202 protein-coding genes, 2 rRNA genes, 2 pseudogenes and 1 riboswitch (2 of these 207 running past the window's edge) are annotated in these 222263 nt (G+C 64.5%); of the genes and pseudogenes, 118 read left to right on the top strand and 88 right to left on the bottom strand.

Annotated elements, in window-relative coordinates; all coding sequences use genetic code 11:
• The 3 genes from DAEP_RS0109870 to DAEP_RS0109860 form a co-directional block, all read left to right on the top strand.
• Positions 1-2316: ribosomal RNA gene (locus tag DAEP_RS0109870) — 23S ribosomal RNA — on the top strand; it begins 515 nt to the left of the window's first position.
• 210 nt (positions 2317-2526) lie between these two features.
• Positions 2527-2641 (top strand): 5S ribosomal RNA (gene rrf / locus DAEP_RS0109865).
• Positions 2642-2942: 301 nt separating this feature from the next.
• Positions 2943-4850 (top strand): methyl-accepting chemotaxis protein, encoded by a 1908-nt coding sequence (locus tag DAEP_RS0109860; protein ID WP_008555273.1) that lies wholly within the window; start codon positions 2943-2945, stop codon positions 4848-4850.
• Between the two features lie 80 nt (positions 4851-4930).
• On the opposite strand, the gene DAEP_RS0109855 is transcribed toward DAEP_RS0109860, so the two are convergent.
• The gene (locus DAEP_RS0109855) at positions 4931-7144 is read right to left on the bottom strand and encodes an NADP-dependent isocitrate dehydrogenase (protein WP_027244537.1); all 2214 of its coding nucleotides are present in this window, start codon (positions 7142-7144) and stop codon (positions 4931-4933) included.
• Positions 7145-7438: 294 nt separating this feature from the next.
• On the bottom strand, positions 7439-7936 hold the full coding sequence (locus tag DAEP_RS0109850) for an SH3 domain-containing protein (protein ID WP_008553631.1): 498 nt from the start codon (positions 7934-7936) through the stop codon (positions 7439-7441).
• 217 nt (positions 7937-8153) lie between these two features.
• Between DAEP_RS0109850 and DAEP_RS0109845 the strand changes: the two genes are divergently transcribed.
• The 5 genes from DAEP_RS0109845 to DAEP_RS0109825 all read left to right on the top strand — a co-directional run bounded on the left by DAEP_RS0109845 (position 8154) and on the right by DAEP_RS0109825 (position 16104).
• Positions 8154-9140 (top strand): 2-hydroxyacid dehydrogenase, encoded by a 987-nt coding sequence (locus DAEP_RS0109845; protein WP_027244536.1) that lies wholly within the window; start codon positions 8154-8156, stop codon positions 9138-9140.
• Between the two features lie 41 nt (positions 9141-9181).
• Positions 9182-10972, top strand: coding sequence for a gamma-glutamyltransferase (ggt, locus tag DAEP_RS0109840; RefSeq protein ID WP_027244535.1), 1791 nt, complete (start codon positions 9182-9184; stop codon positions 10970-10972).
• 106 nt (positions 10973-11078) lie between these two features.
• On the top strand, positions 11079-12482 hold the full coding sequence (locus DAEP_RS0109835; protein WP_027244534.1) for an FAD-binding oxidoreductase: 1404 nt from the start codon (positions 11079-11081) through the stop codon (positions 12480-12482).
• 556 nt (positions 12483-13038) lie between these two features.
• On the top strand, positions 13039-13377 hold the full coding sequence (locus DAEP_RS24225) for a hypothetical protein (RefSeq protein WP_008556623.1): 339 nt from the start codon (positions 13039-13041) through the stop codon (positions 13375-13377).
• A gap of 219 nt (positions 13378-13596) precedes the next feature.
• Positions 13597-16104 (top strand): GcvT family protein, encoded by a 2508-nt coding sequence (locus tag DAEP_RS0109825; protein ID WP_027244533.1) that lies wholly within the window; start codon positions 13597-13599, stop codon positions 16102-16104.
• 98 nt (positions 16105-16202) lie between these two features.
• On the opposite strand, the gene DAEP_RS0109820 is transcribed toward DAEP_RS0109825, so the two are convergent.
• Complete coding sequence (locus tag DAEP_RS0109820; RefSeq protein WP_027244532.1) at positions 16203-16826, bottom strand: FMN-dependent NADH-azoreductase; 624 nt, start codon at positions 16824-16826, stop codon at positions 16203-16205.
• A 111-nt stretch (positions 16827-16937) separates the two neighbouring features.
• On the opposite strand from DAEP_RS0109820, the gene DAEP_RS0109815 reads away from it, so the two are divergent.
• Entirely contained in the window at positions 16938-17831 is an 894-nt protein-coding gene (locus DAEP_RS0109815) for a LysR family transcriptional regulator (RefSeq protein ID WP_027244531.1), read from the top strand.
• A 196-nt stretch (positions 17832-18027) separates the two neighbouring features.
• On the opposite strand, the gene DAEP_RS0109810 is transcribed toward DAEP_RS0109815, so the two are convergent.
• Positions 18028-18618: an HD domain-containing protein gene (locus tag DAEP_RS0109810; protein ID WP_027244530.1), complete on the bottom strand. Its 591-nt coding sequence runs from the start codon at positions 18616-18618 to the stop codon at positions 18028-18030.
• A 99-nt stretch (positions 18619-18717) separates the two neighbouring features.
• Here DAEP_RS0109810 and DAEP_RS0109805 point away from each other — a divergent pair, with 99 nt between their 5' ends.
• Positions 18718-19569: a LysR family transcriptional regulator gene (locus tag DAEP_RS0109805; protein WP_245595075.1), complete on the top strand. Its 852-nt coding sequence runs from the start codon at positions 18718-18720 to the stop codon at positions 19567-19569.
• 23 nt (positions 19570-19592) lie between these two features.
• On the opposite strand, the gene DAEP_RS0109800 is transcribed toward DAEP_RS0109805, so the two are convergent.
• From DAEP_RS0109800 to xdhA, 12 genes are all read right to left on the bottom strand, one after another.
• Positions 19593-19928, bottom strand: coding sequence for a carboxymuconolactone decarboxylase family protein (locus DAEP_RS0109800; RefSeq protein WP_027244528.1), 336 nt, complete (start codon positions 19926-19928; stop codon positions 19593-19595).
• Positions 19929-20002: 74 nt separating this feature from the next.
• A complete protein-coding gene (locus DAEP_RS0109795) occupies positions 20003-20659 on the bottom strand; it encodes a DUF938 domain-containing protein (protein ID WP_027244527.1) in 657 nt (218 codons plus the stop codon).
• A complete protein-coding gene (locus DAEP_RS0109790) occupies positions 20659-21729 on the bottom strand; it encodes an NAD(P)/FAD-dependent oxidoreductase (RefSeq protein WP_027244526.1) in 1071 nt (356 codons plus the stop codon). Before DAEP_RS0109790 ends, DAEP_RS0109795 begins: the two co-directional genes overlap by 1 nt.
• A 4-nt stretch (positions 21730-21733) precedes the next feature.
• A complete protein-coding gene (locus DAEP_RS0109785; protein ID WP_027244525.1) occupies positions 21734-22684 on the bottom strand; it encodes an aldo/keto reductase in 951 nt (316 codons plus the stop codon).
• Positions 22685-22849: 165 nt separating this feature from the next.
• Positions 22850-23206, bottom strand: a complete 357-nt coding sequence (locus DAEP_RS0109780; RefSeq protein WP_027244524.1) for a VOC family protein — start codon at positions 23204-23206, stop codon at positions 22850-22852.
• 193 nt (positions 23207-23399) lie between these two features.
• Complete coding sequence (locus tag DAEP_RS0109775) at positions 23400-24476, bottom strand: BMP family ABC transporter substrate-binding protein (protein WP_027244523.1); 1077 nt, start codon at positions 24474-24476, stop codon at positions 23400-23402.
• Between the two features lie 65 nt (positions 24477-24541).
• Positions 24542-25462, bottom strand: a complete 921-nt coding sequence (locus tag DAEP_RS0109770; protein WP_027244522.1) for an ABC transporter permease — start codon at positions 25460-25462, stop codon at positions 24542-24544.
• 1 nt (position 25463) lies between these two features.
• A complete protein-coding gene (locus DAEP_RS0109765) occupies positions 25464-26546 on the bottom strand; it encodes an ABC transporter permease (RefSeq protein WP_027244521.1) in 1083 nt (360 codons plus the stop codon).
• 42 nt (positions 26547-26588) lie between these two features.
• Positions 26589-28106, bottom strand: a complete 1518-nt coding sequence (locus DAEP_RS0109760) for an ABC transporter ATP-binding protein (RefSeq protein WP_027244520.1) — start codon at positions 28104-28106, stop codon at positions 26589-26591.
• On the bottom strand, positions 28103-29038 hold the full coding sequence (gene xdhC, locus DAEP_RS0109755; RefSeq protein ID WP_027244519.1) for a xanthine dehydrogenase accessory protein XdhC: 936 nt from the start codon (positions 29036-29038) through the stop codon (positions 28103-28105). Before xdhC ends, DAEP_RS0109760 begins: the two co-directional genes overlap by 4 nt.
• A complete protein-coding gene (gene xdhB / locus DAEP_RS0109750; RefSeq protein WP_027244518.1) occupies positions 29028-31433 on the bottom strand; it encodes a xanthine dehydrogenase molybdopterin binding subunit in 2406 nt (801 codons plus the stop codon). The genes xdhC and xdhB overlap by 11 nt, the downstream gene beginning before the upstream one ends.
• Positions 31430-32881, bottom strand: coding sequence for a xanthine dehydrogenase small subunit (xdhA, locus tag DAEP_RS0109745; protein ID WP_027244517.1), 1452 nt, complete (start codon positions 32879-32881; stop codon positions 31430-31432). Before xdhA ends, xdhB begins: the two co-directional genes overlap by 4 nt.
• Positions 32882-33241: 360 nt before the next feature.
• Here xdhA and dnaE point away from each other — a divergent pair, with 360 nt between their 5' ends.
• Positions 33242-36754 carry a DNA polymerase III subunit alpha gene (gene dnaE / locus DAEP_RS0109740; protein WP_027244516.1) on the top strand — a complete coding sequence of 1171 codons (3513 nt, stop codon included), beginning with the start codon at positions 33242-33244 and terminating at the stop codon, positions 36752-36754.
• A gap of 159 nt (positions 36755-36913) precedes the next feature.
• A complete protein-coding gene (locus DAEP_RS23325) occupies positions 36914-38101 on the top strand; it encodes a sensor histidine kinase (protein WP_027244515.1) in 1188 nt (395 codons plus the stop codon).
• A gap of 102 nt (positions 38102-38203) precedes the next feature.
• On the opposite strand, the gene DAEP_RS0109730 is transcribed toward DAEP_RS23325, so the two are convergent.
• The gene (locus tag DAEP_RS0109730; protein WP_008557199.1) at positions 38204-38398 is read right to left on the bottom strand and encodes a SlyX family protein; all 195 of its coding nucleotides are present in this window, start codon (positions 38396-38398) and stop codon (positions 38204-38206) included.
• A 253-nt stretch (positions 38399-38651) separates the two neighbouring features.
• On the opposite strand from DAEP_RS0109730, the gene hisS reads away from it, so the two are divergent.
• From hisS to DAEP_RS0109710, 4 genes are all read left to right on the top strand, one after another.
• Complete coding sequence (hisS, locus tag DAEP_RS0109725) at positions 38652-40139, top strand: histidine--tRNA ligase (RefSeq protein ID WP_027244514.1); 1488 nt, start codon at positions 38652-38654, stop codon at positions 40137-40139.
• Positions 40140-40141: 2 nt separating this feature from the next.
• Positions 40142-41230, top strand: coding sequence for an ATP phosphoribosyltransferase regulatory subunit (locus DAEP_RS0109720; RefSeq protein ID WP_027244513.1), 1089 nt, complete (start codon positions 40142-40144; stop codon positions 41228-41230).
• Complete coding sequence (hisG, locus tag DAEP_RS0109715) at positions 41227-41925, top strand: ATP phosphoribosyltransferase (RefSeq protein ID WP_027244512.1); 699 nt, start codon at positions 41227-41229, stop codon at positions 41923-41925. Before DAEP_RS0109720 ends, hisG begins: the two co-directional genes overlap by 4 nt.
• Before the next feature lie 143 nt (positions 41926-42068).
• Positions 42069-42746 (top strand): type 1 glutamine amidotransferase domain-containing protein, encoded by a 678-nt coding sequence (locus DAEP_RS0109710; RefSeq protein WP_008554924.1) that lies wholly within the window; start codon positions 42069-42071, stop codon positions 42744-42746.
• A gap of 60 nt (positions 42747-42806) precedes the next feature.
• Here DAEP_RS0109710 and DAEP_RS0109705 read toward each other — a convergent pair whose 3' ends face one another.
• Entirely contained in the window at positions 42807-43238 is a 432-nt protein-coding gene (locus DAEP_RS0109705; RefSeq protein ID WP_027244511.1) for a DUF1489 family protein, read from the bottom strand.
• Positions 43239-43445: 207 nt separating this feature from the next.
• Between DAEP_RS0109705 and DAEP_RS0109700 the strand changes: the two genes are divergently transcribed.
• Together DAEP_RS0109700 and DAEP_RS0109690 are read left to right on the top strand one after the other, a co-directional pair.
• Complete coding sequence (locus DAEP_RS0109700; RefSeq protein WP_027244510.1) at positions 43446-45743, top strand: adenosylcobalamin-dependent ribonucleoside-diphosphate reductase; 2298 nt, start codon at positions 43446-43448, stop codon at positions 45741-45743.
• Between the two features lie 323 nt (positions 45744-46066).
• Positions 46067-47164 carry an AAA family ATPase gene (locus tag DAEP_RS0109690; protein WP_027244509.1) on the top strand — a complete coding sequence of 366 codons (1098 nt, stop codon included), beginning with the start codon at positions 46067-46069 and terminating at the stop codon, positions 47162-47164.
• Between the two features lie 399 nt (positions 47165-47563).
• Here DAEP_RS0109690 and DAEP_RS23945 read toward each other — a convergent pair whose 3' ends face one another.
• From DAEP_RS23945 to DAEP_RS23940, 3 genes are read right to left on the bottom strand one after another with little or no spacing between them, the layout of a single operon-like run.
• On the bottom strand, positions 47564-49345 hold the full coding sequence (locus tag DAEP_RS23945; protein WP_154665051.1) for a hypothetical protein: 1782 nt from the start codon (positions 49343-49345) through the stop codon (positions 47564-47566).
• Positions 49342-51930 (bottom strand): sensor histidine kinase, encoded by a 2589-nt coding sequence (locus DAEP_RS23560; protein WP_084204419.1) that lies wholly within the window; start codon positions 51928-51930, stop codon positions 49342-49344. The genes DAEP_RS23945 and DAEP_RS23560 overlap by 4 nt, the downstream gene beginning before the upstream one ends.
• A complete protein-coding gene (locus DAEP_RS23940; RefSeq protein ID WP_154665050.1) occupies positions 51927-53231 on the bottom strand; it encodes a TRM11 family methyltransferase in 1305 nt (434 codons plus the stop codon). The genes DAEP_RS23560 and DAEP_RS23940 overlap by 4 nt, the downstream gene beginning before the upstream one ends.
• A gap of 274 nt (positions 53232-53505) precedes the next feature.
• Between DAEP_RS23940 and DAEP_RS0109660 the strand changes: the two are divergent.
• Positions 53506-54072, top strand: a pseudogene (locus DAEP_RS0109660) (Mu transposase domain-containing protein); the annotation flags it as partial.
• Positions 54002-54730 (top strand): IS21-like element ISPkr1 family helper ATPase IstB, encoded by a 729-nt coding sequence (istB, locus tag DAEP_RS0109655; protein WP_027244506.1) that lies wholly within the window; start codon positions 54002-54004, stop codon positions 54728-54730. The pseudogene DAEP_RS0109660 and the gene istB, both read left to right, overlap by 71 nt.
• Before the next feature lie 60 nt (positions 54731-54790).
• Here istB and DAEP_RS22605 read toward each other — a convergent pair whose 3' ends face one another.
• Positions 54791-55168, bottom strand: coding sequence for a helix-turn-helix domain-containing protein (locus DAEP_RS22605; protein ID WP_051337366.1), 378 nt, complete (start codon positions 55166-55168; stop codon positions 54791-54793).
• An 81-nt stretch (positions 55169-55249) separates the two neighbouring features.
• Here DAEP_RS22605 and DAEP_RS0109645 point away from each other — a divergent pair, with 81 nt between their 5' ends.
• Positions 55250-56239: an aldo/keto reductase gene (locus tag DAEP_RS0109645; protein WP_027244505.1), complete on the top strand. Its 990-nt coding sequence runs from the start codon at positions 55250-55252 to the stop codon at positions 56237-56239.
• A gap of 306 nt (positions 56240-56545) precedes the next feature.
• Positions 56546-57010, top strand: coding sequence for a GFA family protein (locus tag DAEP_RS23555; RefSeq protein WP_084204418.1), 465 nt, complete (start codon positions 56546-56548; stop codon positions 57008-57010).
• 83 nt (positions 57011-57093) lie between these two features.
• Here the strand turns inward: DAEP_RS23555 and leuB are convergent, their stop codons facing one another.
• The 10 genes from leuB to DAEP_RS22575 all read right to left on the bottom strand — a co-directional run bounded on the left by leuB (position 57094) and on the right by DAEP_RS22575 (position 70121).
• On the bottom strand, positions 57094-58197 hold the full coding sequence (gene leuB / locus DAEP_RS23550; RefSeq protein WP_084204417.1) for a 3-isopropylmalate dehydrogenase: 1104 nt from the start codon (positions 58195-58197) through the stop codon (positions 57094-57096).
• 161 nt (positions 58198-58358) lie between these two features.
• Entirely contained in the window at positions 58359-59939 is a 1581-nt protein-coding gene (locus tag DAEP_RS22600; protein ID WP_084204416.1) for an amino acid adenylation domain-containing protein, read from the bottom strand.
• The gene (locus tag DAEP_RS23320; protein ID WP_027244504.1) at positions 59929-60180 is read right to left on the bottom strand and encodes an acyl carrier protein; all 252 of its coding nucleotides are present in this window, start codon (positions 60178-60180) and stop codon (positions 59929-59931) included. Before DAEP_RS23320 ends, DAEP_RS22600 begins: the two co-directional genes overlap by 11 nt.
• 13 nt (positions 60181-60193) lie before the next feature.
• A complete protein-coding gene (locus tag DAEP_RS0109630; protein WP_027244503.1) occupies positions 60194-61585 on the bottom strand; it encodes an MFS transporter in 1392 nt (463 codons plus the stop codon).
• Between the two features lie 37 nt (positions 61586-61622).
• A complete protein-coding gene (locus DAEP_RS0109625; RefSeq protein ID WP_027244502.1) occupies positions 61623-63032 on the bottom strand; it encodes a condensation domain-containing protein in 1410 nt (469 codons plus the stop codon).
• Positions 63029-64114 (bottom strand): class I SAM-dependent methyltransferase, encoded by a 1086-nt coding sequence (locus DAEP_RS23315; protein WP_027244501.1) that lies wholly within the window; start codon positions 64112-64114, stop codon positions 63029-63031. Before DAEP_RS23315 ends, DAEP_RS0109625 begins: the two co-directional genes overlap by 4 nt.
• A complete protein-coding gene (locus tag DAEP_RS0109615) occupies positions 64111-65631 on the bottom strand; it encodes an amino acid adenylation domain-containing protein (protein WP_084204415.1) in 1521 nt (506 codons plus the stop codon). Before DAEP_RS0109615 ends, DAEP_RS23315 begins: the two co-directional genes overlap by 4 nt.
• Positions 65621-66853, bottom strand: a complete 1233-nt coding sequence (locus tag DAEP_RS22585) for an aromatic amino acid transaminase (protein ID WP_051337362.1) — start codon at positions 66851-66853, stop codon at positions 65621-65623. Before DAEP_RS22585 ends, DAEP_RS0109615 begins: the two co-directional genes overlap by 11 nt.
• Positions 66850-68838, bottom strand: a complete 1989-nt coding sequence (locus DAEP_RS22580) for a LeuD/DmdB family oxidoreductase small subunit (protein WP_084204414.1) — start codon at positions 68836-68838, stop codon at positions 66850-66852. Before DAEP_RS22580 ends, DAEP_RS22585 begins: the two co-directional genes overlap by 4 nt.
• Positions 68838-70121: a LeuA family protein gene (locus DAEP_RS22575; protein WP_051337360.1), complete on the bottom strand. Its 1284-nt coding sequence runs from the start codon at positions 70119-70121 to the stop codon at positions 68838-68840. Before DAEP_RS22575 ends, DAEP_RS22580 begins: the two co-directional genes overlap by 1 nt.
• A 139-nt stretch (positions 70122-70260) precedes the next feature.
• Here DAEP_RS22575 and DAEP_RS23545 point away from each other — a divergent pair, with 139 nt between their 5' ends.
• Together DAEP_RS23545 and DAEP_RS0109590 are read left to right on the top strand one after the other, a co-directional pair.
• Positions 70261-71175: a LysR substrate-binding domain-containing protein gene (locus DAEP_RS23545; protein ID WP_084204412.1), complete on the top strand. Its 915-nt coding sequence runs from the start codon at positions 70261-70263 to the stop codon at positions 71173-71175.
• A 280-nt stretch (positions 71176-71455) separates the two neighbouring features.
• A complete protein-coding gene (locus DAEP_RS0109590; RefSeq protein WP_027244499.1) occupies positions 71456-71689 on the top strand; it encodes a DUF6429 family protein in 234 nt (77 codons plus the stop codon).
• Here DAEP_RS0109590 and DAEP_RS23540 read toward each other — a convergent pair.
• Positions 71670-72082, bottom strand: a pseudogene (locus DAEP_RS23540) (IS66 family transposase); the annotation flags it as partial. The gene DAEP_RS0109590 and the pseudogene DAEP_RS23540 overlap by 20 nt on opposite strands.
• Before the next feature lie 568 nt (positions 72083-72650).
• On the opposite strand from DAEP_RS23540, the gene DAEP_RS0109575 reads away from it, so the two are divergent.
• From DAEP_RS0109575 to DAEP_RS0109510, 13 genes are all read left to right on the top strand, one after another.
• A complete protein-coding gene (locus tag DAEP_RS0109575) occupies positions 72651-73277 on the top strand; it encodes a hypothetical protein (RefSeq protein ID WP_154665048.1) in 627 nt (208 codons plus the stop codon).
• A gap of 731 nt (positions 73278-74008) precedes the next feature.
• A complete protein-coding gene (locus DAEP_RS22570) occupies positions 74009-74686 on the top strand; it encodes a PDDEXK family nuclease (RefSeq protein ID WP_036760575.1) in 678 nt (225 codons plus the stop codon).
• Positions 74686-75012 carry a hypothetical protein gene (locus tag DAEP_RS0109560; RefSeq protein WP_027244496.1) on the top strand — a complete coding sequence of 109 codons (327 nt, stop codon included), beginning with the start codon at positions 74686-74688 and terminating at the stop codon, positions 75010-75012. Before DAEP_RS22570 ends, DAEP_RS0109560 begins: the two co-directional genes overlap by 1 nt.
• Positions 75012-77171, top strand: a complete 2160-nt coding sequence (locus DAEP_RS0109555; RefSeq protein WP_027244495.1) for a Mu transposase C-terminal domain-containing protein — start codon at positions 75012-75014, stop codon at positions 77169-77171. Before DAEP_RS0109560 ends, DAEP_RS0109555 begins: the two co-directional genes overlap by 1 nt.
• 2 nt (positions 77172-77173) lie before the next feature.
• The gene (locus tag DAEP_RS0109550) at positions 77174-78154 is read left to right on the top strand and encodes a TniB family NTP-binding protein (protein WP_027244494.1); all 981 of its coding nucleotides are present in this window, start codon (positions 77174-77176) and stop codon (positions 78152-78154) included.
• Positions 78151-80001, top strand: coding sequence for a TniQ family protein (locus DAEP_RS22565; RefSeq protein WP_051337358.1), 1851 nt, complete (start codon positions 78151-78153; stop codon positions 79999-80001). The genes DAEP_RS0109550 and DAEP_RS22565 overlap by 4 nt, the downstream gene beginning before the upstream one ends.
• 670 nt (positions 80002-80671) lie before the next feature.
• Positions 80672-81565: an STAS domain-containing protein gene (locus DAEP_RS0109540; RefSeq protein ID WP_027244493.1), complete on the top strand. Its 894-nt coding sequence runs from the start codon at positions 80672-80674 to the stop codon at positions 81563-81565.
• Between the two features lies 1 nt (position 81566).
• Positions 81567-81923, top strand: a complete 357-nt coding sequence (locus tag DAEP_RS0109535; protein WP_008556418.1) for an STAS domain-containing protein — start codon at positions 81567-81569, stop codon at positions 81921-81923.
• Entirely contained in the window at positions 81920-82336 is a 417-nt protein-coding gene (locus DAEP_RS0109530) for an anti-sigma regulatory factor (RefSeq protein WP_008554651.1), read from the top strand. The genes DAEP_RS0109535 and DAEP_RS0109530 overlap by 4 nt, the downstream gene beginning before the upstream one ends.
• Positions 82327-82971 carry a SpoIIE family protein phosphatase gene (locus tag DAEP_RS0109525; RefSeq protein WP_027244491.1) on the top strand — a complete coding sequence of 215 codons (645 nt, stop codon included), beginning with the start codon at positions 82327-82329 and terminating at the stop codon, positions 82969-82971. The genes DAEP_RS0109530 and DAEP_RS0109525 overlap by 10 nt, the downstream gene beginning before the upstream one ends.
• Positions 82968-84146, top strand: coding sequence for a sensor histidine kinase (locus DAEP_RS0109520; RefSeq protein WP_027244490.1), 1179 nt, complete (start codon positions 82968-82970; stop codon positions 84144-84146). The genes DAEP_RS0109525 and DAEP_RS0109520 overlap by 4 nt, the downstream gene beginning before the upstream one ends.
• Complete coding sequence (locus tag DAEP_RS0109515) at positions 84139-84531, top strand: response regulator (RefSeq protein ID WP_008555537.1); 393 nt, start codon at positions 84139-84141, stop codon at positions 84529-84531. The genes DAEP_RS0109520 and DAEP_RS0109515 overlap by 8 nt, the downstream gene beginning before the upstream one ends.
• 152 nt (positions 84532-84683) lie before the next feature.
• Entirely contained in the window at positions 84684-85313 is a 630-nt protein-coding gene (locus DAEP_RS0109510; RefSeq protein ID WP_027244489.1) for a chorismate--pyruvate lyase family protein, read from the top strand.
• A 38-nt stretch (positions 85314-85351) separates the two neighbouring features.
• Here DAEP_RS0109510 and DAEP_RS0109505 read toward each other — a convergent pair whose 3' ends face one another.
• The 4 genes from DAEP_RS0109505 to DAEP_RS0109490 are packed head-to-tail and all read right to left on the bottom strand — an operon-like array spanning position 85352 to position 89211.
• Positions 85352-85909: a PqiC family protein gene (locus tag DAEP_RS0109505; protein ID WP_027244488.1), complete on the bottom strand. Its 558-nt coding sequence runs from the start codon at positions 85907-85909 to the stop codon at positions 85352-85354.
• A 1-nt stretch (position 85910) separates the two neighbouring features.
• Complete coding sequence (locus tag DAEP_RS0109500) at positions 85911-87995, bottom strand: MlaD family protein (RefSeq protein WP_008555422.1); 2085 nt, start codon at positions 87993-87995, stop codon at positions 85911-85913.
• Positions 87992-88627, bottom strand: coding sequence for a paraquat-inducible protein A (locus DAEP_RS0109495; RefSeq protein ID WP_008554792.1), 636 nt, complete (start codon positions 88625-88627; stop codon positions 87992-87994). The genes DAEP_RS0109500 and DAEP_RS0109495 overlap by 4 nt, the downstream gene beginning before the upstream one ends.
• Positions 88594-89211, bottom strand: a complete 618-nt coding sequence (locus DAEP_RS0109490) for a paraquat-inducible protein A (protein WP_027244487.1) — start codon at positions 89209-89211, stop codon at positions 88594-88596. The genes DAEP_RS0109495 and DAEP_RS0109490 overlap by 34 nt, the downstream gene beginning before the upstream one ends.
• A 641-nt stretch (positions 89212-89852) precedes the next feature.
• On the opposite strand from DAEP_RS0109490, the gene rimK reads away from it, so the two are divergent.
• From rimK to DAEP_RS0109465, 5 genes are all read left to right on the top strand, one after another.
• Positions 89853-90758 carry a 30S ribosomal protein S6--L-glutamate ligase gene (gene rimK, locus DAEP_RS0109485; protein WP_008555803.1) on the top strand — a complete coding sequence of 302 codons (906 nt, stop codon included), beginning with the start codon at positions 89853-89855 and terminating at the stop codon, positions 90756-90758.
• Positions 90759-90762: 4 nt separating this feature from the next.
• Positions 90763-91806: a succinylglutamate desuccinylase/aspartoacylase family protein gene (locus DAEP_RS0109480; protein WP_008557188.1), complete on the top strand. Its 1044-nt coding sequence runs from the start codon at positions 90763-90765 to the stop codon at positions 91804-91806.
• A 77-nt stretch (positions 91807-91883) separates the two neighbouring features.
• A riboswitch (cobalamin riboswitch) is annotated at positions 91884-92077 on the top strand.
• 146 nt (positions 92078-92223) lie between these two features.
• Entirely contained in the window at positions 92224-93234 is a 1011-nt protein-coding gene (locus DAEP_RS0109475) for an ABC transporter substrate-binding protein (RefSeq protein ID WP_027244486.1), read from the top strand.
• Positions 93231-94280, top strand: coding sequence for a FecCD family ABC transporter permease (locus DAEP_RS0109470; RefSeq protein ID WP_008554126.1), 1050 nt, complete (start codon positions 93231-93233; stop codon positions 94278-94280). The genes DAEP_RS0109475 and DAEP_RS0109470 overlap by 4 nt, the downstream gene beginning before the upstream one ends.
• On the top strand, positions 94277-95038 hold the full coding sequence (locus DAEP_RS0109465; protein ID WP_008554602.1) for an ABC transporter ATP-binding protein: 762 nt from the start codon (positions 94277-94279) through the stop codon (positions 95036-95038). The genes DAEP_RS0109470 and DAEP_RS0109465 overlap by 4 nt, the downstream gene beginning before the upstream one ends.
• A gap of 24 nt (positions 95039-95062) precedes the next feature.
• On the opposite strand, the gene DAEP_RS0109460 is transcribed toward DAEP_RS0109465, so the two are convergent.
• Positions 95063-95950 (bottom strand): LysR family transcriptional regulator, encoded by an 888-nt coding sequence (locus tag DAEP_RS0109460; RefSeq protein ID WP_027244485.1) that lies wholly within the window; start codon positions 95948-95950, stop codon positions 95063-95065.
• 105 nt (positions 95951-96055) lie between these two features.
• On the opposite strand from DAEP_RS0109460, the gene DAEP_RS0109455 reads away from it, so the two are divergent.
• From DAEP_RS0109455 to DAEP_RS0109405, 11 genes are all read left to right on the top strand, one after another.
• Positions 96056-97501 (top strand): aldehyde dehydrogenase family protein, encoded by a 1446-nt coding sequence (locus DAEP_RS0109455; protein WP_027244484.1) that lies wholly within the window; start codon positions 96056-96058, stop codon positions 97499-97501.
• 112 nt (positions 97502-97613) lie between these two features.
• The gene (locus DAEP_RS0109450; protein WP_027244483.1) at positions 97614-98597 is read left to right on the top strand and encodes a membrane dipeptidase; all 984 of its coding nucleotides are present in this window, start codon (positions 97614-97616) and stop codon (positions 98595-98597) included.
• Positions 98598-98600: 3 nt separating this feature from the next.
• Entirely contained in the window at positions 98601-100289 is a 1689-nt protein-coding gene (locus DAEP_RS0109445; protein WP_027244482.1) for a hypothetical protein, read from the top strand.
• Positions 100286-100915 (top strand): DUF3726 domain-containing protein, encoded by a 630-nt coding sequence (locus DAEP_RS0109440; RefSeq protein ID WP_027244481.1) that lies wholly within the window; start codon positions 100286-100288, stop codon positions 100913-100915. Before DAEP_RS0109445 ends, DAEP_RS0109440 begins: the two co-directional genes overlap by 4 nt.
• Before the next feature lie 12 nt (positions 100916-100927).
• On the top strand, positions 100928-101938 hold the full coding sequence (locus DAEP_RS0109435) for an Ldh family oxidoreductase (protein ID WP_008558064.1): 1011 nt from the start codon (positions 100928-100930) through the stop codon (positions 101936-101938).
• A 77-nt stretch (positions 101939-102015) separates the two neighbouring features.
• A complete protein-coding gene (locus DAEP_RS0109430) occupies positions 102016-103845 on the top strand; it encodes a BCCT family transporter (protein WP_008555031.1) in 1830 nt (609 codons plus the stop codon).
• 283 nt (positions 103846-104128) lie between these two features.
• The gene (locus tag DAEP_RS0109425) at positions 104129-104956 is read left to right on the top strand and encodes a cytochrome c oxidase subunit II (protein WP_008555245.1); all 828 of its coding nucleotides are present in this window, start codon (positions 104129-104131) and stop codon (positions 104954-104956) included.
• 133 nt (positions 104957-105089) lie between these two features.
• A complete protein-coding gene (locus DAEP_RS0109420; protein WP_027244480.1) occupies positions 105090-106865 on the top strand; it encodes a cbb3-type cytochrome c oxidase subunit I in 1776 nt (591 codons plus the stop codon).
• Positions 106862-107560: a cytochrome c oxidase subunit 3 gene (locus tag DAEP_RS0109415; protein WP_027244479.1), complete on the top strand. Its 699-nt coding sequence runs from the start codon at positions 106862-106864 to the stop codon at positions 107558-107560. The genes DAEP_RS0109420 and DAEP_RS0109415 overlap by 4 nt, the downstream gene beginning before the upstream one ends.
• Before the next feature lie 13 nt (positions 107561-107573).
• Positions 107574-108290, top strand: a complete 717-nt coding sequence (locus DAEP_RS0109410) for a heme-copper oxidase subunit III family protein (RefSeq protein ID WP_027244478.1) — start codon at positions 107574-107576, stop codon at positions 108288-108290.
• Between the two features lie 9 nt (positions 108291-108299).
• Positions 108300-108671, top strand: coding sequence for a cytochrome C oxidase subunit IV family protein (locus DAEP_RS0109405; protein ID WP_036760570.1), 372 nt, complete (start codon positions 108300-108302; stop codon positions 108669-108671).
• A 165-nt stretch (positions 108672-108836) separates the two neighbouring features.
• Here DAEP_RS0109405 and katG read toward each other — a convergent pair whose 3' ends face one another.
• Complete coding sequence (katG, locus tag DAEP_RS0109400) at positions 108837-111044, bottom strand: catalase/peroxidase HPI (protein WP_027244476.1); 2208 nt, start codon at positions 111042-111044, stop codon at positions 108837-108839.
• Between the two features lie 221 nt (positions 111045-111265).
• On the opposite strand from katG, the gene DAEP_RS0109395 reads away from it, so the two are divergent.
• The 4 genes from DAEP_RS0109395 to DAEP_RS0109380 all read left to right on the top strand — a co-directional run bounded on the left by DAEP_RS0109395 (position 111266) and on the right by DAEP_RS0109380 (position 115141).
• Positions 111266-112183, top strand: a complete 918-nt coding sequence (locus tag DAEP_RS0109395) for a LysR substrate-binding domain-containing protein (protein WP_027244475.1) — start codon at positions 111266-111268, stop codon at positions 112181-112183.
• A gap of 203 nt (positions 112184-112386) precedes the next feature.
• Positions 112387-113460, top strand: coding sequence for a Hint domain-containing protein (locus DAEP_RS0109390; RefSeq protein ID WP_027244474.1), 1074 nt, complete (start codon positions 112387-112389; stop codon positions 113458-113460).
• Positions 113461-113783: 323 nt separating this feature from the next.
• On the top strand, positions 113784-114404 hold the full coding sequence (gene rpsD / locus DAEP_RS0109385; protein WP_008557031.1) for a 30S ribosomal protein S4: 621 nt from the start codon (positions 113784-113786) through the stop codon (positions 114402-114404).
• Between the two features lie 164 nt (positions 114405-114568).
• Positions 114569-115141: a PA14 domain-containing protein gene (locus DAEP_RS0109380; protein ID WP_027244473.1), complete on the top strand. Its 573-nt coding sequence runs from the start codon at positions 114569-114571 to the stop codon at positions 115139-115141.
• Positions 115142-115185: 44 nt separating this feature from the next.
• On the opposite strand, the gene DAEP_RS0109375 is transcribed toward DAEP_RS0109380, so the two are convergent.
• Positions 115186-115647, bottom strand: a complete 462-nt coding sequence (locus DAEP_RS0109375; RefSeq protein ID WP_027244472.1) for an Lrp/AsnC family transcriptional regulator — start codon at positions 115645-115647, stop codon at positions 115186-115188.
• Positions 115648-115751: 104 nt separating this feature from the next.
• Here DAEP_RS0109375 and DAEP_RS0109370 point away from each other — a divergent pair, with 104 nt between their 5' ends.
• The 5 genes from DAEP_RS0109370 to DAEP_RS0109350 all read left to right on the top strand — a co-directional run bounded on the left by DAEP_RS0109370 (position 115752) and on the right by DAEP_RS0109350 (position 121948).
• Positions 115752-117176: an aminotransferase class V-fold PLP-dependent enzyme gene (locus tag DAEP_RS0109370; protein WP_027244471.1), complete on the top strand. Its 1425-nt coding sequence runs from the start codon at positions 115752-115754 to the stop codon at positions 117174-117176.
• Positions 117177-117346: 170 nt separating this feature from the next.
• A complete protein-coding gene (locus DAEP_RS0109365) occupies positions 117347-118993 on the top strand; it encodes a peptidoglycan-binding protein (protein WP_027244470.1) in 1647 nt (548 codons plus the stop codon).
• Positions 118994-119115: 122 nt separating this feature from the next.
• On the top strand, positions 119116-120216 hold the full coding sequence (hisC, locus tag DAEP_RS0109360; protein ID WP_027244469.1) for a histidinol-phosphate transaminase: 1101 nt from the start codon (positions 119116-119118) through the stop codon (positions 120214-120216).
• Complete coding sequence (locus DAEP_RS0109355) at positions 120213-121133, top strand: prephenate/arogenate dehydrogenase family protein (protein ID WP_027244468.1); 921 nt, start codon at positions 120213-120215, stop codon at positions 121131-121133. Before hisC ends, DAEP_RS0109355 begins: the two co-directional genes overlap by 4 nt.
• Positions 121130-121948 carry an extensin-like domain-containing protein gene (locus DAEP_RS0109350; RefSeq protein WP_027244467.1) on the top strand — a complete coding sequence of 273 codons (819 nt, stop codon included), beginning with the start codon at positions 121130-121132 and terminating at the stop codon, positions 121946-121948. The genes DAEP_RS0109355 and DAEP_RS0109350 overlap by 4 nt, the downstream gene beginning before the upstream one ends.
• A gap of 99 nt (positions 121949-122047) precedes the next feature.
• Here the strand turns inward: DAEP_RS0109350 and DAEP_RS0109345 are convergent, their stop codons facing one another.
• Positions 122048-123046: a DUF2125 domain-containing protein gene (locus DAEP_RS0109345; protein WP_027244466.1), complete on the bottom strand. Its 999-nt coding sequence runs from the start codon at positions 123044-123046 to the stop codon at positions 122048-122050.
• Between the two features lie 67 nt (positions 123047-123113).
• On the opposite strand from DAEP_RS0109345, the gene DAEP_RS0109340 reads away from it, so the two are divergent.
• From DAEP_RS0109340 to DAEP_RS0109330, 3 genes are all read left to right on the top strand, one after another.
• On the top strand, positions 123114-123644 hold the full coding sequence (locus DAEP_RS0109340) for a gamma-glutamylcyclotransferase (RefSeq protein ID WP_027244465.1): 531 nt from the start codon (positions 123114-123116) through the stop codon (positions 123642-123644).
• Positions 123645-123722: 78 nt separating this feature from the next.
• Positions 123723-124913, top strand: a complete 1191-nt coding sequence (locus tag DAEP_RS0109335; protein ID WP_008554739.1) for a MotA/TolQ/ExbB proton channel family — start codon at positions 123723-123725, stop codon at positions 124911-124913.
• Between the two features lie 3 nt (positions 124914-124916).
• Complete coding sequence (locus DAEP_RS0109330; RefSeq protein ID WP_027244464.1) at positions 124917-126758, top strand: peptidoglycan -binding protein; 1842 nt, start codon at positions 124917-124919, stop codon at positions 126756-126758.
• Positions 126759-127113: 355 nt separating this feature from the next.
• Here the strand turns inward: DAEP_RS0109330 and DAEP_RS0109325 are convergent, their stop codons facing one another.
• The 3 genes from DAEP_RS0109325 to gloB all read right to left on the bottom strand — a co-directional run bounded on the left by DAEP_RS0109325 (position 127114) and on the right by gloB (position 131365).
• A complete protein-coding gene (locus tag DAEP_RS0109325) occupies positions 127114-128091 on the bottom strand; it encodes a M23 family metallopeptidase (RefSeq protein ID WP_036760567.1) in 978 nt (325 codons plus the stop codon).
• A complete protein-coding gene (gene clpA, locus DAEP_RS0109320; RefSeq protein ID WP_008557373.1) occupies positions 128091-130415 on the bottom strand; it encodes an ATP-dependent Clp protease ATP-binding subunit ClpA in 2325 nt (774 codons plus the stop codon). The genes DAEP_RS0109325 and clpA overlap by 1 nt, the downstream gene beginning before the upstream one ends.
• A 176-nt stretch (positions 130416-130591) precedes the next feature.
• On the bottom strand, positions 130592-131365 hold the full coding sequence (gloB, locus tag DAEP_RS0109315) for a hydroxyacylglutathione hydrolase (RefSeq protein WP_036760565.1): 774 nt from the start codon (positions 131363-131365) through the stop codon (positions 130592-130594).
• A 55-nt stretch (positions 131366-131420) separates the two neighbouring features.
• Here gloB and DAEP_RS0109310 point away from each other — a divergent pair, with 55 nt between their 5' ends.
• From DAEP_RS0109310 to DAEP_RS0109285, 6 genes are all read left to right on the top strand, one after another.
• Positions 131421-132167, top strand: coding sequence for a class I SAM-dependent methyltransferase (locus tag DAEP_RS0109310; protein WP_008555155.1), 747 nt, complete (start codon positions 131421-131423; stop codon positions 132165-132167).
• Between the two features lie 375 nt (positions 132168-132542).
• On the top strand, positions 132543-133103 hold the full coding sequence (locus tag DAEP_RS0109305) for a F0F1 ATP synthase subunit delta (RefSeq protein ID WP_027244461.1): 561 nt from the start codon (positions 132543-132545) through the stop codon (positions 133101-133103).
• Positions 133104-134642 carry a F0F1 ATP synthase subunit alpha gene (atpA, locus tag DAEP_RS0109300; RefSeq protein WP_008556314.1) on the top strand — a complete coding sequence of 513 codons (1539 nt, stop codon included), beginning with the start codon at positions 133104-133106 and terminating at the stop codon, positions 134640-134642.
• Positions 134643-134657: 15 nt separating this feature from the next.
• Entirely contained in the window at positions 134658-135536 is an 879-nt protein-coding gene (locus DAEP_RS0109295) for a F0F1 ATP synthase subunit gamma (protein WP_027244460.1), read from the top strand.
• Between the two features lie 21 nt (positions 135537-135557).
• On the top strand, positions 135558-136982 hold the full coding sequence (atpD, locus tag DAEP_RS0109290; RefSeq protein WP_008553733.1) for a F0F1 ATP synthase subunit beta: 1425 nt from the start codon (positions 135558-135560) through the stop codon (positions 136980-136982).
• A gap of 56 nt (positions 136983-137038) precedes the next feature.
• Complete coding sequence (locus DAEP_RS0109285; protein ID WP_027244459.1) at positions 137039-137452, top strand: F0F1 ATP synthase subunit epsilon; 414 nt, start codon at positions 137039-137041, stop codon at positions 137450-137452.
• 177 nt (positions 137453-137629) lie between these two features.
• Here the strand turns inward: DAEP_RS0109285 and DAEP_RS22560 are convergent, their stop codons facing one another.
• The gene (locus DAEP_RS22560) at positions 137630-138247 is read right to left on the bottom strand and encodes a tetratricopeptide repeat protein (protein ID WP_154665047.1); all 618 of its coding nucleotides are present in this window, start codon (positions 138245-138247) and stop codon (positions 137630-137632) included.
• A gap of 332 nt (positions 138248-138579) precedes the next feature.
• On the opposite strand from DAEP_RS22560, the gene DAEP_RS0109275 reads away from it, so the two are divergent.
• From DAEP_RS0109275 to DAEP_RS0109265, 3 genes are all read left to right on the top strand, one after another.
• Positions 138580-140163, top strand: a complete 1584-nt coding sequence (locus DAEP_RS0109275) for a class I SAM-dependent methyltransferase (protein ID WP_027244458.1) — start codon at positions 138580-138582, stop codon at positions 140161-140163.
• A 141-nt stretch (positions 140164-140304) separates the two neighbouring features.
• Positions 140305-141522: a PAS domain-containing protein gene (locus tag DAEP_RS0109270; protein ID WP_008555297.1), complete on the top strand. Its 1218-nt coding sequence runs from the start codon at positions 140305-140307 to the stop codon at positions 141520-141522.
• Positions 141523-141634: 112 nt separating this feature from the next.
• Positions 141635-141985, top strand: a complete 351-nt coding sequence (locus tag DAEP_RS0109265) for an H-type lectin domain-containing protein (protein WP_027244457.1) — start codon at positions 141635-141637, stop codon at positions 141983-141985.
• Here the strand turns inward: DAEP_RS0109265 and DAEP_RS0109260 are convergent.
• Entirely contained in the window at positions 141982-142383 is a 402-nt protein-coding gene (locus DAEP_RS0109260) for a helix-turn-helix domain-containing protein (protein WP_027244456.1), read from the bottom strand. The two genes, DAEP_RS0109265 and DAEP_RS0109260, sit on opposite strands and share 4 nt — an antisense overlap.
• A gap of 69 nt (positions 142384-142452) precedes the next feature.
• Here DAEP_RS0109260 and DAEP_RS0109255 point away from each other — a divergent pair, with 69 nt between their 5' ends.
• Positions 142453-143646 carry an MFS transporter gene (locus tag DAEP_RS0109255; protein ID WP_027244455.1) on the top strand — a complete coding sequence of 398 codons (1194 nt, stop codon included), beginning with the start codon at positions 142453-142455 and terminating at the stop codon, positions 143644-143646.
• 57 nt (positions 143647-143703) lie between these two features.
• Here DAEP_RS0109255 and DAEP_RS0109250 read toward each other — a convergent pair whose 3' ends face one another.
• Positions 143704-144726, bottom strand: coding sequence for a ribose-phosphate pyrophosphokinase (locus tag DAEP_RS0109250; protein WP_008556654.1), 1023 nt, complete (start codon positions 144724-144726; stop codon positions 143704-143706).
• A gap of 107 nt (positions 144727-144833) precedes the next feature.
• Here DAEP_RS0109250 and DAEP_RS0109245 point away from each other — a divergent pair, with 107 nt between their 5' ends.
• From DAEP_RS0109245 to DAEP_RS22555, 3 genes are all read left to right on the top strand, one after another.
• On the top strand, positions 144834-145436 hold the full coding sequence (locus DAEP_RS0109245) for a 2-hydroxychromene-2-carboxylate isomerase (protein ID WP_027244454.1): 603 nt from the start codon (positions 144834-144836) through the stop codon (positions 145434-145436).
• A complete protein-coding gene (locus DAEP_RS0109240; protein WP_027244453.1) occupies positions 145433-146233 on the top strand; it encodes an alpha/beta fold hydrolase in 801 nt (266 codons plus the stop codon). Before DAEP_RS0109245 ends, DAEP_RS0109240 begins: the two co-directional genes overlap by 4 nt.
• Before the next feature lie 111 nt (positions 146234-146344).
• Positions 146345-147061: a nuclear transport factor 2 family protein gene (locus DAEP_RS22555; RefSeq protein WP_051337354.1), complete on the top strand. Its 717-nt coding sequence runs from the start codon at positions 146345-146347 to the stop codon at positions 147059-147061.
• 13 nt (positions 147062-147074) lie between these two features.
• Here DAEP_RS22555 and DAEP_RS0109230 read toward each other — a convergent pair whose 3' ends face one another.
• The 8 genes from DAEP_RS0109230 to DAEP_RS0109195 all read right to left on the bottom strand — a co-directional run bounded on the left by DAEP_RS0109230 (position 147075) and on the right by DAEP_RS0109195 (position 153994).
• Complete coding sequence (locus DAEP_RS0109230; RefSeq protein ID WP_027244452.1) at positions 147075-147593, bottom strand: c-type cytochrome; 519 nt, start codon at positions 147591-147593, stop codon at positions 147075-147077.
• Entirely contained in the window at positions 147580-148863 is a 1284-nt protein-coding gene (gene soxC / locus DAEP_RS0109225; protein ID WP_027244451.1) for a sulfite dehydrogenase, read from the bottom strand. The genes DAEP_RS0109230 and soxC overlap by 14 nt, the downstream gene beginning before the upstream one ends.
• A 196-nt stretch (positions 148864-149059) precedes the next feature.
• On the bottom strand, positions 149060-150094 hold the full coding sequence (locus tag DAEP_RS0109220; RefSeq protein ID WP_027244450.1) for a threonine aldolase family protein: 1035 nt from the start codon (positions 150092-150094) through the stop codon (positions 149060-149062).
• Positions 150095-150188: 94 nt separating this feature from the next.
• Positions 150189-150395 (bottom strand): hypothetical protein, encoded by a 207-nt coding sequence (locus DAEP_RS0109215; RefSeq protein ID WP_154665046.1) that lies wholly within the window; start codon positions 150393-150395, stop codon positions 150189-150191.
• 178 nt (positions 150396-150573) lie between these two features.
• On the bottom strand, positions 150574-151056 hold the full coding sequence (locus tag DAEP_RS0109210) for a YcgN family cysteine cluster protein (RefSeq protein ID WP_027244448.1): 483 nt from the start codon (positions 151054-151056) through the stop codon (positions 150574-150576).
• A complete protein-coding gene (locus tag DAEP_RS0109205) occupies positions 151053-151985 on the bottom strand; it encodes a bifunctional riboflavin kinase/FAD synthetase (RefSeq protein WP_008553876.1) in 933 nt (310 codons plus the stop codon). Before DAEP_RS0109205 ends, DAEP_RS0109210 begins: the two co-directional genes overlap by 4 nt.
• A 492-nt stretch (positions 151986-152477) precedes the next feature.
• The gene (locus DAEP_RS0109200) at positions 152478-152921 is read right to left on the bottom strand and encodes a MaoC family dehydratase (RefSeq protein ID WP_008557239.1); all 444 of its coding nucleotides are present in this window, start codon (positions 152919-152921) and stop codon (positions 152478-152480) included.
• Between the two features lie 197 nt (positions 152922-153118).
• A complete protein-coding gene (locus DAEP_RS0109195; protein WP_027244447.1) occupies positions 153119-153994 on the bottom strand; it encodes a TIGR01459 family HAD-type hydrolase in 876 nt (291 codons plus the stop codon).
• Positions 153995-154189: 195 nt separating this feature from the next.
• Here DAEP_RS0109195 and DAEP_RS0109190 point away from each other — a divergent pair, with 195 nt between their 5' ends.
• On the top strand, positions 154190-156106 hold the full coding sequence (locus DAEP_RS0109190; protein WP_027244446.1) for a methyl-accepting chemotaxis protein: 1917 nt from the start codon (positions 154190-154192) through the stop codon (positions 156104-156106).
• 314 nt (positions 156107-156420) lie between these two features.
• Positions 156421-156906, top strand: a complete 486-nt coding sequence (locus DAEP_RS0109185) for a DUF995 domain-containing protein (protein WP_027244445.1) — start codon at positions 156421-156423, stop codon at positions 156904-156906.
• Positions 156907-157008: 102 nt separating this feature from the next.
• On the opposite strand, the gene DAEP_RS0109180 is transcribed toward DAEP_RS0109185, so the two are convergent.
• From DAEP_RS0109180 to DAEP_RS0109170, 3 genes are all read right to left on the bottom strand, one after another.
• The gene (locus tag DAEP_RS0109180; RefSeq protein WP_027244444.1) at positions 157009-157929 is read right to left on the bottom strand and encodes a manganese-dependent inorganic pyrophosphatase; all 921 of its coding nucleotides are present in this window, start codon (positions 157927-157929) and stop codon (positions 157009-157011) included.
• A gap of 106 nt (positions 157930-158035) precedes the next feature.
• Entirely contained in the window at positions 158036-159016 is a 981-nt protein-coding gene (locus DAEP_RS0109175) for a TraB/GumN family protein (RefSeq protein ID WP_008556606.1), read from the bottom strand.
• 47 nt (positions 159017-159063) lie between these two features.
• On the bottom strand, positions 159064-160047 hold the full coding sequence (locus DAEP_RS0109170; RefSeq protein ID WP_027244443.1) for a TraB/GumN family protein: 984 nt from the start codon (positions 160045-160047) through the stop codon (positions 159064-159066).
• Positions 160048-160198: 151 nt separating this feature from the next.
• On the opposite strand from DAEP_RS0109170, the gene DAEP_RS0109165 reads away from it, so the two are divergent.
• From DAEP_RS0109165 to DAEP_RS0109140, 6 genes are all read left to right on the top strand, one after another.
• Complete coding sequence (locus DAEP_RS0109165; protein WP_008554511.1) at positions 160199-160867, top strand: DUF2161 domain-containing phosphodiesterase; 669 nt, start codon at positions 160199-160201, stop codon at positions 160865-160867.
• A gap of 254 nt (positions 160868-161121) precedes the next feature.
• On the top strand, positions 161122-161409 hold the full coding sequence (locus DAEP_RS0109160) for a co-chaperone GroES (RefSeq protein ID WP_008554234.1): 288 nt from the start codon (positions 161122-161124) through the stop codon (positions 161407-161409).
• Positions 161410-161474: 65 nt separating this feature from the next.
• The gene (gene groL / locus DAEP_RS0109155) at positions 161475-163121 is read left to right on the top strand and encodes a chaperonin GroEL (RefSeq protein ID WP_008553267.1); all 1647 of its coding nucleotides are present in this window, start codon (positions 161475-161477) and stop codon (positions 163119-163121) included.
• 267 nt (positions 163122-163388) lie between these two features.
• On the top strand, positions 163389-164258 hold the full coding sequence (locus tag DAEP_RS0109150; protein WP_027244442.1) for a DMT family transporter: 870 nt from the start codon (positions 163389-163391) through the stop codon (positions 164256-164258).
• Between the two features lie 45 nt (positions 164259-164303).
• The gene (locus tag DAEP_RS0109145) at positions 164304-165080 is read left to right on the top strand and encodes a lipase family protein (RefSeq protein ID WP_027244441.1); all 777 of its coding nucleotides are present in this window, start codon (positions 164304-164306) and stop codon (positions 165078-165080) included.
• Positions 165077-166225: an alpha-D-ribose 1-methylphosphonate 5-triphosphate diphosphatase gene (locus DAEP_RS0109140; protein WP_027244440.1), complete on the top strand. Its 1149-nt coding sequence runs from the start codon at positions 165077-165079 to the stop codon at positions 166223-166225. The genes DAEP_RS0109145 and DAEP_RS0109140 overlap by 4 nt, the downstream gene beginning before the upstream one ends.
• A gap of 205 nt (positions 166226-166430) precedes the next feature.
• Here the strand turns inward: DAEP_RS0109140 and DAEP_RS0109135 are convergent, their stop codons facing one another.
• The 4 genes from DAEP_RS0109135 to DAEP_RS0109120 all read right to left on the bottom strand — a co-directional run bounded on the left by DAEP_RS0109135 (position 166431) and on the right by DAEP_RS0109120 (position 170102).
• Positions 166431-167507: a 5-(carboxyamino)imidazole ribonucleotide synthase gene (locus DAEP_RS0109135; RefSeq protein WP_027244439.1), complete on the bottom strand. Its 1077-nt coding sequence runs from the start codon at positions 167505-167507 to the stop codon at positions 166431-166433.
• Complete coding sequence (gene purE, locus DAEP_RS0109130; protein ID WP_008556691.1) at positions 167500-167988, bottom strand: 5-(carboxyamino)imidazole ribonucleotide mutase; 489 nt, start codon at positions 167986-167988, stop codon at positions 167500-167502. Before purE ends, DAEP_RS0109135 begins: the two co-directional genes overlap by 8 nt.
• 248 nt (positions 167989-168236) lie before the next feature.
• Complete coding sequence (locus tag DAEP_RS0109125; protein WP_036760555.1) at positions 168237-169520, bottom strand: uracil-xanthine permease family protein; 1284 nt, start codon at positions 169518-169520, stop codon at positions 168237-168239.
• A gap of 357 nt (positions 169521-169877) precedes the next feature.
• A complete protein-coding gene (locus DAEP_RS0109120; RefSeq protein WP_008557890.1) occupies positions 169878-170102 on the bottom strand; it encodes a YdcH family protein in 225 nt (74 codons plus the stop codon).
• Positions 170103-170283: 181 nt separating this feature from the next.
• On the opposite strand from DAEP_RS0109120, the gene DAEP_RS0109115 reads away from it, so the two are divergent.
• The 3 genes from DAEP_RS0109115 to DAEP_RS0109105 all read left to right on the top strand — a co-directional run bounded on the left by DAEP_RS0109115 (position 170284) and on the right by DAEP_RS0109105 (position 171928).
• A complete protein-coding gene (locus tag DAEP_RS0109115) occupies positions 170284-170697 on the top strand; it encodes an Hsp20 family protein (RefSeq protein WP_027244437.1) in 414 nt (137 codons plus the stop codon).
• Between the two features lie 5 nt (positions 170698-170702).
• The gene (locus DAEP_RS0109110) at positions 170703-170927 is read left to right on the top strand and encodes a DUF1150 family protein (RefSeq protein WP_008556561.1); all 225 of its coding nucleotides are present in this window, start codon (positions 170703-170705) and stop codon (positions 170925-170927) included.
• A gap of 116 nt (positions 170928-171043) precedes the next feature.
• Complete coding sequence (locus DAEP_RS0109105) at positions 171044-171928, top strand: PhzF family phenazine biosynthesis protein (protein ID WP_027244436.1); 885 nt, start codon at positions 171044-171046, stop codon at positions 171926-171928.
• A gap of 15 nt (positions 171929-171943) precedes the next feature.
• Here DAEP_RS0109105 and DAEP_RS22550 read toward each other — a convergent pair whose 3' ends face one another.
• The 5 genes from DAEP_RS22550 to trxB all read right to left on the bottom strand — a co-directional run bounded on the left by DAEP_RS22550 (position 171944) and on the right by trxB (position 178337).
• Positions 171944-172759, bottom strand: a complete 816-nt coding sequence (locus DAEP_RS22550; RefSeq protein ID WP_154665045.1) for a glycosyltransferase family 32 protein — start codon at positions 172757-172759, stop codon at positions 171944-171946.
• A gap of 222 nt (positions 172760-172981) precedes the next feature.
• Complete coding sequence (locus tag DAEP_RS0109095) at positions 172982-175057, bottom strand: bifunctional sulfate adenylyltransferase/adenylylsulfate kinase (RefSeq protein WP_027244435.1); 2076 nt, start codon at positions 175055-175057, stop codon at positions 172982-172984.
• Positions 175058-175290: 233 nt separating this feature from the next.
• Positions 175291-176970, bottom strand: coding sequence for an adenylate/guanylate cyclase domain-containing protein (locus tag DAEP_RS0109090; RefSeq protein ID WP_027244434.1), 1680 nt, complete (start codon positions 176968-176970; stop codon positions 175291-175293).
• 81 nt (positions 176971-177051) lie between these two features.
• Positions 177052-177390, bottom strand: coding sequence for a ribonuclease E inhibitor RraB (locus DAEP_RS0109085; protein WP_008557282.1), 339 nt, complete (start codon positions 177388-177390; stop codon positions 177052-177054).
• A gap of 5 nt (positions 177391-177395) precedes the next feature.
• Positions 177396-178337, bottom strand: coding sequence for a thioredoxin-disulfide reductase (gene trxB / locus DAEP_RS0109080; protein WP_008553312.1), 942 nt, complete (start codon positions 178335-178337; stop codon positions 177396-177398).
• A 238-nt stretch (positions 178338-178575) separates the two neighbouring features.
• Between trxB and DAEP_RS0109075 the strand changes: the two genes are divergently transcribed.
• Together DAEP_RS0109075 and DAEP_RS0109070 are read left to right on the top strand one after the other, a co-directional pair.
• Entirely contained in the window at positions 178576-179076 is a 501-nt protein-coding gene (locus DAEP_RS0109075; protein WP_008555704.1) for an Lrp/AsnC family transcriptional regulator, read from the top strand.
• 167 nt (positions 179077-179243) lie between these two features.
• Positions 179244-179678, top strand: coding sequence for a CBS domain-containing protein (locus DAEP_RS0109070; protein ID WP_008557657.1), 435 nt, complete (start codon positions 179244-179246; stop codon positions 179676-179678).
• 45 nt (positions 179679-179723) lie between these two features.
• Here the strand turns inward: DAEP_RS0109070 and DAEP_RS0109065 are convergent, their stop codons facing one another.
• The 5 genes from DAEP_RS0109065 to lgt form a co-directional block, all read right to left on the bottom strand.
• A complete protein-coding gene (locus tag DAEP_RS0109065; RefSeq protein WP_036760551.1) occupies positions 179724-180509 on the bottom strand; it encodes a Hint domain-containing protein in 786 nt (261 codons plus the stop codon).
• A 280-nt stretch (positions 180510-180789) separates the two neighbouring features.
• Positions 180790-180912: a hypothetical protein gene (locus DAEP_RS24490; RefSeq protein ID WP_008557717.1), complete on the bottom strand. Its 123-nt coding sequence runs from the start codon at positions 180910-180912 to the stop codon at positions 180790-180792.
• Between the two features lie 287 nt (positions 180913-181199).
• Positions 181200-181955: a peptidoglycan editing factor PgeF gene (gene pgeF / locus DAEP_RS0109055; protein ID WP_008554667.1), complete on the bottom strand. Its 756-nt coding sequence runs from the start codon at positions 181953-181955 to the stop codon at positions 181200-181202.
• Positions 181952-183019 carry a class I SAM-dependent methyltransferase gene (locus DAEP_RS0109050; RefSeq protein WP_027244432.1) on the bottom strand — a complete coding sequence of 356 codons (1068 nt, stop codon included), beginning with the start codon at positions 183017-183019 and terminating at the stop codon, positions 181952-181954. The genes pgeF and DAEP_RS0109050 overlap by 4 nt, the downstream gene beginning before the upstream one ends.
• The gene (gene lgt, locus DAEP_RS0109045) at positions 183016-183915 is read right to left on the bottom strand and encodes a prolipoprotein diacylglyceryl transferase (protein WP_027244431.1); all 900 of its coding nucleotides are present in this window, start codon (positions 183913-183915) and stop codon (positions 183016-183018) included. The genes DAEP_RS0109050 and lgt overlap by 4 nt, the downstream gene beginning before the upstream one ends.
• Positions 183916-184012: 97 nt before the next feature.
• Between lgt and DAEP_RS0109040 the strand changes: the two genes are divergently transcribed.
• From DAEP_RS0109040 to DAEP_RS0109010, 7 genes are all read left to right on the top strand, one after another.
• Positions 184013-184261 (top strand): accessory factor UbiK family protein, encoded by a 249-nt coding sequence (locus DAEP_RS0109040; RefSeq protein WP_027244430.1) that lies wholly within the window; start codon positions 184013-184015, stop codon positions 184259-184261.
• A 138-nt stretch (positions 184262-184399) separates the two neighbouring features.
• On the top strand, positions 184400-184753 hold the full coding sequence (locus DAEP_RS0109035; protein ID WP_027244429.1) for a hypothetical protein: 354 nt from the start codon (positions 184400-184402) through the stop codon (positions 184751-184753).
• A gap of 119 nt (positions 184754-184872) precedes the next feature.
• A complete protein-coding gene (locus DAEP_RS0109030) occupies positions 184873-185424 on the top strand; it encodes a 2OG-Fe(II) oxygenase (RefSeq protein WP_008555857.1) in 552 nt (183 codons plus the stop codon).
• A 430-nt stretch (positions 185425-185854) separates the two neighbouring features.
• Positions 185855-186355, top strand: coding sequence for a type III secretion system chaperone family protein (locus tag DAEP_RS0109025; RefSeq protein WP_008554872.1), 501 nt, complete (start codon positions 185855-185857; stop codon positions 186353-186355).
• Between the two features lie 40 nt (positions 186356-186395).
• Positions 186396-187211: a pyrroline-5-carboxylate reductase gene (gene proC / locus DAEP_RS0109020; RefSeq protein ID WP_027244428.1), complete on the top strand. Its 816-nt coding sequence runs from the start codon at positions 186396-186398 to the stop codon at positions 187209-187211.
• On the top strand, positions 187204-187542 hold the full coding sequence (locus DAEP_RS0109015) for a tRNA-binding protein (protein ID WP_008556421.1): 339 nt from the start codon (positions 187204-187206) through the stop codon (positions 187540-187542). Before proC ends, DAEP_RS0109015 begins: the two co-directional genes overlap by 8 nt.
• A gap of 1 nt (position 187543) precedes the next feature.
• On the top strand, positions 187544-188497 hold the full coding sequence (locus DAEP_RS0109010; RefSeq protein ID WP_027244427.1) for a 2-hydroxyacid dehydrogenase: 954 nt from the start codon (positions 187544-187546) through the stop codon (positions 188495-188497).
• Positions 188498-188506: 9 nt separating this feature from the next.
• Here DAEP_RS0109010 and DAEP_RS0109005 read toward each other — a convergent pair whose 3' ends face one another.
• On the bottom strand, positions 188507-188764 hold the full coding sequence (locus tag DAEP_RS0109005) for a hypothetical protein (RefSeq protein WP_051337352.1): 258 nt from the start codon (positions 188762-188764) through the stop codon (positions 188507-188509).
• 76 nt (positions 188765-188840) lie between these two features.
• Positions 188841-189422, bottom strand: a complete 582-nt coding sequence (locus DAEP_RS0109000) for a thymidine kinase (RefSeq protein WP_008556497.1) — start codon at positions 189420-189422, stop codon at positions 188841-188843.
• A 396-nt stretch (positions 189423-189818) separates the two neighbouring features.
• Here DAEP_RS0109000 and DAEP_RS0108995 point away from each other — a divergent pair, with 396 nt between their 5' ends.
• From DAEP_RS0108995 to DAEP_RS0108980, 3 genes are all read left to right on the top strand, one after another.
• Positions 189819-190283 carry a hypothetical protein gene (locus DAEP_RS0108995; RefSeq protein WP_027244425.1) on the top strand — a complete coding sequence of 155 codons (465 nt, stop codon included), beginning with the start codon at positions 189819-189821 and terminating at the stop codon, positions 190281-190283.
• The gene (gene arsH / locus DAEP_RS0108990) at positions 190276-191004 is read left to right on the top strand and encodes an arsenical resistance protein ArsH (protein WP_027244424.1); all 729 of its coding nucleotides are present in this window, start codon (positions 190276-190278) and stop codon (positions 191002-191004) included. Before DAEP_RS0108995 ends, arsH begins: the two co-directional genes overlap by 8 nt.
• 656 nt (positions 191005-191660) lie before the next feature.
• Entirely contained in the window at positions 191661-192374 is a 714-nt protein-coding gene (locus tag DAEP_RS0108980; RefSeq protein WP_008553404.1) for a trypsin-like serine peptidase, read from the top strand.
• A gap of 240 nt (positions 192375-192614) precedes the next feature.
• Here the strand turns inward: DAEP_RS0108980 and carB are convergent, their stop codons facing one another.
• Positions 192615-195971: a carbamoyl-phosphate synthase large subunit gene (carB, locus tag DAEP_RS0108975; RefSeq protein ID WP_027244423.1), complete on the bottom strand. Its 3357-nt coding sequence runs from the start codon at positions 195969-195971 to the stop codon at positions 192615-192617.
• A 199-nt stretch (positions 195972-196170) separates the two neighbouring features.
• Here carB and DAEP_RS0108970 point away from each other — a divergent pair, with 199 nt between their 5' ends.
• The 5 genes from DAEP_RS0108970 (at position 196171) to DAEP_RS0108950 (ending at position 202947) form a co-directional block, all read left to right on the top strand.
• Complete coding sequence (locus DAEP_RS0108970) at positions 196171-197322, top strand: aminodeoxychorismate synthase component I (RefSeq protein WP_027244422.1); 1152 nt, start codon at positions 196171-196173, stop codon at positions 197320-197322.
• A complete protein-coding gene (locus DAEP_RS0108965) occupies positions 197265-197918 on the top strand; it encodes an aminotransferase class IV family protein (protein WP_027244421.1) in 654 nt (217 codons plus the stop codon). Before DAEP_RS0108970 ends, DAEP_RS0108965 begins: the two co-directional genes overlap by 58 nt.
• A 372-nt stretch (positions 197919-198290) precedes the next feature.
• Complete coding sequence (gene aspS, locus DAEP_RS0108960) at positions 198291-200075, top strand: aspartate--tRNA ligase (RefSeq protein WP_027244420.1); 1785 nt, start codon at positions 198291-198293, stop codon at positions 200073-200075.
• Positions 200076-200311: 236 nt separating this feature from the next.
• On the top strand, positions 200312-201697 hold the full coding sequence (locus DAEP_RS0108955; protein ID WP_027244419.1) for a DUF1800 domain-containing protein: 1386 nt from the start codon (positions 200312-200314) through the stop codon (positions 201695-201697).
• 14 nt (positions 201698-201711) lie between these two features.
• On the top strand, positions 201712-202947 hold the full coding sequence (locus tag DAEP_RS0108950) for a DUF1501 domain-containing protein (protein WP_027244418.1): 1236 nt from the start codon (positions 201712-201714) through the stop codon (positions 202945-202947).
• 456 nt (positions 202948-203403) lie between these two features.
• Here DAEP_RS0108950 and DAEP_RS24220 read toward each other — a convergent pair whose 3' ends face one another.
• Together DAEP_RS24220 and DAEP_RS0108940 are read right to left on the bottom strand one after the other, a co-directional pair.
• Positions 203404-203544 (bottom strand): hypothetical protein, encoded by a 141-nt coding sequence (locus DAEP_RS24220; protein WP_167630824.1) that lies wholly within the window; start codon positions 203542-203544, stop codon positions 203404-203406.
• 1 nt (position 203545) lies between these two features.
• A complete protein-coding gene (locus DAEP_RS0108940) occupies positions 203546-204265 on the bottom strand; it encodes a response regulator (RefSeq protein WP_008554988.1) in 720 nt (239 codons plus the stop codon).
• 173 nt (positions 204266-204438) lie between these two features.
• On the opposite strand from DAEP_RS0108940, the gene mce reads away from it, so the two are divergent.
• The gene (gene mce, locus DAEP_RS0108935) at positions 204439-204843 is read left to right on the top strand and encodes a methylmalonyl-CoA epimerase (RefSeq protein WP_008557322.1); all 405 of its coding nucleotides are present in this window, start codon (positions 204439-204441) and stop codon (positions 204841-204843) included.
• A gap of 56 nt (positions 204844-204899) precedes the next feature.
• Complete coding sequence (locus DAEP_RS0108930) at positions 204900-205175, top strand: DUF1467 family protein (protein WP_008553244.1); 276 nt, start codon at positions 204900-204902, stop codon at positions 205173-205175.
• A 235-nt stretch (positions 205176-205410) separates the two neighbouring features.
• Here the strand turns inward: DAEP_RS0108930 and DAEP_RS0108925 are convergent, their stop codons facing one another.
• On the bottom strand, positions 205411-206100 hold the full coding sequence (locus DAEP_RS0108925; RefSeq protein ID WP_027244416.1) for an EI24 domain-containing protein: 690 nt from the start codon (positions 206098-206100) through the stop codon (positions 205411-205413).
• Positions 206097-206675, bottom strand: coding sequence for a nitroreductase family protein (locus tag DAEP_RS0108920; RefSeq protein WP_027244415.1), 579 nt, complete (start codon positions 206673-206675; stop codon positions 206097-206099). Before DAEP_RS0108920 ends, DAEP_RS0108925 begins: the two co-directional genes overlap by 4 nt.
• A gap of 191 nt (positions 206676-206866) precedes the next feature.
• Between DAEP_RS0108920 and DAEP_RS0108915 the strand changes: the two genes are divergently transcribed.
• Positions 206867-207148 carry a DUF167 domain-containing protein gene (locus DAEP_RS0108915; RefSeq protein ID WP_027244414.1) on the top strand — a complete coding sequence of 94 codons (282 nt, stop codon included), beginning with the start codon at positions 206867-206869 and terminating at the stop codon, positions 207146-207148.
• A 3-nt stretch (positions 207149-207151) separates the two neighbouring features.
• Here DAEP_RS0108915 and DAEP_RS0108910 read toward each other — a convergent pair whose 3' ends face one another.
• Positions 207152-207391 (bottom strand): hypothetical protein, encoded by a 240-nt coding sequence (locus tag DAEP_RS0108910; RefSeq protein WP_008553327.1) that lies wholly within the window; start codon positions 207389-207391, stop codon positions 207152-207154.
• A 151-nt stretch (positions 207392-207542) separates the two neighbouring features.
• Between DAEP_RS0108910 and DAEP_RS0108905 the strand changes: the two genes are divergently transcribed.
• From DAEP_RS0108905 to DAEP_RS0108885, 5 genes are all read left to right on the top strand, one after another.
• Positions 207543-208256, top strand: a complete 714-nt coding sequence (locus tag DAEP_RS0108905) for a M48 family metalloprotease (RefSeq protein ID WP_027244413.1) — start codon at positions 207543-207545, stop codon at positions 208254-208256.
• Between the two features lie 2 nt (positions 208257-208258).
• Entirely contained in the window at positions 208259-208651 is a 393-nt protein-coding gene (locus tag DAEP_RS0108900) for a YigZ family protein (RefSeq protein WP_036760548.1), read from the top strand.
• A gap of 86 nt (positions 208652-208737) precedes the next feature.
• Positions 208738-209001: a DUF6455 family protein gene (locus DAEP_RS0108895; protein ID WP_027244411.1), complete on the top strand. Its 264-nt coding sequence runs from the start codon at positions 208738-208740 to the stop codon at positions 208999-209001.
• Between the two features lie 34 nt (positions 209002-209035).
• On the top strand, positions 209036-209293 hold the full coding sequence (locus DAEP_RS0108890) for a DUF6455 family protein (protein ID WP_027244410.1): 258 nt from the start codon (positions 209036-209038) through the stop codon (positions 209291-209293).
• A complete protein-coding gene (locus tag DAEP_RS0108885; protein WP_008553644.1) occupies positions 209293-209568 on the top strand; it encodes a DUF6455 family protein in 276 nt (91 codons plus the stop codon). The genes DAEP_RS0108890 and DAEP_RS0108885 overlap by 1 nt, the downstream gene beginning before the upstream one ends.
• 78 nt (positions 209569-209646) lie before the next feature.
• Here DAEP_RS0108885 and DAEP_RS0108880 read toward each other — a convergent pair whose 3' ends face one another.
• The 3 genes from DAEP_RS0108880 to rimO form a co-directional block, all read right to left on the bottom strand.
• A complete protein-coding gene (locus DAEP_RS0108880) occupies positions 209647-209889 on the bottom strand; it encodes a CDGSH iron-sulfur domain-containing protein (RefSeq protein WP_008554809.1) in 243 nt (80 codons plus the stop codon).
• Positions 209890-210064: 175 nt separating this feature from the next.
• Positions 210065-210607: a hypothetical protein gene (locus DAEP_RS23310; protein ID WP_027244409.1), complete on the bottom strand. Its 543-nt coding sequence runs from the start codon at positions 210605-210607 to the stop codon at positions 210065-210067.
• 229 nt (positions 210608-210836) lie between these two features.
• Positions 210837-212255 carry a 30S ribosomal protein S12 methylthiotransferase RimO gene (gene rimO, locus DAEP_RS0108870; RefSeq protein ID WP_027244408.1) on the bottom strand — a complete coding sequence of 473 codons (1419 nt, stop codon included), beginning with the start codon at positions 212253-212255 and terminating at the stop codon, positions 210837-210839.
• 491 nt (positions 212256-212746) lie between these two features.
• Between rimO and DAEP_RS0108865 the strand changes: the two genes are divergently transcribed.
• Positions 212747-214654, top strand: coding sequence for an AsmA family protein (locus DAEP_RS0108865; RefSeq protein ID WP_027244407.1), 1908 nt, complete (start codon positions 212747-212749; stop codon positions 214652-214654).
• A 279-nt stretch (positions 214655-214933) separates the two neighbouring features.
• Here the strand turns inward: DAEP_RS0108865 and DAEP_RS0108860 are convergent, their stop codons facing one another.
• Genes DAEP_RS0108860 through DAEP_RS0108845 form a run of 4 tightly spaced genes read right to left on the bottom strand, consistent with a single transcriptional unit; the run spans position 214934 to position 219620 of the window.
• Entirely contained in the window at positions 214934-216430 is a 1497-nt protein-coding gene (locus tag DAEP_RS0108860) for a phosphomannomutase/phosphoglucomutase (RefSeq protein WP_027244406.1), read from the bottom strand.
• A 21-nt stretch (positions 216431-216451) separates the two neighbouring features.
• Entirely contained in the window at positions 216452-217285 is an 834-nt protein-coding gene (kdsA, locus tag DAEP_RS0108855; protein WP_008557015.1) for a 3-deoxy-8-phosphooctulonate synthase, read from the bottom strand.
• Between the two features lie 15 nt (positions 217286-217300).
• Positions 217301-218983: a KpsE/RkpR family capsule polysaccharide export protein gene (locus DAEP_RS0108850; protein WP_027244405.1), complete on the bottom strand. Its 1683-nt coding sequence runs from the start codon at positions 218981-218983 to the stop codon at positions 217301-217303.
• Positions 218961-219620, bottom strand: a complete 660-nt coding sequence (locus tag DAEP_RS0108845; RefSeq protein ID WP_008556064.1) for an ABC transporter ATP-binding protein — start codon at positions 219618-219620, stop codon at positions 218961-218963. The genes DAEP_RS0108850 and DAEP_RS0108845 overlap by 23 nt, the downstream gene beginning before the upstream one ends.
• 240 nt (positions 219621-219860) lie before the next feature.
• On the opposite strand from DAEP_RS0108845, the gene DAEP_RS0108840 reads away from it, so the two are divergent.
• The 3 genes from DAEP_RS0108840 to DAEP_RS0108830 all read left to right on the top strand — a co-directional run bounded on the left by DAEP_RS0108840 (position 219861) and on the right by DAEP_RS0108830 (position 221774).
• Positions 219861-220478: a uracil-DNA glycosylase family protein gene (locus DAEP_RS0108840; RefSeq protein ID WP_051337350.1), complete on the top strand. Its 618-nt coding sequence runs from the start codon at positions 219861-219863 to the stop codon at positions 220476-220478.
• Positions 220475-221266 (top strand): SseB family protein, encoded by a 792-nt coding sequence (locus DAEP_RS0108835; protein WP_027244403.1) that lies wholly within the window; start codon positions 220475-220477, stop codon positions 221264-221266. Before DAEP_RS0108840 ends, DAEP_RS0108835 begins: the two co-directional genes overlap by 4 nt.
• Positions 221267-221360: 94 nt before the next feature.
• Positions 221361-221774 carry an ester cyclase gene (locus DAEP_RS0108830; protein WP_027244402.1) on the top strand — a complete coding sequence of 138 codons (414 nt, stop codon included), beginning with the start codon at positions 221361-221363 and terminating at the stop codon, positions 221772-221774.
• A gap of 65 nt (positions 221775-221839) precedes the next feature.
• Here DAEP_RS0108830 and yghU read toward each other — a convergent pair whose 3' ends face one another.
• Positions 221840-222263, bottom strand: the end of a protein-coding gene (yghU, locus tag DAEP_RS0108825; protein ID WP_027244401.1) for a glutathione-dependent disulfide-bond oxidoreductase. The gene runs 452 nt beyond the window's last position; the window shows 424 of its 876 coding nt (coding positions 453-876); the start codon falls outside the window, past its right edge — the gene reads right to left on this strand; the stop codon is at positions 221840-221842.

Below are 222263 nucleotides of genomic sequence, written 5' to 3'. Positions count from 1 at the left end.
GGGAGTGAAACAGTACCTGAAACCGAACGCCTACAATCAGTTGGAGGCCCCTTGAGGGCTGACAGCGTACCTTTTGTATAATGGGTCATCGACTTGGTCTCACGAGCAAGCTTAAACCGCTAGGTGTAGGCGCAGCGAAAGCGAGTCTTAATAGGGCGCATGAGTTCGTGGGATCAGACCCGAAACCGAGTGATCTAGGCATGGCCAGGTTGAAGGTGCGGTAACACGCACTGGAGGACCGAACCCACATCCGTTGAAAAGGATCGGGATGAGCTGTGCCTAGGGGTGAAAGGCCAATCAAACTCGGAGATAGCTGGTTCTCTGCGAAATCTATTTAGGTAGAGCGTCATCCGAATACCCCGGGGGGTAGAGCACTGGATGGGTAATGGGGCCCCACAGGCTTACTGATCCTAACCAAACTCCGAATACCCGGGAGTACTAGATGGCAGACACACGGCGGATGCTAACGTCCGTCGTGGAGAGGGAAACAACCCTGACCTCCGGCTAAGGCCCCCAATTCATGGCTAAGTGGGAAAGCAGGTGAGACGTCCAAAACAACCAGGAGGTTGGCTTAGAAGCAGCCATCCTTTAAAGATAGCGTAACAGCTCACTGGTCTAATTAAGATGTCTTGCGGCGAAGATGTAACGGGGCTCAAGCCATGAGCCGAAGCCGAGGATGCCCATAGGGCATGGTAGCAGAGCGTAGTGTGACATAGTTCCATGCGTCCTTACTTTCCTCCGGGAAAGATTGGACGCAAGGAGCTTTCGATGAAGCCGGGGCGTGAGCCATCCGGTGGAGAGATCACTAGCGAGAATGATGACATGAGTAGCGACAAAGAGTGTGAGAGACACTCTCGCCGAAAGTCCAAGGGTTCCTGCTTAAAGCTAATCTGAGCAGGGTAAGCCGGCCCCTAAGCCGAGGCCGAAAGGCGTAGGCGATGGGAACCACGTTAATATTCGTGGGCCAGGAGGATGTGACGGATCATGAAGGTTGTTCGCCCTTATCGGATTGGGCGGGCCGCTGATTGGTTCCTGGAAATAGCCCTCCATCAGACCGTACCCTAAACCGACACAGGTGGACTGGTAGAGCATACCAAGGCGCTTGAGAGAACGATGTTGAAGGAACTCGGCAAAATACCTCCGTAAGTTCGCGAGAAGGAGGCCCGGGTTCAAGGCAACTTGGATCCGGGGGCACAAACCAGGGGGTGGCGACTGTTTATTAAAAACACAGGGCTCTGCGAAGCCGTAAGGCGACGTATAGGGTCTGACGCCTGCCCGGTGCCTGAAGGTTAAAAGGAGGGGTGAGAGCTCCGAATTGAAGCCCAGGTAAACGGCGGCCGTAACTATAACGGTCCTAAGGTAGCGAAATTCCTTGTCGGGTAAGTTCCGACCTGCACGAATGGCGTAACGACTTCCCCGCTGTCTCCAACATCGACTCAGCGAAATTGAATTGCCTGTCAAGATGCAGGCTTCCCGCGGTTAGACGGAAAGACCCCGTGCACCTTTACTACAGCTTCGCACTGGCATCAGGATTGTGATGTGCAGGATAGGTGGTAGGCATCGAAGCCGGGACGCAAGTCCCGGTGGAGCCTCCCTTGAGATACCACCCTTCGCACTCTTGATGTCTAACCGCGGTCCGTTATCCGGATCCGGGACCCTGCGTGGCGGGTAGTTTGACTGGGGCGGTCGCCTCCTAAAGAGTAACGGAGGCGCGCGAAGGTTGGCTCAGAGCGGTCGGAAATCGCTCGTTGAGTGCAATGGCAGAAGCCAGCCTGACTGCAAGACTGACAAGTCGAGCAGAGACGAAAGTCGGCCATAGTGATCCGGTGGTCCCGCGTGGAAGGGCCATCGCTCAACGGATAAAAGGTACGCCGGGGATAACAGGCTGATACTGCCCAAGAGTCCATATCGACGGCAGTGTTTGGCACCTCGATGTCGGCTCATCTCATCCTGGGGCTGGAGCAGGTCCCAAGGGTACGGCTGTTCGCCGTTTAAAGAGGTACGTGAGCTGGGTTTAGAACGTCGTGAGACAGTTCGGTCCCTATCTGCCGTGGGTGCAGGATACTTGAGAGGAGTTGCCCCTAGTACGAGAGGACCGGGGTGAACGATCCACTGGTGGACCAGTTGTTATGCCAATAGCAGTGCTGGGTAGCTATGATCGGACAGGATAACCGCTGAAGGCATCTAAGCGGGAAGCCCCCCTCAAAACAAGGTATCCCTGAGGGCCGTGGAAGACCACCACGCCGATAGGCCGGAGGTGTAAGCGCAGCAATGCGTTCAGCTGACCGGTACTAATCGCCCGATAGGCTTGATTTGATCCAGTAACAGACAGTGTTACATGGCCAAACAAGCAAACCATCCCAAAAAAACGGACAACGTTGATTGTAACCGACGCAGGCTGCCGTGCCTGCCGCCACAAGGCGGTGACACAGCAGCAGGGCCGGAAAGCGCATCCCATAAACAAATGCGCTGCCTGCCCCTCGAATGCCTTGATACCCAAGGCCGTCGGTATTGGATTTTTCTTGGTTTGGTGGCCACAGCACAAGTGAAACACCCGGTCCCATCCCGAACCCGGAAGTTAAGCACTGTCGCGCCGATGGTACTTGGGCTCAAGCCCTGGGAGAGTAGGTCACCGCCAAACCTAGTAAAATCCAATACCTCTCATAACGATCATTAAACAAAACCCGCCGCTGCGCACCCCGCCAGCGGCGGGTTTTGCGTTCCAAGGCAGGGAACTCCCGCGCCATGCAACAGACCCGCACCGCCAAGACGCACCGCCGCGGACGGCAGGCCGCAGCTTTTCCGGATTCCACTCAAAATGCGGCAAAAATCCCGCGGAAAACGGCGGCAACCTCCCTTCAGGGAGCTTCGGAGTAAACGTTTGTTAGAGACTGGCACCTAAAACAGGTTGGCAATAGACCTGCAACGAAGGCTCTGCAAACATGCCCCGACTTCCCGCTTTTCTCTACCGTCTGCCCGTCCGTATCTACTCGCTGGCCGTGCTCGCGCTTGGATTGACTGCCGTGCTCACGTTCCTGATGCTGAACCAGGCCGTGAACAACGCTTACGAAATGCGTTACAAGGAACTGCACAATGTCACCGATGCGGCGGTCAGCCTGCTGCGCGACCTGGATGAAGGGACCCGCACCGGGCGGTTCACCCCGGAACAGGCCCTCGATATCGGCCGCGAGCGGCTGACCGCGCTGCGCTTTGGCGACTCCGGCTATGTGTTTGTCTTTGACCATGACCTGGTGGTTCAGGCGCATCCCACGGTGCCGGACTGGGTCGGCACCAACCAGGGCGGTTACGAGGATGTGACCGGCATCAAGGTGTTTCAAGAGCTGGAAAAGATCGCTGCCGCCAAAGGGGCGGGGGAGCTGACCTATTACTTCAAGAAGCCCAACTCCGACGTGATCGAGGCCAAGATCGGCTACGTTCAGGCCTTTGAGCCGTTCGGCTGGATTGTCGGTACCGGCGCCTATGTCTCTGATATCGAAGCGGACGTGGCGGCGATGCGCAACAAGTCTCTGGCGGTTCTGGGCGGCGGCTTGCTGCTGCTGGCTGTGGCGGCCTATTTCATCACCCGCAGCGTGACCGCGCCGCTGAATGGCCTGAAGAGCCGGATGACCAGCCTGGCCGATGGCGACACCGAAAGCGGAATACCTTCGGCTGGCGCGCGCAGCGAGCTGGGTGAAATCGCCCGGGCCGTGGATGTGTTCCGCGAGGCACTGATCCGCCAGAAGGACATGGAGCAGGAGCAGCAAGCGCTCGAGGCCACCCGCAGCGGCGTGGTGGAGGCCCTCAGCAGCAAGCTGTCCGACCTGTCGCATGGCGATCTGACCGCTCAGATCACCGAAACCTTCCCCGCCGAATACGAGCAGCTGCGCCGTGACTTCAACAGCACCGCGCAGACCCTCAGCCAGACCGTTGAGCAGGTGATTGCCGCCGCCGACAGCATCCGCAGCGGCGCGGGTGAGATCAGCCAGGCTTCGGATGATCTGTCGCACCGCACCGAGAGCCAGGCCGCGACCCTGGAACAGACCGCGGCGGCGCTGGACGAGCTGACCGCGTCGGTCAAATCCGCCGCCGAGGGCGCCCGCAGCGTCGAGGCGACGATGGAGGAGGCCAAGCGCGAAGCCGAAACCAGCGGCGAGGTGGTGCAGAGCGCGGTGTCGGCCATGACCGAGATCGAGCAGTCCTCCAACCAGATTTCCCAGATCATCGGCGTGATCGACGATATCGCCTTCCAGACCAACCTGCTGGCGCTGAATGCCGGGGTCGAGGCGGCAAGAGCCGGCGAGGCGGGCCGCGGGTTTGCGGTGGTGGCCTCCGAGGTGCGGGCGCTGGCGCAGCGGTCTTCGGACGCCGCAATGGAGATCAAGACCCTGATCAGCAACAGCTCCGGCCAGGTGGCGCGCGGCGTGGAGCTGGTTGGCAAGGCGGGCGAGGCGCTGCAAAGCATCGTGTCGCAGGTCAACCATATCTCGGAACTGGTGTCCGGCATCGCCGAAGGGGCGGCGGAACAGTCGACCGGCCTCAACGAGATCAACACCGGTGTCACCCAGCTCGACCAGGTGACCCAGCAGAACGCCGCCATGGTGGAGCAATCCACCGCTGCCGGCCAGTTGCTGAAGGAAGATGCCACCCGGCTGACCGGGCTGGTTGCCCACTTCAAGATCCACGGCACCCGCGCGGCCGCTCCGGCACGGGCCGCGGCTGTCCCGGCCCGGCCTGCCGCGGCGCCAGCGCCGACCGCGCATGGGCCCAGCGACTGGGATATGGAGGCCACGCCGCAGCCTGCCGCAATTTCCGAAGGCAATGCCGCCAGGGACCTTTGGCAGGACTTCTGACCTCTGCCGGCAGCCGGAACGAAAAAAAAACGCCCGGGGGATGACCCCGGGCGTTTTCTGTTTGGTGCGGTGCTGACGGATCAGCCGATGATCGCGTTCAGCGTCTGCGAGGGGCGCATCACCTTGGCTTTCAGCTCTGCGCTCGGGTTGTAGTAGCCGCCGATGTCGGCGGCGCCGCCCTGGGCTGCCGCCAGTTCGCTGATGATCTGCTCTTCCTTGGCGCCGAGTTCCTCAGCGATGGGGGCGAAATGCGCCGCCAGCTCCGCGTCCTCGGTCTGCGCTGCCAGGGCTTCGGCCCAGTAGCGGGCAAACCAGTAATGGCTGTCGCGGTTGTCCGGCTCACCCGCCTTGCGCGAGGGCGAACGGTTGTGGTCGAGGATACCCTGGGTGGCGTCCTCAGCCGCGGCACCCAGCACGCCGGCCTTCTTGTTGCCCTTGCTGTCGGCGAGGAAGTTCAGCGATTCCCCCAGCGCGCAGAATTCACCCATCGAATCCCAGCGCAGGTGGTTTTCCTCAACGAGCTGCTGCACGTGTTTCGGGGCAGAGCCGCCGGCGCCGGTCTCGAACAGGCCGCCGCCGTTCATCAGCTTGACGATCGACAGCATCTTGGCCGAGGTGCCCAGCTCCAGGATCGGGAACAGGTCGGTCAGATAGTCGCGCAGCACGTTGCCGGTGATGGCGATGCTGTCCTCGCCCTTGGTGATGGTTTCGAGGCTCTGGCGGGTGGCTTCGCGCGGCGCCAGGATCAGGAACTTGTCCGCGACGCCCGCGGCTTCCAGCGCCGGCTGCACGTATTTGATCAGCTCGGCGTCATGGGCGCGGTTAGCGTCCAGCCAGAAGATCGCCTCGGAGCCGGTCAGCCGCTGGCGGTCCAGCGCCAGCTGGATCCAGTTCTCGATCGGCGCTTTCTTGACGGTGCAGGAGCGCCAGATGTCGCCCGCTTCAACCTCATGGCTGTGCAGCGTCTCGCCATTGGCCAGAACCACCCGGATGGTGCCATCGGCGGGCGCCTCGAAGGTGGTGGGGTGGGAGCCGTATTCCTCAGCCTTCTGGGCCATCAGGCCGACGTTGGCGACGGCACCGGCGGTGGCCGGGTTCAGCGCGCCGTTTTCCTTGAAGAACTTGATGCTCTCGTCATAGACCGGCGCATAGCAGTTGTCGGGGATCACGCAGTTGGTGTCGCCCTTGGTGCCGTTCTCGTCCCAGCCCTTGCCGCCGGCGCGGATCACCGCGGGCATCGAGGCGTCGATGATCACGTCGGAGGGCACATGCAGGTTGGTGATGCCCTTGTCGCTGTCGACCATGTACATGGCGGGGCGCTCGGCTCGCACGGCGTCGATGGCGGCCATGATTTCCGGGTTGCCCTTGACGCGGTTCAGAAGGTCGCCAAGGCCGGAGTTCGGGTCGACGCCCAGGGCCTCAAGCTGCGGGCCGAACTGCTCGAACACCGGTGCCAGCCAGGCCTTGACCGCGTGGCCGAAGATGATCGGGTCGGAGACCTTCATCATGGTGGCCTTGAGGTGCAGCGAGAACATGGTGCCGTCCGCCTTGGTGTCCTCGATGGCGTCCTTCAGGAACGCCGACAGCGCCTTGGCCGACATGAAGGTGGCGTCGGCCACGGTGCCCTCTGCCAGCGGCCAGCTGTCCTTCAGCACGGTGACGGTGCCGTCCTTGGCCACAAATTCGATCTTCGCGTCACCCGCCTGCGCGGCGGTGATGGTCGCGGATTTCTCATTTGCATAGAAGTCGTTGCCCGGCATCGACGTCACTTTGGTCTTGCTGTCCGCGGACCATTCGCCCATCGAATGCGGGTTCTTCTGGGCGAAGTTCTTGACCGCCTTGGCGGCGCGGCGGTCGGAGTTGCCTTCGCGCAGGACCGGGTTCACCGCCGAGCCCTTGATGGCGTCGTAGCGGGCGCGGATGGACTTTTCTTCCGCGGTCTTCGGCTCTTCCGGGTAGTTCGGGATGTCATAGCCCTGGCCCTGCAGCTCGGTGACCGCGGCCACCAGCTGCGGCACCGAAGCGGAGATGTTGGGCAGCTTGATCACGTTGGCGTCCGGGGTTTTCACCAGTTCGCCCAGCTCTGCCAGGTCGTCGCTCTGGCGCTGCTCTTCGGTCAGGTTTTCCGGGAAGGCGGCGAGGATGCGGCCGGCCAGCGAAATATCCTTGGTGCCGACAGAGACACCGGCGGCGGCGGCGAACTTGCGGATGATCGGCAGGAAAGATGCCGAGGCCAGTTCGGGCGCTTCGTCTACAATGGTATACAATATGTCCGGGGTTTGATTTTCTGCCATGTTCCACAACCTTTCAGCGATCTCGGAGGCTTTGATGTCTTCAGCGCAGCAGGGCCGCGCCGGTTTGGGTATTCCGGTGCTGCCGAAGCGGGGCCCGGGAAACCGGGCCGGAACCGGCTTTGGCAGCCATAGGTACGGCTCTCATGTAGAACACCATTGCTGCGGGTGCAATGGTTTGGCGCATCAGACGCGCGCGCGGATTGCCGCGGCAGAAGGGAGGGGCGCTGCCCCTTTTGGGCCTTTGGCCCAATTCACCCCGGAGTATTTGGGGAAAAATGAAAACGGCGGGAGGTATTATTCGCGCAGCTCGTCCGGGGCGACGCCCCAAAGCTTTTTCTTGGGCGCCCAGCCGCTGTAGCCGCCGGCCGAGATCTCGCACCACTCGGTTTCGCATTCGCCGAGGCGGGCGACCACGCCCAGTTCAAAGGCAGCCGTCACCGGCGCGCGGGTGTCGGGGCGGGCGTGGACCGTCAGCATGTCTTCCTCCACCAGCACGGTGCGCACGCCAGAGAGCAGCGCGTAATGCACCCAGCCGCCGGCGCCGTCGCGGTCCTGCACCCGGCGCCAATGGCCGTATTCAGCCGTGATCTCCAGCGGCATGCCGCGGCGTTTGAACACCCAGTCGATCTTGTGGGTGAGCGACGGGCCGCGGCGCACATTGCCCGTGGCCGCCTTCATCGAGACATAGCGGGGCAGCGGGAGGTTGGTGACAGGCCCGCGGGATTCGGCGGCACAGGCGGCGCCTGCCAGCGCCAGGGATACCGCTGCTGCCGCCAGATGGCGGATGGCCATTGCCGCTTGTCTCACTGCCTGATCGCCTCTTCTTGCCCGGCCAGGCTGGTCCCAGCCTGCTGTCCCGGTCTTCTGCCCGTTTTCTGTTGCCCCCGGCCGCGGCGGTAAAATACCGGCCTGCGGGCGAGGGAATGCGCTTGGGTTCTTGTGCCTTCCCGCGTCCTGCGCCACGATGCCATGGAGGCGTGCGGATTGAAAAGCCCAAGGGAGAGCACAAGTGCCAAGAGACCGACTGAGTGTTGTCGTTACGCGACGGTTGCCGGAACCTGTGGAGACCCGGCTGAGCGAGCTGTTTGATGTGCGCCTGCGCGAGGATGACACACCGATGACCCGGACCGAGCTGGCGGCGGCGGTGAAGGATGCCGATGTGCTGGTGCCCACGGTCACGGACACCATTGATGCGGGGCTGCTGGGGCAGGCGGGGGACCGGCTGAAACTGATCGCAAATTACGGCGCGGGGGTGGATCACATTGATGTCGCCACAGCCCGCCAGCGCGGCATCCTGGTGTCCAACACGCCCGGGGTGCTGACCGATGACACCGCCGACATGGCGATGGCGCTGATCATGGCGGTGGTGCGCCGGATGCCCGAAGGGCTGACGGTGATGCAGAAGGGCGACTGGCAGGGCTGGGCGCCGACCGCGTTCCTGGGCGGGCGCATTGCCGGGCGCCGTCTGGGCATCCTGGGCATGGGCCGGATCGGCCAGGCGGTGGCCAAACGCGCCGCGGCCTTCGGCATGCAGATCCATTACCACAACCGCCGCCGCCTCCGCCCCGAGGTGGAGGAGAAGCTGGAGGCCACCTATTGGGACAGCCTCGATCAGATGGTGGCACGGATGGATGTGATCTCCGTGAACTGCCCGTCGACGCCCTCGACCTTCCACCTGATGAACGCGCGGCGCTTGAAGCTGATGAAGCCCTCGGCGGTGATCGTGAACACCTCGCGCGGCGAGGTGATCGACGAGATGGCGCTGACCCGGATGCTGCGCGCCGGAGAGATCGCGGGCGCGGGCCTCGACGTCTATGAGCACGGCACCGACATCAACCCGCGGCTGCGCGAGCTGCCCAATGTGGTGCTGCTGCCGCATATGGGGTCGGCCACCATCGAGGGGCGGATCGAGATGGGCGAAAAGGTGCTGCTGAACATCAAGACGTTCGAGGACGGCCACCGGCCGCCGGATCAGGTGGTGCCGTCGATGTTGTAAGCGTCCGGGGCGGCTGGCCGGAAATTTAGGGGAGACCTTTCATGAAGTATCTGATTCTGGCCACTGCCGCGCTTGCCGCCGGATCCGCCGCCGCACAGGACGCAGCCGACGCGGTCGCGCCCGAAGCGGCAACTGCCGGCCCGTTCGAGGCGATTTCCCCGGAAGTGGCCGCCGCGCTGGAGGCCAAGGCCGCAGGCCGCCCGGTGGAGGCGGAGAACTGGATGGTCGCCGCAGCCAACCCGCACGCGGCAGAGGCCGGCGCCAAGGTTCTGCGCGCAGGCGGCACCGCCGCGGATGCGATGGTGGCGGTGCAGACCGTGCTGGGGCTGGTGGAGCCGCAATCCTCGGGCCTTGGCGGCGGCGCGTTTCTGGTCTGGTACGATGCCGCCACCGGCGAGGTGACGACGCTGGACGGGCGCGAGACCGCTCCGCTGGCTGCGGTGCCGACGCTGTTCCAGGACGAAGACGGCGAGCCGTTGGAGTTCTTCGACGCGGTTGTCGGCGGCCGCTCTGTCGGCACCCCGGGCACGCCCGCCCTGCTGGAGGCGGCGCACCGCCGCTGGGGGCGGTCCAACTGGCCGTCGCTGTTTGAACCGGCGATCCGGCTGGCGGAGGAGGGCTTTGCCGTCTCGCCGCGCCTGGCCGGGCTGGTGGAGCGCGATGCCGAGCGGCTGGCGCGGTTCCCGGCCACCGCCGCCTATTTCCTGCCGGAGGGCGTGCCGGTGCAGGACGGGGCCACGCTGCTTAACCCCGAATATGCCGCAACCCTGCGGGCGCTGGCGCAGGAGGGGGCCGGGGCGTTCTATTCCGGATCCATCGCCGCTGAGATCGTCCGCGCCGTCACCACAGCCGAGGGCAACCCGGGGGTGCTGTCGGCCACCGATCTTGCGCTCTACCATGTCAAGGAACGCGCGGCGGTCTGTGTCGCCTACCGCGATTTCGAGGCCTGCGGCATGGGGCCGCCGTCCTCCGGCGCGCTGACCGTGGGGCAGATCCTGGGGATGCTGAACGCCTATGACCTGGCTGCGCTGGGGGCGGACAGCGCCGAGGCCTGGCGGCTGATCGGCGACGCCTCCCGCCTCGCCTTTGCCGACCGCGGCCGTTACATGGCCGACAGCGATTTTGTGCCGGTGCCCACCCACGGGCTGGTGGCGGCGGACTACTTGGCGGGCCGGGCAGAGCTGTTGCAGGGCGATGACGCGCTGCCAGAGGTGTCGCCGGGATCGCCCGAGTTCGACCATGCAGGCCTGGTGCCGGAGCTGGCGGATGACGAGTCGATCGAGCTGCCCTCGACCTCGCATATCTCCATCGTGGACAGCTACGGCAACGTGCTGTCGATGACCACGACGATTGAAAACGCCTTTGGCTCGCGGCTGATGGCGGGCGGTTTCCTGCTGAACAACGAGCTGACGGATTTCTCGTTCCGGACCCATGCCAATGGCGTGCCGATTGCCAACCGGCTGGAGCCGGGCAAGCGGCCGCGCTCCTCCATGGCGCCGGCGATTGTGCTGCGCGAGGGCAAGCCGGTGCTGGCCATCGGCTCCCCCGGCGGCAGCCGCATCATCGGCTATGTGGCGAAATCCATCATCGCCTGGGCCGACTGGGGCCTGAACATCCAGGAGGCGCTGGCGCTGCCGAATCTGGTCAACCGGTTCGGCACTTATGATCTTGAGGCCGGCACCAGCGCGGAGGACCTGTCGGAGGCGCTGACAGAGCTGGGGTATGAGGTGGACGCCCGCGACCTGACCTCCGGCCTGCATGCAATTGAGATCGGCGAGGGGCTGAAAGGCGCCGCCGACCCGCGTCGCGAGGGGATTGCCCTAGGCGGCTGAGGATGTTCCGCCGGGCCTGCGCGCCGGGCCTACGGGGTTCTGGGTATTGCTGAACTCCGGCAGCGGCGCGTAGGTTAACAGGTGAAATTTTCTGGGGAGACCGACCATGGTGCAAGCCACCTCACTGCCGCGCAACGAGGCCGGTATCGAGGCCGCAATCGAAACGCTGAAACAGCGTTTCGGCGGCCGGCTGCAGACCGGACAGGCCATCTGCGAGCAGCACGGCCATACCACCACCTGGATTGTCAATCAGGCGCCCGACGCGGTGGTGTTCCCCACCTCCACCGAAGAAGTGTCGGAGATCGTCGCGGTCTGCGCCGAATACGGCGTGCCGGTCATCCCCTTCGGCACCGGCACCTCGCTGGAGGGCCATGTGAACGCGCCCGCCGGCGGCATCTGCATCGACATGATGCGGATGGACAAGATCCTTGCGGTCCATGCCGAGGATCTGGACGTGGTGGTGCAGCCCGGCGTCACCCGCGAGCAGCTGAACACCTACCTGCGCGATCAGGGCCTGTTCTTCCCGATCGACCCCGGCGCCAACGCCTCGCTTGGCGGCATGGCGGCGACGCGGGCGTCCGGCACCAACGCGGTGCGCTACGGCACCATGAAGGACAACGTGCTCAGCCTGGAGGCGGTGATGGCCGACGGCGGCGTGATCCGCACCGCACAGCGGGCCAAGAAATCCTCCGCCGGCTATGACCTGACCCGGCTCCTGATCGGCAGCGAGGGCACCCTGGGCCTGATCACCGAACTGACCCTGAAGCTGCAAGGCATCCCGGAGGCGATCCGCTCCGCCCGCTGTTCGTTCCGCACCGTGGACGAGGCCTGCCGCGCGGTGATGATGACCATCCAGTACGGCATCCCCGTCGCCCGGATCGAGCTGCTGGACGCGCTCAGCGTGCGCGCCGCCAATGCCTATTCCGGGCTGGACTTGCCGGAAACGCCCCTGCTGCTCTTGGAATTCCACGGCTCGGACGCGGGTGTGGTGGAGCAGTCGGACATGTTTGCCTCCATCGCCGAAGAGTTCGGCGGTTTTGACATTGCCGCCACCTCGACGCCGGAGGAGCGCAACAAGCTGTGGCAGGCGCGCCATGACATGTACTGGGCCAGCCTGCAGCTGCGCCCGGGCGCCAAGGGGATCTCCACCGATGTCTGCGTGCCGATCTCCAAGCTGGCGGAATGCGTCGGCGCTGCGCGGGACAAGGCGGAGGGCATGGGTCTGATGGCGCCGATCGTCGGCCATGTGGGCGACGGCAACTTCCACGCGCTGCTGCTGATCGACATGGACAGCGAGATCGAGCGCCAGAAGGCGGATGAGTTTGTCGGCTGGCTCAACGATCTGGCGATTTCCCTGGACGGCACCTGCACCGGCGAGCACGGCATCGGCCAGGGCAAGCGCCCCTATCTGCGAAAGGAACTGGGCCCGGCAACCCGCTATATGGCGGCGGTCAAGGCGGCGCTGGATCCGGACAACATCATGAACCCGGGCAAGATCCTGGAGATCTGAACCGCAGGCACCCGCCAGCGGCCCGCTCCGGGCCGGCAGTGGGATTTGAGTATTTGGGGAAAGATGAAAACACTGGCCCTGCGCCTTCATCTTTCCAGAAATACTCACTGCGCAGCGGCAGCGGCAAGCGCGCCGCCTTGGGGGTTGCGCCCCCGGCGCACGCCCGTGTCACCGCATTTTAAACCCCGGCTGCCATACTGCCCCCTGATCGCGGTCACTGCCGGGCCTGACACCCCTGGCACCATGGAACAGGGCCCTTTGGCACGGGCACGCAAAAACGACGTTCAGCGTGCGGGAGAATCCCTCCCGTCCCGCCTCCGCCCCCTTGGCGGCGCCGCCATCCTTATCCTTGCGCCCTGCAAGAGCAGCACCGGATGATCAGCACAGGATGATCAGAGCAGGCAGAACGCAGCAGCAGCCGGCAGGGCAGGGGCCCTGGCCGGACTGAAGCGCTTGCATCGCACTCTTCCCCGAAAAGCCGGAAAGCTGCCGCAATTCTGCGCCAGGTCCTGATCTGGGATGGCAGCAAAGCATTCCTGCGGAACCGGAGAGCGGCATGGCATTGAAGAAAGCAATGGGTATCCTGGTGTTCAGCACCCAGGCGGTCATCGGCTATGACTACCATATCCAGACCCGCGACGCGGGCCTCAGCTGGGGCGATCTCAGCGCCACCGATTACGGCACCATCGTGCAGGAGCGTTTTGCCCGCGCCCGGACCCGGGACATCGCCCTTCTGGCCGGGCAACAGGACGGAGAGGTTCCGTCGGTCTGGGGGGAGGCCGCCAGCTATGGCAAGCGCTTGCTTTCAGGCGGCGCACAGGCCGCCGAAGCGCAGGACAGCCAGGAGGCCCCGCCGCCCGTCTGCATCCGCCGCGGCAATGTTGCGGACTGCTGACAGGCGCCAGAACAGTCTGATCGGGAACCATCAGGGGGCGCCAGCCCCCTTTTTGCTGCGCGGTAAGACGCGATTTCCGGCGGTGCTGCGGCCAGAATCCGGTATGCTGTGGCGCGCAAGGTCGGTTTTGGCTGTTTTTGCGTCGGCCTGATTTTGCGCGGATTTCAATGCGCAGGCATAACCGTCGCCAAGAATCTCACAAAGCTGGAGAGCGGGAGAATGAAAACCCAAGTCAAAGCACTTGTTGTTGGCGGCGGCGCCGTCGGCACCTCGATTGCCTATCACCTGGCCAAGGCCGGCTGGGAAGACGTCATGCTGATCGAGCGTGACGAGCTGACCTCCGGCTCGACCTGGCACGCAGCCGGCCTGCTGCCGCTGTTCAACATGTCCTACGCGACCACCCACATCCACAAGTACTCGGTCGATTTCTACAAGACCCTGGAAGAGGAAACCGGCCTGAACGCAGGTTTCGCCGTGGTCGGCAACCTGCGCATGGCGCAGACCCAGGAGCGCATGGACGAATACATGCTCTATGCCTCCACCGCGGAAACCTGCGACGTGAAATACGAGTGGCTGACCCCGGATCAGATCAAGGAGCGCTGGCCGCTGATCGAGACCTCCGACCTGAAGGGCGCGATCTACCATACCGAGGACGGCTACATTAACCCGGCAGACGTGACCCAGGCGATGGCCAAGGGCGCCCGCCAGCGCGGTGTTGAGATCGTCCGCAAGCTGCAGGCCGATGCCTTCCACTGGACCGGCACCCACTGGGAAGTCACCTGCACCAAGATGGTCGAAAAGGGCGGCAACCTGGTTGCGTCCGACGAGCAGGTGGTGATCACTGCGGAGCACGTCGTGACCGCCTCCGGCAACCACGCGCAGCGCACCGCCAAGATGCTGGGCATCAAGATGCCTGCGATCCCGGTCGAGCACACCTTCATCGTCATGGACAAGGACCCCGAGCTGGTCAAATGGCGTGAAGCGGGCAACCCCGAGCACCCCGTCGTGCGCGACGCCGACAACGAATCCTATGCCCGCGAAGAGCGCGGCGGCTGGATCCTGGGCATCTACGAGCGCGGCGCGCCCGCACAGTTCGAGCACGGCGTGCCGGACAGCTTCCGCGCCGACCTGTTCCCGCTGGATCTGGACCGGATCGCCGAGCAGTACATGGCGATGGCAGAGCGCGTGCCGTCCTGCGCCGAAAGCGGCCTCAAGGACGACTTCAACGGCCCGATCTGCTACACCCCCGACGGCAACCCGCTGGTCGGCCCGGCACCGGGCCTGCGCAACATGTGGCTGGCGGAAGGCTTCTCTTTCGGCATCACCGCCGCTGGCGGCACCGGCTACTACCTGGCGCAGATGATGGTCAACGGCGAAGCCGAGATCGACATGGCGTCGCTCGACCCGAAACGCTACTCCTCCAACTGGATGACCACCGAGTTCGCGGCGCGCAAGAACGAAGAGTGCTATGAGCACGTCTACATCCTGCACCACCCGGACGAAGAGCGCGAAGCCTGCCGTCCGCTGCGCACCGCACCGGCCTACGAGCGCCAGAAGGCCCGCGGCGCACAGTTCGGCTGGGTCAACGGCTGGGAACGCCCGAACTACTACGGCCCCGTCGATGCCCCGGCAAACTTCGACCACGACGCCCGCTCCTTCCGCCGCGGCGGCTGGTGGCAGTATGCCGTGGAAGAGGCGAAAGCCGTGCGCAATGGCGTTGGCCTGATCGACGCGACCGCGTTCACCAAGCACGTCGTCAAGGGGCCCGGTGCGACGCAGTTCCTGGACTGGTTCACCTGCAACAAGCTGCCCAAGATCGGCCGCATCAACCTGACCTATGCGCTGACCGCTTTCGGCACCACCCGCACCGAATACACCATCGTCCGCAACGGCGAGAACAACTACTACCTGGTCTCCGCCGGTGCCTGGTCCGAGTATGACGCCGACTTCCTGCGCAAGGCGGCCGAGGACAAGATGGAGGAGTTCGGCTACATCGAAATCCAGGACGTGACCACCCAGTGGGGCGTCTTTGCCATCGCGGGCCCCAAGTCGCGCGATGTGCTGAAAGAGGTGATCGTCGACGCCGATCCGGAAACCGCGCTGTCGAACAAGCGCTTCCCCTGGCTGTCGGCCAAGCAGATCGAACTGGGCATGTGCCCGGTCAATGCGATCCGCGTGGCCTACACCGGTGAACTCGGCTGGGAACTGCATCACCCGATCGAGATGCAGAACTACCTGTTCGACCTGCTGGAGAAAGCTGGCGAGAAGCACGGCATGAAGCTGGTGGGTGCGCGCGCGCAGAACTGGCTGCGCCAGGAGAAATCCTACCGTGCCTTCGGCAACGAGCTGGGCCGCGACGCGACCCCGCTGGAAGCCGACCTGCCGCGCTTTGTCGACCTGGAGAAGGACTTCCACGGCAAGGACAAGCTGGTTGAGACCGGTGTCCGCGTGAAGTGCTGCACCCTGCTGATCGACGGCCCCGCCGATGCCGATCCCTGGGGCCGCGAGGCGCTTTATGCCGAAGACGGCACCCGTGTGGGCCGCCTGACCTCCGGCGGCTACTCGGTGGCCTTCGGGAAATCCATCGGCATGGGCTATGTGAAGCCTGAGCACGCGGTGGAAGGCACCAAGCTGCAGGTCAAGATGCAGGACAAACTGTGGGATGCGGTCGTCACCTGCGACAGCCCCTATGACCCGAAGAACGAGACCATCCGCCAGAACGGCTGAGGCCAGAGCGATGAAACAAGGAAGCCCCGGCGATTGCGCCGGGGCTTTTTTGGGGGGGCGGCGGCCAGCCAAGCGCGGCCTGTCCGCCCCTGCGGTCGTTAGGACGCCAGTTTTTCCGCTTCGGCGACCGCGGCCTGGAAGCCGGCCTCCGGATCTGCTGTCAGCAGCGTGGGCTGGAAACGGATTTCTTCGATATTCTCCACACCGGCCTGGTTTAGCCAGAACTTCAGGTAGGCAGACTGGTAATCCACGCCGAAGGCAGGCGAAGGCATGTTCGGGCCGTAGGCTCCGCTGGTCAGGGCCAGCACGGCCTTTTTGCCTTCCAGCAGGCCGAAGTAGCCTTTTTCCGGGTCAAGACCCCACAGCAGGCCGGGCTGGTGCACCAGGTCGATGTACTGCTTGAACTTGTAGGGGATGCTGCCGTTCCACATCGGAGAGGCGATCAGGTAGATGTCGGCGCTGATGAAGCGATGAGCCATGGTGGTAATCTCGTCCCAGGCAGTCCGCTGGGAGGCATCCTGGTCCTGGCCGGTGATGATGTTCATCTTGGCGGCAACCTTGTTGCCATCAAAGTCCGGCAGGGTTTCGGCGGACAGATCCAGAACGTCCACCTCGAGCTGGGCGTCCTGCGCCTGCAGCTTAGCAAGATAGGCGTTAGCCACCGCGGTGGACTTGGATTCATCGCCGCGGGGCGATGCCTTGATAAACAGCAGTTTGGTCATCTCATGTCTCCTGTCTGAGGGAATGACTGTCTTTGACGAGTGCAATATGAGGGCGGAACCAACCCGCAAAAATGGATTGAATCGCAAAGCACTTGTGCGCAAATTGCACAAATGATTCAGGGCGCCAGCATCTCTCTGTTTGTCTGCGTGGTTGAGGAGGGCAGCTTCTCGGCGGCGGCTCGTGTTCTGGGGATGGCGCCGTCGTCGGTGGCGCGCCAGATCCAGCAGCTTGAGAGCGCCCTGGGCGCACGGCTGTTTCAGCGCACAACCCGGAAGCAGAGCTTGTCTGAGGCTGGTGAACTGTATTACCGCCATGCAAAGCGCGCTGCCGAGGAGATGGACGCCGCCCGCAGCGGGATCGCGCGCATGACCGGCGCACCGGCCGGGGTGCTGACGGTGACGGTTGAGCCGGATCTGGCGGTGGCCCTGATTTCACCGCTTCTGCCCGAGTTTCTGCGCGCGCATCCGGAGGTGAAGGTGAGGCTGCTGTTCTCCTCTCCCATTGCGGATTTGGTGGAAGGCCGGATCGACCTGGCAATCCGCATGGGGCAGCTGAAGGATTCCAGTCTGGTCGCCCGTAAGCTGTTTGATAGCCACTCGCAGCTCTATGCCAGCCCGGCTTATCTCAAGGCGCAGGGCAGGCCGGCGCACCCTTCGGATCTGTCAGGGCATCAGTGCCTGTCGTTCCGCACATCCGCCGGCCCTTCGTTCTGGCGGTTTGACACGCCGGACGGCCCTTGCGATGTTCCGGTCAGCGGTCCGGTTCAAGCCAACGGGCTGGCGTTTCTGAAGGCGCTGGCGGTGTCCGGATGCGGGGTCGTGATGATGCCCGGGTGGGCAGTCCGGGAGCAATTGGACAATGGCAGTCTTGTTCCCTTGCTCACGGAATTTGTTTCTCTTCCCGCAGGCACGCCGGTCAGCGCGGTCTATGCGGAGCGGCGCCAGCTGGAGCCGAAAACACGTGCTTTTGTGGATTTCCTGACGGCCCGCCTGCCAAAGCCCTGAACCGGCGGCCAGTCCGGATCCGGTTGAGGAGCCTGCGGCGGACGCCTTTCTGATTGGCTGCGGACATTGCTCTCCCGCCCGTCACCGTCCGGATATGAAATCCGAAGGTTCCCGTTGGGCCAGGCAGGCCGCGCCGCCGGCGCGGCCTGCCTGGCCCCCGTGGCGGCGCGCCGGGCGCGGCGCAGGGCCGCCGCGGTCAGCCGCCGGCGGTCTCCGCCAGCTCCATATGGCCCCAGCCGCGTGACAGCACCTTGCGCAGGATCGGCTCGAAGAACTCCAAGGGCTTGGTCGGATACGCAGCGTCAAAGGCGGATTGGTCGTATTTTTCGCAGAAATACCGGCAGTCTTCCCAATAGGGGCTGTCGCGGTATTTGTCCCGCGCGTTGCGGTCGCCGCCGAAATGGTGGTTGTAGTAGAAGCCCTGGAACACGCAGTGATGCTTGAGGATCCAGTAGGTCTTCTCGCTGACATAGGGCTTCATCATCGCCGCCGACAGCTCGCCGTGGTTGTAGGGCGACAGGATGTCGCCGACATCATGCACCAGAGCGGCCACGATGATTTCATCCTCGGCGCCATCCTCCCAGGCGCGGGTCGCGGCCTGCAGGCTGTGCTGGTAGCGGTTCACCGGATAGGGGGTCCAGTCCTCGTCCAGCGAGCGGACCGCGGCGAGGATCCGCTCGGGCAGGGCGGCATTGTAGGCCTCCTCGTATTTCTCCACTGCCGCCCAGTCCTCGGGCGTGGCTTCGGTGAAACTGGTCCAGGTCGGTTTGTGGCTTTTGTCCAGCATGGGGCGTGTCCTTCGGTTGATCTGCTGGCAGCCTAGCTGGTCCCGTTTGAGCAGGAAAACGAATTGAATTGCTCAGGCTGATCGGAAATATTGATCACCATGCAGATCAATTCCTTTGAGACCTTCCTGGCGATTGAGGCCTGCGGCAGCTTTCACGGTGCGGCGCGGGCCTTGAACGTGACCCAGACGGCGGTCAGCGCCCGGATCAAGGCGCTGGAGGACCGCCTGGGCGTGGCGCTGTTTGAGCGCGGCCCCGGCGGCACCCGGCTGAGCGAGGCGGGTCGGCAGTTCATGCCCTATGCCGAGCAGATGATGCGGACGTGGGAGTTCGTCTCCGGCGACCTGAAGGCAAGCCTGGCTGGCCAAGTGCCGCTGCGGCTGGGGGCGCAGCTGTCGGTTTGGGATCCGGTGCTGGTGGATGTGGCGGTCTGGCTGGAAGCGGAGCAGGGCACGGTGCCCTTCACGCTGAACTATGACCACGCGATGAATATGGGCGAGGCGGTGGCGCGCCGCCTGCTGGATCTGGCGATCGTCAACGAGGTGCCCGCGGGCACCGGCCTGGTGGCGGAGGAACTGCCGCCGGAGCGGCTGGTGCTGCTGGCGGACCAGCCGCTGCGGCTGGGGCAGGACCCGCTGCCACTGTTCATCAACCTGGAATTCGGCAGCGAGTATGACGCCCGGCTGCGCGAGGTTCTGCCCCGCCGCAGCCGCCAGCACATCGTGCTGGGCAACGCGCTGATGGGGCTGCGCTACCTGCAAAAGCGCGGCGGCATGGGATATTTTCCGGCCTATATGGCGGCAGAGGCGCTGGCGGCGGGGACGCTGCACACGGTTGAGGGCGCACCGGAGATCAACCTCAGCTGCCGCGCGCTCTATGTGCCGGACAACCCGGCGCTGGAGCATATACGCCAGGTGGTGCGGGGCCTGCAGGAGGTGCGCGGCAGCGGCTAGGGAAGAAAAGCCCGGCGCGGAATTCAGCGTGTCAGCTGATCGAAACACTCCATCGCCTTGGCCGCATACATCATCGCCGGGCCGCCGCCCATCTGGATCGACATCGCCAGCACATCCCCGACCTCGGCGCGGCTGGCACCGGATTTGACCAGCGCCTCCACATGCAGGCCGATGCAATCCTCGCAGCGCAGCGCGACCGCGATGCCCAGGGCGACAAATTCTTTTTGCTTGAACTCCAGCACGCCGCCCTGTTTCACCGCCTTGCCAAGCGCGCCGAAGGCCTGGGCGGCTTCCGGGATCGCCCCGTTCAGGTTGCGCAGGCCCGCGCGGGTGCCCTGCAGTTTCTCGTGCCAGTCCATCTGCTGTTCCCTCAATGATACATTCGCATTATTGAAGGTGTATGGGCGGCAGAGTCCAGCGGCCTTGATCCAGGTCAGATGGCCGGTTTTTCCGCCACCAGCGCCAGGTTGTTGGCGGGCATCTCCACCGCGTGCAGCAGCTCCAGCCCGGCGCCGTGCAGCCAGTCAATGACGTCGAAATCGTCCTTGTAACCGGTCTCCGGGTCATGAGCGCTGAGCGCGGCGTGAAACGCCCGGTCGCCGTCGCTGGTCAGCTCGCCGCCGCGCAGGAAGGGGCCGTAGATCACGAACCGCCCGCCGGGGGCGAGGGCGGCGGCGGCCTCGCGGATCAGGGTGCGGGCCTCGCCCTCGCTGATCAGGTGCAAGAGGTTCACCAGCACGATCAGGTTCTGGCCGCAGTGCGCTGCGCCCCAGCCGGGCGCGGTGGCGTCGAGCGGGACCGGCGGGAGGATGTTCTGGAGCCCGCTCTCTTCGCCATAGGCTCGGATGCTTTCAAGCCGGACTTCCTCCACCTCGCTGGGCTGCCACGTCAGGCCGGGCAGGCGGGCGGCATAGGCCGCCGCGTGCTGGCCGGTGCCGCTGGCCAGTTCCAGCGCGCGGCCCCCGGAGGGGGCGACTTGTGCCAGCAGATCGCACAGCACATCGCTGTTGCGGGCGGCGGCGGGGGCAAACAGCTTGCCGTCCTGCGGGGCCGCCACCGAGGCCGAGCCGGGAACCGGGCGCACCGGCATCAGCGCAGCCGGGCGGGTGACAGCGCTGCCACCGTGTCCGCGTCCAAGACGGGTGCGCGGCCTGCCACCAGGTCGGCAATCAGCTGCGAGGCGGCCGGCGCGGTCATGATGCCATAGCCGCCCTGACCGGCGCACCAGATGAAATCCGGCTGGTCCGGGTCCGGCCCCAGAACCAGGGTGCCGTCGCGGACAAAGCTGCGCAGGCCGGCAAAATTGCTTTCGACCCGGGTGACCGGCTCGGTCACCATTTCCTCGTACCGCGCCAGCCCTTCGGCCAGCACCATGTCGTCGGCATAGGCGTCATGCGGCTCCACCGGGTCGGCATCTGCGGGGGAGACCAGCAATTTGCCCGCATCGGGTTTGGCATACCAGGTCTCGCCCACGCCCAGCAGCATCGGCCAGCCGCTGACATCAAGGCCGCCCGGCGCCGGCAGCCGCGCCATCGAGCGGCGCTTGGGCTGCAGGCCGATCGCCGCCACCCCGGCCAGCGCCGCCACCTGATCGGCCCAGGCCCCCGCCGCATTGACCAGAGTGCGGGCCTGATAGGTCTGGCCGCCCGCGGTAACTTCCCAGCCGCTGCCGGTCCGGGTGATCGCGCTCACCGGCGCCTTGGCCGCAATCTGGCCGCCCTCGGCGCGCAGGGCCTTGGCGAAGTCCTGCAGCATCCGGTCGGTGTCGATATCCTCCGCCGCGCCGCTGATCGCGGCAAAGCCCACGGTCTCCGGGTTCAGAATGGGCACCATGGCGCGGGCCTCGTCCAGCTCCAGCGTGGCCATGCGCAGCGCATCCACGTCGCGGGCAAATCCGTCGGCGTCCCCCTTGGCCCCCACCAGCATCAGCCCGCGCGGCGACAGGTAGCCGCCGTCGCGCAAATAGGCGGCGCTGGCGCGGTTCAGAGAGACGGTAGGGCCGTGGCCGTAGTTCTCCTCGAACAGGGCGGCAGAGCGGCCGGAGGAGTGGTAGCCAAGCGCGTCCTCCATTTCCAGGAGGGTGACGCTGCCGAGGTCCGCAAGCCGCGCGGCGGCGCTGATGCCCGCCATGCCGCCGCCGATGACGATGAAATCCTGCATGGGTCTAATCCTGTTCTTCCAGCCGGTCAGTCGCAGGCGCAGGCCGCGGGCTGAAGGCTTCGATTGTGCTGTAAAGCTCTGCGTCCATGCCGAAATCCAGCGCTGCCAGCGAGGGCTGAAGCTGCTGCGCGGTGCGGGCGGAGATAATCGGCATGGGGGCAGCGGGATGCGCCGCGGCCCAGGCCACCGCCAGGGTGGCCGGATCGGTGCCGCGCTCCGCCGCGAGGGCCGACAGGCGCTGGGCGGCCTCGTGCATGAAGGCCGGCCCATAGCGGGTGCGGTAGCCGTCGTCCTCCGTGATGCGGCCGCTGCCGCCGCGGGCGTATTTGCCGGTCAGCAGGCCGCCGCCCAGCGGGGAGTAGGGGGCCGCGGCGATGCCCTGATCGGCGCACATCGGCAGGATTTCCACCTCGGCCTGGCGTTTCACCAGCGAATACATCGGCTGCAGGATGTCCACGCCGGTGCCGGAGGCCAGCCCCGCCATCTGCGCCTTCATCACCTGCCAGGCGGCAAAGTTCGACAGGCCGGTGTAGCGGATCACGCCTTCGTCCTTGAGCGCGGCGAAACAGTCCATGGTCTCGCGCAGGTCGGTGTCCGGGTCAAACCGGTGCAGATAGAACACGTCGACCGTGTCCAGCCCCAGCCGGCGGCGGCTCTCGTCGAGCTGGGCGCGCAGGTTTGCAGCACCCGCGCCGCCGGTATAGCCCGCCTTGGTGGCGATCAGCAGCCGCTCGCGCTCATCCTTGATCAGGCGGCCCAGGATCTGCTCCGCGTGGCCATCGGTATACAGCCAGGCGGTGTCGAAGTGGTTGATCCCGGCGGCGCGGCAGGCGGCGTGCATTTCTGCTGATTGCGCCTCATCGGCGCGGCCGCCGAACTGCATGGTGCCAAAGGCAAAACGGCTGGCCGGGGTGCCGTCCGGGGCGGTCAGAATCTTGCGCGCGGTCTGGGTCATGGCGCGGAGCTTGGCACAGGGGGGCAGGCAGGGAAAGGCGGTTTCCACGCGCCTGCCGCACGCCTCCCGTTGCCCTGCCGCGGTGCCATAATCCGGCCCCGCGCTGGACCGGCGCGCCAGCGGCAGCGCGGAAAGGCTTGCGGTGCCGCTGGCCTGTTGCTGATCCTAAGCAGCGAAACAGATTTTGTTTCTGTCCAAATCCCGCACATATGCGGAAAACCGAGGCCCGCGCTGCCTGGGCTCGCCCTCGCATGTGCCGCCCAGCTCAATCGCCTTGCGGTGCAGCCTGGTGACTTCGGCGGCGGAGCCAAGGCTGAATCCCACCATGGTGCCGTTGCCACTGGCGGCCGGTTCGCCGTCGAAGGGCAGGGCGGCGGCAAAGGCAAAATCGTCCTGAAGCCAGTAGGTCATCCGTTCGCTGGGCCGGACTTGGGTAAGGCCCGAGTGCTCGAACAGGGCGTCGTAGAATTTGACCGACGCGTCCATGTCGTTGGTGCCGACAACGGCGTAATTCAGTTTCAAAGGCAGTCTCCAATATGCTTCACGGTTTCGCGGGCGGCCGGGCCAGGTTCGCTGGCGTCCGGCTGTCCGGAGCCGGGTGTACACCAGGGCAGTGACAGCGCGTGTCAGCAGGCTGCGCGGGATTCAGGCTTTTGTCCGCAACGAAAAAGGCCCGCCAGATGGCGGGCCTTTGTGGGTCTCGTAAGGGGGCCGCTTACTGCGGAATATCGCCTTCGAGGCCTTCGACATAGAAGTTCATGCCGGCCAGGGTGCCGTCGTCGGCGGTCTCACCCTCTGCCAGCCAGTCGCTGCCGTCCTGCTTTTTCAGCGGGCCGGTGAAGGGGTGGTAGGAACCGTCCGCAATCGAATCCTTGATGGCCAGTGCAGCCTCTTTCACGTCCGCCGGAACGGCGTCAGAGATTTCGCCGATGCCCACCATGCCGGCGCCGATGCCGTCCCAGGTGTCAACCGACTCCCAGGTGCCGTCCATCACGGCCTTGGTGCGGGCAATGTAGTAGGGTGCCCAGTCATCAATGATCGAGGAGACGCGCGGCTTCGGCGCATATTCCGCCATGTCGGAGGCCTGGCCGAAGGTGATCACGTTGCCTGCGTTCTGGGCGGCGGCCTGCGGCGCGGTGGAGTCGGTGTGCTGCAGGATCACGTCGGCGCCCTGTTCGATCAGCACCTTGGCGGCGTCGGCCTCTTTCGCCGGGTCGAACCAGGTGAAGGCCCAGACGATCTTGAACTGGACGTCGGGGTTCACCTTCTTGGCGTGGATATAGGCGGAGTTGATGCCGCGGATCACTTCGGGGATCGGGTAGGAGCCGATGTAGCCGATGATGTTCGACTCAGTCATGTGGCCCGCGATGGTGCCCTGCACCGCACGGCCTTCATAGAAGCGGGCGGAATAGGTGGAGACGTTTTCGGCGCGCTTGTAGCCGGTGGCGTGCTCGAACTTCACATTCGGGAACTTCTTGGCGACGTTGATGGTCGGGTCCATGTAGCCAAAGGAGGTGGTGAAGATCAGGTCCGCGCCTTCCAGCGCCATCTGGGTCATCACCCGCTCGGCATCCGGGCCTTCGGCCACGTTTTCCACATAGACGGTTTCGACCTTGTCGCCGAACTCGGCCTCAACCGCCTTGCGGCCCTGGTCGTGCTCGTAGGTCCAGCCGCCGTCGCCGACGGGGCCGACATAGACAAAGCCCACTTTGGTCTTGTCTTCGGCCAGCGCCGCGCCGGCGGCCAGGCCAAGCGCCACCGCGGCGCTGGTCAGGAGGTTGGTCAGTTTCATCAAGGGACTCCCCAGTTGGTATTGGTTGGCCCCGGCAGCCGGGGCGGTCAATGAGGCCCCCCGCGTCAGCGGGAGGCGTGGAAATTGCGGCCAAGCGCAGCAGGTGCGCTGCTTTTGTCCGCGGAAAGGATAACAAGCACCAGGATGGTAATCAGATAGGGCGACATTGCCAGATACTCGACCGGGATGGCAACGCCTGCCGCTTGCAGATTGAGCTGCACCACGGTCACACCGCCAAAGAGATAGGCACCCAGCAGTGCGCGCCAGGGTTTCCAGCTGGCAAACACCACCAGCGCCAGGGCAATCCAGCCGATGCCGGCGGTCATGCCCTCGGTCCACTGCGGCACGCGGATGAGGCTGATGTAGGCGCCGCCCAGGCCCGCGCAGGCGCCGCCGAACATGATCGCCATAAGGCGGATCTTCAGCACCTTGTAGCCAAGCGCATGGGCGGCGTCGTGGTTTTCCCCCACCGCGCGCAGCACCAGGCCGAGGCGGGAGTATTTCAGCACCCACCAGACCGCGGCGGTCAGCGCGATGCCGAAGTAGAGGATGATGTCATGTCCGAACAGGATCGGGCCGATCACCGGCAGGTCGCTGAGGACCGGGATATGAATATCGCCCATGCGCGGCGGCTTCACCCCGACATAGGACTGCCCCATCAGCGCCGACAGGCCCAGGCCAAAGAGCGTCAGCGACAGGCCGGAGGCGACCTGGTTTGCCTGGGCAAACTGGGTGAGGATGGCGAACAGGATGGACAGCGCCGCGCCTGCGATGGCGGCGGCAATGAATCCGAGGAAGGGCGAGCCGCTTTCCACTGCGGTGGCAAAGCCCGCGATGGCGCCGACGATCATCATCCCCTCGACCCCGAGGTTCAGAACACCGGCCTTCTCGACCACCAGTTCACCGATGGCCGCCAGCAAAAGCGGGGTTGCCGCCACCATCAGAGAGGCGATGAGCAGGACCGGGTTGATTGCAGAAAGATCCATGTTACGCCACCTCCGGCTTGCCGATTGCGATGCGGAAATTGGTGAGCAGGTCAAAGGCCAGCAGGAAGAACAGAAGCATCCCCTGGAAGACCTGAATGGCCGCGGCCGGCAGCTGCAGGTTCGACTGCGCGATGTCGCCGCCGATGTAGGTCAGCGCCATCAGCCCGCCTGCCAGCAGGATGCCCACCGGATGCAGGCGGCCCAGGAAGGCGACGATGATCGCGGTGAAGCCATAGCCCACGTTGAAGTCGATGCTGATCTGGCCCGACGGCCCGGAGACCTCGAACAGCCCGGCAAGACCCGCCAGCGCGCCGGAGGTGCCGAGGCAGAACAGCACCAGCCTTGTGGGGTTGACGCCTGCGAACCGGGCTGCCCGCGGTGCCTCGCCTGTCAGGCGGATGTGGTAGCCGGTCATGTGGCGGTTCAGCAGAACATAGGCAAAGATCACCGCGATCAGCGCCGCCACAACGCCCCAATGCATGCCGGTGCCGGCAATCAGCTCGGCGTTATGGGCGCTGTCCCAGGCCTGCAGGTTGCGCGAACCGGGGAAGCCGAAGCCTTCGGGGTTCTTCAGCAGGCCCAGCGAGACCGAGGCCAGGAACTGCTCGGCCACATAGACCAGCATCAGCGAGACCAGGATTTCATTGGTGCCGAAGCGGGTTTTCAGAACCGCCGGGATCATCGCCCAGGCCCAGCCGCCAAGCGCGCCCGCCACAACCATCAGCGGGAAGATCAAGAACGACTCGGCAGGGTAGAAGGCAAGGCCCGCACCGGCGCCGCAGATGGCGCCCATGATGTACTGGCCCTCGGCACCGATGTTCCAGATGCCCGCGCGGAAGCCCAGCGACAGGCCGATGGCGATCAGCACCAGCGGCGCGCCTTTGACCAGCAGTTGCGGGCGGTAGTAGAAGGAGAACTCGCCAAACAGCGGTTCCCAGAAGATGGTGCGGATCGCCTCCGCCGGCGGTTTGCCAAGCGCGGCAAACAAGAGCCCGCCGAAAAACATCGTCGCCAGCACCGCCACCAGCGGCGTCGCCATCGACCAGGCGCGCGACGGCTGCGGCCGTTTCTCAAGCCGGATCATGTAGCGGCTCCCTGTTTCATCTTTTGATTTCTGTTGCGGAGGTCAGACATGCGCCACCTCCATGCCGTGGGCGCCGCCCATCATCAGGCCGATCTCATCCACCGTCAGGCCTGCGGCCTCGCGCGGGGCGCTGAGGCGGCCCTCGTTCAGCGCGGCAAAGCTGTCGGAGATTTCCATCAGCTCATCCAGATCCTGGCTGATGCAGATCACCGCGGCGCCCTTGGCCGCGAGGTCCAGCAGCGACTGGCGGATCGCGGCGGCGGCGGCGGCGTCCACGCCCCAGGTCGGCTGGTTCACCACCAGCACGTCCGGGTCCTGCAGCACCTCCCGCCCGATCACGAACTTCTGAAGGTTGCCGCCCGACAGCGACCGCGCCGCATTGCCGGGACCGGGGGTGCGCACGTCGAACGTCTTGATGATGCGCTCGGCAAACTCCTTGGTCTTTCCCCAGTCGAGGAAGCCGTTCTTCTCCAGCCCCTCCCGCACCGATCCGGTGAGCATGGCGTTCTCCGTCAGGCTCATATCAGGCGCGGCGGCGTGGCCGAGGCGTTCCTCGGGTGCTGCCAGCACGCCGAGCTTGCGCCGGGCGGTGGGGCCAAGCCTGCCGATCGGCTGCCCGTGCAGCTTCACCGCGTCGGCCTCGGTCAGGGTCTCGCCGGAAAGGACGCCCAGCAATTCGTCCTGGCCGTTGCCGGCAACGCCGCCGATGCCTAGGATCTCGCCCTTGCGCACGGTCAGATGCACGTTCTTGAGAGCGGTGCCGAAGGCCGAGGGGGCCGGCACCGACAGGCCGGAGATATCCATCGCGACGGCACCGAACTCGCGCGCCCCGCGCTGGGGTGTCTGCAGGGTGCTGCCGACCATCAGTTCCGCCATGTCGCGGGCGGAGGTCTCAGCCGGGATGCACTCGCCCACGTTCTTGCCCAGGCGCAGGATGGTGGCGTGATCGCACAGGGTGCGGATTTCCTCCAGCTTGTGCGAGATATAGAGGATCGAGGTGCCCTCGGACTGCAGCTTCTGCAGGGTCTTGAACAGGATCTCCACTTCCTGCGGCGTCAGGACCGAGGTCGGCTCATCCATGATCAGCAGTTTCGGGTCCTGCAGCAGGCAGCGGATGATCTCGACCCGCTGGCGCTCGCCCGCGGACAGGTCGCCGACGGTGCGGTAGGGGTCAAGCGGCAGGCCGTAGGTTTCCGACACTTCGCGGATGCGGGCGGCCAGATCGCGCATTTCCGGCGGGTTTTCCATGCCAAGCGCGATGTTCTCGGCCACGTTCAGCGCGTCAAACAGCGAAAAGTGCTGGAACACCATGGCGATGCCGTCGGCGCGCGCCTGGCGCGGCTCGGCCGGTTCATAGGGCTGGCCGCGCAACAGCATCTTGCCGCTGTCCGGTTTCACCAGCCCGTAGATCATCTTGACCAGCGTCGATTTCCCGGCGCCGTTTTCGCCGAGCAGGGCATGCACTTCGCCTTCGCCGATGTCAAAGGAAACTGTGTCATTGGCCACAACCCCGGGGTAGGCCTTGGTCAGGCCTTGCAGGCTCAACAGTGGTACACTCACGCGCGCCGGTCCTCTCTCTGTTCGTCTTCTTTTCCATGCCGCAGCAGCTGCGCTGCAACACCGACCGCAATCATCTGCGGATGTTTTCCAAGTTCCGGATCGCCGATCGGGCAGGTGATCCTTGCGATTGCCCCGGGGGCGTGCCCCAAGGCGGCAAGACGCGAGCGGAACCGCGCCCATTTGGTTTTGGAGCCGATCAGCCCGGCGAAGGCAAAGCCATGACTCAACAGCGCGTGGCATAGCGCCAGATCCAGCGCATGGGAATAGGTCAGCACCAAATGCGCAGCGTTTTCAGGCGCATGCGGCACAAGGAGCGCAACGTCAGCTGCCGGAACCGCGGTGACGCCGGCGGGGATCTCTGCCGGGAACCGCTCGGCGGCGGTGTCCACCCAGGTGATCTGCAGGTCCGGCAGCGGTGCCAGCACATTGACCAGCGCCCGCCCGACATGGCCCGCGCCCCAGATCCAGACCGGCAATTGCGGCTGGTGCACCGGCTCGATCATCCAGCCCTCGACCAGCTGCGGCGCCGGTGCCTGGCCCTGGCCGCGGGCGCCGGCGAGGAGCCGCTTCACCGCGACCGGCATCAGCGCCGGGCTGGCCGGGCGGGCAATGACGTGGCTGTCCAGCGTGTTCAGGTCTGCGGCCTCATAAACCTCGCTGAAGAGCGTGACCGCACCGCCGCAGCATTGGCCTAGGTCCGGCCCCAGCGCATGGGTGCTGATCTGCTTGGGGGCCACCTGCCGCCGGGCGGCCTCTGCCGCCTCGTGCTCCAGAGTGCCGCCGCCGATGGTGCCGGACTGGCCGTCCTGCCAGACCAGCATCGCGGTGCCCGCCTCGCGCGGGGAGGAGCCGCGGATGGCGGCGATCACCACCCGCACCACGCGGCCATGCGCGGCAACCGCCCGTCGCAGCTCCTCGACGTCAAATCCCATCGCGCACTCTCCGCACCGCGCGCCAGACCTCTTCCGCGGTGGCAGGCGCGTTCAGCGCCGGGTAGGTCTCGCCGAAGGCCGCGACCGCATCGCTGAGGGCCAGCCAGGCGGAGATGCCCAGCATGAACGGCGGCTCCCCCACTGCCTTGGAGCGGTAGATCGTGTCCTCGCGGTTCCGGCCGTCGAAAAGATTCACGTTGAACACATCCGGCCGGTCGGAACAGGCGGGGATCTTGTAGGTGGAGGGCGCATGGGTGCGCAGGCGGCCGGTATCGTCCCAGACCAGTTCCTCGGTCGTCAGCCAGCCCGCGCCCTGGACATAGCCGCCCTCGATCTGGCCGATGTCGATGCCCGGGTTCAGCGAGGCGCCGGCGTCATGCAGGATGTCGGCCCTTAGGATGCGGTTCTCGCCGGTCAGCGCATCCACCGCCACCTCTGTCACCGCGGCGCCATAGGCGAAGTAGTAGAACGGGCGGCCCCGGCCCTTGATCCGGTCCCATTCGACCTTGGGGGTCTTGTAGAAACCGGTGGCCGACAGGCTGACGCGGCCCTGGTAGCAGGCCATCGCGGCCTTCTCGAATGTCATCTCGTCCTGGCCGATCCGCACCATGCCGTTTTCAAACACCACGTCGGCGGGGCTGGCCTGATGCTGCAGCGCCAGATGTTCTGCCATGCGGGCGCGCAGGGTGTCGCAGGCGGCCTTCACCGCCATGCCGTTGAGGTCGGAGCCGGAGGAGGCCGCCGTGGCCGAGGTGTTGGGCACCTTGGCGGTGTCGCTGGCGGTGATCTTCACCTTTCCCAGCGGGATGCCAAAGCGGCTGGCGGCGACCTGCGCCACCTTTTGGAACAGCCCTTGGCCCATCTCGGTGCCGCCGTGGTTCAAATGCACCGAGCCGTCCTGATAGACATGCACCAGCGCGCCCGCCTGGTTGAGATGGGTGAGGGTAAAGGAAATCCCGAACTTCACCGGGGAGAAGGCGATGCCGCGTTTCAGGTGGGTCTGGCCCTGGTTCCACTTGGCAATGTCCGCCTTGCGCGCCGCATAATCCGAGGATTTCAGCAGCTGCGCGGTCAGGTCATGCAGAATGAAGTCCTCGACCGGCATGTGGTAGGGCGTGGTCTGCACGTCCTTGGGCGGCGGGCTGGTCTTGGCGGGCTGCGCCGGCGCGCCGCGGGAGGCGAGGTCGGCGTCCGGGTCCAGCGGCTGGCCGGAGGTGTCCTGCGCTTCGCCGGCGGGGGCTTCCGGGGTCTGCATCGGCGCGTAGTAATTGCGCTGCCGCAGCTCTGCCGGGTCCAGCCCCAGATTATGCGCGATGTGGTCCATCACCCGTTCGATCCCCACCATGCCCTGCGGGCCGCCAAAGCCGCGGTAGGCGGTGGCGCTTTGCCGGTTGGTGCGCAGGCGGTGGCTTTCGATGCGGATATTGGGGATCAGATAGGCGTTGTCCGCGTGCAGCATCGCGCGGTCGGCGACCGGCAGCGACAGGTCCTGCGCCCAGCCGCAGTCCACCAGATGCAGGAACTCGACGCCTTGCAGGCTGCCATCACCGTCAAAGCCCGCGCGGTAGGAGATGCGGAAGGCGTGCCGCTTGCCGGTGATCACCATGTCGTCGTCACGGTCGTAACGCATCTTGCAGGGCTTGCCGGTCAGCCGGGCGGCGACGGCGCAGGCGACGGCGAGCGCGTTGCCCTGGCTTTCCTTGCCGCCAAAGCCGCCGCCCATGCGGCGGGTCTCGACCCGGACGGCGTGCATCGGCAGGCCGATCGCCTCTGCCACCTTGTGCTGGATCTCGGTCGGGTGCTGGGTGGAGGAGTGGACGTGCATGCCGCCATCCTCCTGCGGCAGCGCCATGGCCGCCTGGCCTTCGAGGTAGAAATGCTCCTGGCCGCCCAGCTCGAACGTGCCCTCGACCCTGTGCGGGGCGGCATCAATGGCTTTGGCTGCGTCGCCCTTGTGATAGATGCGCGGGCCTTCCTCGAACCGGCTGTCGGCAGCCAGCGCGGCGTCCAGGGTCAGGAGAGCGGGTTCTTCCTTGTAATCCACCTTGCCCTTGCGGGCGGCGATCCGGGCATTGAGGTGGCTGTCGGCCACCACCAGGAACACCGGCTGGCCGGCATAGTTGACAGTGCCGGCCGCCAGCAGCGGCTCGTCATGAATCGAGGGGGAGACGTCATTGGCAAAGGGCAGCCCCTTGGCTGTCAGCACTGCCACGACGCCGGGGCTTTGCTGCACCTCGCTGAGGTCCATCCCGGTGATATGGCCGCGGGCAATGGGAGACAGGCCAAAGGCCAGATGCAGGGTGCCGCGGGGGCTGGGGATGTCATCGGTATAGCGCGCCGCGCCGGTCACATGCAGCCGGGCGGAGTCATGGGGGAGGGGTTTGGAAACACTCATGCCCGCACCTCCAGCACCGAGACCGTCTGGCCGTTCTGGTCGGCGAAATAGCGGGCCAGCATGTTGCGCGCGGTTTCCAGCCGGTATTCGGCAGAGGCGCGCATGTCGGTCATCGGGGTGAAGTCCTGGTCGAAGGCCTTGGCGGCGGCCTGGATGGTGGCCTCATTCCAGGGCTGGCCGGTCAGGGCCGCCTCGACGTTTGCGGCGCGTTTCGGGATGCCCGCCATGCCGCCAAAGGCGATGCGGGCGGCGGAGACCTTGCCGTTCATCACGGTCACGTTGAAGGCGCCGAGCACGGCGGAGATATCCTGATCGAAGCGTTTCGACAGCTTGTAGACCTTCAGGGCGTCGGGCTGGCGCGGGAAGCTGACCGCCTCGACGAACTCACCCGGCTGGCGGTCCTGCTTGCCGTAGTCGAGGAAGAAATCCTCCAGCGGCAGTTCGCGGCGGCTGTCCCCCTTGCGCAGATGCAGGGTGGCGCCAAGGGCAATCAGCGCGGGCGGGGTGTCGCCGATGGGGGAGCCGTTAGCGATGTTGCCGCCGACGGTGGCGGCGGCGCGGATCTGCTGGGAGGCAAAGCGGCGCAGCATTCCGGCAAAGGACGGGTGCAGCGGCTCCATCGCGGCGCGCAGATCGTTCATGTCTGCCATGGCGCCGATGCGGACAGTGCTGTCCGTGACCTCAATGCCCTTCAGGCCGTCGCAGCCGCCGAGGAAGATTACCTGCGGCAGGTGGCGGAGCTGCTTGGTGACCCAGAGGCCCACGTCGGTGGCGCCGGCAATCAGGGTGGCGCCGGGGTGGGCGCTGTAGAGCTCGGCGAGTTCGTCGGATGAGGCTGGCAGGAGCGGGGGCGCTGCCGCCTGTTTGCCGGAAGGGGGCGCTGCCGCAGGTTTGTCAGAGGGGGGCGCTGCCCCCCGGCCTTCGGCCTCCCCCCGGAGTATTTCGGGAAAGCTGAAGGAGGCCTCATCGGCGATCCAGCCGGGGACGGGGATGTCCTTGGCGGCCTCGGCGGCTCGGATGATCGGGGCGTAGCCGGTGCAGCGGCACAGGTTCCCCGCCAGCTGATCGTCGAAATCCGTGGCGCCGTTGGCATGGGCGGTGACCATCGACATGATGAAACCGGGGGTGCAGAAGCCGCATTGGCTGCCGTGGTGGTTGACCATGGTCTGCTGCACGGGGTGCAGGCTGCCGTCCGGGCCTGAGGCACCCTCGACGGTGCGCACCGACTTGCCCTGCAGCTGCGGCAGGAACAGGATGCAGGCGTTCAGGGCCTTCGATCCGCGTGAATCCGTGACCATGACGGTGCAGGCGCCGCAATCGCCCTCGTTGCAGCCTTCCTTGGTGCCGGTGAGGCCCTGTTCCTCGCGCAGCCAGTCCAGCAGCGTCAGTGTTGGGCTTGCGTCCGTGATGCGGACCGTTTCACCGTTCAGACGAAAGGTGAGTGCCATCTTCGCGATACCGCCGCTTTACCCTGTTGACCCGGAGTGCCGTCCCTTCGATGCGGCGCAGAAGGGAAGGCGGGCTGTTTATTGCTTGCTGACATCAGCCTAGGGAGCAGCCCGTTGTCAAAGCAAGGAAAACCGCTGCCGCATTGCAGTATTTCGCGGCGCAAGAATGTTGCGCATCAGGATGGTAGGGCATTCATATTTATGCGTTTTATCTGCGCCTTTGCGGAGGCTTCACGCGCTGGCTGCGAAAGAGTTTCAACAAAATGGATAAAATACACCGGCGACCGCACCGGTTTTGCCGGGTGTTCGCCGCGCAGATCGCCCGTTCACCCTGCTGCGGCAATAAGATAGCGTGGCGGCATGACAAGCTCTCCCCGATTCATTCATCTGCGCACCCACACGGAATATTCTCTGCTGGAGGGGGCCGTGCGGCTGAAGAAGCTGCCGGATCTGTGCAAGAAGCACGGCATGCCCGCGATTGCGGTGACGGACACCAACAACCTGTTTTCGGCGCTGGAGTTTTCGGTGTCGGCGAGCGGCGCCGGGGTGCAGCCGATCATCGGCTGCCAGGTCGACCTGCGGTTCGCCGAGCCGGCACCCGGCGAAAGGCCCAAGCCGCCCGCGCCGCTGGTGCTGCTGGCCCAGAGCGAGGCCGGGTATGAGCATCTGATGAAGCTGAACTCCTGCCTCTATCTGCGGCAGGGGGGCGAGCTGCCGCATGTGACGCTGGAGGAGCTGGAGAGCTATTCCGGCGGCGTGATCTGCCTGAGCGGCGGGCCGGACGGGCCGGTGGGGCGGCTGTTGCAGATGGGGCAGCGCCCGGCGGCGGAAGCGCTGATGCAGCGGCTGAAGGCGATCTTCCCGGACCGTCTGTATGTGGAATTGCAGCGCCATCCGGGCGAGCATGGCCAGCCGGAGGCGGAAAAGCAGACCGAGCGCGGCCACGTGGAAATGGCCTATGCCATGGGGCTGCCGCTGGTCGCCACCAATGACGTCTATTTCCCGGACACGGAGATGTTCGAGGCGCATGATGCGATGATCTGTATCGCCGAGGGGGCCTATGTCGATCAGGTGGAGCCGCGCCGCCGTCTGACCGCGCAGCATTACTTCAAGAGCCAGGAGGAGATGGTTGCGCTGTTTGCCGACCTGCCCGAGGCAATTGAGAACACCGTGGAAATCGCCAGGCGCTGCGCCTTCATGGCGTACCGGCGCGATCCGATCCTGCCGAAGTTCGCCGATGACGAGGTGGCGGAGTTGCGCCGCATCGCCAATGAGGGCCTGCAGCAGCGTCTGGCGGTGATCCCGCATGCGGTGAGCGTCGAGGAATACCAGGAACGGCTTGATTTTGAACTGGGCATCATCGAGGGGATGGGATTCCCCGGCTACTTCCTGATCGTTGCCGACTTTATCCAATGGGCCAAGGACCACGATATTCCGGTGGGGCCGGGGCGGGGGTCCGGTGCGGGCTCTCTGGTGGCCTATGCGCTGACCATCACCGACCTTGATCCGCTGCGCTACTCGCTGCTGTTCGAACGCTTCCTGAACCCGGAACGGGTGTCGATGCCCGACTTCGACATCGACTTCTGCATGGACCGCCGGGAAGAGGTGATCAAATACGTGCAGGAGAAATACGGCCGCGACAAGGTGGGGCAGATCATCACCTTCGGCGCGCTTCTGTCCAAGGCGGCGGTGCGCGACATGGGGCGGGTTCTGCAGATGCCCTATGGCCAGGTGGACCGGCTGTCCAAGCTGATCCCGGTCGAGGGCGTGAAGCCGATGTCGATTGCCGACGCGCTGAAGGAAGAGCCGCGGCTGAGCGAGGAGGCGCGGAACGAGCCGGTGGTGGACCGGCTGCTGACCTATGGCCAGCAGGTGGAGGGGCTGCTGCGCTCTGCCGGGACCCACGCGGCGGGTGTGGTGATCGGCGACCGGCCGCTGGACGCGCTGGTGCCGCTTTACCGCGATCCGCGCTCCGACATGCCTGCGACCCAGTTCAACATGAAATGGGTGGAGCAGGCGGGGCTGGTGAAGTTCGACTTCCTTGGCCTCAAGACCCTGACTGTCATCCAGAACGCCATGGACCTGATCTTCCAGTCGGGCCGTGACCTGCATATCGCCGCGGACGGCACCCAGCTCTATGAGCCGCCGGAGGGGGCGGAGAACCAGATCAACGCCATCCCGCTGGACGACAAGGTTACTTACGACCTGTATTCCCGCGCCAAGACGGTCGCGGTGTTCCAGGTGGAATCCACCGGCATGATGGATGCGCTGAAGCGCATGAAGCCCACCTGCATCGAGGACATCGTGGCGCTGGTGGCGCTGTACCGCCCCGGCCCGATGGAGAACATCCCGGTTTACTGCGAGGTGAAGAACGGCCAGCGCGAGATCACCTCTGTCCACCCGCTGATCGACCATATCCTGGAGGAAACCCAGGGCATCATCGTCTATCAGGAGCAGGTGATGCAGATCGCCCAGGTGATGGCGAACTATACCCTCGGCGGCGCGGACCTTTTGCGCCGGGCGATGGGTAAGAAGATCAAGGAGGCGATGGACGCCGAACGCCCGAAGTTCGAGAAGGGCGCGGCGGAGAACGGGGTCGACAAGAAGAAAGCCTCTGAGGTCTTCGACCTTCTGGAGAAATTCGCCAACTACGGCTTCAACAAATCGCACGCGGCGGCCTATGCGGTGGTGTCGTATCAGACCGGCTGGCTGAAGGCGAACCACCCGGTGGAGTTCATGGCGGGCGTCATGAACTGCGATATCCATCTGACCGACAAGCTGGCGATCTACTTCGAGGAAGTGAAGAAGGGGCTGGGGCTGAAATACGTGCCGCCCTGCATCAACCGCTCGCTGGCGACCTTCAACGTGGTGAACGGTGAACTGGTCTATGCGCTGGGCGCGCTGAAGAACGTTGGCCTGGACGTGATGCGGCTGGTCGCCGAAGCGCGCAAGGAGAACGGATACGAGCGGCCGTTTGTCAATGTCTTCGACTTTGCGCGCCGGGTGAACCTCAAGAAGGTTGGCAAGCGGCCCCTGGAGATGCTGGCGCGGGCAGGGGCCTTCGACCAGCTCGATTCCAACCGCCGCCGGGTGTTCGAGAGCCTGGGCGCGCTGGTGGATTACTCCGCCGCGGTGCATGACCAGCGCAATTCCAGCCAGGTGTCGCTGTTCGGCGAGGCGGGCGAGGACCTGCCGGAGCCGCGGCTGCCTTCGGTGCCGGACTGGCTGCCGGCGGAGCGGCTGAGCGAGGAGTTCAAGGCGATCGGCTTCTACCTGTCGGGCCACCCGCTGGACGACTACATGCCGGCGCTGAAGCGCAAGGAGGTGATGACGCTGGACGAGGTGACCGCCAAGGCCGAACGCGGGCCCTTCATGGCCAAGATGGCCGGGGTGGTGGCCGGGCGGCAGGAGCGCAAATCCGCCCGCGGCAACCGCTTTGCCTTTGCCCAGCTTAGCGATCCCTCCGGCGCGTTCGAGGTGACGCTGTTCTCGGAAGTGCTGGAAAAGAGCCGCGAGTACTTAGAAACCGGGGCCAAGGTGGTGATCACGGCTGAGGCGACGATGGAGAGCGACCAGTTGAAGCTGCTGGTGCGCTCGGTCGGGCCGGTTGACAGCGCGATTGCCGATGCCGGGCGCAGCAGCTTGCGGGTCTATCTGAGCGATGCCAGCGCCGTCGGAACCGTGGCGCAGGTGCTGGAGGATGCCAAGGCGGCGGCCCGCAACGCATCGCGCGGCGAGGTCTACATGTATCTGCAGGATCCCGGCCTGCCCGGCGACGTGGAAATGGATCTGGGCCAGGCGTTCCCGATCAATCCGCAGATCAAGGGGGCGCTGAAATCGCTGGACGGCGTGATGGATGTGGAGGAGATTTGAGGCTGCGCGAGGCGCCCGGCGCCTCCGGCGGGAGGGCTGCGGCTGCCGTGCGGCCTTGCGCGTGAAGGAAAATTAGCAACTTATGCCGCTCTGACCGCGTTTCATATTTAAATGGTTCAGGCCGACATCGGTTCCGCCATAGGACTGGAGAGTGCCGCAGTGCAAACATTTCTGGATTTCGGGGAGTACATGCCGCATGGCATGTGCTTGCTTTGGGAACCTTGGCTGCTGATCCTTTGGGCCGGCTCTGACCTTCTGATCTTCCTGGCATATTTCGCCATCCCGCTGGCTCTGTTCAAGGTTCTGCGCCAGCGCAAGGATTTGAAGCACCGCGGGCTGGTGCTTCTGTTTGCCTCCTTCATCCTTCTGTGCGGCCTCACCCATGCGGTATCGATCCTGACGCTCTGGTGGCCGGCCTATCCGGCGCAAGGCTTGCTGAAATTCGCCACTGCACTGGTCTCGGCAACCACCGCGGTTGTGTTGTTCAAGCTGGTTCCGGTCCTGGTCGCGATCCCGAGCCGGCGCGAACTGGAGGACGTCAACGGCAGGCTGCTGGAGGAAGTGGCCGCGCATGAGGAGACCCTGGACGTGCTGCGGCAGGCCCGCGATGAGCTGGAAGTCCTGGTCGAGAAACGCACCGCCGAACTGCGGGACGTCAATGCCAAACTGGCGGTAACGGCGCGCGAAGCGGTGCACCGGAGCCACAACATGATCGCGGTGGTCTCGTCGATGGCGCGGCAAAGCGCGCGCGGGGTCACGGACGTGACCGATTTCGTCAGCACCTTCACCGGGCGTCTGAACGCGCTGGCCTCTGCCACCCAGACCGTCATGCAGGAGCCGTCCGGCGCTTCGGCGGATCTGGGCAGCGTGATCCGGGCGCAGCTGGAACCGGTGCTGCTGAGCTTCGGCGACAGGATGACGGTCGGCGGTCCCGAGGTGACCACCGGATCGGAGGCGGCGCAGCAGATCAGCCTGGCGCTGCACGAGCTGGCGACCAATGCGCAGAAATACGGCTCGGCTGATGGCGAAGACGCGCGGATCCGCGTGTCCTGGTCGGTCCGTGGCGAAGACGGCGGGCACAACCGGCTGCGGCTGCGGTGGGAAGAGGATCTTTGCCAGGAACCGGCGAGGCCGGTGAACGGTGCCGGAAGAACCGGGTTCGGCACGAGGCTGCTGACCCAGATCGTGCCATCCATGCTGCAGGGGGAGGCCAGCCGGACGATTGAGGGCGGCAAGCTGATCTATGAACTGGACATACCGCTGTCCGCCCTTACCGAGGGCGATAGCCAGGCTGAAAACGTGCAGCTTGCCACGCGCCTTGCGGCACAGGGCTTTGGTCTGGCCTAGGTTCGTGCAGGCCGGGCGCTCGCGGCTGGGCAGCGCCGGGGTTTAGCAGCAACTCCGGTCAAGACTATTACGCTAGAATTCTTGCACCGCTTGCGGGGCGCGTCAGTAATGCGGCGGGCGTTCGTCGGCGAAGACCACGCCGCCGCCGCCATCCTGCTGGCGCTCGGCCTCGCGCTGCATCAGCATGGCAACGCGGCGGGTCAGCACGTCGATCTCCTGCTGCTGGCGGGCCATCACGTCGCTCATCTCCTCCACGCTGCGGGTCAGATGGGCGATTTGCTCTTCCAGATGCTGCATGAGGTGTCTCCTGGGTTCTGAAGCTGCTCATAAAGGAGCGGAGTTGAAAAGCAAAGGACCGCCCGGCCGCGAGGCCGGGGAGCGACCTGCTGAAAGCACGCCTCCGGCATGACCCGCCCTCCGCGCGGCGGCGCAGCCCTTATGTCTCAATGATGAACTGCCGCGTAGCCTCTGCCGCCTTCGTCTTGCCGTTGCGGCCCGCTTCCGCTAGACCGCCGGGCGAGTGAAACCGCTACCCGTGAGGAGGCCTCAGATGGCCAAAGTGAAGAAACAGCCCCGCCCCAAGGCGCAGACGCCGAAGGGGTTCCGTGACTATTTCGGTGCGGAGGTGACCCAGCGCAGCGAGATGCTGCGGGCCATCGCGGGTGTGTATCATCATTACGGGTTCGAGGCGCTGGAGTCCTCAGCGGTGGAAACCGTTGAGGCGCTGGGCAAATTCCTGCCCGACGTGGACCGCCCGAACGAAGGCGTGTTTGCCTGGCAGGAAACCGAGGACGACGGAAACGGCGACTGGATGGCGCTGCGTTATGACCTGACGGCGCCCCTGGCGCGGGTCTATGCCCAGCACCGCAACGACCTGCCGACGCCTTACCGCCGTTATGCGATGGGGCCGGTCTGGCGCAACGAGAAGCCGGGGCCGGGGCGCTTCCGACAGTTCTACCAGTGCGATGCGGATACCGTGGGCAGTGCCTCGATGGCGGCTGACGCGGAGATTTGCGCAATGCTGTCCGACACGCTGGAGACCGTCGGCATTCCGCGCGGCGATTACCTGGTGCGGGTCAATAACCGCAAGGTGCTGAACGGTGTGCTGGAGGCGATGGGCCTGGGTGACGGCGATGCCAAGCGCGACGACGTGCTGCGCACCATCGACAAGTTCGACAAAGTGGGTGAGGCCGGGGTGCGCGAGCTGCTGACCAAGGGCCGCCTGGATGCCTCCGGCGCCTTCATCGACGGGGTTGGCCTCTCGGACGATCAGGCGGCGCCGGTGCTGGCCTTCCTGACCTCCAAGGCGGCGGAGGCAGCGGGCACCATCGCCAACCTGCGCGCCGCGGTGGGCGACAGCAAGATCGGCCAGGAAGGCATTGCCGAGCTGGAGCAGATCGGCGAGCTGCTGGCCGCGGGCGGTTACGGTAAGGACCGGATCGAGATCGACCCCTCGGTCGTGCGCGGGCTGGGCTATTACACCGGCCCGGTGTTCGAGGCAGAGCTGACCTTTGAGATCCTCGACGAGAAGGGCCGCAAACGGCAGTTCGGCTCGGTTTCGGGCGGCGGCCGTTATGACGGGCTGGTCAAGCGCTTCACCGGGCAGGAAGTGCCTGCGGTGGGTGTCTCGGTCGGCGTCGACCGGCTGCTGGCGGCGCTGCACGCCAAAGGGCGCCTGAGCGCCGAGGCAACCGGACCGGTGGTCGTTACCGTGATGGACCGCGACCGGATGGCGGATTACCAGGCGATGGTGGCGGAGCTGCGCAATGCGGGCATCCGGGCCGAGGTTTATCTGGGCAACCCCAAGAATTTCGGCAACCAGCTGAAGTATGCGGACAAGCGGAATTCTCCTGTCGCGGTGATCGAAGGCGGCGACGAGAAGGCCAATGGCGTGGTGCAGATCAAGGACCTGATCCTGGGCGCCAAGATCGCCGAAAGCGCCACCCTGGAAGAGTGGAAGGAACGCCCGAGCCAGTTTGAGGTGCCGCGCAGCGAACTGGTGGCCAAGGTGCGTGACATCCTGGACGGGCAGGGCTGATCATGACGCTCCGTTCTGATATTCAGGCCCGCGCGGCCCAGCTGCGGGTCCGGTTTGAGGCCGCTGGCGCGCAGGTGGTGGACACGCCATTGCTGCAGCCTGCCGGCACGTTGCTGGATCTTTACGGCGAGGACATCCGTGCCCGCGCCTACGTCACCACCGACGCCCTGCGCGGCGAGCAGATGCTGCGCCCGGACTTCACCGTGCCGGTGGTGGAGGCGCATATGCGCCACGGGGCGGAGCCTGCGCGCTACACCTATTCGGGTGAGGTGTTCCGCCGGCAGGAGCATTTTCCGGACCGGCCCAACGAATATCTGCAGGTCGGCTATGAGGTGTTCGAGCGCAATGATGCGGCGGCGGCGGATGCCGAGGTGTTTTCGCTGTTTGCGCTGCAGGTGCGCGGGCTGCCGCTGCGCGCGGCGACCGGCGACATCGGCATTCTGATGGCCGCCGTGCAGGGCCTGAACACCACGGAGAAGCGCAAGGCGGCGCTGATGCGGCACATCTGGCGGCCGCGCCGGTTCCGCTCCCTGCTGGACCGGTTTGCGGGCCGTGCCCCGGTGCCGGAAAGCCGCAGGAAGCTGCTGTCGACCGAGGGCGATCTGACCGGCTCCGCGGTGGAGCTGGGCAAGCGCCGCGCGGCGGAGGTGCAGGCGCGGGTCGAGGCGCTGCGCGAGGACGCCAAGGCGCCGCCGATTGCCGAGCATGAGCTGCTGGCGCTGGAGGCGCTGATGGCGGTGCGGGAAACCGTGCCATATGCGCTGGAGCAGATGCACGACATTGCCGTGGACCTGCCGCAGATCAACCCGGCGCTGGACCGGCTGGATGCGCGCACCGCAGCGATGAAGGCGCGCGGCGTTGATGTGGAGAACCTCGATTTCGAGGCGTCCTACGGGCGCACCTCGATGGAGTATTACGACGGGTTTGTCTTTGGCTTCTACGCCGAGGCGCGGCCGGATCTGCCGCCGGTGGCCAGCGGCGGGCGCTATGACGCGCTGACCCGGCAGCTGGGCGATGGCGCGGAAATCCCGGCAGTGGGCGGCGTTCTGCGCCCGGACCTGATGCTGCAGCTGGAGGAGTCCCGCGCATGACCTTGAAGCTGGGGGTGCCGTCCAAGGGGCGGCTGATGGAAAAGACCTTCGACTGGTTTGCCAAGCGCGGCGTTACGCTGTCGCGCACCGGCTCCGACCGGGAATATGCCGGCGCGGTCGAGGGCGTGTCGAACATGGAGCTGGTGCTGCTGTCGGCGGGCGAGATCCCGCGCGAGCTGGCGGCGGGGCGCATTCACCTGGGCGTCACCGGCACCGATCTGGTGCAGGAGAAGCTGCCGCGGTTCGAGCAGCAGGTCGAGGAGCTGGCGGAGCTGGGGTTCGGCCATGCCGACCTGGTGCTGGCAGTGCCGCAGTTCTGGATCGACGTGGACACGCTGGACGATCTGGACGCGGTTGCGTCTGCGTTCCGGGCGCAGCACGGCCACCGGCTGCGGATTGCCACCAAATACCACCGGCTGGTGCGGGAGTTCCTGACCGATGCCGGGGTGGCGGATTACCAGCTGGTCGACAGCCAGGGCGCGACCGAGGGAACGGTGAAGAACGAGACCGCCGAGATGGTGGCCGATATCACCTCCACCGGCGAGACGCTGCGGGCCAACCACCTGAAGCTGCTGAGCGACGGCCTTGTGCTGAAGTCGCAGGCGACCCTGTGGCGCAGCCGGGTGGCGAAATACACGGCGCAGGACAAGGCGGCGCTGAATACGCTGCTGGATTTCCTGGAAAAGCGCGTCTGAGCGCGGCAGCCTGTCTGCACGATCAGTGCCGCATGATCAAGAAACCGTGATCGTCGCGTGATGCCTTTCTCCGGCGCCCGGGTTTAAATCCGCGGCGCCGGCCTTAGCTGGGGTGGGGTACACTCCAACTGAAAGGACAGGCTATGAAGATACTGATGGTTTTGACGTCGCACGATCAGCTGGGGGACACCGGCGAGAAAACCGGGTTCTGGCTGGAGGAATTTGCCGCGCCTTATTACGTGCTGCGCGATGCCGGTGCCGAAGTCACCCTGGCCTCGCCTGCAGGCGGCCAGCCGCCGCTGGACCCGAAATCGGACTCTGAGGACGCCCAGACAGATGCCACCCGCCGGTTCAAGCAGGATGATGCCGCCCAGCAGGCGCTCGCCAGCACGGTGAAACTGTCCGGCGTCGATGCGGACCAGTTCGATGCGGTCTTCTATCCCGGCGGCCACGGCCCGCTGTGGGATCTGGCCGAGAGTGCGGACAGCCGCAAGCTTCTGGAAAGCTTTGCCGCCGCGGACCGGCCGATCGGGGCTGTCTGCCACGCGCCCGGTGTGTTCCGCCACGTCAAAGGCAGCGATGGCGCGCCGCTGGTGAAAGGCCGCCGCGTGACCGGCTTCACCAACGGCGAGGAAGAGGGCGTGGGCCTGACCGATGTTGTGCCCTTCCTGGTCGAAGACATGCTGAAGGACAAAGGCGCCGATTACCGCAAGGGCGATGACTGGGCCTCTTACGTCGAAGTCGACGGCAAGCTGGTCACCGGCCAGAACCCGGCCTCCTCGGAAGCTGCCGCCAAGGAACTGCTGGCCTTGCTGAAATAAAATGGCAGTGCTGGAGGGGCAGGCGGGGTGCCGCCTGCCCAGGCCGCCGCGGCGGCTGGATCAGATCACGCCGATTTCGGCCAGCGCCTGCGACAGCTCCGGCGGCAGCGGCTCTTCCTGGCTTTTGCCTGCGGGCAGGTCGGCGGGCGATTCTTCCGGCTTGAGGTAGCGCCAGCCCTGGAACGGGCGCTTTTGCGCGGTATGGGTGCGGTGCACCTCCGGATCCAGCACGATGGCGCAGCGGCGGATGCCGTCCTCGCCCGTCACCTCATCCAGCCGCAGGATGCGCTGGCGGCATTGGATCAGCCCCTTGATCACCCAATAGATCGAGCCGCCGTTCAGGATTTCGGCCTCGCGCTTGGGCCACATGCGGGTGACATGGCGGGGCAGGCCCCCGGGCAGGTCTTTGCGGCGCATCGCTTGCCAGGCCATCAGGCTTTCGACGCTTTCGGTGCCCACCGAAAGCTTCACAAGATTCACGCGTTTATCCACAGGTTCCCCACAGAGTCGTCCAGAGTTATGTCAGTATATAGTAGTTTACTGATCGCTGGCTTCAAGGTATTGTGTTCCTCCACGCTTATGCTGCAATAAAGCATTAACAATTCACGGATTCGCTGCCGGGGTCATTTCCGGTGCCGGAGCCGCTTTTCCGGCGCTTGGACGCCAACACGACACAAGTACGACTCAAAGGACCGACACATGAGCCGCTTTGCCGCCCCCATTGCCGAGCAGATCTGGGATATGAAGTACCGTTTCAAGCAGGCCGATGGCGCGCCGATTGACGTGACCGTCGAGGACACCTGGCGGCGGATCGCGCGGGATCTGGCGCGGGCGGAGAAAAAGCCGGACGCGTGGGAAGAGAAATTCTATGCCGCGCTGGAGGATTTCAAATACCTGCCCGCGGGCCGGATCACCGCGGGCGCAGGCACCGCGCGCCAGGTGACCCTGTTTAACTGCTTTGTGATGGGCACCATCCCGGACAGCATGTCAGGGATCTTCGACATGCTGAAAGAGGCGGCGCTGACGATGCAGCAGGGCGGCGGCATCGGCTATGACTTCTCGACCATCCGGCCGCGCGGCGCCGATGTGAAGGGCGTGGCGGCGGATGCCTCCGGTCCCTTGTCGTTCATGGATGTATGGGACGCGATGTGCCGCACCATCATGTCCGCGGGCAGCCGCCGCGGCGCGATGATGGCGACCATGCGCTGCGACCACCCGGATATCGAGCATTTCATCACCGCCAAATCCGACCCGGCCCGCCTGCGCATGTTCAACATGTCGGTGCTGGTGACCGACGATTTCATGGAAGCGGTGAAGGCTGACGGCTCCTGGGAGCTGCAGTTCGACGGCAAGGTCTATCACACCGTCGAGGCGCGCGACCTGTGGAACAAGATCATGCAGGCGACCTATGATTACGCCGAGCCGGGCGTGATCTTCATCGACCGCATCAACAAGGCCAACAACCTCAACTATATCGAGAACATCTGCGCCACCAACCCCTGCGGCGAGCAGCCGCTGCCGCCCTATGGCGCCTGCCTCTTGGGCTCGATCAACATGGCGCGGCTGGTGGCCAATCCGTTTGAAAAAGACGCGCATCTGGATCAGGCCGCGATGCAGGAACTGGTCGCCACCGCCGTGCGCATGATGGACAATGTGGTGGACGTGTCCAAGTTCCCGCTGGACGCGCAGGCGGAAGAGGCCAAGAGCAAGCGCCGGATCGGCCTGGGGGTCACCGGCCTCGCCGATGCGCTGCTGATGCTGGGGCTGGAATACGGCTCCGACGAGGCGGCGCGTCAGACCGACGAATGGCTGCACGCGATCGCCCGCGCCGCCTATCTGGCGTCGGTGGAATTGGCCAAGGAAAAAGGCGCCTTCCCGCTGTTTGATGCCGAGAAGTACCTGAACTCCGGCAACATGCTGAACATGGACGAGGACGTGCGCGACGCCATCCGCGAGCACGGCATCCGCAACGCGCTGCTGACCTCGATCGCGCCGACCGGCACCATTTCGCTTTACGCAGGCAACGTCTCCTCGGGCATCGAGCCGGTGTTTGCCTATGCCTACACCCGCAAGGTGCTGCAGAAGGACGGCAGCCGCACCGAGGAGGAAGTGGTCGACTACGCGGTGCAGATGTACCGCGAGAAATTCGGCGCCGACGCCAAGCTGCCGGACTATTTCGTCAACGCCCAGACGCTGAGCCCCGCAGCCCACGTCAAGATGCAGGCGGCGGCGCAGAAATGGATCGACTCGTCGATCTCCAAGACCATCAACTGCCCCGAAGACATCTCGTTCGACGACTTCAAGGACGTCTACATGCAGGCCTGGGACCAGGGCTGCAAGGGCTGCACCACCTACCGCCCGAACGACGTGACCGGATCGGTCCTGACGGTGAGCGAAAGCGCCGACACCGCGCCGGGCGAGACCGCCAAGGCGCCGCATGAGAGCGATATGGGCGAGAACGGGGCCGAGGTCGTCTACATGTCCGAGCCGCTGGACCGCCCGCAGTCGCTGGAGGGCCACACCTACAAGCTGAAGTGGCCGGATTCCGAGCATGCGATCTACCTGACCATCAACGACATCATCATCGGCGGCCACCGCCGCCCGTTCGAGGTGTTCATCAATTCCAAGAACATGGAGCATTATGCCTGGACGCTGGCGCTGACCCGGATGATCTCGGCGGTGTTCCGCCGCGGCGGCGACGTGTCTTTTGTGGTCGAGGAGCTAAAAGCAGTGTTCGACCCGCGCGGCGGTGCCTGGGTGCAGGGCAAGTACATCCCCTCGATCCTGGCCGCGATCGGCGGCGTGATCGAGACGCATCTGGTCAAGACCGGTTTTCTGGAGGGCGAGGGCATGGGCCTGAAGTCCGACCCGCAGGCGCAGGTGGTGAACCTGAACACGCCGCGCGGCAAGGCGTGCCCGAGCTGCGGCCAATACGACATGCAGATGGTCGAAGGCTGCATGACCTGCCGCAGCTGCGGCCACTCGAAGTGCGGCTGAGGCGAAGCAGTGTTGGAGTTTGTCGGACCCAAGAAATAACTGCCATTGATGGGGGTTTTCTGCCATTCTGACACGAGGTTAATTGCCACCGGCCGATTTTCGGCCGGTGGTTTTGTTTTAAAACAATGACTTATGTGATCTCTGCCTTCTGCATGCTGAAGGGATCCGTTTCCCCTCCGAAGATCAGCGCCACCTGTTGACTGAAATGGCCGTATTGAGCAGGACTGAAGCTCAAACCTGGCCAGGTTCTTTCCTTCAATTCCCCGATCGCACAGTGTGCAATCGGGGGCCAGACGGCGCGGCGCGCCGGGAAAGGGCCAGCTATGTCCAAGATCAAGTTCATCGAAGCAGAGTTCCACAATGCCGACAAAGACCGGCGGGCAATTCGGCAGCGCCTGGAACGGTTCCTGAAAACACGCCGCGCGCTCGAACGCGGTATCGTGCCTCCGGACCCTGAGGATCGTGATGACCGCCTTCGGTGGGAAACCGAATTGATGCAGATCGGTCTCGGGCGCGAAGGTCAGGATCGCGTGGACCGCCGGGTGAGCAGGCTGGCGGAACGGCGGGCAGCGGCCGCAGGTCTCTCCCACCTCAAACTCGACGACCGGAGAGCCTTGGAGGTTCTGCGCAACGGTGTGGGCCTGATCCGGATCGGGACAGAGCACCATGCGGATGAAATCGCTGCCGGGATCCACGCCGATATGCCTTGGATGGCGCCTGCGACCGATCTTCTTTGGAAGTCCATGCGGCGCTCAGTCCGCAATGGGGATGCAGGCTTCCGCCTGCATCCGGTGCTGCTGGACGGTCCTCCTGGAATTGGAAAGAGCATGTGGGCCCGTCAGCTGAGCAACGCACTTGGCGTGCCCCGCTGTGGTGTGGAGGCGACGGCGGAGCAAGCGTCGTTCGGTATCGTGGGCTCTCAGCGCGGCTGGTCCAACGCGCAGCCGGGGCGCCCTTTGATGACGATCCTGAAGCACCTGATTGCGAACCCGGTGGTCGTTGTGGATGAAGTGGAAAAGGCCGGGGTAGCAACTTCGACCAAAGGAAACTGCTTCGGACTTACCGAGGGGCTGCTGTCCCTCCTGGAGCCATCTTCGTCAGCTTCCTGGCAGTGCCCCTTTTACCAGGTGGGTTTCGACATGTCATGGATCAGCTGGGTGCTGACCTCCAACACCTTGGTCACTTTACCAGCCCCTTTGCTAAGCCGCCTGGAGGTCATCCGCCTCCCGCCAGTTTCAGTATCCGAACTCGCCGCTTTTGCTCGCCGTGAGGGCTGCCGGCGTGGATTGACGCAGGCGTCGGTCGCGGCAGTGGCCGAAGCGTTGGAAATCGCCGGACGCGGTGCGGAACTTAACCTTCGGCATGTCATCCGGATGCTGACCAGGGGTGAAGCGATGGAGAGGGCTGGAATCCGTCATTGAGCACAAAGTTTCTCCATCCTCTCACGCCATAGAAAAGGAGCCACATATGCCTGACCAGGACCACTACATCACCGATGAGGCGTTGCGCATCCTGGAACGGTTCCCTGAGGTGTAGGGACGCCCCCTGGACCATCAAGAAGACGCGCCTGGTGTGTGGGGGCACCTGCGGAGAGCGCTGGTTGCCCCTGATTGAGCGCCTGAGTGCTGCCTTCGCCGCAATTATCCCATCACGTCAGTTTGAGCAGCCTCCGGGCGCAGCAGCTCAAGCAGAATCTGGTTGGGCCGCGCTTCTTTTTGAAACATTGCCCTAATTTGCTTGTCCATGCCGAAGATATCCTATTGTTTTCAACTGAGGCCTCGGCACAATTACATTCCGGTGTTGATCGCGGAATTAGACAGTCATTCTGCTGACACTCCTCTGTCCAAATTTTCTACGCCCTTTGAAGAGGAGGGGGCAGTTGAGGGCGTCTCACTGATATCGGCGATATAGTCAATCTCGAACGCGGGTCTACTCATTCGCCCCATGAAGCTATTGAGAATTGCGGATGCGTACGGCATTCGAATTCGCCCAATTCTCTGCAACGGCCACGCAATTGCCTGTTCACTATTATTGTGTATAACCTTACCGCTTTTGATGGTGTTAAAACCCTCGGGTGCTGCAAAGACAAGCTGCAAGGGTTCTTCGTAGGAGCCTTTTAACTTCGACTTAATTTCCTTCCTGGTTGCGGCGTATTCACGCCACAAAGATGTTCTTTCTTCGTAAATAGCAGATTGACCGTCCATTAGGCCATCAGGTTTTATTTGGTCGTGGTCCACTCTAACGCAACCATCATCTCGGAAAGTGGCTAAGTCTAACGTGGCCAAGCGAACAGGTGCTGCCTCTCTTAGAGAGCAGTACCAACGTTTGTTCTTTAATGTGAAGGGTAATCGGTAATGACTCTCAGCCTGCTTGACGCTAGCCGTCAGGTGTCGAATAGGAATAAGGGTCGCTGTTTCTAGACCTCTCCGCCCAGTGTTGCGCAATGCTAAATCACACGGAGGAGCTAAAAGCACAAACCAAGTTTTCTTTCCTGATGTCGTACTGAAAACGTCTCCGCATACGAGCTGAGAGTAGCTAGCATTTAGGAAGCCTCCATCTTCCCAAATTTCCGCCTCGTGGAAAGCTGCCAGCCTTCGGTCAGGCAGTATTTTTGTTTCCGCAAGCGGGATGCTCCGCAGCCGCCGCAGATTCTGCGCCACAGTCTGGGCTCGCGCGTCGCTGGCGAAGAGTTCCCTAATGCCCTGAGATAGGCGCGCCGTCACCGCTCTCTCAATTACATGAGTTTCCGACACACCTTCTGCATAGGCTTTGTCGACCGCAAACTTCTCAAATTGCTCAGGTGCAATCCTGGTAAGATCGTTCATCGCACCTTCAAACGAGCTTTCGACAACCTGTTTCGCGGAACGGAGAATCTCGTGAATATTTTTTCTTATTCCTGCTCGTTTGATGGCAACCCGGAGCGCTTCATCAACTTCGACCGGGTCGTCATCATCTGGAGCTAGCCGCGTCTTCGATACAACGCACAGCGGAACATCAACTTTCTTTTCATGAAGACTATTCAGAAGTGCTTCTTCTTTATTAGCCTCAGTTTTCACCGTGGCTTCATGAGTTAAGATAAAAGCGGTTCCCTTCGAACCAAAGGTATGCAATGCGGCTACGACCTCTAGTCCAGTGGTATCGTCCACTGCGCCTCGGCTCGCTTTTAGGTCGATCATGTAGCATACATGCTCATCGCCTTCCTCGCAAAGCTGCTTTAATTTTTCTTCGTAGTTTTCAAAGGGCCAGCGATCATTGGTTGACACTCCAAGAAGGTTGCATACTTGTTCTACTTCGTTGGCGTTCAGTTCCTTCACCGCACCAGGTTCCATTTCATCCTCTTTGGCGAGATACTCCTCAAGGATTTGGTCTCGGCGTTCTTGGCTTATGTCAGTAAGAGCTTGGATGATCTGAAATGTAGCTTGTTCTTCATCATACTCGAATGATGCTAACGACTCTGACAGTTCTGGAAAGCCACATTCCTTGGTCGTTTCCACGTTTTCCGCCAGCATCTTACCTAAAGATTCAGCGGTTTGGTTGAAATGGTCATCAATCCAAACCACACGGTTTACGCGCAAACAGCTCAAAGCTTCAGAAATATTCATTTTTGACCGTCTCCGCTCAATACCGATGAAAGATCGACCAAAAACTTAAATCTTTTCCCGCGAGAATTTCTCTCCTCCGACAAGGAAGCGCTACATCCGTCGATTTCCAGCAATTGGGACACGATAAAAAGTCCAAGCCCTTGTCCTGCCCTGCTATCCAATTTGGTTGAAACAAACATCTCAAACAAAGATTCTTCTACCTTCTCATTTACACCTGGCCCCGTATCCCAAATAGCTAGGCCGGTCGGCAAAACTTCGAAATTTATCGTTCGCTCTGGTGATGCATGGTCGTTTAAATTTGAGTTCCGTAGCCAATAGATGCTGTTCTGGACCATATTGTCGACAACCTGCAGCAACCTTGATCGGTTCATCCGCACTGTGGTTGACACGTTGGGAGAAACCACGGCGCGGATTTCGTACCGCTCCATTGATAGCTTGCGACCTGCAATGTATTCATTGATGAAGTCCCCTAAGTTTATTTGCTCCTTAATTGCTCGGGTTCTAGGTAGCATGGGGTCAATCAGTGCCGCAGCGCTTGAAATTGCGGAACAAGATCCGCGGATAGACCGCAGCATGGGCTGCAGCGAAGTACCACGCTCTGATGCCTTTTGTAGTGCCTTGGTTTGCTGCCGGATTTCAGTCAGGTGCGTTCGAACCTCGTGTGCCAACCCGCGTGCGCTTAGTCCCACAGCAGCGCTCTCGAAAAGCGAAACAACCTGGTCACGTTGATCATCAATGTCCTCTCGAACACGTCGAAGGCTGTCAATCTGCTCAACTGTAGGCGACAGTTTATCTTTCACTTGTTCAATAGCGCTCATAGCCGTGTTCGCCAAACGCAACGCTTTTGCCGTGTCTTCATCGACGGACTTAATATTCAGATCAGCCAGATCCCGATGTAGACTGGAGGCCTGTTTGATCACCAAGTCGCGCACACCGGCTGTATCTGCGAGTGTCTTCTGCAAATGCACTATTGGGTCAACTGGCCTGCCGGTTTTCTGCGCCTCTTGTTCCTCCAGATTGTCGGCATAGGCAATGGCTGCACGACGAAAACTTTCCATTGAGTCTGTTGCGAACTTTCGGCAAGTTTGTGCAATCTGCAAAAAGCCACGGTAAGGCGGGTTCTCGACGAAACCCTCTCGGTCCGACTTCTCGGTGAGCAGGAAATTATGTTCCCCAGTCAATTCAAAGTAACCCAGTGTATTTTCGGGGCGGAGACCATAAGAACTGCCTGACGTGGATTCAGATGCCATATTTAGCCAATCGCCTGGAGACCTGACACGAAAACCGTCACGGAGAATTGTAATTCCTGATATTTCTTTAATTAGTTGGCGGGTTGCTGTCGTGCCGGTAACTGCTGCATCTCTATTGCTCTCAAAATCTTTTAAACTGAAGAAGTAGAACGACCCAGTGAATGGACCGGGATCTTCTACGGCTTCATCCTGACCGACGACTACTTCAGCCCAATCAAATGACTGTTCTAACTCAATGAACCAGGCAGCACCTGCATTGTATGGTTCAATAACGTATCCACGGGTGCGTGGAATCTTGCTTAATGCTTGGTGAAAGCCGCGTCCTCCGTCCTTCCCAAATGCGATCTCTGTTCTTCGCTTTTGGCTTTTAGTTTGGGTGCTGTTGAAGAGGTTTTTCCGAAAATATGCGTTTGCTTTGAGGCGTACTTGACCGTCGTCGTGATGCGACCACTTAAAGTCAAATTTAGCTACTGCTTTTGAAAGTATTTCGTTGGTTACAGCGACGAGTGAGTGATCTGCGCCGTCTAATGAAATTGAAACCGGGAAGGAAGAAGTCACTTCAAATGGCGAGATTAGGCTTGCCATACTGCGGGCAATAGTTGATCCGCGGCTTGGCTTGCGCCATTCTGATATATCACGCAAGCCTAAAACAGATACTTTTGTCCCTTTGAACCCTTTCGTATTTTCAATACTTGTTATGCTGACCGGAATTTGGTCAACTGTATCTGCAACATCACAATCGCCCCAGCGAAATACAGCTTTTGCAATCTTTTCCATCGGCGACTTGGACGTTTCGATAACAAGGATGTCACCTAATCGCATAGTGCCGAGGCGGCCGACGCCCTTATCTCCTAGCGGTGTTCGTCCCAAGGCCGTCTTCATCTTCGGGCCTGAAAGGGAACGTTTTTGAGAGCCACTAATTACCAGCCATGTGTTCTTAAGTTGTTCTTCACTAAGTCCATTTCCGGTGTCCTCAATCGATATGGAGCCGACGTAGTCAAGCCTGCGAATGGCCTCTTCATCTGCACTAATGGTGTTAACGTCTATGGGCTTTCCGTCTTTCTGAAAGAGGCTTACGAGTACATTCTCCGCTGGTACAATAAAGCGACTTAAATCTGATGCCGAACCTGTGTTCTGAATATATCCTTCTTCGCGCGTATCGATAGTTATTTGGCAACCAGGTGAATCTGCATCGTAAGAATTTTTAACGCACTCAAGTATCGCCTGTTCAACGTCGGTAACCAATTCGCTTCCCAGTTGAACGAGGACGTGCGAGCCTACACGGAGCTGCGGCTGTTCATTGCTGTCAATGTCATTGACTTCGGGTTCAGTCATGTAAATTCAACCACTAGTGTATTCTCAGTTGTTATCATCTCGCCCATGTTATTTTTGGATGGCATCCTTTTCGTAGGTAAACTCCTTTGTAAGGAAGTCACCGGGCGCCCTCCAAGAGTACAGGCCATCTCTCTGCATATCTGGTCGAATGGAATGATACGTCCTGCAGCCCTGCGATTTCCGGTTGTGAAAGCCCAATGGGCTCCGCCTGGCAGGCTATGCCTGATATGAGATAAGGCATTATAAAAATCTGCCATAAAAGACGCCACCTTTCTCAGCTCCTTTACCATCGGCTCACCTTTAGGGGTGTCGAGGAGTTGATCGAGGCTGGGAGATACGCCGCGCATAGCCTCTGCTTTTTCTGTTGCGCCCTTAAGTGATCCTCCCAAACTCGCGCTGTCGAGCGCATGTGTGTTCGAGATCAACCTGCCAGGTTCAATCGGCAGGTCTTCTGCCGGTATCCAGCACAAAGCCAAGTACGAAAACTGGCCGTAGGGAATTGTTGTCTGATTGTCTCCATAAGGAGGTGAGGTTACTAGAATGGTATGCTTAGCCTCATTGCTGTCAAAGCTGACCGCTCGCACGTCAGCACAATGAACACACGCGGTTGGCCGTTCATCGCGTCCGTCAATTAGTTCCCGATAGTGGCCTGCCTTCTCCAATGTGTTAGCTAGATTTTCCCGAAAAATTGACTGAACCTTCGTCCAGGAGACAAGGGCATCGTCTTTACGCGCATGAAGCTTATAGGTGCTGGTGCGGCTGTTTGAACAGAGGCGAATAGTTTCAGCAAAGACAGCCCAAAACACCTTCCTGGCTCCTTGATCCTCCACGTCAAGAATTGATCGCCGAATACGAGATAACTCTCGTGATGTCTCTATGGCAAACCATTTGCTGAGGCCTGGAAAGTTGACGTCAACTGATGATGATGCATCAGACGAAATTGCTTCCAGAACTGAAGTGGCGGCGGCTTCCAAATTTACACCACCGTCTATTGCAATTTTGGCTTCGCAAACAAGTACTGCAAGTGGGTTGATGTCACACCCTGTGAAATCCAGCCCGCGAATGAGGGATTCTGTTAAGACTGTCCCCGATCCAACAAAGGTATCCACTACACGGCATTCATTGCCGACGTGACCAACCAAGAGATCAATGATGTCCCCTTGCATGGTGGGCACCATCATTGCAGGGTAGCGAAGGATCGAATGAAGGTTCGGTCGTGAGCGGGCGCCCGTCACGGCCCAGTTTCCGGCCCGATGCTGCTGTAAAGTCCCAAGTTGTTGCGCCAGTGTCATTTTTTCCAACATTTTTCCGCGTGGAGCATTCCTGTTATTATCACCATGTGGGTGAAAAAGACCAGGCGCTATTTGAGGGTAAGGTGTGAATGGGTAAAGATTATCTATTAGGGGCCTTACAGTGATGCGCGTGAGATTGACCTTCACTTGAAGTTGTAGTCGCTCCCAGAGCTGGGGGGAAGTGCATGAAACGCAGGGTACGGCTAGCAACCTGTGAACAGGCATGCAAAATTGACCCCGTAGCGGGGTGATCGGCGTCCAAAAATGACCCCCTTACACTGATGTGGATGGCCGCGCTGTTGGTCGCCCTGTCGAGATCCGCGCCTATGCCGAGCGGGTCGAGTTCTGGCAGGACGGCAAGATCGTGGGGCAACATGCCCGGTCCTTCGGCCGCGACAAGGCCATCTACGACCCGCTGCACTACATTCCGGTGCTGGCCCGCAAACCCGGTGCCCTCAGGAACGGAGCGCCGTTCAAGGACTGGGAGTTGCCGCCCGCGATCAGGCGAGTGCAGCGCAAGCTTGGCAAGGTGCCGAATGGTGACCGCCAGATGGTTCAGATCCTGAGCATGATCCCAACCGACGGGCTGGATGCCGTGGATGCTGCCTGTGCCGAAGCCCTGAACGAAGGGGCCCCCGCCGCCTCAGTCGTCATCAACATCTTGGCCCGGCATCGTGAACCGCCGCCGCCGTTGACCATTGATACGCCGGACGCGTTGCGACTGACCTGCCAGCCCGTGGCCGATTGCCAACGTTACGACAGCCTCAGGAGGCCCAACCATGGAAAGATCGCAGGTTCTGGACGCGATGAGCCAGCTAAAACTCTACGGCATGAAGGCCGCCTACGATGAGATCATCACCGCTGCGGTGAAGAGGCAGCATGAACCGCAGCAGATCGTCGGTGACCTGCTGAACGCCGAGATCAGCGAGAAGCAGGCGCGCTCGATCAAATACCAGATGACCATCGCCAAGCTGCCTCTGGCGAAAGAGATCGACGAGTTCAGCTTCGAGGGCACGCCTGTCAACGAGACGCTGGTGCGCGACCTGGCCGCCGGGGATTTCCTTGAACAGCAGCGCAATGTTGTGCTCATCGGCGGCACCGGGACCGGCAAATCCCACCTTGCTGTGAGCATCGCTCGGGCGTGCATCCGGCGAGGCAAACGAGGACGGTTCTTCAACGCCGTGGACTTGGTGAACAAGCTTGATGCCGAAGCTCGTGCCGACCGGCAGGGACGCACGGCTGACCTGCTGTGCCGCCTCGACTTCCTGATCCTCGACGAGCTTGGCTACCTCCCGTTCGCCCAGACCGGCGGCCAGTTGCTGTTCCACCTCATCAGCCGTCTCTACGAGCGCACCTCGGTCATCGTGACTACCAATCTCGACTTCGGTGAATGGCCCTCCGTCTTTGGCGACGCCAAGATGACCACGGCGCTCCTCGACCGCCTTACCCACCATTGTGAGATCGTCGAAACCGGCAACGAAAGCTGGCGCTTCAAGACCAGAGAATAAACGAACTCCCGCTGGCCTGATACGGCTGCGCTGTGTGGCGGCTACACCGCATCGGGCCAGCTACCCGAGGGCACAGCAGGGGGTCATTTTTGGACGCCGATAGAGGGTCAAGACTGCGTGCCGATTGACAGTCACCCAGGTTCCGGCTGAGATCTTGACTGTAGGAACCGAGCTTGCGGCCTTTGTAGTAAGAGACAGAATGCGGCTTTCCAGTGCCTCAGCCGTACCCACCAGCGCGCGGCCATCCTTGGTCAGCTCGTATCCGCGTGCCAGCCGCCGGAACAGGTCGTGGCCCAGCCGCCGCTCAAGCGCCAGCATACGCCGGCCGAGTGTCGGAGGGCTTTTGCCGGTTGATGCAGCTGCGGCAGCCAGCCCGCCCTCACGCGCCACCGCCAGAAACAGGCGCAGATCGTCCCAATCCAGCTTCGTTTCATTCATGAAATGATCATTGCAAAGCGTTTCATGGAAGGGAAGCTGCTTTGATGGTCCAATGAGTGAACGGGAGGAGGGAGTTTTAGCATGCGTTTTTTGGATCAGGAGATAAACCCGCTTGGCATGGGATGCTGGCCGATTGGAGGGCCGATGTTCGCCGGAGATCAGCCACTGGGCTACGCCAATTCCGACGACGCGGAGTCCATCCGCACCATCCACGCCGCGCTGGCCGGCGGGATAAGTTTTTTCGACACCGCTCCTGCCTACGGCGCCGGCCATGCTGAGCGATTGCTTGCCCGCGCGCTCAAAGATCGTCCCGATGCGCTGATCGCTACCAAGATCGGGATTGCCATCGACGAGGACAGCAAGCAGCTGACCGGCGACGAGATTGCGCCGGAAGCGGTGCTGCCCGCCATCGACCGCAGCCTGTCGCGGCTGGGGCGGGACAGAATAGACCTGCTGCTGCTGCATCAAAACAGCCTGTCCGTCCCGCAGGCTGAGGCCATGTTCGACGAAATGGACAAGGCCATGGAGGCAGGCAAACTGCGCGCCTACGGCTGGAGCACCGATTTTGCGGAAAGCGTCTCCGCAGTCGCGCCGCGCAAGGCGTTTCTGGCGGTCGAGCACGCGGCGAACGTCCTAGTCAACCCGCCGCGCATTCAGGCGGCATCGCAGGAAAACGGTCTGACAGCGCTGATCCGTTCACCACTGGCGATGGGGCTGCTCGCCGGCAAATACGGGCCGGATGCCGTCATGCGCGCCGACGACATTCGCAGCACGTCCAATCCGAAAACCGGCTACTTTGCCGACGCGCGGCCGAACCCTGCCATGCTCAGGCAGCTGGAGGCCGTGCGGGAGTTGCTGACAACTGGCGGCAGGAACTTGGCGCAGGGCGCGATCAGCTGGCTATGGGCCAGAAGCGGCCAGGTGATCCCCGTTCCAGGCGCGCGCACCGTTGGTCAGATCGAAGATCTCGCAGCAGCTATTGGCTTCGGCGCTCTGCCTGATCCTATCATGGAAGAGATTGAAACCCTGATTGAACGTGAGCCGGAAGAGGTGCCCGACAGAGCCCGATGAGCTGTAGCCGATGACCGGCTCTCATATGGGGTTGATAAATGACCACACCTACTCAACAGGTGGCTGGCGCAGCGCGGAGTAACGAATGCTGGACCGGCTGTTCGTGCCGAATGCGGCGAATGCCCGGTCAAAGCCCATACCTCCTGGTTGCCTACGGGATGGCGAATATTGACTTCCTTTGGAATGGTCCAAAACGGTTGCAAACGTGACGGCTATTGCTAATCTCTGATTTAGCCGGAAGCGCCCATTGTAAGGAATTCGCTTCGCAGTTCCGAACCGGCATTCCCCCAAAATTGGAGATCTGGCATGCGCCAACCTAACCTGCCTGCTGGCGGTAGCTGCCGCTGTTTTGCGACCACGTTTGAAATACTGGTCACCCCTCTCATAACTCTCGCATGCCATTGCCTGGATTGCCAAAGGATGAGCGCCAGTGCGTTTTCGCTGACGGCGATAATCCCAGCAGACGGCTTTAGGGTTGTTGAAGGCATGCCTGTTGCAAGACCATTGCCTGGATCACCGCGGCATCATTATTTCTGCCCCAGCTGCATGACTTGGATGTACACGAAAATCGGCGGGGCTGATGCAAGGGTAAACGTGCGCCCAACGCTCTGTTATGACTCTTCCTGGGTCGAACCGTTTGCCGAAACCATGACTAGAGACAAGTTGACATGGGCTGAAACGCCTGCCGTTCACACCTATGAGGCATTTCCGTCACCTGCGGAATTCGAAGAGCTTCTCGCCAAATTTTCGGACTGGAGTGCATTCGGTTGAGACGATCCCCGAATGCACTCCAATCTGCAAACCTCGAACGTTTTCAACACAGGCAGTGGCGTGCGTTCTCATGCTCTGCAGTGTCACTTCGGTTTGGAACGTAACCACCTGATCCGCCCGACAATGCTCTCCGTTAAGTCCCGGTTTGTTGCGGTTCCACCGATATCAGGCGTGCTGATACCGCTTTCCAGAGACTGTTCCACCGCCTTGACGATTACAAGCGCCAAGTCGTCTCGTTGGCAGACATGCTCCAGCATCATGGCAACGCACAAAATGGCCCCGATCGGGTTCGACCTATGTGTTCCCGCGATATCTGGTGCTGCGCCATGTACCGGTTCGAGAAATACCGTTCTGGTGGCCAAGCCGTAGGAAGCGGATGGTAAAAGACCTAAAGATCCGGCTATTGCTCCAGCACAGTCCGACGCGAGATCTCCAAAGAGATTGTCTGCAAGGACAACATCAAACCTCCTTGGGTTCTGAATTAATGCGTAAAGGAAGTAATCTGCATACAGGTGTTCCAACTGAACATCTTTAAAATCATTTCTTGCTATTTCAGTTACTACGCTGCGCCAAAGCCTACCGGTTTCCATCACATTTGCCTTGTCGATCGACACAAGGTTGTGCGACCGACGTTTTGCAAGTTGCATAGCCAGTCGGCTCACTCTGGAAATCTGTTCAGAACTGTAGCTTTGAGTATCGACGGCAACGCTTTGATCGCCTACACGCCGCGTCTCGCGCGGAAGACCCGTATACACTCCGCCAGATAGCTCCCGAACGATTACAAGGTCGGCGTTTTTGGACACATCACTTCGAAGAGGCGAAGTGGAAGTGCAAAGTGGCCAACTCCGGATTGGACGAATGTTAGCATAGAGTTGCAGCCGCTGCCTCAGCTGCAGTAAGGCACCCTGCAGGCCACTTGTAAGGCGTACTGCGTCCCAATCTGCCCCTCCTTCCGCACCAAACAAGACTGCGTCAGCGTTGCAAGCAGCATCCAAGGTTTGCTCGCGAATGAACACGCCATGCTTTCGAAAGGCCTCCATGCCGACCGGCTGATGATCAAGTTCAATCGAAAGTGACGTACCAGTAACCGCTACATCTAGTACTTCGAGCGCACTACTAACGACTTCAGGCCCGACCCCGTCTCCTGGTAAGACAAGCACACGTATATGTTGCGTCGTATCTGTCATACTTCGGAAACTCCCAGTGATTACTTAACGTCAAGGCAAATACAATTCTTGGCCGCACAGCGTTCACGGATCACCCGTGCGCATCTAATTGGTAAGGCTAGACACACCGATGCAGACGAGGGTTAGGAAACGGCTATTTCACCAAAATAGCCGAGCCCGTTTCAATCGGTCGAGGGGCCATCAAAAAATGCTTCCGCCTCTATTCTGTCAACTTTTCCGTTTGGCTTCAGAGGCAGCGCGGCGACAACCCTGAATTCGGACGGCAGCATGTGGCGCGGGAGGCTATCAGAGAGGAACCCCCGTAGGCTTGATGAGTCTATCCTTGAGCCGACCACCAACGCTTTCAGCGCCCGGCGGGCACCTTCTCCGTGAGCTACTACAAGTGCTTGCAGGACGTCCGGGTGCTTGACGAAGCAGCGCTCGATTTCTTCGAGCTCAATCCTGTAACCGTTGAGCTTGATTTGATTGTCGTTTCGACCGCAGAACTCAATCGCTCCTTGGGCGTCGTATCGCCCTAGATCGCCGGTCCGGTATACGGGTTCGAGCTGACCTTCCGGCCTAGTGAGAAGGGCGAAGCGCTCAGCCGTGAGGTCGGGCCGCCCGATATAGCCAAGCGCAATCCCTGGCCCGGCAACACAGATCTCGCCGACCTGCCCATTCGGAACTGGTACGAGGTCAGGGCCAGCAATAAACACCGACCGGTTGTTTACTGCCACGCCGATGGGGACGCTGGCCGAATTCGGCGCCAGTCCTGAAACATCAAAGAATGTCGAGAAGGTAGTGGCTTCTGTCGGTCCATAGACGTTAACGATCCTGAGATTAGCATGGGCCGCCGCCGCCGCTCGCACATGACGCGGTGACAAAGCCTCACCGCCAGTCATCACCGTGGAAAGGGTTTCGAAAGTATCAGGTGCCGTGTCTACGATCACGTTAAAAATCGCTGCTGTGCAAAGAAGAACATTGACGTTGTTCTCGCGAATGGTTCGTCGCAGCCGAGAAATGTTTGGGTAATCGCTATCGAAGAGGACTGCTGTCCCGCCATGCAGCAGCGGAGCCCAGAGTTCGAAGGTCATGCCGTCAAAGTAAGGTGGCGCGTGAAACAGTGTGACGGTTTCGGCCGACAGTTCCGTGTAATTGGCTTGAAAAAGAAGGCTGGTGATCCCGCGATGAGGAACCATCACACCTTTTGGCTCGCCACTGGAGCCTGAGGTGAAGTTCACGTATGCGATATCGTCGGCTCCCGCAATCGGAGGTAGAGCCGCAGAATCCATATCCGGCCAGCGGGTGATATCCGCCAAGTCTGCGTCCGGTGTTACGGTGCGGATGCGCGCAGGGAGGATCGGGGCCTCCGCAGTATCCGAAAGCAGGAACCGGGCTTTGCTGTTCCGTAACGCAACCTGCAGACGTGAGAATGGCCAAGCTGGATCAACCGGCATATAGGCGCCGTCTGCCTTTAGGATGCCGAGCAGCGCAGCAACCAACTGCGGTGTCCGCTTCATGGAAATTCCGACAATGTCCCCCGAACGGTGGCCGAGCGCGAATAACTGTTGCGCGACGTGATCCGAAGCGCGGTCTAGGGCTGTATAGGACACGGCCTGATCACGGAAACGCAGTGCGGTCGCATCTGGTCGTGCCTCAGCCGTTTTTCGAAACAAAGTGGCGACGGATTCACGCGGGTAGGCATAAGGTGTCGGAATACTTTGGCCACGGGTTGAGCGGACTTTGCTCACGTCAGCCAACATGTGCAGAAACCGTCGCTATGATATCTGCAAACGTCGGCCGCGCGTAGAGCTCCTCCGGCGGCAGGGTCTCCTCTCCGAACGCATCCTCAACCCGCATCATAAGCTTGGCCGCCGCTAGCGAATTTCCTCCTGCTTCGAAAAAGCTCGTGTCCGGACCCGCAGGCTCGGCACCAAGCACCTCGGACCAGATAAGGACAAGGGTGCTTTCCATAGACGGTGTGACCGGGTCTTGCGATTGCATCAAGGTGTTCTCCTTAGCTTTGGTTCCGGCTTTCCCGGTGCTGCAACAATAGGTAGGTGATCGCTGCGCCAATGCCGGCAACGGCGGCGCAGATCAGAAACAGCCCCGCAAAGGGAGGAAATGGCAAGGCTGGCATTGTGTCCTGCAAGGTTAGGATCGCGCTGAGCATTGCGACGCCGATGGCAAAACCGCCCTGCCGCAGCACAGTCATGACCGCCGAGACCGAACCCGCCTTCTCTATCGGGGCGCTGGCGATCAGAGCACCGGAAACCTGGGTCTGGATTGCTGCTGCGCCCGATCCAGCCACAATCATGGCGAGGATGGCAATCCGAGGGTCACTGGCCATGGCGCTGGCCGAGAGACCGAGGCAGCCGATACCAACAAGTATTAGGCCAACACAGAAGAAAGACGACTGTCGCCACGTCTTGGCGATGCCGACGGACAGCATGGGCACGAGAAACATGGGCACCGTGAAACAGAGCATCAAATAGGTGACTTTTTCCAGCGGCAGCCCGAGCGACTCGGTGAGGAATTGGGGGATGAAGAGGACAAGTGACCAGTAGCAAATGGCGAGGATCAGCGGAACGAGAGCGAGTCCGGCGAATATGGTGTTCGCAAATAGGCTCAAGTCCACGGCTGGGTGCGGTTGTCCGAGTTCGATCCTGACGAATAGGGCAAACAGCAACAGGATCGCTCCGATCCAGAAAGACAACGCAATCTCGGCACCCGGGAACACTGGACCATTGAGCAGCAGCCACGTCATCGTGAACAGCAGCATCCCGAAGACTATCGATCCGCGGATATCGATCCGCGCCTCCCTTCGCGGTTCATTGGGATCGCTGACTAAGAGCAGCGTTCCGGCAAGGATCGCTATACAAAAAGGCACCTTAACGAGGAAAACGATATGCCAGCCGAAGTGGGCGGTGATCAGGCCACCGAGACCAGGGCCGACTGCCATGGCAGAGCCTGCAATAGTACCGATGATCCCGAATGCTTGGACCCGGCTTTCTTTGTCCGGGTACTGGCTGCCGACAAGAGCGTAGCCACCGCAGACCATGAAAGCGGCGGCAATTCCCTGCATCACCCGACCTAAGATCAGGATTTCGAAGCTTAGCGCAAAGCCGCAAATCATCGATGCGGCTACGAAGGTTGCGGTGCCCAGCAACAGGGCACGCCTGTGACCGTGCCGGTCTGCAATAGCTCCAGCGGCGATCAGCATCACTGCGAAGGCGAGATTGTAGGCATTTGCCACCCAGACGTATTGCGCGCCGTCGAGCGCGAGACTCTTGGCAATCTCGGGCAGGGCAAGTGATACCGCAGTCACGTCGAATGTCGCCATGAAGGCGCCAAGGCCGAGAATGACCGCAGGTGCGTAGTAGAAAATACCGGATTTCACAGCTTGCATTGTAATGGAGCCTTCCTGTGTTGATCTTGCACTGAGGTCAAAGGTGCGCCACCTGCGGCTCTTGCGAGATGACGGGCTGCGCGGGGCAGGCGATTTCGTTAATCCAGTCGGAGAGCAGCGCGCAAAAGGCCTCGGCAAAGGTTCGCGCTTGGTTCGCGTCGAACAGCGTCTCCGAGAATTGCCAAGAGATCCGGCACTCGGCGACCTTCCTGATTTTGCTCGGTGGTGTCACAACAACGTTGACGTCGAACTTGGACGTCCGATTTTGCCGTTCGTGAATGACACCAGCGGCCTCCCCGAATCTCAACTTAGGCACCGTAGAGTCATGGAAGCTGAAGCAGTGCTGAAAGATCGGGTTACTACCCTTTTTCTGGCGGATGTTGAGAGTCCTGACAAGCAGCGACAGCGGAACATCGTGGTAGCGTATCGCCTTAAAGAAAGACTTCTGTACGCTACGCAGTGTTTCTGTCGCGCCTGCTTCCAGTAGCACCCGCACCGGAACGGTGTTCACTACCATGCCGATCATCGGATCGATGTCCTGCTCGGATCGCGCGCTCACCGCCGTACCGACGCAAAAGTCCTGTGATCCGGTGAGATCGCCGACGAGTCGCGAGAAAACGGAGAACATCAGAACGTATTCGGACACGGCACACTTACGCGCGGCGGCGCTTAGGCTCTTGTAAAAGGCCGCGTCGAGATAGGTGTCGATGTTCAAGCCAGCGAGGTTGCTGCCTTCGGGGCGCTCTGCTCTGAGGGAGACTTCAAAGTCCGAGCCGTCAAGGTAGCCGTGCCAGAACGCTAGCGCTGCCTTCCCATAGTCGCCCTCGATCTGATCCCGCTGCCAAGCCACGAACTGCTGATACTGTGCCGGGATGTCATGCAGTTCCAACTGCACATTCGCAAGGATGGCGTTATAGGCGGCTTCGATCTCACTCCAGAGCCGGCCAAGGGACCAGCCGTCATGGATCACGTGATGCTCGACCTGGATTAGACGCCAGTTCGCCTCGGCCATCTGCACGGCTGTGATCGTGAACAGCGGTGGCCGAGAAACGTCAAAAGTGGTCTCGAGCCTTGCTTTTAGTATCCCTTCGAAGGCGGCTTCGACCGCCTCCGGGGTCGTATCCCTTAGGTCGATATGCGCTACCTCAAAGGCATAGGGCGCGTTGATCTTTGCGACGAATCCCTCCGTGCCAAGTTCGATTGTCGTGCGTAGCATCTCGTGCCGCGCGATCACCGCCGAAATGGCCTGTTCCAGAACCGACAGCTCGAGCGCACCCTCTATCTCAATCGTGGCCTGGAAATTGTAGGCCTTGTTGTTGGGATAGAACGCCTCCAACAGGCAGATCTGTTCCTGATTATAGGAGACACGATTAGTGCGCGGGTAGTCGGAGACGCGGCGCGGCGCCACTCCGATCAGTCCCTGCGTTGCGGTGGCGCCGACGTTCATGATGCCCTCGCCACGAACATGTAGCGGAACTGTTCGATCCCGGCTTCGTACTCGGCCTCGCCGAACCGGAACTCGTAGAGCGCGTCATTGCCTTCGGCTCGGAACTTGTCCTCGAGGGATTTCAGCACGCGAACCTTGGTCGTCCAGTGCTCGTTTTCTTCCTTGCTGAGGTCGACAGCGTCATACGATCCGAATTCCGCGTCCATCAGAGTGGCCAATTCAGTCCGTTCCGGCTTCCACGTCTCCTTGGTGAAGGTCCGGATCGGGAAGGTGCGCAGGACGCCGACGGCTACATCGGGTGTGCCGATCTTCTTGAAGGTCTGCAATGCGCCCTGCGGCGATGGGAAATAATAGATCGTGTCAATTGATATTATGTGCGTGAAGGTATCCTCGGGGAAGTCCAGGTCCTTGACGTCCATGACGTGGAACTCGAGCTTGTCGGTGGAGAGAGCCAGCGACTTGGCGAACTCGATTGCACTTGGTGAGATGTCGACCCCGACTACCTTCGCCCCGGTCTTTTCCATGATGTACTTGGAAATCAGCCCATAGCCGCAGCCGATGTCGAGGATAACGTCGCCCTTGGTCGGCTTCATCGCCTCCAGCAGCAGGTCGATCTGGCTAAAATCCGCCATGCCGTGTTGGCCGAAGTTGTCGCCGTAGACCTGTTCGCAGAATTCCGCATGGGCGGCGCTGTCCATAGCAGTGGCATAATATTGCTCAAACCAGTTGTGACGTTTTTGGCGCCGCTCATCGTCATTATAACCCAGAAGCCGCTCGGTCTGGGACTTCGAGCCGTCCGGTGTCGGAGCTTCTTCGACTATAGCACCGTGGCTGGTTTCGGTAACGATCTTGGCGAAATCGGATATAGTGGGGTTCTCCACCAGCGCGAACAGCGGCACTGATTTGCCGAGGTCTTTCTTGACGCGCGCCACCATGATCATCGCCGCCAGAGAATGCCCGCCCGCCGCGAAGAAATCGGTGTCGGGTGACATGGTCTGCACATCGTGCTTCAGAATGTCGGCCCAAATTATCGCGATCTGGTCTTCCATTTCGTTGAAGCCGGTTTCAAGAACTGTAGTCATGTGTCGGTTTCTCCTGATTTTCCGAGCATCCGCAAAACTGCGGTCCGGTCGACTTTCTGGTTTGTTGAGAGAGGGATATCCGAGACCGCACTCATCAGGCTTGGGACCATGTAAGGCGGTACTATCTCTTGCATGTGACGGTTGAGGTCCGCAGGCTCCAGCGGCTGCTCGGCGGTATAGATTGCGACCAGCGATTGCGTGCCGTGTTCTCGTACCGTGGTGACATAGGCCGCGCGTACATGCCTGTGACGGAGCATTGCATTTTGGACCTCGGTCAATTCCACACGGTTGCCGCGAATCTTGACCTGCCCGTCGATGCGCCCGGCGAAAACCAGTTGCCCGCTGGCATTTCTTCGAACGAGGTCTCCGGTCCTGTATACCTTGTGACCAGGCACCAGCGGATGGTTGAGAAACGCCGCCGCCGACTTCTCTGGTAGGTCGATGTACCCGGGTGCGACACTGGCACCACCGAGGTAAAGTTCGCCCTCGGGCGCAGTTTCGGACAAGACACCGTCCGGGCCTGCAACAAGCGCGTGCATATTTGGAATCGCCTCACCGATCGGCACCGATCCATCCAGATCCTTCGCCGGATCAAAGGTATGCACTATGCAGCCGACCGTGGCTTCGGTGGGGCCGTATTCATTGATAATGTCGACGCCACCTAGCTGCGCATAGATCTCCGCCGCCCCTTTGCCGGATAGATCTTCGCCTCCGACGATCAAACGCCGGATGCTGGTCTGCCCGGCGTGGAAGTTGGACAGGACTGTCAGGTAGGAGGGGGTAATCTTTATCACGGTTACTTTTGGGTCGTCGAGGATCGTGCTGATCACCATCGGATCGTCGACCCCGTCGAATAGGGCGATCGACGCGCCAGCAAGCAGCGGCGGAAGGATGCAGGTGACAGTGAAGTCGAAAGCTAGTGTTGAATAAAGCGCTATGCGGTCGTCTCGTTCACGGAAGTAGCGCCTGGCGGCAAAGCCGGAGTAATTCAGAAGGTTGGCATGGGTAATGCCGACCCCCTTCGGGTTTCCCGTGGTGCCGGAGGTATAGAGGATATAGGCTAGGTCGCCGGGGTTGACGGGTGCCCATACACCCTGGGTCATCGGGTTCCTGGCATCCTCGACCGAAAGGCACGCGGCACCGAGCTGCGCACAGAGCCCGGCGCTGTCATTTGAATGCAAAACGACCGCGGCGGCGCTGTTGGACACGATAAAACGCAGCCGGTCCACCGGGTGGCGCTTGTCGAGCGGAATGTAGGTTGCGCCAATCTTGAGGACGGCAAGGATCGCTGCGACCATGTCTAAACCGTGTTGCACCGCGAGACAGACACGGCTCTGGTAGCCGCAGCCGTTTCGGGTCAACATTGCGGCGATACCGTCCGCACGGCGTTCGAGTTGATCATAACGGATAAGGGCGCCGCTATTGGACAGAGCCGTTCGCGAAGAATAGCTCTGAAAGCTCTCGCTCAGTAATGTATTGACTGTGGCACGTTCGAGTGTTTCTGCATCAGTAAACATGGCTGGCTACAGGCTCCCTTTTGGCGGCCGCGGTTATGGCTGCAGCAAGTAGCGGCCCGGTGACGCGGTCGAAGTTCTCGTCCGTTAGACCGCAGAGGTTGATCCGGCCATCACCAGTCAAGTAGATCGAGTGATCCTCACGCAAGCGAGTGATGGCATTCGCATCGAGCGGCAGGCGGGTGAACATCCCGCGCCCAGCACGGACTGCGTTTGCAAGGGCCGGAATGCCCACGGCCGCGACCCTGTCTGCAAGCCGGATTCTGGGCACCTCCAGACGGCGGCGAACGGCCTCGAGTTCAGTAAGCCAGTCAACGCGCAGCTGTGAATCACCGAGAACCTGCGCTACGACCGACGCTCCATGGTCCGGCGGCATAGCGTGATAACGGCGCAGGATGTCGTTCATCAGGCCTTGCAGTAACTTGGCGGTTTCCGGGGCGCTGGCTTGAACGTAGAGGCAACCTGTGCGCTCTCGGTACAACCCGAAGTTCTTCGAGTTAGTCACGGCGACAAAGGCTTCGGAGTTTTTCTTGAAAATCCTGCGCACTGCATAAGCGTCCGCGTCTGGATGGTCCGAGAGACCCTGATAGGCGAAGTCAATCAGTGGAACGAGAGCACGCGTGTGGAGGTAGTCGGAAATCTTCGCCCAATCCTGTGGACTCGGGTCGATCCCGGTTGGATTGTGGCAGTTGGCCTGTAGCACCACAATATCGCCAGGTTGAGCGGCATCGAGCGAGCGCAGAAGTAAGGCGACATCCAGCTTGCCGTCTGGGGTTATTGCGTAGGTGTAGTCGCGTTTGGCAAGCTGGTCCCGCAATAAAAGCGGCTCATAACTCGACCAACCGGGTGTGGACGTCCAGATCACGGCCGCGGGAGCGATCTTGCTGACCATCATAGATGCAAGGCTGAGAGCAAAGGAACCGCCAGGCACCTGTGCCGAAGCCAGTGTCTCAGGCATATAGTCTGCGCCGAACACCAGATCACAAACCGCAACCGTGTAGTCACTGTTACCCTGCAATCCCGTATATGTCTTCGTTTCCTGCATCCGCAGTAGCCTGCGTTCAGCTTCCTTGACGGCGGCGAAGACCGGGGTCCGGCCATCGACATCTTTGTAGACACCAATGCCGAGATCGCATTTTTTGACTCGTCCGTCGGCGCGGAAGCGCGACACGAGCCCAAGGATAGGATCCTCAGGAACGTCAATATGACTGGGAAAGAAGCTCATTGTCCCACCACCGCATCCGCGTTTGGTCGTGCCCCGGGCTGCGCCGGTGTGGGTCGCGCCGAGCGGGTGTAGGGCACAAGCCCTCCCGCGGCCAGAATGTCAGCGGCCAGTCCTGCTGGCAGGCTCCCTTGGTGCCGAGTACCCGCAGTCAAGTTGTCCACCCTGCCTGTCTCAAGGTCGATTTCCAGCGTGTCATCTTCATTGAGTGCGTCAAAGAACCGAGCGTCGTCCAGTAGAACTGTAGGGACACCCTCGTTCACGAGATTGCGGCGGTGGATGAAGCCGAAGCTGCGCGCGATCACTGCCTTAAATCCCGCTCCGGCCAGCGCCCAAGCCGCATTCTCTCGGGACGATCCGCAGCCCCAGCCGTGCCCAGCAACCACAATATCCTGCCCCGCTGCGCAGGCCTCTGGTACTTCGGGTCGGGTAAAGGCAAAGCATTTCTTACCGCTCGCTACCTTGTCGACGATGTTGCAGAACTGACCCGGAATGATCGCGTCGGTATCCACGTTGTCTCCAAACACCATGGCGCGGCCGATAACCCGCCCTGCAAGTCGCTCTGACGGAACGGCTCGCGGAGTGCGACTCTGTATGTTGCTTATTCTGCCACCGCCGACCTCGGTGTAGCGGACAGGCGCCGTTGCACCTGCTGTGCCTCGGTTAATAAGGCTATAAAATCGGTCTTGCTCCAAGTGCTGGAGGTAAGGGCGAGGGTCTTCAATACGCATCGAGGCGGCGCTGGCGGCGACTGTCGCCGCAGATGCGAGCCATGCCAGAGAGCCCTTACCCATGCGATTGCGGAAATTCCGGTTCTGCGACGACAGCCATGTCTCGCCTTCACCGGCCTGCTCGGATCCGACACCAAGGCACAAATGGCAGCCGGGAACGCCGATGCGGAAACCGTAGTGCCGGTAGACCTCAAGCAAGCCAAGATATTCGAGCCGCCGTCGCATTTCTACGTCACCTGGCACTACCAACCGCTTGCCAGTGGTGGCGGGTGCGACACCGCGCGCGCGCATCGCTTTTAGCACCAGCGCGCCGAGGATGATCTCCTCTTCGGTTGTGGTGCAAGCGCCGATGAAACAACCGTCCAGCGGTTGGCCGACACAGGCGTCGACGTTGGACACCCTGTCGGGCGAGAATGGCTTTGCAACCTGCGGACTAAGGTTCGTCAGATCGATCGTCTCGTGGTCAGCATACTCCGCTCCCGCGTCGGCTTTGAAAAACACGGCCTCGTCCAGTGCCCGTCCGCGGGAGGACAGAAATTCCGCGACGGAGGCGTCGGGTTCGAAAATCCCGGCCAGCCCGCCCAGCTCCGCCGTCATATTGCATATGGTGAAGCGTGCATCTACGGATACAGTGCGTGGATGCTCGGTCGAGAATTCCACCACTCGTTCAAGCGCCCGAGTATTGCTGCCAAGGACCTTCAGCGTCCGCAGGATGATGTCCTTTCCGGTCACACCAAAGGCCGGTGTGCCTTTGAAGGCGATAGCGATAGTCTCGGGCATCTGGAGCCAGGTGCTGCCGGTTAGCGATGCAACCGCTACATCGGCCCCACCCAGACCAAAGGCTAACGCCCCAAGGGCACCGTGCGACGTGGTGTGTGAATCGGCCCCGATGACGAGCTGCCCCGGCAACCCATGATTGCGGTAGAAGGCCGTATGCATGATCGCTTCATTGGCGTCATAAAACGCTTCAATGCCGCGGGACCGGGCAAATGACTGCGCGCCACGAACTAGTTCCATCGTCTTCTGATCCCGGATCAGCGAGACTGGGTCTACCGTGTGGTCGATTGCCAGCAGGAACCGGTCCGGGCGCTGAATCGGCAGGTGGCTCAGCAGGTCATAGGTCACCGACATCCCGTTCAACGACAACTCGGAAGACAGGAACCAATCGATGTTCAGATTGAGGAAGTCACCGGCACGCGCTGAGGTCCACCTAGCTGACTTCGAGGCAACGATTTTCTGGGTCAGAGTCGACGGCATTACTTAACCATTGCCTCCAGCGCGGTGGTTTTGGCGATGTGCTTGCGTCTGCTAGTTTCAAGGACTTCTTGGATTTGTCTGTCGGTCAGGATTGCTGGGGAGTTCTTTGCAAACGCGAGGATGCTTACCACAGCGTCATCGCGTTCGAGCGTGGGCATTCCCGGACAATTTTGGTTCAGCCAGTGCTCGACATTAGTGCGCCCCGACATAGGCCCCACTTCGATCTTCTGCTCCAGTCCGAACCAGGATGCCGGCACGCTAGAGTATATGCGGTCGGCTAGCCATGCATCGCCAAGATTGCGAGCCTTGGCGACAGCAGCCGCATGCACGCCCGTCGACGTTCGGAATGCATCGCGACCAAGGGCCGGATAGTTGTCCGGCAACGGAGCATTGCAATGGGTCGAAACTGCGTTACAGGCATGCATCAGTTGTTCGAAATTCCCACTGCTCTGCGCGCCCATCAGCCGGAGGTTAACTAGCATTTGGTCCAACGCCGTATTACCGGTCCGTTCGCCCAGTCCGAGAACTGTTGCATGAATCCGGTCAGCCCCGGCCTGGAGGGCAGTCAGGCTGTTGGCCAGCGCAAGCCCCCTGTCGTTGTGCCCATGCCAGTCGAGTTTCACGTCTGCACCGGATTTTTCGATGATCGTTTTTGCGAATTCAATGATGGACCGCGTTCCGGACATGTCCGCTGAACCTACGGTGTCCGCTACGCAGATACGCGAAGCGCCTTCATCGATGGCTGCTTTATACAGTGTGGCGATGTCCTGGGGGCGTGATCGCGTGGTATCTTCAGTGACAAACATCACAGGAAGCCCCTCGCGCACACAGGCCCGGATGGACTGCATGCTCATGTCCATCAGTTCAGAAAGCGACCACTCTTCGACCGTACGGCGGATAGGTGAACTACCGACAAACAGTGAGGCAGTTATGAGCTGGCCGGAAACCTCGCATGACCGAATATGTGCGGCGACGTCATCGGGATGTGTCCGAACTGCGGATACCATCTCGAGGTCATAGTGGCTTTCAGAGATATGACGGGCTAGATCGATGATGTCCCGAAGCGATTTCTCGCCTGAGCCGGGAAGCCCCAATGTTACACCGTGGACACCAAGCGCGCTCATTGTGTCGACGACAACCTTCTTTTGGGAAATATGAGGTTGGAACGCCGCTGGCGACTGAAGGCCGTCGCGCAGAGTGTCGTCTAATATCTGCACTGCATCAGTATCGAACAGCGGCGTGCTGTTCCAATCGTGGACGAGAAGATCGGCTGGACTGCTCATACATTTCCCCAACGCAAATGGTGTAGATTCCGAAAACTCTACGGACTGATAAAAAGAACACTCATAGGGGAGCGTATAGGTTGATCTGGCCAACGTCTGGTTGAAATTTCTCATAAAGTGGTGTTCTAGTAGCACCACTATGAATAACTTGCCCCTGTCGTTACTCCGGTCTCTCGCGGCTGTTCACAAAGAAGGCGGTGTGCGCTCTGCTGCAAAATTGCTGGGTGTTGAACACTCTGCCATCAGTCGTGCTCTGCGCGAGTTGGAACTTGTTCTCGGCGCGCCACTCACTGAACCCAAAAGACGAGGTCAGGGATTAGTTCTGACTTCGCAAGCTCGTTATCTCGCCAAAGCTACTTTGTCCGCGATGAAAGACCTGGACCAGGCGGTCACCCAGTTTCGCGTGCCAACGGCTGCCAAGGATGTAACGATAGCAACGCTGCCTTCCATTGCCGCGCGATGGCTTATGCCTAAAATGCAGTTCTTTAGAGAGGCACATCCAAACATAGATGTTTCGATAATTGTTGACCAACCGCGTGGAGCTGCTGTCGACCCGACTTACGATCTTACGCTCCGAATGGGATCTCGATCTGGAAGTTCTGTTGGAGTTCTCATACTAGGAGATGATGTAGCATTCCCAGTGATGGCTCCATTGCTTTGGGAGCGTTTGGGTAAGCCCACTGACGTCTTGGCTTTGAAAAAAATGCGTCTGCTTCATGATCGCGATAGCGAAGTGAACTGGGTGCGATGGAAAGATAAGAATGGGCCTGTCGATCTCGTCACACATATCGGACCACGTATGACGTCTTCCGACCTTGTCTTACAGGCGGCGGAACTGGGCCACGGCATCGCAATCTGTCGAGGAAGGTTGGCAGCTAGCGCGTTACTATCTGGGACATTGGTTCGCCCATTTGGAGAACTTGCGATACCATTACCTTCAGCATGGTGGTTGTATGAAGGGGAGCGGGCCCAACAAAGACAATCAGTACGCTTAGTGCGCGACTGGTTGACAGCAGAATTCGCCAGTGACTCGCATTTGCCTTCAATGGGGTGAGAACGGCCGTGAGAAAGTCGACCACGGTAGCGGCGGGATGATCCTGCTGCGGGCGGCGTAAAAGTCGTCCACCTTTGCCCTTCTTTTAACGGAGGGAGGGCGGGAGGATCTTCACCGTGGATTTATATCGCAAGGTTCGTCTGGCGTGCGCAGAGGGCATGTAGGATCGAACGAGAGAGTGTCCGACCTTTTGTGTATGACTGATCCGGTTCATGCTTCACCGTAAGGCTCCGGCGAAGACCGCGGTCCCTTTTGCTCTGTGATGTGATACCCCTTGTTCATGGAGATCGAAGAGGACAAGATTGACGACGCGGATCTGGGATTGCTCTGGTTGACGCTGCATGATGAGCGTCGCGCCTGGAAGGGAATGGACTGGACGGCACTGGATCGATTGTATCGGAATGGTTTGATCCATGACCCGGTTAACCGGGCCAAATCTGTCGTGCTGACCGATGAAGGGCTACAGCGCTCAAAGGCCCTGTTTCAACGGTTGTTCACGCGGCCGCCGCAGTAGCGCCCTCACGGGCTTTCCAGTTCCAGGGCAAAAGTTCCGGCACGCCCGAGACGGGGATGTCGGGCAGCCGGGCGAGGGCATCGGCCAGCCACGCCTGCGGGTCTATATTGTTCATTTTGGCAGTGACGATAAGGGTGTACATGGCGGCGGCCCGCTCACCGCCGCGCTCGGAGCCGGCAAAAGCCATGACTTCCGGCCCAGGGCCACGCCGCGCAGGGCGCGTTCGGCCGCATTGTTCGTCAGGCAGATGCGTCCGTCATCGAGGAATGCGGTAAAGGCCTGCCAACTGTCCTCTTTCTCGAACATGTAGTTGATCGCCTTGGCCACCTTGTTGTGCCTGGACATTTTCGCGCGCTCTTCCAGCAGCCAGTCATGGAGATTATCGACCAGCGGGCAGCCTTGTACGCTTGCAGCATCGCCGCTTTGTGACAACTCGAAATCCTGTGAACCGCCCGAGCCATTTGGGGACGCTCTGAAGAACCGCTATCCAGAGAAGCGGGTATCATCAGTACCGGTGGCCTCCGAGGTCGGGCGACTTAAATCCGGGTACGCCCGTCAAAGTGATGCTGTCGGTCAATTCCAGCAAGTACTCCAAAGTATCCTTCCTCGGTATACTCGCACACCCTGGAGGCGTGATAGTCGCGATCCACATCCCATATGGGAGTTTTGAGTGCGGGTAAATTACAGCGTCTGCGCCCAATGCGGCTGGATCTGGTTCATCACTTGAAGTCCGATTTTGTAATTTATTCCAATGAGATGGCGTGCGCAGAACTTGCTGACTTGTTAGTATGAATCCGCTCGTCAGAACCCTGCTATTGCCGATACAGAATGGCCGGCGACGCTTAGGTGTAGAATGGGAGTGTCCATACCGCCCCTTAACGGAAAAAAAATTTCCGAAAAAATATTGACGACTTGAAGGGGGGTAGCTACAAAACTTCCAACCACAGGCAGAGGCAGCAGCATGGCAACGGTCAATCAAATGAGAGCAGGGCTCGCGGGTCTCTTCGGCTGCAGTGAAATGCGGCTGAAAGCCCTGAGCCAGAGCCTTGCAGCTGCCGGACTCCGAACTGAAGGCGGGGCTGGGCGTGGGGCCGCCCAAATGAATGGCCGGGATGTCGGCCTTCATGCAATTGCTCTGGGATATGACTTGGCAACCAAAGATGCTGCGCAAGTCCTGGCACCGATTAATGCAATGCCGCTTCAAGAAGGGCTTTGGCTGCATCGCAACACGGTCAGATGGACCTTCGAACGTGGGATGCTTGAAAACAGCAAACTTCTTACCGCACTCGCCAAGGCATACAAAGGCCCGGCAACCGATTTGCCCGTCCCCTATGACTTTGGAGAGTTCATCGGAATGTGGGTCGATGGGGTCTTTGAGCCGCAGCTTGGAACCTATTTGGACGGCCGTGCCGAACTGACAATTCACCGCACGGGGCCAAAGGCGCATTTCCGGTTCGAACGCCAAGGAGACCTGATGGAGCTGACTTATGCCGCTGAAGGCTGTACTGCGGCTGAAAAACCGAAGTGGGACCAGCTGCTGGTCATCCGCGAAGAACTGTTCCAAGAGCTGGCCGCGATAGTCCGCTGAATGATGTGAAACCGGCGGCTTGTGAGTGTTTGCAGCGGCGAATCGGTTTTTGCCTGGAGGCTTCAAGCGCCCGTTTTTTTGGCGTCAGATGGCAGGGATTGTTGAGCAGTTTGCGAAAACACGCAGCGGGTTTTTCTTTTTCGGATTTCTGCCCGGCCGCAAGGACTGCTGAAACTTGTGCCACAGTCTGGCGCAGGCACAATTTGTAAGGTGCTGATCTAGCGGCCGGGAGTGAAAACGGAACTTTGATTTGCTCTGTATCTCATTGAATCAAAACAACAAAAATCCTTCTCGGAAGGCGATCAGGTTGTTATCGTCTCCGGGTGCCCGGTACTGGGATTTTCGCTCAGGCTCCGGCGTGATTTGAAACTGACTGAACGAGGAGAAACGCCGATGAAGAAATGACCCCTTCAAAATGAAAGCGCCCGAACCTCGGCAAAGGAACGAGCGCGTTCATAAGGCAGATCAAAGTCCACCTGTGTAGCAACAGTTCAATAGCAATTCCGGCTCCGGATTTCAAGGACGGCGACTGCCTCACCAATACAGCTGCATCCGGCCTGGACGCCTTGCGTCCGGGACCGATGGAGCACGCGCTGCACCGGTCAGTTTCCAGGTTTCGCATTCGGTTTTCACCGGGGCGGAGCGCCGGAAGAGCTGTGCCTGGTGACGGCCGAGAGCGATCACCGCTGCCCAGTTCCGGGCGGCGGGCCACTCAACTGTGAGACACTTCAATGTCCTATCCTTTTCAGCAGGGAGGCATCCGGCTTCCTGAACCCAGCCTTGCCAACCGCGATGTCGCGGCGGCCTCCAAGGGGCACTTCACCGGCCACGCCGTCCTGGGCGATGGTCCTGGACGCATTGTCCAACTCGAAAGCCATCACGAGCTGCAGTTCTGCCTTTGCCTGGCCGCCCGGCCGGAAACCGGCGAGATCTACGAGCAGGTTAGCTTTGAATGGCACGATGCGGACGGCGAGCTCCACCCTCACTACTTCGACTTCGTGGTGGTGCAGACCGATGGAGCGGTTATCGCCTATTCCGTGCGGCCAACGTACGGCGTGAGCGACGAGTTCTTCGAGGAGATGTGCCGGATCTCGGATCAGGCGCGGAAAGCAGGCTTCGTTGCCGATGTCCGCCTGCTGACGGAAGAGGATCTGGACCCCGTCGAGCTGTTCAATGCCGAACTTCTTCATTCCGTTCGCGAGGAGAACCCAGAGGCCGATGACGCGGCGCGTAAAGTCCTTCGGGACATGCAGGATATCGAGACGCTGGAGACTCTCAAGGACCGTACCGGCTGCGGCGCCATGGGCTTCCGGGCGCTGATCCGGCTGATCCGGTCCCGCCATCTCCAGCTCGTCAGCCACGAGCGCATTTCCCCGAAATCCCAGGTCTTCAAAAGGGAGCAGGTCTGATGAAGCTGTCCTACGACTACCACAATGTAGCCGCACACGCGGCGTTCGAGCCGGTTCTGAACGTGCTGGACCTGCACCATCCGCTCCAGCGGATTGAGATCGATGACTGGAAAATCGATCTGACGACGCTGATGCATTCCAGCGGCCGCATCGACTTTTTCAATGAAGAGGAATGGCTCCTGTTCGGAGTGACCACCGGACCTGAAACCGGTGAGGTCTGCGAACAGGCCGACTTCGAATGGCACGATGAGGACGGCGTCCTCCAGCACGTCAGCTACGAGCATATCTCCCCGAAATCTCAGGTCCTCAGGAAGGAGCAGGTCTGATGGGAATGATGGAGCTGTCTTACGACTATCGCAAAACCCGCATCGCAATTGGTGCCTTCGACCGCATTACCGTCAACGAGGTGTCTTACAGCTTCCTCTTTGAGAATGAAGCTGGGAAAACGCTGAAAATGGAGGATGGAACAGGCCGGGCCTATCAGTTCTCGCATGAGGAACTGAGCCGCCTGTCGTCGCTGGGCCGTCTCCGCATTGAGCCGGATTTTTTCCATCCGGAAAAGGCGGCCCGGCAGCAGCAGGCCAGCACCGGCCTTCTGTCCGCTCTGCCGTTGACCAAAAACGCCCGGGTCTCGAAGCGCAGTGCCTATGTTGAGGCGTTCCTCGAAATGGAGCGCAATGGGGAAATCAACCGCACCGATGCAGCTATCAAAGCCAACGAAAAAGCTTTGATCGGCTACGCAACGGTGTATGCGGAAAACCTCAATCCTTTGGGAGTTGCCAATCCTGGAAAGTCGGCGGACATTTCGGTCCCGCCAAGCCCCCGGACGCTGAGGACCTGGATCAAGGCGGCGGAACTTGATGGTCAGGCGGGTCTGCTGGACGCGATGCATCTGCGCGGGAACCGCAACCGGATCCTGGGACCTGAGGCGGTCGGGCTGCTGATGAAGGAAGTGCGCGGCTACATGAGCTGTGAGAGGCCGACTATGAAGACGATCCATGAAAATGTTCAGATCGCCTTCGAGGACCGGAATGCCGAGCGGAAAGAACGCGGCCTGCCTGCCCTCAATGTGCCCAGCAGGGAAACCACACGCCGCGCGATCCGGTCGCTTGATCCGTTTGCTGTGATCACTGCACGTTTCGGTGAAGCGGCGGCCCGCAAGAAGTTCAAGCCGGTACTGAACGGGCTTGACCTGACCCGCCCGCTCCAGCGGGTCGAGATCGATGAATGGGAAATCGATCTGATGACGCTGATGCATTCCAGCGGGCTCATCGACCTGTTCAATGAAGAGGAACGCCTCCAGCTGGGCCTGGACAAGACCAAGAAGCGCTGGACGCTGACGGTGGCGATCTGCTGCACCACCCGCTGCATCGTGGGGATGGTTATTTCCACGGCACCGAAAGCACGAGCCGCGGTGCAAGTGCTCCAAATGGTTGTCTCGAACAAAGGCCAATGGGCTGATCTGGTTGGCGCGCTCGGTCATTGGGACATGTATGGTATTCCGGAACTGATCGTCACGGACTGCGGAATTGCGTTCAAGTCGCAGGCCTTCCGCTTCGCTTGTGCCGATCTCGGGATCACCAAGGAACTGGCAATCGCGGGCTGCCCGGAAGTCCGCGGCACCATTGAACGTGTGTTCAACACCGTCGCCAAGGACCTTCTTCCCCGCCTGTCCGGGCGCACGTTTTCTGACGTCGTCACCAAGGGGGACGCAAATCCGGAAGAGCGTGCGGCACTGACGCTGGACGACCTGGTCTTCGTTCTCGTGCGCTGGATTGTCGACATTTACCACAACAACCCGCACCGCGGGTTGGGCGGTGAGACGCCCGCGGCATGCTGGCGCCGTTTGATGGGGAAATGGGGCGTCCGGCCGTCTCCGGACATGCGCCGCAGCCGCCTCGTCTTCGGTCACCGGATGACGCGCGTACTCAGCAAGGAAGGCCTGACCGTTCTTGGCGTCCGCTACCATTCGGAACGGCTGGCCGACTGGATGCTGCGCAAAGACAAATGCGATGTCGACGTGCGCTGGCACCCCAAGGACATCGGCGCCATCGAAGTGCGGCTTGGCAGCAACTGGTACACTGTTCTTGCCATCGACCATGAGCTTGATGGCGTTCCCGCGCAGATCTGGCTGTCGGCCACCCGGGACGTACGGTCCAGGAACCCGAAAGCCAACCGGATCAACACCGAGGTTGTTCAAAAGGCAATCAAGGCGATCTCCGAGCGCAATGCCGAGGCCATGGCGCTGGCCAATCTGGTGGTCGAGGACTGGTCTCCGGAGCGCATTGCGCGCGAGGAAAATCGCATCTTCCGGGGCGTCCAATTTGGCAAACACAAGCCGTTGCTGAAGGCCAAGGACGGCATCGGCAGTTCTTTCCCTGCCCCAGAAGCGGAAACCAGCGAAACCGAGAAAACCGCCAGCAAGAAACCGGCCTCTGCACGCCGTGGAACCAAACCTTCCAACCTGACCATCGAGGACAACTGATCATGACTGACCATGCAAAGATCGCCGACACGCTGGAAACCCTGCGCAACCTTCATGTCGGATCTCCCAGGGACGCGGAATTCGCGTCCCACCTCGACCGGCTCCTGAAACGCGATACCTCGGGCAAACTGCTGCCCGAGGCTTTGCGCTTCACCTCCACGGGAGAGACGCGCGGTATTCTGGTGATCGACGGGCCCGGCGGCGGCAAATCCACTCTGGTGCAGCGCGGCCTTTTCCGTCACCCCGTGTTCTCCCAGAAGCCGGAGGGGCATTCGCTGTATTTGGATATAGTGGTGCCGAGTCCCGCGACTCTGAAGAGCGTGACGCAGGAGCTTTTGACCCGCAGCGGCTACCCCTTAAAGTCCGGCCGCAGTGAGGTCTGGAGCCAGCTCCAGGTGTTCCGTGAACGGCTCCACATGCTCGGCATCGCTGTCCTGTGGATCGACGAGGCGCATGACTTGTTCTGTGCCGACCGGAACCTGATCCTCAGGGCTGTGAAGACGCTGATGCAGGGGGAGCACCCGGTGATCGTGATCCTGTCCGGCACCGAAAGGCTCCGGGAAATCATCCGCACGGACGCGCAGGTTAAGCGCCGGTTTTCCACCATCAACCTGAAACCGGTCGCAGTGCATACAGACAAGGAACAGTTCGCCGCCCTGATCGAGCAGTACTGCGCCCGCGCGGAACTGGAGCCGCCTCAGCAGGAGGATCTGGTCGACAGGCTGTTCCATGCCTCCCGCTACAGGTTCGGACGCTGTATCGAGACCATCAATGCGGCAATCGAGCAGGCGCTGAACCAGGACGACGCGGCCCTGGATATCTGGCATTTCTCGGAAGCCTGGGCGTTCGATGAGGGATGCGCGCTCGACCAGAATGTGTTCGAGGCTCCGGAATGGTGGACGATCGACCCGGATGCGTCCGATGAGGAGGAAGAACCCAGGAAACGGGTCAAACGCAAGCGGAAGCAGAGGGAGAGGGCATGACCATGGACAAGCTGTATCCCTCTCTCTCGTTTGCACACGGCGAGACGCCGCTGTCTTGGGCTGCGCGTCTTGCCGCCTTCCACACTGGTGGCGGTCTCCGGCCGTTCCTCAATGACATGGACGTTCCGCTCATGCGGCTCGCGGGCGGGCATGCAGACGCGATCAGGCCTCTGTGTGAACTGGCCGGTCAGGACCACAAAGTAGTGGAGTACAACACCATCCGCAGCCTGGGGCGTATGCGTTTTTCGCTGCGTTGTGAGGTCTTTTCCAAGGAATTCATGACGGGAGCCGTAACACGCTTTTGCCCCGCCTGCCTTGCAGAAGATGAAAGCGGAGCAAACCGTCCCCACGCGCGGCGGCGCGCGCGGTTGAACTGGCTATTTACTCCGGTCAGGATTTGCCCGCACCATCAGTTGCCCCTGATTCAGCGGAGGCGCGATGCCTGGGACAACAAGGCCCGGGAGTTGCGGGTGCTGGTGCCGGAAACAGGTGCGGAGCTGCTTGCCTTGGCCGCGTCATCGCCGAAACGTCCGCCGTCGCCACTTCAGGATTATGTCATCGGGCTTCTTGATGGTGTCAAGGGGCCGGAGTGGCTTGATGGTCAGGGGATCGAACAAGCGGTCCGCGCCACAGAGGTATTGGGAGCAGTGCTCAAGTTTGGTGCGGATGCAAAAGGCGGCGGCCTCAAAGAGTTGGAATGGGATGAAGCGGGCCGGACTGGATGGGTTTATGTTTCCGGAGGGCAGGCAAGCATTAGAGAGGCATTGGATGTGATCCTGGCCGATGCGAGACACCCAGCAACCAGGTGCCAAATCCGGGACAGGACTTACGGCATGCTCTACTCTTGGCTTGCCCGGACCAAATTGTCCAAAGAACCGGGACCGATCCGGGGCATCCTGCGCGAGCACATACTGGACAATTTTGATGTGAAGGCAGGACAGCCACTGCTCGGGAAATCCGGGGTGCAACCGCGCCACCGCAATATCGCTTCTCTGGCCGCGTCTGAGGGCGTGCATGATGTCGCCTTCAAGGATGTGCTGCGGGCGAAAGGTGTGATTCAAGAGGATGAAGCGAAGCGGCCGGCCTCCCATGTGCTTGTGGACTATGAGATTGGCAAGGCGGTAGCTGCAGAGATGAAACGGGCTGTTGCGGTCACATTGCTTCCAAAAATTCTCAATGCGTCCCGGCCCATGGTTGCAGCTCTGATTGACGAAGGGCTGCTAACTCCGTTGCACGACGGTGGCCTGAAGCTGGGCAAGATCAGCCGGGCGGTCGACCGTGAGCATGTAGACGCGCTTCTTGCCCGCATTGAGCGAATTGCCACTCCTGTCGCCGATGCGCCTGAAAACTTGGTCAGCCTGGCGAAAAGTGCAGAAATCAGCCGGAAGAAGATTCAGCTGATCCTCTCGGCCGTGTTCGGTGGTCGGCTACAGCGTGTCATGCGGCTGGAAAAAAAGCCCGGCCTCAGCGGCCTCCTGGTCGATCCGCGGGAGGTGAAATCCCTCACTCCGCGGGGCCGGCCTGGCATGAGTGCCGGTCTTGCGTTCATGATGCTGGGCATCGGAGCGGTTGCTGGCAAGCGGCTGATCTCAGGCCAGTTCTGCGAGAGGGTTCTGAAAACTGTCAGCGTTCCGGGCGAAGGAGATGCATGGGTCACACCCGCCGCCATGGCTTGCTTTCGCAGCAGGTATGTGACCTTCAAAAGCCTTCTGATTGAGGCGAAATGCAAACAGCCTCAGTTGAAACAGATGCTGGCAGCTCATGAAGTGACGCCGGCTTTCGACCCGAAGACCCTGGGCGCGATTCTGTATCGAAGGGCTGACCTGCCGGAATCCTTGGGAATCTGACCTCCCAACGCATGCACCACCCAGATTGCCGCCTTCGGGCGGCATTTTTCTGGAACTTTCGATGGCAAATAATCCCGTGGAAAATGGCAGAAAAGCCGCCCCGGCCAAATTCGCGCAGATATGGGTTGTTTAAAAACAATGGCTTGCGGGGAGGGGGCGGGCATCAATGGCATTTTTTCAGTGGTACCGACAGAGTTGTTGTGAGATCCGCGATAAAATGACCATTTTGGGGGTTCTTTGACCATTCCGACATGGGTTTAATGACCACCGGCCGCGGCGCGGCCGGTGGTTTTTTTAAAACAATGGCTTAGGTTGGGTTGCCCTTTGCCTGCTGACGAGGCCGGTTCGCCTGAACAAGCCCGCTCCGCCTGTTGGCTGAAACATCCGTGCTGAGCAGGACCGAAGCTCAAACCTGGCCGGGTTCTTTCCTTCATTTTCCCGAACGCACGCAGTGCAATTTGGAGCAGGGCGGCCCGGCGCGGCGGGCGGGGCGGGCTCTGAACCCGGGGCGTCAGCTGGCCTCGCAGGGAGGGACAATCCCCGGGCTGGCCGCAACCAGTTTCAACGCACTGATTTTACGGCGAATTATTGACGGTTCCTGAGCCCCTTAGGTCTTCGTTAAGGATATCGCCGGACTCTCGTGGGGCATATCCATCGTTGCGAGGGCGCCATGAACGAGGTCATTTCTTCGACACTCCAATCCCCGTCCAAGGGGCTGCGGGAGGTATGGGGGTGGTTCGATGTAAGCCAGGACGACCGGGTCCGGGTGTCCGGCCTGCTGCCTCTGGCCGAACAGAATATCGAGGCGATCCTGGAAGAATTCTACAGCCGCGAGGGCGGGTACGACCGCCCCGGCGGCGATGGCCCTCCGCACGGCATGCAGGACGTCCGCGACGAGCAGCGGCGGCATCTGCTGGAGCTTTTTGAGGCGGGCCTCGACCAGAAATCCTTTCAGGACCGCAGGCGCGCCGGGCTGTTCAATGAAAACTATGGCATCTCGCCAAGTTTCTATCTGGGCCTCTATACCTTTGCCATCAACCGGATCTGCGATCTGCTGCGTCAGGAGGCCGAAGACGAAGCCAGCGCGCTGGAGACCGAGAAAGCGCTGCGCAAGGCGGCGGCGTGCCATCAGGCCATGACGATCGAAGCTTTCTCGGCCGCCCGGAGCGATGCGATCGAACAGCGCGAACGCCAGTTGAGCGAGCTGCCGACGCCGGTGCTGCGCCTGCAGGCGGGGCTGCTGCTGGTGCCTGTGGTCGGCGTGCTCGACAGTCACCGGTCGCGGCTTCTGACAATGCAGATCCTTGATGCAATCCGGGAGCAGAATGCCCGCGCGGTGGTGCTCGATATTACCGGGGTGGCTGCGGTCGACAGCATGGTCGCCAATCATCTGATCCAGACCATGACGGCTACCCGCCTGATGGGCGCGCATTCCGTGCTGACGGGCATCAGCGCCGAAGTGGCGCAGTCCCTGGTCAAGATCGGCGTGACCGGCGAGGCGCTGAACCCGGCGGGAGATCTTGAGCGGGGTGTTGAAACCGCGCGCAAGCTTCTGGAGCGCTAGGGTGGTCCGGCGTGTCCCCATCATCAGCCAGGGCGATCTGCTGATAGCAGCGGTGCAGGAGGAGCTGTCGGACAGCGACATCCAGGAGATGCAGAACCAAATTTTGCTTGAGGTTGCGCGCCTGTCGGCGACCAAGGTCATCCTGGATGTCAGCCTGCTGGATGTGATCGACAGCTTCGGCACCAGGATGCTGAGCGATATCGCGGCGTCGGTCATGCTGCGCGGCGCAAAGATTGCAATAGTGGGCATCCGCCCGGAAATCGCAATGGCGATGGTGCTGCTTGGCCTCAAGCTGGAGAACATCCCCACAGCGTTGAACTTAGATCACGGCATCGCCATTCTGCGAGACCGTCCATGAACGCGCCCGCAGCGGATCCCGCTGTGCTGCTGCAGCGGGTCTCCTGTGACAGCGATGTGGTGGCGGCCCGCCAGCTTGCGCGCCGGCTCGCTGACGAGCTGGAGTTCAGCAGGCCGGACCAGGCCCTGATTGCAACTGCCGTATCGGAGCTGGCCCGGAACATCGTGAATTATGCCAAGGAGGGAGAAGTCGAAATCTGCACGGCCAGGGCCGGTGCAAGGACCGGCATAAAGGTTACCGCCCGGGACCGGGGGCCGGGACTGGCCGACGTGGAGCTTGCCTTGCAGGACGGCTACTCCACCGGCAACAGCCTGGGCCTTGGGCTGCCGGGAACGCGGCGCATCGTTGATGAGTTCGATATCTGCTCGAACCCCGGCCGGGGCCTTGTCGTGACGGTGATAAAATGGCGGTAAGCGCAGACAGCGGCAGCATCGCCTTTGACACCGGAGCCCGGATCGACTGGGCCGCGGCGCAGGCCCCGAAGACGGCGGGCTCTGTTTGCGGCGACGGCTATTTGCTGCGGCGGACCGGCCGCAGGCTTATGGTGGCCTTGGCAGATGGCGTCGGCAGCGGGCAGGGCGCCCAGGCCGCTGCAAACGCCTGCCTGGAAGCGCTTGCGACCGTCTCCGCCAGTTCAATTTCGGAGGTGTTTGAAACCGCGCATGAGCGTGTCCGGGGCACACGCGGCGCAGCGCTTGCCGTGGCGCTGATAGACCCTGAACTCGGCGCCGTCGAGTGGGCCGCGGTCGGGGATGTCGAGGGTGTTATCTGCGCACCTCCGCCCGATAGTGAAGGCAGCACCGCTATCCTGCAAAGGGGCGGAACCCTGGGGCTGCAGTTCCCCGGGGTGCTGCCCCAAATCCAGCCTTTCCCGCCCGATCATGTTCTGGTCCTGGCCTCGGACGGGGTATCGCGGCGGTTCCGCGATGCTCTCCCCACCGCCCGCATCCCCCCGCCGGAGTGGGTCGCCTCCTGCCTTGCCACTTACGGCAAAGACCACGATGACCGCACGGTTGTTGCCGTTTCCCATCAGCGGAGGCGCCCATGACCGGTGTGGGCTGGCACCCGGCGAAAGAGGCTTTGACGCGGGTGGCGCAGCGGTATCAGACAGCCTTGGCCGCCTATCTCCAAAGCGGAGAGCCTGAGCATCTGGCGGAGGCGTATGAGACGGCGCGTCTTGCGCTGGAGGCGGAAGTGCCCTTGCCCGACTTCGGGCTGCTGCATTTTGCCGGGCTGCGCGACAGCCTGCTTCCGGCGGGCAGCAGCAGCGAATGCTTTGAGCGGGCGGAGGATTTCTTCCTGGAAGGCGTGGCAGTCTATGACATGGCGCTGCGCGGCTACGTCAGCGGCATGGCCAGCCTGAGAAAGGAAATCGCAGAGCGCCGCCGGGTCGAGCAGGAATTGCGCGACATCACCTTCGAGCTGGCCCGCCAGCGGGACGAGCTGGACCGGGAGGTCCGCAAGCGCACGAAAGAGATCCGCCTGCGCGCGCAAGAGCTGGAAAGCAAGAACCGGCAGCTGGTGCAGGCCAACCAGGACCAGTCCAATTTCACCTATGCGCTGTCTCATGACCTGAAGACACCGATCAACACGATTTACTGTTTTCTGGGCGTTCTGCTGGAGGATTTTCAGGCGGATTTGAAGCCTGAGGCGCAGGAGCTGATCACGGATCTGATCGGCACCGCCCAGCGGATGCGCCAGCTTGTCGATGATGTGCTGGATTACTCCAAATTTGTCGGTCATGAGTTCACACCCGAGCGCGTGGAGCTGCAGCAGATGGTGCAGCAGATCCTCAAGGACATGGACGCATTGGCCGCCAGTTCGCAGGCAGAGATCCAGGTGGGGCCGTTGCCCGCGGTAATGGGCAGCCCGTTCCAGATCCGGGTTTTGCTGACAAACCTGCTGTCGAATGCACTGAAATACGGAAGTGACGGGCGGCGGCCCGCAGTCCGGATCGAGTGTGCGCCGGCTGAAACGGCGGGCAAGGTGCGGTTGACCGTGTCGGACAGCGGGCCTGGGATACCGGAGGACATGCAAGACAGGGTTTTCGATCTGTTCAAACGCCTGCACCGCTATGAGCAATGCCCCGGGTCCGGCATCGGGCTTGCCCTTTGCAAGCGTGTGGCAGAGGCCCATGGCACGGCGCTTCAGCTTGTTTCGGAGGCCGGGAAGGGCGCGGCGTTCAGTGTCGATCTGGATTTGGAGGAGAAGCAGGATGGGTAGCCGTGATAAAGTCGTTTACGTCATTGATGATGACCGGATGGACCGGAAGTTTGCGGAACGCATCATCAGCAGATCGCAGATGTTCGATAACTTGGAGCTGTTTGACGGGCCTTTGGCAGCGATGCAATTCATCCAAGACGGCGGCCGCCCGCCGGAACTGATTTTCCTGGACATCAACATGCCGCCGATCAGCGGCTTCGAATTTCTGGAAAGATACGCCGGTCAGATCCAGGCCATGGACCCGGTGCCTGTGGTGGTGATTGTCAGCACCACGGTCAATCCGGCGGATCTGGAGCGCGCGGCCAAGTTCCCCCTGGTCAAGAAATTCCTGTGCAAGCCCCTGTCGCCGGATCACCTGGCCGAAGCGGCGTCGCTGCTGCACTGATGCGCCGCGGGCCTTGCAGCGCCCCGGTTGGCGGCGGGGCGCAGGGCGGCAGCCGGGGCCGCCTCCACGGCTGGCGCCGGAGCATAGCCGTTTGACCCCGGCGCCGGTGCTGTTATTGGTTGCGCCGGATCGGGAAATGAAAGTCACAGCACATGAGCACCGGCAGTCAGCACCAGGGCGCGGGCACGCTGCCCGCCAGCCCGAACGGGCGGCAGGCAGTGCTGCTGCGCAAGCGGTTTGACGATGGCCTGGCCGCCGGCAGCCCGTTTGCGGCATGGGCGGCTGTCTGGAAAAAGATGCTGCTGGTGCAGGACGGCTCAGCCACGCTGATCTGCGAGACACTGGCCGGCGGGCCGGTGCAGCTGGATGTTCTGCACCAGAAGGTCACGGCGGACGTTCCTGCCGGGGTCAGGGCGCATCTGCCGGGCACGTCGTTTATTGAACGCCAGGTCTGCATGTCGCACCAGGGCGAGGTGATGATGGACAACCTGACCTATGTCGCGCTGGAGCAGCTCGACCCGGAGGTGCAGCGGCACCTGGAACAGGGGCTGGCGCCGATCGGCTACATCTTTGATATCAAGCTGACCCGCAAACGGCCGGTGCCGTGCCCGGAAGGGGTGCTGTCCCGGCTGTGGCAGCGCTGCGGCGTGCCCGACCCGGAGGCGGCCAGGACGTATGTCCTGGAAATCGAAAACACCTCCTGCATGCTGATCACCGAAACCTACCGCTCGGGCATGATGCAGGGGCTGCCGCTGGCGGGGCCGGGGGCGCAGACCGCCTGACGCGGCCGGTGGCGCGCGCACCCGTCTGGCCGGTGCTGTCACATGGCTTGCGATACCTGCCGCGCAAGTTCCGCCAGCGCGCGCGACAGGGCGTCGGCAGCGGCTGACGGGCCGGTGCCGTTGACGGGCACCAGAATGTCAAAGGGTCTGACGAATTCGCGCACGGTGCCTTCGGGCGAGGAGACCGCAAACTGGCCGGTCAGCGCAAACACCCCGTCGGCGCGCGCATAGGCCTGATCAACCCGCACATCCAGCCGCACATCCGGGCCGGTGTTCAGCGGCCAGGGCTCAACCGCGGCGGCGGCGCCGGTGCGCTGGTTCAGCCCGCGGGCCAGCGCCGCGGTCATGCCGCGGGCGGGGTCGTCCGCCCATTGCGCCCCGCCGAGGGCAAACAGCGCGCCGCCGTCTCCTTCGGCGACGATTTCCGACGCCGCGGCATAGGAGGGCAGGGAGACCAGCCGCACCTCGATCGTGCGGGAGCGCAGGTTTGCCACTTTCTCGCCCGGCGCTGCGGAAATCAGGTAGCGGGCGTCATTGGAGGGGCCGCAGGCCGCAAGCAGGGCAAGGGGGGCCAGTAAAGTCAGGGCTTTTATCATATTACTTTCCAAACAGCAGGGAATTCGGATCGCGTTCAATCTTGCGGGCCAGCTGCGAGACCGCGCGGGCGGCTGTCTTGACCTCGCGCAGGGCGTCCAGCGTCTCGGAGTTGAAGCTGGAGCGGGCGCCGTAGGAGGCGATCAGCGCCTCGGACTGGGCGACCAGCCGCTCCAGCCGGGCAGACAGGGCCGGCAGGCCTTCGGCGGCAGCGGCCACCGCATCGGCGGCGCCGCGGGCGGAGGCCATGGTGGCGTTGGCATTGTCCACCAGCCCACCCTGGCGCAGCGCCTCCAGGGTGGCGCGCACCTCGTCCAGTGCGCCGGTCAGGGCAGGAGGCAGATCGCGCGCCTCCTCGGTGCCGATCAGCGCATCGGCGCTGTTCATCAGCTGGCTGGCGGAGCGGATCAGCTCTTCGGCTTCCAGCGAATTGGCCTTCGCCGCCAGGTCGCGGAAGTCGCTGACCAGGGCGGGAAGCTCATCCGATGCTGCGGCAAGGCTGGCGGCGGCCTTGCTGCCCTGCTCCAGCGCGGCGCTCAGATTGGCCGCGGCATTGCCCTGCTGCACCTCCGTCAGGATGGCGCGCAGCTCCGTCACCGCGGCAGTCAGCTCCGCCGGCAGGGCGCGGGTGCCGGGATCCGCGACCAGCGCGCGGGTGTCCTCCAGCAGCGCCACCGCGGCGGCGGGAACCTCGCGGGTGCTGTCGGCAGAGGCCAGGTCTTCAATGCTGGCCAGGGTGGCGATGGCCTGGGCCATCAGCTCCTCAACGGGCAGCTCGCTGATACGCTCCATCGCGCCTTCGGCGGTGGCGGTGAAATCGGGCAGGTCGGAGGGGGCGCTGGGCAGCTCGGGGAAGGGTTCCGCGCTTCGGTCGAACCGCGCCGGCGCGGCTTCATCCAGCGTAACCAATTCAACAATCAGTTCCGAACTCAGCAGTCCGGCCGCGGCCAGCCGGGCCCGCAGACCGCCGTCGACCGCCTGTTCCAGGAAATCCAGGACCTCCGCTTCTCCGGCGCCGGGCGGAAGCCCCATCAGGGCAGGCTGCAGAAGCAGTTTGGCGATCAGCCGAACCTCGGGCTCGTCGTTCTGGTTCTGGATGGCGGCGTTCAGGGTGCTGACTTCGCCGACCTTGACGCCGCCCAGCCTGACGGCGGCGCCGCTGGCAAGCCCGGCCACCGACTCGTCAAAGGCGACAGCCACTGATACGCCTTCCGACTGCGAGCGCGCAAACGCTGTGCGGCGGGCGGCGGCCTCGTCCTCATGAATGTCGAACACCGTGTCCTTGCCCACTGGTTTGCCGCCGTCGAAAACGGTGTCGAATTCGATGCCTCCGGCCACCAGCGAGGCGATGCTGTCCACGTCCAGCGACAGCCCGCTGGCACCGAAGGAGACTGAAAAGCCAGAGGTGTCCCAGAACCGGGTGGCGGAGTTGATGCGGCGGTCATGCGGGGCGTCGATGAAGGCATCGACAACAACGCTGTCGCCGCTGGCCGTCAGACGCGGCTGCTCCAGCCGGCCGACCTCAACGCCGCGGAACAGCACCGGCGCGCCTTCCGAGATCATGCTGCCATTAGGGGTGCGCAGGGTGATGCGCCGCCCGTCCCGGCCCGGCTGCACCAGCGGCGGCCCGTCTACGCCCTCGAAGCGGGTGGCGGCCACGCCGGGCTCCTGATCCCAGGTGCCTTCGATATAGACACCGGACAGCACCGTGCTGAGGCCGGAAATGCCGCGCGTGCTGACCTCCGGGCGGACCACCCAAAAGGCGGCGTCCTGATCGAGGTAGGGGGCAATCTTCTTGTCGATGCGGGCCCAGACAGTGACCTTGCTCAGGTCTTCGGTAAAGCCGAGCTCCTCTACCTGACCGATCGCCACATCGCGGTAGCGCACCGCGGTTTCGTTGGCCACAACGCCGGAAGCGTTCTCGAAAGTGATGCGGATCAGAACTCCCCGGCTGGAGTATGCCTGCCAGGCAACGCCCAGCGACACCGCCAGCGCCGCCAGCGGCACCAGCCAGACCAGCGAGAGGTTGCGCCACGGCGACGGGCGCTGCGCGGAGACTTTCATCGTGGCGGGTTCGGGCGTGCTCATTCAAACTCTCGCTTTTCCGCGTTCCAGATCAGGCGCGGATCAAAACTTTGGGCTGCCAGCATGGTGAAGGCAACCGACAATGCAAAACTGACCGCTGCAATCCCCGGGGTGACGGCAGCGGCGAAATCCAGCTGAACCAGGGCAGTCAGGATCGCCACGACAAACACATCAATCATCGACCAGCGGCCGATAAATTCGACGACCTCATAAAGCACCAGCCTGCCGTGGCTGCCAAGGGCCGCGGGCCTGCGGACCGAAACCGCCAGATAGCCGATGGCGAGAAACTTGGCGAGCGGGATCACGATGCTGGCAAAGAACACGATGAAGGCCACGCCGTAGGAGCCGTGGCCGAACAGCTCCACGATGCCGCCGAGCAGCGTGTTCTCGGAGGCGCGTCCAAACGTGGTGGTGCGCAGCATCGGGTAGATATTGGCGGGGACATAGGCGATCAGCCCCGCCGCCAGCCAGGCCCAGACCCGCTGCAGGCTGTAAGCGGAGGGCGGGGTCAGCGCGCTGCGGCAGCTGTAACAGATCTGCGCGCCGCCTGGATTGACGGCCCCGCAGGTGCGGCAGCCGGTCAGCCCGGCTTCGGCTGCGGTCAGGAACCGCGGCGGGTTTTCAGGGTTTTCCATACGGTCAGCCTGCAAATGGAACTGTCGGTCAGGATGGTCACCACCAAAAGCGCCGCGAAGGCCCAGAAGGCAGGCCCCAGCCCGACCCGTGCGAGGCCGGACACTTTGACCAGAGCGACCGCGACACCGATGATGAATATCTCTGCCATCGCCCAGGGCTTCAGCCGCTCTGCCCAGCGGTAGACGGCGGCCGCATGCGGGGCAGGGTGCCAGCCCAGCGCCATCGGCGCCAGAGTGTAGACCAGGGCGCCGTAGCGGGCCGCGGGCAGCAGCACGATCAGCAGGCCCGTGGCCAGCGACAGCGGCGCCATCGGTCCGCGGGAAAACGCCAGCACCGCATCCAGCACCGAGGCCCGGTGCGACAGCCCCTGGGCCTGCAGTTCCAGAAACGGGAAGCCGGCCGCAGCCGCCAGCAGGATCAGCGCCGTCAGGGACAGCATCGCAATCCGGGTCATCGCCCCCGATTTGGGCGCCGCCAGCACCGTGCCGCAGCGGGCGCACCGGGCGACGGTGTGCTTGGCCACCTCCTGGTCGCGGTGCAGCACGTCACAGGCAGGGCAGGCGATCAGCTGTTCCGGGTCCATCTTATCCTTGTCCGCTCAAGCAGCCGGCCGCAGCGCGGCGCTCCATCTGCCGCAGCCTGCAGCACCGGGCTCTTCTCGCCCGCCGGCAGGTAACGAAGGCGTTGGCATTCATAACCACAAAGGATCGGTCCGCAACACTCAAAACATGCCTCTTTTCCTGGAAATGCGCGCAGGAGATAATTATCGCACCCTTGCAGCGCCTGCCCCGGCCGCAGCGTCCGGGGGAGCCTTCAGCGTCCGCGGGTCCTGCCGCCGCAAGCATGCCCGCGAATCCCGGCCGGCACACCCGTGAAGCCCGGGCAGGATGCCGGCCGCGCTGGCCAATGCGATCCCTTGCAGGGGCCGATGATATTTTGCCTATATGCAAGACTCTAGCCTGGCTGTACTGGGTCGGCAAGCCAGCCGCGCACCGCCTCCGGCGGCCCGGCGGCAGCATGTTTGAAAACGGATACGGCACCTTATAGGTTCGAAGCAGATGATTGATCCCCATTGGCGATGACGCCCGTCCGCCGGACACTGGTACCGGCGGACGGACCAGCAGAACCTGTCAGAAAATCCCTGCAGAGCAGGGCCGAAACCCATCCAACCGCCGCCTGCGCCAGCCGCGCCGCTGCTGCGCGGCAACCTGAAAAGGACACCACGTGAAAATTGCCATGCTTGCCCGCAATGCCAACCTGTATACCCACAAGCGCCTCAAGGCCGCGGCAGAGGAGCGGGGGCACCAGCTCGACATCATCGACACGCTGCGCTGCTACATGAACATCGCAACCCGCCGCCCGGAAGTTTATTACAATGGTGAGCAGCTGAAGGGCTATGACGCCGTGATCCCGCGGATCGGCGCCTCGGTCACCTTCTATGGCACGGCAGTGCTGCGGCAGTTCGAAATGATGGGGGTCTACCCGCTGAACGAAAGCGTCGCCATCGGCCGGTCGCGGGACAAGCTGCGCTCGATGCAGCTGCTGGCGCGCGACGGCGTCGGCCTGCCGGTCACAACCTTTGCCCATGACCCCAAGCAGACCGAGGAAGTGCTGAAACTCGCCGGCGGCGCGCCGATCGTGATCAAACTGCTGGAGGGCACCCAGGGTATCGGCGTGGTTCTGGCCGATACCCACCGGTCGGCCAAGTCGGTGGTCGAGGCGTTCCGCGGCGCCGGCGTCAACATCCTCATGCAGGAGTTCATCAAGGAGGCCGGCGGCACCGACATCCGGGCGATCGTGATCGGCGGCAAGGTCGTGGCCGCGATGAAGCGCACCGGGGCCGAGGGCGACTTCCGCTCGAACCTCCACCGCGGCGGGTCGGCTCAGGTCGTGAAACTGACGCCGGAAGAACGCGCCACCGCCGTGCGCGCGGCAAAGACCATGGGCCTGAACGCCTGCGGTGTTGACATGCTGCGCGCCAATCACGGCGCGGTGGTGATGGAAGTGAACTCCTCCCCCGGCCTGGAAGGGGTGGAAAAGGCCACCGGCCTGGATATCGCCGGCAAGATGATCGAGTTCCTGGAAAAGAACGCCAAGGCAGGTGCCACCAAAACCAAGGGCAAGGGGTGAGCGCATGAGGGGGCGGCAGCATTTTACCATCGGCCGCGCCAGAGTGGCGCCGGGCTCGCGGCTGACGGTCGACCTGCCGGTCAGCGTCCTGTCCGATCACACGCCGGTGACCATGTCAGCGCATGTGGTGCATGGCCGTCAGGACGGGCCGACGGTCTTTGTCAGCGGCGGCGTGCATGGCGACGAGGTGATCGGGGTGGAGATCATCCGGCGGCTGCTGCGGGCGCCGAACCTGACGACGCTCAAGGGCACGCTGATTGCGGTGCCCATCGTCAATGCCTTCGGTTTCATCAACCATTCCCGCTACCTGCCTGACCGGCGCGACCTGAACCGGGCGTTTCCCGGCAGCGAGCACGGCTCGCTGGCCTCGCGTATGGCGCATCTGTTCATGAGCGAGGTGGTCGCCCGCTCGGATCTGGGGATCGACCTGCATTCGGCGGCGGTTCACCGGACCAATTACCCGCAGATCCGCATCTCGCCCGACAACCCGAAAACCCGGGAGCTTGCCGGGGTGTTCGGCGCGCCCATCGTGATGCAGTCGCCGCTGCGCGACGGCTCTTTGCGCGGTGCGGCCAGGGAGATCGGCAAGGACATCCTGCTTTTTGAGGCGGGCGAGGGCCTGCGGTTTGACGAGCTGTCGATCCGGGCCGGGCTGGCCGGCATCCTGCGGGTGCTGCGGCACATGGGGATGGTTCCGGCCAAGGGCATTTCCAAACCCAAATCGCAGCCGCAGTTCTGTGCCTCCAGCAAATGGCTGCGGGCGCCGATGGGCGGGCTTCTGAGGGTCTACAGGAATGACGGGGAACTGGTCCGGGAAGGGGAGCTGATGGGGTCGGTCTCGGACCCTTTCGGCGAGCAGGACAAGGAAATCCTGGCCCCCTTCGACGGGCTGATTGTCGGCCGCGCGGTAATGCCCGTCGTGAACGAGGGCGATGCGGTGTTCCATCTGGGAAGGGTTCCCTCCTTCAGAAAGGCAGAGGATTCGGTCGAGGACATCAGCGCCCAGCTGGAGGACGATCCGATGTTTGACGAGGATGAGATCCTGTAACCCGCCCGGCAGGGCGGGCCTCCCGCCGGGGTTTTCCCGGCCAGCGGCAACTTTTTCTTGCCGCAAGGAAGGCGATGCGCTACGCGCGCCTAACCGGTCCCGCAAGGGCTAAGAGGGAATCCGTGGTGCCTGCCGGGCGCCAAACGGAACTGCCCCCGCAACTGTAGGCGGCGAGTGCTGTGCCATCGTGTCACTGGATCCCAGCGGTCCGGGAAGACGGCCCAGACGATGACCCGCCAGTCAGGAGACCTGCCGGTAGAGAAACCGAAGCACACCGGGCGGGGTTGTCCGGGGAGGTTGCCGGCAGGATGCGCCGCCGCGATAAGGCGCCGCAGAGGAAGGGCTCAGACCCTCCGCACCGCCGGTCAATGCCCTTTCACCCGTTCTCCGGTCATTGACACATGGAGATCGACTAAAATGTTCCTGCGTTCCGGCCTGATTGGCCTGTCCTTCACCCTTGCGGCACAGGCCGCGGCAGCTGATGAGACCTTTCCGCTGACCATCGAAAACTGCGGCCAGTCCCTCACCTTCGAAACCCCCGTGGCGTCCTCCGTAACCGTTGGCCAGGCGGCCACCGAAGTGCTCTATGCGCTGGGGCTGGGGGATAAGGTGCTGGGCACCTCGGTCTGGTTCAACGACGTGCTGCCGGAATATGCCGAGGTGAACGCCAAGGTCGAGCGTCTGGCGGACAACGACCCGAGCTTTGAAAGCGTGGTCGCCAAACGCCCCGGCCTAGTGGCGGCGCAGTACGAATGGCACGTCGGTCCCGAAGGCATCGTCGCCAAGCGCGAGCAGTTCCATGACCTCGGCATCCCGACCTATGTGCTGCCCGCAGATTGCGCCGGCAAGGACAACACCACCGGCGGCGACGGCACCCGGACAGAAATGTTCACCACCGAGAGCCTGTATCAGGGCATCGAAGAGCTGGCGGCGATCTTCGGCGCGGCCGAAAAGGGCGCGGAGCTGGTCGCCGGCTACAAGGCCCGCGAGGCTGCGGCGGTGGCCAAGGCGCAGGAGGTTTCTCTGAAAGACGCCTCCGCCGTGTTCTGGTTCTCGTCGCCTGAGATGGAGAGCGACCCGTTCGTGGCCGGCCAGAAAGGCGCGCCGGGCTACATGATGCAGCAGCTGGGCCTGCGCAATGTTATCGAGACCGACGAGGAATGGCCGACCGTCGGCTGGGAAACCATCGCCAAGGCCAACCCGACGGTGATCGTGATTGCCCGCATGGACCGCCGCCGGTTTGCCGCCGATGATTACGAGAAGAAGCTGGAATTCCTGCGCACCGATCCGGTCGCCAGCCAGATGGACGCCGTGAAGAACGGCCGCATCGTGGTGATGGATGCCCAAGCCATGGACGCCACCATCCGCGCGATCCCGGCGCTGGAGGATCTGGCCGCTGAACTCAGCGCGATCGGCAACGGCGCATGAGCGCAGCCGCCGCACTTGCCTGGCAGGGCATCCGGGGCGCTTGCCTGGCCCTGCCGGTGCTGGCTGCGGCGGTTCTGGCAGGCGCAATGATCGGGGAAACCTCGCTTGCGCCTGACCTCGTCCTGTCCGTTCTGGTCAACAAACTGGCCGGCGCAGGCCTGCCGGTGGACCCGGTGGACCAGGGCATCATCTGGAGCTACCGGCTGCCGCGGGCGCTGGTGGCCGGGGCCTGCGGCGCGGCGCTGGCGGTGGCGGGCGTGGTGCTGCAGGCGCTGCTGCGCAACGCGCTGGCGGATCCTTACATCCTTGGCATTTCCGCCGGTGCCTCGACCGGGGCGGTGGCGGTGACCATTGCTGGCCTCGGCGGCGGCGCGTTGTCGCTGTCCTTCGGCGCCTTCAACGGCGCGCTGCTGGCGTTTGGTTTTGTCGCCGTTCTGGCGCGCGCCGCCGGGGCGGGCAGCAGCCGGGCGGCAGCGGCCCAGATCGTGCTGGCGGGCATTGCCGGCTCGCAGCTGTTCAACGCGCTTACCGCCTTCATCATCGCCAAATCCGCCAATGCCGATCAGGCGCGCGGCATCATGTTCTGGCTGATGGGCAACCTCAGCGGCGTGCGCTGGCCGGATGTGTGGCTGGCGGTGCCGCTGGCGCTGGCGGGCTGGATGATCTGCCGGTTCCACGCCCGGGCGCTGGATGCCTTCACCTTCGGCACCGATTCCGCCGCGGCGCTGGGCATCCCGGTGCGGCGGGTGCAGGTGGTGCTGATCTTTGCCACCGCGCTGATGACCGCTGTGATGGTGTCGATCGTCGGCTCCATCGGATTTGTCGGCCTGGTGATCCCCCACGCGGCGCGGTTCCTGGTCGGCCCCGGCCACCGCCGCCTGATGCCCGCCGCCGCCCTGACCGGCGCGGTGTTCCTGATCGGCGCCGACATCGTGTCGCGTATCATCATCCCCGGCCAGGTGCTGCCCATCGGCGTCGTGACCGCGCTGATCGGAGCGCCGGCCTTTGCCATCATTCTGGTGCGCGGGCAGAGGACGGCGCGATGAGGATCGAAGCCCGCAGCCTGTCCTTCGCGGTGCGCGGCAAGGCGCTGCTGTCGGATGTGTCGCTGATGGCGCAACCGGGGGAAACGCTGGCGCTGGTCGGCCCCAACGGCTCCGGCAAATCGACGCTGATGCGGCTGCTGGCGGGGCTGGCCCGGCCCTCGCAAGGCGACGTGCTGTTGGCGGAGCAGCCGCTGGCCCGGCTGTCGCGCCGGGAAATCGCCCAGCGGATCGCCATCGTCGAGCAGCAGGCCGACACCGCGGAGCGCATCACCGCGCGTTCGGTGGTGGAGCTGGGCCGCACCCCCTGGCTGTCGGCGCTGCGGCCGTGGAGCGAGGAAGACACCCGGCAGGTGGACAAAGCCCTGCGGACGGTTGAAATGGAGGCATTTGCCCAGCGCGAATGGGCCACCCTGTCGGGCGGCGAGCGGCAGCGGCTGCACATCGCGCGGGCCCTGGCCCAGCAGCCGGGGCTGCTGCTGCTGGACGAGCCGACCAACCATCTGGACATCCACCACCAACTGTCGATCCTGAACTGTGTCCGGAACCTGAAGGTGACTGCCGTGGTGGCGCTGCACGATCTGAACCAGGCGCTGACCTGCGACCGGGTGGCGGTGCTGTCGGGCGGGCGCCTGGTGGCATCGGGCACGCCGCAGCAGGCGCTGACGCCGGACACGGTATCGGAGGTGTTCGGGATCACGGCCCGGCAGGTCCGGGATGCGGACGGCGGCGCGCCGCATCTGTCCTTTCACCTTGCCTGAACGGCGGCGGGCGCAGGCGCGCGGTTACCCCGGCTGATCCGGTGACAGGTCGCAGGACTGGATGAACCGGCTGCATTCCTCCGTCAGGGCCGCAAACCGGGAGCGTTCGCGCTGGTAGAGGTAGACCTCCCGCTTGTCCGGCAGATCGGCAATGGCGCGGAAGGCGGTGGTTTCCGGCATGAACCGGGCCACGGTCTGCGGCAGCACGGTCACCCATTTGCCGGTCCGCACCATGGTGATCAGCGAATGGGTGTTGTGGATCGTCACATCGGCGGCGCTGCTGGCCGCGACGAAGCGTTCGTTGCGGATCAGGCCGCACAGGGCGTTGCGGACAAAGCCGGGTCCGGTAACCTCGGCAATCGATGGCGGCCGCTCCTGCCGCAGAAGCGGGTGATCGGCGGAGCAGACCAGGCCGAACCGGTCCTCGAACAGCGGCACAGCCTTGACCCCGTTCAGCGGATGATAGCCGGACGCGATACCGATATCCGCCTTGCCCTCGGCCAGGGCGTCCAGAACCTGCTGGGTGTCGGTGTCGCGCAGCTCCACCTTCAGGCCCGGGAAGCGGGCGGTCATATGCTCCAGCACCGGCGGGAACACCAGTGCCGCCACCGAGGGCACCGACACGATGCGGATCAACCCGTGGGTCGCCTCCGCCGCCATTTCGATGCTCTGCACCGTCTGATCAAAGCGGCGCACCTGTTTCTGCGCCAGTTCAAAGACTTGCTCCCCCAGCGGCGACAGCTGGTTCTTGCGCTCGCCCTCGAACAGCTTCTTGCCCAGATGATCCTCCATCTGCTTGAGGGTCATGGAAACAGCTGACTGCGTGCGGCCCAGCCGGTTGGCGGCCTCCGACAGGTTTCCGGTCTGCGCCACGGTGCAAAAGGCGCGCAGCATTTCGATCTTCAGGGCCATGGCTTCAGGATTGTTGAAATTGCGTTCAGTTTATTGAGTTTGACTGATGCTGGGGCCGAAGTCCATCCTGCTGCAAACCTGAATTTCAGCATCTGGGGCTTCTCTGTGACCAAACTGAACCTGATTGCCGGCGAATGGCTGGCGGGCGAAAGCGAAATCGAAAACCGCAATCCGTCGGATCTGAGCGATCTGGTCGGCATGTTTGCCCAGGCCAGCGCCGATCAGCTGGACGCCACGCTGGATCAGGCGCAGATCGCGCAGCGCGAATGGGCTGCCTACGGGCTGGAGCGCAAGCAGGCGGTGCTGATGAACATTGGCAACGAGCTGATGGCCCGCGCTGAGGAACTGGGCACGCTGCTGAGCCGTGAAGAAGGCAAGCCGCTGGCCGAGGGCAAGGGCGAAGTCTTCAGGGCCGGCCAGTTCTTCACCTACTACGCCGCGGAATGCCTGCGCCAGATCGGGGAGAACGCCGATTCCGTGCGCCCGGGCATCGAGGTGGACGTGCGCCGCGAGGCGGTGGGCGTGGTCGCCATCATCTCCCCCTGGAATTTCCCCACCGCGACCGCTTCGTGGAAAATCGCGCCGGCGCTCTGCTACGGCAACGCAGTGGTCTGGAAGCCCGCGAACATCACTCCGGCCTCTGCCGTGGCTTTGACCGAAATCATCGCCAAGCAAGACATCCCCAAGGGCCTGTTTTCGCTGGTCATGGGGTCCGGCCGCTCGATCGGCCAGCGCCTTGCCGAAAGCCCCAAGGTGAACGCGATCTCCTTCACCGGCTCGGTGCCGGTGGGCAAGGGCATTGCCGCCGCCGCCATCCAGAACCTGACCAAGGTGCAGATGGAGATGGGCTCCAAGAACGCGCTGGCGGTGATGGACGACGCCGATCTGGATCTGGCGGTCACCCTGGCGCTGGGCGGCGCCTTCGGCGGCACCGGCCAGAAATGCACTGCCTCCTCCCGGCTCGTGGTCCACGCAGCCGTTCACGATGCCTTTGTCGACAAGCTTGTCGCCGGGGCGCAGGCCATGAAAGTGGGCCACGCGCTGGAAGAGGGCGTGCAGATGGGGCCAGTGGTCAGCGAGCAGCAGCTGAACGAGAACCTGGCCTATGTTGACCTTGGCACATCCGAAGGCGCGGAGCTGGCCTGCGGCGGCCAGCGTTTGGAAATGCCGCACGAGGGCTTTTACATGTCCCCGGGCGTGTTCCTGAACACCACCAACGATATGCGCATCAACCGCGAGGAAATGTTCGCGCCGCTGACCAGCGTGATCAAGGCCGGCAGCTATGACGAGGCGCTGGCGGTGGTGAACGACACCCGCTTCGGCCTGACCTCGGGCATTGTCACCCGGTCGCTGGCCCGCGCCACCCATTTCCGCCGCAACGCGCGCACCGGTGTGGTCACCGTCAACCTGCCGACCGCAGGCACCGACTACCACGTGCCCTTCGGCGGCCGCGGCGACAGCTCTTATGGCCCGCGCGAGCAGGGCAAGGCGGCGGCGGAGTTCTACACCACCGTCAAGACCGCCTACATCAGCGCCGGCCAGCCGGTCTGATGCCCGCCTGCCGCCCGGCCTGAACTTTTCCGGCGAAACGCCGGATACAGCGCCCGTCCTGCCCCCGCAAACCTTCGGACGGGCGCTGACCATCCTTGAACGAGGTGCCTGAATGACCGGCTACCGTATCGACTGCCTGCAATATGCCAACTGGTCGGAAAAGATCTTCCGCCAGCTGCGCGAGGGCGGCGTGGACGCGATCCATGTCACGATTGCCTATCACGAGACTTTCCGCGAGACGGTTCTGAACTTCGAAAAGTGGAACCGCTGGTTCGAGCAGCACCCGGACCTGATCATGAAGGGGCAGTGGGCCAGCGACATCGACAGGGCCCGCGAAACAGGCCGCACCGCCGTGTTCTTCGGCTTCCAGAACCCCTCGCCGATGGAGGACGACATCGGCCTGATCGAGATCCTGCACACCCTCGGCGCCCGCTTCATGCAGCTCACCTACAACAACCAGTCGCTGCTCGCGACCGGCTGTTACGAGGCTGAGGACACCGGCATCACCCGCATGGGCCGTCAGGTGATCAAGGAGATGAACCGGGTGGGTCTGGTCGTGGACATGAGCCATTCCGCCGACCGCTCCACCATCCAGGCGGCGGAGATTTCCGCCCGTCCCATCGCCATCACCCATGCCAACCCGCATGAATGGTCGCCGGCCCTGCGCAACAAGAAGGACGATGTGATCCGCGCGGTCACCGGCCATGGCGGTATGCTGGGCTTCTCGGTCTATCCGCACCACCTGAAGGATAAATCGGACTGCACCCTGCAAAGCTTCTGCGAAATGATTGCCCGCACTGCCGACAAATACGGGGTGGAGCATCTCGGCATCGGCACCGACCTTTGCCAGGACCAGCCTGACAGTGTGGTGGAATGGATGCGGGTCGGCCGTTGGACCAAGGACATCGACTACGGCGAAGGATCAGCCGCCGCGCCGGGCTTCCCGGAAATGCCCGGCTGGTTCAAGGACAACCGCGACTTCGGAAACATCGAGGACGGCCTGCGCGCGACGGGCATGAACGATGACGAGGTCAGCGGCATCATGGGCGGGAACTGGTACCGGTTCTTCGCCGAAAACTTTGGCCCAAAGGGATAGGTCATGGGACGAACCGCGCAGACAACGGTATCACGGCGGGATCCGGCGCAGGTCATGCGTCTCAGCCGCCTCGGCTCCCTGCACCAGTGCCGCCTCAGCTTTATGCGGGTGCTGACACGGCGCATGGCGCGGGAAAACTGGAGCTTTGCGCGCCCGAAGTTTGATATTGATGCCAAGGGTGTTGGCGCGGCTGTCTATACCGCCACCGGCCCTGCGCGGACCTACTCCCTGATTGCCTTCGCCCACGACCTGCCGCCGGAAATGCGCTCGGACCGGGTGATCGCGACCGCATGGGATGCGACCTTCACCCTGTTCGACGGGGTTCCAGCGGATGCCGATATCGAGCGGCTGTCGCAGAACGTGCCTTACCAGGAGGCGGGCCGGGTCAACGAGAAATCCCTGTCTGTTTCCCGCGCCAACCGCTCGGTGCGGCTGTGGGCGCATTTTGTCGATGCGCTTTCGCAAGGCCGGCAGCCGGACCCGGCGCAGGTGGACGCCGTCGGCTACCTGATGCGCACCACTGCCGTCTACGGCTCCGGCAAGCTGGGCGCGGCTGACCGGGAGGCCATCGCGGACCGCCCCGAACTCAGCGCGCCGTTCCAGGCAGAGATGCTGTCGGTCTACCTGACCCGCGTCTTCGTCCGCGATCTGGTGGAGCACATGGCCCGTGCCAAGGGCGGCGAAAACGCCGTGCCGCTGGCGCCCGAAACCGCGCGGCGGCTGGGGATCGGCAATTCCACCGGCCTCGGCATGGCGCCTTACATCGTCAACCACCCGGTGCTGTTCAACAACTGGATCATGGCGCGGGAAGAGGCGATTGCCCGGGTGCGCTCGGTCGAAACGGCCACCGCGGAGGAAGCCGCCTGCTTCCGCCGGATGCTGCGGCGGAGCGAGCTGTCGGCCGCGCGCTGGCACTCGCAACATCCGGTGCAGCTCGAAAAGCTGGCCAGTCTGCGCAAGGACCTCGTCCAGCTGGCGGCCTGGGCGGCGGCGGAGGATCTGCGCACTGACCGCCCCTGGGACCGCCTGATCCGCTGGAGCGGGACGGCGCTGAGCCTCGAAGGGCAGGAACTGGCGGCCTCGCTGATCCTGGAACCCTATGCGGACCTGGTGGACGGTCTGTCCGGCTGCATGGCCGATACGAACAAGGACGCCTTCATCATCAATGGCGCAATGCCGGTCTCTCAGGTCCGCAGCCTGCTGAAAGAGAGTTTTGGCTGGGCGCTGGAACTGGACTGGGCGGCCCGCGAGAACTGCGCCCGCGCCTGGTATGTCTCGGAAGAGAAGCTGGAGCCGCGCATGGGCGAGCGCTTCGACGAGCCCATCGCCAATTATGAACAGCCGCTGGCGCCGGCCCGTGACGCAGCCTTGGCCCATGCCGCGCTGGCCGGTTGGGACGCCGATGCGCCCGTCGCGGCCTTCCTGCTGCGCCACCCGGAACACCGGCACACGGTGCGCCGGGCGCAGATGAGCCAAGCCGCCCCTTACGGCGAAATCCGCAGCAACACCATCAGCGACCGGGTGCTGCCGGTCGACATGCTGCGGGCGAAGCTGTCGTTCTTCGGGGCCACCCATTTCGACCCGCGCTCCGACCGCTGGGTGCGGATCTGCATGTATTCGGGCGCGCCTTATCCCGAGGATCTGACCACCGCCAACGCGGATCTGTGGGTGTACCCGGAGGCAGACCAATGAGCTATGCGCTGAACGAAGTGGAAGCCACCGCCAAACGCGCCGCCCGCGGGGCAGGGTACGACTGGGGCCTGGCCGAGGAAGCCGCGAAGGCCACCCGCTGGCTGTGCGCGCAGGGGCTGGACGGCACGGCGGTGCTGGCCCGGCTGCTGGAGGCTGGCTTTGCAGCTGAGCTGCAGGCTCACGTCCCGCAAGGCATCGAGGGCGACTGGCTGGCAGACGCGCCGCTCTGTCCGCTGGCAACTGGCGCTGCGCTGTCCGACTGCGCGGCGCGGCTGCGGGACAGGCCAATGGCCATCGGCCCGGTTGCCCAGCCTGCGATGATCCTGCCCTTTGCCGCAACGGCTGCACGGCAGCTTGGCACCTGCGTCACGGTTGCGGGGGAGGGCTTCCAGGCTGTCACCGACGGCGCCGCCCTGCACAGCGAAGGCACCCTGCCGGACGCGGCCGCCCGCCTGAGCATCCGCGCCGCGGGCAGCCTGGCAAACCCGGACCCCGGCCGCACCCGCGCCGAACCGGAGGAGGCGGCCTGGGCCGCGCTCAACCGTTTTGCCCATAAAACCTACGCTCCGGCCACCGAGGAGTCGCGCCTGCTGGGCGCCGGCGCCGGGCTGTCGGACAACGACTGAGAAGGCACCGAGATGACTGAAACCCAAACCCTGACCCTCGCTGAGATCGAAGACCTGTCGTTCCGCGCCCTGGTGGCGGCGGGCACGTCAGAGGCGAATGCGCGGCCCTTGGCGGCTGCCACCGCTGCGACCGAGGCGGACGGGGTGGCCAGCCATGGCCTCGCCTATATCCCGATCTACGCCGAGCATGTGCAGTGCGGCAAGGTGGACGGCAACGCCACGCCGGTGCTGACCCGCCCCCGGCCCGGTGTCATTTCTGTCGATGCGGCCACCGGCTTCGCCCATCCGGCCATCGACGCAGGCTTTGAGGCGCTGATCCCGGCCGCGCGGGAGCAGGGCATCGCGGTTCTGGCCATCCGCAACAGCTACAACTGCGGCGTGCTGGGCTACCACACCGCCCGCCTGGCCCGCGCCGGGCTGGTGGGTTTGGGCTTCACCAATGCGCCCGCCTCGATTGCCCCCTCGGGCGGCAGCAAGCCGGTGGTCGGCACCAACCCGTTTTCGGTTGCGGTGCCCGGCGAGGACGGCGAGCCGGAGCTGCTGATCGACCAAAGCGCCAGCACCATCGCCAAAAGCGAAGTGATGAAACACGCCCGCGAGGGCAGGGAGATCCCGCTGGGCTGGGCGCTGGATGCAGACGGCACCCCCACCACCGACCCGGACGCGGGCCTCAAGGGCTCGATGGCGCCGTCGGGCGGCTACAAGGGCGTCGGGGTGGCGCTGCTGACCGAAATCATGGCCGCCGCGCTGACCGGCGCAACGCTGGGCATCAATGCCTCGCCGTTCTCCGGCACCGCGGGCGGTCCGCCGAAAACCGGCCAGATGTTCATCGCAATCGACCCCGCAGCAACCTCGAATGACACATTTCGTGCCGGAATGGTCGGAATCGTGGGCGCGGTGCGGGCACAGCCTGGCGCACATCTGCCGGGCGACGGGCGCCGCGGCAAGCGGATCAAGGCCCGGGACCAAGGCGTCGCGGTCAGCGTGGCAACGCTGACCAGGATCAAAGCTCTGTTGGGCTGACGCCAATCCCCGGCGGGGCCGCACCCCGCCGGACATTCCGCACCCCGGTGCGGCACGTGCGAAACGGGAGGAAACGCATGTCAATTAAGCAACCTTTTACCGATTTGGAGATCAAGACCTCCAACGGCGGCTTCTACGAGGGGCACAGCGTCGAGATTGCCTTGCTCAGCAAGGGGATCATGGTCGCGCTGGTGCTCTGGGCCCTGGTGTGGCCGGCAAACGCCACCGGCGTGCTGGGCAGCCTGAACTGGCGTATTCTGGAGGACTTCAACGCCTTTTACATCATCATCGTCGGCTTCTTTGCCTTTTTCCTGTTTGTGGTCGCCGCGCTGCCGCAAACCGGTAAGCGGATCATGGGGGCCCCGGGCGAGCCGAAGGAATTCTCGGACTTTTCCTGGTTCTCGATGATGTTCGGCGCCGGTCTGGGCGTCGGCCTGATGGTGTTCGCCACCGCAGAGCCGCTGGGCCTATGGGGCTCCAACCCGGTGGTGCTGTCGCAGGAGGTCGCAGCGAACAGCGAGGAGGCCATCCAGTCCGGCTTCCGCTACACCTTCTTGCATTACGGCTTCCATGCCTGGGCGATCTACGTGGTGACCGGCCTGTCGCTGGCCTACTACGCCTATACCCGCGGCATGCCGCTGACCATCCGCACCGCGCTGACGCCGCTGTTCGGCAAGCTGATGAACGGCTTCCTGGGCCACGTCGTTGACGTGCTGGGCGTTGTCGCCACCATCCTGGGCGTCTCCGTGACCATCGGCTTCGGCGTGTCGCAGTTCGTGGACGGCCTTTACGCGATCACCGGCATGGAATGGATGATGGACATGAGCGGCGACGCGCCTGCACCGGGCACCGTTGGCCTGCTGGCCGGCCTGTTCGCGATCATGGGCCTGTCGATCATCTCGGCAGTGTCCGGCGTCGGCCGCGGCGTGAAGTATCTGTCGAACCTGAACCTGGTCCTGTCGATCATCCTGCTGCTGGTCTTTGTGGTTTTCGGCTCCTTCGTGTTCGCCATGAGCACCTACGCGTCGGCCATTGTGGACTACATCCTGAACTTCACGGCGCTGAGCTTTGGCGCTTTCGGCCCGCAATCCGCGGCTGAGTTCTCGGCGGCGCTGCCGGCTGAGGCTGCCCCCTATGCCGATGCGCTGCGCGGCGGTGCCACCAACGCCTGGGGCTCCTTCGAAGGCTTCAAGTCCGGTCTGGAAGGTGAAGCTGCTGCCCTGTCCGACGACGTGCTGTCGGCGGCCTATGCCGCGGGCGAGCCGCAGCGCCAGTTCGGCTGGCAGGCAGGCTGGACCACATTCTACTGGGCCTGGTGGATCGCCTTCTCGCCCTTCGTGGGCCTGTTCCTGGCGCGCATTTCCCGCGGCCGCTCGGTGCGTGAATTCATCGTCGGCTGTGTGCTCGCCCCGGCGCTGGTCTGCTTTGCCTGGATGACCATCCTGGGCGGCACCGCCATCGACCTGGAGCTGAACGGCGCGGCCGAAGGCGCGATCATCGGCGCCTCGAACACAGCCAAGCTGTTCGTCACCCTGCAAAGCATGATCAGCGGCAGCCTGCTGTCCGGCGTCACCATCATGTGCGTGGTGCTGATCATGACCTTCCTGGTCACCTCGGCGGACTCCGGCATCCTGGTGATGAACACCATCATGTCCGGCGGCGACCAGAACATCGGCAACAAGCACAAGATCGTTTGGGGCCTGATCCTGACCGCCGTGATCGGCACCCTGCTGTTTGCAGGCAAGACCAATGGCGGCGCGGACCCGATGGAGGCCCTGAAGAGCGCGATGATCATCGGCGCACTGCCCTTCACCATGGTCATGGGCCTGATGTGCATCTCGCTGGCCAAGGCGCTGTTCCGCGACGGTCAGCGCGAAAAGGCCGCAGAGCGCGCACCTGCCGAATAAGCACTCCCGCCGTCCTTGCGGGCGGTGCAGGGGCCGGGGGGAGCAATCCCTCCGGCCCTTTTTTCAAGTCCGGGATCCGGCGATCAGCGGTGCTGGCCCTTCAGCGCGCGCGGCTCTGGTGAGCCGGGTGAAATGCTTGAAAATGGAAATTCCTGCGGAACTTGAGCGCAAGAATTCCCGTTTCTGGATTAATTTGTGAAACAGGCGTATACTGGTTGTCCATACCGATTGAACCTGCCTTTCGGGCCTTGGATGTGTCCGGGGAGCGGGGAAAGGGGGCGGGATGCTGATTGCGGTCGTGCTTGTGCTGATCGTGGCGGGGTCCGTTGCGTTCCATCTTTACAGCCCGTGGTGGTGGACGCCGATCGCGTCGAACTGGGACTATATCGACAACACGCTGGTTATAACCTTCTGGATCACTGGTGCGGTGTTCGCCGCGGTGGTGCTGTTCACGGCCTATTGCGTGTGGAAGTTCCGGCACCGTCCGGGCCGCAAGGCTGAGTTCGACCCGGAAAACAAGCGGCTTGAGTGGTGGCTGACAGCAGTGACCGCCGTTGGCGTGGCAGCGATGCTGGTGCCGGGGCTGTTCGTGTGGAAGCAGTTCGTCACCGTGCCCGAGAACGCGAGCGAGCTGGAGGTCTTCGGCCAGCAGTGGAACTGGGCCTACCGGCTGCCCGGCGCCGACGGGGTGCTGGGCACTGCGGATGCGGACTGGGTGAGCGGCGAAAACCCCCTGGGCGTCAATCCGCATGACCGGTTCGGTCAGGATGACCTCATCATCGAGGGCGGCGAGGTCTATCTGCCGGTGGATCAGCCGGTCAAGCTGCTGCTGCGCTCCATCGACGTCTTGCACAATTTCTACGTGCCCGAGTTCCGCGCCAAGATGGACATGGTGCCGGGCATGGTCACCTACATCTGGTTCACCCCGACACGCACCGGCAATTTCGAGGTGCTGTGCGCCGAATACTGCGGCAGCGCGCATTCCTTCATGCGCGGCTATGTGACCGTGGTGGAGGCGGAGGAATACCAGGACTGGCTGCAGGAGCAGCTGACCTTTGAAGACTACGCCCGCGCGGCGGCTGAACCCGCGACAAGACTGGCAGAACGGTAAGGGCAGAGCCCGGCCGCGGGCGGAAACGGAGTGCCCGCTCCGTTTTGCCGGAGGCAAACCTCCGGTTTGACGGGGCGGCCGGGCACTGCCCGGCCTGCAGCCGGGCGGGACGCAAACGCGATGGAGGCCTGTAATGACCGACTACCTGCCTGACCACGACAGCACTTTGCCGCCGCGCGAAGTTGCCGACGTGATGCCGCCGCATGCGCACAGCTGGATCGGCAAATACGTCTTCTCTCAGGACGCCAAATACATCGCCATCCAGTATTCCGGCACTGCCGTCGCGATCGGCCTGGTGGCCCTGGTGCTGTCCTGGCTGATGCGGCTGCAGCTAGGCTTTCCGGGGCTCTTCGACTTCATCACGCCGGAGGCCTATTACCAGTTCGTCACCATGCACGGGATGATCATGGTGATCTACCTGCTGACCGCAATTTTTCTGGGCGGCTTCGGCAACTACCTGATCCCGCTGATGGTCGGGGCGCGGGACATGGTGTTTCCCTTCGTCAATATGCTCAGCTACTGGATCTACCTGCTGGCGGTTCTGGTGCTGGTAGCCAGCTTCTTTGTTCCCGGCGGGCCGACCGGTGCGGGCTGGACGCTGTACCCGCCGCAAGCGGTGCTGTCGGGCACGCCCGGCGGCGCGCAAAGCGGCATCATCCTGATGCTGGTCTCGCTCATTCTGTTCATCATCGGCTTTACCATGGGCGGGCTGAACTATGCCGTCACCGTGCTGCAGGCCCGCACCCGCGGCATGACCATGATGCGGCTGCCGCTGACCGTCTGGGGTATCTTCACCGCCACGGTGATGGCGCTGCTCGCTTTTCCGGCGCTGTTCGTGGCCTGTGTGATGATGCTGTTCGACCGGCTCCTGGGCACGTCGTTCTTCATGCCCGCGCTGGTCGAGCTGGGCGAGAAGCTGAGCTACGGCGGCGGCAGCCCGATTGCCTTCCAGCACCTGTTCTGGTTCTTCGGCCACCCCGAGGTATATATCGTGGCGCTGCCCGCCTTCGGCATCGTTTCCGACCTGATCGCGGTGCATGCGCGCAAGAACGTGTTCGGCTACCGGATGATGGTCTGGGCCATCGTGATCATCGGCGCGCTCAGCTTCATCGTCTGGGCGCACCACATGTATGTCTCGGGCATGCACCCGTGGTTCGGCTTCTTCTTCGCCACCACCACGCTGATCATCGCGATCCCGACCGCGATCAAGGTCTATAACTGGATCCTGACCCTGTGGAAGGGCGACATTCACCTGACCCTGCCGATGCTGTTTGCACTGGGCTTCATCGTGACCTTCGTGAACGGCGGGCTGACGGGGCTGTTCCTGGGGAACGTGGTTGTCGATGTGCCGCTCAGCGACACGATGTTCGTTGTGGCGCATTTCCACATGGTGATGGGGGTGGCGCCGATCATGGTGATCTTTGGCGCGATCTACCACTGGTATCCCAAGATCACCGGACGGATGCTGAACGAGGCGATGGGCCAGATCCACTTCTGGGTCACCTTCATCGGGGCCTATGCGGTGTTCTTCCCGATGCACTACGTCGGGCTGGTCGGAGTGCCGCGCCGCTATTTCGAGATCGGCGAGCCGGCCTTCCTGACCGCGCCGGTCGATGGGCTCAATGCCTTCATCTCCTCCGCCGCGCTGATTGTCGGCGCGGTGCAGGTGCTGTTCCTGTTCAACATCTTCTGGAGCCTGCGCCATGGGCTTGCGGCGGGCGGCAACCCCTGGCGCGCCACCTCGCTGGAGTGGCAGACGCCGGAAACGCCGCCGCGGCATGGCAACTGGGGGGATGAACTGCCCAACGTCTACCGCTGGGCCTATGACTACAGCGTGCCCGGCGCGCCCAAGGATTACGTCGCCCAGAACGACCCCTGGGTGCCCGAAAGCGAGGGGAGGCGGCTGTGACGGTCATCCTTGCCTTTCTGGCGCTGGTCGCCCTGGCCGCCGGGCTGTGGCTGTCGCAGCAGCGCCTGGCCTCCAAGCCCTGGCTGGAAACCGGGATTGCCCCCTTGGCGGGCCATGGCCCGGGCAAGGCGCCGGGATTTATCTTCATCGCGGTTTTCCTGGCCGTGGCCGGCGGGCTGTTTGCGATGCTGGGCAGTGCCTTTGTCATGCAGATTGACGAGACGCCGTGGGAACTGGTGCCGCTGCCCGGCCGGGTGTGGCTCAATACGGCGCTGCTGCTGCTGGCCAGCCTGTTCATGCAGTTTGTGGTGATCTCCGCGCGGGCGGGCACCACGCGCTGGCTGCGCGCCAGCCTGATTGCCGCCAGCATCGCCACGCTCGCCTTTCTGGCCGGGCAGGTGCAGGTATGGATTGCGCTGACCAGCGGCGGCTACCCGCTGGACGGCCCCCCGGCGGCCAGCTTTTTCTACCTGATCACCGGCCTGCACGGGCTGCATGTGCTGGGCGGCATCATCGCGCTGGCCGCGATCTGCCTGCGCCACGCCGAGGGCAGGGACGTCAAGGCGCTGCTGCCGGGGGTGCGGCTCTGCGCGCTCTACTGGCACGCGCTGCTGGCCTTCTGGCTGATGCTGTTTGCGCTGCTTCAGGGCTGGGGCAACGCCTTTCTGGCACTGTGCCGCGCCGCCGTGAATTGAGGGAGGGAGACTCATGGACCATCCGCTTCAAGGCCAGGACCAGACGCTGCTGCAAAAGGGGCACAGCGGTTTCGCCGCCGACTGGAGCTCGGACCAGCGGGTGTTCAAGAAGGTCTCCTGGGGCAAGGCGATGATGTGGATCCTGCTGCTCAGCGACACGTTCATCTTCGCCTGCTTCCTGGTCGCCTACCTGACCGCCCGCAGCTCAACCACTGCCGAATGGCCCAACGCCAGCGAGGTCTTTGCCCTGCATATCGGCGGCCGGGACCTGCCGCTGATCCTGATCGCCATCATGACCTTCGTGCTGATCTCCTCCTCCGGCACCATGGCGATGGCAGTGAACTGCGCCTACCGCAAGGCGCGCAAGGCGACCGCCGCGCTGATGCTCGCGACCGCCGCGCTGGGCGCGGCCTTTGTTGGAATGCAGGCGTTTGAATGGTCCAAGCTGATCAGCGAAGGCGTGCGCCCCTGGGGCAACCCCTGGGGGGCAGAGCAGTTCGGCGCCAGTTTCTTCATGATCACCGGCTTTCACGGCACCCATGTGACCATCGGGGTGATCTTCCTGATCATCGTGGCCCTCAAGGTCTGGCGGGGCGACTTCGACCGGGACCAGCGCAGCTGGATGTCGGCGGGCAACGGCGATTACGAGGCGGTCGAGATCATGGGGCTGTACTGGCACTTCGTCGACCTGGTCTGGGTCTTCATCTTTGCATTCTTCTATCTGTGGTAGGGGGCCGCCATGACAGACACACCGCACGCAATGGAAACCCGGCATGTGGCGCATGACGAGGGGCAGCAGCACCCGATCAAGCTCTACTTCGTGGTTTGGGTCTTGCTGTTCATCCTTAGTGCCGGCTCCTACTGGGTGGATTACGCGCAGCTGCAGGGGCTCTTGCGCTGGAGCCTGATCCTGATCTTCATGGTGCTGAAGGCAGGGCTGATCATCGCCGTCTTCATGCACATGGCCTGGGAGCGGCTGGCGCTGATCTACGCGATCCTGCTGCCGCCGCTGGCGCTGATCGGGCTGCTGGCGATTTTGATCATCGAGTCGGGGTACACCGCTGAGACCCGGGTGATTGAGTTTGGCCAGGGGGCGGCAGCATCTGAATGAGCGTCCCGCCTGGCCGACAGGCCGGGCAGCGCCCGACCCGCCCCATGGGCGGGCGCTACACGCCCACCCCGGGCCAGGCGCTGCCCTCTTTTCTGTTTTTCAATGGCTGCAAAAAAAAGGCGCCCCGGTTTCGCGGAGCGCCTCCTTTTTCAATTTCCGCAGCCCTTACGCTGCCAGATCAAACCGGTCTGCGTTCATCACCTTGACCCAGGCCGCCACGAAGTCCTGCACAAACGCGTCTTTGAAGTCATCCTGCGCATAGACCTCGGCCAGCGCCCGCAGCTGCGAGTTGGAGCCGAACACCAGATCGGCGCGGGTGGCGGTCCATTTCACTTCGCCGCTGGCGCGGTCGCGGCCCTCGTAGGTGCCGTCGCCGGCCGGTTTCCACTGCACGCCCATGTCCAGGATGTTGGTGAAGAAATCCGTGCTGAGCGTGCCGGCCCGATCCGTGAACACCCCATGCGCCGCGCCGCCGTGGTTGGCCCCCAGCACCCGCAGGCCGCCAATCAGCGCCGTCATCTCCGGCGCGCTGAGGGTCAGGAGCTGCGCCCGGTCCACCAGCATCTTCTCGGCCGGAATGCTGTAGTCCGCCTTGCGGTAGTTGCGGAAGCCATCGGCCTCCGGCTCCAGCACGGCAAAACCCTCGATGTCGGTTTGCTCCTGGCTGGCATCCGTCCGGCCCGGCGTAAACGGCACCTCGACCGGATGGCCAGCGGCCTTGGCAGCCTCTTCCACCGCGGCGCCGCCCGCCAGCACGATCAGATCGGCCATCGAGATCTTCTTGCCGCCGGATGCGCTCCCGTTGAAATCGCTCTGGATGCCTTCCAGAACCTTCAGCACCCTGGCCAGCTTTTCAGGCTCGTTCACCTCCCAGCTCTTCTGCGGCTCCAGCCGGATGCGCGCGCCATTGGCGCCGCCGCGCATGTCGGAGCCGCGGAAGGTCGAGGCCGAGGCCCAGGCGGTGGAGACCAGTTCCGGCACCGTAAGCCCGGAGGCCAGCACCTTGGCCTTGAGGCTGGCAACGTCATCCGTTTCCACCAGCGCGTGATCCACCGGCGGCACCGGGTCCTGCCAGATCAGATCCTCCGCCGGCACCTCATCGCCCAGATAGCGCGACTTCGGCCCCATGTCGCGGTGGCACAGCTTGAACCAGGCGCGGGCAAAGGCGTCAGCGAATTTCTCCGGGTTGGCGTGGAAGCCGCGCGAGATTTTCTCATACTCCGGATCCATCCGCATCGACATATCGGCGGTGGTCATCATCGGCGGGTGCGTCTTGCCGGGGTCATGGGCATCCACCACCATATGCTCGGGCCTCACGTCCTGCGCCTGCCACTGGTTCGCACCGGCCGGGCTCTTGACCAGTTTCCACTCATAGCCGAACAGCACGTCGAAATACCCCATGTCCCACCGGGTCGGGTTGGGCTTCCAGGCGCCTTCAATGCCGGAGGTGGTGGTGTCAGCCGCGTTCCCGCTGCCATGCGAGTTCAGCCAGCCCAGCCCCATATGCTCAATGTCTGCGCCTTCCGGCTCGGTGCTGACCAGCCCGGGATCGCCGGCGCCATGCGCCTTGCCGAAGGTGTGGCCGCCGGCCACCAGCGCCACGGTTTCCTCGTCATTCATGCCCATGCGGCTGAAGGTCTCGCGCACATCCTTGCCCGAGGCGACCGGGTCCGGGTTGCCGTCCGGGCCTTCCGGGTTCACGTAGATCAGACCCATCTGCACCGCTGCCAGCGGGTTGGCCAGGTCGCGCTCGCCGGAATAGCGGCTGTTGGGCTGGTCGCTGGTGGCCAGCCATTCGGTCTCCGCCCCCCAATAGACGTCTTCCTCCGGCTCCCACACATCCGCGCGGCCGCCGCCAAAGCCGAACACCGGGCCGCCCATCGATTCAATGGCGCAGTTGCCCGCCAGGATCATCAGGTCCCCCCAGGAGATCTTGTTGCCGTATTTCCGCTTGATCGGCCACAGCAGGCGGCGCGCCTTGTCCAGGTTGCCATTGTCCGGCCAGCTGTTCAGCGGCGCAAAGCGCTGGCTGCCAGTGCCGCCGCCGCCGCGCCCGTCGGCGGTGCGGTAGGTGCCGGCACTGTGCCAGGCCATGCGGATGAACAGCGGCCCGTAATGGCCATAGTCCGCAGGCCACCAGTCCTGGCTGTCGGTCATCAGCGCGTAGAGATCCTGCTTCACCGCCTTCAGGTCCAGCTTCTTGAACTCTTCGGCATAGTTGAAATCAGCCCCCATCGGGTTCGAGGCAGGCGAATGCTGGTGCAGGACCTTCAGGTTCAAGAGGTTAGGCCACCAATGCTTGTTGGTGGTGCCGCCGGATGCGGCAGCGCCGTGAAACACCGGGCATTTTCCTTGGGGAGTATTTCCGTCCATTTTTGTCTCCGATCGTGGCTGCAATTGTTGACGCGCTACGCGGCAGAAGCGCCCCGGGACCCGTTCGGCGGCTCCGGGCCAGCGCGCTGAGGCAGCCCCGCCATGAGGCTGCGCGCGCGGTAAAGCTGCTGCCGGTTTTCCCTGTCTTCGTGAGGTGAGGCTAGCAGAGGATACTCATTGGATTAAGTTGCATTTATTCATCGCAGTGATAAGCAAATCCTATGATAAATGTGACCCTTCGCCAGATGCGCTATTTCGAAGCGCTGGCCCAGCACCGCCATTTCGGCCGCGCGGCAGAGACCTGCGCGGTGTCGCAGCCCGCTTTGTCGGTTCAGATCAAGGAATTGGAGGACGTGCTGGGGGTGCAGCTGGTGGAACGCGGGGCGCGCCAGGTGCGCCTGACCAGCTTTGGCGAGGATCTGGCCATGCGGGTGCGCGGCATCCTGCGCTCGGTGGATGAGCTGGGCGAGCTGGCCCGCGCCTCGCGCGAGGGGCTGGCCGGGCGGCTGCGGATCGGGGTGATTCCCACCATCGCGCCCTATCTTCTGCCCTCCATCGTCGGCACGCTGACCCGCCAGTATCCGGAGGCCGACATCCGGGTGCGCGAAACCGTGACCCCCAAACTGCTGAAGGAACTGGGGGAGGGGCGTCTGGACACCGCCATCGTGGCACTGCCGGTCTCTGAGCCTGCGTTCGAGGAAGTGCCGCTGTTTTCGGAGGACTTCGTTCTGGTGCGCCCGGGGGAGGACAGCGGCAAGCCGGTTCCGGGCCCCGAGGGCTTGCGCGAAATGCGTCTGCTGCTGCTGGAGGAGGGGCACTGCTTCCGCGATCAGGCGCTGTCGTTCTGCAACATGCAATCGGCGGCCCCGCGCGAGCTTTTGGACGGCAGCTCCCTGTCGACGCTGGTGCAGATGGTCAGCGCAGGCATCGGTGTGACGCTTATTCCCGAAATGGCGGTGCCGGTCGAAACCCGCTCGGCGGTGGTGTCGGTGGCGCGCTTCCGCGACCCGCAGCCCGCCCGCACCATCGGCATGATCTGGCGCCGCAGCAACCCGCTGGCGCGGCAGCTGATGCAGGTCGCCGAGGTGGTGCGCCAAGCCGCCGATGCCTTGCGGGCCAGCTACAGCCCGATGAACTGAGCCGAAGAGGGGGTGTCTTTCATGCGCACGCCCGCCGCCTTTGCGCTCCGCTGATTGAGCGGCGAAGACCGGCTGCAACCCAATGAAGATTGGTGCGCAAAGGGCACGTTCACAGGCCTTTCAACGGCATCGCAGTTTCCGCATTGAGGACACTGCGTTAACGTTCCGTAAAAAATAATACACTGAAGCGGGCATACAGGCAGATGAAAACGGGCTTTCACGGCACGTTTGTTATGTCCTGGTCGCAAACCGAGATCGACGGCCTTCCGGCCGCGCCGGTGGACGCGCTGAATACGGGCGCGGCCTGGTCCTGGCATGGCGATGCCGTGCGGGTGGACGGGCCGGCCAGGCCGTCGCGGCTGGATATGGCAAACGGCGATGCAGAAATGCGCCGCCGCGCGGCGCGGTCGGTGCGCCGGCTGGTCGGCGCGGCGCTCCAGGACCGGACCGGTGCCGGCAAGGCGGAGGCTGACGGGCCGCTGCCGGACAGCAGTTTCGTCGTGACCAACGGCGTGCAGAGTTTCACGGCAACCCTGATTGACACCGGCCCGGGCCAGCGCCCGCTGGTGATGTTTGCCGGCGAATTGCCCCCGCGCGGCACCGACCTGTGGGTGGTGCATCACGCGCTTGGCACCGCGCGCTCAGCCCGGCCCGGCGGCGGACCCGAGGGCGAAGGCGGCGTCATCTGCTTTACCCCTGGCACGCTGATTGCAACCCTCGGAGGGCCGCAACCGGTGGAACAGCTGCGCGAAGGCGATAAGGTCCAGACCCGCGACAGCGGCGCGCAGGAGATCCTGTGGATCGGCTCCCGCCGGATCACCGGTGCGCGCCTGTATGTAATGCCGCAGCTGCGCCCGGTTCGGATTCACGCAGGCGCCTTGGGGCTCGGCCGGCCGGAGCAGGAACTGCTGGTCTCTCCCGATCACCGGATGCTGCTGCGCGGCGCGCATGTGCAGGCGCTGTTCAACACGCCCGAGGTGCTGGTGGCTGCTGGCGATCTGGTCGATGGCCGCACAATCCTGCCCGATGCCTCGGTGCGCGAAGTCACCTATATCCACCTGATGCTGGCCAGCCATCAGGTGCTCTGGGCCAATGGCGTGGAAACCGACAGCTTCCACCCGTCCAGTGCCTCGCTCACGGCGCTGAGCGGCTCGGACAGGGAAAGGCTGCTCCGCCTGCACCCGGAGCTGGAGCACGACCCGCTCTCCTATGGCGCCTATGCCCGCCGCAGCCTCAGCCCGTCCGAGGCGGCGATCCTGCGGCACGAGGCTGCCTGACGCCTTTGCCTGGGCGGGCAGGGGACCATGCGGCGGCCTGGCCCGCGGCGGATGCAGATTTTCGCATCATTCGGGCGCAGCCGTGTTGACTCCGCCCCGAACCCCGATATAAGCGCGGCTTCATTGGTGTTGGTGGCCCCCGCAAGGGGATGCCTGTCATGCCCGGATCCTGGATGCGGAGCAAGAGGACAACGCCCTTCGATTGTTGCAGGTCTCCTGGAACAGGTGAACACGGACGGTGCAGTGGCAGACGCGATTGCAGCCCGAAAGGTGGGAACCGGTTTCCGGAATAGCTGCAATGCCACTTAAGAAGGAGATCAGCCGTGACCAAACGCACGTCTGCCAAGTACAAAATCGACCGCCGCATGGGCGAAAACATCTGGGGCCGTCCGAAATCCCCGGTCAACCGCCGCGACTACGGCCCGGGCCAGCACGGCCAGCGCCGCAAGGGCAAGCTGTCCGACTTCGGCATCCAGCTGCGCGCCAAGCAGAAGCTGAAAGGCTACTACGGCGATCTGACCGAAAAGCAGTTCCGCCGCATCTATGGCGAAGCCGAGCGTGTGAAGGGCGACACCGGTGAAAACCTGATCGGCCTGCTGGAGCGCCGCCTGGACGCCGTCGTTTACCGCGCCAAGTTCGTGCCGACCGTCTTTGCGGCCCGCCAGTTCGTCAACCACGGCCACGTCCTGGTCAACGGCAAGCGCGTGAACATCCCCTCCTACCGCGTCAAAGAAGGCGACGTGATCGAGGTCCGCGACAAATCCAAGCAGATGGTTGCCGTTCTGGAAGCCGTCCAGCTGGCTGAGCGCGATGTGCCGGATTACATCGAAGCCGACCACTCCAAGATGACCGCAACCTTCGTGCGCACCCCGGCGCTGGGCGACGTGCCGTATCCGGTGATCATGGAACCGAACCTGGTCGTCGAATTCTACGCCAAGAACTAAGCCTGCTGCCTTCAGGGCAACTGGCGGAAGGGCTGTCCACACGGGCAGCCCTTTTTCTGTGGCGCGGCCGCCTTGCCGCAGCCGCCCGGCGCGACAGCAAGGAAAGCTGTGGTCCGGCGGCATCATTGGTACTATCCTGTCCGAAAAGCGACAGGGAGTGACCCATGAAGTTGATGATGAAGGCGGCTGCCGCGGCGGCGCTTACGGTTCTGGCGGCAGCGGCAGGCGCGGCACCACTGAAACTCACACCCGCAAATCCGCAGCCCTCTGGCGTCAAGCCCGGTCTCGCGGTGGTCTACGCCTACCCGCAGGACGTGAAAACACTGGCCGAAGCCTCCTCCGCGCTGAAGACCGGCAGCGAGCCGGGCCGCCCGATTGCCGGGCTGGACAACCGCGACACCGAAGAGGGGCAGAACACCCTGACCGCCAAGCGGCCGATGCATGTGGCGGCCAGAATCACGGGCTACGTGAAGTTCGACCAGCCCGGCATCCACAATATCGACTTCCTGACCAACGACGGCCTGCGGGCCAATATCGGCGGCCAGACCGTGGGCGAATTCGACGGCCGCCAGTCCTGCGACAGCACCATCATGACCCAGGTCGAGGTGCCCTCGGCCGGCTGGTATCCGGTTGATATCCTGTATTTCCAGCGCCTTGGCACCGCCTGCCTGCACATGCGCATGGGGCCGGACGGCAAGCGCCCGAAATGGATGAAGGACAGCGCCTTCGGTCACTGACACCCTGGGCTGCGGGGCAGGGGGCTGTTCCCCTGCCTGTATTCCTATAAGGGCAGCGGGCGGTCTTCTGCGATGGCTTCCATCGCGAAATAGGAGGTCACGCTGTCCAGCTCCACGCCCGAGATCAGCCGCTGATAGACTTTGTCATAGCTGGCCATGTCCTCGGTCACCACTTTCAGCTGATAATCGTAATCGCCGCCGATCCGGTGGAAATCCACCACCTCCGGGATCGTCAGCACATGGCGGCGGAACTTTTGCAGCCACTCCGCCGAATGGTGCCGGGTGCGCAGCAGCACGAACACCACCAGATCCAGCCCCAGCTGCTTGCGGTCCAGCCGCGCGGTGGAGCCCCTCAGCAGCCCGCTCTCGTTCAGCGCCTTCAGCCGCCGCCAGCAGGCATTCTGCGACAGCCCCACCTTGTCGGCCAGCTCGCGCTGCGACAGGCTGGCGTCCTGTTGCAGGGCCTTCAGGATCGCGCGGTCAATTTGATCTGCCGATTTGGTCATGATTGGATCATATGACACAAAAATGGGTCAATCCACTCAGTAATTGATAAAGTTATCTCGCAAATTCCCGTTCATAGTGGTCTCACTGATTTCGGAGGCGCGACATGACCCTGGCAGCATTCAAACAGACAATCCGGCAGGCCGCACAGGACGGAACCCTTGGCCGCAGCGTGATTGGCGACGGGGTGATGATCCCCGGTCTCGATGGCGATGTGCCGCTGGTCTATGCCGACTACGTCGCCTCCGGCCGCGCCCTGCGCCAGGTGGAGGATTTCGTGGCCGCCCAGGTGCTGCCCTTCTACGCCAACTCCCATACCGAGGCGTCGTACTGCGGCACCCAGATGACCCGGCTGCGCCGCGAGGCGCGCAGCGAGATTGCCCGCCTCACCGGCGCCACGGCACAGGATGCGGTGATCTTCACCGGCTCGGGCGCCACCGCGGGCCTCAACCGGCTGGTGAGCCTGTTCGGTGTCAACGAGGCCGCCCGCCCGGTCGTCTTCATCGGCCCGTATGAGCATCACTCCAACATTCTGCCCTGGCGCGAGAGCAAGGCCGAGGTGGTCGAGATCCCCGAAGCGGCAGAGGGCGGTCCGGATCTGGCGGTGCTGGAACTGGCCTTGAGACAGCACGCGGCCAGCGATCTGAAAATCGGCAGCTTCTCTGCGGCCTCCAACGTGACCGGCATCGTGACCGATCCCGATCCCATCAGCCACCTGCTGCACGCCCATGGCGCGCTGTCGGTCTGGGACTATGCCGGCGGCGGTCCCTATCTGCCGGTTGACATGGGCGCGGGCGGCGCGGCGCGCAAGGACGCCGTTGTCGTCTCACCGCACAAGTTCCCGGGCGGTCCCGGCGCTTCTGGCGTGCTGATCGTCAACCAGTCCGCTGTCCGCCGCCGCTGCCCGTCTTGGCCCGGCGGCGGCACCGTCAGCTTCGTCTCCCCCTGGCGCCATGAATACAGCCAGGACCTGGCCGCCCGCGAGGAGGCCGGCACCCCCAACGTGATCGGCGACATCCGCGCGGCCCTGGCGTTTCTGGTTAAGGAGGCCGTGGGCCAGCAGCAGATCGAAGCCCGCGAAGCCAGGTTTGCACAAATGGCCTGGGACGGCTGGCTGTCCAACCCGCGCCTGCGCATCCTTGGCCACCGCGAAGCGCACCGGCTGCCGATCTTCTCCTTCCTGGTGACGGACGCGGCAGGCAAGCCGGTCCATCAGCAGCTGTTCACCCGGATGCTGAGCGACGTCTACGGCATCCAGGCCCGCGGCGGCTGTGCCTGCGCAGGCCCCTACGCGCACCGTCTGCTGGGCATCAGTCATCCGGAATCGGAAACCCTGTTTGCCGACCTGCAGGCGGGGGAGGAGATGAAGAAACCCGGCTGGGTCCGGCTCAACTTCTCCTACCTGATGGAGGATGAGACAGCGCAGTACATCATCAATTGCGTCAATGACCTGACAATGAAGGCCGGGGAGATCGCAGCCCGTTACAACGCCGATCCGCAAACCGCGCGCTTCAAAGCGCAGGCCGCCTAAGGGCATCCGGACGGGATGCTTTCCCGCATCGGGGAAGCACCTCACATGCTTGTGAAATGTAGGCAGTCGGCCCCGTCATTTAAAGGGGAATGTCTATCCCAAATCCCCCGCGACCGCACCCGCCCGGCATGGCACGCTTTACCCAGTAGTTAATTGGTTGGAGCGAGGCCATGGCTCTCAAGCTTTCTGCCCCCGTTGGCGACAAGAAACGGATTACCAAGCCGGACCCCAAGACCGGCGAAAGCAAATTCAAGCCGGTGAAAAACGCGCCCGCGGATGTCGAACTCGTCCGCCTGATGCTCAAGGCAAACGGCTATTCCGTCGAGATCAGCACCAAATGCGATGCCGGGCTGATCACCATGATCCGCGATTTCCAGAAGAAGAAACTGGGCTTCAAGAAGCCCGACGGCATCGTCGATCCCGGTATGCGCACCTGGAATGCGGGCCTGCCCAAACTGGCCGCGATGCACGCCGCCGACACCAAGGTGGAACGCGTCGAGGTGGTCGAAAACGGCAAGACCAAGCTGATCACCGTGGCCGAGTTTGAAGCCGGGCAGGAAGAACTGCGCCGCAAGCTGCTGGCCAAGGCGGAAATGATGTACGGCCAGGCGGAATCCTGGGTCGATTTCTGCAACGATGTGGAACACACCCGCCAGGGCAACGAGACCTTCCTGAACGCGCTGACCGAATTCGCCGTCAGCGTGGTCAACGACAAGACCGATCCGCCGTGGACCCCGATCCTGAACGCCCGCTCCGAGGCGAGTTTTCTCAAGACCTTGACCAGCAAGAAAAAGCCGGACTGGAAGAAGGTTTACAAACAGGATGTGAAGGCAACCAAGGCCTATAACACCGGCGGCAAGGCGTTCAAGAAGTTCATCGACCAGCGCATCAGCACCGCCGGCGCCATCGTCTGGAAGCTGGAGGTCGTGCGCGAGGTCTCGTTTGCCGTGGTCGAAACCTACATGACCGCCCGCCTGGTGGCGACCAAGGGCATGTCGCCCGCCAAGGCCCACGCCATCGCCGCCGCCAGCACCGAGGCGCTGAAATCCAGCGCGGGCCAGCTCGGCGAGCATCTGGCGGGCAACACCGTCACCTGGGACGGCGCCGCCAAGAAGGTGTTCATCGACAGCTTCATCGCGGGCCTGGCGGGGGCGGCCGGCGGCAAGCTGACCGCCAAGCTGTCCGCAGGCCTTGCCGATGACCTGGCCAAGGCCGCGGCCTCCAGGCTGTCGCGCGAAATGCCCAAGAAGGCAGTGAAGGCTTTCTTCGAGAAATTCCTGAAATCCAAGGCCGGCGAAGCCATGGTGACGGAGGCCTTGAAGGAAACCATCGGCCTCGCCAAACCCCTGATCGAAAAGGGCCGCCCGCCTAACACCAAGGAAATCAAGGAAAGCATCGCCAAGATCCTGACCGCGGGGATCATGTCCGCAGGCGCCGGCAAGGCGCTGGAGGCATTCTCTTCCGGCTTCACCGGCGCCGCCGAAAAATTCCTCAAGACCACGCTGGCGCCCGCCGCCATGGAAGGCGCGGTCAAGAAGGACCTGATTGCCAAATACGGCACCAAGGCGACGGAGGATTTCATCAAGCTGCACGGCGACGCCATCTATGGCGAGATTGCCAAGCAGATCTCCGGCAAGACGCTCAGCAAATACGCGGGTGAGGCGCTGGCCGGCGCGGACGGCTCGCAGTCAGCCTCCACCATGCAGAAGCAGGCCAACGAGGCGATGCGCAAGGACATGGAACTGCGCAAGCAGATGCAGAAGATCATCATGGCCGAAGCCAAGCGTAAAATGCCCAAGGCTGCAGCCGCGCACTGACGCGCGCATGCGGCCGGGGCAGACTGCCGCTGGGGGGCGGCAGCAAGGGGGAAGCGTCATCTTGGTGCTTCCCCGTCCGCGTTTGGGCCGTTATGACGGGTTGGAATTAAGGAGCCCGTATTATGACCCAACTCACACCGCAGCCCGGTATCATGGACATCGCCCTCTATCAGGGCGGGGCTGCCCATGTGAAAGGGGTGAGCAATGTTGTGAAGCTCTCCTCGAACGAGAACCCCTTTGGCCCCAGCCCGCGCGCAATTCAGGCGATGCAGGAGGCGGCCGCCCATATGCACCGCTATCCCAGTTCGGATCACGCGGCGCTGCGGCAGGCCATCGGCGAGGTGCACGGGCTGGAGCCGGAGCAGATCATCTGCGGTGCCGGCAGCGACGAGATCATCGCTTTCCTGTGCCAGGCCTATGCCGGGCCGGGGGATGAAGTTCTCTATACCGAACACGGCTTTGCCATGTACCGCATCAGCGCGCTGGCTGCCGGTGCCACCCCGGTGGAGGTGAAGGAGCGCGAGCGCATCACCGACGTGGACGCGCTGCTGGCGGGCTGCACGGCACGCACCAAGCTGGTCTTCATCGCCAACCCCAACAACCCCACCGGCACCATGATCAGCGAGGCCGAGGTGGCGCGGCTGGCAGATGGCATTCCCGATGGTGCGCTCCTGGTGCTGGACGGCGCCTATGCCGAATATGTCGAGGGCTTTGATGCCGGCGCCGCGCTGATCGGCGCCCGCAGCAACGTCTTCATGACCCGCACCTTCTCCAAGATCTACGGGCTGGGCGGCGCCCGGATCGGCTGGGGCTACGGCCCCAGGGAGATCATCAACGTGCTGAACCGGGTGCGCGGCCCCTTCAACGTCTCCAGCACCGCGCTGGCGGGGGCAGAGGCCTCGGTGCGCGATACGGATTACGTGGATTACTGCCGGGCCGAAAACGCCAAATGGCGTGCTTGGCTGGCAAATGCGCTGGCGGAGCTTGGCGTGCCGTCGGATGTCTCCAGCACCAACTTCATCCTGGCCCGGTTCTCCAGCCAGGCAGAGGCGGAGGCTTGCGATCTGTATCTGCAGGCGCAGGGGCTGATCGTGCGCCGGGTGGCGGGCTACAACCTGCCCGCCGCGCTGCGGATCACCATCGGCGACGAAGACTCCTGCCGCCGCATCGCGCAGGGCGTCAAGGCATTCAAAGAGAGCAAGGCCAAAGAGGTTCAGGCATGAGCGGGGAAGTTTACGGCCGCGTCGCGCTGATCGGCCTGGGCCTGATTGCATCCTCGATGTTCTGGGCCATGAAACGCGCCGGGCTGGCAGGCGAGGTCACCGGCTATGCCCGCAGCGCTGAGACTCGTGACACCGCCCGCCGCATCGGCCTGTGCGACCGCGTCTGCGACAGCGCCCAGGAGGCGGTGCAGGACGCCGATCTGGTGGTGCTCTGCGTCCCCGTCGGCGCGATGGGGCCGGTGATGGAGGACATCGCAGCGGTTCTGAAACCCGGCGCCACCGTGTCTGACGTGGGTTCGGTCAAGCGCCACGTGATCGAGGCGGTGCTGCCGCATATCCCCGAGGGCGTGCATTTCGTGCCCGCCCACCCGCTGGCAGGCACCGAGCATTCCGGCCCCGAATCCGGTTTTGCCGAACTGTTCGACAACCGCTGGTCGCTGCTGGTCCCGGTCGAGGGCACCGATCCGGAGGCGACATCACGCCTGCGGGCCTTGTGGGAGGGTATGGGCGCCCATGTCGATGAGATGGACGCCGACCACCACGACCTGGTGCTGGCCGTCACCTCGCACACCCCGCACCTGATCGCCTACACCATGGTCGGCGTCGCAGACGATCTGCGCCGGGTGACCGACAGCGAGGTGATCAAGTATTCCGCCGCCGGTTTCCGCGACTTCACCCGTATCGCGGCCTCGGACCCCACCATGTGGCGCGACGTGTTCCTGACCAACAAGGACGCCACGCTGGAAATCCTCGGCCGCTTCACGGAGGAGCTCTTTGCCCTCCAGCGCGCCATCCGCACCGGCGACGGGGAGCATCTGCACGCCTACTTCACCCGCACCCGCGCCATCCGCCGCGGCATCATCGAGGCCGGCCAGGACACCGACGCGCCGGACTTCGGCCGGGGGCAGAAGAAATGATCCGCGCGGGCGTGCTGATCCTGGCGGGCCTGTTTGGCGGCGCCGCGCAGGCCGCAACGCCGGACGCTTCTCTGGAGCCGCCCGAACGCCCGGCAGCAGACGCGGGGCTGGCGGCTGCCTTGGACCCCGTGCCCGGCATGCGCCCGGCCGCCCGGCCGCAATCCGAGCAGCGCCTGGCAGCAGCGGCCCGCCCCGCCGGCCTGCCTCTGCTGGCCCCCGGAGATTCCCTGGTGCCCTTCGCGCGCCCGGACAGCCTGTCAGAGCAGGTGCTGTTCAAGCGCCGCCAGCGGCGCAAGGGCTCGGTTTGCGGCGACATCGACATTCAGGGGGATGATGCAGGCAGCGTCACCGGAGCGCTGCCCGGCTGCGGCGTCAAGGATGCGGTCAGGGTGCGCGAAATTGCCGGGGTCCGCCTCAGCCAGACCTCGCTGATGACCTGCAACACCGCCCGGGCGCTGAAGACCTGGATCAACCGCGAGGTCGAAACCGCCTTCGGGCGCCGCAACAAGGTCGTTGGCCTGCGGGTCGCGGCCCATTACGCCTGCCGCACCCGCAACAACCGCCCGGGCGCCAAGATCTCCGAACACGGCAGGGGCCGGGCGATCGACATTTCCGGCTTTACCCTTGCCAGCGGCGAGACCGTCACCGTCCTGCACGGCTGGCAACAGCGCAAGACGCGCAAGAAGCTGAAGAAGATCTGGCGCGCGGCCTGCGGCCCCTTCGGCACCGTGCTGGGGCCGGAGGCCGACCGTTACCACAAGGACCACTTCCACCTGGATATCGCCCGGCACCGCGGCGGCTCCTACTGCCGCTAAGGGCCTGGGCCTGCCGGGCTTCCGGTCTCCTTCCGGCCCGGAATATCCCGCAGGAACCCGCACCAGCCAGCACCGCGCCGGCTGCTTGCGGGCACGCGGTCAGCGGATGATCAGCCGCGGCGCATGGCCCAGCGGCAGCGGGCCAAGCGTCACATACCCGTCCCGGAATCCCAAGGCGATGTCGAGGTCGCGGGAATTGCCGCTGGCCTCTGCCAGCAGGCCCAGCACCCGCTCCACCGTGCCGCGCAGGGCAGGCGGCAGCGCGCCGGTGCGCTCGGCCATCAGCACCAGCCCGCGCCAGTTCTCCGCCTGCAGCGCAATTTCCCCCGCGGGCAGCCCCTCTTGGTCCACCGTCAGCGTGCCGGTTGCCTTCAGCCGCAGATCGCCCCAGCGGGCATCGGCCAGTTTCAGGTCAATCCGGCGCGGCTGCGGCCGCTGCTGCTCCAGCGCTGACCGGTCCCAGGGGGCGTCAAAGGCCACCGTCATCTCCAGGGCCAGCGTATCGAACCGCTCCGGCAGCGGCGCGCTGGCCGCCAGCAGCCGCCGCCAGGCCGCGCGCGGCGCAAACTCCTGGGCGCCGGCGCTGATCCGGTAGGTCTCGGGGCGGTCCGTTTGCACCATGCGCAGGTCCAGCGCCGCGCCGCTCAGCACCGTCTCGCCGCCGCGCTCGATCTGCCAGTCGCCGGCAACGGCTGCCAGCTGTTCCAGCTCCAGCGCCGCACCGGGCTTCAGGTGCAGGCTCGCCTGCAATCCCTTTGCGGTGATCACCGCGGTGCGGTCGAAATAGGACAGCCGCTGCGCCGTCGCCGGGAAATGCAGCTCCAGCCGCCCGGGCCATGCGGCTGGGCTGTCCAGCTCCAGCCAGTCCGCCCGCCAGGCCGTGCCGGTGCGGGGATCCGCCAGGGCAGGGCGGCTGATCCGGGTCTGGTGCCGCAGCGGGTAGCCGCTGGTTTCCAGTCCGGAGTGTTCTGCCTGCCAGCCTTGCCGCTCCTGCTGGGAAAACCAGCTTTCGATCCCCATGCGCAGCCCCCAGGCCGCCGCCGCCCAGTACAGGCTCCACACCAGAAGGGCAGCCATCAGCAGTTTTGCCAGACGCATCGGATAGCCTCTTTTGTCCGCAACAGGATTGCTGTTTATAGGGGGGCAGCAAAAAGGGCCAGACGACATGACCATGTGGGTATTCGGATACGGATCACTTCTTTGGAACCCCGGCTTCCCGGTGGCCCGGCGCGAGGTTGCGGTGCTGCACGGCTATGCGCGCTCCTTCTGCATGTCCTCGATCCACCACCGCGGCAGCGAGGAAAAGCCGGGGCTGGTGCTGGCGCTGGACTCCGTTAAAGACGCCCATTGCAAGGGCATCGCGCTGGCGGTCGAAGCCGGCCACGAAGAGCAGACCCTGGCAGAGCTGCGCGAGCGCGAACTGATTTCCTCCGCCTACCTTGAGCGCGATCTGGAGGTGGAACTGGCGGATGGCTCCATGGTCACTGCCGTCACCTATGTGATCGACCCGCACCACGTGCAGTATTGCGGCGGTCTCAGCCTTGAGGAGCAGGCGCAGATCATCGCCCATGCGGTTGGCGGGCGCGGTCCCAACACCGAATACCTCTACAACACCGCCGAGCATCTGGCCGAGATTGGCCTGCATGACAACGATCTGGACTGGCTGGCCGGCCGGGTGCGGGAAATCACCGCATAAAGCCTTGGCGCTTCTGACACTTTGCTTATAGGCTGCGAACGCAATAAGAGCAGTCAAAAGTGTCAGGAGCCAAGACGTATGGCGCAGCCAGACCGCAAAACCAGGCCGCAATTCTCCCAGCCGGTGCGGCAGATCATCATGATGCTGATCGCACTTGGGCTCTCGGGCTTTGGCGCCTTTGTGGCGCTGCCGCGGGTGCTGCCGGTGTTCCAGGCCAACCCCTGGCTCAACGGCTTCATCGTGTTCGTGTTCGTGATCGGGGTGCTGGCCTGTTTCTGGCAGGTGGTACAGCTTATCGGCTCGGTGCGCTGGATCGAACGCTTTGCCGCCGGCGACAATCAGGAACACCGCCGCCCGCCGTCGATACTGGCGCCGCTGGCCTCGCTCCTGGCAACGCGCAGCGCCCGGATGCAGCTCGGCTCCGCCTCGACCCGCTCCATCCTGGATTCGGTCGCCAGCCGCATCGACGAAGACCGCGAGATCACCCGGTATATCGTCAACCTGCTGATTTTCCTTGGCCTTCTCGGCACCTTCTATGGCCTGGCCACCACCGTTCCCGCCGTCGTTGACACCATCCGCAGCCTGGCGCCGCAGGAGGGCGAAGAAGGCCTGTCCGTCTTCAACCGCCTGATGACCGGCCTTGAGGCGCAGCTGGGCGGCATGGGCGTGGCCTTTGCCTCCTCGCTCCTGGGTCTGGCGGGATCGCTGATCGTGGGCCTCTTGGAGCTGTTCGCGGGCCATGGCCAGAACCGCTTCTACCGCGAGCTGGAGGAATGGCTCTCCTCGATCACCCGCGTGAGCTTCTCCTCCGGCGAGGACGGTGCCGGGGACAGCGGCGTGGTGTCCCAGGTGCTCGACAACATGGCCGAACAGATGGATGCGCTGCAGGCGATGTTTGCCGAAACCTCCGAAGGCCGTGCGGCGGTGGATCAGAAGCTGGGCGATCTGGTGGACACCATTCAGGAGATGAACCGCCGCCAGGAACAGACCGGCACCATCGTTGCGGCGCTGGACCGGGTGGCGGTCGGGCAGGAGGCCCTGACCGAAATCCTGCGTGCCCAGGGGGAGCAGGGGGCAATCGACGCCGAAAGCCGGATGCGGCTGCGCTCGATCGACGTGCAGATGCTGCGCATCCTCGAAGAAATTTCCGCAGGCCGCCAGGAAAGCCTGGCCGAGCTGCGCAAGGACATCGACCTGATGATCAAGGCCTTTGCCCGCCCGCGCGGTCTCTCGCGCGGCGGCCTGCCGGGCCGGGACGCGGGGGAGTAACCGATGGCCCTTTCCCGGCGCACAGGACAGCGGTTCCAGGCCTCGATCTGGCCCGGGTTTGTCGATGCGATGACCGGGCTGCTGCTGGTTCTGATGTTCGTGCTGACCATCTTCATGGTGGTCCAGTTTGTGCTGCGCGAAACCATCACCGGCCAGGAAAGCCAGCTGGATGAGCTGGCGGCCGAAGTCAGCGCGCTGGCCTCCGCCCTGGGGCTGGAGGAACGCGAGAACAGCCGCCTGAACGCCCGGCTGGGGGCGCTGACCTCGACCCTCAACACTGCCGAGCAGGATCTGGCGCAGGCCCGCGGGCTGATCTCCTCGCTGACCGCCGAACGCGACCGCCAGGCCGGTGAACTGGCCGAGGCCGCGAGCCGCATCACCAGTTTCGAGGCGCAGGTGGCCGCCCTGATCGCCAGCCGCGACGCGGCTGAGGCGCGGGTGGCGGATCTGAGCGCCGAACGCCAAAGCCTGGAAGCCGCCCGCGACACATTGCTGAGCGAGCAGGAGGCGCTGAACCTGGCGCTGGCGCAGGCCCGCGGCGAGATAGATGCCCAGACCGAAGCCGCCCGTCTGGCGGCAGCCGAGCGCGAGGCGATGGAAGCGCTGATCGCCAGCCTGAAGACGGAAGAGGCCGCCAAATCCGAAGAAATCGCGGGCCTTCAGGAGCAGCTGAGCGCCGAGGAAGCGGCCCGGATGGTGCAGGCCGCCGCCGCCGAAGCCCTGCGCGAAAAGCTGCAATCCGCAGATGCCGAGCTGACCGCCATGACCCTGGCGCTGGAGGCGCAGCGGCAGGAGGCGGAGGACACGCTGACTTTGCTGGCCGCAGCCGAGGCGGCGAAGAAGCAGCTGGATGCGCAGCTCTCGGAGCTGGAGGCCGCCCGTGCCGGTTCTGATGCCGAGGCCGGACGGCTGGCGGCAGAGCTGGCAGAGGCCAAGGCGGCGCTGGCCGCAGCGGAAACCCAGGCCGGCGAGCTGGACGTGCTGCGCCAGCGGCTGCTGGCGGCAGCCGCCGCGCAGGAAACGGCACAAGCCGGCGCCGCTGAGCAGATGAGCCGCGCCGAAGAGCGCGCCGCCCTGCTGGCTCAGGCGCGGCAGGCGCTCTCGCAGGAGAAGGCGGTGTCAGAGGAGGCCCGCCGCGAAACCGCGTTGCTGAACCAGCAGGTGGCAGCCCTGCGCGAGCAGCTGGGGGGCTTGCAGGCCATTCTGGACGACTACCAGACCCGCGACGCCGCCCAGCAGGTGCAGCTGCAGAACCTGGGCCAGGACCTGAACGCAGCCCTCGCCCGCGCCGCATCAGAGGAGCGCAGGCGGCGGCTGCTGGAGGAACAGGAGCGCAAGCGGCTGGAAGCCGAAGCCGAGGCGCTGGCCAGCAAGGCACAGGATCTGGAGCGCTACCGGTCCGAGTTCTTTGGCCGCCTGCGCGACCTTCTGGGCACCCAGGAAGGCGTCCGCATCCAGGGCGACCGCTTTGTCTTTGCCTCCGAGGTGCTGTTCGCGCCCGGCAGCGCCACCCTGTCGCCCGCGGGCAAGGTGGAGATCGCCAAGGTGGTGTCGATCCTGCAAAGCGTGGTGGCGGCGATCCCGCCGGAGATCAGCTGGATCATCCGGGTGGACGGCCACACCGATGACACGCCCCTGGTCGCGCATCCGAAATTTAACGACAACTGGGAGCTCAGCCAGGGGCGGGCGCTGTCGGTGGTGCGCTACATGGTGGAGGCGCTGGGGGTGCCGCCCTCGCGGCTGGCGGCCAATGGTTTTGGCGAGTACCAGCCGGTGAACTCTGCCGGCACGCCGGAGGCCCGCGCCCAGAACCGGCGGATCGAGCTGAAGTTCACCGAGAAATGATCCGGCCGCAGCTTTGCGGAACGGCCCCGCGCCGCGGCTGGCGCTCGCAGCCCGCTCAAAGCCCCGTGCCGCCGCCGCCGGCGGGAGGTGCAACCCGCTTCACTATTGGAGACAAGCTACTAGTTACGCACGGGTTGCTGCCCCACCGGGCAGTAGGGCTCTTATAATACTATTGCGAAGGCGGGAGTTATCAACGTTTGACAGAAAATGCCCTGCCTGCTGCCGACCCGCTCCTGTTTCCCGGCGCGCTCCCGCCCGGCGCCAGGCCGCCCCGCAGGGGCGTCCGCGCCGGTTGGGCCGCGCATCTGCCGGGGCCGCGGCCCCGGCAGATGCGGCACCGTGATACAGGAACGTTCTAGTCCGGGGTGTCCGCCAGCGTCATGCTGCTGCTGAAGCTGTCCACCTCGCTGCCGCCGCGCAGCAGCCGCGCCGTGCCGGTGTAATGCCCCGCAGGCCAGGAGCCGCCGCGCAGACGGCGGCCGGCCGCGCGGAAGAACTGCGCCTGATCCTTTTCCAGCGCCTCGCGGCGGTTCACAAGCTCGCCGCCCGGGCCGGTCACCGTCAGTTCCAGCGTGTCGCCTTCCTGGCCGCCGAAGGCATAGGCCCAGAACACAAAGGCCGGCGCATCCGCGGCCAGCGGCGCCTGGTCGGCGGTGCCATCCTTGACCGCCTGGTATTCGGGGATGGCGCTGCTGAAGCCCGCGCCCAGCACCCCGCCCGGCCGGTAATCCGGCGGATCCGCCCACAGCGCCGGGGCGGAGGCCGCGCCGCAGGTGCCAAAGCTGTCCGGGGCAAAGGGATCCACCACCGCGCCGTCCTTGCGCACCGACAGATGCAGATGCGGGAACTGTGTCTTGCCGGACAGGCCGACTTCGCCCAAGGCATCGCCGGCCTTCACCTTCATGCCGCTCTGGACCTGGATCGAGCCGCGCTTCATGTGGCAATACTGGGTTTCCCAGCCGCCGCCGTGCTGCAGCACCAGGCCGTTGCCGCACTCCTTGCCGTCGATCGCGGCGGCATTTTCGGCTGTCGCATACTGATCCGGCATGGTGTTGCGGGTGCCCAGGACCACGCCATCCGCGGCGGCGCGGACCGTGGCGCCGGCCCGCATGTCCGACAGATAGGGCAGGGCGATATCCGTGCCCTTGTGGCCGTCATAGCTAAGCTTGCCGCAGGTGAAATCTGCGGCCCCGGGGCCTGCGTCGTGGTCCACGTACTGCTGGATGTGGCAGTCCTCGCCCAGGGTGCAACCGAGCGGGAACTGCAAACGAAAATCGCCCGCCGCGGCGGGCGCGGCGAGCGATAGTGCGATCAGCAGCCCTGCGGGGCGCATCAGTCCGCGGTCAGCAGCGGCGGCCGGTCGCCGGAAATCCGCGGGTTGCTGGGGCCTTCCAGGCGCAGATCCAGCTTGCCGTCCTTGATGCCGACCTTGACGACGCCGCCCTTGGTCAGCTTGCCGAACAGCAGCTCTTCTGCCAGCGGCTTCTTGATGTGCTCCTGGATGACGCGGCCCAGCGGACGCGCGCCCATGCGGTCGTCATAGCCCTTGTCGGCCAGCCACTCGGCGGCCTTGCGGGTCAGCTCGATCGAGACATTGCGGTCCATCAGCTGCGCTTCCAGCTGCAGGACGAATTTCTCGACCACCTGCAGGATCACTTCCTTGCCGAGCGGCGCGAAGGAGATCACCGCATCCAGGCGGTTGCGGAACTCCGGCGTGAAGGTGCGCTCGATGGCGGCGGTATCCTCCCCCTCGCGGCGGTCGCGGCCAAAGCCGATGGCGGCCTTTGCCTGCTCCGATGCGCCCGCGTTGGAGGTCATGATCAGGATCACGTTGCGGAAATTGACCGTGCGGCCGTTGTGGTCGGTCAGCTGGCCGTTGTCCATCACCTGCAAGAGGATGTTGTAGACATCCGGGTGCGCCTTCTCGATCTCATCCAGCAGCAGCACGCAGTGCGGGTGCTGGTCGACACCGTCGGTCAGCAGGCCGCCCTGGTCGAAGCCGACATAGCCCGGAGGCGCGCCGATCAGGCGGGAGACCGCATGTTTCTCCATGTATTCCGACATGTCGAAGCGCAGCAGTTCGACGCCCAGCTGATCCGCCAGCTGTTTCGCGACCTCGGTCTTGCCGACGCCGGTCGGGCCTGCAAACAGGTAGTTGCCAATGGGCTTTTCCGGCTCGCGCAGGCCTGCCCGGGCCAGCTTGATGGCGCTCGACAGCGCGGTGATCGCATCATCCTGGCCGAAGACCACGCGCTTCAGCGATTTCTCCAGATCCTTCAGCACCTCGGCATCGTCCTTGGAGACGTTCTTGGGCGGGATGCGGGCGATCTTCGCCACCACGGCCTCGATCTCCTTGACGCCGATGGTCTTGCGGCGCTTGCTCTCGATGAGCAGGTGCTGCGCGGCGCCGGCCTCGTCAATGACGTCGATGGCCTTGTCCGGCAGCTTGCGGTCGTTGATATAGCGCGCCGACAGCTCCACAGCGGTCTTGATCGCTTCACCGGTGAACTTGATGCCGTGATGCTCTTCGAAATAGGGTTTCAGCCCCTTCAGGATCTCGATGGAGTCCTCCACCGACGGCTCGTTCACGTCGATCTTCTGGAACCGGCGGGACAGCGCGCGGTCCTTCTCGAAATGCTGGCGGAACTCCTTGTAGGTGGTGGAGCCCATGGTGCGCAGCTTGCCGCCCTGCAACGCGGGTTTCAGCAGGTTGGACGCATCCATCGCGCCGCCGGAGGTGGCGCCGGCACCGATCACGGTGTGGATTTCGTCGATGAACAGCACCGCGTCCGGGTGGTCTTCCAGCTCCGAGACCACGGCCTTCAACCGCTCCTCAAAGTCGCCGCGGTAGCGGGTGCCCGCGAGCAGCGCGCCCATGTCGAGCGAATAGATGGTGGTTTGCGACAGAACATCCGGCACTTCGCCCTGGACGATCTTGCGCGCCAGGCCTTCCGCAATCGCGGTCTTGCCGACGCCGGGGTCGCCCACCAGCAGCGGGTTGTTCTTGCGGCGGCGGCACAGCACCTGGATGCAGCGCTCCACTTCCTGGTCGCGGCCGATCAGCGGGTCAATGTCGCCCTTGCGGGATTTGGCGTTCAGATCGACGCAGTATTTGGCCAGCGCCGACTCCTTCTTTTCGCCTTCGGGCGTGGTGGTCAGGTTGTCCTCTTCCTGCTCCGTCGCGCCGGTCACCGGGCGAGATTCCCCGTAGGCCGGATCCTTGGCCACGCCATGGGCGATGAAGTTGACCGCGTCATAGCGGGTCATCTCCTGGTCCTGCAGGAAATAGGCGGCGTCGCTTTCGCGTTCGGCAAAGATGGCGACCAGCACATTCGCCCCCGTTACCTCAGTGCGGCCGGAGCTTTGCACGTGGATCGCGGCGCGCTGAATGACGCGCTGGAAAGCGGCGGTCGGCACCGCCTCCGATCCGTCGATGTCGGTGACCAGATTGGCAAGATCCTCATCCACGAATTCCACCAGGGAGGATCGCAATTCGGTCAGGTCCACGCTGCAGGCGCGCATCACGCGGGCCGCGTCGGGCTCGTCGATCAGGGCCAGAAGCAGATGTTCCAGGGTTGCGAATTCATGACGGCGTTCATTCGCCAGCGCGAGCGCTGCGTGAATGGCCTGTTCCAGGGTGCTCGAGAATGAAGGCACGGGCGTGCTCCTCTGATCTTGGGTTGGCCGGCGGGGCGGTATTAACCAACCCCTCAGTTCAACCATGTGCTTATATGGTTAGAGTTTGGTTGATAGCGCGCCGGCTTCAAGGGCTTTTCTTCATTTTGGGGTCACAATTATTTTCTCCCTGTTGCGCCCCGGGACCCTTGATTTGCTCAGAAATTGTCTTTGCGCTTGCGGATTTCGGCAAAAACCTCCGCGTCTTCAGCGTCTTCCATGCCCAAATGCGCCCTGATAGCGCTATCTGCGGCACGCAGGAACGGATTGGTGTCAAGTTCCAGCTGCAGGGAGGAGGGCACCGTCGGGATCCCTTTCTCCCGCGCGCGTGCGATATCGCGGGCGCGGTCCTGCAACGCCGGGTTGCCGGGATCCACCGTGACCGCAAAGCCGGCGTTAGCCTGAGTGTATTCATGGCCAGAGTAAACCACGGTCTGCGGCGGCAGCGCGGCAAGGCGCGACAGGCTGGCCCACATCTGCTGCGGCGTGCCCTCGAACAGCCGCCCGCAGCCCAGTGCCATCAGGCTGTCGGCGGTGAACACGGCCGCCGCGCCCGGGATGTAATAGGCGATGTGCCCCACCGTGTGGCCGGACACATCCATCACCTGAACCTCTTCGCCCATGAGGCTGAATGTGCCGCCATCCTCGACCGCCTTGTCCAGCGGCGGCAGCCGGTGCGCGTCTGCTTCGGCGCCGATCACCTTGGCGCCATAAGCTTCCCGCAGCTCTGCCACCCCGTCCACATGGTCCCAGTGATGATGCGTCAGCAGGATCCAGTCCAGCCCCCAGCCGCGCTCCGCGAGCGCCGCCTTGACGGCGCCAGCCTCCGGCGCATCCACCAGCGCGGTCTCGCCCGAGGCCGGATTATGGATCAAAAAGGTATAGTTATCGGACAGGCAGGGCAGGGTGATGATCTCAAGAGGCATGGTCATTCGCCTTTACATTGCTAAACTGCACCCAGATTGGCCGAAGCAGCAGGCGCCCGCAATGCATCTCGACGTGCAGGATCTGAGGAACTTCTACTACCGCAGCACGCTGGGCCGTGCGGCGCAGGCGTCGATCCGCGGCCGCCTGCTGGAGCTGTGGCCGGAGGCCGAGGGGCTGACGGTGGCGGGCTTCGGCTTTGCCGCGCCGCTGTTGCGTCCCTACCTGGCGGAGGCGCGCCGGGTGATGGCGCTGATGCCGGGGCCGCAGGGGGTGATGCAGTGGCCTGCGGGGATGCCCAATGTCTCGGTTCTGTGCGAGGAGACCAGCTGGCCCGTCGATACCGGCCGGATCGACCGGCTGGTGCTGCTGCACGGGCTGGAGACCTCGGAACGGCCCTCCCGCCTGCTGGAGGAATGCTGGCGGGTGCTGGGGCCGGGCGGGCGGGCGATTTTCATCGTCCCGAACCGGGCCGGGTTCTGGGCGCGCTCCGATCTGACCCCGTTCGGCTATGGCCGCCCCTACACGCTGCGCCAGCTCGAAGGCCAGCTGCGTGAGCATCAGTTCGCCATCGAGCAGCACACCGCGGCGCTCTACCGGCTGCCCAGCCACAAGCGGTTCTGGCTCAAATCCGGCGCCATGCTGGAGAAGATGGGCCGCAAACTGCCCGCGATGCTGGCCGGCGGGGTGTTCATGGTCGAGGTCAGCAAGCAGACCTACCCGCAGAAGGGCCACATGATCCGCTCCAAGACGCCGAGCCGCATCCGGGTGCTGGAAGGCCTGTCCAATCCGATGCCGGAACCGGCCTGACTTTGGGGGCGCGGATTTCGATTCCCTGAAACTGTCCGCAGGCACGCCGCAGCGCGGCAAAAGCGGCCCCGGCAGCGATGTGTGACGGTTTTTGCCGCAAATGCCGCTTTCCGGAATCGCCAAATTCTGCAGTTCAGCCGCACTTTTTTATTTAACGACTGTGGTCAAAGGGCCGCACTTCCCGCAAGCCTTTGAAAACACGTGAAACATGCTTTTATCCGTTACCGTTATAGGCAGTTGATAGGTCGCATCCGCTCTGCTAGACCCACGCTGATTTCAACGCCCCGCTGCCAATGGGGGATGACTCACGCCCCCGGACGCCGCCTGAAGGCCAGGTATGCCAACCGGGGCCAAAAACATATCGGAAGGGTGGACGTGTCCGAACCAGCTTCGATTTCTGCAGGCATTGCTGCGCGCTATGCCACGGCGGTGTTCGACATCGCTGAAGAAAACAAGGCGCTCGACAGCCTTGAAACCAGCATCAATGACCTGGCAGCCGCGCTGGCTGACAGCGAAGACCTCAACAGCCTGATCCGCTCGCCGCTCGTGTCGCGCGAAGAGCAGGGCGCCGCGATCACCGCGGTGGCAGACAAGATGGGGCTGGATCCCGTCCTGCGCAATACCCTTGCCCTGATGGCCGACAAACGCCGCCTGTTCGTGGTGCCCGCGCTGATCGACGCGCTGCGCGCCCGGCTGGCCGACGCCCGCGGCGAAGTCACCGCCGAAGTGGTGTCCGCCAAGGCTCTGACCAAGACCCAAAGCGACAAGCTGGCCAAGACCCTGGCCGAGCGCGTGGGCAAGAAAGTCACCATCAATGCCACCGTCGATGCGTCCATCATCGGCGGTCTCGTCGTTAAAGTGGGCTCGAAGATGATCGACAGTTCGATCCGCTCCAAGCTCAACTCCCTACAGAATGCAATGAAAGAGGTCGGATAAATGGGTATCCAAGCAGCAGAGATTTCTGCGATCCTGAAAGACCAGATCAAGAATTTTGGTCAAGAAGCTGAAGTGGCAGAAATCGGCCGCGTGCTGTCCGTTGGTGACGGTATTGCCCGCGTTTACGGCCTCGACAATGTTCAGGCCGGTGAAATGGTCGAATTCCCGGGCGGCATCATGGGTATGGCGCTGAACCTGGAAAACGACAACGTCGGTATCGTGATCTTCGGCTCCGACCGCGACATTAAAGAAGGCGACACCGTCAAGCGCACCAACTCGATCGTGGACGTTCCGGCCGGCCCCGAGCTGCTGGGCCGCGTTGTCGACGGTCTGGGCAACCCGCTGGACGGCAAGGGCCCGATCAACGCCTCCGAGCGCAAAGTGGCAGACGTCAAGGCGCCGGGCATCATCCCGCGTAAATCGGTGCACGAGCCGATGGCAACCGGCCTCAAGTCGGTCGACGCGATGATCCCGATCGGCCGCGGCCAGCGCGAGCTGATCATCGGCGACCGTCAGACCGGTAAAACCGCCGTGGCTCTGGACACCATCCTGAACCAGAAAACCTACAACGACGCCGCAGGCGACGACGAGTCCAAGAAGCTGTACTGCGTCTACGTCGCGGTCGGCCAGAAGCGCTCGACCGTGGCCCAGCTGGTGAAGAAGCTGGAAGAAGCCGGCGCGATGGAATACTCCATCGTCGTGGCCGCAACCGCGTCCGACCCGGCGCCGCTGCAGTTCCTGGCGCCCTACGCCGCAACCGCGATGGCCGAATACTTCCGCGACAGCGGCAAGCACGCGCTGATCATCTATGATGACCTGTCCAAGCAGGCCGTGGCCTACCGCCAGATGTCCCTGCTGCTGCGCCGTCCGCCGGGCCGCGAAGCCTATCCGGGCGACGTTTTCTACCTGCACTCCCGCCTGCTGGAGCGTTCGGCAAAGCTGAACGAAGACTTCGGTGCCGGCTCGCTGACCGCTCTGCCGGTTATTGAGACCCAGGGCGGCGACGTGTCCGCGTTTATTCCGACCAACGTGATCTCGATCACCGACGGCCAGATCTTCCTGGAAACCGAACTGTTCTACCAGGGCATCCGCCCCGCCGTGAACACCGGTCTGTCGGTTTCGCGTGTGGGCTCCTCGGCCCAGACCAACGCGATGAAGACCGTTGCAGGCCCGGTGAAACTGTCGCTGGCCCAGTACCGCGAAATGGCGGCCTTCGCCCAGTTCGGTTCCGACCTCGACGCCGCCACCCAGCAGCTGCTGAACCGCGGCGCCCGTCTGACCGAGCTGATGAAGCAGCCGCAGTACTCGCCGCTGACCAACGCTGAGATCGTCTGCGTGATCTTCGCCGGCACCAACGGCTACCTGGACAAGATCGCGCTCAAGGACGTCAGCCGCTGGGAAGCGGGCCTGCTGGCGCATATGCGCGGCAAAGGCAAAGAGACCCTGGACTGGATCACCAACGAAGATCCCAAGATCAAGGGCGATGCCGCTGACAAACTCAAGGCTGCGATCGACGAATACGCCGCCACCTTCGCATAAGGAGAGAGTCGGGACATGCCTTCTCTCAAGGACCTTAAAAACAGGATCGAGTCGGTCAAATCGACCCGCAAGATCACCAAAGCCATGCAAATGGTGGCCGCGGCGAAACTTCGCCGCGCCCAGGAAGCTGCCGAGGATTCCCGGCCCTACACCAAGCGGTTCAACGCCGTGATGGCAGGGCTGGCGGCCTCGGTCGGCGGCAGCGACTCCGCGCCCAAGCTGCTTCGCGGCACCGGCTCGGACCAGGTTCACCTCCTGGTGGTCATGACCGCCGAACGCGGCCTCTGCGGCGGCTTCAACTCGAACATTGCCAAGCTTGCCCGCCAGAAGGCGGCCGAGCTGAAGGCCGCGGGCAGGACGGTCAAGATTCTGACCGTCGGCAAGAAGGGCCGCGACGCCCTGAAGCGCGACCTTGGCAGTGATTTCGTCGGCCATGTGGACCTCAGCGATGTCAAGCGCGTCGGCTATGCCAACGCGCAGGCCATCGCCAAGGACATCCTGACCCGGTTCGATGCTGGTGAATTCGACGTTGCCACGATCTTCTTCTCGGAGTTCGTCAACGTGGTGACCCAGATCCCGACCGCGCAGCAGATCATCCCGGCCTCCTACGAGGGCGGCGAGGCCCAGGACGGCGCATCTGCGGTCTATGACTACGAGCCCGGCGAAGAGCGGATCCTGGCGGACCTGCTGCCGCGCGGCGTGGCGACCCAGATCTTCTCGGGGCTGCTGGAAAACGGCGCATCCGAACAGGGTGCCCGGATGAGCGCGATGGACAACGCAACCCGCAACGCGGGCGATATGATCGACAAGCTGACCATCGAGTTCAACCGCTCCCGCCAGGCCGTGATCACCAACGAGCTGATTGAAATCATTTCGGGCGCTGAGGCGCTCTAAGAGACAACCGGAGACCAACAAATGGCACAAGCAAAAGGCAAGGTGACCCAGATCATCGGCGCCGTTGTGGACGTCCAGTTTGACGACCACCTGCCCGCAATTCTGAACGCACTGCACACCGAAAACGAGGGCAAGACCCTGGTTCTGGAAGTGGCACAGCACCTCGGCGAAAACACCGTCCGCACCATCGCTATGGACGCAACCGAGGGCCTGGTCCGCGGCCGCGCCGTGAGCGACACCGGCGCGCCGATCTCGATCCCGGTCGGCAACGCCACCCTGGGCCGCATCCTGAACGTGGTGGGTGAGCCGGTGGACGAAAAGGGCCCGGTCAACGCGACCGAAACCCGCGCCATCCACCAGCCCGCGCCCGAGTTCAGCGAGCAGTCCACCGAGTCCGAGATCCTGGTGACCGGCATCAAGGTGATCGACCTGCTGGCCCCGTACTCCAAAGGCGGCAAAATCGGCCTGTTCGGCGGCGCCGGCGTGGGCAAGACCGTTCTGATCATGGAACTGATCAACAACATCGCAAAAGTGCACTCCGGCTACTCGGTGTTCGCGGGTGTTGGCGAACGGACCCGTGAAGGCAACGACCTGTACTGGGAAATGATCGAATCCAACGTGATCAAGCCGGACAACCTGGAAGAATCCCAGGTGGCCCTGGTCTATGGTCAGATGAACGAGCCTCCGGGAGCCCGTGCCCGTGTTGCGCTGACCGGCCTGACCCTGGCCGAACAGTTCCGCGACCAGTCCGGCACCGACGTTCTGTTCTTCGTGGACAACATCTTCCGCTTCACCCAGGCAGGCTCGGAAGTGTCGGCTCTGCTCGGCCGTATCCCCTCCGCTGTGGGCTACCAGCCGACCCTGGCCACCGACATGGGCGCGATGCAGGAGCGTATCACCTCCACCAAGAACGGCTCGATCACCTCGATCCAGGCCGTCTACGTTCCCGCGGACGACCTTACCGACCCGGCACCGGCAACCACCTTTGCCCACCTGGACGCGACCACCGTTCTGAACCGTGCGATCTCCGAGCTCGGCATCTACCCCGCGGTGGACCCGCTCGACTCCTCGTCGCGCCTGATGGACCCGCAGATCGTTGGCGAAGAGCACTACAAAGTGGCTTCCGACGTTCAGCAGATCCTCCAGCGCTACAAGTCGCTGCAGGACATCATCGCCATCCTCGGCATGGACGAACTGTCGGAAGAGGACAAGCTGACCGTTGCGCGTGCGCGTAAGATCCAGCGTTTCCTGTCCCAGCCGTTCGACGTTGCGAAGGTGTTCACCGGCTCTGACGGTGTGCAGGTTCCGCTGGAAGACACCATCTCGTCGTTCAAGGCGGTTGTGGCCGGCGAATACGACCACCTGCCCGAAGGCGCCTTCTACATGGTTGGCGGCATCGACGAAGTGCTCGCCAAAGCCGAGAAGATGGCTGCGGAAGCCGCCTAAGAACGGATTTTCCCCCGCGCTTTCGCGGTGCGGGGGAACCCTGAAAGGAGGCCCCAATGGCACAAACGATGCAATTCGACCTCGTCAGCCCCGAGCGCGCCCTGGCGTCGCTGCAGGTGAGCGCGGTTCAGATCCCCGGAGCCGAGGGCGACATGACGGCGATGCCGCAGCATGCGCCCACCATCACCACCCTGCGCCCCGGCGTGCTGAAGGTCGAAAGCCCGGAAGGCAACGCGGAGTATCTGGTGACCGGCGGTTTTGCTGAAATCGCAGGCGACAGCCTGTCGGTTCTGGCCGAACGCGCGATCCCGATGACTGAGATGACCCGCGATCAGATGAACGAGCTGATCGAGGAAGCCCGCGAGATGTACAAGACCGCGAAAGAGGAAGACCAGCCGCACGGCCTGGTCGAGGACGCAGCCAAGCTGCTCGCCGACATGGAAGCCCTGGGCACCCATATGTCCCTCTGATCCAAACGCGGATTGGACGATACAGAAACCGGCTCCCCTCTGGGGGCCGGTTTTGTTTTTTGGGGCAGGCGGGTCTCGGACGGCTGCAGGACGATAGTGGACCGTTCCTCAGTAGGAGCGGGATAGGGGATTTGCGGGGCAGAGCGGTCCTTAAGACGGAGATCTCAGTTCTACTACTCACGGGCGAGTGCAGTGGTCGTACCCAGAGGTGCGGCAACGCAAGGACATATCTGAAGCAAGGGCACGCTCTTCCTCCGACAGTTCAGATGCTTCCTTTTTAACGTTTCCTGAAGCTCCAGTGTCTCCCAGGTCTTCAGCGATCAAGAACCACATCAATGCCATGACACGGTCACGCTTTAAGCCTGTGCCGGTTGCATACAAAAAGCCCAACATGTTCTGAGCCTTTGGATTACCCTGATGGGCCGCAAGGCTGAAATACTTGACGGCCTTTAAAGGGTCGCGAGCGAACCCCTCGCCTTTGCCTTGCAGGTAGAGGTTCCCAAGATAAAGCTGGCCCGTGTCCGAACCCTGGTCAGCAGCCATCTTGTACCACTTGATGGCTTTGGGGATGCTCGGAGATTCCCCACAAGCACATTCGCTTAAAATACCCATTCCAACTTGGGCGCGGGCATCACCTGCTCTTGCCAAAGGCAGCCACTCTTTGCGTGCGTTTGCGTAATCGCCCTTGATATAGGCTTGGGTGCCAGTGGCAAAATCCGCAATACCCGGTGTAGCTGCCAGAAAGGACAAACAAAGAACGCCGACCTGAATTAGGCGGCTGGAAAAATGGGACAATGGACAAAATTCCTGTTCAAAAAGTGTTCGCCCGACACTTGCACGCGCTTGGGCTACACGCAACCGCCGTGAACAGCTAAGCGGCGAGGCCGACGCTACCCAATTCTCCTCGCCATCAGGGAGCGTGGCTTGAATTTAGGGACAGCTTTGGGCTCAGCCCAGACCTTGGCTCGCGTTGAAGTGCGGGGTGTAACGGCAGCGTCAAATGGCGCTTCTTCCCTTCTCCACGCTTTCTCTTGCTCACTACGCTAATTCTTCCGCTCTTAACCCAATTCTCACCAAATTTTCCGAAATTACCCTGCAGGACGTTTACCCAAACAGCAGGATTCCCCGTGACCGATTGGACCTCCGGCTATGTCGCCGGCATCGACTACACCTTTGATTTTCACAGCCAGCTGACGCCCGCCCTGCTGGAATTCGCCGCCATGCGCCAGGGCCACCGGCACGGGTTCGGCACGGACCGGCTCAGTTACTGCGAACTGGGCTGCGGCCAGGGGTTTTCGGCCAATCTTCTGGCGGCGGCCAACCCGCATATCTCCTTTCACGCGATGGACTTCAGCCCGGCGCACATCGCCGGCGCCCGCGAACTGGCGCAGGAGGCCGGTCTGGACAACGTCCATTTCCACGAACGCAGCTTCGCGGATTTCGGCCAGGCGCCGGACCTGCCGGACAGCTTTGACATCATCGCGCTGCACGGGGTCTACAGCTGGGTCTCCGCCGAAAACCGCCAGCACATCCTCCGCTTCATCTCGGACCGGCTGCGGCCGGGCGGGCTGGTCTATGTCAGCAGCAACGCGCAGCCGGGCTGGGCCGCAGCGATGCCGCTGCGCCGCCTGCTCGCCAGCCGGGCAGAGCAGGGCCGCGGCCCGCTGACAACGCGGATCCAGGAGGCGATGGACTTCGCCCGCCAGCTGAGCGCGGCCGGAGCGGGCTTCTTTGCCAGCAACCCTTCCGCCGCCCAGCGGCTCAAGCACATGGATGCGATGCCCGCCAACTATCTGGCGCATGAGTATTTCAACAAGGACTGGACGCCCTTCCACTTCGAGGATCTGGCCGCTGAACTGGCAGGCGCCAAGCTGAGCTTTGCCGGTTCGGTGCATCCGCTCGACAATATCGACAGCGTCCGCTTTACGCCGCAGCAGCAGGCGCTGCTGGAGGCTGAACCGGACCCGGACCGCCGCGAGGGGCTGCGGGACGTGCTGCTGAACGAGCATTTCCGCACCGACATCTTCGTGAAGGGCAAGCTGGCGCACACCCCGCGCGGCGAGATCGGCGCCTGGTTCGCAACGCCCTTCGCGCTGACCCGCACCTACAGCGGCGGCGCGCTCAGGTTCCACCACCGCGGCAAGGACCTGCCGCTGGCGCAGGCCCAGTACGCGCCGGTCCTGAAGGCGCTGGCCCAAGGCCCCGCAACGGTGCGCAGCCTGCTGGATCAGGGCGTGTTCGGCGCCATGGACTGGGGCAGCATCACCGTCATGCTGTCCGCGCTGGCCGCCACCGGCTGCATCGCGCCCTGCCTGCCGCCAGAGGGGCTGACCAGGCGCGAGGCCGCCTGCCGCGCCTTCAACCAGGCCGTCTGCAAACGGGCCGAGGACAGCGAGACGCTGCGCTTTCTGGCCTCGCCCGTCACCGGCGGCGGGGTGGAGCTTGACCGGCTTGAGCAGCTGTTCCTGCTAGCCCGCGGCGAGGGGCTGGAGACGCCCGCGGAATGGGCTGACCTGGCCTGGCGCATCCTGGCGCCGCAGGGCCAGCGCCTGCAGCACGAGGGGCGGGTGCTGGAAACCGAAGAAGAGAACCTTGCCCTGCTGCGTGCCCGGGCCGGCAAATTCGCCGCCCGCCGCCTGCCGCTGCTGGAAAGCCTGGGCGTCGCGCTGCACAGCAGCCGGACAGCCCTGGCGCAGGAGGCCGCGGCCTGATCCCGACAGGGCCGGCGGCGGTCTTGCCGCCGGCCTTTGCGCTGCCGGAAAGTTGAGCGGCGCGTGCCGCATTAGCAATTTGAAAAGCACTGCCCGGTACACATGAACCAGCATAAAACAATCACTGACAGGAACTGACCCGTGTCCTTCGAAGACCGCACGCTGACTGCTCAGACCAGGAGCAAAGAGGCTTCTTTTGCCTTGGACGAAGTGTTTTTCTCCCGCACCGATGACCGCGGCGTTATCCAGGCCGGCAACGCGGTGTTCAGCCGGGTCGCCAAATACCCGCTGGAGGAGCTGCTGGGGGCGCCGCACAAGATCATCCGCCACCCCGACATGCCGCGCGCGGTGTTCCAGTTGCTGTGGGACACCATCAAGGACGGCGGCACCGTCGGCGCCTATGTCAAGAACCGCGCCCGCGACGGCAGCTATTACTGGGTGTTTGCCGTGGTGACGCCCTGCGACGGCGGTTATCTGTCGGCGCGGATCAAACCCACCAGCCCGCTGCTGCGCACGGTGCAGCAGGAATACGCCACCCTGCGCCAGGCAGAGCAGGACGAGGGGCTGAGCCCGCAGGAGAGCGCCGCGGTTCTGCTGGCCCGCCTCAAGGAGCTGGGCTTTGACACCTACAACGATTTTGCGGGCCACGCCCTGGCGGAGGAGCTGCTGGCCCGCGATGCCGGCCTCAACCGCCCGGCCTGCGCCCGGCTGGCGGAACGCCGCGCGATGCACGCGACCGCCGGCACGCTGGTCGGCGAGACCGAGGCGCTGGTGCAGGAGTTCGAATCCATGCGCACCATCCCGCATAACCTGCGGGTGATCGCCTCGCGGATCGAGCCGGCAGGCGGGCCGGTGACGGTTCTGTCCCAGAACTACAGCTCCATGTCGCGCGACATGTCCAGCTGGTTCGAGGCCCACGTCTGGGGCAAGGACAGCAATTTCAGGGCCATCAAGGGCACGGTGACGGCGGCGATCTTTGTCGAGGGGCTGGCGCGCATCCTGACCGAATGCGGCCATCAGCTCGACCAGGAAGACGGCACCGCCTCCACCGACATCGCCCGCGAACTGGCCATCCTGTCGGACCTGACCGAAAGCCAGTTCACCAAGGCCCGCGCCAGCCTGCACGACGTCCGCTTCGAGGCTGACCGCATCCAGAAGGCCTGCCTGACCCTGCACCGCCACTTCATGGCGCTCACCACCACCCGGGTGCTGTGCAAGATCGAATGCGCGCGGCTGGGCCACGTGGGGGAATCGCTGAACTCGATCATTGATGAGCTGGGCCAGTTCCAGGACCGCATCTCCGCCCGGCTGGAACGCATTTCCGAGCTGAGCGCGGCGCTCGCCAGCGAGGAAAAGTAACCCGCCGCCGCCGTGCGCCCCCGCAACAGGCGCTGGCGCATGGCTGCTGAGTTCTGGATTATCCTGCTCTATGGCCTAGACTGACAGTCAGGCTAAGCGCTTGGGAAACGGAATGAAAAGACTGCGCAATCCCCGCACGGGGGTCGATCAGGGCGATATCGGGATCTTCTCGGATTTCGAGGACGGCGGCAAAATGTGGACCGGCTCCGGGCCGCGGGAACGGCGCCGGGCGGTGCAGTTTTCCGAGGCCTTCGCCCGCCCGCCTGCCGTGCATGTGTCGGTATCGCTGTGGGATATGGACAGCTCCGCCGCGATCCGGGCAGAGCTGGTGGCGGAAAACATCACCTGCGAAGGCTTCGATGTTGTCTTCCGCACCTGGGCCGACAGCCGCGCCGCCCGTGTGCGCGCCGCCTGGCTGGCCATTGGCGACTTGCCCCATGCCGATGACTGGGACGTCGATTAAACCTTTGCCGTAAGGCTTCCGGCCTGCAAAAGCTTCTGAAACTTCGGGCATTCCAGGTGGCTGGGCGCCGGGCATTCCGCCGCATGGCGCAGTGCGTCGCGCAGCACCGTCAGCTCCTGGATCTGCGCCTCCAGCGCGTCAGCGCGCGCATGCAGCTGCTCCCGCGGCAGGTCGGGCTGGCCGTCCTTGCCGAACATGGCCGCAATCTCCTGCAGCGAAAACCCCGCCGCCTTGCCCAGCGTGATCAGCGACAGCTGCACCAGCGTGCCGGGCCCGAACTGCCGCCGCAGCCCCTTGCGCCCGGCCGCGGCGATCAGCCCGATTTCCTCATAGTACCGCAAGGCCGAGGCCGCCACGCCGGAGCGTTCTGCGACCTCGCCGATATCCAGAAGTTTCATCCTTGACCTCAAGCTGGCTTGAATTCGCAGGCTGCCACCCGGAACCGGAATGAACAAGGGAATTTGCGGATGACGACGGAAACCACAGGCCTCTGGCGGCAGCCCAAGGCCATCGCGCTTTTGCTGGCCGCCAGCCTCACGGTCATGGCCAATGCCACCATCAGCCCGGCGCTGGCCGGGCTGGAACAGGAGTTCGCGGATGTGCCCGATGCGGGCTTTCTGGTGCGGCTCCTGGTCACTGCGCCCTCGCTGGGGGTGATGCTCACGGCGCCGCTGGCGGGCTGGCTAACCGACCGCGCCGGACGGCGGCGGGTGCTGCTGGCAGGGATCTGGCTGTTCATTCTGTGCGGCACGGCGGGGGTCTGCCTGCCGGACCTGCACCTGATGCTGGCCAGCCGCTTTGGCCTGGGGGTTGCGGTGGCGCTGATCATGACCGCGCAGACCGCGCTGATCGGGGATTACTTCACCGGCGCCCGGCGGCAGGCGCTGACCGGCCTGCAGATCTCGGCCCGCAATTTCGGCGGGCTGGTGTTCATCGGCCTGGCCGGACTGGCCGCCACCCAGTCGCCGCGGCTGCCGTTCCTGATCTACGGGCTGGCGGTTGTTTGCCTCTACACAGTCTGGCGCTTTGCCCCCGAACCGGACCGCACCGGCTCAGCGCAAGCGCAGGCAGAGGGGGCAGGGCACCCGGCCTGGCTGGCGCTGGTGATTGCGGTCTCTGCGTTGCAGATGCTGACCAATGGCCTGTTTTTCATGATGCCGACCCAGCTGCCGTTCTTCTTTGCGTCCCAGGGGCTCAACAGCGCGCTGATGACCGGCGCCGGGCTGGGTCTCTTGTCGCTCTGCGGCGGCCTCACCGCGCTGGCCTATGCCCGCTTCAAGGGCGCGCTGCCCCACGCGGCGGTCTTTGCCGCGGGCTACGGCGCGCTGGCGCTTGGCTTTGCGGTTCTGGCGCAAGAGGGCAGCCCGGCCCTGTCCCTCACCGGGGCGATGGCCGTCGGCGTCGGCTATGCCACGGTGTCGCCGGGCTTTGTCGCCATTGCCCTCGCCCTGGCCCCGGCGGGGCGGCGCGGCACCGCGGGGGCCATCCTCACCGCTTCGGTGTTCTGCGGCCAGTTCCTGTCGCCCTTCGCCAGCACGCCGGCGATAGCGCAATGGGGCTACGGCGGTGCCTTCGGCGCGGCCGCGGCGGTGCTGGCGCTGATGGCCGCCGCCGCGCTGGCCGCGGCGCTGCACACCGCCCGCCGCCGTGCCGCGGCCTGAAACGAAAAAGCCCCGCTTGACTGCGGGGCTTTCATCAATTCCGGGGTAACAGCCGCCTCAGCCGCCGTTGGAATAGAGGCTCTCGTAAATCGGAACCAGCGTCTTGTCCTCGAACAGCGACGACACAGAGGTGCCGTGCCAGATGTTCAGGATCGCCTGGGTGAACAGCGGCGCGGTCGGCACGATGCGGATGTTCGGCGCGGCCTTCACTTCCTCGGTCGGCTGGATCGAGTCGGTCAGCACCAGCGATTTCATCACCGAGTTGGTGACGCGCTCCACCGCCGGGCCGCTCATCACGCCGTGGGTGATATAGGCGTGGACTTCCTTGGCGCCGTTGTCCAGCAGCACCTGGGCCGCCTTGCACAGGGTGCCGGCGGTGTCGCACATGTCGTCGACGATCAGGCAGATCTTGTCCTTCACATCACCGATCACGGTCATCTCCGCCACTTCGCCCGGCTTCTCGCGGCGCTTGTCGACGATCGACAGCGGCGCGTTGATGCGCTTGGCCAGCTCGCGGGCGCGGGCCACGCCGCCCACGTCGGGGGAGACAACCATCAGGTCGCCCATCTGGTCCTTGAACTGCGCCTTCACGTCCAGCGCAAAGATCGGGCTGGCATAAAGGTTGTCCACCGGAATGTCGAAGAAGCCCTGGATCTGCGCCGCGTGCAGGTCCATGGTCAGCACCCGCTCCACGCCCGCGCCGGTCAGCATGTTCGCCACCAGCTTGGCCGAAATCGGGGTGCGCGCCTTGGTGCGGCGGTCCTGGCGGGCATAGCCGAAATAGGGGATCACTGCGGTAATCCGCTGGGCCGAGGAGCGGCGCAGCGCATCGGCGATGATCAACAGCTCCATCAGATTGTCATTGGCCGGGTTCGAGGTCGGCTGGATGATGAACATGTCCTCGCCGCGGACGTTCTCATAGACTTCGACGAAGATTTCGCCGTCATTGAACCGCTCGACGCGGGCGTCCGCCAGCCCCTGGTCAACACCGCGGTGCAGGCTCATCCGGCGGGCAATGGCTTGGGCAAGAGGAAGGTTGGCGTTCCCAGCAATCAGCTTGGGTTCGTTCAAGGTCGGCATTGGCTGTTATCCCCAGGCAGCAATGGCAATGTGTCAGATTCGTGATATTGAACCCCGCTTATCATGCACTTACCGTCGCGCAAAGTTCTAAGCGGGAGATACAGCCTATGGCAGCAATTGATTTCTACTTTTCCACTCTTTCGCCTTTTGCCTATCTCGCCGGGACCCGCCCGTGGCAGATTGCGGCCCGCCACGGCGACGAAGTGACCTGCAAGCCGCTGGACATCCTGGCGCTGTTTGCCCGCACCGGCGGCACGCCCCCGGGCGAGCGGCATCCGGCGCGGCAGGAATACCGGCTGATCGAACTGCAGCGGCAGGCGGATAAGCTGGGCCTGCCCATCAATCTGAAACCTGCGCATTGGCCGGCCAACGCAGCGCCGTCCTCCTATGCCATCATTGCAGCGCAAAACGCAGGCGGCGGCGATATGGGCGAGCTGGTCCATTCCATCCTGCGCGCCTGCTGGGCGGAGGAGAAGGACATCGCAGACGACGCGGTGATCCGCGCCTGCCTCGCGGGCGCCGGCTTCGACCCCGCGCTGGCGGACAGCGGCCTCCTGGCCGGCGCGGAGACCTATGCGCAAAACCTCGAGGATGCGGTCACTGCCGGCGTGTTCGGCGCGCCGTTCTGGGTGACGGCGGACGGCGCCCGGTTCTGGGGCCAGGACCGGCTGGAAGATCTGGACGCCCATCTGGCGGAGGCGGCAGCGTGACGGATCAGCTCGACAGTATCTTCTCGCGCAGCTTCGGGCAGGGCCCGCGGCAGGTTCTGGCGGTGCATTGCTCGCTGGCCCATTCCGGCGCCTGGCGCGGCCTGGCAGAGGTGATGGCACAGGACATCACCCTCACCGCCTTTGACATGCTGAGCCACGGCCGCAGCCCGGACTGGGACGGGCAGGGCAATTACCAGCTGCTGAACGCAAAGGCGGGCCTTGCGCTGCTGACAGAGCCGGTGGATCTGGTCGGCCATTCCTTTGGCGCCACCGTTGCCCTGCGCATGGCGATGGCGCGCCCGCATCTGGTGCGCAGCCTGACCCTGATCGAGCCGGTTCTGTTTGCCGTGGCCAAGGCCGACGCCCCGGACGTGCTGGCCGCGGTCGAAGCGGACAGCCAGCCCATCGACGCCGCCTGGAAAGCGGGCGATCTGGAGCTGACAACCCGGCTGTTCAACCGCCTTTGGGGGCCGGGGGAGCCGAAATGGCCCGACCTGCCAGAGCAGCTGCGCGCCGCGATGATGCGGGCAATGCCGGTGATCCCGGCCAGCTACGGCACGCTCTACCTGGATGAAAACGCCACCCTGGCGCCGGGGGCCTTGGATCCCGTCACGATGCCGGCCCTGCTGCTCACCGGCTCGGACAGCCCGCCGGTGATGGCCGAGATTGCCAAGGGACTCGCCCGCCGCCTGAGCAATGCCCGCGCCGTCTCGGTGCCCGGCGCAGGCCACATGCTGCCGGTGACGCACCCGCAGGAAACCGCCGGCCTCCTGCGCGGGTTCTGGCAGCCCGGCTAATCCTTTGCGCCGCCGCTGCAGGCAGGGAAGGATAGGGCAGCACGGACTGCAGCGGCGGGGGACACACCGATGGCATCGAAAAAGGACCTGTAGAAAACGCTCCTCAAGGGCTTGGAGACCGGCGATCCCGCCGCCGCCGCGGTCGTCAACGAGGCGAAATACATCCAGCACAACCCGCAAACCCATGAGGGCAGCGAGGGGCTGGCGGACCTCTTTGCCCGCCTCGCCAGGACCTCGCCCAAGGTCGCCTTCAAACGGGTGTTCGAGGATGGAGATTTCGTCTTTGCCCATATCGAGTATGACTTTGCCTCCCTGCGCGCGGCCTTCGAGGTGTTCCGCTTCGAGGACGGCAAGGCGGTCGAGCACTGGGACAACATCCAGCCCTTGCGCGGCCCCAACCCTTCGGGCCGGGGGATGCAGGACGGCGCAACCGAGATCACCGGCCTGGACAAGACAGAAGGCAACCGCGCCCTCGCGCGCCGCTTCACCGAACAGGTGCTGATCGGGCGGCAGCTGAACCTGCTGCCCGACTATGTCCGCGATGACCTTATCCAGCACAGCCCGGAGCTGGCGGACGGTCTGCCCGCCCTGCGAGAGGCTCTGGCGGCCTCAGACAGCGGTGCGCCGGCCATCCAGTACCAGCGCCTCCACCGCGTGCTGGCGGAGGGCAATTTCGTGCTCTGCGCCAGCGAAGGCCATCTAGGCGGCGTCCATACCAGCTTCTACGATCTCTACCGCATCGCAGACGGCAAGATCGCTGAGCATTGGGATACGGTCGAGACCATCCCGCCGCGCAGCGCATGGAAGAACAACAACGGCAAGTTCTAAGGCCGGCCCGCCCTCACCAGGGCTTCGCCCCCTGCTTGGCCCAGACATCCAGGAAATTGCCGTGGTTCGGCATTTTCACCGCAGGCAAGGTTTCAGCCGTCATCGCGGTCTCCGCCTCAATCACCCCGTTGCGCTCCAGGATATAGGCCGCCAGCGCATAGGCCTCGTCATCGCTCAGCGACTTCGGCGCCTCCAGCGGCATCGCCCGGCGGATGTAATCAAACAGCGTGGTGGCATAGGGCCAATAACTCCCCGCGGGCTTGGCCCAGACATCATTGGGGCCAACCGGCGGCATCACTGGCCCTTCGCTGCCGGTCTTGCCGTGGCAACTGGCGCAGTTCGCGGCATAAATCTCCGCCCCTTGCGCTGCCGTGCCGCTGCCCTCGGGCAGGCCGGTGCCATCGGGCTTCACATAGGTGGCATAAAAGGGAATATCTGCCGCATCCAGGGGCTGCCCCAGCCCGGGGCCTTCGGCGCGGGCGGCGGCGGCCGTCAGCAGCAGGGCGGCGGTAGCAAGTTTAAAGATAGACATTCTGAACCGCTCCTTCTGCCGTGATCTGCCAGGGCTGTATGGCGTTGTAATGCAGGAAGTTCGACGCGTGATAGCGCGCCTTCCAGTCAGCGCGCGCAGGCTGCACCGCGCCGGTCTCGTCCGTTGCGCGGCTCATCAGCACCAAGGGCGAGCCGTCCCAGTGCCAGGGCAGGCTGAACCGCGTCAGCGCCTGCGGCCGCACCGGCCCGGCCAGCGCCGCCTCTGCCCAGCTCTGACCGCCATCGGCAGAGACCTCGACCTTGGCGACCTTGCCCGCGCCGGTCCAGGCCAGCCCGGAAATCTCGTAATATCCAGCCCCGCTCATCGTCATGGTCGAAGACGGATGGGTGATGAACGACTTCACCCCCATCGCAAAGGTGAACTGGACTGAGGAGCCATCGGCCAGGATCTCGGTATATTCGCCCGATTCATCCTTGGTATGGACCGGCGCCTCCGTCACCCACAGGCTGGTCAGCCACTTGATGTTCATGTTGCCCTCAAACCCCGGCAGCAGCAGCCGCATCGGATACCCCTGCTCGGGCCGGATCCGCTCGCCGTTCTGGTAGAGCGCCAGCATCCCGTCGCTCATCACCTTCTCCATCGGGATCGACCGCGCCAGGCTCGGCCCGTCGGCACCAGCCGCAACCACCCACTTGCCCTCGGGCTTCACCCCGGCTTCTTCCATCAGCACGCGCAGAGGAATGCCGGTCCATTCGGTGTTCGACAGCAGCCCATGCAGCATGTCGCAGCCCGCCTGCATCGGCTCCGGCATCACCGCGTTGAACAGGCTGTTGCCGGCGCATTCCAGGAAATGGGTGGCTGTGACCATCGGATAGCGCTCCAGCGCGTCCCGGCTGAACTGCAGCGGGCGCTCCACCAGCCCGTGGATCATCAGGCGGTGGCGGGCCGGGTCAATGTCCGGACGGCCGCCGTGATGCACCTCGAAATGCAGCCCGCTGGGGGTGATGGTGCCGCGCAGGCGGTGGTGCGGCGTGCCCGACAGGCTGAAGGCCGGCGCCACATCCTGCCACGGCTCGATGATGGCGCGCTGCACCGCGGATTCAGCGGCCGCAGGCATACCGTAACCGCGCGCCCGCGCGCCTGCGGTCCTGGTCCATTCGGGAATTTCCGCCTCCGCCCGCGCCGCGCCCGGCAGCGCCAGCCCCGCAGCGGTCCCCGCCGCGGCTGAGGCCAGCAGCGCCCGGCGGCTCAGCAGCCCGCCGCCCGCGGCATACTCCAGCGCCGCGCCGTCAATGTCGGATCGTGTCATGAAGGTCCCCTCCCTTGCTGGCAATTGCTGCTCGCACAGGGCCCCACGACGCGGGTTTTGCTACCCGCTGCTTCCGTCATCCTACCATAAAACCGGCCGCAGCAGCAGGGGAGCGCGAAAGGATGCGGGGGAAGAATTGCCGGCCCGGCCTAAACCCTGGGCGCAGGACCGCCAGGAGCCGCCGCCAACCCCAGGATCAAAGCAGCGACAGGAACGCCCGGATATCTTCGTTCGGCACCGACCAGTCGCAGACGAACCGCGCGGTGACCAGCTCATGCTCCGGCCCCTGCAGCAGCCCGTCCCACAGGTGATAGATGGCGCCTGCCGCGAACAGGTCCTGATGCCTGCGGCGGGGCAGGGCGGCAAAGACCATGTTGGCCTGCGCCGGATGGGTGAAATGCGCCCCCGCCGCCTCCAGCCCTTCGGCCAGCAGCGCCGCCTTGGCATTGGCCGCGCGGGCGTTCTTCAGCCACAGGTCGTCGTTCAGATAGGCCAGCATCTGCGCCGACAGATACCGGTGCTTGGAAAACAGATGCGCGCCGCGCTTGCGCCGGTACTCGAACTCCTCCGCGTGTCTGGGGTCAAAGAAGATCACCGCTTCCACCCCCAGGCAGCCGTTCTTGGTGCCGCCGAACGACACCGCATCCACACCCGCTTTCCACGTCATCTCGGCGGGCGTGCAGCCCAGCGACACCAGCGCGTTGGTGAACCGCGCGCCGTCCATATGCACCGGCAGCCCGTATTCCTTGGCCGCCGCACAGACCGCTTGCAGCTCCGCCAGGCTGTAGACGGTGCCGAACTCCGTTACCTGGGTCAGCGACACCGGCCCCCGCTGCGGCCCGTGCACGCCGCGGGTTTCCTCACCCTCGATGGCGGCGCGCAGGCCTTCGGAGGTCATCTTGTCCGCCTCCGTCACCAGCGTCAGCTTGGCGCCGCCGGTGTAAAATTCCGGCGCGTTGCATTCGTCCATGTTGATGTGGGCGGGCCGGGTGCAGAACACCGTCTGCCACGGCTGCGCCAGCGTCGACAGCGCCAGCACATTGGCCGCGGTGCCGGTCGCGACCAGATACACCGCCGCCTCCGGCGCCTCGAAAATCTCCCGGATCCGCGACGTCACCTCGGCCATCTCCGCATCCGCCCCATAACCCATGGCATAGCCCCGGTTGGCTGCGGACAGGGCGTCGAGGATCTGCTGCGGCACCGGGCCGGAATTGTCTGAGGCGAAATGCATCGGGCGGGGTCCTTGCTCTGTTGCGGCTGTCCGCTCCCAGACCTAAGCCAGCCCCGCGCCGCTGCCAAGCCGGCAATGGCCGCCCGCCGGAACGTCAGAACACCCCGCCGAGGAAATACCCCAGCGCAATCCCGGCCGCCGCCGCCGCCGAGGACCACAGCGACAGCTGCGCGCTCAGCCTGGACCGGTGCCAGGCGCGGATCTCCGCTTCCTGCCGCGGGCTCAGCCCCTGACCGGCCAGAAAGGCCTTGGCCCTGCGCTCGTCCGTGGCGGTGAAATAGGTGCCATGCTCAAACGGCATTTTCTGCTGCCCCTTGTGATTGCTCCGGTCATTCAGCCGCCGCCCGGACAGGCGGCCGCCGCAACCGGCTGGCAGCAGTTTCGGCCTGAATAGGGAGATTTGCAACCAATGGTTGCATCGGATGCGCGTCAAATTGACCGCGATCCCCGCGCGCTCCCGCGCGCCCCGGCGGGCCCGCTCAGCCCAGGGGCTCGTCGATGATGTGGTCTTCCCAGTCTTCTTCGGCGATCTCGAACTCCGACACCGTCCAGCCGCGCACCGACACGCCTGCCTCATGCACGCTTTCCGGCGTGCCGGTCAGCAGCGGGTGCCACTCCGGCAGCGGCTTGCCCTGCCACAAGAGACGGTAGGCGCAGGTCTGCGGCATCCAATAGGCGTGGGTGTCCAGGTTGTCCGGTTTCAGCACGATGCATTCCGGCACGAACTGATGGCGGATCGGATACTGCGCGCAGCGGCAGGTGCTGTCGTCCAGCAGGCGGCAGGCCACCCGGGTCAGCGCCACCTCGCCGCTGTCCTCGTCCTCCAGCTTGTTCAGGCAGCACTTGCCGCAGCCGTCGCACAGCGCTTCCCATTCCTTCTGGCTCAGCTTGGCCAGCGGCTTCTTCTCCCAGAACCGCGCGCCCAGACCGGAGCGGTCGATCACATCCTTGCCCCGTCTCATAGCGCCGCCAGGATTTCGCGCGCCCGGGCGCAATCCGCATCCATCTGCGCGGTCAGCGCCTCCAGCCCGTCGAACTTCAGCTCAGGCCGCAGGAATTCCACCAGCCCCACCGACAGGGTCGCGCCATAAAGGTCGCCGGAGAAATCAAACAGATAGGTCTCGATATTCGGCACCACGCCGCCGAACATCGGCCGCACCCCGATCGAGGCCGCACCGAAGTAGCTGCCCTTATGCGGCCCGTCCAGAACATCGACCAGCACCGCATAGACGCCGAACCGCGGCTGGTGCAGCCCGTCGATCGACATGTTGGCGGTCGGAAAGCCCAGCTCCCGCCCGCGCTGCTCGCCGCCGATCACCACGCCCTCGATCCGGTGCCAGTGGCCCAGCATCGCCCGTGCATCCGCAGGCCGGCCTTCGCTCAAGGCATTGCGGATCGCGGTGGAGGACACCGCGTGTTCGGAATATTCCATCAAGGGCGCAATGGTGACGCCAAACCCGTACTGCTCGCCAAAGCGCTGCAAGTCCGCGGCATCGCCCGCACGCCCCTTGCCGAAACAGAAATCGGCGCCGACGACCACATGGCGCAACCCCAGCCCTTCGGAGATCACATCGCGGGCAAACTCCTCCGGCGTCAGGCTCGACAGCGCGGTGTTGAAGTTCAGCTCGTAAAGCCGCTCCACCCCCAGCTTCTCCAGCCGGTGGGCCCGGGTCTCGGCGCGCATCAGCCGGAAAGGCGGGCTGTCGGGCGCAAAATACTCGCGCGGGTGCGGCTCGAACGTCATCACCCCCAAGGGCGCGCCGGGGACGGCCTTGCGGGCCAGCTCGATCACCGACTGATGGCCCAGATGCACGCCGTCGAAGTTGCCGATGGCAACGGTGGCGCCCCGGTCCTGGTGTTCGACGAATTCAAAATCTCTGACGATACGCATGGCGCATCCGTACCCGCAGCCGCGCGGCGGTTCAAGCGGCCAGTGGCGGGGGAGGGAGGGGAGCCGGGCGAGCGCCCGCCCGCCCGGCGGCGCTGCGCGCCTTGTTCCGGGCGGCGAGAGGAAGCTCGCAGGGTGTTGCGTCCCCGCCGTACGCCCCCTTCACGCAATCCTTATGCCACTATGCCAAACTCACAAATGATCGCGATCCCCCAGCCATGGTTCCCGCGCGCGGGGCCATGATACGAGGCGCAGGCATCTGTGGAGCTGCCTGCGCAACACCCCGGAGACCGGCCCTGATAAAAAGGGGGTCGTCCAAGCGAGCTTGTCCGAGCAGGCCCCCTGCGGGGTCTGTCCACCTCCATCCGGCGGCGCCGCCCCCTTAACTGGGACACAGGCACAGCGGCACGGAAAGACCGGACCAACAAAGACCAGAAAAGCAAAACCGCCAAGGGCAAAGGCCCCCGGCGGCTGAAACGGCTGCGTGCGGAAAACTCAGTCGAACTTGCGCGACGGCGCCATCACCATGGCTTCGCCCACCAGCACCTTCTTGCCGTCGACGATGCAGCGGCAGTCCAGCTTGACCCGGCGCTTGTCGATCACGATGTCGGTCACCTCGACCTCCGCCAGCACCAGATCGCCCGGCCGCACCGGGGCCAGGAACTTCAGCGACTGGCTCATGTAGATGGTGCCATGGCCGGGCAGCTGCTCGCCGATCACCGCCGAGATCAGCCCCGCTGTCAGCATCCCATGCGCGATCCGGCCCTCGAAAATGGTGTCCCGGGCATAGGCGTCGTCCAGATGCACCGGATTGCGGTCGGTGGATACCTCGGCAAACATCTGGATGTCCTCATCGGTGATAACTTTGCGCAAGTAGCGCACCATGCCCATCTCGATGTCTTCGATGCAGATGGTCCCGCGCGGCATGTTGTCCAACATTCGATCCTCCGTTCACCTGTCTGGCCTCAGGCGCCGATGAAATAATTGCGCGCTCCATTGCCCGCTTGCGCAACTTTATTACTTTGCAGTTGCAGAAAATCAAGAGGGTTTGACAAAAGAAAACCCCGCCTGTTGCGGCGGGGTCGGGGTGGCAGATGCTGCGCGATGCCCGGTCGCAGGGGCCGGGCAGGGGCGGTTTAGCGCAGGAAACCAATGGCATAGGCCGCGCTGGCCTGCTCCTTTTGCAGATAGGCCTCCAGCGCCGCCGGGTCAGGCTGGACCGATGTTTTTGTCTCACTGGCTGCCAGGCCGCCGGTGATGAACAGGGAATCAATGCCTTCGCCCATGGCGCCGGCGATATCAGTGTGCGGCCCGTCGCCGATCGCCAGGATATCCGCATCCGCAACGTCCTGGCCCAGCTCCGCCAGGCGGCGGCGCGCCAGGTCATAGATCGGCGGATGCGGCTTGCCGAAATACAGGCTCTCGCCGCCCATCTCGGTATACAGCCGCGCCAGCGCGCCCGCGCACCACTCCCGCGTCTCGCCGCGGTCCACCACGATGTCGGGATTGGCGCACAGCAGCTTCATCCCCATCTGCTTGGCATACAGGAAATCGGGCCGGTTCACCGCCGGATCCGCATGGGGGTCGAACGGGCCGCAGCAGACGATGCCCTCGGCCTCCTTCAGCGGCACCCGGGTGATCTCCACCGGATCGTGGATCACATGCAGCGGCTCGAAAAAGCCCGCATCGCGCTCCCACTCGCCCATGAAATAGACCTTGTTGCCAACCGCCCCGGTGAACATCGCCGCCCGCGCGGAATCGCCGCTGGTGGCAATGGTGTCATAGGCGTCCTGCGGCACGTTGAACTGCCCCAGCTGCGCCGCCACGCCCGCGCGCGGTTTCGGCGAATTGGTGACCAGCACCACGATGCCGCCCTCCGCCCGGTACGCCTGCAGCGCCGCCACCGCTTCGGGAAAGGCGGTGATCCCGTTGTGCACACAGCCCCACAGGTCGACGAACAGCGCCTTATACCGGCCGGAAACTTCGGAAAGGGAGGAGATGATCTGGGTCATGGCAGCTTCTTCCACACAAAAAAGGTCCTTTGTTCCACCTATGGCAGAGGCTCCTGGCGAAGGCCAGTGCGGCGGCGGCAGGCGCTGCTCCGAAAATTCAGCGTAAAAACCCCGCCGGTGCCTCTGCGCCTTCAGGTTTGATTAAATGTAAGCGTGAAAGATCGCCTCTGAAAACAGCTTCAAGGTGTGTTTCCCATGTTCCGTACTTTATCCATGAAGACCCGGTTTCTCATTGCCGGTGTCATTTCCGTCGCCGCGATCCTGATCCTGTCCTCTTTTGCGGTCTACAGCCTCTGGCAGAGCGAGCTTGAGCTGGAGCGTCAGATCACCGCAACCCAGGTGTCCCGCCATGTGCTGCGGGCGGACATGATGCACGACGCGGTGGAGGCTTCGGTGCTTGCCGCCGTGCTGGTCGGGGCCGATGGCACGGCGGAGCAGAAGGCAGATACCCGGGCCAAGGCGGCGGAGAAGGATGCGGTCTTCCGCGAAGAACTGTCGGCCCTGCAGGCGATGGAGCTTCAGGCGGAAGAACGCGGTCTTCTGGAAGCCGCCCTGCCGCAGATGGATCAGTTTCTGCGCTCCGCCGGCGACACCATTGACACCGCGCTCAGCGGCGGGGCCGGGCTGGAGGCAGCTCTGTCCGCGTTTCAGGACCAATCCGGCGCGCTTGGCGCTGTCCTCGGCCCGCTGGGGGACACGATCGTCAGCAACGCGCGCGCCACCGCCGTGTCGGCCCGCGCGCATGACATGATGCTGCTGTATTCGCTGCTCGCGGTGTCCGCTGCCCTGATCCTTCTGTCCATCTACAATGCCCGCAAGATGACACAGAACGTCGTGCGGCCCGTCGGCCGGCTGCGTGCGGCCCTGCAGGAGGTGGCCGAAGGGGAGTTCGGCATCAAGGTGGCCGACAGGATGCGGGATGATGATTTCGGCGATATTGCCAGCGCCATCGACAAGGTGTCGGCCCGGGTGATCTCCGCCCTGGAGGAGCAGAATGCGCTGCGCCAGGAAAGCGAGCAGGTGATCGAGCGCCTGCGCAAGGGCCTCAAGCGGCTGTCGAACGGGGATCTGAGCGACCGGATCGCCGAACCGTTCGCCGCCGATTACGACCCGCTGCGGGTGCATTACAATGAAACCGTCGACAGGCTGAACGAGCTGATGTCAGAGGTGGTGCAGGCCGGCGTCCGGATCCAGCGGCAGTCGGGGGAAATCCAGACCGCGTCGGAGGATCTGTCGTCGCGCACCGAAAGCCAGGCGGCCACCCTGGAGCAGACCGCCGCCGCGCTGGAGCAGATGACCGCCAGCGTCAACTCCTCGGCCCGCAACGCCCAGGAAGTGCAGGAGGTGGTGAACTCCGCCCGCGCGGATGTGGAGCACAGCGGCCAGGTGGTCGAAGGCGCCGTCAGCGCGATGAACGCGATCGAATCCTCTTCCCAGCAAATCTCGCAGATTATCGGCGTGATCGACGACATCGCCTTCCAGACCAACCTCCTGGCGCTCAACGCCGGGGTCGAGGCGGCCCGCGCGGGCGAGGTCGGCCGCGGCTTTGCGGTGGTGGCCTCCGAAGTGCGGGCGCTGGCGCAGCGCTCCTCGCAGGCGGCCAGTGAAATCAAGACCCTGATCAGCACCAGCTCCGCCCATGTGGAGGACGGCGTGCGCAAGGTGGACGGCGCCGGCAAGGCGCTGAGCACGGTGGTCAGCCAGGTCAGCAACATCGCCGAGCTGGTGTCGGGCATCTCCAGCGAATCCGCCGAACAGGCGCAGGGTCTGAACGAGATCAATATCGGCGTCTCCCAGCTCGACTCGGTGACCCAGCAGAACGCCTCCATGGTGGAGCAATCCGGGTCTGCCATCCGCGCGATGAACGCCGAGACCGTGGGCCTCAACCGGCTGGTCGGCCAGTTCATCCTGCGCGACGGGCCGGGCGCGGCGGCTGTGCAGATGCCGGCTGCCGAGTCCTGGGAAGACATCCCCGCGGCTCATCCGGCGGACCTCTCCCTGCCAGAGCCTGAGGCGGCCAATCTGGACCTGGAGGATGCCCGCTGGGAAGACTTCAACGACGGCAGCGAGGGCTGGCCGCAGGAGGACACGCCGCTCCCCAGATCTGCCTGAGCCCTGCCTGCGGCCGGCGGTCCGGAACCAGCGGCCGCCGACCGCGCCGCCCGGCAGCGGGCGCACCCGAAACCCTATCCATTTCGATAGGTTGGCGCCCGGCCGGGTTTCCGGCACCCTGATTTGGCGGCCCGGCCCATCGGCTGGGGTTCCGTGTCTGGCAGGCGCAAGTTTGTAACGAGTAACGGCGGCCCCTGGCGTTCAGGGGCATCAGGTACGCCGGGGGGCGGTGCCGGCCGTAGCTGGCAGCGCCTGCCAGAGGCCTCTTCCCGGGCGGGCGCGCAACCCGTGTCAGGAATGAAAGGGGGGAGGAAATGATATCCGTTAAGCAAAACGTCCAGCTGGCCATGGCGGTCTGCCTTCTGGCAGCCATGCCCGCAGCATCGGCTTTGGCCGGCGGCAAGCCGAAGGGCGCCAAGGCGACCCCGCCCGAGGTCATCCTGCAGCTTTATGCGGGCAAGACCTCGAACTGGAACAGCGGCGGCCACGCCTATTGGGGCCCCGGCGGCCGGTTCCAGGGCATCAACAAAACCAAGGACGCGGTTGGCATCGGCAAGTGGTACGTGACGCGCCAGGGCAAGCTGTGCCGCGAGGCCAACTGGCACAAGGCCGAAGGCGGTGCGGTCAAGGCCTATCCGCACAAGAGCTGCTGGCAGTTCGTCACCGCTCCGGACGGCACCGTGTGGGAGCGTTACCTGAACGAGGACGGCGACTGGTACCGGCACAAGCCCGGCAAGCAGGTCAACGGCAACAGCCAGCAGCGCCTGTTCGGCAGGATCAGCCGGGATCTGGGGCTGTAACCCCGCCGCCTTGCCGCAAGGCCCGCGCCGCAACACCACCGGCTGCGCATAAGAAAAGGCGCCCCGCGGGGCGCCTTTTGCGTTTCACAGACCTGAGGCGGATCAGACTTTCAGGTTCGGAATGATCTGCTTTTTGCGGGACATGATACCCGGCAGCACCACGGTGTCGCCTGCGGCTTCGGCGCCGAAGGACTTCGCGGCCACGGTCTTGACCAGATCGTTGGGCACCAGCAGGGTGGCTTCCTCGTTCAGGATGTCGACCACGAACAGCAGCACCTGGTCGACGCCGTCCTCGGCTGCAACGGTGGTCATGGTGTCCATCAGCGACGCCTTGCGGTCCAGCACCACGGCCGGCGCGGTGGTTTCCAGCACGGAGACGCGGAACTTGGTGCCGTCGACCTCATACTCCTTGGAGTCCATCCGCAGCAGCTCCGCATCGGAGAAGGAGGAGACGTCGGATTTCGCGGCAAACATCTCGGCGGCGTATTCGGAGACATTGATGCCCAGATCGGCAGCCAGCTTCTCGGCCACGGCCTTGTCATGCGCGGTGGTGGTGGGCGAGCGGAATTCCAGGGTGTCGGACAGGATGCAGGTCAGCGCCGCGCCCTTGATGGCTTCGGGCATCTTGGCCGCGTCGTCGCCCATCAGGTCGATCATGATGGTGGCGGTGCAGGCCAGCGGGCGGATGGTGATGTCGATCGGGCCTTTGGTTTCCAGGCCGCCGACCAGCTTATGGTGGTCGATGATCGCCTGCACATCGGCGCCGTTGATGTTGGCGGGCAGCTCTGCCGGGTTGTTGGTGTCGACGATCACCACTGCGGCGTCATCGGCCACATCGGCGATGATTTCCGGCTTCTCCAGGCCCCAGCGCTGCAGCATGAAGGCGGCTTCGGTGTTCGGCTCGCCCAGCAGCTTGGGCTCGGCGGCAACGCCCTTCACCTCGTTCAGGTACCAGGCCCAGACGATCGGGGAGCCGGTGGAATCGGTGTCGGGGGATTTATGGCCGAAAACTTGAATGGTCATGTGACTGTCCTGTTCACTCATGAGTCCAAAAAGGGGAGATTTGCGCGCCTTATAGGGGCGGCGCGCAGGCTTGTCACCCCGCAGCTGCTGCAATGCGGCGATGTGGTCAGAACGGGGCGCGCTCCAGGCTGTAGCCCTGCTGCTGCAGCAGGTTGAGCACGCCGTTTTCCCCCGGCAGATGCAGCGCCCCGGCGGCCACCACGAGGGTGCCGGCCCCGGCGGCTTCGATCACCGGAATCCAGGACCGGTTGCGCTGGTCCAGAAGCTGCTGCATTGCCTCTGCCCACATCTCCTCGCGCTCCGCCCGGGTCAGGGCGCCGTTTTCCAGAAACGCCTGCTCGCTCAGCAGCAGCGCGTGCAGCACCTGCTGGTCGAAATAGGCCTCCGACATGGTGAAGAAATCGTCCTGGCCGCCGCCCAGCAGCGCGGTATAGGCGCGCAGCTGGCGGACCTGCTCCTCCAGCGGGTCGCCGTCCAGCATCCGGATCACGCTCATCGGATCCTCCAGCGAGCGGATGGGCACCCCGGCCTGCTCCGCGGCGGCGGCCAGCCGCAGGTCGAGGCCGTTCTTGATGTCCGGCTGGCGCAGCACGCAGGGCGGCACCGCCATTGACAGGGCAAGGAACCAGGGCCGCATCTTGGCGGCCATCCAGGGGGCGACCCCGTGCTTGCGGGCCTTGGCGGCCAGGCTGTCCCACTCCTCCTGCGGCAGCCGGTCGATCAGTGTCGGCCCTTCGGTGATCAGCATCAGCGACGGGGTGCGGCCCAGTTTCCGTTCGAAGGCGGCCTTGTCGGCGGGGCTGGCCTCCATCAGCAAGAGATCCGCCTGGCGCACAACCGGGGCCAGGGCCTCAGTGATCCCCTCCATCCGCGGATCATTGATGTGCATGGTGCCGATCACATGCACGGTGCGGGTGCCGCGGCGGGCGATCCAGTGGTTGCCTTCGGCAAAGGGGGCGGCTGCGGCCCGCGCCTGGAGGCGGGCCAGATCGCCGGCCGCAAGGGTGGTGCGCAGGTCGGTGCCGGTGCAGCCCGCCCACAGCGCGGCGGGCAGCAGCAGAAAGACGGTGGTGAGGAAAATCCGCATGGCAGACAGCTCCTGAAACGGGAGAAGGAAACCGCGATGCACCGGGTCTACCACGCGGCGCGGGTGAGGCTGAAGCCCTGCCGGTGCAGCAGGTTCAAGACCCCGTTCTTGCCGGGCAGATGCGCCGCGCCGACCGCAACCACGATCCGCTCCTGCCGGGCGCCCAGGATCACCTTCATCCAGCGCTTGTTGCGCTGGTCCAGCAGGCGGTCATTGTACTGGCGCCACAGCCGCGCGGTCTCGGCGCCGGAAAAGCTGCTGTACTGGGCGCTGACCCAGGGCGCCAGCACGAAGGCGGTCCAGACGCTCTGGTCGAAATAGGCCTCCACCGGGGTGGCGTCCTCGGGCTTGGAGGAGCGCACCAGCTCCAGCTCCAGCTCCAGCATCCGCGCCTGGTCGCGCAGCGGCAGGCTGGCAATCGCCGTCAGCGCCTGCGCCGGTGTTTCCAGCGCCCCCACAGGGATCCGCTTGCGGCTGGCGAAACCGGCGATCCGGTCGTCCAGCCCGCGTTTCAGGCCAAAGCCGTAGGGGCGGCAGCCGCTTTGCACCAGGAACATCGACACCGCCCAGGGCTGCATCCGGTTCATGGTGTCCAGATTGGCGCCGGAGACCCGCGCGGTCAGTTCGAAATGCTGCCAGGCCTCCTTGCCCAGCAGGTGCCGCAGCTCTTGTCCCTGCGGCAGCAGGAAGCTGCTGGCGAGGGACGCGGGCATGGTGTCCGGCGTCTCCATTCCGGGCTGCAGGGTTTCCAGGTAGACCGCCTGGGCCGAGGCCAGCGCCGGGCGCAGGTTGCGCATCACCTTGGCCATGCGGGAATCGCCGCCGTGCATGGTGCCGATCACATGGATGGTGCGATTGCCCTTGGTCGCAACCCAGTGATTGCCGCGGGAAAACGGGGTGGCGGCCATCTCGCGCTCCAGCCGCGCTTCGGTGGCGGGCGGCAGGTGGTCGCGGTAGTCGATGCCCCGGCAGGCGGCCAGGCCGGCCGTGGCCTGCAGGAACAGGGCCAAGGCAAGTGCAATCGGTTTCATCAAGCGCCCTTTCCCCGGAGGTCCGGTACTGTGGACTGAATATATGACCCTAGGGCGGGGCAGGGGGTGCGGCAATGTAAAACCTGCCGCCTGGGGCGTAAAACCGCGCGGCGGATTGCCTTCGGCGGCGCTTGCTGCCAGTCATGGCGGCATGGAACGCGAGGATCAGCTTTATGCGCCGGTGAAGGCGCTGCTGGAGGCCCAGGGCTATGCCGTGAAGGGCGAGGTGGGGGCTGCCGATGTGGTGGCTGTCCGCGGCGCCGAGCCGCCGGTGATTGTCGAGCTGAAGCTGAAGTTCGCGCTGTCGCTGTTCCATCAGGCGGTGGCCCGGCTGGCGATCACCGATCACGTCTATATCGCGGTGCCGCGGCCCGGGGGGCGGCAGGCGCGGCGGATGCTGAAGGACAATCTGGCGATGTGCCGGCGGCTGGGGCTGGGGCTGATCACGGTGCTGGCAGACGGCCGGGCGGAGGTGCATTGCGACCCGGGGCCGTACAGCCCGCGCAAATCGAAGAAGAAGCAGGCGCGGCTGTTGCGCGAGTTTCAGGCCCTGCGCGGCGACCCGAACGCAGGCGGCGCCACCCGGCACGGCATCGTCACCGCCTACCGCCAGGACGCGCTGGCCTGCGCGGCGCATCTGGCCGGGGCGGGCGCCTGCAAGGGGGCTGAGGTTGCCAGGGCCACCGGCGTGGCCCGCGCCACCCGGCTGATGGCCAGCAACCATTACGGCTGGTTCGAACGGGTAGAGACCGGGGTCTACCAGCTGACCGAGGCGGGCCGCGCTGGCCTTGTCCATTGGGCCGAAAGCTGGGAAGCCTAGGCGGGGCCGGGCAGCAGCAGTGAAGGCCGCCTGATTTTGGCTTCAAAATCATTGCCTTGCAGGCATCTCGCAGGAAGTCCGCTGCGTTGCGCAATTTCCTGCGAGTTTTCTTGCCGGAAGATGTTGACTCGGCCCGGCCCGATGCCTAGCTTCCCGTTCGTTAGCACTCACCCCGTGTGAGTGATAACGGCCCCGCCGGAGAGGCGGAGGTCCAACAGATAACAACCTTTGAGCCTTTCTAAGGAGCTGCAAAGATGGCATTGAAACCGCTTCATGACCGCGTGCTGGTGCGCCGCACCGAAAGCGAAGAAAAAACCGCGGGCGGCCTGATCATCCCCGATTCCGCCAAGGAAAAGCCGAGCGAAGGCGTTGTGGTTGCTTGCGGCGCAGGCGCCCGCAAGGACAGCGGCGAGCTGATCGAGATGGCCGTCAAATCCGGCGACCGCATCATGTTCGGCAAGTGGTCCGGCACTGAGATCACCGTCGACGGCGAAGAGCTGCTGATGATGAAGGAAAGCGACATCATGGGCATCATCGAGTAAGCCCGCGGGCCTGCTCTGATCCCATTCCTCGCTGACAATTACAGATTACTCTAGGAGAGTGAAAAATGGCTGCTAAGGACGTCAAATTCGACACCGATGCCCGCAACCGCATGCTGCGCGGCGTCAACATTCTGGCCGATGCCGTGAAAGTGACCCTGGGCCCGAAAGGCCGCAACGTGGTTCTGGACAAATCCTTCGGCGCACCGCGCATCACCAAGGACGGCGTGTCCGTGGCGAAGGAAATCGAACTGGAAGACAAGTTCGAGAACATGGGCGCCCAGATGGTGAAGGAAGTTGCTTCCCGCACCAACGACGAAGCCGGTGACGGCACCACCACCGCAACCGTTCTGGCCCAGGCAATCGTCAAGGAAGGCCTGAAGCAGGTTGCAGCCGGCCTGAACCCGATGGACCTGAAGCGCGGCATCGACCTGGCAACCGCCAAAGTCGTGCAGGGCATCAAGGACATGGCCCGCCCGGTGAACGACTCCGCTGAAGTCGCTCAGGTTGGCACCATCTCCGCCAACGGCGAAGCTGAAATCGGCCGCCAGATCGCTGACGCGATGCAGAAGGTCGGCAACGAAGGCGTCATCACCGTCGAAGAGAACAAAGGCATGGAAACCGAGACCGACGTGGTCGAGGGCATGCAGTTCGACCGCGGCTACCTGTCGCCCTATTTCGTCACCAATCCCGACAAGATGGTCGCGGATCTGGAAGACTGCATGATCCTGCTGCACGAGAAGAAACTGTCTTCGCTGCAGCCGATGGTGCCGCTGCTGGAGCAGGTGATCCAGTCGCAGAAGCCGCTGCTGATCATTGCTGAGGACGTCGAAGGCGAAGCGCTGGCAACCCTGGTTGTCAACAAGCTGCGCGGCGGCCTGAAAATCGCAGCCGTCAAGGCACCGGGCTTCGGCGACCGCCGCAAGGCCATGCTGCAGGACATCGCGATCCTGACCGGCGGCCAGGTGATCTCCGAGGATCTGGGCATGAAGCTCGAGTCCGTCACCATGGACATGCTGGGCACCGCCAAGAAAATCTCCATCACCAAAGACGAAACCACCATCGTCGACGGCGCTGGCGAGAAGGCCGAGATCGAAGCACGCGTTGCCCAGATCCGCACCCAGATCGAAGAGACCACCTCTGACTACGACCGCGAGAAGCTGCAGGAACGCGTTGCCAAACTGGCAGGCGGCGTGGCCGTGATCCGCGTCGGCGGCATGACCGAAGTCGAAGTGAAAGAGCGCAAGGACCGTGTGGACGATGCGCTGAACGCCACCCGCGCAGCCGTGCAGGAAGGCGTGATCGTCGGCGGCGGTGTTGCCCTGGTGCAGGCAGGCAAAGGCCTGGACGGCCTGGAAGGCGCCAACGCCGACCAGAACGCAGGCATCAACATCGTCCGCAAGGCCATCGAAGCGCCGCTGCGCCAGATCGCCGAAAACGCAGGCGTCGACGGTGCCGTGGTTGCCGGCAAGGTCCGCGAGTCCTCCGACAAGAACTTCGGCTACAACGCGCAGACCGATGAATATGGCGACATGTTCTCCTTCGGCGTGATCGACCCGGCCAAAGTGACCCGCACCGCGCTGGAAGACGCGGCCTCGGTTGCAGGTCTGCTGATCACCACCGAAGCCATGGTTGCCGACAAGCCCGCCAAAGAAGGCGCAGGCGGCGGCATGCCCGACATGGGCGGCATGGGCGGCATGGGCGGCATGATGTAATCACAAATCCCATCGGGATTTGGGATGAGGCGACAGGCGATTGGCCGGACAGGCCAATCTGCCGAGAGCCCGCCGCTCAAAGACGCGACTTTGGGGCTGCCTGAGAGGGCAGCCCCTTTTCGTCTTGAGAGGTTAAGGACGGCCCGCGGTGCGGGCCTGCCTCCTGCGGGAGTATTTGGGGAAAGATGAAAGGGGGCGGGGTGCCTTGAAGCACGCGCCGCGGAAATTTCACTGGCCCCGCACTCCCGGCCGCGCTACCCGTTCGCCATGCGCCTGTTTTGTCTCGTCTCCCTCACCATGGCGGCCTTTGCCGCAAACTCCATCCTCAGCCGGCTGGCGATCGGGGGCGGGCATATGGATGCGGGCAGCTTTGGCCTGCTGCGGCTGGCCTCCGGCGCTGCCATGCTGGTGGTGTTGTGCCAGGTGCAGGGGCTGGCGGTGCGCCAGGGCCTGCGGGCGAGCCTTGGGGGCGGGGCGGCGCTGACGCTTTATATCGCGGGGTTTTCGCTGGCCTATCAGCAGCTTGACGCAGGCCTTGGCGCGCTGGTGCTGTTCGGTGTGGTGCAGGTGTCGATGTTCCTGTGGGGGGCGGTCCGGGGCAATCCGGTCAGCGGCGGACAACTGGCGGGCGCGGTGCTGGCCTTTCTGGGGCTGGCCTATGTGGTCTGGCCCGACGGGTCCGGCGCAACGCCCCTGGGCGCGTCGCTGCTGATGGCGGCGGCTGGCCTGGGCTGGGGGATCTACAGCATCCTGGGGCGCGGGGCGGCGCAGCCGCTGGCAGCGACGGCGGTGAATTTCCTGTGGTCCACGGCAATGTTTCTGCCGGTGGCGCTCTGGCTGGGCGGCAGCACGGTCAGCCTGTACGGCGCGTCGCTGGCGGTGCTGTCGGGGGCGGTGACCTCGGGCATGGGCTATGCGCTGTGGTACCGGCTGCTGCCGCAGATCCTGCCCGCGGTGGCCGCCACCGTGCAGCTGAGCGTGCCGGTGATTGCGATCCTGGCGGGGGCCGTGCTGCTGGGCGAGACCGTCACCCTGCGGCTGCTGTTTGGCAGCGCGGCAGTGCTGGGCGGCATTGCGCTGGTGGTGCTGCGGGCGCCGGGGCGCAAGGCGCAGCCGGCCAAACGCACCGCCGGCTGACCGCGGGGTCTTCCCTGCGCCGCCGCTTGCGCTTATCTGGGCGCCATGCGTTATTTTGCAAAACCCCTGCTGGCCGCTGCTGCGGCGCTGCTGCCGCTGCCCGCGGCGGCCGATTGCGTGATCCTGCTGCATGGATTGGCGCGCACCGAGACCTCCTTTGCGGTGATGGAGGAGGTCTTGCAGTCGCGCGGCTACAGCGTGGTGCGGCCCGGCTATGCTTCCACCGAGGCGGCCATTCAGGTGCTGGCGCAGGAGACCCTGCCGGAGGCCTTTGCCGCCTGCGGCGCGGAAACCACCCATGTGGTCAGCCACTCGATGGGGGGCATCCTGCTGCGCTACTGGCTGCAGGACAATCATCCGGGCAATCTGGGCCGGGTGGTGATGATGGGGCCGCCCAACCAGGGCAGCGAGCTGGTGGACGAGCTGGGCGACTGGGAGGTGTTCGGGCTGCTGAACGGGCCTGCCGGGCTGCAGCTGGGCACCGGGGCGGAGAGCCTGCCGCGGCGCCTGCCGCCGGTCGATTTCGAGCTGGGGGTGATTGCGGGCAATGAGACGCTGAACCCGCTGTTTTCCTCTCTGATCCCGGGGGAGGATGACGGCAAGGTGTCGGTCGACAGCACCAAGGTTGCAGGCATGGCGGCGCATCTGACGCTGCCGGTCACCCACACCTACATGATGAACAACCCGCAAGTGATGGCGCAGGCGCTGCATTTCCTGGAAGAGGGGCGGTTTGAGCCCGGCTTGGGCTGGCTGGCGGCGGTGGAAGAGATCATCACAGAGGCCTGCCAGCTGAATGGCGGCTGTGAAGAGGCAGAGGAATGACGTTGGAACTGACCTTGCAGGGCGGCGATGTCCTGCGCCCCGGCGGGCTGGAGCGCGGCGGAGAAATCGCCCTTGCGGAGGGGCATGTGGCACCGGCACCCGCCGGACGCCGTGTGGATCTGTCGGGCTATCTGGTGCTGCCGGGAATTGTGGATGTGCATGGCGACGGGTTTGAACGCCACCTGGCGCCGCGCCGCGGCGCGATGAAGCAGATGGCCGAGGGTGTTGTGGCCGCCGAAGCCGAGCTGGCCGCCAATGGCATCACCACCGCGGTGCTGGCGCAGTTCTACTCCTGGGAGGGCGGCCTGCGCAGCCCGGAGTTTGCCGCGCAGGTGTTTGAGGCCATCAAGGCGGTGCGCCACTCCGTCGTGACCGATCTGCTGCCGCAGCTGCGGTTTGAGATCCACATGCTGGAGGAATACGCCGGGCTGGCCGCCAAGGTGGCGGGCTGGCAGGTGCCTTATGTGGTGTTCAACGACCACCTGCCGCATGACCGGCTGGCGGCGGGCAAGAAGCCGCCGCGCCTCACCGGCCAGGCGCTGAAGGCGGGGCGCAATCCGGAGGTCCATTGGCAGATGATGCAGGACATGCACGCGCGCCGCGATGAGGTGCCGGGCTGCTTGGATGCGCTCTGTGCGGAGCTGGCGGCGCTGGGGGTGCGGCTTGGCAGCCATGACGACCAGACCGCAGAAGGCCGCGCCGTCTGGCGTGCGCGCGGCGCGCGGATTTCCGAGTTTCCCGAGACACTGGAGGCGGCGGAGGCCGCGCGGTCAGCCGGGGATCCTGTTATTCTCGGCTCGCCCAATGTGGTGCGGGGCGGCTCGCACAAGGGCAATGCCTCAGCCCTGGAGCTGATCGCCATGGGGCTGTGCGATGCGCTGGCCTCAGACTATCACTATCCCAGCCCGCGGCGCGCAGCGCTGATGCTGGAGCGCTCCGGCCTCTTGGATCTGGCGGGCGCCTGGCGGCTGGTCTCGGAGGGGCCTGCGCAGCTGCTGGGGCTTAACGATCGCGGCACGCTGGAGGCGGGCAAGCGCGCCGATATCCTGGTGCTGGACAAGGCAACCCAGCGGGTTGCCGCGACGATAGCCGGCGGGCGGGTCAGCTATATGGCCGGGGAGGTTGCGGGCCGGTTCCTGGCCTGAGGGGGAGGCGCCGCGCATCAGGCCGGATGGCCCTCTTTGCGGCGCGTGAAACCGGCGGGGCCGCTTTCACCGGGCGTTTCCTTTTCGGGCCGTCTGCTTCTTCGGGCTGAAAATATCCCGGGGTTTGGGGTTCTGCCCCAAGTTGGGAATGGGTTTGGGGCAGCGCCCCAAGTCGGGAATGGGGCCGGGGGCAGTGCCCCCAGCTTCAGCTCTGCGCCCTAACCACCCGGTTCACATGGCCCATCTTGCGGCCCGGCTTGGCCTCCGCCTTGCCGTAGAGGTGGATGGCGCAATCGGCCTCTTTTGCCAGTTCGGGGATGCGGTCCACGTCAGCGCCGATCAGGTTTTCCATCACCACGTCGGAATGGCGCTGGCCGTCGCCGAGCGGCCATCCCGCAACCGCGCGGATGTGCTGTTCGAACTGGTCGACGGTGCAGCCGTTCTGGGTCCAGTGGCCGGAGTTGTGGACGCGGGGGGCGATCTCGTTGACGATCAGGCCCTGGGGCGTGACGAAGAGCTCGACGCCGAGGACGCCGGCATATTCCAGCGCGTTCAGGATCTTGCCTGCCATCAGCACCGCGTCCATGCGCTGGGAAGTGCTGAGCGTTGCGGGCACGGTGGTGGTGTGCAGGATGCCGTCGCGGTGGACGTTTTCGCCGGGATCGAAACAGGCGATCTCGCCGCTCACGCCGCGGGCCGCGATCACCGAGACCTCGTGGGTGAAGTTCACGAACCCTTCGAGGACCGCCGGAGCGCCGGCCATGGACGCGAGCGCTTCGCCCGCGTCTTCCGGCGATTTGATGCGGGCCTGGCCCTTGCCGTCATAGCCGAAGCGGCGGGTCTTCAGGATCGAGGGCGTGCCGATCTCCGCCAGGGCAGCCTCCAGGCTGGCCTGATCGGTGATGTCTGCAAAGGGCGCGGTTTGCAGGCCCAGGGCCTGCAGGAAGGTCTTTTCGGTCAGCCGGTCCTGGCTGATCCGCAGCGCCTCGCGGCCCGGGCGGATCGGTTTTTGCGATTCCAGAAGGTCCAGCGCGGAGGTCGGAATATTCTCGAACTCATAGGTGATCACGTCGACGGAAGCCGCGAAGGCGGCCAGCGCCTCTGCGTCCTCGTAGCCTGCGGTGGTAACGCGGTCGGCCACATGGCCTGCGGGCGGGTTGGCACCGGGCTCAAAGATATGGGTCTTGAAGCCGAGGCGGGAGGCCGCGACCGAGAGCATCCGGCCGAGCTGGCCGCCGCCGAGGATGCCGATGGTGGAACCGGGGGCAAGCGCCTCAGTCATCGGAGGGCTCCTCCGGGATGGAGGCGGAAAGCGCCGCGCGCCAGTCGTCCAGCCGCTGGGCGAGGGCTTCGTCCTGCAGCGCCAGGATGCCCGCGGCCATCAGGCCCGCGTTGGCGGCACCGGCAGACCCGATGGCCATGGTCGCGACCGGGAAGCCCTTGGGCATCTGCACGATGGAATAGAGCGAGTCGACGCCCGAGAGGGCGCGGGTCTGAACCGGCACGCCCACAACGGGCACGCGGGTCTTGGAGGCGACCATGCCGGGCAGGTGGGCGGCGCCGCCGGCACCTGCGATGATCACCTGCAACCCGCGCTCCGCCGCGGATTTGCCGTAGCTCCACAGCCGGTCCGGGGTGCGGTGGGCGGAGACGATCTTGGCCTCATAGGCAACGCCCAGTTCATCGAGGATATTGGCGGCTTCCTTCAGGGTCGGCCAGTCGGACTGGCTGCCCATGATGATGCCCACTTTGATGTCGCCCATGGCTGGTGGCTCCTGTCGCGGCTTGTGGAGCGCGCACTATAGGGAAACTTGGGTTTTGCGCAATGCGGGTTGGATGGGAAAGCTGGGGGATTTGCCCGGATTCAGGGGGCTTTGGCGCTATGCCGCAGGGGGCTGCGGCAGGGCGGGCGCTGGTGGCGGCTGCTGCCCGCATAGGCGTGCAGCGGGTCGGCACCGCCTTGCCGTTGGGCGCGGAGCCGCCTTTGCTGCGGCTCCGTCCCGGTTTGGGATCAGTCCCGCTGTTTCGGCAGGATCAGGTTCAGCACGAGGCCCGCAACACCCGACAGGCCGATGCCTGCCAGGGTGAAGCCGTCGCCGAATTCCAGCGTCAGGCCGCCCAGGCCGATGATCAGCACGGTGGAGATGATCACCATGTTGCGCGCCTCCGACAGCGCCTCGCCCAGTTTGGCGAGCACCGACAGGCCGACCACGGTGACCATGCCAAAGAGCAGGATCATGATGCCGCCCATCACCGGCATCGGAATCGCCGCCAGCGCGCCGGACAGCTTGCCCACGAACGACAGCGCAATCGCGAAGATTGCCGCCCAGGTCATGATCGCCGGGTTGAAGGCGCGGGTCAGGGTCACGGCGCCGGTCACCTCGGAGTAGGTGGTGTTGGGCGGCCCGCCCAGAAGGCCCGCGGCGGCGGTGGCAAGGCCGTCGCCCAGCATGGTGTTCTGGATGCCGGGCTTCTCCATGTAGTCGCGCTTGGTCACGCTGGAGATCGCCAGGATGTCGCCGAAGTGCTCGATCGCGGGGGCGATGGCGACCGGCAGGATGAACAGGATGGCGGCCAGGTTGAACTCGGGCGCGACGAAGGCCGGGACCTTGAACCAGGGGGCGTCCGCGATGGCAGCGGTGCTGATCAGCGGGTCGCCGGTGACGGCGCCCAGGATCAGCGCGGCGCTGCAGCCGGCGGCGACGCCGGCCAGGATCGGCACGATGCGCATGATGCCGCGGGCGAGGATGGCGGTCAGCATGGTGGTGCCGAGCGAGATGGCGGCCAGCAACAGCGCGGTGCTGCGCGGCATCACCTGGGTGTCGCCTGCCAGGCCGGTCGCCATGTTGACCGCCACCGGCGCCAGCGACAGGCCGATCACCATGATGACGGGGCCGACCACGACGGGCGGCAGCAGCCGGTGCAGAAAACCGGTGCCGAAGGCGCGGATGGCAAAGCTGAGCGCCACGTACAGGAGGCCCGCTGCCGCCAGCCCGCCGGTGGTGGCGGCCATGCCCCAGGTCTGCACGCCGTAGATGACCGGCGCGATGAAGGCGAAGGAGGACGCCAGGAACACCGGCACCTGGCCGCGGGTGACGACCTGGAAGATCAGGGTGCCAAGCCCCGCGGTGAACAGCGCCACGCTGGGGTCCAGCCCCGTGAGCAGCGGCACCAGCACCAGCGCGCCGAAGGCGACAAACAGCATCTGCGCCCCGGCCAGCGCCTGCCTTGGTGTGAAGTTGTAATCGGCGTCCTGCAGATCGGACGCCGGGATCTGTTCCCTCGCAGCGGTCATGGATTAACTCGTGTTGTTGTTCAGAGGCTTGCGTCCGGAGGCCGCGGTCCGCGGCTGCCGGCAGCAATCGCGCTGCTCCTAACCGGTTCCGGCCGGTTTGACCATCCGCCGCAGCCGGCAATCAGGACAGAGCGGCAGGCCGGGCGAGGGGGCGGGCGGGCGGCGGCCCTGCGCGAGCGCAGCGCGCCGGCAGGCGCGCTGCCGCGCCCAACGCCGGGCTGGGCAGCTGCGCTGCACCGGCCGGGGGCGGGAGGGCTTTGTGTGCTGGGAAAAACGCTGCGTTCTGCAGCCGGGGCCCGGGCGGCTTTGGCGCCGGGAAACAGGCGCTGGCGCGCTGCCGGTCCTGCCGGCGCGGCGTCAGGCGATAATGTCCGGGGTGAGCCGGTCTTCGATCAGGGCGATTTTGTCCTTGAGGATAAGCTTTTGCTTCTTCAGGCGGCGGACGGTCAGCTGGTCGGCGGTGCCGCGCTCTTCCAGCGCGGAAATCGCTTCGTCCAGATCGCGGTGCTGCCTGCGGAAAACCTCCAGCTCAACCCTGAGGACCTCATCCGTCTTCATCGACACATCTGTGGGTGCGTTCATGGGCGACTCAGTAAAGCTGATGAATGAAGTGAGGCCGAAGATACTTCCTTAACTGCTTTTCCGCTAGAGCTATGAGCACATGCTCTTGTGAATCCAGCAGGAACTTCCCATATTCTTCTGGAAGCGGCTGCCGTGACCGGGGCCGCAAGCATCCGTCGCTTTGGCAAAAAGGACGAACAACGTGTCGAAACTTACCTTGGGCTCCTACCCTCATATGCTGGGGTTCGAGCAGCTGGAACGCCTCCTGGAACGCTCGGCCAAATCGGGCAACGAAGGCTATCCTCCATATAATATCGAACAGACCTCTGACTTTTCCTACCGCATCACCCTGGCCGTGGCCGGGTTCGCCGAGGAGGACCTGGCGATCACCGTCGAGGACCGACAGTTGGTGATCCGCGGCCGCCAGCGCGACGACAGCGAAGGGCGGGTGTTTCTGCACCGCGGCATCGCGGCGCGCCAGTTCCAGCGCATGTTCGTGCTGGCCGATGGCGTCGAAGTCGGCGAGGCGGTGATGGAAAACGGGCTGCTGCATGTGGACCTGACCCGGTCGCGGCCCGAAACCGTGGTTCAGACGATCAACATCAAGAAGGGGTAAGAGCAATGCATACACCGTTTGACTTCAAGGATGCCGGCAGCCGGACCGTCTATGTGAAGGCGGTTGCGGTGGCAGATCTTCCCAAAGAGGTGCAGGCCAGCGCAGGCGGGCGTGAACAGCTTTATGCGGTGCACGACGCCGAGGGCGGCCAGCTCGCGCTGGTGGCCGACCGCAGCCTGGCCTTTGTGCTGGCGCGCCAGAACGACATGACGCCGGTGCCGGTCCACTAGGGCCAGCGCACGCAGACGTGCAGGGCCGGCGGATTGACATCCCGCGGCGGGCTTTGATGATGCGAAAGGCGGGCGGCGGCCCGCCTTTTTTGTTGCCTTAATACGGGGAGGTGCAGATGGCGCGCTATGATTTTGACTGGGTGGATGCGTTTTCAGGCCAGGCATTCGGCGGCAACGGCTGCGCGGTGGTGCATGGCGGCGCGTCTCTGCCGGAGGCGGTCTGCACGGCTTACGTGCGGGAGACCTCGCTGGTGGAATGCACCTTTACCGGCCCGTCGGAGGTGGCGGATATCAAGGTGCGCTATTTCCTGGCCAGCCGCGAGATCCCCTTTGCCGGCCATCCGACCATCGCCACGGTGGCAGCGATGCGGGACCGCGGGCTGATTGAGGGCGATAGCATCACGCTGGAAACCGGGGCGGGGATCGTGCCGGTACGGCTGGACGGCGATCTGATCGAAATGACGCAAGTCGCGCCGGAGTTCGGCCCCTTTGCCGATCCGGCGCTGGTGGCGGCGGCGGTCAGCCTGCCGGTGGAGGCCATCGTCGGGCGGCCGCAGAAAGTCTCCACCGGGCTGCCGTTCTGCGTCACCGTGCTGCGCGACCGGGCGGCGCTGGAGGCGGCGCAGCTGAACCTGGAGGCGCTGGCCGCCTTGGGCAAATCGCTGGGCGCCGATGGCATCGACATGATGGAGCCGTTCCTGGTGACGCTGGAAGGGGCGACGGATGCGGGCGACACCTTCTCACGGCTGCTGATGGCGCCGCCCAGCCCGCCGGAGGATCCCTTCACCGGGTCGGCCACCGGGGCGATGGCGTCTTATCTGTGGCATCACGGCCTGATGCAGAAGGCGGAGTTCGTGGCAGAACAGGGCCACGGGCTGGGCCGGCCCGGCCAGGCGCGGGTGGCGCGGGTTGGCCCTGCGGAGGCGATCGAGGGTGTCAGGGTTGCGGGCGAGGGGTTCGTGCTGATGCGCGGCACGGTGGACCTGCCCGCGGCGCTGTGACCGCGGGCGGCGGCCTCAGGCGGGTTCCGCGGCTGCCAGACCGTAGGCGCGCAGGGTCACATCAAACGCGCTGCCGCGGCGGGGCGGCTGGGTGGAGGGGCCTTTCTGATGCACATGCAGGCCGATGATATCGGGCTGGCCCAGCAGCGCCCGGGTGCGCGCCGGGTCATAGAAATCACAGCTGGCGCCCGGCAGATAATACATTGATTTCATCGGCTTGGCCTCCCCGAAGCGGTTCTGCCGCTTGAGGATGCGCACCATCGCCTCGTTGCCATAGACGGTCATGCCGAGATCGGTGGCCCGGAATTTCCGGCCAAGCGCGCGCAGCAGCGCGGGTTTGACCACCCGCCGTTTGAAGCCAAGCCAGTCCGGCCACAGCTCGGGATGGTCAAGCACCTTGAGGAAGTCGCAGACAAAGGGGTCATCGGGCGGGAAATACAGCGCCGAGCAGCCGACCGTCGCCGCGCCGTCGAAGGCAAACCAGGCCCGGGCCGGGTCCGGCTGGAAGTCCTGGAACAGGATGACGTCGGTATCCAGCCAGACCCCAAGGCCGTGTTTCTGAATCGCGATGCGGAAGATGTCGGAATAGCTGAGCCGCTCCTGCCGCGGGCTGTAGCGGGTGCGGATCAGGGGCTTCAGGCGCTCCAGCGTGTCCAGCGGCAGGATCTCTCCGGCCGGTTTCAGGCTGACACCGGGCGGCACGCCGCGGGGCGGGCAGGCGGGGTCGCTGACATAGAGATCCACGCCGCAGGTGTGGCGCTGCCAGGACATGACCGCCAGCTGCGTCAGCAGCGGAAGCTCTTCACCGATCCAAAGAGAAACGACACGCACCTGAAATCCGCCTGCAATCCTGTATATTTGCGGCATGATTAGCGGTTTTCCGCCGATCCGGGAAGCGATCCGCGGAGGGGCCATGCGCATCAGGGGCGGACCGTTGCCTTTTTGACCACGGCGAAGAAGGGGGCGCTGCGCGGGTTCAGAGGCTTTGGGTGGCGAACAGAAAACGGCCCGCCGAGTGGCGGGCCGTTCCGATGTCTCGCTGTGCTGTCAGGCTCAGGCCTTGATCAGGCCCATGCTTTCCAGCTTGAGCAGCACCTGGTGGGCGCAGTTGTCGACGTCGACATTCTCGGTCTCGACCACCAGTTCGGCGTTCTGCGGCACGTCGTAGGGGTCGGAGATGCCGGTGAACTCCTTGATCTTGCCTTCGCGGGCCAGCTTGTAGAGGCCCTTGCGGTCGCGGCGCTCGCATTCCTCGATCGAGGTGGCGACGTGCACTTCGACAAAGGCGCCGAACTGTTCCACGTCCTCGCGCACGGCGCGGCGGGTGGTGGCGTAGGGCGCGATCGGGGCGCAGATGGCGATGCCGCCGTTCTTGGTGATCTCAGAGGCCACATAGCCGATGCGGCGGATGTTGAGGTCGCGGTGCTCTTTCGAGAAGCCCAGCTCGCTCGACAGGTTTTTCCGCACGATGTCGCCGTCCAGCAGGGTGACGGGGCGGCCGCCCATTTCCATCAGCTTGACCATCAGAGCGTTTGCAATGGTGGATTTGCCGGAGCCGGAGAAGCCGGTGAAGAACACGGTGAAACCCTGCTTGGAGCGCGGCGGCCTGGTTTTGCGCAGCTCGGACACCACTTCCGGGAAGGAGAACCATTCCGGGATTTCCAGGCCTTCGGCCAGGCGGCGGCGCAGTTCGGTGCCGGAGATGTTCAGGATCGTGACGTTGTCGCGGTCTTCGATCTCGTCGTTCGGCTCGTACTGGGCGCGCTCCTGCACATAGACCATGTGCTTGAAGTCCACCATCTTGAGGCCGATTTCCTCTTCATAGGCGCGGAACAGCTCCTGCGCGTCGTAGGGGCCATAGAAGTCCTCGCCGGCGGAGTTCTTGCCGGGGCCTGCGTGGTCGCGGCCGACGATGAAGTGGGTGCAGCCGTGGTTCTTGCGGATCAGGCCGTGCCAGACCGCCTCGCGCGGGCCGGCCATGCGCATTGCCAGGTTCAGCAGCGACATGGTGGTGGTGGCCGCCGGATACTTGTCCAGCACCGCCTCGTAGCAGCGGACGCGGGTGAAGTGGTCGACGTCGCCCGGCTTGGTCAGGCCGACAACCGGGTGGATCAGCAGGTTGGCCTGGGCTTCGCGCGCGGCGCGGAAGGTCAGCTCCTGGTGAGCGCGGTGCAGCGGGTTGCGGGTCTGGAAGGCGACAACCTTGTTCCAGCCCAGCTTGCGGAAGTAGGCGCGCAGCTCGTTCGGGGTGTCGCGGCGGCCGCGGAAGTCATAGTGGACGGGCTGCTGGATGCCGGTCACGGGGCCGCCCAGGTAGACCTTGCCCGCGGTGTTGTGCAGGTAGTTCACCGCCGGGTGGGCGTCGTCATCGGCGCCGAACACCTTCTCCGCCTCGCGCGCCTTGTTCGGCACCCAGTTGTCGGTGACGGTCATGGTGGCGAGGATCACGCCTTCCTGGTCGCGCAGGGCAATGTCCTGGCCCGCTTCGAGCTTGGCGGCGAAGTCTTCGGAGACGTCCAGGGTGATCGGCATCGGCCACAGGGTGCCGTCGGCCAGGCGCATGTTTTCGACAACGCCATCATAGTCAGCCTGGGACAGGAAACCCTTCAGCGGGTTGAAGCCGCCGTTCATCAAGAGCTCCAGGTCGCAGATCTGGCGCGGGGTCAGGTCCCAGCTGACCAGATCGGCCGCTTCGACCTTCAGTTTCGGGGCGCTTTCATAGGAGACATAGAGCTCAGGAATGGGAGCCAGGTTGCTTTGCATCGGGTTGGTCCTGTGTTTGAGAGGGGGGAGGCCGCTAGCGGAGCCGGTGAGTTCCGCATGCAGCGCGTTGTATTCTGCGAGCTTGCGGGCGAGGAATTGATCGGTGAGCCGCACTTTCTCTGCCGCGCCGCGGGTGGTCAGCGAATAGGCAAACCGCTGCCGCTTGTCGGGACCGGGGCGGGCGCTGACGGTGACCAGGCCGCCCTCTGCCGCAGACCGCAGCAAGGTGTTGAGCCGTCCCAGCGAGATCCCCAGCGCCGCGGCGGTGGTCCGCTGCGAGGCGTCCGGCGCCGCATCGAGCTGGCGCAGGAGGCGGAAGAGCAGGTCTTGCTCGTCCGGGGTGGATGTGGTCAGGGTCTCAGGCACGGCGCAGCGGGTCCAGGGCGGGGGTCAAAGTGTGTTCACGCGTGAACGCATTGCATGGTTCGGCCGGGAATCAAAGGGGGAATTGCCTCGGATTGGCAATTTTCTGCCGCGTTGCCGTGCTGCAACGCATCCGGGTGTGCGGCAGAAAGTTCCCCTTGGGCGTGTTTTACGGCGGGATCGTCCGGGTCCGGCGCCGGGCCGGAAACGGGCGTTCGCGAGGCCGCGGGCGGGGCTTAACCCTGTTCTTTGGCCAGCAGCCGCGGCAGCGCGGCGGCCTGTTCCACCGCCAGCGCCGCCAGCGGCCGGGAGACGCCCCTGAGCTGGAACTCCTGCAGCGCGAAACGGTGCAGGGGGTAGCCCGCGGCCTCCAGCACCCGGGCGGACACCAGCAGTTCGATTCCCAGATCCTTGGTCTTGGCCTCCAGCCGGCTGGCGGTGTTGACGCTGCCTCCGATGATGGTGCGCGGGGCGTGGCCGGCGCTGCCGATCTCGCCCAGCACCAGCTGGCCCAGGTGAATGCCGATGCCGATGCGGATCTGCGGCTCGCCGTCCGCCGCCAGCCGGGCGTTGAAATCCTGCAGCGCGGTGCCGATGGCGGCGGCGGCGTCCAGCGCCGCCTCGGCGGAGCGGGCGGGGGTGGCGGCCTCGAACAGCGCCAGCAGGCCGTCGCCCAGGTATTTGTCCACCGTGCCGCCTGCCGCGGTGATGGCGGGGACGATGGCGTCGAAGAATCGGTTCAGCAGGAACACGACGTCATAGGGGAGCTGGCCGGCGGTGCGGGCGGTAAACCCGCGCATGTCGAGGAACAGCACCGCAAGCTGCTGTTCGCTGCCCTGGCTGGCATGGGCGCGGGTCTTGCGGCCGTCGGGGCGGAACATGCGGGTGACGGTCAGCGGCGCCTCGGGGCGGATCTGGCAGGCCAGCCGCATGTTGGCGGGCGCCTTGACGCGGGCGAGGCTGCGCGCCTCGGGCGGGGCGGGCGGCGGCAGGGTGTCGCCGCCTTCCTCCACCACCACCCGGCAGGTGGTGCAGCGGCCCTTGCCGCCGCACAGGGAGGTGTGCTGGACGCCGCCCGCCTGCGACATCTGCAGCAGGGTGAGGCCGCGTTCGGCGCGGATTTCCGGGCCGAAGGCATAGCGGATGCGCACCGCGCGGCGGCGCCGCAGCAGCCGGTTCAGCACATGCGCCGCCGCCGCCAGCCCCAAGAGCAGCAGGAACGCCGTGAACCAGCGCCTGTCGGTCAGGAACAGCTCGGCAAAGACCTCGCGGCTGGGCCAGTTGAACGCCTCCATCAGCGCCGGACGCTGGCTGCCCTCGACGAACAGACCGTGGATGCGGCGGCCTTCGGTCAGGAAGCCGGCCAGCGCGAAGCCGGGGATCAGCACCGCCAGCCCCGCCATCCAGGGGATCAGCCGCCGCCACCAGCGGGTCAGCCGCAGCCAGTAGTGCAGGCCGATGCAGCCGTGGATCCACACCGCCAGCAGCAGCGCGCTTTGCTGCCAGGCCTCGGGCGAGGCCCACATCAGCACGATCACATAGGCCATCTCGTCGTTGACGCCGTAGATTTCATGCGAGTAGCGGGTGAAGGCCAGATGGCTGAGCAGCTGCAGCGGGATCAGAAATCCGAGCAGCATTTGCAGCGCCGCCGCCGGGCGCATCCGCAGGGTGCGGCGGCGGGCCAGGCTCCACAGCGCCAGCCCGGCATGCAGGATCAGCGCGGTATAGAGGATGAGACCGCCCAGGGCGCTGCGGGTGATCAGCTGGCGGGCGTCCTGAAACGCCTCCATCCAGTCTGGCGACAGCAGGCCGAGGCCGATGTTGATGAAGTGGAAGAAGGCGTAGGTGAACAGCACCAGCCCGGTCACGATCCGGGTGCGGGTGATCCAGTTGCCCTGCCAGAGCGCGCTTGCCACGCCGGTCCTCCTGTCCTGCGGTCAGCTGAGGGCAGACTGCGGGGGCGGGGGCCTGGGGTCAATGCCGGGGTCGGCGGGCGCTCAGCCCTCCAGGCCCCAGCCGTCAGGGGCAAAGCCGTGGGAGAGGGCGGCGCGGGTGGCGACTTCCTCGCCGATCCAGATGCCGGTGGCGGAGATGATCTGATCCGTCAGGGTGGCGACCAGATAGGGGCTGCCGCCTTCGGCGTCTTTTCCGCTGACCCAGCTACAGCCGTAGCCCTCGCGGCTCAGCTCATCGGCCAGCTTGCGCCAGTCGGCGCCGTCGCGGGCGGGGACGAAGAAGTAATCCACGTCCGCCGCCTCCGGCAGGCCGTGTTCGGCCTGCATGTCGTTGAATGCCGCAACGGTTCCGGCCCGTTGCGCGGCGAAATCATGCGGCATCCCGGTTACTCCTGCTCAGCCAAGAAGCGTTCGGCGTCCAGCGCCGCCATGCAGCCCATGCCGGCGGAGGTGACCGCCTGGCGGTACTTGTGGTCGGTCAGGTCGCCCGCGGCATAGATGCCGGGGATCGAGGTTTCGGTGCTGCCGGGCTTCACCTTGACATAGCCGCCGTTGTGCAGCTCCAGCACGTCCTTGACCAGCTCGTTCGCGGGTGCGTGGCCGATGGCAATGAAGACGCCCTTGCAGGGGATTTCCTTCAGCGCGCCCGTTTGCACGTTCTTGACCACGACGCCCTCGACCCCCAGCGGGTTGTCGGTGCCGACGACCTCTTCAAGGGTGTGGAACCACAGGGTTTCGATCTTGTCGTTCTTCATCAGGCGGTCCTGCAGGATCTTCTCGGCGCGCAGCTCGTCGCGGCGGTGGATCAGCGTGACCTTGGAGGCGAAGTTGGTGAGGAACAGCGCTTCCTCCACGGCGGTGTTGCCGCCGCCGATCACCACGATCTCCTGGCCGCGGTAAAAGAAGCCGTCGCAGGTGGCGCACGCCGAGACACCGAAGCCCTTGAATTTCTCCTCGGACGGCAGGCCCAGCCATTTGGCGCGGGCGCCGGTGGCCAGGATCACGGCATCAGCCGTGTAGGTGGTGCCGCTGTCGCCCTTGGCGGTGAAGGGGCGCGACGAGGTGTCGAGCGAGGTGATGATGTCGCCGATGATCTCGGTGCCCATCGCCTTGGCGTGCTCCTGCATCCGCACCATCAGGTCGGGGCCCTGCACCTCGGTGTCGCCGGGCCAGTTCTCCACCTCGGTGGTGGTGGTCAGCTGGCCGCCGGGCTCGATGCCCTGGACCAGGATCGGCTCCAGCATGGCGCGGGAGGCATAGACCCCCGCGGTATAGCCGGCAGGCCCGGAGCCGATGATCAGAACCTTGGTGTGGCGCGTCTCGCTCATGTGTGTTCCCCACGTAATGCAGCCTGGCGGGCTTGCCGCCGTCAGGAAATCCATATAGCGGCAGGGCCCGCTGGCTTAAACCCCCAGCCGTGCCGGAGCGGCAGGCACTGTTGCCGCTGCCGCCCCGGATTGCCGCTTGCACCTTCGGAGTGCAAAGAATATTGCGCGTGGATGAAAGATTATTGCGCAGCCCGGCGGCGGTGCTATAAGAAACGCAAAGTTCACAGGAGTTTCCAGCATGGTCACAACCCGTCTAGATCCGATTGATCGCAAGATTTTGTCGGAGCTTCAGGCCGATGGGCGGATGACCAACGTGGAGCTGGCCAAGCGGGTCGGCATTTCCGCCCCGCCGTGTCTGCGCCGGGTGCGGGCGCTGGAGGAGGCCGGGCTGATTCACGGCTATCATGCGGATGTGAACGCCCGCGAGCTGGGGTTCGAGGTGCAGGTCTTTGCCATGGTGGGGCTGGAGAGCCAGGCCGAGGTGGAGCTGAGCGCCTTTGAGGAGAAGTGCCGCAGCTGGCCGCTGGTGCGCGAGTGCCACATGCTGAACGGCGAGGTGGATTTCATCCTGAAATGCGTGTCGCCGGACCTGAGCACCTTTCAAAGCTTTCTGACCGGCGATCTGCTGACGACGCCGAATGTGGCCAGCGTCAAGACCTCGCTGGTGATCCGCGGCGCCAAGGATGAGCCGGGCGTGCCGTTTGAGGTGCTGGAAGAGCGGCTGGCCCGCGAGGCCTGAGCCAGAGCCGCCCGGCGCGCGTCGGCGGCGGCCCTATTGCGGGGTGGTGCCGGGGCCACTTGATCCAAGTCATTGACGCGAGGGGGAAACCCCGGATGCTGGTAAGGCGGGGCATGCCGGTTGATCGGTTTGACCCGGTCGTTGTTCCGCCGACTGGAGGTGTAACGATGGCAACTGTTCAGCAAATTCTCGATGCCAAGGGCGGCACCCTGCACACGCTTCCGCCGGAGGCCATGGTGGTCGACGCCTTGAAGCTGATGGCGGAGGAGGATGTGGGCTCGGTGCTGGTGATGTCCGGCGGCAAGCTGGCCGGGATCTTCACCGAGCGGCACTATACCCGCAAGGTGTTTCTGGCTGGCAAAACCTCTCCGACGACGCCGCTTGCCGATGTGATGGCGACCGATTTCTACGGCGTCGAGCCGGGGCAGAGCGCCGAAGCCTGCATGGCGGTGATGGTGGAAAAGCATGTCCGCCATCTGCCGGTGCTGAAGGATGGCGAGCTGGCCGGGATCGTCTCGATCGGCGACCTGATGAAAAGCATCATCGACGAGGAGCAGTTCAATGCCAGCCAACTGGTGCGCTATGTGCGCGGCATGAACTGAGCCTCAGCCCCCGGGCCGGCGGCGGACAGGCCGCCGGCAGGGAAATCACAGCAGCGGGCCGCCCGCGCTGCCGCCCTGGCTGTCGGCGCGGGGATAGGCCAGAGGGCCAAAGTCCCTGATGCTGTCGGCGTGGGGAAACATGTTCAAAAACAGGGTCTTGATCGCATAGCTTGCGAGCTTCAGCGCGTCCGGGCCGGGGTGGTAGGTTTCAAACTCCAGCCCGCCGGCATTGATCACCGCATGGCGCGGCAGGCACAGGTGGTACATGTCCACCGGCGTCGGCGGCGCGGTCTCAAAGATGCTCATCCCGTCCTGGAACGCGGCGGCGGGGGTCAGCAGCGGACCCTTGCCGCAGCTTTGCAGATGCGGCGGCGTGCGCAGCAGCCGGGCGGCAGGGCCGGCCACCACGCTGGAAGCCGGTTTTTGCAGGCCCAGGCTGTCGGCCATGAAGCTGGTGAGGCGGTGGCTGCGGCCGCGGCTGCCCTGGCGGGCGGGCAGCAGGCTGGTGCGGCCGATCCACACCAGCTGCTGGCTGCCGCCGCCGCTGGTCAGGATTTCGTCGCCGGGCAGCAGATCCTCGACCGCGATCGGGCCGCTGGCGGTTTCCACCAGCGAGCCGCGGGAAAACGCGCAGAAGGCGTCCTCGAACAGCGGCAGCGCCGGGGCGATGTGGCGGGTTTCCGAGATGCCGCCGTTGGGCAGCAGGCTGCTGACCTCGTAGCGGCGCAGCTGCGGCTTGTTGGCGGCACGCAGAACCGCGGGGTCCTGCAGGAACGCAGTGGTTTCGACAGCATTGGCTGCAGCCCTGTGCAGCGAGTGCGGGATGGTCATAACCGGACCTTTCCTTTCAAACTGCCCGTATGCATCGGCCCCCACCGGCAACACAGACGCGCTTGAACGATATATATGCCTGAGTGTGGCGGGATTTAATTCGGATTGTCAAAAAATCTTAAGCAGACTGGTTAACGGCTGGCAGGGGCGGGGACGGAGCGATTCGGCACTAGCCGCGCCGGTCCCGGGTCCTGCCCGGCGGGCTGGGTGCCCCGGTGGCGGGTACTGGCTGGCGCGGCTGCGCCAGTGCGGCCCGCCGCCGGGGCACCCGTCCCCGGCGTTAACCCCGTTTCCGCTTGCGCGCCTGGCCGTCAGGCTGGCGTGCGGCGGCCCATGGCAGGTCCACGGCCGCGCCTTTGGCGGCGCGGATGATGGAGGCAATGAAACGCTTGTTCATTTTCATGGTCTGTCTGTCCTTCGCCCGGCAGCAACGCCCCTCTGCAGGGCGGCAGCTGGTTTTGTTTTTCTGATCTCTTTATGGGTAATCATTGCGCCGCAATTATGACCGGCGCGGGGCAATTTTGACGCTGCCGGCGCCGCGCCGGGGACAGGGCCGGGGCAGAGAGACCGGGGCAGGGGGCTGGTTTTGCTTGGAAAAAACAGCTTGGCCGGGGTGTCCGGCGCTGCGGGTGGAGGCAATTGCGGCAGAATTTCAGAAAATCCGCCGCAATCTGCCCGGTTAACGCGCTGTTAAAGCCGGATGCAGGAGATCAGGCGGCCGTAGTCGGCCTCTTTCGCGTGGGTCGCGCGGCGGTAGGAAAAGAATTTCTCCGGGTCCGAATAGGTGCAGTGGCGGGTCCATTCCGCGGCGCCGGCGCCGGCCTCGCGCAGCTTGTGCAGGCCGAGGCCCGGCAGGTCGAACAGGTAGCGGCCGTCTTCGCCGTTGGCAAAGAAGCGGGCGTAGCGCTCGTCCTGCATCATGAAGTCCTCAAAGAACTCCGGCCCCACCTCATAGGCGCGCTGGGAGATCGTCGGGCCGATCACCGCGGCGGTGTTTTCGCGCCGCGCGCCAAGGCCCTCCATGGCTTCCAGGGTGGCTTCCAGCACCCCGTCCAGGGTGCCGCGCCAGCCCGCGTGGGCGGCGCCGATGACCCCTGCTTCGGGATCGGAAAACAGCACCGGCTGGCAGTCTGCGGTCAGGATCGACAGCGCCAGCCCCGGCACGTTGGTGACCATCGCATCGGCCTGCGGGCGGTCCTGCGAGGGTTCGGTGATGACGGCGACATCGGCGCTGTGGACCTGATGCACCGCGCTCAGGTTCTCCGGCGGCACCTCCATCGCGGCGGCCACCCGGGTGCGGTTGATCCGCACCGCCTCGCGCTGGTCGGTGGAGCCGAGGCCGCAGTTCAGGCCGTGGTAGATGCCTGAGGACGCACCGCCCCTGCGGGTGAAGAACCCGTGCCGCACCGGGCCAAGCAGATCGGACGTCAGAATTTCAAGCGTCATATGTTCAATCCCGGCGGAGGGGCGGCCTGCGAAGGGTAGAGGCCTAGGACTTTGAACAGGTTTCCCATTTCCTCCGGGTGCGTCAACCGCCGATGTGCGGCGATCAGGGTTTCCAGGCTGCCGCCCTGCAGCGGCGCGGCCAGCGCGCGGGCGCGATCGGTGATGCCGAGCCGTTCGAGGAATACCCCTTGGGGCGTAAGGCGGGTGAAGGCGCAACCAGCGGTTTTCGCGGCGTTTGCCAGCGCTTCGAAATCCACATGGGCCGTCAGATCGGCCTCTCCCGGGGTTTGCAGCGGATCGGCGGGTTCATGCGCCCGCAGGGCCTGCAACGTGTCCCCCAGCGCCCGCCAGTCGCCGTAGTCCACGATCAGCGCGGCGCCGCCATGGGCGGCGATTCGGGCGGCGATGGACTGGGTAATGGGGGCGGCGGGCTCGCAGATCTCGACCAGATCGCCGTCGCGGGTGTCCGCCAGCCGGTGCGCCAGCGCGGGCTGCGGCGCTGCCGGCGTGAGGCCGAAGCTGAGCGCGCCGTCCGTGAGGCCGATGCGCTTTTCGCTCCAGCCGCCGCCTGCGCGCAGGAACTGGCGGATGGGCAGGGCATCGAAGAACTCGTTTGCGATCAGGAAGAGCGGCTGATCGGGCAGGTTGTCCGCGCTGTCCAGCCATGCGGGCGCATAGCCCTCCAGCGCCTTGGCCTGGGCGGCGCGCAGGGCGGGCGAAGCCTCGACCAGATGGATCTGCATCGCGGCATGGAAGCCGGGCACGCCGCGGGTGGCGCGCAACAGGTCTGCCATCAGGGTGCCGCGGCCGGGGCCGAGTTCTGCGAGCGTGAATGGCGCCGGCGATCCCTGATCCATCCAGGCCTGCGCCAGGGCAAGGCCCAGCAGCTCGCCGAACATCTGGCTGATTTCCGGCGCGGTGGTGAAATCGCCCTGCGCGCCCAGCGGGTCGCGGGTGGTGTAATAGCCGAACTGCGGGTGCAGCAGGCAGTCGCCCATGTACTCCGCCACGGACATCGGGCCATCCGCCCGGATGCGGGCGGAGAGGTGGTCCATCAGGCTCATGCCGGGCTCCGGGCGGTGTGGCGGGCGCGGATCAGGAAATAAAGGCCGATCGCGATCATCGGCAGCGACAGCGCCTGTCCCTGGGTGAGGCCGAAGCCGTCAATCTGCCAGGCCAGCCCCAGCGGGTTGCCGGGGGTGACGAACTGGGCATCCGGCTGGCGGACGAATTCGACCAGGAACCGGGCGAGTCCATAGCCCGCAAGAAACACCCCCAGGAGGCGGCCCGGGGTGTGGAAGGCGCCCCGGCGCCAGGCGAGGTACAGCAGCACCGCGCCGAGGATCAGCCCCTCCATCAGCGCCTCGTAGAGCTGCGAGGGGTGGCGGGCGCAAAGCTCTCCCAGCGCCTGGCCGCAGTCCTGCGCGGCCGGGCCGGGGAAGGCGACGCCCCAGGGCAGGTCCGTCGGGCGGCCCCACAGCTCAGCATTGATGAAATTCGCGAGCCGCCCCAGCAGCAGCCCCGGCGGCACCGTGTGGGCGACCAGGTCGGCGATCTGCAATTTCGGGATATTGTGGCGCGCGGCAAAGATCAGGGTGGCCAGCACCACGCCGATCAGCCCGCCGTGAAAGGCCATGCCGCCCTGCCAGATCTTCAGGATCTCGGCGGGGTTCGCCAGGTAATAGGCCGGCTGGTAGAACAGCACAAACCCCAGGCGCCCGCCCAGGATCACCCCGAGGATGATCCAGGTCAGCAGGTCCTCGACCTGCTCGGGGCGCATCGGCGGCTGGCTGGCGGGCCATAAGCCGGGGCGGCGCAGCGCGGCCACCGCCAGGCGCCAGGCGATGACGATGCCGGCGATATAGGCCAGCGCGTACCAGCGCAGGGCAAATTCGAAGCTGCCGATGGCAATTGAGAAAATCTCGGGCGAAAGGTCGGGGAATTGGATCAAGGCCTGCATGTGCGACTGAATGCCTTTGCGGGTTATAGGAAGTCAACGGCTTGCCGCCGCGGCTTTGCTTGCCCATATAGGGGACAACCTTGAGACGGAGAAGAACATGCAGACCCGCAACAAGATCCTGGACGATATTTCGCAGCTGATGACCAATGCGATGGGCGTGGCCCAGGGCGCCAAGGACGAAGCAGAGACCGCGTTGAAGAGCATGATCGACCGCTGGCTGGCCGACCGTGACTTTGTCACCCGCGAGGAATTCGACGCGGTGCGCGCGATGGCGCAGAAGGCGCGCGAGGAAAACGAAGCGCTGAAGGCGCGCCTGGACGCGCTGGAGGCGAAAGACAAGGCCTGAGCCCTGGACCGGGGCAGGCTGTCCGCCCCGCGTTGAATTGAGGCCCGCCGCAGAGGGATCTGCGGCGGGCTTTTTGGTTTTGATAGAATTCCTACCTTGCTAGAACAGGTTGACGCTGTTCCCGGCAAAGGAAATAACATGCGCATCACCGTTGCATTTGAAGAGCTGGGCAAGGATGAATTGCCACCGCTGGGAGAGGCATTCTGGCTGGCAGATATTCCGGCTCATAGGGCCTATGCCGAAAGTCTCTGGAAGCATGAAGCAGATGTGCCCAACAGCGCATTGTTTGCAGTGCCCCGCAGCGGGGCGCCACTAGCTGGGCTGTTAGAGCAGTTCGAGCAGGTTGAAGTCCACTTTCCCGAATGGAGTGAAGTTCTGTTCGCCAGAGCTGACCTGACGCTTAAGCGTTCTGCGTATTTTGCGGACCGCGGCTTTGCTGCTGAAATTGTGCGAAGCGGTTTTGTTGTGCGCCGGTCTGCGCACAGAGCATAGCTGCTCTTTGGTGCAGCAGCTAAAAACAGGTCGCTTTCCGCCCGCCGGGTCGAAAACCGTCCAGCGCCGCCGCCGCGGTCCGTTACATGCTTCCTGTGCTGCTTGAAGAGGAGTGTGGCATGGTTGCGGTCTATTCGGTGCCCAGTGCGTTCAGCACGCAGGAGTGCGCGGAGATTTTGCGGAAAGTGGAGGCGGAGCCGGACAACGAGGCGCGGCTGGTGGGCCAGACCCGCGATCACAACCTGCGCCGGGCCAGCGTGGTGTGGCTGGACGATGTGCCGGGCACCGGCTGGGTGATGGAGCGGCTGATCACACTGGTGCGGCGGGCCAACCGGGAGCAGTTCAACTTTGACCTGCGCGAATTTGCCGAAAGCCCGCAGGCCGCCAGCTACAAGGACAGTGATAACGGCCATTTCACCTGGCACTCCGACATTGGCGACGGGCCGGTGGCGGGCAAGCGCAAGCTGACGCTGGTGGTGCAGCTGAGCAAGCCGGGCTCTTATGACGGCGGCGATCTGGAGATCATGCCGGGCGCCCATGTGGTCACTGCCAGCCGGGTGCTGGGCAGCGCCACGGTGTTTCCGAGCTTTCTGCTGCATCAGGTGACGCCGGTCACCCGCGGCACGCGCCAGTCGCTGACCGTCTGGGCGCACGGGCCCGCCTTCCGCTGAGCCTTCGGCCGGCTGGCTGCGGGCCGGCCTGTTTCAGGGCACGCCCCGCGCCGGAGCGGCGCCCCGTCCGGGCCTGCTGCCGCCTGCCAAGCGGCGGCCTGCGGCCCCTTGCGGGCAAATCTCTTCGCCTGGATGGCTGCGGGCTGCCCGGCAGCGTGCGCATCACCACAAGATATGGGCGGTCCGGGTGATTTCCGCCGGGCAGGAGAGGCCGGAAGGCCCCAAGCTGTTCCGCCGGCATTTAGGGGCCTGTGGACAGATCATCCACAAGTTATTGCAGATATCCCCAAATAAAGGGTTGCCAGATCATCAATTCGGCCCCACCATATCTGGTATGGGAGCGGGGATGCCTCCCCGGCCCGTAGCACAAAAACCTGGCTATTGGGCGTCTCCATTCCCGGTAAGCCGGGCAATACAGAGAGGTGGCATCATGGCACTATCCGAGCTTCACCTGGACGAAGACATCCATCCCATCGACATCGTCGAAACTGTGGCCTCGCACCACGACTGGGACTTTGACCGGGTCGGGGACGATCAGATCGCGATGGCGGTGGAAGGGCAGTGGCGCACCTATTCGCTGACGCTGGCCTGGTCGGGCTATGAGGAATGCCTGCGGCTGGTCTGCAGCTTTGAGATGGAGCCGCCGGAAGCGGAGCTGCCGCGGCTTTATGAGCTGATCAACCAGATGAACGACCAGTGCTGGGAAGGGTCCTTTACCTATTGGGCCGATCACAAGCTGATGCTGTTCCGCTATGGCTTGATGCTGACCGGCGGCCAGATGGCCAGCCCGCAGCAGATCGACGCGATGCTGAACGCCGCGGTGGCCAATGCGGAGCGCTACTATCCGGCGATCCAGCTGGCGGTCTGGGGCAAGCGCAGCCCGCAGGAGGCGATGCAGGTCGCCATTGCAGAGGCTTACGGGCGGGCGTAAACCTGAGCCCTGAACCTGACGCCAAGGGGAGGGGCTTAAGATGGACATGCAAGAGATTGCCGCGCGCGGCCTGGTGCTGCTGGGCTGCGGCAAGATGGGATCGGCGATGCTGGCCGGCTGGCTGGAGGGCGGGCTGCCCGCAGCTTCGGTCTGGGTGATTGATCCCAACCCCTCGGACTGGCTGAAGGGGACCGGCGTTCACCTGAATGCCGAACTGCCCAAGGCGCCGGGTATCGTGCTGATCGCGGTGAAGCCGCAGATGATGGGCGAGGCGCTGCCTACGCTGCAAAGCTACGGCAACGGCCAAACGCTGTTCATTTCGGTGGCGGCGGGCACCTCGATTGCCACATTCCAGAACATTCTGGGGGCCGAAACCCCGATCGTGCGGGCGATGCCGAACACCCCGGCTGCGGTGGGGCGCGGCATCACCGCAATCATCGGCAACGCCCACGCGGCGCCCAAGGATCTGGAGCGGGCCGAGGGGCTGTTGCAAGCTGTCGGGCAGACCGTGCGGCTGGAGAACGAGGGCCAGATGGATGCGGTCACGGGCGTCAGCGGCTCCGGCCCGGCCTATGTGTTCCACCTGATCGAGACGCTGGCCGCCGCGGGCGAGGCGCAGGGCCTGCCGGCGGAGCTGGCGATGCAGCTGGCCAAGGCCACTGTCGCAGGCGCCGGCGCGCTGGCGGAGGCGGCAGAGGACAGCCCCGGCCAGCTGCGCGTCAACGTGACCAGCCCCAATGGCACTACCCAGGCCGCGCTGGAGGTTCTGATGGATGAGCAGGACGGCTTCCCGGCCTTGCTGAAGCGTGCGGTTGCGGCGGCAACGGAGCGGTCCAAGGAGCTGTCGCGTGGCTGAGATTTCCTTTGACGATTTCCTGAAGGTCGACGTCCGCGTCGGCGAAGTGGTCCGTGCGGAGCCGTTTCCCGAGGCGCGCAAGCCGGCCATCAAGCTGTGGGTCGATTTCGGGGGCGAAATCGGCGTAAAAAAGAGCTCAGCGCAGATTACGGCGCATTACATGCCGGAAACGCTGGTGGGCAAGCAGGTTCTGGCCGTCGTAAACTTCCCGCCGCGGCAGATCGGCACGTTCATGTCAGAGATCCTGGTTCTGGGCCTGCCGGACGAAAACGGAGAGATATTCCTGGCGGGTCCCGACGGAAAGGTCCCGCTGGGCGGGAGGATGCACTGAGATGAAAATCTGGATTGCGCGGCCGATGACGGCAGCGGTCACGGCGCGGGCGCGGGAGGCCTTTGCCGGTCTGGAGATCCGTGAGACCAACGCGGTGATGAGCGAGGCGGAGATGCTGCGCGCGCTCAAGGAGTTCGACATCGTGGTGCCGACGCTGGGCGACAGGTTCACGGCAGAGATCTTTGCCAAGGCGGGCACGCCGCGCTGCAAGCTGCTGGCCAACTTCGGCGTCGGTTACAACCATATCGACGTGGAGGCGGCGCGGGCCGCTGGCGTCGAGGTGACCAACACGCCGGGCGCTGTCACCGATGCCACCGCCGATATCGCGATGACGCTGATCCTGATGTCGGCGCGCCGCGCCTCGGAAGGCGAGCGGATGCTGCGCAGCGGCGCGTGGGACGGCTGGCACCCGACCCAGATGCTGGGGCTGCACGCCACCGGCAAGCGCGTCGGCATCGCCGGCATGGGCCGGATCGGCCAGGCAATTGCGCGGCGCTGCCACTTCGGCTTTGGCATGGATGTGTCTTACGTGGCGCGTTCGACCAAGGAACTGGATTTTCCGGCGGACCGGGCAGAGAGCCTGTTGGCGATGGCGGGGCAGGTGGATTTCCTGGTCGTCGCAGTGCCGGGCGGGCCTGAGACCCGTCACCTGATCAACGCCGAGGTGCTGAACGCGATGCAGCCCCACGCGCATCTGATCAATATCGCGCGCGGCGAAGTGGTGGAGGAGGCGGCGCTGATCGATGCGCTGCAGAACCGCCGCATCGGCGGCGCGGGCCTTGATGTCTATGAGTTCGAGCCCAAGGTGCCGCAGGCGCTGATCGATCTGGACAACGCCACCCTGCTGCCGCATCTGGGCACCGCCACCGAGGAGGTGCGCAGCAATATGGGGCATATGGCGCTCGACAATGCCGCGGCGTACCTGGCCGGAGAGGCGCTGCCCAACCGGGTCTGACGCGGGCGGTCAGCTGTCCTTGGGGTCGTCGCGGGGCACGTCGCGGCGGTGATCCCAGGCGGGGTCCTCCTTCTTGATCTTGCGGGTCAGAAACACGCCTGCAGGCCACGCCGAGACGGCACCGACGGCGATGCAGACAGCGATGGACTGCCAGGAATAGAAGCCAAGGGTGAAGGCGGCGATGATCAAGGCGCCTGCGATGCAGGCGCCTGCCAGGCTGGCCATATGAAAGCGCAGCTTACCGGCGAGCGGATCCCGTGCGGTCATGACGATCTCCTGTCTAAAGGGCGTGTACAGGAGGAAAACGCAAACGGGGCAGGCCGGGTTCCGCGCCGCCGGTGCGCTAGCGGCTGCCGACGGCCTCGCGCCAGTGGCGGCGGCACAGCGACACATAGGTCTCGTTGCCGCCGATCTGCACCTGGTCGCCTTCGGTCAGCACCTGTCCCTGCTCGTCCTGGCGCACCACCATGGTGGCCTTCTTGCCGCAATGGCAGATGGTGCGCACCTCGCGCATCTCATCCGCCAGCGCCAAAAGGGTGGCGGAGCCGGGAAACAGCTTGCCTTGGAAATCCACCCGCAGGCCGTAAGCGAGCACCGGCACCCGCAGGTCGTCGACCACGCGGGCCAGCTGCCAGACCTGCTCCGGTTCCAGGAACTGCGCCTCGTCCACGAAGATGGCCGCTACCGGGCCGTGTGCCAGGCGCTGCTCGATGCGCTGATACAGGTCGTCGCCGGCCGAGAACATGTCGGCCTCTTCGCCGATGCCGATGCGCGAGGCGATCCGGCCCGCGCCGGCCCGGTCATCCAGCTTCGCTGTCAGCAGGTAAGTGTCCATGCGGTTTTCGCGGTAGTTGTGCGAGGCCTGCAGCAGCACCGTCGATTTGCCCGCGTTCATGGTGGAGTAATTGAAATAGAGCTTGGCCATGGCGGCGGGTTTACCCGCACCGCGGCGGCGGGAAAACCGGATTCGTGCAGGTGACCGCGCGGCAGCGGCAGGTGTGCATCAGCAGGCGGGCATCGGCAGGGAATGGCCTCCCGGGGCTAGCGTGGCCGGGGAGGAACAAAACCCCGTGATAGCAGCCATCGCCAAATTGCCCCGGAAGGCGCAAGTTCCGGGCAGACCAATTACCCTGGTTGCAGGACGTCACTCACCCATCCCGCTTTGCACTGGACAACAGATGCCAATTGCACCATGCCACTCGCTAAATCCCTGAAAACCTGAGGGATGGATAAGGTATCGCAATTGATCTACAACTCAGAAATGGGAAATTAACCGGTTCGTTCCCCATGGGGGGCGGCAGGCAAGCCAGGTAGGATGTATATGGCTGAAATCGGGACGTATCTGAAGAAGCACACCGAAGCGCTGGTCAAGGATGTCGGTATCGAGGCGGCCTGCCAGATCACCGGCAAGTCAAAGGCGACGCTGGGGCGGTATTACTCTGACAACGCCGAACACGCGGACCGGTTCATGCCGGTGGATGCGGTGGCCAAGCTGGAAGGCGCGGCGTCTTATCCGCATGTGACGTCGGCGCTGGCGGACCTCAAGAACATCACCCTGTCCTATAACGGCAACGGCAGCGCCGGGGAAACCGGACGCAGCGGCGGGGTCAATGCGGATGTGATCGCGCTGAGCCAGCGGTTTGCCCAGCTGATGAGCGAATACCAGGCGGCGATCGAGGACGGCATCATCACCGTCAACGAGGCCAAGCGGCTGCTGCGGGAAACCGTGCTGCTGCAGCAGGTTCTGCTGGATATGAAACTGCACCTGGAAGAAGAGAGTGCCTGACAGCCTGGATCTGAGCGATCTGCCCGGCATTGCGGCGGGGCAGCTGCATCCAATTGACGCGGACGCGCTGGCCGCGCCCGGCGATCCGCGCCACCCGCCGCGCATCCTGCTGCTCTACGGCTCCCTGCGCGAGGTGAGCTATTCCCGCAAGGCGGCGGAGGAGGCGGCGCGGGTGCTGCGCGCGCTGGGCTGCGAGACGCGGATGTTCGACCCCTCCGGCCTGCCGTTGCCCGACGATGCGGGCGCGGCGGAGCATCCCAAGGTGGCGGAGCTGCGCGAGCTGGCGGTCTGGTCCGAGGGTATGGTCTGGTCCAGCCCGGAGCGCCACGGCGCGATGACCGGCATCATGAAGCTGCAGATCGACTGGCTGCCGCTGTCCTTGCAGGGCGGCATCCGCACCACCCAAGGCAAGACGCTGGCGGTGATGCAGGTCTCCGGCGGCTCGCAAAGCTTCAACGCGGTCAACCAGATGCGCATCCTGGGCCGCTGGATGCGGATGGTGACGATTCCCAACCAAAGCTCGATCCCCAAGGCGTGGCTGGAGTTCGAAGAGGGCGAGCGTCTGTCTGACGGGCCGTTCTACCGCCGTCTGGTGGATGTGATGGAGGAGCTGGTGAAGTTCACCTGGCTGGTGCGGGGGCGCAAGGACTACCTTGTCGACCGTTACTCCGAACGGGTGGAAAGCGCTGAGGACGTGCATAAGCGGGTGTCGCAGAAGTAACCGGGCGGCCCGGCCTGCATGATCCGGCCCTCATGACCCGGCCTGCGCAAGGATGCCCCGGCAATTCTGCCGGGGCTTTTTCATGTCTCAGATCAGCGGGATCAGCGGCACGTCGCAGGCGGACAGAAACAGCAGGGCGGTGACAAGCAGGGGGAGCCGCATAGAGGGGTCCTTTGGAGTAGTTGAGGTCGCCGCAACCTTGCCCTTCAGCCGCAACCGCGGCAAGTGCCGCCGCCCGTGCCCGGCGGGATTGCGCGCGCATCTGCACGGCTTGGCGGCGCAGCGCGCTGTTAAAGACTCAGTCCGCGCCGAGGCCCGCGTTTAGCCTTTTGTTAAGGCTCATTTGTGCCGCATTCGGGCCGCGAAGTTACCACCGGAGGCGGAAAACGCGCGGAAACCGGGGAAATTGCCGCCTGATCTCCTAACGAAAACCGTAGGGTTTTTCAGTGTTTTAAGGCGAATTTTCGCAAAATCGAACGGAAGCGTTAAGAAAATAAGGGGTTCCGGGCCGGTGAGGGATGCACGCGGCGCGTGTCTTAATCTTTTGTTAATCCTGTCGCATTCTGCCCATCTTTCTGCCAGCGCGGCACCGCAGCAGGCCGCATTCCAGCCTCAGGACTCGCCCACCATGGCGGTGTGGGAAAAAGGAGTTGGTCATGAGACGTTTGCTAGGAATTGCCGCCGCTGTGCTGATGGGAGTGAGTGCCGGAGCTGCTGCCGCCGACGGGCAGCGGGCGCCAGTGCAGTCGGTGCCGGGATGGGAGGCGGTGGGCCGCCTGAACATCGGCGGCCGCGCCATGTGCACCGCCAGCCTGATCGCGCCGGACATGGTGCTGACCGCGGCGCATTGCATGTATGACATCCGCACCGGCCGGGCCGTGGACCCGCGCAGCGTCCAGTTCGAGGCGGGGCTGAACGGCCGCCAGTCGAAGGCGGCGCGCAGGGTGTCCAAGGTGGCGATCCACGCAGGCTACCAGCATGGCCGGACCGGCCAGTTCCAGACCGCCACCGATATCGCGGTGCTGCGGCTGGAGCGCCCGATCAGCGCCGATGTGGTGCGCCCGCTGGCGCTGGCCGCCGCACCGGAGCGGGGCGCGCGCGTCGATGTGATGTCCTATTCCCACAGCAATGCCACCTCGCCGCGGCTGCAAACCGCCTGCCAGGTGCTGGTGGCCCGCCAGATGTCGCTGATCACCAGCTGCCGCGTCGATCTTGGCGCCTCCGGCTCGCCGGTGCTCCAGTCCCGCCCGGGCCGCGCGCCGCAGCTGGTGTCGGTGATCTCCTCCAAGGCGGAGCTGGGCGGCAAGCGGGTGTCGCTGGCAGCCCCGCTGGGCCACGCGCTGCAGGCGCTGATGCGGCAGGCGGGCTGACCGCCGCGCCTACAAACGCTCCGTTCCTGCTGACTGCCTATGCCACAGAAACATGCAGCCCCGGCCAAGTGCCGGGGCTGAATCTGTCTGGGGTCAGGCGTGTCCCGCAGCCGCTGGCTGGTCTGCCGCATGGCCTCCGCCGGGCATGAGAACGGCCAGGAGGGGGGCGGCAGGTGGAAAGAAAAAGCCCCGGGCAGTGCCGGGGCTTTCCAGTAGACCGCATTCGCTGCGTGCCGGGGCTTAGCCCTGCAGGCTCTTCACCTCGACGTCGCCTTCAGCCTGGGCCTTGATGGCGCGCGCGGCGGCGTTGGCGCCGGCGGCGGTGGTGAAGTAGGGGATCTTGTCATAAAGCGCGACGGAGCGCATTTCCTTGCTGTCCTCGACCGCCTGGGCGCCTTCGGTGGTGTTCATCAAGAGCTGGACGCCACCGTCCTTCAGCATGTCGACCACGTGCGGGCGGCCCTCATAGACCTTGTTGACCAGTTCGCAGGCGACGCCCTGGTCTTCCAGCCAGCTTTGGGTGCCGCGGGTGGCGACCAGGGTAAAGCCCTGCTCGACCAGGATCTGCGCCGCTTCGAGCATCAGCTTGCCCTTGTCGGCGTCCTTGATCGAGATGAAGGCGCGGCCCTTGGACGGCAGCACCATGCCGGCGCCCATCTGCGCCTTCAGGAAGGCGCGGGCAAAGGAGCGGTCCCAGCCCATGACTTCGCCGGTGGAGCGCATTTCCGGGCCGAGGATGGTGTCGACACCCGGGAAACGGGCGAACGGCAGCACCGCTTCCTTGACCGAGAACCAGGGCATGTCCGGGTCGGCGAGCGTCATCGGATCGGCGATCGGGGTGTTGACGTCATAGCCTGCGTCCGGGCCGTAGGGCGGGCGCAGCGGGAAGTTCGTGAGCGGCTCCCCGGCCATCACCCGGGCGGCGATGGAGGCGATGGCGCTGTCGGTGGCCTTGGCGACGAACGGCACGGTGCGGGAGGCGCGCGGGTTCACCTCGATCAGGTAGATCTCATCGTCCTTGATCGCGAACTGCACGTTCATCAGGCCGACCACGTTCAAGGCCAGCGCCAGTGCGTTGGTCTGGACCTTGATCTGGTCGATCATGTCCTTCTCAAGCGAGTAGGGCGGCAGCGAGCAGGCACTGTCGCCCGAGTGCACGCCGGCCTCTTCGATGTGCTGCATGATGCCGGTCACGTGCACGTTCTTGCCGTCGCACAGCGCGTCGACGTCCAGTTCCACCGCGCCGGACAGGTAACTGTCCAAGAGCACCGGGCTGTCGCCGGAGACCACCACCGCCTCGGCGATGTAGCGCTTGAGCTGGTCCATGTCGCGGACGATTTCCATCGCCCGGCCGCCCAGCACATAGGACGGGCGGATCACCAGCGGGAAGCCGATTTCACCTGCGATTTCAATCGCCTGTTCGCCGGTGGAGGCGATGCCGTTCTTCGGCTGCTTGAGGCCCAGCTGGTTGACCAGCGCCTGGAAGCGCTCGCGGTCTTCGGCCAGGTCGATGGCGTCCGGGGAGGTGCCCAGGATCGGTATGCCTTCCTCTTCCAGCGCGTTGGCCAGTTTCAGCGGGGTCTGGCCGCCGAACTGCACGATGACGCCGTGCAGGGTGCCGTTGTCCTGTTCGACGCGCAGGATCTCCATCACATGCTCGAACGTCAGCGGTTCGAAATACAGCCGGTCCGAGGTGTCATAGTCGGTCGACACCGTTTCCGGGTTGCAGTTGATCATGATGGTTTCATAGCCCGCATCGGTCAGCGCAAAGCAGGCGTGGCAGCAGCAGTAGTCGAACTCGATCCCCTGGCCGATCCGGTTGGGGCCGCCGCCGAGAATGACGACTTTCTTCTTGTCCGAGGGGCGCGCCTCGCATTCGACGTCGCCAAAGGCCGGGGCCTCGTAGGTCGAGTACATGTAGGGCGTCTGCGCCTCGAACTCGGCGGCGCAGGTGTCGATGCGCTTGAACACGGCGTTGACGCCCAGGTCGCGGCGGGCCTTGCGGACCTCGGCTTCTTTCTTGCCGGTCAGTTTGGCGAGGCGGGCGTCGGTGAAGCCCAGCATCTTGAGCGCGCGCAGGCCGGCCGCGTCCGAGGGCAGGCCGTTTTCGCGGATCCCGGCCTCGGCCTCGACGATCTCGCGGATGCGGGCCAGGAACCAGGGGTCGAACTTGGTGACCGCGTGGATGTCATCGTCGCTGAGGCCGTGGCGCATCGCCTGGGCGATGGTGCGCATCCGGTCGGGGGTCTGCTTGCCGATGGCCTTGATCACCGCGGCCTTGTCGCCTGCGGGCTCCCACGGGCCGGCGCCGACGCCGTCGATCATCACCTCGTCAAAGCCGGTCAGGCCCGATTCCATCGAGGCCAGCGCCTTTTGCAGCGATTCATGGATGGTGCGGCCGATGGCCATTGCCTCGCCCACCGATTTCATCGCGGTGGTCAGGTACGGCTCGGAGCCCGGGAATTTCTCGAACGCGAATTTCGGGATCTTGGTGACGACATAGTCGATGGTCGGCTCGAACGATGCGGGCGTCACCTTGGTGATGTCGTTGTCCAGCTCGTCCAGGGTGTAGCCCACCGCCAGCTTGGCCGCGATCTTGGCAATTGGGAAGCCGGTCGCCTTGGAGGCCAGCGCCGAGGAGCGGCTCACGCGCGGGTTCATCTCGATCACCACCATACGGCCGTCGGCGGGGTTCACCGCCCATTGCACGTTGGAGCCGCCGGTCTCGACGCCGATCTCGCGCAGCACGTTGATCGAGTGGGTGCGCATGATCTGGTATTCTTTGTCCGTCAGCGTCAGCGCCGGGGCCACGGTGATCGAGTCGCCGGTGTGGACGCCCATCGGGTCGACGTTTTCGATGGAGCAGACGATGATCGCGTTGTCCGCCTTGTCGCGGACCACTTCCATCTCATACTCTTTCCAGCCCAGGAGGCTCTCGTCCACCAGGATCTGGTTCACCGGCGAGGCATCCATGCCGGAGCGGCAGAAGTGGATGTAATCGTCGCGGTTGTAGGCGACGCCGCCGCCGGTGCCGCCGAGGGTGAAGGCCGGGCGGATGATCGCGGGCAGGCCGATGTCATCCAGCGCTTCCAGTGCGATGCGGACGCCTTCGTCCAGGTCGGCGGTGCCGTTTTCGCGCTTGGGCGCGGTGACGATGGTGGCGCGCGGGTTCTCGATGCCGAGGCGGTCCATCGCCTCGCGGAACAGCTTGCGGTCCTCGGCCATTTCGATGGCGTCACGCTTGGCGCCGATCATCTCGACGCCGAATTTCTCCAGCACGCCCATTTCTTCCAGCGCCAGCGAGGTGTTAAGGCCGGTCTGCCCGCCCATGGTCGGCAGCAGCGCGTCGGGGCGCTCTTTCTCGATGATCTTGGCGACAACCTCGGGCGTGATCGGCTCGATATAGGTGGCGTCGGCCAGGCCCGGGTCGGTCATGATGGTGGCCGGGTTGGAGTTCACCAGGATCACCCGGTAGCCTTCTTCGCGCAGCGCCTTGCAGGCCTGGGCGCCGGAGTAGTCGAACTCGCAGGCCTGCCCGATGACGATCGGACCGGCTCCGATGATCATGATCGACTGGATGTCGGTTCTTTTAGGCATGGCCATATTCCTTTGATTGACGCGCGGGCAGCTTTGATTCACGGGCGCTGGCGTGCGCCCAAATTGTTCCGCGTTATAGGGACCGCACCGAAAGGTTCAAGGGGTATCGGAAACGGATATGGAAATGCCGCATCCACCCCTTTTGTTCGCATTGCGAACAGATATATGTGGGGCTCAAGAGCTCAGGGAGTCGCTTGCGGTGCGGATTCGCTTTGATCAGGGTCCCAGGGGGGCCGGCACAGTGTTCAGCCAGCCGCTGCGGGTGATCCGTGCGGACGGGCCGGAAGAGGTGCCCGCCGCGTTGGCCGCGCTGGATGCGGCGCGGGGGGCGGGCCACTGGCTGGCGGGGTATGCGTCCTATGAGCTGGGTTATGCGCTGGAGCCGAAGCTGGCCGGGCGGCTGCCCGCGGGGCGGCGGCTGCCGCTGATCTGCTTTGGGGTATATGAGGCGCCGTCCCAGTCCGGCACTGAGGGCAGCGCCCGGCCGCGGGGGGGCGAAGCGGGACTCGAAAGCATTACGCCCCGCTGGACTTATGACCGTTACGCCGAAGCCTTCGCGCATGTGAACCGCAACATCGGCAAGGGCGACATCTATCAGGCCAACCTGACCTTCCCGATTGATGCGGATGCCTATGGCACTGCCGGGGAGCTTTATGCCGCGCTGCAGGCCAGGCAGCCGGTCGGTTACGGCGTTCTGGTCGAACAGGACGGCCTGCCGGATCTGCTGTCGCGCTCGCCGGAGCTGTTTTTCCGCACCGGTGCGGACGGCGTGATCGAGACCCGCCCGATGAAGGGCACCCAGCCGCGCAGCGACGATCCGGTGGAGGACGCCCGCCGCCGCGACTTCCTGCGCCAGGACGAGAAGAACCGGGCCGAGAACCTGATGATCGTCGACCTGCTGCGCAACGACATCAGCCGCGTGGCGCTGACCGGATCGGTGCATGTGCCGGAGCTGTTTGCGGTGGAAAGCTATGCCACCGTGCATCAGATGGTGTCGCTGGTGCGGGCGAAACTCCGGCCCGATGCGGGGCTTGCGGACATCTTTACGGCGCTGTTTCCCTGCGGCTCCATCACCGGCGCGCCCAAGATCCGCGCGATGGAGATCCTGGCGGACCTGGAACCCTGGGCACGCGACATCTATTGCGGCACCATCGGCTGGGCGGCACCGGACGGCGCGTCGGAGTTCAATGTGGCGATCCGCACGCTGATGCTGGAAGGCGGCCGCGCAACGCTCAACGTGGGCGGCGGCGTGGTCTGGGACAGCACCGCCGAGTCCGAATATGAGGAAGCGCTATGGAAAGCCCGGTTCGCCCGCGTGACACCGTCCAGAACGATCCCGCTTTCCGCCTGATCGAGACGCTGGGCTGGCATCCGGGCGCGGGGTTCCGGCACCTGCCGCAGCATCTGGCCCGGATGGCGCGCAGCGCGGCGGTGTTTGGGATCCCCTTCGATCCAAAGCAGGCGGAGGCGGTTCTGAGGGAAGCTGCCGGCGAGGCCCCGCTGCGCTGCCGCCTGACGCTGGAGGCGCGGGGGCAATTGGAGCTGACCACGGCACGCTTGGGAAGCAACCCATCTGAATGGCGGCTGGGCATTGCGCAGACCCGGCTGAACGCCGATGACCTCTGGCTGCAGCACAAGACCACCCGCCGCGCGCTCTATGACGCCGCGCGGGCAGCGCTGCCGGAAGGGGTGGACGAACTGCTGTTCCTGAACCAGCAAGGCGAGGTCTGCGAGGGCACCATCACCAATCTGTTTGTCACCCGCGCGGACGGGCAGAGGGTGACACCGCCGCTGAGCTGCGGCCTGCTGCCGGGCGTTTTGCGCCAGACGCTGCTGGAAAGCGGCCAGTGCCTGGAGCAGGTGCTGAGGGTGCAGGACCTGCTGGAGGCGAAGGCCATCCATATGGGCAATTCCCTGCGCGGGCTGATCCCGGCGCGGATCGTGTAGCGGGGGCGCTCCCTCGGACGCGCGCCGCCCGGCTGCCGCCAGACGGCGCGTGCCCTTGGGCCCGGCAGCGCGCCTGCGGCGCGCTGCGGCTGCCGCGAAACGCCCCCGGCGCCCCGCCGCCGGCGGGGCGCCGGGCCCAACGCTTGCCGCCGGGCCGCGCAGCGGCGGGGCGTGCAAGGGGCGGGAGCCTTTGCGCCAAGGGGGCGAACCGGCAAAAACCGGGCCGCTGCCGGTGCGGAATCGCCCCTGTTTGCTTGACAACTGAGCCGCAAACTAGTGTACCACCCCGGACGAATTCCGCGCCGTTTCCGTGCGCAACTCCCGAACGACGGCCCGCCCGGGCACAAGACCGGTATAACGAAAGGTCAACCGATGCACGCTTACCGCAGCCATACCTGCGCCGAACTGAACAAATCCAACGTCGGTGAAACCGTCCGCCTGTCAGGCTGGGTCCACCGCGTCCGCGACCACGGCGGCCTGTTGTTCATCGACCTGCGCGACCATTACGGCGTGACCCAGGTCATGGCCGACCCGGACAGCCCGGTTTTTGCCGAGATCGAGAAGGTCCGCAGCGAATGGTGCATCCGCATCGACGGCGAGGTGAAGGCGCGCGACGAAAGCCTGGTGAACCCCAAGATCCCGACCGGCGAAATCGAGGTCTTCATCCGCGACATCGAGGTGCTGGGCAAATCCGAGGAACTGCCGCTGATGGTGTTCGGCGATCAGGAGTACCCTGAGGAAACCCGCCTGCGCTACCGCTACCTGGACCTGCGCCGCGAGAAGATGCAGCGCAACATGGTGCTGCGCTCCAACATGATCCGCTCGATCCGCAACCGCATGTGGGACATCGGCTTCAACGAATACCAGACCCCGATCATCACCGCCTCCTCCCCCGAGGGCGCGCGCGACTTCCTGGTGCCGTCGCGCCTGCATCCGGGCAAGTTCTATGCGCTGCCGCAGGCGCCGCAGCAGTTCAAGCAGCTCATGATGGTGTCGGGCTTTGACAAGTATTTCCAGATCGCGCCCTGCTTCCGCGACGAGGACCCGCGCGCCGACCGGTCGCCTGCGGACTTCTACCAGCTCGACATGGAAATGTCGTTTGTGACCCAGCAGGACGTCTTTGACACCATCGCGCCGGTGATGGCGGGCGTGTTCGAGGAGTTCGGCGGCGGCCGCAAGGTCGACCCGGCAAACGAGTGGCCGCAGATCTCCTACAAGGATTCAGCGCTGTGGTATGGCACCGACAAGCCGGACCTCAGGAACCCGATCAAGATGCAGGTGGTGTCCGACCACTTCCGCGGCTCGGGCTTTGCGATCTTTGCCAAGCTGCTGGAACAGGACGGCACCGAGATCCGCGCCATTCCGGCGCCCACCGGCGGCAGCCGCAAGTTCTGCGACCGGATGAACGCATTCGCCCAGAAAGAGGGCCTGCCGGGCATGGGCTACATCTTCTGGCGCGACGGCGCGGAGGGCATGGAGGCGGCCGGTCCGCTGGCCAAGAACATCGGCCCGGAGCGCACCGAGGCGATCCGCCAGCAACTCGGCCTGGGCGTTGGTGACGCGGCCTTCTTCCTGGGCGGCAAGCCGAAGGCGTTCGAAGGCGTCGCGGGCAAGGCCCGCACCGTCATCGGCGAGGAGCTGGGCCTGATTGACAAGGACCGCTTTGCCTTTGCCTGGATCGTCGACTTCCCGATCTACGAGAAGGACGAGGAAACCGGCAGGATCGACTTTGAGCACAACCCGTTCTCGATGCCGCAGGGCGGCATGGACGCGCTGCTGTCCGATCCGCTGGCCGTGAAGGGCTACCAGTACGACCTCGCCTGCAACGGTTACGAGCTGGTCTCCGGCGCGATCCGGAACCACAAGCCGGAGATCATGTTCAAGGCCTTTGAAATCGCCGGCTACGGCGAGGACGAGGTGAAGAAGCGCTTTGGCGGCATGGTCAACGCGTTCCAGTACGGCGCCCCGCCGCACGGCGGCTGCGCGGCCGGGATCGACCGCATGGTGATGCTGCTGGCCGATGAGGCCAACATCCGCGAAGTGATCATGTTCCCGATGAACCAGCGCGCCGAAGATCTGATGATGGCAGCGCCGTCTGAGCCGATGGCGGAGCAGCTGATGGAGCTGGGCCTGCGGGTGATCCCGCAGGATCAGTAAGCGGCACAGACGTCTTGATGAAGGCCCGGGCAATTGTCCGGGCCTTTTCCTTTGCGGCCCATCTGCGGCGGACCGCTGCCGGAGTCCGGCGCCGGGAAACGGCGTCTTTGCAAAAAGCTGCGGGGCGGGCGACGGAACACGCGGAAACATGCGTATCATCTGAAATTCGCCTGTGGGGCAGGGCAGCGATGCTCTAACCTGCGGGCAGGCCGGCAGGGCAAGGAGAGAGCAGCGCCATGCAGTTTGACGGAGACTTGGCTGAGATCCGCTTTGGTGCCGGGCTGTCGCCGGCGGTTGCGCCGCCGCAGTCGGCGGCAGAGATGCTGAGCCGCCTGCAAGGGCCTGACGAAATGGCGCAGCAGTTCCCGGTCAGCCGGTTTGAGGATGCCGTGACGGGGGCCGCGACGTTCCGGCGGCTGCGGCGGCAGCGCAGGCAGCTGGACGGCAAGCCCGGCTATGAGGCTGCGGACAGGGCCTTCAGGGAATTCCGCCGCGCGCAGAACCATGCCCGCTACGGATGGCACGGCCAGCGGCTGCTGCGCCATGTCCGCACCCGCGACGGGCTGCGCGAACGGCTGGTGCTGTTCTGGGCCGACCATTTCACGGCACAGGGCAAATCCGGGCCGACGCGGGTGCTGGCTGCGCCCTATGCCGAAAGCGTGATCCGGCCGCATGTGAGCGGCCGTTTCGAGGACATGCTGATCGCCGCCGCCACCAGCCCGCTGATGCTGATGTACCTGGACCAGAACCGCTCTGCCGGGCCGGGCAGCCGGGCCGCCGCGCGGCGCGAACGGCTGAGCGGGCTGAATGAGAACCTGGCCCGGGAGGTGCTGGAGCTGCACACGCTGGGGGTGGACGGGCCCTACAGCCAGACCGACGTGCGGCAGCTGGCGGAGCTGTTCACCGGCCTCACCCTCTCCAGGGAAGAAGCGTTCGTCTTTCACCCCGGCATGGCGGAGCCGGGGCCGGAAACGGTGCTGGGAAAGACTTACGGCGGCGGCAAACCGCAGCTGGAGCAGGTGCTGAGCGCGCTGCGCGATCTGGCCCGCCATCCTGCCACCGCCCAGCATATCGCCCGCAAGCTGGCGGTGCATTTCATCTCCGACACGCCGGACCCGGCGCTGGTGTCCCATGTGGCGGCCCGGTTTCAGGACAGCGGCGGCGACCTTGTGCAGGTTTATGCCGCTCTGCTGGAGCATCCGGCCGCCTGGGAGCCGCAGCTGCGCAATGTGAAGCCGCCGTTTGACTACGTGGCCTCCGCCTGCCGGGCGCTGGCGCTGCCCGAGGCGCGGATTGCGGACCTCAGGCCGGGGCAGCTGAACCGGCTGCTGCTGGCGCCGCTGACCCCGATGGGGCAACGGTGGGAGTTTTCCGGCGGGCCGGACGGCTGGCCCGAAGAAGACGCTGCCTGGGTCACGCCGCAGGCCCTGGCCGCCCGCCTGCGCTGGGCGATGGCGGCCCCGCGGCGGCTGGTGCAGCCGCTGCCCGATCCGCGCGGCTTTGCCGCTGCGGCGCTGGGCGGCTTTGCCAATGAGCGGGTGATGTTTGCCGCCCGCGCCGCCGAAACCGAAGCGGAGGGGATCGGGCTGATCCTGGCCTCTCCCGCCTTTCAGCGCCGCTAACAGGAGGCCATCCGATGCAGTTGACCCGCCGTTCTCTTCTGGCCCGTTCTGCCTTGCTGGGCTGTTCGCTGGCCGCCAGCCCGCTGGTGACGCCCGTCAGTTTCGCCGCCGCCCCCTGGGATACGCGGCTGGTGGTGATCATCCTGCGCGGCGGCATGGATGCGCTGGATGTGGTGCAGCCCTATGGCGACCCGCAGTTTGCCGGGCTGCGGCAGACGCTCTCGGGCGGGCCCGCCGCCGGGGCTGCCGACCTCGACGGGTTTTACGCCCTGCACCCGGGCCTTGCGCCGCTGCTGCCCTTGTGGCGCAAGGGCGAGCTTGGATTCGTTCATGCGGTGTCCACGCCATACCGCGACCGGCGCAGCCATTTCGACGGGCAGGACCTGCTGGAGGCGGGCACCGCCGGGCTGGGCGAGGCGCGCGACGGCTGGCTGAACCGGCTGCTGCAGCAGACGCCGGGAACGCACGCGCGCACCGCCTTTGCCATCGGCCAGGAGCGGATGCTGCTGCTGGAGGGCGCGGCGCCGGTGTCGCAATGGGCGCCGGGGGCCGGGCTGGCGATGAATCCGCAGGCGGAGCGGCTGGCGGCGCTCCTGATGGAGGACGACCCGCTGTTTCACGCCGCGCTGAACGACGCGCTGGAGCTGACCCGGCAGGACATGTCCCTGGGTCTTGAAGAGGGCGGCGGCGACGGCAGCGAAGACAGCAGCGATGACAGCGGGATGATGGGGATGATGACGGCGCCGAAGGGCGAGGCGCACACTGCCATTGCCGCCTATGCGGCCGGCCAGCTCCGCGGCGACAGCCGGATTGCGGCGTTCTCGATCAACGGCTGGGACACGCATTACCGCCAGGCAGGCGGCCTGAAGACGGCGCTGGGGCGGCTGGCGGAGACGGTCCTGGAGCTGCAAAGCGGTCTGGGGCCGCAGATCTGGGGCAAGACCGCCGTTGCGGCGGTGACGGAGTTCGGGCGCACGGTGCGGGAAAACGGCACCGGCGGCACCGACCACGGCACCGGCGGCGCGATGCTGCTGGCAGGCGGCGCGGTGCGCGGCGGCCGGGTGCTGGGGCGCTGGCCGGGGCTGGCGGAGGCCGATCTTTATGACCGCCGCGACCTGATGCCGACTGCGGATGTGCGCCGCTACCTGGCCTGGCTGCTGCACGGGCTGGCGGGGGCGCAGAAAAGCGGTCTGGAAGCCGGGGTGTTCCCCGGGCTTGCGATGGAGGAGGATCCGGGGCTGCTGCTGTAGCCGCCTGCGCGCGGCACAGCGGTATACCGCCGGAGTTCAGGAACAGCCGGGGCGGCTCCCGCCCGCTCAGATCATTCGGGGAATGACCTGAGCCGTTGGGCCCGGCACCGCCTGCCGGCGGTGCCGGGCCCAAGGCCGCCAAGCGGTGCGGCCCTGGCCGCGCCGCTGCGGGCGCGGGAGGGCACCGGAGCGGGCGGGCTGCAGCATATGGTCAGAGGCGGGAAGGCCGCCTGGCTGTGCATTGGCGGCCAAGGGCGGATGCGCGAAGGCAAGGGGAATGCGCGGCGGCGGCGGAAGGCCGCGCTTGGACCGGCGGTTTCTGAGAAAACAGCAACCGGCAGCCCCGCTGGGAGAACAGCGGGCGGGCCGTGCGGCGGCTGCCGCAAATGGCGCGCTGCGGGGAAAGCGCCTGCTGCTGTTGCTGCGCGGTCCGGCCAAGGCCGGGCGGACGCGGCGTCAGCGGTTCGGGCGGGTGAGCACCAGCGGGCGGCTGTCCCTGTTGCCGCGGCTGCGGCGGATCGACCGCGCCTCAAGCCGGGTCTGGCCGTAGAGCACGATGACAAGCGTGGCGAGGGCGATGAGGAATGCTTCTGCCATGTCAGATCGCCGCGCGGCGTTCGAGCCGTTCCTGCACAAGGCCTGCCAGGGTGGCGGCATCCTGGGTCAGCGGCTCCCCCTTGAGGCGGGCGCTGTCGAGGCGGTCGGCGGCTGCCGCAAGCGGCCCGTCGCCGGCGCTGCGGGCGACGCCGCCCAGGAATTGCGCCAGATAGGCCAGGGTTTTCTCCTCCTGCGACATGCTGAGCACATCGGCGGCATGGGCCATGTCGTCCCGGTAGGCGAGGAGATCCGGCTCCACCGTTTCGTCATCCATCGCGCGGGGCCCGGACAGCTGGCGGTCGGCGGGCAGGTTGGCGAGAATCTTTTGCTGAAAGGCGGCCAGCGAGGTGATCGGCTTTTCCAGGAAACCGGCGGCGCCGGCCTCAAGCGCGGCGCTTTCCAGCGCCGGGTCGCCTGAGGTGGCCAGGATCACCCCGGGGCGCGGGCTGGCCTCTGCCAGTTCGCGGATCAGGTCGAGGCCGGAGCCGTCCGGCAGCCCGACATCGGCAATCAGCACGGAGGGGCGGTAGACCTGCAAATGCCGGCGCGCGGATTTCAGGCAATCGGCGCGGCGGATGCGGGCACCGCTGCGCAGGCAGAGGAGCCGCAGCGCCTCGCAGGCGAAGCGGCTGTCCTCGACAACCAGAATGGTCAGCCCCAGCAGCGGGCGCCGGGTGGTGGGCAGGCGTTGAGCGGCAGCAAACAGTTCCGAATCGTCCATAACGTATCCTCCTTGCGGGATATGGACCGACGCTAGGAACTCTAGGCTAACACCCGGTTAACGGCGCGTGCGCTGCCGCATCCGGGCCCCCGTGCGCAATGGCGCACTTGCCGCGGCGCAGCATCCGCCGCATAACCGGGACCCAGGACCATATGTGAGAGGAGCACAAAAGGATGATTGGCCGCTTGAACCATGTTGCCATCGCTGTCCCCGACCTGGAGGCAGCCTCGGCCCAGTACCGCAACGCGCTGGGCGCCAAGGTGGGAGAGCCGCAGGATGAGCCGGATCACGGGGTGACCGTCGTCTTCATCGAACTGCCCAACACCAAGATCGAGCTGTTGTATCCCTTGGGCGAAAACTCCCCCATCAACGGCTTCCTGGAGAAGAACCCGGCGGGCGGCATCCACCATGTCTGCTATGAGGTGGAGGACATCCTGGCGGCGCGCGACCACCTGAAGGCGCAGGGCGCGCGGGTGCTGGGCACCGGCGAGCCGAAGATCGGCGCCCATGGCAAGCCGGTGCTGTTCCTGCATCCCAAGGATTTCAACGGCTGCCTGGTGGAACTCGAGGAAGTTTGAGGCTATGAGCGTCCTGCCCCGGCTGCGGGGCGGGGCAACTACGAAAGGCCGGCGCCATGGGTGTTACATCAGCGATCGTTCTGTATGCAGTGATCTGGTTCCTGACCTTCCTGGTGATCATTCCGATCCGGCTGCAGACCCAGGGCGACAGGGGCGACGTGGTGCCGGGCACCCATGCGGGCGCGCCGGAGAAGCATTTCCTGAAGCAGAAGGCCTGGATCACGACCGGGATTGCGGCGCTGATCTGGGCCATCGTGGCCGGGATCATCCTGTCCGGAGCGATCTCGGTGCGCGACTTCGACTGGATGGGGATGATGCCCGAGCAAGGGTAAATCCGCGGGCCTGCGCGTATCAAGCAGGGCAGTGCTCCCGCCCGGCTTGGAGGCATTGAAATGCCTCGGGACCGGTTGGGCATGGCGCCGCGCTGGCGCGCGGCGCGGGTGCGGCCAGCCCGTCGGGCTGGAGCGGGCTGCATCGTAAAGCTGAAATCAGAAGAAGCTTGCTGAGACGCGCTTGAGGGGCAGGGCTGCCCCTCAAGGCGCTATCGCCAGTCTATTGCGGCCCGGCCTACCGGCGGGCCAGCGCGTGGTAGAGGTGGGTGAAGGTGGCGGCGCCCAGGATCGGGACCACCAGGTTCAAGAGCGGCACCGACAGCGGCATGGCCATCAGGGTTCCGGCGGCCCAGATGGTGCCCGCGTGGCGGCGGCGCAGCTTCTTGGCCTCTGCCGTGCCCACCCGGCGGGCGGCGGCAAGGGTGAAATATTCACGCCCCAGCAGAAACCCGTTCAGCCCCCAGAAAATGAAGATCGCCGCAGGCGGAAACAGCACATAGAGGACCAGCGCCAGGAGGTTGGCGGCAATCAGCAGGCCGAGGAAGTTCACCGTATCCCGGACCGCATCCCAGAACGGCACCTTGGGCGCGGGCGGCAGGGCGGGGTAGTGCTTGTCCTCCACCGCTTGCGCCACCTCGTCCAGGAACATCGAGGTGATCGCCGAGGCCACCGGCACCATCAGGAAAATTGACAGCACCAGCATCAGCACCAGCGAGCCGGCCGACAGCAAGTCGTCGAGCCAGGTGACCTCGCCCAGCAGCGGCAGCGTGGCTTCGGGGCCGACCAGCCACTGGATCAGCATCAGGAACCCGGCATAGGCGGCAATCAGCAGGGCAACGGTCAGCCCCAGGCCCAGAAACAGCACCTTGCGGAAGCGCGGGTCGCCGGTCTGGCCGAGGGTTTTGAAAAAGGCGGTCAGGATCATGCGCTCATCCAGGTGGTGATTGCGTCAATGTCCGGGCGCGGGCGCTCGGGCGGGGCGGCGGTTTCGGTGGCGATGTGGATGAGGCCAGCGATGCGCTCATTCTCCGCCAGGCCAAAGGCGGCCTCGCAGAAGCCGCGGTCATGGCTGGCCCAGCCGCTGAGCCAGTTGGCGCCCCAGCCGGCAGCCAGCGCGGCATTGAGCAGCGACAGGCACACCGCGCCGGCGGAGTAGCTTTGCTCAATGGCGGGCACCTTGGGGCTTGGGGTCTGCACTTCGACCACGGCCACGGCAAGCTGGCCCAGGTCGAACTGGCTGCGGGCCTTGGCGATATCCTCGGAGCTTTTGCCCAGCCGGGCGCCGGTTTCCGCGCACAGGTCCGCCAGCCGGGCCATTGCAGGCTGTTCCACCACGATAAAGCGCCAGGGTTCCAGCTTGCCGTGATCCGGCGTGCGGGCGGCGGCGGTCAGGATCGGCCGCAGCTCTTCGCGCGTGGGGGCCGGGGCCGCCAGCGTCTTGGCCGGGCGCGACCGGCGCGACAGCAGAAACTCAAGAGCGGCGTCATTGCGTGGAGGCATATGTGAAACCTTTTTACATCTGGTGCTGCCTATCTCGGCAGGCAGGGGCGTTTTTTCAAGGGCCAACGGGCCTTGCGCGCGGGAACTGTGGTGCGCAGGCAGCAGGGCCGGGTTCCGCTGGCGGGGTGATAGCCGCGCGGGCACGGCAAAGTCTATGGCCTTTGGCGCCGCCGCAGGGCATCAGGGGCGGCATGGGTAAGCCGAAGACAAGAGACCTGCCGGATCTGAGCCATCTGTGCGTGCCGGGCGCGGAAATTGCGGTGCGGGCCACCCCCAAGGCGGCGCGCAATGCGATCGTGCCGGGGCAGGGGGCGCTGAAAATCTCTGTCACTGCGGTGCCGGAGAACGGCAAGGCCAACGAGGCCATCCGCCGGCTGCTGGCGGCGGCGATGGGAACGGCGGCCTCCCGCCTGGAGCTGCGCCGCGGCGCAGCTTCGCGCGAGAAGCTGTTTGTCTATCTTGGGCCGGCCTGACGCCTAATCGTCGCCGGCCACCAGCCGGTAAACCCCTTCGGGCAGGTCCAGCGCCGCCGCCAGGTCGCGCACCTGAAGATGCGACAGGGTGATTTTCTGCACTGTGTCGGTGCGCGGGTCGTATTGCTCGACCGTGACGCATTCTTCAAAGGAATTGATGGTCACATCCTCGGTGAGGGGGGCGTCGCCCTCGTCCACCAGGGTGATGACCGTCGAGTCGAATTCATGTTCGATTGTAAACATGGCACCAGCCTGCCACCGCGGCCCGCCTGCTGGCAAGACCTTGCAAACACGAAGTATCGTACAGATCTAACGGCAATCTTCCGCCGCTGCCGCAATTGCTATCCCCCGGGCTTGCGCGGTATGTTGGCGGCAAATTGCAAAAGGATCTGCCATGCGCCGTTTTATGTGTCTGTTTGCCCTTGCTGTCAGCGCCTGTAATGTGGCGATTGAGCCCGCTTCGCAGTCTGCGCCGGTTGTTCAGGCGCCGCGGGCGCAGGGGATGGCCCCCGGCGAGGCGCGCAACGCATTTGCCGCCGTGTCCCGGCGGGTGGAGCCGGTGGCCGAACGCGAATGCCGCAACCGCACCCAGGGTTTGAACTGCGATTTCCTGATCCGCGTCGACCCCAATCCGAACGCCGCCCCCAACGCCTATCAGAGCCTGGACCGCTCGGGACGCCCGGTGATCACCTTCACCCAGCGGATGCTGGGGCAGATCGCCAACCATGACGAGCTGGCCTTTGTCATGTCGCATGAGGCCGCCCACCACATCCGCGGCCACCTGGCGCGGCAGGCGCAGAACTCCGCACTGGTGAGCGTCGGCGCCGGGCTGATCACCGCGCTGGCGGGCGGCGGCTCGTCCAGCGTGTCGACGGCGCAGGACATCGGCGGCTTTGTCGGAGCGCGCACCTACTCCAAGGATTTCGAGCTGGAGGCGGATGAGCTGGGCACCATCATCACCCATAAAGCCGGCTACCGCCCCAGCATCGGCGTGCGCTTCTTCAACCGCCTGCCGGATCCGGGCGACCGCTTCCTGGGTTCCCACCCGGCCAACCCCGACCGGGTGCGGGTGGTGCAGGCGGCCATCGACCGTTACGGGCTGAACTGATCATGGCCGCCGGGGACCAGGCCGGGCCAGCGCTGACGCGGCTTGGCGTGGTCCTGACCGACCGCGGCTCGCGCTATGCGGTGACCGGCGCGCCGGCTGCCTCGCGCGAGGAGGTCGACGCGGTGCTGGTAGCGCTGAAAACCGACCGCGCCTATGCCAAGGCGACGCACAACACCTGGGCGGCGGTGCTGCCGTCCGGCGGGCTCAAGGCCGATGACGGCGAGAGCGGCGCGGGCATGGTGATCCTGCGGATGATGGAGCGCGAGGGTCTCAGGGATCACGTCATCATCGTCACCCGCTGGTATGGCGGCAAGAAGCTGGGCGGCGACCGCTTCCGCCGGGTGCAGGATGCGGTGCGGGCCTATTTCGACCACCTTGGCGTGAAATCCTTATAAATTCTATCCCGTTTGACCTGTGTCAAATTCGCCCCCGCCGGCCGGCGCTAAGCTGCACCCGGAATAAATGATTCCGGGAGAGCGCGATGACCACCCATGCTGACCTGAAAAAGCACGCCGAGCTGTTTGACCGGATGGCCGCAACCGTCGGCCTGGATCTGGAAGAAGAGGCGGTGGCCGGTACCCTGCGCTTTGACGAGATTGCCGAGGCGGTGCTGCGCTGCACCCGCTGCGGCGGGGTCGGGGCGTGCCGCAAGTGGCTGGCCGAAGGCCTGCGCCCCGGGGCAGAAGCCCCGGATTTCTGCCGCAACCGCGATCTGCTCGGGTATTTGAACGAGCAGCAGGCCTGACGCGTCCGCCCGGAACCCAATAGGAGTTCAAGATATGCAGCCATTGGGGGATCCCCTCTATCATCTGCGTCTGATGGCCCGGATGGGCCAGACCGCGGGCACCGACCTGACCGGTGCCTTTGCCGCAGGCAAGATCAGCCACGAGGACTGGGCCGCCCTGATCACCCGCTGCCGCGGCTGCGCGGTGCCGGATCAATGCGAGGCCTTCCTGGCCGCCCATGAGCACGCAGAGGCGCCGATGCCCGGCTGCCGCAATGCGGATGCGCTGGTTCAGCTGAAGGGCCGCGCCTGATGAAGGACATGGCAGCGGAGGCCGAGGGCCTGGGCAATATCTTCCGCCACCTGTGGCTGCTGCGCGCGGTGGCAGAGGCGGCAGGCATCGACCTGGACCGGGAAATGAAGGCCGGGCGGCTGAACGGGCTGGACTACGCGCGGATGGTGACCTCCTGCCGCGGCGCGGGCTGCAGCAAGTCCTGCGCCCTGTGGATCTCGTCACGCCGCGAGGACGGCCCCGCGGTGCCGGACTTCTGCCCCAGCGCAGACCTGTTCAAGCGGCTGATGCCCTGAACCCCAATCCCTGACCAGCCCCGCAAGCCCGTCTTGCGGGGCTTTCTTCTGCCGCCCGCCCGGGCAATGCCGGGCTTCTTACAGCTTTGAATGGGTGCCGTCGCACAGCGGCTTCTTCCCCGAATGCTTGCAGCCGCAGAAGAACACCTTGCCGTCCTTTTCCGCCTTGTACTTCACCGGCTCGAAACCCGTGTCCTTGTGCGAGCCATCACAGAACGGCTGGCGCGAGGACTTGCCGCAGGCGCACCAGAAATAGGTCTTGCCCTCGGTCACCTCGACGGGGAATGGGGCTTTCTGGGCGATTTCCGGAGTGTCTGTCATGGCTGGGCGCTCTCCCTGGCTGGTTGCGGTTCGGGGAGAGCGTAGCAGGGATTTGGCGAGAGGGGAGAGGCAGATAGCCGCAAGCGCGGGCAAAGCGCGGGCAGCGCCCGACCCTCCCGTCAAACCGAAGGTTTGCTTCCGGCAAAGCGGGAGGGCGCTTCGAACCGGCTCAGGGTCAGGTGGTGGAAAGGAGGGCGGACTGGGGTGCCGCCTCCCGTGCTTCGCTGCTCGCCGGGCGGGCCGAGAACAAGCATAGCTCTAGAAACCGCAAGTTACTGTAACCTGTGGGATTTTTGCAAACCGCGGCCTCTGAACGCATGAAGTTCGTGTAATCCTGATACACGTCGCGGCGGTTGTGCTGATCGCTGCGTGGCAGACCAAAGTGCAATGCGACACGGCTGTCCCAAATCGGCCAGACTGCGGGTGCGAGAAAATGGAATAGCTTTGAAGTTCCAACCCATGAGTTGTTCAGAGCTGGCTTGTCTGGAAGGAAACCATCCCGGATGTTCTCGCCAGTGAGGCCGTCCAAGATGTAAGACTTCAGAATGGTCGGCATCCAGCCATACACAGCATGCGCCAGAATGAGCATTCCTGTTTGGTCATGAACTGTCGAGCCGAACGCCAGCAATGCATCGTACCCGACATTGTAACTTTCAGAGTTCCCCTTGTTGGCGTCCCACTCGGAGATGAAAGGGGTGAGGTCGATTGTCTGGAACATGAAGGTCTTTCTGAATGTGATTTAGGAGTGTGAGCCAGCTAGGACCAAACGATTTTCAAAGGCGGCCTCTGAGCAATGAAAGAAGGCTAGAGGCGCAACTCCCCCTGCTTAGTAAGGAGGTTTGGCAACACAGCGCATTCTCCGCCGGCCTTTAAGACCCCTCGAAAGCTCACGTGAATATCGCTTTTTGGCTCGTCACTTAGACCCTAAAACTGGCCCTCGCCATGTTCTACGCGGTCCTAACGCCCCACAGGTCATACTCCCCGGCCTCATCCACCTCGACCGTCACCAGATCACCCGCCTGCAACCCGTCGGTTCCCTCGTCAATGAACAGGTTGCCGTCGATCTCCGGCGCGTCGGCCTTGGTGCGGCAGGTGGCGATGCCGTCCTCGTCGATGTCGTCCACGATAACTTGCATGGTCTGGCCGACCTTGGCCGCCAGCTTGGCCTCGGAGATTGCCTGCGCCTTCTCCATAAACCGCTCCCAGCGCTCCTGCTTCACCTCTTCCGGCACGTGGTCCGGCAGGTCGTTGGAGCGGGCGCCGTCGACGTTTTCGTATTTGAAGCAGCCGACCCGGTCCAGCTGCGCCTCGTCCATCCAGTCCAGAAGGTGCTGGAACTCCGCCTCGGTCTCGCCGGGGAAGCCGACGATGAAGGTGGAGCGCAGGGTGATATCGGGGCAGGTGTCGCGCCAGGCGTTGATCTCGTCCAGCGTCTTGGCCGCCGCTGCGGGCCGGGCCATGCGGCGCAGCACGTCCGGGTGGGCGTGCTGGAAGGGGATGTCCAGATAGGGCAGCAGTGCATTCTCAGGGTCCGCCATCAGCGGGATCAGCTCGCGCACATGCGGGTAGGGGTAGACATAGTGCAGCCGCACCCACAGGTCCTCCGCCGGGGCCAGCTTGCCCAGTTCGCGGCTGAGGTCGAGGATATGGCTGCGCACGTCCTCACCCTTCCAGGGGTGGGCGGAATACTTGCGGTCAAGGCCATAGGCGGAGGTGTCCTGCGAAATCACCAAGAGTTCGCGCACCCCGGCCTCCACCAGCTTCTCCGCCTCGCGCAGCACAGCGTGGACCGGGCGCGACGCCAGCTTGCCGCGCATGTCCGGGATGATGCAGAACTTGCACTTGTGATTGCAGCCCTCGGAGATCTTCAGATAGCTGAAGTGGCGCGGGGTGAGCCGGACACCGGTTGCGGGCAGCAGATCCACATAAGGGTTCGGGGAGGGCGGCACCGCGGAATGCACCGCGTCCAGCACCTGTTCATACTGATGCGGGCCAGTGACCGCGTGGATGCGCGGGTGATGCTCGCGGATGTAGTCCGGCTCGGCGCCCAGGCAGCCGGTGACGATCACCTTGCCGTTTTCCTTCAGCGCCTCGCCGATCGCCTCCAGGCTTTCGGCCTTGGCGCTGTCGAGGAAGCCGCAGGTGTTGACGATCACCGCATCGGCCCCCGCGTAGTCGGGCGAGATGCCGTAGCCTTCGGCGCGCAGCCGGGTCAGGATGCGCTCGCTGTCGACCAGCGCCTTGGGGCAGCCGAGCGACACCATGCCGAGAGTCGGCTGGCCGTCACGGGGCGCCTCGCGGAACTGCGGTTCCGGGGCGAGGTCAGGGCGGAGGCTGGGCGGGTTGCTGGACGGGGTGCTGGTCATGCGCGCGCATATATCAGGAATGCGGCGGGAGGCAAGGAAAACAGGGGTGCTGGGCGTGCATCCCCGGTACACCCCTTGCGCACCGGGGCGGTGTATTTTCGCTTTAGCCCGGCCAAAAGGCGGGGCAGCGCCCGGCCCTCCCCGTCAAACCGCAGGTTTGCCTCCAGCAAAACGGGAGGGGGCTTTTGCACCTCCCCAAGGTCAGGCGCTGCCCTCCGTTAGGTGTTGAAGGTGGTGCGCCAAAGCCTGAGGTTTGCGACCCGTATCCATCGACAATCAAATCCAGCAAAGATGTGCCCGGCCTTATTAAGGGCACATATCGCAATCCGGCCTGGGCCTGCGGCAGCGGTTCCGGCTGCGGTAATCCCGGGCCTCAAACGCGCGACGCTGTGATGCAGGACGGGGCTTCCTGCATTGCGCCCGTCTCCCCACGCGGTAAGCTGCGCAAAACCCCGCGGGCAACAGGGGGGCGAGAGATGAGGAGTGGGGTGATGAAGCTGATATTCCGGGTGGTTACGGCGCTGGCGCTGACGGTGGTGCTGCTGGCGGGGCTGGTGCTCCTGCTGCCGGGCGAGAAGGTCGCGCGGCTGGCCGCCGATCAGCTTGAGGCGCAGACCGGGCGGCAGTTGGGGCTTGGCGGCAAGGTGAGCTTCACCTTCTGGCCGGTGCTGGGCGTGAAGGCGGATGCGGTGACGCTGTCCAATGCGGACTGGGCCGGGCCGGAGCCGATGCTGCGGGCGGAGCGGGTAACCATCGGGGTGGCGGCGGCGGATCTGCTGCGGGGCAACGTGCGGGTCACCGAGGTCTCCGCCATCCTGCCGCATCTGAACCTGGCCACCAACGCGGAGGGCATTGGCAACTGGGTCTTTGGCGGCGGCGGCGCGGCGGCGGGCAGCACCGGGGCTGGAGAGGGCACCGGGCAGCCGCTGCGGATCGAGGCGGTGGAGCTGACCGGGGCGACCTTGCGCTATACGGCGCATGGGGAAGCGCCCGTTGAGATGAAGAATGCCGACCTCAGCCTGCTGTGGCCGGAGCCTGACGGCACCGTGAACGCCAGGGTGACCCTGCGCCCGGCGGGCGAGCCGGTGGAGATCGACGCCGAGATCGGCACCTTTGCCGCCTTCCTGGCGGGCGAGGTGTCCTCGGTCGGCGCAACGGTGGCGGCGCCCGGCGGCAGGGGGCGGTTTGACGGCCATGCCGATATCAATGGCGAGGCCAGCGGGCGGCTGACCTTCGGGGCGGAGGATGCCGCGCGGACCGGCGCGGCGCTGGGGGCGGTTCTGCCGGAGGCGCTGGCGCAAAAGGCGGTGTTCGGCGCCGATGTGACCTATACCGCGGACGGGCGGTTGTCGATGCGCGACCTGGCGCTGGAGCTGGGCAAGAACAAGCTGAGCGGGGCAGCCGATGTCGAGTTCGCCAAGCGGCCGCGGATCACCGCCCGGCTGCAGGGCGGGGCGCTGGATTTCAGCGGCGTCACGGGCGCGGAGCCGCCGGACAGCGGCAGCGCGGCGGCAGAGGGCTGGTCCCGGCAGGAGATCGATGCCTCGGCGCTGGGGCTGGCTGACGGGACGGTGGATCTGTCGTTTGACAGTCTGGATACCGGCAGCGTCCAGCTAGGGCAGAGCCAGCTGAACCTGACGGTTGAGCGCGAGCGGGCAGTGGTGAAATTCCTGCCGGCGTCGATGTTCGGCGGCGAGGTGCAGGGGCAGCTGGTGGCCAATAACCGCAACGGGCTGTCGGTGGGCGGGAACCTCAGCTTCACCGGCATCCGGCTGGAGCGCGCGCTGGGCGAGACCGCGGGCTACCGCCGCCTCAACGGCGAGGCGCTGGGCGGGGTGGAATTCCTCGGCTCCGGCAATTCGGTGGACGCGATCATGCGCTCGCTGAGCGGCAAGGGCTGGCTGGAAGCGGGCAAGGGGTTCTTTACCGGCTTCGACCTGGAACAGCTGATGCGCTCGGGCGGCAATGGCGGCAGCACCGTGTTCGACCAGCTGACCGCCAGCTATACGGTCGAGGGCGGGAATCTGCGCAATGAGGACCTTCTGGTGCTGCTCAAGGGGTTCCGGGCGCAAGGCACGGGGCGGATCGGGCTGGGGGCGCGCGACATCGACTACCTGTTCACGCCGCAGCTGGTGCGGGCGGGGCGCGATCAGGTGCTGACCATCCCGGTGCGCATCCGCGGCGGCTGGGACAATCCGGACATCCGCCCGGATTTCAGCCAGGCGCTGCAGCCCAAGCTCGACGTCATCGAGCAGGAGGCCAAGGACCGGGTGCGCCAGAAGCTCAGCGAGGAGCTGGACACAGAGATCGCGCCGGAACAGGACCTGAACGACCTGTTGAAGCAGCGGATCGAGCAGGAAGCCCGCGACCAGCTGCTGAAGCTCCTCGGCGGCGACTGAGCCCCCAGCCGGAAGCCGGGTCAAGGAGGGCCGGAGGCCCCCGGGCACAGCCCGGCCTGTCCTTGATGCGGCTGAAGGCGCCTTACACTTGATCTGGCGCATCTGCTAAGGGCTGGGCTCCGCCCGTCCGGGCCTGAATTGGTCCCCCGGATCAGTTCCAAGACGGCCCTCACCCCTTAAATCGCGTCTCGGCAAAAGAAAAAGCGCCCGCCGGAGGCGGGCGCGGATCGCCTGCGTCAGCAGGCGAAAACCCTTATGTGCGCCGGGTGTGCGCCGGGATCAGATGGTCTGGTCGTACTCGCCCACCAACGGCTCGGTGCGGATCACCGCGTCGATATCCGCAAAGATCGCCCGCATCTCTTCCTCGCTGTCGGAGCTTTCGCAGACCACCACCAGGTTCGGCGTGTTGGAGGAGGCCCTGACCAGCCCCCAGGAGCCGTTGTCGAGGATCACGCGGGCGCCGTTCACGGTGACGACTTCCTTGATCGCCCGGCCTGCAAGCTGTTCGCCCGCCTCATGCTTGGCCACCAGCTTCTGCACCAGCCGGTCAAGCACCTGGTATTTCTCGGTGTCGGCGCAATAGGGCGACATGGTCGGGGTGGCCCAGGTCTTTGGCAGCGCCTTGCGCAGGTCCGACATCGACATATCCGGGTTGCGGTCCAGCATCTTGCAGACCTCAACCGCGACCCGCATGCCGCAGTCATAGCCGCGGCCCACGGGTTCGGCCAGGAAGTAGTGGCCGGATTTCTCAAACCCCGCCAGGGCGCCGATCTCCTTCACCCGCCGCTTCATGTGGCTGTGGCCGGTCTTCCAGTAGTCGGCGGTGACGCCGTTCTTTTTCAGCTCCGGGTCGGAGGCAAACAGGCCGGTGGATTTCACATCCGCCACAAAGGTGGCGTTCGGATAGATCTTGCTGAGGTCGCGGGCCATGATCACGCCGACCTTGTCAGCAAAGATCTCCTCGCCCTCGTCATCGACCACACCGCAGCGGTCGCCGTCGCCGTCAAAGCCAAGCGCCAGATCGGCGCCGGAGGCCTTCACCGATGCCGACATGTCGTGCAGCATTTCCATGGCTTCGGGGTTGGGGTTGTAGTGCGGGAAGGTGTAGTCCAGCTCGTTGTGGCTCTCGACCACCTCGACGCCGATGCGCTTGAACAGCTCCGGCGCAAAGGCGGAAGCGGTGCCGTTGCCGGTGGCGCAGACCACCTTCAGCGGGCGGGACATTTTGAAATCGCCGGCCAGGTCGTCGAGATAGGCTTCCTTGACGCCCTCCACGAACTCATAAGAGCCGCCGGGCGCGGGCTGGCCTTCGCCGTTCAGCACGATATCGCGCAGCTCTGCCATCTCGTCGGGGCCGTGGGTCAGCGGGCGTTCAAAGCCCATCTTGACGCCGGTCCAGCCGTTCGGGTTGTGCGACGCGGTGACCATGGCGACCGCGGGCACGTCCAGGTGGAACTGGGCGAAATAGGCCATCGGCGACAGCGCCGGGCCGATGTCCTTGACCTGGATGCCGGCCTGCATCAGGCCCAGGATCAGGGCGTTCTTGATTGCCAGAGAATAGTCGCGGTAGTCGTTGCCGACAGCGATCACCGGCTCGATCCCGCGCTTGCGCATCTGGGTGCCGAGGCCCAGGCCCAGGGCGGTCATGCCGGGGAGGTTGATCTCCTCCGGGTACTTCCAGCGCGCGTCATATTCGCGGAAGCCCGTGGGCTTGATCATCGCGTCGCGCAGAAAGCTCCAGGTGTTCGGGGTCACCTCGGACAGCGGTTTGGTCATGTCTGAAAATCTCTTTGCTTGTTAAATACGAATGGGGTCGGCCTTGGCCAGCGCGTCAAAGCGCATCAGGCTGTCGATCAGCTGCGGCATCTGGTCGAGGTAGATCATGTTCGGCCCGTCCGAGGGCGCGTTGTCCGGGTCCTGGTGGGTTTCGATGAACACCGCCGCGATGCCCAGCGAAACAGCGGCGCGCGCCATCAGCGGCGCAAACTCGCGCTGGCCGCCGGTGGAGCCGCCCTTGCCGCCGGGCTGCTGCACCGAATGGGTGGCATCCATCACCACCGGGTAGCCGCCCTGCGCCATCTGCGGCAGCGAGCGCATGTCAGCAACAAGCGTGTTGTAGCCAAAGGAGGTGCCGCGCTCGGTCAGCAGAATGTTCTGGTTGCCGGTGCTTTCGACCTTGGCGACCACATTGGCCATGTCCCAGGGCGCCAGGAACTGGCCTTTCTTGATGTTCACCGCCTTGCCGGTGTTGCCTGCGGCCAGCAGCATGTCGGTCTGGCGGCACAGGAAGGCCGGGATCTGCAGGATGTCCACGGCCTCCGCCGCCACCGCGCATTGCGCCTCGGTGTGGACATCGGTCAGCACCGGCACATCAAATTCGCGCCGGATGGTGTCCAGCACCTTCAGCCCTTCGTCGATGCCAAGCCCGCGCTTGCCCGACAGCGAGGTGCGGTTGGCCTTGTCGTAAGAGGCCTTGAACACGAACTGCGCGCCTGCCTTGCCGCAGGCTTCCTTGAGGGCGCCGGCAATCATCCGGGCGTGGTCCGCGGTTTCCAGCTGGCAGGGGCCGGCAATGATGGTCAGGGGACGATCATTGCCGACGGTGAGACCGGCGATATCGATGTTTTTCATGAGCTTCCGATGGCTTTACGATGACACCTGCTCCCGCAGGATGGACGCGGTGAGCGAACACATCAGGTAAATACCGGAAAAGATCAGGAATGCCAAAACGGTATTCTCGAATTTGCGCGGATAGGAGGGTTCGTCGCTGGGCACCGGCTCCACCGCGGTGGTCAGATAGCGGACCTGGCGGTTGGCCTCCAGACGGGTGGTTTCCACTTGCTGCAAGGCCGATTGCAGCATCAGGTCGCGGGTGGCGAGGTCGGCCTGCGCCATCTGGATCTGGATGCGCAGATTGGCAAGCGAGTTTTCGCCGGCCGAGGCATCGACCATCCGGTTGTTGAGGCTGGCGATCACCGTCTCCAGCCGCCGGATGTCGGCTTCGGCGCCGCTGACCTTGGCCCGGTTGGGGCGGGCGTTATCCTCCAGAGCGGCCAGCTCCAGGCGTTTTTCCTCCAGCTGGATCTCGAAATTGCTGATCTGCTGGCGCAGCGCGGCGACCACGCCCTCGGGGTCCAGCACCGAGCCCTGCTGCTGCAGCACCACCAGCCGTTCCTGCGCCGCGCGGCGCTGGGCCTCGGCTTCCTCCAGGGCGGACTCAGCCTCCGACATCTGGTCTGCGCGTTTCTGCTGCGACAGGCTGTTCACCTTTTCCTGGGCATAGGAAATCAGCTTGCGCGAAAACTCCGCCGCGGCTTCGGGGGCGGCAGCGGAGACTTCCATCCGCACCACGCCTTCGGTCGGGTCATAGCCGATCTTCACGTTGCGGCTGTAGGTGGCATAGGCCTCCTCGTTGGTGGGGTCGCTTTCCAGCCGCTGGATCGGGTCCAGCCAGTCTTGGGTGAAATGCGCCTTGAAGCCCGCCTCGCGGTCCAGCCGCAGCATCGCCTCCTTGGACATCAGGTAGCTTTGCACCGCGATGGAATCCTGGCTGGTGGCAAACTGGGTGCCGGACAGCAGCCCGCCGACGCCGCCGCCCGCGCTGTCGGCCTTGAGCACCAGAAATTCGGATTTCGAGGAATACATCGGTGTTGCCACCGTATTGAAGTAGATGCCCGCGGCCAGGGTCGGCAGCAGCACGAAGAACGCCAGCCGGGCCCCCAGCAGCGACAGCTTGCGGCGGCGGCGGCGCGCGATATCGCGCTGGATTTCCTGGATTTCGCGGTTGCGCCGCTCTGCCGGGCTCAGCTCGGCAGAGGGCAGGTTCGTCTTGCCGGCAGGCACCGTCTGCGGCAGCTGCACAGCCCCCGGCGCCGGCGGCGTGCCCGCGGGCTGGGTTTTGTTCTGCGGCACCACCAGCTCCAGCATATTGGCGCGCGCGAAGGGGTCGATGCCGCGCTCGCGCAGCATCCGCACCGCCTCGAAATCCGAGGTGGCGTCCAGGTTGTGCTTTTGCGCCATGCGCCGGGCCAGCCGCAGCTGGCGGCCGGTCAGGCCTTCGCGGCGGATCGCCTCTAGATCGGTTTCCATGCTGGTTTCGCGCGGGGAGCTGACCATGCCGGACAGCGGCGCGCCGGCGGCCGCTTTTCCCGGCGCTGCAGCGGCGGCGGCAGAGGCTGCGGCGGTGCCCTGCGGGACCGGCCGGGCGTGCGGCTGCGCGGCGGCGGCAGCCGCGCTCCGGGGCGCCGCCGCGGTGCCGGTCTCGCGGTCCTCGGCCGCAGCGGGGCTGCGGCGGATGCGGAACTTCTTAGCTCTCGGTTTCGTAGTCATAGAGCTGTTTCGCTTCTTCCAAAGTGTCAAACATATGCAACTGCCCCTGCAGCAGGACAGCCGCCGAACGGGCAAACTTCTCCAGCGTTTTGGCCTGATGCGAGACGATGATGATGGTGGTGGTCTGCAGCCGCTCCTGCAGGATTTCGCCGGCCTTGCGGTTGAACTCGACGTCGGTGGTGCTGGGCATGCCTTCGTCGATCAGGTAGATGTCGAAATCCAGCGCCAGCATCAGCGAAAAGCTGAACCGCGCCCGCATCCCGGCGGAATAGGTGCCGATCGGCTGGTCGAAATATTCCCGCAGGCCGCACAGCCAGCGGCAGTAGGCCTCGACGTAATCCGGGTCCAGCCCGTAAAGCTTGGCAATGTAGCGGCAGTTTTCCATGGCCGACAGGCGGCTGATCACCCCGCCCATGAAGCCGAGGGGAAAGGAAATCTTGCAGTTGCGGCGGATTTCGCCCTCATCCGGCTTTTCCAGACCGGCCATCATGTTGATCAGCGTGGTCTTGCCGGTGCCGTTCGGGGCCAGAACGCCCAGCGATTTGCCCGGCTCGACGCAGAACGACACGCGGTCAAGGATCACCTTGCGCTGGGTTCCCGTCCAGAAGGACTTGCTGACGTTTTCAAATTCAAGCATTGCCTGGTCCGCTGCTGCCCGTGCGGCCCCGCAAGGGGGCTCTGTCTGCCTCAAGTTGCGCGGGCTTTCTGCCGTGCCCGCGTCTTCTTCTTATCAAAAGAGTGTTAATGGCCTACGCGGCGAATTTGGCCTTATTATGTCGAATTGTGTCATAGATATTCAACGAAGTTTTAACGGTTTGGCCCGCAGACGGGGTTTTGGGCCGGTTTTCAAGTGCGGAGCGGACCAGCGGGGCGGGGCATGACTGTTTCCCAAGGTGAAACAATAGGCGAAAGCAGGCAGCTTAAGGCGCAGATTCGCAACTGCCGGATCTGTGCGGAACGCTTTGCCGCCACTGCCACTGCGCACGCGCCCCGGCCGGTGGTCTGGTTCCGCCCCACGGCCCGGATTCTGATCGCAGGCCAGGCGCCGGGCGCGCGGGTGCATGACAGCGGCAGGCCGTTTACCGACCCTTCCGGCGACCGGCTTCGCACCTGGCTGGGGCTGACGGAGGCGGAGTTCTATGACAAGGACCGGGTGGCGGTGGTGCCGATGGGGTTCTGTTTCCCCGGCTATAACGACAAGAAAGCCGACCTGCCGCCGCCTGCCGTTTGCAGCAGAACCTGGCATCATCTGGTGATGGCAGAGCTGCCGGATGTGCGGCTCAAGGTGCTGGTCGGCGCCCATGCGCAGCGCTATCACCTGGGGGCGAAGGCGCCGGTGACAGAGCTGGTGCGCGGCTGGCGGGATCATGCGCCGCAGGTCTTCCCCTTGCCGCATCCGTCCTGGCGTAATACCGCATGGCTGAAGAAAAACCCCTGGTTCGAGGCCGAACTGCTGCCGGTGCTGCAGGCCCGGGTGAAGGAGCTGATGCGATGACAGAAGAAACCCCGCTGGATCTGGCCCATGCCGCGATGGAGGCGGCGCCCGCCGAGGATGCCGCCCGCCTGCGGTTTTACGAACGGCTGGCCGATGCAGAGCTGTTCCTGATGCTGGCAGCGGAGGCGGAGGGGGAGCAGATCTCGCCGGAGCTGTTCGAGACGCCGGACGGGGCCTTTGTGCTGGTGTTCGACCGCGAGGAGCGGCTGGCGCAGTTTGCAGGCAAGCCTGTGCCTTACGCGGCGCTGTCGGGCCGGGTGATCGCGCAGATGCTGGCCGGGCAGGGCATCGGCCTGGGGCTGAACCTGGAGGTGGCGCCCTCTGCCATCCTGATCCCGGCTGAGGCGGTCGGCTGGCTGCACCAGACGCTGGGCCACGCGCCGGATGAGGTGGAGGCGGCCGTGGAGATGTTCACCGCGCCCAAGGGGTTGCCGGAGGCGCTGCTGACGGCGCTGGATGCCAAGCTCGCCACCGCGGGCGGGCTGGCGGCGGCGGCCTATCTGGCGGGGGTGCGCTATGCCGGCGGCGGCCAGGGGCATCTCTTGGGCTTTGTCGGCGCCAAGGAGGCCGCACAGCCGTCGCTCGCCAAGGCGGCCAGCGAGGCGCTGACCTTTTCCGGCATCGAGGCCGGGGCGATGGATGTCGCCTTCTTCGAAGCGGAGGATCCGGCGGCGGCCAGCCTGGCCCGCGTCGGGCTGCGGTTCGACCTGCCGCAGCCGCCAGCGCCGCAGGAATACAGGCCGGTGACGCCGGGCAGCGACCCCGGCAAGCCGCCGCGCCTGAAGTAGCCTGTCCTCGCCTCACGCCGGTTTCGCCTTATCTGCTGCGGCAGGGGCATGGCCGGGTGCCATGCCCGGCAACCCGGCAGGGAGGGAGAGAACGATGTCCATCAAACAGACAGCACATGATTTCTGCGAAGCCTGTGATGCGGGCAAGGGGTGGGACGTCTGCAAGGAATGGTGTGCGGAGGATGCCGCCTTCTCGGTCCAGGCCGATGCGCTGGCGGAGATTAAGTCGCTTGCGGACTATACGGAATGGGCCAAGGGGCTGCTGACCCCGATGCCGGACGCCCGTGCAGAGTTCAAATCCCTGGCGGTGGATGAGGACGCCGGGCGCGCGATCCTCTATGCGGTGTTTCACGGCACCCATACGGCGGATGCTGGAAACGGCGCGCCGACGGGCCGGAAAGTGTCCTCGGATTACGTCTATGTGCTGGATTTCGACGGGCCGAAGATCCGCGGCATGACCAAGGTCTGGAACGATGTTCATGCCCTGACCCAATTGGGCTGGATGTAGGGCCGCGAGACGCGAAAACGCCCGCGTTGCCGCGGGCGCTCGGGTCATCTCAGGGGGCGGAGCGGTTACTCTGCCGCCGCGTCCAGTTTGTCCTGGGTGCGGGTTTCGAAATCGCTGGCGTCGTGGCGCTCGTGCAGCTGCATATGCGGCTCGCCGAAGGAGCGGTTCACCATGCGGCCGCGCTGCACCGCCGGGCGGGCGTCGATCGCCTTGGCCCAGCGGACCACGTTGGTGTAGCTTTCGGCGTCCAGGAATTCGGCCGCATCATACAGGCGGCCCAGGACCAGCTGGCCGTACCAGGGCCAGATGGCGATGTCGGCAATGGTGTAGTCTTCGCCCGCGATATAGGTGCGCTCCGCAAGCTGGCGGTCGAGCACGTCAAGCTGGCGCTTGGCTTCCATCGCGAAGCGGTCGATCGGGTACTGCCACTTTTCCGGCGCATAGGCATAGAAATGGCCAAAGCCGCCGCCCAGATAAGGCGCGCTGCCC

This window comes from Leisingera daeponensis DSM 23529, from assembly GCF_000473145.1.
In the GTDB taxonomy this organism is placed as follows: domain Bacteria; phylum Pseudomonadota; class Alphaproteobacteria; order Rhodobacterales; family Rhodobacteraceae; genus Leisingera; species Leisingera daeponensis.
The sequence above is the reverse complement of the archived record's forward strand: the minus strand, read 5'-3'. Positions and strand labels throughout refer to the sequence as shown.

Coding starts and splice junctions, on each gene's coding strand:
- DAEP_RS0109860 (WP_008555273.1), top strand. CDS start 2,943: ATGCCCCGACTTCCCGCTTTTCTCTACCGTCTGCCCGTCCGTATCTAC.
- DAEP_RS0109855 (WP_027244537.1), bottom strand. CDS start 7,144: ATGGCAGAAAATCAAACCCCGGACATATTGTATACCATTGTAGACGAA.
- DAEP_RS0109850 (WP_008553631.1), bottom strand. CDS start 7,936: ATGGCCATCCGCCATCTGGCGGCAGCAGCGGTATCCCTGGCGCTGGCA.
- ggt (WP_027244535.1), top strand. CDS start 9,182: ATGAAGTATCTGATTCTGGCCACTGCCGCGCTTGCCGCCGGATCCGCC.
- DAEP_RS0109835 (WP_027244534.1), top strand. CDS start 11,079: ATGGTGCAAGCCACCTCACTGCCGCGCAACGAGGCCGGTATCGAGGCC.
- DAEP_RS24225 (WP_008556623.1), top strand. CDS start 13,039: ATGGCATTGAAGAAAGCAATGGGTATCCTGGTGTTCAGCACCCAGGCG.
- DAEP_RS0109825 (WP_027244533.1), top strand. CDS start 13,597: ATGAAAACCCAAGTCAAAGCACTTGTTGTTGGCGGCGGCGCCGTCGGC.
- DAEP_RS0109820 (WP_027244532.1), bottom strand. CDS start 16,826: ATGACCAAACTGCTGTTTATCAAGGCATCGCCCCGCGGCGATGAATCC.
- DAEP_RS0109815 (WP_027244531.1), top strand. CDS start 16,938: ATGATTCAGGGCGCCAGCATCTCTCTGTTTGTCTGCGTGGTTGAGGAG.
- DAEP_RS0109810 (WP_027244530.1), bottom strand. CDS start 18,618: ATGCTGGACAAAAGCCACAAACCGACCTGGACCAGTTTCACCGAAGCC.
- DAEP_RS0109805 (WP_245595075.1), top strand. CDS start 18,718: ATGCAGATCAATTCCTTTGAGACCTTCCTGGCGATTGAGGCCTGCGGC.
- DAEP_RS0109800 (WP_027244528.1), bottom strand. CDS start 19,928: ATGGACTGGCACGAGAAACTGCAGGGCACCCGCGCGGGCCTGCGCAAC.
- DAEP_RS0109795 (WP_027244527.1), bottom strand. CDS start 20,659: ATGCCGGTGCGCCCGGTTCCCGGCTCGGCCTCGGTGGCGGCCCCGCAG.
- DAEP_RS0109790 (WP_027244526.1), bottom strand. CDS start 21,729: ATGCAGGATTTCATCGTCATCGGCGGCGGCATGGCGGGCATCAGCGCC.
- DAEP_RS0109785 (WP_027244525.1), bottom strand. CDS start 22,684: ATGACCCAGACCGCGCGCAAGATTCTGACCGCCCCGGACGGCACCCCG.
- DAEP_RS0109775 (WP_027244523.1), bottom strand. CDS start 24,476: ATGAAACTGACCAACCTCCTGACCAGCGCCGCGGTGGCGCTTGGCCTG.
- DAEP_RS0109770 (WP_027244522.1), bottom strand. CDS start 25,462: ATGGATCTTTCTGCAATCAACCCGGTCCTGCTCATCGCCTCTCTGATG.
- DAEP_RS0109765 (WP_027244521.1), bottom strand. CDS start 26,546: ATGATCCGGCTTGAGAAACGGCCGCAGCCGTCGCGCGCCTGGTCGATG.
- xdhC (WP_027244519.1), bottom strand. CDS start 29,038: ATGGGATTTGACGTCGAGGAGCTGCGACGGGCGGTTGCCGCGCATGGC.
- xdhB (WP_027244518.1), bottom strand. CDS start 31,433: ATGAGTGTTTCCAAACCCCTCCCCCATGACTCCGCCCGGCTGCATGTG.
- xdhA (WP_027244517.1), bottom strand. CDS start 32,881: ATGGCACTCACCTTTCGTCTGAACGGTGAAACGGTCCGCATCACGGAC.
- dnaE (WP_027244516.1), top strand. CDS start 33,242: ATGACAAGCTCTCCCCGATTCATTCATCTGCGCACCCACACGGAATAT.
- DAEP_RS0109730 (WP_008557199.1), bottom strand. CDS start 38,398: ATGCAGCATCTGGAAGAGCAAATCGCCCATCTGACCCGCAGCGTGGAG.
- hisS (WP_027244514.1), top strand. CDS start 38,652: ATGGCCAAAGTGAAGAAACAGCCCCGCCCCAAGGCGCAGACGCCGAAG.
- DAEP_RS0109720 (WP_027244513.1), top strand. CDS start 40,142: ATGACGCTCCGTTCTGATATTCAGGCCCGCGCGGCCCAGCTGCGGGTC.
- hisG (WP_027244512.1), top strand. CDS start 41,227: ATGACCTTGAAGCTGGGGGTGCCGTCCAAGGGGCGGCTGATGGAAAAG.
- DAEP_RS0109710 (WP_008554924.1), top strand. CDS start 42,069: ATGAAGATACTGATGGTTTTGACGTCGCACGATCAGCTGGGGGACACC.
- DAEP_RS0109700 (WP_027244510.1), top strand. CDS start 43,446: ATGAGCCGCTTTGCCGCCCCCATTGCCGAGCAGATCTGGGATATGAAG.
- DAEP_RS0109690 (WP_027244509.1), top strand. CDS start 46,067: ATGTCCAAGATCAAGTTCATCGAAGCAGAGTTCCACAATGCCGACAAA.
- DAEP_RS23945 (WP_154665051.1), bottom strand. CDS start 49,345: ATGAATATTTCTGAAGCTTTGAGCTGTTTGCGCGTAAACCGTGTGGTT.
- DAEP_RS23560 (WP_084204419.1), bottom strand. CDS start 51,930: ATGACTGAACCCGAAGTCAATGACATTGACAGCAATGAACAGCCGCAG.
- istB (WP_027244506.1), top strand. CDS start 54,002: ATGGAAAGATCGCAGGTTCTGGACGCGATGAGCCAGCTAAAACTCTAC.
- DAEP_RS22605 (WP_051337366.1), bottom strand. CDS start 55,168: ATGAATGAAACGAAGCTGGATTGGGACGATCTGCGCCTGTTTCTGGCG.
- DAEP_RS0109645 (WP_027244505.1), top strand. CDS start 55,250: ATGCGTTTTTTGGATCAGGAGATAAACCCGCTTGGCATGGGATGCTGG.
- DAEP_RS23555 (WP_084204418.1), top strand. CDS start 56,546: ATGCGCCAACCTAACCTGCCTGCTGGCGGTAGCTGCCGCTGTTTTGCG.
- leuB (WP_084204417.1), bottom strand. CDS start 58,197: ATGACAGATACGACGCAACATATACGTGTGCTTGTCTTACCAGGAGAC.
- DAEP_RS22600 (WP_084204416.1), bottom strand. CDS start 59,939: ATGTTGGCTGACGTGAGCAAAGTCCGCTCAACCCGTGGCCAAAGTATT.
- DAEP_RS23320 (WP_027244504.1), bottom strand. CDS start 60,180: ATGCAATCGCAAGACCCGGTCACACCGTCTATGGAAAGCACCCTTGTC.
- DAEP_RS0109630 (WP_027244503.1), bottom strand. CDS start 61,585: ATGCAAGCTGTGAAATCCGGTATTTTCTACTACGCACCTGCGGTCATT.
- DAEP_RS0109625 (WP_027244502.1), bottom strand. CDS start 63,032: ATGAACGTCGGCGCCACCGCAACGCAGGGACTGATCGGAGTGGCGCCG.
- DAEP_RS23315 (WP_027244501.1), bottom strand. CDS start 64,114: ATGACTACAGTTCTTGAAACCGGCTTCAACGAAATGGAAGACCAGATC.
- DAEP_RS0109615 (WP_084204415.1), bottom strand. CDS start 65,631: ATGTTTACTGATGCAGAAACACTCGAACGTGCCACAGTCAATACATTA.
- DAEP_RS22585 (WP_051337362.1), bottom strand. CDS start 66,853: ATGAGCTTCTTTCCCAGTCATATTGACGTTCCTGAGGATCCTATCCTT.
- DAEP_RS22580 (WP_084204414.1), bottom strand. CDS start 68,838: ATGCCGTCGACTCTGACCCAGAAAATCGTTGCCTCGAAGTCAGCTAGG.
- DAEP_RS22575 (WP_051337360.1), bottom strand. CDS start 70,121: ATGAGCAGTCCAGCCGATCTTCTCGTCCACGATTGGAACAGCACGCCG.
- DAEP_RS23545 (WP_084204412.1), top strand. CDS start 70,261: ATGAATAACTTGCCCCTGTCGTTACTCCGGTCTCTCGCGGCTGTTCAC.
- DAEP_RS0109590 (WP_027244499.1), top strand. CDS start 71,456: ATGGAGATCGAAGAGGACAAGATTGACGACGCGGATCTGGGATTGCTC.
- DAEP_RS0109575 (WP_154665048.1), top strand. CDS start 72,651: ATGGCAACGGTCAATCAAATGAGAGCAGGGCTCGCGGGTCTCTTCGGC.
- DAEP_RS22570 (WP_036760575.1), top strand. CDS start 74,009: ATGTCCTATCCTTTTCAGCAGGGAGGCATCCGGCTTCCTGAACCCAGC.
- DAEP_RS0109560 (WP_027244496.1), top strand. CDS start 74,686: ATGAAGCTGTCCTACGACTACCACAATGTAGCCGCACACGCGGCGTTC.
- DAEP_RS0109555 (WP_027244495.1), top strand. CDS start 75,012: ATGGGAATGATGGAGCTGTCTTACGACTATCGCAAAACCCGCATCGCA.
- DAEP_RS0109550 (WP_027244494.1), top strand. CDS start 77,174: ATGACTGACCATGCAAAGATCGCCGACACGCTGGAAACCCTGCGCAAC.
- DAEP_RS22565 (WP_051337358.1), top strand. CDS start 78,151: ATGACCATGGACAAGCTGTATCCCTCTCTCTCGTTTGCACACGGCGAG.
- DAEP_RS0109540 (WP_027244493.1), top strand. CDS start 80,672: ATGAACGAGGTCATTTCTTCGACACTCCAATCCCCGTCCAAGGGGCTG.
- DAEP_RS0109530 (WP_008554651.1), top strand. CDS start 81,920: ATGAACGCGCCCGCAGCGGATCCCGCTGTGCTGCTGCAGCGGGTCTCC.
- DAEP_RS0109525 (WP_027244491.1), top strand. CDS start 82,327: ATGGCGGTAAGCGCAGACAGCGGCAGCATCGCCTTTGACACCGGAGCC.
- DAEP_RS0109520 (WP_027244490.1), top strand. CDS start 82,968: ATGACCGGTGTGGGCTGGCACCCGGCGAAAGAGGCTTTGACGCGGGTG.
- DAEP_RS0109515 (WP_008555537.1), top strand. CDS start 84,139: ATGGGTAGCCGTGATAAAGTCGTTTACGTCATTGATGATGACCGGATG.
- DAEP_RS0109510 (WP_027244489.1), top strand. CDS start 84,684: ATGAGCACCGGCAGTCAGCACCAGGGCGCGGGCACGCTGCCCGCCAGC.
- DAEP_RS0109505 (WP_027244488.1), bottom strand. CDS start 85,909: ATGATAAAAGCCCTGACTTTACTGGCCCCCCTTGCCCTGCTTGCGGCC.
- DAEP_RS0109500 (WP_008555422.1), bottom strand. CDS start 87,995: ATGAGCACGCCCGAACCCGCCACGATGAAAGTCTCCGCGCAGCGCCCG.
- DAEP_RS0109495 (WP_008554792.1), bottom strand. CDS start 88,627: ATGGAAAACCCTGAAAACCCGCCGCGGTTCCTGACCGCAGCCGAAGCC.
- DAEP_RS0109490 (WP_027244487.1), bottom strand. CDS start 89,211: ATGGACCCGGAACAGCTGATCGCCTGCCCTGCCTGTGACGTGCTGCAC.
- DAEP_RS0109480 (WP_008557188.1), top strand. CDS start 90,763: ATGAGGGGGCGGCAGCATTTTACCATCGGCCGCGCCAGAGTGGCGCCG.
- DAEP_RS0109475 (WP_027244486.1), top strand. CDS start 92,224: ATGTTCCTGCGTTCCGGCCTGATTGGCCTGTCCTTCACCCTTGCGGCA.
- DAEP_RS0109470 (WP_008554126.1), top strand. CDS start 93,231: ATGAGCGCAGCCGCCGCACTTGCCTGGCAGGGCATCCGGGGCGCTTGC.
- DAEP_RS0109465 (WP_008554602.1), top strand. CDS start 94,277: ATGAGGATCGAAGCCCGCAGCCTGTCCTTCGCGGTGCGCGGCAAGGCG.
- DAEP_RS0109460 (WP_027244485.1), bottom strand. CDS start 95,950: ATGGCCCTGAAGATCGAAATGCTGCGCGCCTTTTGCACCGTGGCGCAG.
- DAEP_RS0109450 (WP_027244483.1), top strand. CDS start 97,614: ATGACCGGCTACCGTATCGACTGCCTGCAATATGCCAACTGGTCGGAA.
- DAEP_RS0109445 (WP_027244482.1), top strand. CDS start 98,601: ATGGGACGAACCGCGCAGACAACGGTATCACGGCGGGATCCGGCGCAG.
- DAEP_RS0109440 (WP_027244481.1), top strand. CDS start 100,286: ATGAGCTATGCGCTGAACGAAGTGGAAGCCACCGCCAAACGCGCCGCC.
- DAEP_RS0109435 (WP_008558064.1), top strand. CDS start 100,928: ATGACTGAAACCCAAACCCTGACCCTCGCTGAGATCGAAGACCTGTCG.
- DAEP_RS0109430 (WP_008555031.1), top strand. CDS start 102,016: ATGTCAATTAAGCAACCTTTTACCGATTTGGAGATCAAGACCTCCAAC.
- DAEP_RS0109425 (WP_008555245.1), top strand. CDS start 104,129: ATGCTGATTGCGGTCGTGCTTGTGCTGATCGTGGCGGGGTCCGTTGCG.
- DAEP_RS0109420 (WP_027244480.1), top strand. CDS start 105,090: ATGACCGACTACCTGCCTGACCACGACAGCACTTTGCCGCCGCGCGAA.
- DAEP_RS0109410 (WP_027244478.1), top strand. CDS start 107,574: ATGGACCATCCGCTTCAAGGCCAGGACCAGACGCTGCTGCAAAAGGGG.
- DAEP_RS0109405 (WP_036760570.1), top strand. CDS start 108,300: ATGACAGACACACCGCACGCAATGGAAACCCGGCATGTGGCGCATGAC.
- katG (WP_027244476.1), bottom strand. CDS start 111,044: ATGGACGGAAATACTCCCCAAGGAAAATGCCCGGTGTTTCACGGCGCT.
- DAEP_RS0109395 (WP_027244475.1), top strand. CDS start 111,266: ATGATAAATGTGACCCTTCGCCAGATGCGCTATTTCGAAGCGCTGGCC.
- DAEP_RS0109390 (WP_027244474.1), top strand. CDS start 112,387: ATGAAAACGGGCTTTCACGGCACGTTTGTTATGTCCTGGTCGCAAACC.
- DAEP_RS0109380 (WP_027244473.1), top strand. CDS start 114,569: ATGAAGTTGATGATGAAGGCGGCTGCCGCGGCGGCGCTTACGGTTCTG.
- DAEP_RS0109375 (WP_027244472.1), bottom strand. CDS start 115,647: ATGACCAAATCGGCAGATCAAATTGACCGCGCGATCCTGAAGGCCCTG.
- DAEP_RS0109370 (WP_027244471.1), top strand. CDS start 115,752: ATGACCCTGGCAGCATTCAAACAGACAATCCGGCAGGCCGCACAGGAC.
- DAEP_RS0109365 (WP_027244470.1), top strand. CDS start 117,347: ATGGCTCTCAAGCTTTCTGCCCCCGTTGGCGACAAGAAACGGATTACC.
- hisC (WP_027244469.1), top strand. CDS start 119,116: ATGACCCAACTCACACCGCAGCCCGGTATCATGGACATCGCCCTCTAT.
- DAEP_RS0109355 (WP_027244468.1), top strand. CDS start 120,213: ATGAGCGGGGAAGTTTACGGCCGCGTCGCGCTGATCGGCCTGGGCCTG.
- DAEP_RS0109350 (WP_027244467.1), top strand. CDS start 121,130: ATGATCCGCGCGGGCGTGCTGATCCTGGCGGGCCTGTTTGGCGGCGCC.
- DAEP_RS0109345 (WP_027244466.1), bottom strand. CDS start 123,046: ATGCGTCTGGCAAAACTGCTGATGGCTGCCCTTCTGGTGTGGAGCCTG.
- DAEP_RS0109340 (WP_027244465.1), top strand. CDS start 123,114: ATGACCATGTGGGTATTCGGATACGGATCACTTCTTTGGAACCCCGGC.
- DAEP_RS0109335 (WP_008554739.1), top strand. CDS start 123,723: ATGGCGCAGCCAGACCGCAAAACCAGGCCGCAATTCTCCCAGCCGGTG.
- DAEP_RS0109330 (WP_027244464.1), top strand. CDS start 124,917: ATGGCCCTTTCCCGGCGCACAGGACAGCGGTTCCAGGCCTCGATCTGG.
- DAEP_RS0109325 (WP_036760567.1), bottom strand. CDS start 128,091: ATGCGCCCCGCAGGGCTGCTGATCGCACTATCGCTCGCCGCGCCCGCC.
- gloB (WP_036760565.1), bottom strand. CDS start 131,365: ATGACCATGCCTCTTGAGATCATCACCCTGCCCTGCCTGTCCGATAAC.
- DAEP_RS0109310 (WP_008555155.1), top strand. CDS start 131,421: ATGCATCTCGACGTGCAGGATCTGAGGAACTTCTACTACCGCAGCACG.
- atpA (WP_008556314.1), top strand. CDS start 133,104: ATGGGTATCCAAGCAGCAGAGATTTCTGCGATCCTGAAAGACCAGATC.
- DAEP_RS0109295 (WP_027244460.1), top strand. CDS start 134,658: ATGCCTTCTCTCAAGGACCTTAAAAACAGGATCGAGTCGGTCAAATCG.
- atpD (WP_008553733.1), top strand. CDS start 135,558: ATGGCACAAGCAAAAGGCAAGGTGACCCAGATCATCGGCGCCGTTGTG.
- DAEP_RS0109285 (WP_027244459.1), top strand. CDS start 137,039: ATGGCACAAACGATGCAATTCGACCTCGTCAGCCCCGAGCGCGCCCTG.
- DAEP_RS0109265 (WP_027244457.1), top strand. CDS start 141,635: ATGAAAAGACTGCGCAATCCCCGCACGGGGGTCGATCAGGGCGATATC.
- DAEP_RS0109260 (WP_027244456.1), bottom strand. CDS start 142,383: ATGAAACTTCTGGATATCGGCGAGGTCGCAGAACGCTCCGGCGTGGCG.
- DAEP_RS0109255 (WP_027244455.1), top strand. CDS start 142,453: ATGACGACGGAAACCACAGGCCTCTGGCGGCAGCCCAAGGCCATCGCG.
- DAEP_RS0109250 (WP_008556654.1), bottom strand. CDS start 144,726: ATGCCGACCTTGAACGAACCCAAGCTGATTGCTGGGAACGCCAACCTT.
- DAEP_RS0109245 (WP_027244454.1), top strand. CDS start 144,834: ATGGCAGCAATTGATTTCTACTTTTCCACTCTTTCGCCTTTTGCCTAT.
- DAEP_RS0109230 (WP_027244452.1), bottom strand. CDS start 147,593: ATGTCTATCTTTAAACTTGCTACCGCCGCCCTGCTGCTGACGGCCGCC.
- soxC (WP_027244451.1), bottom strand. CDS start 148,863: ATGACACGATCCGACATTGACGGCGCGGCGCTGGAGTATGCCGCGGGC.
- DAEP_RS0109220 (WP_027244450.1), bottom strand. CDS start 150,094: ATGCATTTCGCCTCAGACAATTCCGGCCCGGTGCCGCAGCAGATCCTC.
- DAEP_RS0109215 (WP_154665046.1), bottom strand. CDS start 150,395: ATGCCGTTTGAGCATGGCACCTATTTCACCGCCACGGACGAGCGCAGG.
- DAEP_RS0109210 (WP_027244448.1), bottom strand. CDS start 151,056: ATGAGACGGGGCAAGGATGTGATCGACCGCTCCGGTCTGGGCGCGCGG.
- DAEP_RS0109205 (WP_008553876.1), bottom strand. CDS start 151,985: ATGCGTATCGTCAGAGATTTTGAATTCGTCGAACACCAGGACCGGGGC.
- DAEP_RS0109200 (WP_008557239.1), bottom strand. CDS start 152,921: ATGTTGGACAACATGCCGCGCGGGACCATCTGCATCGAAGACATCGAG.
- DAEP_RS0109195 (WP_027244447.1), bottom strand. CDS start 153,994: ATGACCCAGATCATCTCCTCCCTTTCCGAAGTTTCCGGCCGGTATAAG.
- DAEP_RS0109190 (WP_027244446.1), top strand. CDS start 154,190: ATGTTCCGTACTTTATCCATGAAGACCCGGTTTCTCATTGCCGGTGTC.
- DAEP_RS0109185 (WP_027244445.1), top strand. CDS start 156,421: ATGATATCCGTTAAGCAAAACGTCCAGCTGGCCATGGCGGTCTGCCTT.
- DAEP_RS0109180 (WP_027244444.1), bottom strand. CDS start 157,929: ATGACCATTCAAGTTTTCGGCCATAAATCCCCCGACACCGATTCCACC.
- DAEP_RS0109175 (WP_008556606.1), bottom strand. CDS start 159,016: ATGCGGATTTTCCTCACCACCGTCTTTCTGCTGCTGCCCGCCGCGCTG.
- DAEP_RS0109170 (WP_027244443.1), bottom strand. CDS start 160,047: ATGAAACCGATTGCACTTGCCTTGGCCCTGTTCCTGCAGGCCACGGCC.
- DAEP_RS0109165 (WP_008554511.1), top strand. CDS start 160,199: ATGGAACGCGAGGATCAGCTTTATGCGCCGGTGAAGGCGCTGCTGGAG.
- DAEP_RS0109160 (WP_008554234.1), top strand. CDS start 161,122: ATGGCATTGAAACCGCTTCATGACCGCGTGCTGGTGCGCCGCACCGAA.
- groL (WP_008553267.1), top strand. CDS start 161,475: ATGGCTGCTAAGGACGTCAAATTCGACACCGATGCCCGCAACCGCATG.
- DAEP_RS0109150 (WP_027244442.1), top strand. CDS start 163,389: ATGCGCCTGTTTTGTCTCGTCTCCCTCACCATGGCGGCCTTTGCCGCA.
- DAEP_RS0109145 (WP_027244441.1), top strand. CDS start 164,304: ATGCGTTATTTTGCAAAACCCCTGCTGGCCGCTGCTGCGGCGCTGCTG.
- DAEP_RS0109140 (WP_027244440.1), top strand. CDS start 165,077: ATGACGTTGGAACTGACCTTGCAGGGCGGCGATGTCCTGCGCCCCGGC.
- DAEP_RS0109135 (WP_027244439.1), bottom strand. CDS start 167,507: ATGACTGAGGCGCTTGCCCCCGGTTCCACCATCGGCATCCTCGGCGGC.
- purE (WP_008556691.1), bottom strand. CDS start 167,988: ATGGGCGACATCAAAGTGGGCATCATCATGGGCAGCCAGTCCGACTGG.
- DAEP_RS0109125 (WP_036760555.1), bottom strand. CDS start 169,520: ATGACCGCTGCGAGGGAACAGATCCCGGCGTCCGATCTGCAGGACGCC.
- DAEP_RS0109120 (WP_008557890.1), bottom strand. CDS start 170,102: ATGAACGCACCCACAGATGTGTCGATGAAGACGGATGAGGTCCTCAGG.
- DAEP_RS0109110 (WP_008556561.1), top strand. CDS start 170,703: ATGCATACACCGTTTGACTTCAAGGATGCCGGCAGCCGGACCGTCTAT.
- DAEP_RS0109105 (WP_027244436.1), top strand. CDS start 171,044: ATGGCGCGCTATGATTTTGACTGGGTGGATGCGTTTTCAGGCCAGGCA.
- DAEP_RS0109085 (WP_008557282.1), bottom strand. CDS start 177,390: ATGCCGCATGATTTCGCCGCGCAACGGGCCGGAACCGTTGCGGCATTC.
- trxB (WP_008553312.1), bottom strand. CDS start 178,337: ATGAGCGAGACGCGCCACACCAAGGTTCTGATCATCGGCTCCGGGCCT.
- DAEP_RS0109075 (WP_008555704.1), top strand. CDS start 178,576: ATGGTCACAACCCGTCTAGATCCGATTGATCGCAAGATTTTGTCGGAG.
- DAEP_RS0109070 (WP_008557657.1), top strand. CDS start 179,244: ATGGCAACTGTTCAGCAAATTCTCGATGCCAAGGGCGGCACCCTGCAC.
- DAEP_RS0109065 (WP_036760551.1), bottom strand. CDS start 180,509: ATGACCATCCCGCACTCGCTGCACAGGGCTGCAGCCAATGCTGTCGAA.
- DAEP_RS24490 (WP_008557717.1), bottom strand. CDS start 180,912: ATGAAAATGAACAAGCGTTTCATTGCCTCCATCATCCGCGCCGCCAAA.
- pgeF (WP_008554667.1), bottom strand. CDS start 181,955: ATGACGCTTGAAATTCTGACGTCCGATCTGCTTGGCCCGGTGCGGCAC.
- DAEP_RS0109050 (WP_027244432.1), bottom strand. CDS start 183,019: ATGAGCCTGATGGACCACCTCTCCGCCCGCATCCGGGCGGATGGCCCG.
- lgt (WP_027244431.1), bottom strand. CDS start 183,915: ATGCAGGCCTTGATCCAATTCCCCGACCTTTCGCCCGAGATTTTCTCA.
- DAEP_RS0109040 (WP_027244430.1), top strand. CDS start 184,013: ATGCAGACCCGCAACAAGATCCTGGACGATATTTCGCAGCTGATGACC.
- DAEP_RS0109035 (WP_027244429.1), top strand. CDS start 184,400: ATGCGCATCACCGTTGCATTTGAAGAGCTGGGCAAGGATGAATTGCCA.
- DAEP_RS0109030 (WP_008555857.1), top strand. CDS start 184,873: ATGGTTGCGGTCTATTCGGTGCCCAGTGCGTTCAGCACGCAGGAGTGC.
- DAEP_RS0109025 (WP_008554872.1), top strand. CDS start 185,855: ATGGCACTATCCGAGCTTCACCTGGACGAAGACATCCATCCCATCGAC.
- proC (WP_027244428.1), top strand. CDS start 186,396: ATGGACATGCAAGAGATTGCCGCGCGCGGCCTGGTGCTGCTGGGCTGC.
- DAEP_RS0109010 (WP_027244427.1), top strand. CDS start 187,544: ATGAAAATCTGGATTGCGCGGCCGATGACGGCAGCGGTCACGGCGCGG.
- DAEP_RS0109005 (WP_051337352.1), bottom strand. CDS start 188,764: ATGACCGCACGGGATCCGCTCGCCGGTAAGCTGCGCTTTCATATGGCC.
- DAEP_RS0109000 (WP_008556497.1), bottom strand. CDS start 189,422: ATGGCCAAGCTCTATTTCAATTACTCCACCATGAACGCGGGCAAATCG.
- DAEP_RS0108995 (WP_027244425.1), top strand. CDS start 189,819: ATGGCTGAAATCGGGACGTATCTGAAGAAGCACACCGAAGCGCTGGTC.
- DAEP_RS0108980 (WP_008553404.1), top strand. CDS start 191,661: ATGAGACGTTTGCTAGGAATTGCCGCCGCTGTGCTGATGGGAGTGAGT.
- carB (WP_027244423.1), bottom strand. CDS start 195,971: ATGCCTAAAAGAACCGACATCCAGTCGATCATGATCATCGGAGCCGGT.
- DAEP_RS0108965 (WP_027244421.1), top strand. CDS start 197,265: ATGGAAAGCCCGGTTCGCCCGCGTGACACCGTCCAGAACGATCCCGCT.
- aspS (WP_027244420.1), top strand. CDS start 198,291: ATGCACGCTTACCGCAGCCATACCTGCGCCGAACTGAACAAATCCAAC.
- DAEP_RS0108955 (WP_027244419.1), top strand. CDS start 200,312: ATGCAGTTTGACGGAGACTTGGCTGAGATCCGCTTTGGTGCCGGGCTG.
- DAEP_RS0108950 (WP_027244418.1), top strand. CDS start 201,712: ATGCAGTTGACCCGCCGTTCTCTTCTGGCCCGTTCTGCCTTGCTGGGC.
- DAEP_RS24220 (WP_167630824.1), bottom strand. CDS start 203,544: ATGGCAGAAGCATTCCTCATCGCCCTCGCCACGCTTGTCATCGTGCTC.
- DAEP_RS0108940 (WP_008554988.1), bottom strand. CDS start 204,265: ATGGACGATTCGGAACTGTTTGCTGCCGCTCAACGCCTGCCCACCACC.
- mce (WP_008557322.1), top strand. CDS start 204,439: ATGATTGGCCGCTTGAACCATGTTGCCATCGCTGTCCCCGACCTGGAG.
- DAEP_RS0108930 (WP_008553244.1), top strand. CDS start 204,900: ATGGGTGTTACATCAGCGATCGTTCTGTATGCAGTGATCTGGTTCCTG.
- DAEP_RS0108925 (WP_027244416.1), bottom strand. CDS start 206,100: ATGATCCTGACCGCCTTTTTCAAAACCCTCGGCCAGACCGGCGACCCG.
- DAEP_RS0108920 (WP_027244415.1), bottom strand. CDS start 206,675: ATGCCTCCACGCAATGACGCCGCTCTTGAGTTTCTGCTGTCGCGCCGG.
- DAEP_RS0108915 (WP_027244414.1), top strand. CDS start 206,867: ATGGGTAAGCCGAAGACAAGAGACCTGCCGGATCTGAGCCATCTGTGC.
- DAEP_RS0108910 (WP_008553327.1), bottom strand. CDS start 207,391: ATGTTTACAATCGAACATGAATTCGACTCGACGGTCATCACCCTGGTG.
- DAEP_RS0108905 (WP_027244413.1), top strand. CDS start 207,543: ATGCGCCGTTTTATGTGTCTGTTTGCCCTTGCTGTCAGCGCCTGTAAT.
- DAEP_RS0108900 (WP_036760548.1), top strand. CDS start 208,259: ATGGCCGCCGGGGACCAGGCCGGGCCAGCGCTGACGCGGCTTGGCGTG.
- DAEP_RS0108895 (WP_027244411.1), top strand. CDS start 208,738: ATGACCACCCATGCTGACCTGAAAAAGCACGCCGAGCTGTTTGACCGG.
- DAEP_RS0108890 (WP_027244410.1), top strand. CDS start 209,036: ATGCAGCCATTGGGGGATCCCCTCTATCATCTGCGTCTGATGGCCCGG.
- DAEP_RS0108885 (WP_008553644.1), top strand. CDS start 209,293: ATGAAGGACATGGCAGCGGAGGCCGAGGGCCTGGGCAATATCTTCCGC.
- DAEP_RS0108880 (WP_008554809.1), bottom strand. CDS start 209,889: ATGACAGACACTCCGGAAATCGCCCAGAAAGCCCCATTCCCCGTCGAG.
- DAEP_RS23310 (WP_027244409.1), bottom strand. CDS start 210,607: ATGTTCCAGACAATCGACCTCACCCCTTTCATCTCCGAGTGGGACGCC.
- rimO (WP_027244408.1), bottom strand. CDS start 212,255: ATGACCAGCACCCCGTCCAGCAACCCGCCCAGCCTCCGCCCTGACCTC.
- DAEP_RS0108865 (WP_027244407.1), top strand. CDS start 212,747: ATGAAGCTGATATTCCGGGTGGTTACGGCGCTGGCGCTGACGGTGGTG.
- DAEP_RS0108860 (WP_027244406.1), bottom strand. CDS start 216,430: ATGACCAAACCGCTGTCCGAGGTGACCCCGAACACCTGGAGCTTTCTG.
- kdsA (WP_008557015.1), bottom strand. CDS start 217,285: ATGAAAAACATCGATATCGCCGGTCTCACCGTCGGCAATGATCGTCCC.
- DAEP_RS0108850 (WP_027244405.1), bottom strand. CDS start 218,983: ATGACTACGAAACCGAGAGCTAAGAAGTTCCGCATCCGCCGCAGCCCC.
- DAEP_RS0108845 (WP_008556064.1), bottom strand. CDS start 219,620: ATGCTTGAATTTGAAAACGTCAGCAAGTCCTTCTGGACGGGAACCCAG.
- DAEP_RS0108840 (WP_051337350.1), top strand. CDS start 219,861: ATGACTGTTTCCCAAGGTGAAACAATAGGCGAAAGCAGGCAGCTTAAG.
- DAEP_RS0108835 (WP_027244403.1), top strand. CDS start 220,475: ATGACAGAAGAAACCCCGCTGGATCTGGCCCATGCCGCGATGGAGGCG.
- DAEP_RS0108830 (WP_027244402.1), top strand. CDS start 221,361: ATGTCCATCAAACAGACAGCACATGATTTCTGCGAAGCCTGTGATGCG.